We start from the raw sequence: 230686 nt of genomic DNA, 5'->3' as shown, positions 1-230686 counted from the left end.
AAGACAACATGAGTATACGCACAGCGCAGGTATGTAGGTATACCTTGGTAAAAGGTATACATGGTGTGTGTTAGGAATTTTACACAATCGCAATCATGTGTACAAGAGATGATTATAAAGCAATATCTGTAGAAATGCAACATAATTATTTAATGCTAAAAAATGTATTTAAAGGTGTATTGCTTTTTTCGTTATTTATCGTTAAAAGTAAAATGAGGGGCCCTAAGATAGGCAGGACACATACGAATCGGTAACGATGACCTTTAAAAAGAATATAGGTTAACCAAGTAAGGGCAAAGAAATCAATCGTCATCACGCTAACTAGTTGAGAACGCTTGAAAGCTTCTATATAGCCTGAAAATGAGCCTGTTGTAAAGCCATACAAATAAAGAACAAGAGTCATGGTCAACAAAAACAGTAAGAAAGTGCGTGAAGTTAACCATTTATTTAGAGAGCTAAACCCGCGATTCATAGTTGATTTTTCGCCCTTTAGTGCAAAGTAAGGTAAAAGTGCGAAAGCTCCTAATCCAAAGGAGAGCAGTGAAAAAGGCCAGCCTGGAAGTTTAAACGAATCGTTTGGCATAATTAGTGATGCAAATAAAAGAGGGAATAGTCCTAAACATGAAAAAATCATAACGACGAGTGGCTCCACCGTTGTGAACTGCCCAGAGATTAGCTTTATCATGATGAGGTCGTTTTTTCCTTTACTGCCGGGTGCTAATAGCCATGCATAAATAATAAGGAAAGTCCACATAGATAAATACTTCAAAATTCTCACTCCTTTTCGTTTTATCATAGCATGTAAAAAGAAAAGCACGAAAACGTAATGTTCTCATGCTTTAATGCAAGGTACCTTGAGTGGGACGAGTAAACCAGTTCCATAATTCTACTTCTCCTAAAGAAGAATAGGTGATCGACGGTTCGTTCTTTAGTTTTAGCAGTTCTTTTGTTGGTCCTGTTAAGACAATGCCGTATATTCTAACACCGTTCTTTTTTACAAATTTGTATCGATTCATTAACTGAAGATCATCTGGGTTCATCCATCTAATTTGTTGAACCGTCCGCTCGTTATCAGCAAGCACCTTTAGCATCTGCACGACGCGTTCTTCATCTGTAAAGGTTTCTTTTTCTTCATAATACGGTAACTCTAGCATTGATGGGAATCCAAAAGAAGAGGTTAAATCTACAAGTGGATTGCTTGTATCGCTTCCTTTTGTTTCATAACCAGTGTCTAAGGCATACCAGACGGGTGAGATGTCGCTAGAAAGTGTAGAGCTAAGTTTTTCTTCAATTTCTTCCATGGTATAGGCTTGATCAAAAGAAAGCGCAACTTCACTAACTGTGCCTTCTGGAAGTTGATCAAGTGCTCCCCATGTCTCATTTGACCAATCTTGATAGAAAGAAGGATCTTTTTCTTGTTTTACTCGCTCTGGATAAGCAAACGATAACTTCATATTATAATGATCGTTTAAAAAGTTTTTGTCGACGTTTGTAACTCGTTCAAATAGGTGGTGAAACGTATATTGTCCGACACTCTTTTGTTCATGGCCAACTTCTTTATACAGCGTGTATTCGTTTTGTAAGCGGAAAAAAGGCTTTGCTTCGGTTTTTGAGTTTTGGACGTATACGTTTGGTAAAGCAGATTCGATTGCTGCTTTATCAACGGTTCGTAAATATTCACTTTTATGAGTGAAAGAATAATAAATAACTGATAAAAAGCTGCCTCCTAACCAGAGTAAGGTAATAGCACTTAGCACAGTCAATACATTAGTAAAGCGTTGCCTCCATTTCGCTCTTATCATTGAGCGTTTTGCTTTTTCGTGATCAAACGTAGAGGAAGCAGTGACTGGCTGTATTTCTTCTTCATCAAGCAGATTTTGAAGATAATTCATACATTCATCACACTCTTCAGTATGACGTTCGAGCTCTTCTATTTCTGCATCTGTCAAAGTTCCGTCTTTGTATTTTTTCCATTGGTGCTGCATGTTTTGACAGCTCATACGTTCTCTTCCTTTCTTTTCTTTAATTGCTGACGTCCTCTATAAAGATCCATTTTCACTTTTGCTAGAGTAAAGCCAGTCATCTCAGCAATTTCTTCATATGTAAAACCGTGATAATCACGAAGTAGTACAATGTTTCTTTTGGGCTCTGGAAGAGTGGATACTTCTAAAAGCCACGTATTAATTTCGTCTTGTATAAACACTTTATCTTCAGCGCTTGGCTGTGGTGAAAAATGCCATTCCTCCAGTTCAACAGTTGGCCGCTTTTTTTCTTTTCGATACCAATCAATAAATGCGTGATAAGCAATTTTGAACAACCAAGGTTTTACTTCTTCACCGCTATATGTTTCTAAATGTAGTAATACGCGATAAAACGTTTCTTGCATAAGGTCTTCTGCAGCTTCTTTCCGCCGCGTAAGAGAGAGAAGATAGCGGAAAAGGTCGTGCATATGCTGTTCATAAATTTCTTCGAAATGATGCTTAGGTGCCATTTTCTCCCCCTTTCCTTTAACTAACGGAAATGTTCGTCAAAAGTTTCTAATTATAATATAGGAAAATATAACTGTTTTCTAAGCGTATAAAACATAAATGTTAGCATACCATATAGAAGAGAAAATGCGATGAAATTCGACAAAATTCCTTGGTAAATGTCATTTTTTTTAAAAACTAAGGTTTAATTGGTGTTCGGAATGGCAAGAAAATGGTATGATAAGACTCAGAAGGTATACATTGTCATATTGATGGCGTACATAGCATTTTAAAAATGACGCTCGTTGAAACTTCTCTCATAAAATTTTATTTAAACGTTTGAAATAAAGTAGTTTCGGGAAAAGTCACAAGATAGCTCAAACGAGTGGTGAAAATCAAGCTTTGTAGAGAAAAGATGTATATAGTTAATAAAATACAAAGGTGGGATCATCATGGATGTAGAAAATACACAAGGAACAGAAGAGCAAGCACCAAAGGTAAAAGCAGCAAAAGTCGGTGACACAATTCAGCCCAAAAAAGGTGATTTTAAAGGCTATAAAGGTATTGTCATGGTGGTTCGTGATAACTCCGTCATCGTAGATTTTGGAAAAGACGCTGAAACGGGCGAATCAATGAAAACAGTCGTTAATCACAAAAACTATAAAATTGTGAAAAAGTAGGTATCTACCTACTTTTTTTCATGACGTAAAACCTTTGAGAACCCAAATGAAATCTTGTAGAATGAAGAAAGCAAACCGAGAGAAAGGATATGAATTATGGCAATTGAATTAACAGATTTAGCATTACCAAGTGAGGTACTTACTCGCATTCAAGAAAGAAAACAAAAATTAACAACAGAAGATGAATTTTTAATTGGAAAAGGCGGCTATACTGCAGAAGAAGCTGATATTTTAGAAGATGCTCTTATTGCTCTAGCTCTTGGAAAGAACGTCCTTTTAAAAGGCCCGACAGGCTCTGGTAAAACAAAGCTTGCAGAAACATTATCTTATTTGTTTTCACAACCAATGCACAGCATTAACTGTTCAGTGGATTTAGATGCTGAAGCGTTATTAGGTTTTAAAACAATCGCTGAGAAAAATGGAAAGCAAGGGATTGAATTTGTTTCTGGACCAGTTATCAACGCGATGAAGAAAGGGCAGCTTCTTTATATAGACGAAATTAATATGGCAAAGCCTGAGACATTACCAATTTTAAATGGTGTTCTTGACTACCGTAAAATGATTACAAATCCATTTACAGGTGAAGTTGTAAAAGGAAAAGAAACCTTTGGTGTTATAGCGGCCATTAATGAAGGCTATGTTGGAACAGTTCCATTAAACGAAGCATTAAAGAATCGATTTGTTGTTATCGATGTACCATATATTCAAGGAGAAAGCTTACGACAAGTATTAAAAACACAATCACAGCTTCAAGATGAAAAGTTAATTAACCAATTTGTACAGCTTTCAGGAGATTTAATTACGCAGGTTAGCAACGGTCATATTTCAGAAGAAGCAGCATCGATTCGTGCACTATTAGATACGTGCGATTTAGCGTTATACATGCCTCCACTGCGTGCTATTAAGAGAGGAATTATTGAAAAGTTAGAAGATGAAAGGGAAAAGGCAGCCATTCAAAACATTGCAGAAACGTTATTTGAATAAGAGGTGGCGCTATGAGATTTATTAAGTTTAACGATAAAAACGTTGATTCATTTTTATATATGGAGCTTGCGGATTTAACCAAAACATTGACAAAAAACGATGATATTGAAGTGGAGTATCGAGTTTCGTCTTACTATGATCCGCTGCAGCAAATTATCTATTTAAGTCACTTCTGGGATAATCGACCTGATAGTGATAAAGTGTATGGCCTGAAGAGCGACGTGTTTTTAAGAGCGGTTGGAAGCTATTACCACTGTGATTTCCAAGAGGTAAACGCGTATCTGAAAAAAGTGAAGCGTTCATCTGTATCAAGCCTCGCAAAGCAGTTGTTTATGCTCTTTGAAGATTTGCGTTTGGAAGATTTATGTACGAAAGAAAGACCTGGTACGAAAAAAGCTTTCGCTACACGTAGAAATGTGTACCGCAAGTATTTTGCTACTCAGATCAATGCAAACTTAACTAAAAGCGTTCATACTGATGCGCTTTTTAACGGTATCTACCTTTTATTAACAGCGGAAAACCCGTTTGAAGAAATTCCGTTTATTACAAATGAAGTTGATATGGCAATGCCGTTTATTCGAAGCCAGCTAGTAAAGGTGTATGAAGCGAAAACCACTAAAGATATTTCACGTATTTGCTTAGAGCTTGTCGATTTGTTTGATGATATTTTGGAAAAAGACATGCTTAATACGTATTTCTTTTTGGCAGAACTTGATTATGAAGAGCTGGAGACAGGCCTAACATTTGATGATTTGAAGCGTGAATCGAAACTTGCAAACGATGATATTTTGGAGCATGAACAAGATGGCGATGAAGATATTCATGAAGAGAAAATGGAAATGTGGCATCGTGAAACAAGTAAAGCAACGCAAAGTTTTTTACAATTCGATATGGATCAAGGTTCTAAAACAGATATGCTAGGTGATGGCGTCCGTGAAGGAGATGATGGCGATCAAGCGCTTGGTATTGTTCAAGGTGCCTCACAAAAAACGTCAAGAAACGATTATTCACAAATGGAAGCGATGGACCAAACGCATCCAGAAAAAGACGGAGCAGCTGACTATGAGTATGGAAAAGATAATAAGTACGCATTTCCAGTGTTCTTAGATCCAACCATTCCCACAGACGAAGAAGCTGCTTTGTATGGTGAAAATAAGCAACTTATTTCATCTTTTCAAAAAAAGCTCAAGCAAATGATTGAGAAGACGTTAGAGCACAAAAAAACGTTACCGAGAAGTGAACTTCAATTTGGTCGTTTAAATAAGAGGTTGTTAAAGTTATGGACAGACGATAACCCACGCTTATTCTATAAAAAAGACCAAGAATCTCCGCAGATTGACGCGGTTTTCTCTTTACTTGTTGATTGCTCAGCATCAATGTATGACAAAATGGATGAAACAAAGCTTGGCATTATCTTATTCCATGAAGCGCTAAAATCAGTGAGAGTTCCACATCAAATTGTTGGCTTTTGGGAAGATACGAATGATGCAACTGAAACAAGTCAGCCTAACTATTTAAAGACAGTGATGGACTTCCAATCATCACTCAAACCTAAAAGCGGTCCTGAGATTATGCAGCTGGAGCCAGAGGAAGATAACCGTGACGGATTTGCTATTCGCCACATGACAAGACGCTTGTTAAAGAGAACGGAAAAACAAAAGTTTCTTCTGGTGTTTTCTGATGGAGAGCCTGCAGCAATGGGATATGAACAAAATGGTATTGTTGATACGCATGAAGCAGTACTTGAAGCAAGAAAACATGGAATGGAAGTAATTAATGTTTTCTTGTCAAACGGGGAAATTGATGAGGGACAGCGAAAAACAATTCAAAATATGTATGGAAAATATAGCATATTAGTCCCAGACATCAAAGAATTACCGGATGTGTTATTTCCACTTTTAAAAAAGTTACTTCATAAAAGTATTTAAGAATATTGACAGAAATACAGATTATCGACTAATATAAGCTTATAAATGAAAAATGTTCTCCTAGAGGGGAGTAGCTTTTACAATAAAGTCGTCATTTCAGAGCAGTTGCTCTCGGCTTTATTGGCAACGAACGATTGTTAGCGAGACCTTTACCCATACGGTAAAGGTCTGTATTTATGTTTAAAGCCTTTACCACATTGGTAGAGGCTTTTTTCATTTAATATAGACATTAGAATTAGAGGAGAAAATAACATGATTTTACGAAAATATATGTCCCTGTTAGGTGTGGGGGCGGCTCAGATTGATTTAATCTTATTAAAAAATCAGTATTGCAAAGACGAATGTGTAAAAGGAGAGTTTCATTTAAAAGGTGGAATTGTTGAGCAGGAAATTACGCGCATTGAATGTGACTTGATTGTAACAGATCATCACAGCAAGGAAGAAGTAGTGATTGGTTCAACCAGCCTTTTAACATCAAGAAAAATTAAAAGTGGACATCAAGAGAAGATTCCTTTTACATTTGACTTACCAGCAGAGCTCTTACCTTCTAACGATAAACGGTCATACAGGTTTAAAACAAGGTTAACTTTTAGCGAAGGAGTAGAAAGTAAAGACCAAGATCACATTACCATTACTGAATAAAAAACAACCTGGGATTTTCCCAGGTTGTTTTTTTTATTCTTCTTCCTTATCAAACCAAAGCAGTTCTTGGTCGTCAACGTCTCCGTTATAGTTAATTAACACTTCTTCCCCAGCTTTAATGTCTGTATAGGCATAAAACTCGAATACGTGTTTATCAAAATTAATTTCATAAGTAGCATTAGGGGTATAAGAGTGATTAAATAGCATCCCATAGCCTAATAAAATAGCAGAGTGATTAATCCCATATTCAAATGAATAATCTGCTAAAAGCGTTTTTTCAATGTGTTCATGCTCTTCGTTAGGATAAGCAATAACAGGTGCTTCGTGGATTAACTCACCTTTTTTAATATCTTGCGTTGCAAATACCCCGCGATTAAACTCACCATCACTTAATGTTGAGGCCTTAATTTCAATCATGTGTTCACCTATTTATTCTTTCTTCTAAATTTTAGTTCCTCTTTAAGCTTGCCAGTTAATCATGTAGAAAGCAACCATATTTTAAAAATAAATTGGGGGGCAATAGAAGAAGGGGTTAGAAAAAAAGTGTTTATACCCTTTAGATAAATAGACTTTTCTTCTAAAAAAAAGAGCGCACTCAGCGCTCTTTTTAAATGATTAAACGATTGGCTTAATCGTAAACTCATGAACATATGGACGATTAGCATACAGCGTATATTGTGGATGCGTTTTGGCTCCCCAGCTATCGTCACCACCTACACCCATTTGCTTATAGTTAATGCGAATCGACGTTTTATCACTACTAGGTAACTTGTAATGATGATCATAACTTTCAAGCTCAAACGGAGTATACGGTAATGCACTTAATTCAATCGTCGGTGTACCCTGAATAAAGAAACCAACTCCGTTTTCATTGAGAATGTTTGCTGAACGAACATCCGTTTTATTCCCGCATTCCTGTGGACGTAAATAAGGTGTTACCTGGGAGTTTACATCGCTTGTATAGGAGCCAACTTTTGCTCCTGTATTACGGTCCCAATGATTTTCATGAGGTCCTTTTCCATACCAAGAAAGCTGGTTGAATTCTTTTGGCATAGTAAAGCGTAAGCCAAATTCAGGAATTTCAGGAAGCGTACTGCCCGGAATCAGCGTTTGGCGAATAGCAACCTGTCCACTGTTATCTACAGTATATACAACTTCACAGCTTGTGTTTTCAAGCGAATGAAACCAAAAGCGTGTGGTAATAGTTATATGACTTTTCTCTTCTTGTACAGTAAACGATTCCAGTTCTCTGTTAAGGCTTGCTTCTCTCCAAACTTGGCAGCGTTCTTGAAGTTTATTACCCAAATCGTTATCCGTTACTGCTCGCCAAAAGTTAGGCTGCAATCCATCTAGCAATAATTCGGTATCCCTATATAAATAAGAAGTCATCAAGCCAGATTGTTTGTTGAATGTAAGAGTAGCAGAGTCAGCTTTAATCATAAGTTCTTGGCTTGTATTTTTTATAGAGCGTGGTGCTTTTGTCTCAGCTGCACGTTGTAAAACAACTTGTGCTGGTAGAATAAACTGTTCAAAAGCTACTTCATGCCCTTTGTCAGCCCACTTAGTTTGATTTCTTAATTTCATTGATAGAGTAGCAATAAATTCATCATTAATCTGAGATTTGTTATAATCATCCAATGGTAATTGAATCTCTTTTGTTGTTTGAGGCTTTACATCTACTATAAATGAATGGTTATAAATGTCTTCGCCATTTTTTGTTACTGTAAGCGTAAACTCATAATCTTTTAAATTTGTAAATAAGTAATCATTTTGGACAGTAAAGATTTTTCGTTTAAGATCAGTAGCTTTCCATGATACAGCTTCATAGCATTTTTTAACTTCATATAACTTTGGCGTCACGTCACCATTAGCAAATAAAAGTCCGTTCCCACTGAAATTACCATCATGTGGACTCTCGCCAAAGTCGCCACCGTATGCTAAATAAGTAATTCCGTCTGGTGTTGTTGTTTCAAGAGCTTGGTCTCGCCAATCCCAAATGAAGCCACCTTGTAAGATTGGATATTGATTAATAACATTCCAATAATCAGCTAAATTACCGCATGAGTTCCCCATTGCATGGCTATACTCACAGAGAATATAAGGCTTTTTGGGGTTCATCAGCGCATATTTTTCAATGTCAGCTGGCTTAATATACATCGTGCTTTCGATATCAGATGCATCGTAATCTCGGTGATGGAATATTCCTTCATAATGAACGAGACGCGTATCATCTTTTTGCTTGAAGAAATCATACATATGCTTGAAATTTTCCCCACCAAACGATTCGTTTCCAAGAGACCAAATCACGATAGAAGAGTGGTTTTTATCACGTTCGTACATAGAACGACAGCGATCTAAAACATTTTCTTTCCATTCAGGCTTACTTCCTGGAATTGCATCTTGTTCACCTTCTTGCAGGTAACTCCATGTCCCGTGTGTCTCCAGATTGGTCTCATCAATTACATAAAGGCCGTACTCATCGCAAAGTTCGTACCAGCCTGAAGCATTAGGGTAGTGAGAGGTACGAACTGCGTTGATATTAAACTGCTTCATTAATAAAATATCATGAAGCATCTCTTCTTTTGTAATGCCGGCTCTACCTTTCGTCGCAGAAAATTCATGGCGATTTACACCTCTAAAAACAATTGTTTCCCCGTTAATCTTCATTAATCCGTCTTTTAGTTCAAATGTGCGAAACCCAATCTTGCAGCTTTGCGCTTCAATTACGTTTCCATTTTCATCTTTCAAAGTAAGTACAAGCGTATAGAGATAAGGACTTTCTGCGCTCCATTTATTTGGTGAGGCAATGCTTGAGTCTAGCGAAACAGTCTCTTGTTCATGTACTGAAATTGATGTTTGCAGCGGCTGGTTTAGCACTTCTTTAAGCTCATCATTATAAAGCATGGCTTCAAGCGTTACATTTTCAGCACTCTGTTCGATATAGTTGGTGATATCAGCAGAAATTGCTAGTTTTCCATTCACATAATTTTCATCTAGCTGTGCGCGGACGGTAAAGTCAAAAATATGAACTGGAGGAGTAGAATAGAGATAAACGTCTCTGAAAATCCCACTCATTCTCCAAAAGTCTTGATCTTCAAGCCAACTAGCGTCACTCCAACGATACACTTCTACAGCTAATTTATTTTCACCTTCTTGAATATAAGGGGTTAAATCAAACTCAGCAGGCGTAAAGCTATCTTCACTATAACCGACTAGTTCACCGTTTACCCATACATAAAAAGCAGACTCTACTCCTTGGAAACTAAGATAGATAGGTTGGTTTTTCCAGCTTTCATCCACGGTAAAAGTACGCGTATATTGTCCTACAGGGTTATAGTTCGTTGGCGCAAAAGGCGCTTTGATATCATCATGATGTATCCAAGGATACGTTACGTTTGTATATTGTGGATAATCATACCCTTGAAGTTGCCAATGGGAAGGGACTGAAATGGAGTCCCACGTGCTATGATCAAAATCTTTGCGATAGAAATCCACAATGCGTTCATCTGGGCGCGGTACCCAATGAAACTGCCAATCTCCATTCAAAGACTGATAGTAAGAAGATGAGGTGTTAGAGTGTAAAGCTTGTTCTGACGTTTGGTAAATCGTCGTATTTGAATGAGCTGGTAAGCGGTTTAGCTGGAAAATATCAGGGTTATTATTCCACTCAGGAAATCCGTTGGCTGGTGGAGTGTAGTTGAATTTTTTAATTGTTTTTAACATGTTCATCCATCCCTTATTCATTTATAATGGTATATGAACATGATAACGCTTACCAAAAGGCGAATCAATGAGACAATTTTAAAAAAATATAACAAAATTCATATGAAGAATGATGAGTAGGAGAGGAAGTTAAGTGGATAAAGCAATTTTTCCCACGCTGACAGAGTTAGACCTTAGATTACCCTTTTATGTATCAAGTGTAGGATATTGGAAACACCAAGTGCATATTGTACGTGAACACGAGTTTCCAGACTTTCAGTGGATTCAGTGTATGAGCGGAAAAGGGAAGCTTTGTGTGAATAATCAAGCATATACAATTGAACAGAACGAAGGCTTTTTTCTAACTCCCTACGTTCCGCATGAATATTATCCTTTAAGTGAACAATGGGAAGTATGTTGGGTTTCATTTAACGGAGCACAAATCAATGAAACTCTTCGTACATTTGGCTTGCTAACCTCAACAAAAGTTAAGGTAACATATGCTGAAACTCTTTTACAAAAGCTAAAAGATATGATTTTAGCTTTTGAAGTCAAAGGGTCATCGAGTAGCTTAAAGGCTTCTGAGTTAATTTATAGCTTTTTGCTTCATTTACAGAATGATTGCCTGCTGTCTGAAAGAAAAACGAGACATGAGCATCATGCGCAGCTTCAGCCTGCCATTGACTATATTGAAGGTTCGTATGCTAGCGTTGTGACTCTAGATGCTATCGCTCACTCTTTAAACGTAACACCTCAGTATACGTGCCTTTTATTTCAACAAGCTTTTGGTTTAAGACCAATCGAATACGTTACGCGAGTGCGCATTCAAAAAGCGAAAGAGCTTTTAATTAAACATAGCCAAATGTCTGTCTCAGAGGTGGCAGCATTAGTTGGATATGAAAATGTCAGCTATTTTATTAAGCAGTTTAAGAAATATGAAAACCTGACCCCTACAGCGTTTCGCAAATTATATTTATCATCATAAATTAAAAAAGGAGTCGAGGGATGAGCTTTGTTATAATAGAAACTAAGCGGTTAATTTTAAGAAAGATGAGAGCGTCTGATGATCAAGCGCTGTTTCAAATATTTAGTGATCCAAAAGCGATGAAATTCTATCCGCATATAAAAAGCGTAGATGAAACCAAACTTTGGATTCAATCTGTTCGAAATCATGATATGTCTTACGGCTTTAGTTTGTGGACCGTTGAAAAGAAAGGTGAAAAACAAATTGTTGGACAGTGTGGCTTGTTGTTGCAAAAGGTTGATGGCGTTATAGAGGTAGAGTTAGGGTATTTATTTCTTCAAGATTTTTGGGGGAAAGGTTATGCAACTGAAGCGGCTCAAGGCTGTATTAACTATGGATTTCACAAGCTTGGATTAACGAGGATTACAGCTTTAATAGATCCTAAGCATCACGCATCGCAAAAAGTAGTGGTGAAAATAGGGATGAAAAAAGAAAAGCAGATTATAAAGTGGAATAAACCTATTGATGTTTATTCAATCCAAACAGGAGGGATGTCAGTTGACTAATATTGTAACATTAACAAATGTTTCGCTTATACGCGAAAACAAACTGTTGCTAAACGATATATCGTGGAAAATTAATCAAAGTGAGCATTGGTGTTTACTAGGGTTAAATGGATGTGGCAAAACAACGCTCTTAAATATTATAAATGGATACATATGGCCAACTAAAGGAGAAACTACCGTTTTAAATCATAAGTTTGGTGAAACCAATTTGCCAGAAATGCGCAAAGAAATTGGGTGGGTCAGTTCGTCTTTACAGCAGCGATTTCCTGAGGATGAAACAGCAATAACAATTGTTTTAAGTGGGAAGTTTGCTTCAATTGGACTATATGAGAGTGTAACTCAGGAAGATGTGGAACGTGCAAATCAATTTCTCCATCAGCTTAAGTGCAAACACCTTGCTAGTCAACCCTATCGCACTTTATCTCAAGGTGAACGTCAGAGAGTGTTAATTGCACGCGCATTGATGGCATCTCCAAAGCTTCTTATTCTAGATGAACCGTGTACAGGTTTAGATTTTTTGGCCAAAGAGCAATTATTATCGTTAATTCAACAAATTGCGATGGAACCAGATGGTCCAACTCTTATTTATGTGACGCATCATGTGGAAGAGATCTTATCTAGCTTCACTCACACCATGTTGATGAAAGAAGGAAGAGTGTTTTCAGCAGGCAAAACAGCCGATTTGTTAACGGAAAAGAAGCTTTCTGCGTTTTTTGAACAGGAAGTAGGAGTTCAAAAAATACAGGATCGTACGTGGCTATCACTAAAAGAGAAAGTTCCCTATTGAAAATATAGAATTTTCAAATAAAAAACTTCTCCAATCAATGGAGAAGTTTTTTTAAGTTTTTGCACGATAATGTGAAAGAGCTAATAAAGGAAAAAGGTCGTTATAGCTGTGGTAATTAATATAAAATTGTCCAGGAAGTCCAATGCCGGTCGGATAGTTTCGCTGCTGCATGGTTTGTTCTGAGCGATTGAGTAAAAAGGAAACACCATCTATTATTTCTTGATTAGTTTTTGGACAGACACCCAGTAGAGCATCTATAGCCCAAGCTGTTTGAGAAGGTGTACTAAACGATAGGGGCATATAGCGCTTATATTTAGCACTGGAGCATGATTCTCCCCATCCGCCGTCTGAACGTTGGATGCTCTTAAGCCAGTTAATTGCTTTTACAATCTGCTTATCGTGTTTTGATACACCTACTGCTAAAAGCCCCGTAACAGCTGCCCAAGTACCATATATATAACAAACTCCCCAGCGCCCATACCAACTGCCATTCTCTTCTTGATTGTCTAATAACCACTCAACGGCTGCTTGGATTTTGGGATGATTCTTGTTCATACCTCCAAATGAACCAAGACATTCTAGTACCCGGCCCGTTAAATCAGCAGTTGCAGGATCCGTAGCCGCATCTTCTGCATTTTCAAGGGGCAGGTACGTAAACAACGTGCTATCAGTGTTTTTTTCAAAGGCAGCAAAGCCACCGTCTCGATTTTGCATCGATAACAGCCAGTTGATTCCTTTTTGCCACGAGTGGAAATAAGATGGGTCGCCTGCGGCTCGACTAGTTAATGCACGAATTGCAGCAGAAGTGTCATCTAAATCAGGGTTGATGGTGTTATTGTGTGAAAATCCCCATCCGCCTGGTTCAATACCTGGGTTATGAACACGCCAATCTCCAAAGCGAGAATGTTGTTTTTTCTGTAAATAAGAAGTCGCTTTTTTTATCATAGGGTTTTTCCAAGATAAGCCGGATTCTTGAAGCGCATAAGTTAAAAGAGCTGTATCCCATACCGTTGATGTAGAATTTTCAATATGTGTATAAGCCGAGCATTCACTAGCTAATCCACAAATCCCTTCAACGGCCCGTTGAACAATAGGAGAAGTACGCTCATATCCAAGAGCTAATAGAGCGTACACCATAAAAAATGTAGCACTAGCATAGCTGTATAATGTCCCATCATCCTCTAAGCGGTCCAGCATGTAACGTTCGGCCGCTTGATAGCCAAGTCGATGAATATAAGATGGAAGGGATGTTAAGTGCTTAACTTGCTTAAGAAATGGTGATGATTGAATATTTCGTTGCATATCTAGTTCCTCTGACCGTGTCAGCAAATGATTGAGAGAAGGGGTGTGCTTAGACGTGACTGAAAATTTTTTATTGGCAACAATCATCATTGGGATAAAATGAATGCGTGCATAAGCGCTTAAATTATAAAAGCTAAGGGGAGCGTTAGGCGGAACGACTAGAAATGAAAGTGGTAAATAAAACAACGAAGGCCAATCGTATAATCCGTTTGCTGCAAGCATCCATTTTGTCATAAAATGAGCCTTTGATAGTGCATTGGTTTCAATGAGGTATGCCTCTGTTTTTCGAAGAATGCGATCTTCGCGCGTATAGAAGCCAGAGTATAAAAGGGCTGCATAGGCTTGAAGAGTCGCAGAAGGATTTGACTTTTCATCATCGTGCAGGGTCCAAACTCCATCCTTATTTTGTTTTGAAACAATTCGCTTCGTAAGCTTTTCAACAAGCTTTTCGTCCGGGTGTTCAATGCTTCGCAAGAGCATAATTAAGAAAGAGTCCGTCATAACACCCCCTTCAAAGCAATACTGAAAGGAACCATCAGCTGATTGTCTGCCTTGAATTTTTTGTATATAATAATGGATTTCTTTTGCTATTTTCTCTTGTAGCATTAGTCATCACCTCAAATTAATATTTATTAATTCAAAACGCTCACTCTTTAACTTTATTCCATTCGGATGTCTTGTATGAGGATTGAAAGTTGCAAATCGATGTTCATTTCCTGCAAAATAAGAGTAGATTAAATGAGGTGAAAAGGAAATGAAAGACATAAAGGTAGAGATTATTCAAGGAAGAGGTTCTTATTATAATCTTGGAGTACTACAAGGGTTACAACATAAAGGTACAAAGCTTGAAGAAAATCATTTAAAAAGAAGAAAGCGTTCAACTCGAAGTTATAAGGCGAATCAACGCCAGGCTAAAACGTATTATGATTTGTTTGCACCTGACTTGTGGAGTGAACTAGAAGGATTGCGTGAAGGATTAGATTGGTCGCTTGAAGATGTTGTTCACGAGTATAGCGGCTATCAACAAAATTGGGATAAAACAGGATGTTCGGCTCTTATGCAAAACGGGGTGTATGTGCGCAACTATGACTATCACCCTAAAACATATGAGGGAAGATTTTTACTCTTTCAACCTGATCGAGGTTTTGCTAGCGTAGGATTTGGAACTAGAATGATTGGCCGAATGGATGGCATGAATGAAAAAGGCCTTGTAATCGGTTACCATTTTGTTAACCGTCGTAGGCAAACAGATGGCTTCATTTGCTGTACGTTAGCTCGTTTTATTTTGGAATCATGCGAAACAACAGAAGAAGCGGTAGCTGTTTTAGAGAGAGCTCCTCATAGGCACGCATTTAACTATTCACTTTATGATCGGAATGGATATGCAGCTGTTGTTGAGGCATCAGGTAGAGGAGTGCGCGTATTGAGAGGAGGGGCGATGGCTTGTACAAATCATTTTCATGAATTGATTGAAGAAAATCGCCATCATCTCGTTGAATCAACAGAGCGTTTAGAGAATATCCGTAACCATATTGACCAAGCACTATCCATAAGGGATGCATTTCAAGTTTTCAATGACCCAGTCCATGGAGTCTTTAAAGAAGACTATAAAAATTCAGCTGGAACGCTGCATACGGTGGCATATGAACCTCATACGCTGCAAGTAGCAGTTGGAATTGGCCGATCAGCTGAGCCCTTCATCTTTTCCTTTAAAGAATGGATAGAAGGTAAAGCGTTGGATAAATCATACTTAGAAGGAATTATTCATACAACAGAGCCATTTCCATTTGAAGAAATAAAGCACTGATTACCTTTTATTAAATTTTGTTAACAACTTTGTCTGACAAGTTGTCAAAACCTTTGGTAAATGATAACGTTGTTGTTAGCTAAAACTATATATAGAAAGAAAGTGATGTTTTGTACTATTCATCAAGGCCAAGAGGCGTGCATTTATTTATTCCGGGCCTACTGTTTGTACTGACAATTGTTTTATTTACAATGGTGCAAGTAGGATTTTATTTAGAATCAGCAATTATCCGAAAAATTTGGGTCATTCTAATGGCATTACTCCCAATAGCTGGACTTGTTACAGCCATTAAAGGAAAGCGTGGAAGCGTGAAGCCCTGGTTAATTATTGGAAATGTAGTGCTTGTATTAACTGTAACCGTGATGAGCGTTCAAGCTGTGTTTTCATAAGTCTCTACATAGGAAAATCGTACATGAAAATGTACGATTTTTTAGTGTTTTATTAAATTAAAATTGTTTTTGTTTCTACATAGACAGCTTCACCAGCAATTGAAACGCATAATTCACTGGAGTTTTCAATTTTTACATACACCAACCCGTCTCTCTCTATTTCCAGTCCTTGTTCGACAAGTAGATTCATACTGCTGAAAGCAGAGTTGTTAACATAGGTTGCATAGTAAGCACCCATCACGCCGGAAGCAGTCCCTGTTACCGGGTCTTCTACTATCCCTGAATAAGGAGAAGAGAAGTGGCGCCCATGCATATGTGCTGCTTTATGAATGGTTTCAAAGCAAAAAGGGTGAATAGAAGCTCTCGGAAAATCTGTTAGTATTTGAGGGAATTTCTCGGACAAAGGATGCATTTTTTGACAAGCATTTAACGATTTTAATGGCACAATTAAAGTCCAACTTCCCGTGCTTCCGTAAACAATAGGTAAATCAGAAGCAAAGTCATGGACTGTAATTCCAAGAGCGCCCGCTAATTCATCTTTTGAACCTTTAAAAGGTTGAAAAATAGGCTTTGCTTGATTCATTGTAATGAGCACCTGGTCGTTATCTTCTATCTTGATTGGTAAAATGCCAGCTTTGGTTTCAATCGTCAGTTCTCTTTTTGAGAGCATGTTATTCGTATACAGTGCGTAAATAGACGCAATGGTGGCATGTCCACATAAATCAACTTCCTGTCCAGGAGTAAAGTAGCGAATATGTAAGTCTGCGGATGAAGATGGTAAAATAAAAGCTGTTTCACTAAACTTTGCTTTTGTTGCAACGAGCTGCATCTCATGATCAGTTAAGGAATCGGCATGAAAAACAACTCCTGCAGGGTTTCCTTTATGTGGTTTTCGACTAAACGCATCATATTGATTAACTTTAATTTGTTTCATATAGTCACCTTCCTTTCTCTAGCATATCACAATTTTAAAGATCTTGAAGGTAGCAGATAAAGAAGTAGTTCAAATTTTGCGCTATACAAAAACTGGATTTCAAATAGATCTTTTGTGGTACCATATGAATGATAAATAGAGTATGAAAAGGGGCATGAAAACATAAAAAATGTAGCAGCTGCTTTTAGCGTAAGTGCCATTTTTATGCTGACGAGCTGTGCAGCACCATCAAGTGAGTCAGTTGAAAAAGGTAATAAGCAACAAACGGTAGGTGTTGAAGTAAAGGAAGAGAAAGCAGGGCAACAGAGCCTAAAAGCGCATTGCAAGATCTTAGAGAGATTCCTAGAGAGAGGGGGGACATAAAGAAGTAGTTATGAAGAGGAAGCGGTAGAAAAAGAACTATTAAAAGCTGATCAGCAGTTAACAGGTATTGAAGTTTACGACTTGGTTGTTCCTTTATTAGCCGCTAATATAAAAGAAGATGCCATTAAGCTTGAAGAGTTAGATTCGGTTGTTCGAATTGAAGAGAGTGACATGCCAACTCAGCAGGTGAACATACCTGATGCCGAAGAGCTAAACGTTGCATGTTTAATTGATGCAAGCAAAAGTATGAATAGAAGCGTAATCGGCGGCCAAAAAATGGAGCTGGGCAAACAAGTGGTACGTGACTATGTAAATAGCTTGCTAACAGGAGCAAACATATCTCTTCGGGTATATGGGCACAAAGGATCAAAACAAGAGAGTGATAAATTTGCTTCTTGTCAAAGCAATGAAGTAGTCTATAGTTCAAGCACATACAATCAGGATAAGTTTGAAAAAGCACTAGCTTCTTTTGAAGCAACAGGCTGGACACCTTTTGCTTCAGCCATTTAAGTTTAAAAATAAAAAAGAAGCCGAAAATTATCGTGATCTTATTAAGGAGCGTTATCAGACGGTTAAAGATTTTTACCAAAACGAGTATGAGCGAAAAAATCAGATTCGTAAGCAAACAAAAGAAGCAATCGATAAGCGAATTAAAGAACAAAGTGGTAGAGAACCACCTTTATCACTTAATGACTAATAGAGAATAAAGGAATGTTATAAATGAGTACATATATCGTCATCGGAGCAGGGATATTAGGAGCATCAACTGCTTATCATTTAGCCAAATCAGGAGCAGATGTAACGATTGTAGACAAAAAGCATGATGGACAAGCAACAGATGCAGCTGCAGGAATTGTATGCCCATGGCTTTCGCAGCGCCGTAATAAAGCCTGGTACCGCTTAGCTAAGTCCGGAGCAAAATATTATCAAGACTTAATTGCAAGCTTAGAAGCAGATGGAGAAACAAGTACAGGTTACCAAAAGGTTGGAGCCATCGGTATTCATACAGATGAAAATAAAGTTGATAAAATGCAAGAGCGTGCTTACAAGCGGCGTGAAGATGCGCCTGAAATTGGTGATATCAAGCGCTTGTTAGAAGATAAAACTCAACGGGAGTTTCCCTTTTTAAAAAATGGCTTTCAATCTGTTCACATTAGCGGAGCTGCTCGCGTTAATGGCAGAGCATTGTGTGAAGCTCTGCTTGCAGGGGCCAAAAAACATGGAGCAAAACTCATTCATGATAAAGCCGAACTCTTATATAAAGGGAAAAAAATAAAAGGAGTTCTTACAAGTTCAGCTACTATTGAAGCAGATTATGTTATTGTTACGGCAGGAGCGTGGGCAAGAGAGCTATTTGAACCAATTGGGATTGATTTGCAGATTACGTATCAAAAAGCCCAAATTATGCATTTGCAGCTTGATGAAGAAGAAACAGATTCTTTACCTGTTGTCATGCCTCCCAATGATCAATATATACTTGCTTTTGAACAAGGTAAGATTGTAATTGGAGCAACACATGAAAATGACACAGGCTTTGATTACCGGGTAACAGCTGGTGGGATTTATGAAGTGCTGCATAAAGCTTTAGAGATAGCACCTGGATTAGCCGATGGGGCAATAGATGAAATCCGTGTAGGCTTTAGGCCGTTTACGCCAGGGTTCTTACCGATTATCGGACCTGTTCCGTCACATTCCAACGTCTTTTTAGCAAATGGGCTTGGAGCATCTGGCTTAACGGTAGGGCCTTATTTAGGCTCACAGCTTGCTAAACTTGCGCTTGGAGAAGAAATTGAACTGCCTCTTGATGAGTATTCCGTAGCAAGTGCAATTCAACTAAACCAATAAGAACTGAAAGCAAAAGCTAAGATAAACGGCTTTTGCTTTCAGTTTATTTAATCAATATATGTTCTAACTAATTATTAAGAGTGTGCACTAGTCGACTAAGTTTAATATAGTGACAAAAAATCTTAAGAAATCTTAAGATTTTCATCCATAAAATCTTCATTTTTATCTTTTATCCTAAAAAATAAGAAAAGATAATGGAGTGATGAAGAATGGGTGAATTATTTATTTCTCAATATGCGAAAAAACCAAGAACAGTAGGAGCAATTTTACCAAGTTCTCGTTATTTAGCTGCCAAAATGGTAGGTGAGATTAATTTTGAAACGGCTAATGTAATTGTTGAATACGGACCCGGTACAGGGGTTTTCACAAAGGAGCTGTTAAAAAGAAGAAAGCAGGGGACAGTTCTTTTGCTAATTGAAATTAATGAAGAATTTTATCAATATCTGCTTGAAGAATATAGTGAAGAGAAAAACGTTCATATTATTCATGGATCCGCTGAGCATATCAAGCAATATTTGGAGGGTTATGGTATAAAATGTGTTGACTACATTGTGTCCGGATTACCATTTTCTTCATTGCCAAAAAACCTTTCAATTTCTATTTTAAAGGAAGCTACGTCTATTTTAAGAAAAGAAGGTATGTTTATTACATTTCAGTATACAAAAATGAAAAAAATGTTTATTGAACAGTTCTTTTCCTCAATGAAAATTCAAAGAGAATTTTTAAATCTTCCACCAGCGTATATATTTCATTGCCAAAAATAGAAAGGAAAGAATAGACATGAGTAAAGCTATAATGGTTGTTGATGATGATGAAAAGATTAGAAATTTAATTGGAATTTACTTAGAGAACGAGGGTTTTAACGTCTGGAAATGCCAAAGCGGGTTAGAGGCTTTGGAACTTCTGAACAATCAATCATTTGATTTGTTAATCTTAGATGTGATGATGCCAGAAATGGATGGAATTGAAATGTGTATTGAAGTTCGAAAGAGAGCTCATATTCCAATCCTTATGCTTTCAGCAAAGTCTGAAGACCTGGATAAAATACAAGGTTTAACTGCAGGAGCAGACGATTATTTAACAAAGCCTTTTAACCCACTCGAGTTACTAGCAAGAGTGAAGTCTCAGCTTAGACGATATACAAAGTACAACGCACAACCTAAATCTCAAAGTGAAATTGAGATTGAAGACTTAACGATAAATACAGAAACAAGGAGTGTGAAAGTAAACGGTCGAGAAGTTCATTTAACACCAAAAGAGTTTGATATCCTTGAGTTATTAGTACGAAACAAAGGAATTGTATTGAGTGTAGATAAGATATATGAAGAGGTATGGAAAGATCCTTTCTTAAAATCAGATAACAATGTAATGGTTCATATTACAAAGCTTCGTGACAAAATTGAGCCAAATCCCAAAAGGCCGATTTATGTGAAAACGGTTTGGGGAGTTGGCTACAAAGTATGAAATGGAAAAAGGTGATTTTTAGAAAAATTAGCTTACAACTATTACTGGCGATTTTTGTTAGTTATGTTCTTGCTTTTTTCATATTGGGATTGTTTTCAAAATATGTAGTACAACCTTATCTTTTACATACGTATGAGATTAACCCAACCCTTTATAACATAATCCTATTTTTAATTCTCCTTACTACGGTAGGAGTTTTTATCGTTAGCTTTTTGCTCTTTGTTAGGAAAAAAGTTCTGTATTTAAAAAAGATTTCAAATGAAATTACAAATATTGCAAACGGTGATTTAGAGGTAGAAATAGAAGTTAGAGGTCATGATGAACTAGCAAACCTTACCCAAAATATTAACAAAATGTCTGCGGAGTTAAAGGCGAAGTTTGAGCATGAGCGGTTAATTGAACAAAGTAAAAATGAACTAATTTCAAGTGTTTCTCATGATTTACGTACTCCATTGACTTCTATTATTGGCTATCTAGATTTATTAAAGCAAAATCATCACCTTAATAAAGAAGAGTTTCTAGAATACTTAGATATCATTGATGCCAAAACACAAAATTTAAACTATTTGATCAATGATCTTTTCGAGTATACAAAATTAACAAGCCCTAATTTAGCTCTTACTTATTCAAACATAGACATCAGTTTGTTGTTACAGCAGTTAACGAGTGAGTATCATGCCATATTAAAAAGCGAAGGGATTTCAGTGAATTTAGAAATAATGAACAAGGATATGACGTTATGTGTAGATGTTGACAAAATTGTAAGAGTATTTACAAACTTATTGGATAACGTGAGAAAATATGCAGTAAAACCGTCTGATGTATTTATTGTTCTAAAGAGAAACGAAACGGATGTTTTATTTTCTATTCATAACCAGGTTCAGTCAAATCAAAGAGTTGATACAAATCAAATGTTTGATCAATTCTATCGTGCAAATAAATCGAGAACAAACGATGGAAGTGCGGGGTTAGGTCTCTCTATTTCAAAGCGTATTGTAGAATTACATAATGGAGAAGTATGGGCTGAGCATGATGGGGAATGGATTGCCGTTTACGTACAGCTCCCTCTTTAATAAAAAGATGTGTTCCACATAGCACGCAGAACACATCTTTTTATTTAATCAATAGACGATGGTACAAGCTTTTCTTTTTGAATGCTAGGTACACTTTTTGGTTCATAACGAAGGTCATTCGTTGAAAAGAGCATAATACTTACTGTGCTCCCTTTTGCATACGCTCGAATAAGTAACGGCTGGTCATAGTTGTTTCGAAAATTAAAATCCGGTCCGTACCAGCTTACCGTAGCATCTCTTCCAGGTGGAACATAGTGAACGGTTTTACTATGTGAAAATCGCTGAGTCACTTCTAATCCTGCTCGATCAACAGCATTAAATAAAGTTGAAGAAACCTGGCAAATTCCACCACCAATACCTTCCGAAAATTCACCTCTAATAATAATCTTAGCAGGAAGATATCCCTTTTCTTTTGTACGTTGTCCCACAGTACGATTAAACGAGAATGTCTCCCCAGGGAAAATAACTTGATTATTAATAGCTTCTGTAGCTAAAGAAATGTTGTGTGAGCGGTTTTTATTATGCGTATTAAAATAAGTATAATAATGACTAATTTGCTTGGAGCGAACGGAAGCTAACAGCTCGCTGTCAACTTTAGGATAAATAGCCATCTTTGGAATCTGAACAGATGTTTGTGAACGATTGTAAAACGTTCTGTAGAACTCTTCTTTAAACAGTACGCTATTGAGCTGTGATCCAGGCTGTTCAGGAATAATGTTGCCCGCACGATCAAGCTTTGCATTAATAGGTGGTTTATAGGCAATAGGCTGAATTTTTTTCAGTAGCATGTCGTATTTATCATCATCAATAAGTGGAATACCTGGAATATCACTTTCAATATCCGCAAGGTTAATAGTTGTAATTGGTTTATTGTCTTCGGTTAATAACAAATGGTCTGATAACGAAGTTGGATGAGCAACCAACATAAGACCTAACATCCAAGTTAGTTTCATACGCATTTCCCTCCCAATGTTAGTATGGATAAGCTCCCGAATTTCATGTAACCGAATAAAGCTTACTTTTTAGCTATTAAGTGCCAATTATAAAATACATGAACCGTCGTATATTAATAAAGCTAAAATGTATATGAAAGAGGTTTATGTATGAATAAATATTTCATTATTTTATTGTTTATAGGTCTTATCACGCCAAATCATGCGGATGCAAAAATCAAAAACCACCCTTTAACATATTATGGAACAGTACAAAAAGGTAAAATTATACCATGGAAAGAAGCTCAATATTTACTTCCTAAAGGCAAGAAATTTACGATAATTGATATGGATACTGGTTTATCTTTTAACGTGCAGCGACGAGCCGGAAACAAGCATGCAGATGTACAACCCTTAACAAGAACGGATACTGCTGTTATGAAATACATTTATGACAACCAGTGGAGTTGGGATAGAAAAGCAGTTTTGATCCCTATAAAGGGAGAGCTTATAGCTGCATCAATGAATGGTATGCCACATGGAGCCGGAGCGCTAGATAACGGATTTCCAGGCCATTTTTGCATTCATTTTTTAAACAGCACTACACATAAACGAAATCATACAGATCCAGATCATCAAATGATGGTATTAAAAGCCGGAGATAATCTTGAGAAATTTGTTTCTACAGCTACACCAGAACAGCTCATTCAGCTTTTCTTAGTCGGAGTAAAACAGCAGGATGAAACTTTGTTGAAAGCAGCAGTAGGTGAGAAGCAATTGCAGAAAATCTATTCAAAAGTCAAGAAAATTGAAGCTTTAAACTACAAAAAAGAAGAAATTGAAGAAAAAATAGAAAACAGTCCCCTTGTTGTAAAGGGAAAGGTGAAGATTTTAACCATTGCAGTTGAGAAAGGAAAGGGGCAAACTAGTTTATCAATGGAATTTGACTTAGAGAGGTCTGCGGTCAATGACCTTTGGGAAATTAAACAAGTAAATTTTAAGTAGGTCAGGAGAGGCTAGCACATAAATATTTCAATTAATAAAACAGTTAAATTGTACCTTAAAATGCTATACTTTTGATTGTATGTATTTTATACTGAAGTAAGTCAAATGGCTTATTTTAGGAGAGCTAGAAAGAGATTTTATAGTGTTGAAAGCTGAATCATCGGGTAGTATATCTTTGTGGATATTCTATTTGGGTTTATTGCTGGACTTTTTATCTATAAAAGATTGGAGATTTTGCTGCTAGGATTCTTTACTGACTTCTTAGTGGGTGGCTGTATTGTTTTATTTCGATGGTGGAAAGAAAGCGTCTGAGAATAAAAAGTAATTGTACACTCATTTAATTAATGAGGTTTTACAATTAACGTTTTGGTCATAAGTAAAATTAGAAAAAATATGTTATAATGCTTCTAATAGTAACAGTTAAGGGTGATGATAATTGGAAATTGGTCAGCGTATCAGAGAACTAAGAGGAAAAAAAGGAATGTCTTTAACGGAGCTTGCTACGCGGGCAGGAGTAGCTAAATCCTATATTTCATCGGTAGAACGAGGAATTCAGCTTAATCCATCAATTCAGTTTTTAACAAAAGTATCAACCGTATTACATGTTAGCGTCGAATCGCTTATTAATGATAGCAGTAATAAGCAAGAACCACAGTTAGACCCGGAGTGGATGGAACTAGCAAAAGAAGCGGCGCAGTCGGGTGTTAGCAAAGAACAGTTTAAGCAGTTTTTGGAGTTTCAAAAATGGCAACAAATAAAACAATGATATAATTTAGCAACTGCAGTAGCTGTTATAATATTTTCTTAACATTCAGATCCTCTATACTTCTGCAAATATTTTTCCTTGATAAATAATTCATTTCTAGATATATCATACGTATTCTTCAGTCTTAATTTTGTTCATATTGTTATTAAACGAAACAGGTATCAATTATTATAACAAAATGTAATAATTGATACCTGTTTTATAAAAGGTACATAAGGGCGCTTTTACTTTTTAGCTTTATCTATGTAAAGATTTAATTAGTTTATAATAAACAGAGCGATTGACAATTAAAAATAAAAGTGTTAGTTTTTAATTATGTTCTTTATAAAGAACATTTGTTATTTCTGTTGCTTTCTATATTTAGTATTCACTATAAAGATGTGAAGCACAAAATTATAGGAACTTCTAAATAATTTCCTGTGCATATTGTAATGAGCGCTATATCCTATAAAGAAACTAAAAAAATAACTTGTTTCGTTCTTTATAAAGAACGAAATGTTGGTATTTAAATGTTCTAGTTTGATTTCGCTGCTATCAGTGCAAAGGTATTTCATCATAGCGGTGTCAATCTGTCTATCCGCTTAAGCATTAAAAATAAAATTTACCTATTGATAGATCTTCTGCTATAAATGACTAGAAACCAGAGTTAAGGAATATAATTGAATAAATAATAAAAAGTATGAGGGATACAAATGATAGGAGAAAAAATTTATAGAATTCGTAAATCTCGAGGGCTTACGCTTTCTGAGCTTGCTGAAAGAGCAAATGTATCGAAATCATATCTAAGCAATATCGAAAGAAATGTAAATCAAAATCCATCTATACAAGTTGTAGAAAAGTTAGCCGCGGTACTCGGAGTTGAATTCACAATACTAGTAGAGGCAAACTCTGAAATAGGCGAGCTTGTAGAACCGGAATGGGTAGATTTTATTAATGATTTAAAAGAAATGGGAGTAAAAAAAGAGCAGCTGAGTGAGTACAGGGAGATATTGAAATTTATCAAATGGCAAAAAGAAGAACAAGGTAATGATAAATAAAATATGATTAGTGTAGAATCAAAGAGCTTAAAGCACCTTTCCGATTGTATATATGCATATAATTCTAATAAATTAAATGAAGGTACCAACTTGTTATAGCAATAAAGAAGAGCAACTTTTTGTATAAAGTTATTTAATAGTTATATTTTTCTAAAAATGTTCTTTAAAAAGAACAAAGAATGTTTTATAATGAAAAAGAACTAGTAATCATGCTAAAGAACTAGTTAAAAAAGAAATCTTTGCATGGTTTTGTTCTCAATAAAGAACAAAAAGGAGAGAAGAAGGTGCAAAATAACGTACATGAAGCGCCCAAAGTACTAAATCATCAAGCTATTCAGTTTGAAACGGCTCAAAGCTGGAATCCGGGCAAGGGAAACCAAGATCATCCTGGAACAGGAAACGATGGAATAAACTTTCCACCAGGCAACCCTAATCCACCAGGTGGTGCAGGCACGCCAGGAAAAGGTAATGGGAAGAAGTAAGAAGCTTCCTGTTAAAGTAAGGCTAGTAGTCAATGGCTTCCATTGACTGCTGTTTTAAAAGTTATGGATTGAGGAGATAAAAAAATGAAAATCATGCATACACGAATTGCTGATCATAACATTGATATATATACGGACTCCAAACGTGCTTGGGCATTTCTTAGTCAATATTTTTTCTGTTTCGAACGTAGAGAGAAAGATAGCGGCCATCTTCAAATAGAAATAGAGATGGGGTATGGCGTATCTTTTATTGATTACAATGTTGAGACAAAAGACGAGCTTGATGTCATTACTTTTAAAAGAGCAGATTATAAAATTGAAGTAGATCATGGGTATAAAAAAGCGAAAATAATGGCGTATGATGAATTAGCTTTAAAGCATGCCACAATGAATCTATACAGCGCTTTTATTGTTCATCACAACTGGGGAATTTTACTTCATTCATCCTGTGCTGTAGACAGTGAGCAAGCACATATTTTTACAGGCCACTCTGGGGCTGGAAAATCAACAGCAGCACAATTGTCACAGCCTAGATTGTTATTATCTGATGAAGCGACAATAGTAAAAGTTCAAACAGGTAGCGTTATGATATATAATTCACCGTTCCGCAGTGAACTTCACGCAAAAGAGGTTGAACAACCCATTCCGCTTGCGAGTATTCAACTACTATATCAAGCACCTAGAAATGTAAGAATTCAACAAAGAAAATCCGTTGCTCTAGTGGAGTTAATTGATAAGGTTTTTTACTGGTCATATAGAAAAGAGCAGGTTTCTCAACTTATGAAGTTGTTAAAGCAAGTAGCAGATGAAGTACCAGTGTATCATCTGCATTTTCAAAAAAACAATACGTTTTGGGAGTTGATTTCGTAATGAGTTGTTATATCAGAAAAGAAAATTATGAGATTGTGGAAATAGATCAAGAGTGGGTTATTTTAAACACAGATGCTTATACTGTAACAACTATTAATGAACTGGGTAAATATTGTTGGACGTTACTAAATACCCCACAAAGCAGCAGTAGCTTATACCAAGCTATTATAAATAAATATGAAACGAGTATAAATGCGTTAGAAAGTGACATAGAGTCTTTTTTACTAGAGTTAGCGAGTTGTAACTTAATTGAGCATGCAAACTAAAACAGGTCAAAGTTATTTGGTGAAAAAGATTATAAAGCAACAAGGGTGCATCAATATTCCCGCAATTGGAACGAGTATGTACCCCAATATTAAAGAAGGAGATTCTTGTCGATTTGTAACGTGCAATCTATCCTATTTATCAAAGGGTGATATTGTTTTATTTGAATCTCAAGAAGGAAAGCTTGTGGCACACCGGTTTATTTCTAGGAAACAAGACGACAAAGGAAGCTTTTACTTATTTAAAGGTGATACGAACTTACGTCTAGATGATGTTATTCGCCCAAGTTCAATTATTGGAAAGTTAGAAACAATTAAAAAAGGTAATCGGATAATCGAGTCTACAAGCTTCTTAAATAAACTATGGGGAAGACTAGTAGTTTCATTGCCATTTCTATCGAGATTGTTAAATATATATATTCATCGCGTTCTTGGGAAGTGAATATAGAGGTGTAAGAACATGAATGTTAAACGAGTCATTGAAGGGTTAAACATTGAGCAGTACTTATCAATTAAAGATATGAAGCGCATTTTTGTATGGGTAGCCCCGTATGTTAAGCGATATAAGATAGCTTATATTGGACTGTTTGTCTTACTATTTGTAGACATAGCTGTAACCTTGGGGTTTGCCTGGTTCTTTGGAAATATAACAGATGCAGCTGTCCACAGCGATTTTGAGAAATTAAAGTGGTTTGTTTTGGTAGGAATAGGATTGTCTTTTATTAGTATCGTAACTAATTTTATTGATACATACTTAGAAGCAATTGCTATAAATGCAGTAAAAAGAGACGTGAACTTGGATTTATATAAGCGGCTCTTACTTTTAAGTGAAAAAAATATATCTAATAAGCATTCGGGAGAGCTTGTTTCACACTTTACAAACGATATTCATAAAATTGAAGGAGTCATCGGCCGGGGATTAATTAACTTAATTCGCTTTCCAGTTATATCAATTGCCGCGTTAATTTATTTAACTAATATTAGTTGGAAACTTTCATTATTTAGTCTATCAGTAGCCCCGGTTGCAATGCTAGGAGGAGCAGTTTTTGGTATCCTTCTACGAAACAACAGTCGAATTGTTAATGAGTTGATTAGTCAGATTATCAGAAAGTTGAATGATACATTTCAAGGTCTTACAATTATTCGGTCTTTTACATTGGAAAACGTCTTCTTTCAAAGCTATGGAAATAAAATTAAGGATCTTTATAACCTAGAGCTTAAAGAAACGAAGATTAAAGGCTGGTTTTATGCGGGAGGACAAGCGGTTGGTTCAACCGCATTTTTAATTAGTCTAGTAGTTGGAGCTTATTTTGTAACAAGTGATGTCATTACAATAGGTGCATTATTAACTTTTGTCAATTTAATTAATCACCTGATTTCACCACTTACAGGGTTAGCTGGTCAGTGGGCAGGCTATCAGCGTGCAATATCTGCTTTAGAACGAATTGTAGATGTATTTGAACAGCCAATAACATCAAAAGCTTTACCTACTCAGCAATCGGCTAAATATCCAGTTCATCATAGTGAAATTGAATTTCGAAATGTTTCATTCAAATATAATGAGGGTGAAGACCTTTTTAGTAATCTAAACTTGAAAGTACCAGCTGGAAAAGTGACTGCAATTGTTGGGCCAAGTGGTGGTGGCAAGTCTACATTATTTAAATTATTACAGCGTTTTTATGAACCTGATTTAGGTTGTGTATTAATTGATAGTAATCCTCTTCAAAACTTAAGTATTGAAGAAGTGAGAAACTCAATTTCCTATGTGCCGCAAGAAACATTTTTATTCAGTGACACTGTAAGAGAAAATTTAAAAATGGCAAAACCTTGCTTGACGGATGATGAGATGTATCAAGCTTCACGTCATGCTAATATCCATCAAGATATTGAAGCTTTAGCTAATGGATATGACACTGAAGTGGGAGAGCGAGGGTCTAAATTGTCAGGTGGGCAAAGACAACGTGTTGCTATTGCAAGAGCGCTTTTAAAAGATGCACCTATTCTGCTGTTAGATGAAGCAACATCTGCTTTAGATAATGAAGCGGAGCATCTTATTAAGGAATCTTTAAGTCAACTTATGAAGAATCGAACAACATTAATTATTGCTCATCGATTGTCGACCATACAGCACGCTGATTTTATTGTAGTAATGGATCAAGGAAAGATTGTACAAGTAGGTGCTCATACCGAGCTAATAAAGGAACAGGGGTTATATCGAGAGCTTCATGATAAACAATTTTTTAAAGAAGAACCTTCTCAACAACCTATCACATGTTGAGAGGAGAGAAAGGAGAGTTCAATGATTCATACATTTATACAACAAATTTACATGGACCACCCTCTTGCATATCAAAAACATGACTATCAAAAGTTACTAAATGAAATTGAGAAAGACGCCGTGTCTTCTCAAGTTTATTGCTTGCTAAAAAAATATGGAAAACTAGAAGAAATACCTTTAGATATGCGTAACAGACTTGAACAAGTTTATAAAAAAATAGTGTTTCAAAACTTAATTATTAAGAAAGAAAAAGATGATGTCTTAAAGGCACTTACAGAGTTTGGTATAGCAGTCATTGTACTTAAAGGTACTTCTTTTGCAGAACGGTACTATGGGCATATAGGTGCAAGACCAACCTCTGATATTGACGTATTAATTAAGCCAGATAATCTAGCCAAAGCAAAAGAAATCGTGATTTCTATGGGATTTAATGTTGAGAATGAGCCAATTGAAGGGCATTTTCATGTTACTTTTAGCAAATATATGCCAGGCTCTATCGTACCATTGATGGTGGAACTTCACTGGAACATTTTAAGAAGTAACACGTCTGTATTAAACATTGAAGAATTTTGGGCGGCCTCCACCCCTGAAAAAAACAATCCATATATTAGAAACTTAGACCCTCAGCATGAGTTTTATATGATTTGCTTGCATGGATGGCGACATAACTTAGACGCAGCAAAGTATTTTTTAGATATCATTCAAATGTGTGAGATTTTAAAAGGTAAAATTGATATTCCAAAAATGCTAACAGACTCCAAGCAGCACCATACAAGAAAACGTTTAGAAAAAACGCTATCTATTGTTCATCAAACATATCCTGAGTTAGAACATTTAAGTTTTTACTCGGCTATTAATCACGAAAAATACAAGCTCGACTATTATGTCCATCGTCATACTAAAGTTCCATTGATAAGATATATTGATCGTATATCACATCGTTTTTTTAACTATGATTTAATTACGTATAGCTTTAAAGAAATAAAAAAGTGGTGCATTCAAAGGTATAATAACAGCAGATAAAGTAGAGGTAGCAAAAATAAATCACTTTTTACTGCTTTTGAAGGTTTCTGCTCTATTCTTAGGTCTATCCATTCACTTTTATCAAAAAAATTCCATAAATATCATTCTATCTCATCAAAGTGAATCTGTGGAATTTATGATACAGTAAATGTAGCTATTTTCTGAAAGTGTTGTTTCAGAAAGGGTAAGATGAGTGGATGGAGGTAGACAATGAAACCATTTAAAAAACTAATTGAAGAATTAGGAAATAAAGTCGATGTCTTGACAAGTAAGCAGTCGAGCATTTATTTTGAAAAATTAGTGGGACAATTTCCCTTTACAAAAACCAATACCATTGATTGGAAACGCGTGCTAATCAAAGAAAGATGTGAACAGGTTCAGCAGGTTATTCAATGGCTACAAACGATGAAAATTTATGATGAACACGTTATTCTATTTTCAAAAGATTATCAAATTCCAGCTGTCCGAGTAAATTTAAAAGAAGCATTACCGGTCGTGACAAAGCTTCAAGACTGTCATTTGTTTATTTATTGCCCAACAATTGAGTATGTGATTGAGTGGGTGAAAGAGAAGTGTTTTACTATCGGACTAGCTGCAAGGTAGCACATAAAAAGCATCGTCGTTCTATACGACGGTGCTTTTTTCTTTGCAAGCATAAATTTACTACTTTTTGTTGACATTATAAAAAAAGTACGTATAATTAACATTAATCAAATTGTTAATTATAAATTCAATCAGGAGACAGGGCAATGTTAAATCATGATCAAAAAAGTGTAAAAAAAGAATACCCAAAGCCATACGGATATACGGCAGATATTGCTGTGTTTACGATTGTAGCTACTGAAAAAGAAGCATATAAACCACCAAAGATGGTATTGAAATTAATGTTGATTCAACGAGCAATTTTAAATGCCGAAGGTGAACAAAATATTGAAGCAGGTAAATGGGCGCTTCCAGGTGGCTTTGTACACCCTAACGAATCGGCTTATGAAGCAGCTAAGCGTGAACTAGAAGAAGAAACGGGCGTATCGGGTATTCATATGAAGCAGTACGGAATATATGATAAACCTGGTAGAGACGCACGGGGATGGGTTATTTCAAATGCTCATTATGCTATTGTGCCAGAAGAAATGTTGGCAAAAAGGCAAGCGAATGACGATGCAGCAAACGTTGAGTTGTTTGACCTAGAAGAAGTTTTTTCACTGCCATTGGCGTTTGATCACGCTCAAATTATTCAAGATGGCATTACTGAAATAAAAAAAGATCTCCTTCAAACGACGGTCGCACAAAAGTTTTTACCTAAAATGTTTACTTACTCTGAACTTCAGGCTGTATTGCTTACAATTACGAATAATCCAGCAATTCGGAGTGATCAGGCGTTTGCGCGTAAGATTCGCATGCTGCCTTTTATTGAAGAAGTAGAAGGACAAACAACAACTAGAACATCTAAAAAGCCAACAAAGCTATATCAGTTTATTGATGCAGATTTTGCTACATCTATCTACACAGCTAGGTATTAACTACTCAACAATTTGTTTATTGTTAATTACCAATAAGGGGGCAAAGTAATGAGAGCACTTATAAACATTGATTATACGAATGATTTTGTAGACGATAAGGGAGCTTTAACTTGTGGAGAGCCTGGACAGCAAATTGAATCGGAAATAGTTAGCTTAACCAAGGAATTTATTGATAACGGTGACTATGTGGTATTTGCGATTGATTTGCACGAAGAAAGTGATCAATACCATCCTGAAACCAAATTATATCCGCCGCATAATATCAGAGAAACAAAAGGAAGAAGTTTATATGGTAGGTTACAAGAGGTATATGATACGTACAAAGAAAGCCAAAACACTTACTGGATGGATAAAACAAGGTACAGTGCTTTTGCAGGCACAAATTTGGAAATGAAGCTTCGGGAAAGAGGCATTACTGAAGTGCATTTAATAGGGGTATGCACCGATATTTGTGTTTTGCATACTGCTGTAGATGCCTATAATAAAGGCTTTAATATCACAGTGTATGAAAAGGCAGTTGCAAGTTTTAACCAAGCAGGGCATGAATGGGCATTAACTCATTTTACGAATTCACTAAACGCAACGGTTATTAAATAAGTTGTGCATTGATTATTTGGAGGAAAATAGAATGACTTTATATAAAGATGACAGCATTATGCTTCATACGGATTTGTATCAAATTAATATGGGTGAAACTTATTGGGAAGATGGCATTCATAATAAGAAATCAGTGTTTGAGGTATTTTTTCGCAAGCTTCCATTTGGAAACGGCTATGCAGTGTTTGCTGGGTTAGAGCGCATTATAAATTATATTGAAAGCTTTCGTTTTTCAGAATCAGACATTATGTATTTACGTGAAGAAGTAGGATTTAAAGAAGACTATTTAGATTTTTTAAAAGAGCTACGCTTTACAGGGAATATTCGCTCAATGGTAGAAGGAGAACTTGTGTTTCAAAATGAGCCTATTTTACGAATTGAAGCCCCCCTCATTGAAGCTCAGCTTGTTGAAACAGCTATTTTAAACATCGTCAATTATCAAACGCTAATTGCTACAAAAGCTTCTCGAATTAAACATGTAGTTGGAGAGCAAATAGCAATGGAATTCGGTACTCGCCGCGCTCAGGAAATGGATGCAGCAATCTGGGGAACAAGAGCGGCATACATCGGTGGATTTCAGGCCACGTCAAACGTGAGAGCAGGAAAGAAATTTGGTATTCCAGTGGCAGGAACGCATGCGCACTCAATGGTTCAAGCTTATAAAGACGAGTACGTAGCGTTTCATAAATACGCTCGCCGCCATAAAGACTGTGTATTCTTAGTTGATACGTATGATACCTTAAAATCAGGCGTGCCAAATGCTATTAAAGTTGCACAAGAATTAGGCGATAAAATAAACTTTCGAGCGATTCGATTAGATAGTGGAGATTTAACATACCTTTCTAAAAAAGCACGGCAGCTTTTAGATGAGGCTGGATTTGTTGATACAAAAATCGTTGCTTCAAATGACCTTGATGAAGATACTATTATGCATTTAAAATCTCAAGGTGCTCAAATTGATATGTGGGGTGTTGGTACAAAGCTTATTACGGCATATGATCAGCCGGCATTAGGTGCTGTATACAAGCTTGTATCTATTGAAGGAGACAGCGGTGAGATGGTGGATACAATTAAAATTAGTGCTAACCCAGAAAAAGTAAGTACACCAGGTTTAAAGCGCGTATATCGTATCATTAATAAGCTGAATGGACGATCAGAAGGAGATTACATTACTCTTGAGGGTGAAGATCCACAAAGTGAGGAAAGGTTGAAAATGTTCCATCCAGTTCATACGTTTATCAGTAAGTTTGTAACCAACTTTGAGGCGAAAGAACTTCATCAAGATATTTATAAAAATGGAGAGCTGGTGTATCAAACACCAAATTTACAGGCGATTCAGCAATATGCAGAAGATAATTTAGAGTTGCTTTGGGATGAATATAAGCGCACGAGAAATCCAGAAGAATACCCGGTTGATTTAAGTGAAAAGTGCTGGGAAAACAAAGCGCGTCAAATAAATGAAGTGCGTAAAAAAGTTTCGTCCAAATTAAATCAAGGTTAAAAGGGGATACTGAAGATGGAAGAAAACAAGTGGAACGAGCTAAAGCAGTTAAATAATACGAAGCAACTTAATCACCTTACTTCACCGGGAGTGAAGATTGGAATATATGGTTCATCTTTTGATCCAGTTACTAATGTACACTTATGGACCGCATCAACCGTAGCTCATCGTAAAAAGCTTGATTATATTATATTTCTTCCATCTTCTAATAAACGCACAGATAAACGCTTGCAGACAACAGATGAACATCGCGTTGCTATGATTCAAAAAGCTATTTCAACTAATCCTAAGTTTTTATTAGATACTTATGAACTAAACGTATTACCAGGTTATCACTACACATACTACACAATGGATTATTTTAAAAAACTTTTGCCAAAAGCAAGTTTTTATTTCATCATGGGGGCAGATTTACTGATTGATATTGCGGATGGTAAATGGAAAATGTCAGAAGAGCTTGTCAGTGAAAACCAATTTATTGTCATGGCTCGAAATGGCATTGACATGTTACAAGCGATTAGTCGTTCACCTCTTTTACGCAATTATGATGATGGTCGCTTTCAGCTCTTAGATAAAGGATTAGCCATGGAAATTAGCTCTACTTATATCAGAGAAGAATTCGCTAAAGGCGGAGAGCCTCGCTATTTATTGCCGGACGCATGTTACGACTATATTAAAAATCATCATTTATATAAAAGATAAAATGAGAAATTGAAAGGAGCTTATTATGACAATTCAACAGCAAATTATGAAAGAACTAAATGTTTCTCCAACAATCACTCCATCAGAAGAGGCTCGTAAACGTGTTGATTTTTTGAAATCGTATGTGAAAACAGCTCATGCAAAAGGATTTGTGTTAGGGATTAGTGGAGGTCAAGACTCAAGCCTAGCAGGAAGGCTCGCTCAGCTTGCCGTTGAAGAACTTCGTACAGAAGGCTATGAAGCAAAATTTATTGCGGTTCGTTTGCCGCATGGAGTTCAAAAAGATGAAGACGATGCGCAAGCGTCTTTGGATTTTATTAAGCCTGATGAAACAATTACATTTAATATTGAAAAAACAGTCACATCGTTTTCACAAACTTTTAATGAAGCAGCTGGTCATGAATTAGGAGACTTTCATAAAGGAAATGTAAAAGCACGAGTTCGTATGATTACACAGTATGCAATTGGTGGAGAGAATGGATTATTGGTAATAGGAACAGATCATGCTGCTGAAGCAGTCACGGGATTTTTCACGAAGTATGGAGACGGGGGAGCGGACGTCTTGCCGTTATCTGGGTTAACAAAGCGCCAAGGAAAAGCACTATTAAAAGAACTAGGTGCAGATAAGCGCTTATATGAGAAGATTCCAACTGCAGATTTACTGGATAACAAGCCAGGCCAAGCGGACGAAACGGAATTAGGCATTAAGTACGATGAGCTGGATGATTATTTAGAAGGAAAAGAAGTGACACCTGAAGTAGCTGAAAAGATTGAGAAGCGCTACCGCATGACCGAGCATAAGCGCCAGCTACCGGCAACGATATTTGATTCATGGTGGAAATAACAGAAATAGCAAAAGGAGCTCTAGTAGTAGAGCTCCTTTCTTAGGATTATTCTTGCACGGCTTCAAGCAATAAATCGACGAGGTGAACAGCCCTTACTTTTGACGATAATCCTTCTCTTTCAATTCCCAGCTTCATTTGAAGCAGGCAGCCAGGGTTAGCTGTCACAATTGTTGTAGCTTGCGTAGCCACAGCACTTTTCATTTTTGTATCAAGGATTTGCATAGACATTTCGGATTCAACAATGTTATAAATACCAGCAGATCCACAGCAGCTATCTGCGTTTTTCATTTCGCGGTATTCTACATTAGCAATCGCTTTTAATAACCTTCTAGGTTCACTTGATGTTTTCATAACGTTTCGTAAATGACAAGAATCTTGATACGTAATCACCTGTTGAGGTAATGAAAGTTTCTTGTTGAAAAATTCAAGGTCGACAAGAATGCTGCTTATATCTTTTAGTTTACTTGAGAACGTTTGAGCACGCTGAGCCCACTGAGGATCATCTTTTAACAGGTGATCGTAATCAATTAAAAAGGCACCACAGCCTCCTGCATTTGTGATAATGTAATCTACATTCAAATCTTCAAATGCTTGAATGTTACGTTTCGCGAGCTTTTTAGCTGCATCTTTTTCACCGCTATGGCCATGTAGAGCCCCGCAGCAAGCTTGATTTTGAGGAATAACAATTTCACAACCTGCAAGCTGAAGAAGCTTCATCGTAGCGTCATTTGTTTTCATGAACATCGTATCCATCAAGCAACCGGAAAAAAATGCAACGCGTTTTTTGGTTTCATTTTTTGCAGGTAGGTGTGTAGGGCGTTCTTTCATCTCTTTTAAAGTTGGAACAGTAGGTAACACTTTTTCCATTGATGCTAGGTTATCTGGAAGCAACTTTAATATCCCTGTCGAACGAACAACACGTTGTAAACCAGAGCGCTGATAAAAGCCAAGTAACCCCGTCATGTTTTGCATGCGGTTTTGATGAGGGAACAATCCCTCAAACACCACTTTTCGAACGGCTTTTACAGGAATGGAATGCTTTTTATTTTGATTAATAATATCCCTTGCTTCCTCTAATAAATGTCCATAATTGACTCCTGAAGGACATACAGGTTCACAAGCTCTGCAGCCAAGGCACATGTTTAAGGATTTTTCTACATCTTCATCAGGTTCAATAATCCCATCGACAACAGCTTTCATGAGCGCAATTCGTCCTCTTGGAGAATGTGATTCTTGAAAACCTGATTCAATATAAGTAGGGCAGGTTGGTAAGCAAAACCCACAGCGCATACAGTTTAATAGTTCATCTTCGTTCATTTGTTCTTTAAATTGTTTTTGGATAAGCTCTCGCTCTTTTATTGTTGTCATCTTGAAATCACCACCCGTTTTCGCGAGTCTTTAGCAAAGATTTTACCAGGGTTTAGAATGTTATTTGGGTCTAGAGAGGCTTTAATGGCTTTCATAGCAGCAATCCCTTCTTTACCTACCTTGAGTTCAAGGTAAGGGGCTTTCATGACTCCAACTCCGTGTTCACCAGTAATGGTGCCCCCAAGTTCAATAGCTTTTATAAAAATTTCTTCAAAAGCTTGTTCGACACGCTCAATTTCTTCATGGTTTCGAACATCGGTTAAGCATGTGGGATGAAGGTTGCCATCTCCGGCGTGACCGAATGTACAAACTGTTAACCCATATTTTTCAGCAATTTCATTAGTAGCCACAACCATTTTAGCAATTTCAGATCTTGGAACCGTTGCGTCTTCTAGAATCGTCGTGGGTTTTAAACGAGCCAAAGCTGAAAGGGCAGACCTTCTTGCTGTACGCAAATCATCCGCTTCTTTTTCCGAACTAGCTACCTTTACCGATAGGGCATGCTCTCTTTTACAAATAGCAGCCATGCTACTCATATCTCGCTTGACGATATCAATCGGTCCATCTTGTTCAATTAAAAGAACAGCTTTTACATCGGTAGGGAGGCCAATTTTTGCAAAATCCTCTACAACTTTCAACGTTGGCTGATCTAAAAATTCAAGAGTGGTCGGAATAATTTTATTGGCAATAATCGTCGATACGGATTTTGCTGCAGCTTCAAGGTCTTGATAAAGGGCAAGCATTGTCATTTTCGCTTCAGGCATTGGTATTAGTTTTAAGATTGCTTTTGTAATGATTCCAAGAGTTCCTTCTGAGCCGACAAATAAACGTGTTAAATCGTAGCCAGCCACATCTTTTGCCAGTTTTCCTCCGGTCTTAATAATATCTCCATTGGCAAGCACCACTTCAAGGCCTAACACATAATCGCGCGTAACTCCGTATTTAAGTCCGCGAAGCCCACCTGAGTTTTCATTGATGTTGCCACCAATTGTAGAAATTTTCATTGAGCTTGGGTCTGGAGGATAAAAGAGTCCTTTTTCTTCAACTTGGTGGATAAAGTCTAATGTAATGACTCCAGGCTGAACCGTAGCTGTTAAGTTTTCTTCATCGATTTCTAGCACTTTGTTCATATGTTTAAATAAAAGAACAATTCCACCTTCAGTTGGACAAGTACCAGCACATAAGTTTGTACCAGATCCTCTAGGTACAATCGGGATATTATGTTGATTGCATAGCTTTACAATAGCTACTACTTCTTCAGTATTTTTGGGTGCAATAACGGCATCGGGCAGCGATTGAAATTGAGGCGTAGCGTCGTAGGAATAAACGAGTCGTCCGGCTTTTGAGTCATCATAATTATGGGCACCGACAATGTCTTCAAAGGATTTCTTTAGTTCAATAGGTATCATGATTATAGCTCCTTTTAAGTAAACAAATTCTTATTTTTATGATAAGAAATAAAAGAAGGATTAACTATAGTTAATCCTCTAAAATGTAGCGGTTATTTATCTGATATAGTTGGTTATTCATCTAAAAATAAGAAAGCGAGATGGAAAATGAGCAAGTCCTCGGTATGACGAAGGTTTAGTCCAGTTAATTCTTCGACTCGCTTTATGCGGTAGTGTAACGTGTTGATATGAATATGCATTGTATCTGCTGTAGCTTTAAAGGATTGATTCTTTCTTAAAAACGTCTTAACGGTTTTTACTAATTCTTGGTCCTTCATAACCTGGGAAATGGTTCTGCGTACAAATTCAGCCTTTGTTTCTTTCTTTATATCCTTTAACAACATTTCAAGGCGAAGGTCATCATCAAATATAATGGAGGCTGATTTTTTGGCAGTATTCAAAGCTCGTTCCGCTTCGTGGAAGGATTGATGAACTGACTTTGGGGAAGCAGGTTGTCCAATTCCAATTGCGACGCTTAGCTGATATCTGTTTTGAAGGTAACTACTAATTTGTTTAGCAAAGTAAAGCGTACGTTCTTTTGTCTTCTTACCAGCTTGTAAAATAACAAAGCGCTCATTTCCCCAGCGAACAAACACATCTGTATTATTCTTATCGAAAGTTTCCATGAGCTCTTTTAAAATTTGATTCGTCATCATGTCTGAACAGTGGCCAATCAACACTTGTCTTTCAATTGAAAGGTCGATGCCAATTAGCTCGCCTTGATGAATAAATTCTTCGCTCCAATCAGATTTTTGCACCCAGTCGAAAACAAATGCTTCAAGTGCCCGTGCTTGCCATTCAAGCTGTTCGGAATAGTAACGCTCGTTCATCATTAATTCGGTCATTCTTTTTAAAATTTCTGCATAGGCAGATACGCGTTCTGGGTTACCTGTAATTCCAATTACACCAGCAATTTGGTTTTGAAAAAGGATTGGAAGGTTAATACCTGCTTTGACGCCTTTTAAAGTCGCTTGATCCTCTCGAGTAATAATGAACTTTTTCTTTTTTTGCGTGCAAATAAGAGCTCCCTCATGAAATGTATTTATTCGGTTTTTATCCGTGCTGGCAATAATCATGCCAGACGTATCAGCTACAATTAAATCTTCATGAATTAGATGATTGATTTCTGAAATGATGCTATCTGCTAAGGATGCTATCATCATGCATATTCCTCCGTTCGGTTTCTATCACTAGTGTAGCATAGTGGGAGTGAAGAGCTAGTAGTGTAATGAAAAGAGGATGAAGTAAAATTTCTCGCATTTGAGCAAGCGGGCTTCATCTTTATCTTAATCTTGCAAACAAGAAGAGACTCTAAAAGAGCCTCCCTCTAGTTTTATTGAGCCGTATATCCACCGTCAATAACGACAGCTTGACCGGTCACGCCTTTTGCTGCATCACTTGCTAGAAAGAGGGCGTAATCGGCAATTTCACGTACATCTAATAAACGCTTTTGAGGAACGAGCGGATAAATTACTTCTTCAAGTACTTTCTCAAGCGCAACGTTTCTTGTACGAGCTAAGTCTTGTAATTGATTGCGGACAAGAGGTGTATCCGCGTAGCCGGGACAGATAGCGTTAACGGTCACACCATGTTCAGCACCTTCTAGCGCAGCTACTTTTGTTAAGCCAATAACTCCGTGTTTTGCACTGTTATAAGCAGCTTTCCCTGCAAAGCCAATTAAGCCATTTATAGACGCCATATTGATAATTCGGCCAAATTTTTGCGCTTTCATAAGAGGAAAGACATGCTTAGTAGCAACAAATGGTGCAGTCAACATAATCTTTAGTAAGAGTTCAAATTTTTCAGTTGGAAATTCTTCGATTGGGGAGACGAACTGCATGCCTGCATTGTTAATTAAGACATCAATTCGGCCATATTTTGCAGATGCTGCTTCAATCATTGACTTAATATCATCTTCATTCGTTACGTCCGCTTTTACACCGTAGACGTCATACCCCTTTGAAGAAAGCTCTTGCTCTGCTCTTTTTACACCATCTTCATTTAAATCAGTCAAGATAACCTTCGCACCGTTTTCAGCAAAACGCTCACCGATTTGAAAGCCAATACCTTGAGCAGCCCCTGTGATTAAAACAACCTTATTCTTAACCATTATTCATTCCTCCCACACGTTTTATATAAAACGCTTACTTTTTTATTTTATCAAAAGAATAGACTGATAGAAATATAATTACATTTCAAAAAAGGAAATTTTCTTTGTTTGAAGAATATAATACAAGTTCATAGAAAGTTGACGTAGAGATAAGTAGGCAATAGAAAGAAGGTTTTTTATGCAAGCAGTAGTAAAGTTACAAACTAAACAAGAACAAACTATTTATCGTATTTTATTCGCTATCAGCTTAGGTCATTTTTTAAACGACTGCATGCAGTCAGTTGTTCCAGCGCTTTTTCCTATTTTAGAAAAATCCATGAATTTGAATTATACGCAAATTGGCTGGATTGCATTTGCTTTGAATATGACATCATCCATCATGCAGCCGGTATTTGGTATCTTTGCAGATAAGAGGCCACTCCCGTTTTTATTACCAATTGCAATGTGTTTAAGTCTAGTCGGTATTATTGGTTTAGCGCTAGCACCTAACTTTTATTTTGTCTTAGCGTCCGTACTATTTATTGGATTAGGATCAGCCATTTTTCATCCTGAAGGCTCGCGCGTTGCCTATATGGCTGCTGGACAGAAAAGGGGACTAGCTCAGTCCATTTACCAAGTAGGAGGTAATACGGGTCAGTCAATGGCTCCTTTGTTTACCGCTTTTATCTTTATTAGCTTAGGGCAGTTTGGCACGATGTGGTTTACAATCTTAGCAGCAGTTGGAGTTGCAACCCTTTACTACGTATCAACGTGGTATAAGCAAGAGCTGATTGTTCGAAAACAGTTGCAAAAAAAACAATCAGTAAACGAAATGAAGGTGACAAAAAAATTAATGTTTGCCATTGCTTTATTAATTTTTTTAGTGTTTGCTCGTTCATGGTATGGAGCAGGAATTTTGAATTATTTTCAGTTCTATTTAATTGAAGCATATGGAGTAACGATAAAACATGCACAAATCTACGTCTTTTTATTTATGATTGCAGGGGTGTTTGGGACTTTTTTTGGGGGACCTTTAGCAGATCGTTTCGGAAAGCGAAATGTTTTGTTGGTATCCATGCTTGGATCAGCACCATTTGCACTTATGCTACCGCACGTAACGCTTGGTGTAGCAGCACCGTTGTTATTGCTTATTGGTTTTATCCTTCAGTCTAGTTTCAGCGTTACCGTAGTTTACGCTCAAGAATTATTACCTGGAAAAATCGGTCTTGTTTCAGGACTTATCGTGGGATTAGCGTTTGGAATGGGAGCGCTAGGAGCCGTTATATTTGGAAAGTTAGCGGATATATATAGCTTGCAATTTATTATGCTGTTTTGCAGTATCCTTCCTCTGCTTGGAATTCTAACGTGGTTATTGCCAAGTGACAAGGAAGTAAAACAGATGAATAGCGAAGTATAAAAGCCGTCAGCATTACGCTGTCGGCTTCTTACCATTCACAAATTTAAGAAAAACAAATCCAGAAGGATAAATTTTTGAATCAATTAACGAAAGAGGCGTGTCGGCTACGTTTCCTTGGAAGAGAGGGATGCCACTTCCTAGCAATATAGGTTTTTGGAAAATCCAATACTCATCAATTAAGTTTTCATTTAAAAACAGTGCATTTAGTGATCCGCCACCTACTAAAAAGATATGTTTACCTGGCTGCTGTTTTAAATTGATAACGGTATCGTGTACTTCTGTAGGTGAGATGAACGTTACATCTTCAGAGTTGCCGCCTTTTTTTGTCGTTACTACAAATACTTCTTTTCCTTTATAAGGAAACTCGCCAAAGGTTAATACTTGTTCATATGTGTGCCGCCCCATGAATACAGTATCAATGCTTTCATCGAATTCATTATATCCATAATCTTCATTTGTTTCATTCTCCACTAGCCAATCAATTTTTCCGTCTTCACGTGCAATAAAGCCATCAATTGTAGTTGCAATATATAAGATTACTTTTCTTGTCATTTCATGTTCCTCCTTAGCAAACCGCTATTATATTTTACCCGCTTCGTGTATGATAATAACACTTAAATACGTCAAAATCTGTCATGGATAGGTGAATAATATGAAAACCAAAAGGTTATTTGAAGTGATGTTTTACATCAATGCGAAGCGCTATTTTACTGCCAGGGAAGTTGCAGAAGAGTTTAATATGTCTGTGCGAACTGTTCAGCGCTATTTGTTGGATTTACAGGAACTAGGGGTTCCTTTATATGCTGAAAAAGGAAAATATGGCGGCTATCGTGTTTTGAACAATCGCGTATTGCCTCCTTTATTCTTTTCTGAGGAAGAAGGGAAAATGATGTATTTTTTACTTGAAATGATTACTCATTATCCTACAATCCCATTTCAAGTAGATGCTCAAAGTGTAAAAACCAAGTTTTATACTCATTTACCTGCAGATGTCAGAAATCAACTAGAACAAATAAATGATTTTGTTGTATTTTTAACGCCAAATCGTTCAGAGGAAGCCCCCTTTTTAAAAGACTTATTGTTATCAGCAATGAAGCATAAAAAAGTAGCGATTCAGTATGAAAGTAAAACAGGGATAAAGGGGCATATCGTTAAACCAATTGGTATTTATGCACATGAAGGTCTATGGTATTTTCCAGCTTATAGCTATAAAAAAGAAAAAATCCTGCTTTTTCGTGCAGATAGAGTTAAAAAAATTGAGCACTTAGGTGAGGATTTTACGGAATCTCTAACGTTAAAGAAATGGTTAGCTCAAGACTATGTTCCCAAAAAGGCTCTATTGTTGCATATTGAAATGACAAAAGAAGGCGTGCGGTTAGCAAGTGCAAATCCTAGTTTAGGGCCTCATATAACCATAAATAACGATGGAACGGGAACAATAAAATCAGTAATTGGTCGAGATGACCTTGATTTTACGGCAAATATATTACTGAATTTAGGATGCTATGCAGAAGTAGTTGAACCAAAAGAATTAAGGGAGTCCTTAAAAAAGAAAGCAACTGAAATTGTAAATATGTATACATAAATGACTAAGCAAAATAACGGACGAGAAAGCCTCTTTCTTTTAAAATAAAAGCAAAGGAAGTGATATCAATCATGATTTTAAGCGTATTAGATCAGTCTCCAATATCAAGCGGCCAAACAGCAAAAGATGCGCTTGCTCAGACGGTACAGCTAGCAAAGTGGACAGAAAGACTAGGATATCATCGCTTTTGGGTAGCTGAACATCATAATACAAATGGGTTGGCAGGTTCTTCGCCACTTTTATTAATGACTCATTTGGCATCTCAAACAAGTTCGATTCGAATTGGCTCTGGAGGCGTACTTCTCCCTCAATACAGCCCATATAAAGTGGCTGAAGACGTACAGTTATTAGAGAATTTGTTTCCAGGGCGAATTGACTTGGGATTAGGTCGATCTCCAGGAGGCGATGCACTAACGAGATTAGCATTAACAGACGGAGTACGAAAAAGTCTGAATGAATTTCCACGTCAAATTCAAGCGCTACAGGGACATTTGCTGCAAAACCTTCCTGAAAATCACCCTTATTACGGGGTAACAGCTTATCCCAAAAGTGATACTAAGCCTGAGATGTGGCAGTTAGGAATTAATAAACGAGGTGCGCGAGCAGCTGGGGAACTTGGAGTTTCCTTTACATTTGGACACTTTATCTCCCCAATCGGAGGAAAAGAAGCGCTGAAACACTATCGGCAAACATATGTTCCATCAGACTATCAGCAAGTGCCTCATACGAACGTTTGTGTATTTGTCGTATGTGCTGATACAGAGGAGGAAGCGGAACAACATGCCAAAACGCTTGATGATTGGTTGTTGAAAGTAGAAAAAGGAAAAGATACAAAGGTTTCTTCTATCAATGAAGTTAATCAGCGTGTGTATTCTGAATATGAGCAACAAAAAATAAAGAAAAATAGAAGTCGAATGATTGTAGGGTCTCCAGAAACTGTTCATGCTAAGTTGTTGCGTTTACAAAATGAATATAATAACGATGAGTTTTTAATCATTACTAATATTCACGATTTCCAAGCGAAGCTACACTCTTATGAACTGATTAGCAAAGTGTTTCAATAACATAATTACAGCCTAGAACGTTCATACTATACTACTGACTAGTAGGTAGGAGTGATTATATGAATTTAGAAGATATTGATCTGTCTAAAAAGATTTCATCTAAAAAAGAATATAAAAAAAAGCTAAAATCTTTGCAGCTACGCTTATTGCGATTAGAACACATTATCTATATGGAAAAGGTACCTATTATATTTGCGTTTGAAGGGTGGGATGCGGCAGGGAAAGGGGGAGCTATTAAGCGTATTACACAAAAGTTGGACCCCCGAGGCTTTCATGTGTATCCAATTAGTGCACCAACTGATGATGAACGCAGTTATCACTACCTCCATCGGTTTTGGACGAGGCTGCCACACGCTGGACAAATAGCTTTATTCGATCGTTCTTGGTACGGTCGCGTACTTGTCGAGCGAGTTGAAAATTTAATTTCAACAAGTGAGTGGGGAAGGGCTTACGAAGAAATCAATCAGTTTGAGCGTACGTTAACAGATAACGGCTATATTGTAGCGAAGTTTTGGTTCCATATTAGCAAAGATGAACAGCTCAAGCGCTTTAAAGAAAGAGAAGCAGATCCTTTTAAACGCTGGAAGTTAACGGAAGAAGATTGGCGTAATCGAAACAAGTGGGACGAGTATGAAGAAGCTGTAGAGCATATGTTTAAATACACGAATACGAATCAAGCACCGTGGTTTGTTATAGCAGGTAATGATAAGCAATATGCGCGAGTTAAAACCTTAAGCATGATGATTTCTTACCTTGAACAAAAACTGATGGAACGGGGAATTCGAGTATAAAAAAAGGTGACGAACATTCGTCACCTTTTTAAATTAAGCATACATACCTTTTAGTTGTTTTTGTAGTTCAGTATTTGCTAGGTATTCGTCATATGTTGTTTGCTTATCAACCACTCCGTTTGGCGTGATTTCGATAATGCGATTCGCAATTGTTTCAACGAACTGATGGTCATGAGATGTGAAAATCATTGCACCTTTATAGCTCATCAATCCATTGTTTAATGCCGTAATTGACTCTAAGTCTAAGTGGTTGGTAGGGTCGTCTAAAAGAAGAACATTTGAACCACTTAGCATCATTTTAGAAAGCATGCAGCGAACCTTTTCGCCTCCGGATAATACGTTGGCTTTCTTTAATACCTCTTCACCAGAGAATAACATTCTTCCTAGGAATCCACGAAGGAAGCTTTCGCTTTCATCTTGTGGTGAGTATTGGCGTAACCACTCAACTAAGTTTAAATCGCTATTCTCAAAGTACTCAGAGTTATCTTTCGGGAAGAAAGATTGAGATGTTGTTACACCCCACTTAAATGTACCGCTATCTGCTTCCATTTCACCCATTAGAATCTTCATAAGCGTTGAGTTTGCAATTTCGTTACGACCAACTAAGGCAATTTTATCTTCTCGATTCATCGTAAAACTTACATTATCTAGTACCTTAACACCATCAATAGTTTTTGTTAAACCTTCAACTCGCAGTACGTCATTTCCAATTTCACGCTCTGGTGTAAAGTTTACGTACGGATAGCGACGAGAAGATGGACGGATATCGTCTAACGTAATTTTATCAAGTAGTTTTTTACGAGATGTTGCTTGTTTTGATTTTGACGCATTGGCGCTAAAACGAGCAACAAACGCTTGAAGTTCTTTAATTTTTTCTTCTTTTTTCTTATTAGCATCTGATGCCATTTTTTGGGCAAGTTGGCTAGACTCATACCAGAAGTCGTAGTTACCAACGTAAACTTGAATTTTACCAAAGTCTAAATCTGCAATATGTGTACAAACTTTGTTTAAGAAGTGACGATCATGGGATACAACGATTACTGTGTTTTCAAAGTTAATTAAAAACTCTTCCAACCACTGAATTGCTTGAATGTCTAAGTTATTCGTCGGCTCATCTAGTAGTAAAACATCCGGTTTACCAAATAGGGCTTGAGCAAGTAACACTTTTACTTTTTCACTACCTGTTAGCTCAGACATTTTTTTATCATGAAGATCTTCGGAAACGCCTAAACCTTTTAAAAGAATTGCAGCTTCTGATTCAGCTTCCCAACCGTTAAGTTCAGCGAATTCACCTTCAAGCTCAGCTGCTTTCATTCCATCTTCATCAGTGAAGTCAGCTTTCATATAAATAGCATCTTTTTCTTGCATCACTTCATATAAGCGAGCGTGACCCATAATAACGGTTTTTAATACTTCGTACTCTTCGTATTCGAAATGGTTTTGTTTTAAGACCGCTAGGCGTTCGCCTGGTCCCATATGTACATCACCAGTTTGTGACTCGAGTTCACCAGATAAAATTTTCAAAAATGTTGATTTTCCAGCACCGTTCGCTCCAATTAATCCGTAGCAGTTACCAGGAGTAAACTTAATGTTTACATCTTCAAATAACTTACGGTCTGCAAAACGTAGGCTTACATTACTAACTGTAATCATGTATGAGCAATCCTCCAAATTCAATATCTATCAAATTATATCATTCTTTCTTTACAAGAGCGATATCAATAGCAATAAATTGAACATAAAGTGTACATGAACAAAGAAATAACGTCAAGGAGGCTACGTCATAACGAAATGATTCCTTTTAAGAGGGAAATCATGACTTTTCTAAAGGCTTTCGTTTGGAAAAAAAATTTCGCTCTGTTGTGCGACTGGTTCTGAATTTTTCTTCTACTTTCTGGAGAAGTGGAATGTCTTACGCTTCATTCCACTATTTATTTAAGTTGTTTTTGATAAAAGTAAAAAATATCCGAGCAGTTGCAAATTAATTTGCAATCGCTCGGATATTTTATTGACTGAGGTAGGTATATCTCAACCTTATTCAAAGATATAAGCTAGTGCACGAATCGCTTGGTCTGGTGTTTCAACAACTACTTGTGCTTTGTTTGAAAGTTCTTTTAAAGGATGGTGCAACTTTTCTGGACGAACAAGAATAAGCGGCTTGTTTAATGCAACGGCTGTAGCAGCATCCATTGCGCTATTCCACTGCTTGTATTTTTCACCGAAAAGCGCAATGACTACGTCGGATTTCTTAAGCAGTACTTCTGTACGCAAATTATTAAAAGCTGAAGCTGCTTCATCTTTTAAAACAGCTGAGTCTTGTTTACCTAAGATTACTTCGCCGATATTATCCGAGCGATCATGGTCGGTCATCGGTCCTACAAACGTAATTGGGAGCTTTAAGTCTTCAGCTTGTTTTTTAATATCGTCTCTCCAATTATCATGAATTTGTCCTGCTAAATAAACGACTAATTCCATAACGGCATCCCCTTTATAAAGAAATATATGTATATATAGCTTACCAAAAAAAACAAAGATAAACGAATAGTTTGCTTTAATCTAGACAAATACCTTAAAACAAGGAAAAATAAAAGACGGATTACATAGAGGAAAGGATGAACATGATGTCAGAGAGAGAGGTACTACAGGTACATGGCGTCACGAAAAAGATTGGCAGCAAGATTATTTTAGATAACGTATCATTATCTGTGCAAGAAGGAGAAATCTTTGGGCTACTAGGCCCAAATGGTTCAGGTAAAACCACGCTTATTCGAACAGTTGTAGGTTTAGTAAGTTCAACAGGGGACGTTATCATTAACAATAAAGACCTGCGCAAACAGTTTAATGAAGCTGTAAAATCAATTGGGGCAATCATCGAAAATCCAGAGTTTTACGGATATTTAACTGGTTATCAAAATCTTAAGCATTTTGCACGGATGCATGGTGTATCTGCAAGTCGCATTGATGAAGTAGTAAAGTTAACAAGATTAGAAAAAAGCATTCATCAACCCGTAAAAACGTATTCACTAGGGATGCGCCAGCGTCTCGGTGTTGCACAAGCTATTTTGCACAAGCCCTCATTGCTGCTGTTAGATGAGCCTACTAACGGCTTGGACCCAGCAGGAATGATTGAGTTTAAAGCATATTTAAAGCAGTTGTGCAAAGAAGAAGGTATTTCCATTCTTATCGCTAGCCATTTGCTGAAAGAAGTGGAAGCTTTGTGTGATCGCGTAGGAATTATTCAAGAAGGTAAATTACTATCTGTTCAAGAATTGGCTAATCGTAATACGGCAGAGAGGGTAACAATTGTATTTGCAGTTAGCGCGTTAGAGCAAGCGGAAAAGCTGCTTTTAGCTAAAGGTTATACTTGTGTGATAAAAGAAAATCAGCTTTCTGTACAAGCTCAACCGAAAGAAGCTGCTACTATCAATAAACTGCTAGTGGAAGAAGGCATTGAAGTGTACCAAATTACCCCAATTTATGAATCGTTAGAACAATCGTTTATGTCTGTTACGGGAGGAGATTTCAATGCTTAATTTAATACAAAATGAACACATGAAATGGTTTATGAAGAAAAGCACGAAGGTCGTATTTTTAGCACTTGCTGTTTTAACGCTTGGTATGGCTCTTGTAATGAGGGCTATTACGACGAATGCAGGAATTACAGAAACGCTGCCAGGCTTTGTTGCTTTCACTTCAAACTTCTTAGTTATTGTCCAATTTTTTGCTGTAGCTGCTGCAGGATCAATTGTTGCGTCTGAATTCGAAAAAGGAACGATTAAACTTTTGTTAATTCGTCCCAAGAGTCGCTCAACTATTCTTTTATCGAAATACCTGACTAGTATTTTGATTAGTTTATACTATTTGGCTGCCTTCTTTTTCTTTTCAGTCATTTGGGGAGCTATCTTCTTTTCAGGAGAATCTTTTAGTGGTCAAGAAGCGCAAGGGATATGGATTGCATACGGCGTTTCATACCTTGAAACCTTTATGATGGTTGCTTTTGCATTTATGCTATCTTCGGTATTCCGAAATAGTGCATTAGCCGTTGGTCTTAGCATTGTTGTTGGAGTAGGAGCAAAAATGCTTGCTGGAATTCTATCTGAGTTTCAAGTGCAGTGGGGAATTATTTTACTGTTTGCTAACACGAATCTTAGTCAATATATGGAAGGGAGCCAAACTTATTTCCCGGGCATGACCCTACCGTTTTCTTTATTTATTATTATAGCTCACCTGATTTTCTTTGTAGGAACGGCTTGGCTGTTTTTCCTAAAGCGAGACGTAGCGAACTGAAGTTTGAATTTTCTTTCTTTTTGTTTTTCTACAATAGTGTTTGACAAGGAAAGTAAAAGATATTACAGTAGTTAAGAGTTAATTTTGAATAATAAATTTAAAAAATATTATACTTCTTATCAAGAGAGACGGAGGGACTGGCCCGATGATGTCTCGGCAACTGACTCACAGAGTGCGGTGCCAAATCCAGCAAACAATTTTGTTTGAAAGATGAGAAGAGCGTATTCTTATAAAGAATTATAAGAGGGCCTCTTCTTGATGAAGAGGTCTTTTATTTATGTAAAGAGGTGTAAACATGGAAAAACAAAAAGAAAACGGCTGGGCACTGCTTCCGTTAGGAGTGTTTTTGGCTTTGTTTGTAGGCTCAGGGATTATTACAGGTGATTTTTATAAGTTACCTGTACTTGTAGCAATCATCGTAGCGGCTATTGTGGCATTAGCGATGAATCGAAAAGAAACGCTAAACGCAAAGGTAGAGCGCTTTGCTAAAGGCGCAGGACATCCGGATTTGATGATTATGGTCTTTATCTTTATTCTAGCGGGTGCTTTTTCGGAAGTAGCAAGCGGCATGGGAGCGGTTGATTCAACCGTTAATCTTGCTTTGTCTGTTTTGCCACAAAGCTTGCTTGTAGTTGGGTTATTCGTTATTGGTGCTTTTATCTCACTTGCAATGGGAACGTCGACTGGTACCATTGCGGCGCTAGCACCAATTGCAGTTGGAGTAAGTGCTGAAACGGATATTTCTGCAGCGCTAGCCGTAGCAGCCGTTATTGGCGGTGCGATGTTTGGAGATAATTTATCTATTATTTCTGATACAACAATTGCTGCGGTTCGTACGCAAAAGACAAAAATGAACGATAAGTTTAAAGTTAATTTTCTAATCGTATTACCAGCAGCAATTATTACAATGGTTCTTTTACTAGTAATGACGCTTGGAAATAATTCTAATATAGATGTTGAAAGCTTTAGCTTTGTAAAAATGCTTCCTTATATAGGCGTTTTGGTTGCGGCATTACTTGGGTTTAATGTATTGGCAATCTTGACAGGTGGTATTGTTGTAGCTGGGATTATTGGGTTGGCAGATGGAAGTTATACGCTAGCATCGTTTGCAAAAGCTATTACAACAGGAATAGGCGGTATGGCTGAACTCATTATTCTTAGTATCTTAATTGGTGGAGTTGTTGAACTGATTAAGCATAATGGAGGAATCCATTTCTTGCTTGGGTTGCTAACACGTAATATTAAAACAAGAAAAGGCGCAGAGTTTAGTATTGCAGGGTTAGTAAGCGCAACAAACCTTTCTACAGCTAATAATACAATTTCAATTATTACGGTGGGCTCTTTAGCAAAAGAGATTGCAGATGAATATGAAATCGATAATCGCAAGTCAGCAAGTATCCTTGACTTATTTTCATGTAGCGTGCAGGGACTTGTTCCATATGGAGCACAAATGCTTATTGCATCAGAGTTTGCAAAAGTATCCTCAGTTGAACTAATGCCATTCGCATTTTATCCGATTTTAACAGCGATATTTGGAATTTTAGCGATTGTTTTTAATTATCCAAGGCTAACTCGTAAACAACCTGCTAAAAAACAAATAGCGTAACGTTATCATTTTCATTAGGTGACATTAACCAGAAAGAAGGGTTGATGTCATCTTTTTTTAGGGTTAAAATGTTAGAAAATTGAAAAAGAGGTGAAGGGATGATTTGTTTTAAGAATCGAGTATTTCGCTCTGTAGAGAATACGGCTAACGGTGAAGTTTCTTCTCATACGACGTTTCGCTATGAGCAGGAAGGTAAAATTATTCATGCAACATATGAAGGTGGAGACACTTTATATGGGACGTTAGTGGGGACCATAGATGAAAAGAGCTGTCTTACATTCCGCTATCAGCATGTTAACAAAGCTTATAAAATTCGCGGAGGGACGTGTTTTTCTACACCGGAAGTTTTGCCAGATGGAAGAATTCGCCTGCATGAAGAGTGGCAATGGTTAGATACGGATGAAACAAAAGGTCAGTCAATCATTGAAGAGCTTGTACATAAATAAGTAGAAAAAGCGATAGAAGTTCTATCGCTTTTTTAAATCATAAAAATCATAAAAATCTTCCAGTTCAATCTCCTTCCATAAATCTGGTTTTTGATTTAAAGCTATCGCAGCTAGTAGAAGTTCAACTCCACATAAAATAAATAAAATAACCAATCCAAGCATCATTTATGACCACCTTCCGTTATAATAAAAACAGCATAAATGATGAAACGCGTTTCAGAACAAGAGCAAAAGGAGAGAAAAATGGTAAATATTCGAGATATTGCAAAGAAAGCAGGAGTATCCGTTTCTACCGTATCGCGAGTTTTGAACAATCACCCTTATGTAAGCGAAGAAAAGAGAGAACGTGTACAAGCCGTAGTAGATGCACTTAACTATGAGCAGAATATCAATGCAGTTCATTTATCAAAAGGAAAAACTAATCGAATTGCGGTTGCCCTCCCTTTTATCAACCATCCTTACTTTAGTGTTATTCTTGAAGGCATTGCAAAAGAAGCTCTTGGTGCCCACTGCCAGCTTATTTTGTGTCAAACCGCTTATGATCTACAAAAAGAGATGGATGCTCTCCATATGCTAAAAACAAAGCAGGTAGATGGCGTAATTATTTGCTCTAGAGCAAATGACTGGGATGTTCTTAGTGAGTACCAATCTTATGGACCCATTGTTGTATGTGAAAACGGAACAGCTAAAAAGGTATCGTCCGTTTACGTTAATCATTACGCGGCTTTTGAAAAAGCCCTATCTTACCTGCATGAGAACGGACATCAGAAAATTGGTTACTGCGTAGGTAGGATGAGTGGCACAAACAGCGAACAGCGAGCTAACGCTTACGGTGATTTTATGAAGAGAATGCAAGAACCAATAAGAAAAGAGTGGATATTCACAGATTGTTTATACATTACGGACGGAGATATGATTGTAGATCGTTTGCTTGAAATGGAGGATCGGCCAACAGGGCTGCTTGTGACCAACGATCAGCTTGCAGTAGGAGTTATTACTCGCTGTAAAAAAGAAGGTTTATCAGTGCCCAAAGACATTGCGATTATTGGGTTTGATAATCATCCATTAACAGCTTATTTAGACATTACAACGATAGAGCTACCTCTTTTTGAAATGGGAGAGTATTTATTTAAACTCGTGCTTGATAAAAGTCTTCAATATATGGAACTTCCGTTTCAGCTTATTGAGCGCCAGACAGTGTAAAAAAGCACCATTATAAAATCATTATGTGCGGACACTATAGAGATAAAGCTAAATAGAGAAGGTGACATAATGAAAAAAGAATATCATGTTGGTGACCAAGTTTTTGTAATCTATCGAAATCCTCACACGGCAAACGTGGCTAATATTACGCAGGGAGAAGTAGTTCAGCATCCTGAAAATGACAGTGACGTTGCGCTGCTTTTACATGAGTCATATCACTTATTATCAGATGATGACGCAATATATACAAGCTATGAAGAAGCAGAACGAGCATATAACGAACTATTTGATTACGAACCATACGAAGGCTAAAAAAAGACGCTGTATTAAACAGCGTCTTTTTTTAGCCTACATTTAACAGGCATATGCTTTTCTTTTCTTCAAAGACTATATGCTATGAAGTGAATAGTAAAGGGAAGTGATGAATGTGATAAAACCGTTTGTGCCCCAATTAGTATATATTGAGCCAAGAGCTTTAGAATATCCATTAGGCGTAGAGCTAAAAGACAAATTTGAAAAAATGGGCATTGAAATTCGCGAAACAACGTCTCATAACCAGGTTCGAAATATTCCTGGAGAGAATCATCTTCAAAAATATCGCAATGCAAAATCGACGCTTGTTGTGGGTGTACGTAAAACGCTGAATTTTGATACTTCCAAGCCTTCAGCAGAATATGCAATTCCTTTTGCCACAGGATGTATGGGACATTGCCACTATTGTTATTTACAAACAACAATGGGAAGTAAGCCGTACATTCGAACGTATGTAAATGTAGAAGAAATTCTAGATAGAGCTGAGCAATACATGAAGGAAAGAGCACCAGAAATTACGCGATTTGAGGCTGCGTGTACGTCTGATATCGTAGGTATTGACCACTTAACTCATACGTTAAAGCATGCCATTGAATATTTTGGAGAAAGCGACTTAGGACAACTCCGCTTTGTAACAAAATTTCATCATGTCGATCATTTACTTGATGCAAAACATAACGGTAAAACACGCTTTCGTTTCAGCGTGAACGCTGATTATGTAATTAAATATTTCGAACCTGGGACATCACCATTAGATTACCGGATTGAAGCGGCAAACAAAGTTGCAAAAGCCGGTTATCCTCTAGGATTTATCGTAGCACCTATCTATATCCATGAGGGATGGAGAGATGGATATCGGGAGCTATTTGAAAAGCTGGATGCTTCCATTCCACAGGAATCACGAGATGATATTACATTTGAAATGATTCAGCATCGATTTACCAAACCAGCTAAGCGTGTCATTGAAAAGAATTATCCAAAATCTAAGCTGCAAATGAATGAAGAAGAGCGTCGTTATAAGTGGGGGCGCTATGGAATTGGAAAATATGTGTATACAAAAGACGAAGAGCATGAGCTGCGTGAAACGCTTGAATATTATATTGGGCAATTCTTTCCAAATGCAAAAATTGAATACTTTACATGAGCAGAAAGTGCAGGCAGTTTTTAGCCTGCACTTTTTATTGTTGGAATCCAAAAAAATATATCCTAAAAAACACTTAAATGATATAATTTGGTAATTATTGGAGCTGTAGGGAGAGATGTTATGGATTATAAAAGAATAGAGAACCTAGAAAAAAAGATTACGGTATTAGAGGAGGAAGTAAAGGAGTTAAAGAAACTACTTACTGAACAATATCCGAGCAAAACAGAATTCACAGGGCAGGCAAAGAAACCTTCAATTCATGAAGAAGCGGTTTCTCATCAGCCGATGAAGCCAACTGAAGTTCATGAACAACAATCGAAAGAATCAATGAATTGGGAAGAACAGCTTTTTCAAGTATGGTTGCCCCGCATCTTTATTTTTGTTTTTATAGTTGGTGTTCTTTGGGGATTTAAAGCTGCATCTGACTACGGGGTAATGAGTGAAGGTGTAAAGATTACGCTAGGATACATTGTTAGTGTCGTGTTCGTAGGTATTGGCCATTTGCAAATTGTAAAGAACCGATCTGTATTAGGGCAAGTGCTTCTTGGTGGCTCTGTTCCAATACTAATGCTAACAACATTTGCAGCGCATAGTCTATATGAAATGATTGGGTTTTCGTTTGCTTTTATTCTGAATGTGCTGTGGATTGTAGTAGGTCTTGTTATGACGGTTTATTACTGTTCGCAAGCGCTTGGAGTTATTAGTATAATTGGGGGTATTTTGGTTCCTTTTTTAATAGAAAGTAATTCACCGAATCCACTTGTATTTATTAGTTATGAAACACTCTTATACCTTGCTTTTGCGTTCATTGCATGGAAGTTAAACTATCATGTGTTATATGGTTTAGCAGCAATACTCTTGAATATAGTGTTGTTAGTATATGGGTGGTTTGTAGAATTTACCGCCCTTCTAGGAGCAGCTATTCTCATTCAACATGTTTGTTTGCTTTTACTGTTAGTTGTTCGTAAAGTGAATGAGTTTATTTATGCTTCAACCGCTCTGGCAAGTTTATTTATCGTTTATGGCTGGATAAGTAATACAATGGAAGAAACGAATGTTACCGTTATAGTTGCTGGGCTTATTGTAGTATATGGTCTATGTATTAAGCTATATAAAGAAGAAAAGGTGAAATTCGATTTCTTTATGAGCTATCTGGTCATTGGAATTGCTTTTTTGATTAATCAGCTCTTTAATAAAACGGAAGATGCACTGTTGCTTTACATTATTCAAGGGGCTGTTACATGTTATTTAGCACATAAATATAACAATCAGATTCAGAAAATTGTAGGGTACGGAATTTACACAATCAGCGCAGTTGCTATTATGGGTATGCCAATTGAGTCGGTATTTTCACAACCTACATTAAATTGGCTGGGGTTTTTAGGAACAATGCTGTTCCTAGTGTTTATTCAAACTAATTCAATGAAAAAATCGACCCTGTTTGTAGCAAGTACCAGTATTTTGTTTACTGTTTTAACTTTGAGCTTTGTCACACAGGAAGTTCTACTTTCCACAGAAGCGCTATCCACCAATAATCAAACACTAGCTCTAACATTTTCGTGGCTTTTACTATCTATCATTGGACTATCCATTGGTATAGCAAGGGCCTTTAAAACAGCTACTTATATTGGAATAAGCTTGTTATTTCTTACTTTAATAAAACTTGTGCTTTATGATCTACCATTCATTCCATTAGCAATTCGAGCCGTTTTATTTATTGCTTTAGGAGGAACAGGTCTTATCGTATCAAGAATTTTGCATAAAAAAATGACATGACGTAAAAAAGGCCTCCTAAATAGTGGAGGACTTTTTATTAACTATAAATTTATTATGTAAACTTATCTAATCATACACAAACAATCACAATACATGTATAATGGAACAAGTGAATTGGAGGTATACATAAAATGAAATCACTTGTATTAGCAGAAAAGCCAAGCGTTGCGCGAGATTTGGCGCGTGTGCTTGGCTGCACTCAAACGAAAAAAGGCTACATTGAAGGACCTAATTATGTAGTAACCTGGGCGTTAGGTCATTTAGTTGAGCTACAAACACCAGAAGATTATGATAATCAATATAAAACATGGCGCATGGAAGATTTACCGATTATGCCAGAGAAAATGAAATTAAAGGTGATTAAAAAGACAAGCCCGCAGTTCCGAACAGTTTCTCAACTGGCTAAACGCAGCGACATCAAAGAGTTAGTTATTGCAACAGATGCAGGGCGTGAAGGAGAACTTGTTGCAAGATGGATTATGGAAAAAGTGAGATGGAACAAACCGTTTAAACGCTTATGGATTTCTTCTCAAACAGATAAAGCAATTAAGCAAGGTTTTCAACAGCTTAAGCCAGGAAAAGAATTCGACCGCTTGTATGAATCAGCCGTGTGCCGTTCAGAAGCGGATTGGCTAATTGGCCTCAACGTTACGCGTGCGCTAACGACAAAATATGAAGAGCCGTTATCAGCTGGAAGAGTTCAAACGCCAACTCTAGCTATGATTATTGAAAAAGAACAACAAATCCAAGCATTCAAGCCGCAACCATATTGGACGCTAACGGCAGTTTTACCTGGGTTTGAAGCAAAGTGGCAAGGTGGACAAGAAAAGCGAATTTTTAATGAACAAAAAGCAAAAGAGCTGCGTGAAAAGCTTATGGGCCAAGCGGTAGTTAAGCATGTCAAAAAGAAAGTAATGAAAGAATCGCAGCCGCTTCCGTATGATTTAAATGAACTGCAGCGAGATGCCAACAAGCGCTTTGGATTTTCAGCGAAAAAGACGTTAAACGTGTTACAAAAATTATATGAGCAACACAAGCTCGTAACCTACCCACGAACAGATTCTCGCTACCTTACAACGGATATGGTTGGAACAATGAAAGAGCGATTAGAAGCCGTATCAGGTGCCTATAAAGAAGAAGTGAGGCCGCTGATTGCTAAAAATGCACAGCTCCCAAAACGCGTAGTGAACAATGAAAAAGTCAGCGATCACCATGCGATTATCGTAACAGATCAGCCTGTCTTCTTACAGGATTTATCTTCAGATGAGCGTAAACTGTACGATTTAATTGCCAAGCGCTTCATTGCACTATTTTATCCTGCATACGAATTTGAAGTAGTAAAAGTAGAGCTTGAAGTCAACGGAGAGCAGCTTGTAGCACAAGGGAAAAGAGTGATAAAACTTGGATTTAAACAAGTGATTAGTAGTGATTTAGAAGAGTCAACGCTTCCTAATTTACAAGAAGGTGCTACTTTATCGATTAAAGCCGTTGAAATGAAGCATGCTTTAACAGAACCACCTCTGCGTCACTCAGAAGCGGATTTACTTGGTCAAATGGAAAAGCATAATCTTGGAACGCCAGCAACTCGTGCTGATATTATTGAAAAGCTGTTACAAAATGAGTCCATTGATCGTCAAAATAATCGTCTGCATCCTACGCCAAAAGGAAAGCAGCTCATTTCACTTGTAGCAGATGAACTAAAATCACCGGATTTAACAGCAAAATGGGAACGAGAGCTAGAAGCAATTGCAAAAGGAAAAGGAAATGCCAAAGAATTTTTAGCTAACATTCGAAAACAAACAGCAAAGCTTGTACAACAAGTGAAAACAAGTGAAGAAACGTATAAGCCTCATAACTTAACAGGATCAAAGTGTCCAGAGTGCGGCTCGTTCTTAAAAGAGAAAAAGACAAAGCAGGGAAGAGTACTTGTTTGTTCTAGCCTTGAATGTAGCTATCGACGTGCTAAAGATCCGAAGCTATCCAATCGTCGCTGTCCACAGTGCCATAAAAAGATGGAAATTCACGAGGGGAAAGCAGGTAAGTATTTCCAATGCCGTCAATGTCAAGTTGTTGAAAAAGCAGAGGACAAAAAGAAAAAGATGACGAAGCGAGAAGAAAGAAAACTGCTTAATAAATACAGTGATGACGGTGACTTTGGCTCAAGTTTAGGGGATGCATTAAAGCAAGCGTTGAAGAAAAAAGAGTGAGAAAAAAGAAGGAGCTAGATTTTTCTAGCCCTTTTTTTGTTGTTTTTTGGTATAATTTAACTTAAAGCTAACAGTAAAGGAGATAGAATGAGAAAACAAAAGAAAAAAGAAGATATGATGTCCAAGATAATTGCGATTTTATTCGTTATGCTAATTATTGTCGTAGCGCTTGTTGCTATTGCTGGAGTGTACTTTTTTGGTCTCTTAGGCATATTTAAATTTATGGGAGTTACGTATACAACAACAAGTGCTTTTTTATGGTTTGTTTTACTCTTACTTATTGTTGGAAGCATAGTAGATTTGCTTTCTAGAGCACTCATTTCACTATTTAAACCCTTCGCTACATCAACTTTAAGTCGCTTCATTTTAATTGCCACTATCGACATTTGGTTCTCTTGGTTTGCTATTTACACAGCGGATACATTCGTTAAAGGAATTACGCTATCTTTTGGTGCTGAATTCGCCCTAGCGGTCATTTTATTTATTATTGATTACGGACTAGATATGAAAGTCGGGAGCGTAAAAGTAAAGGTTGAAAATAATACATAAACACTCATGATGAAAAGTCGCTAGTACTGGCGGCTTTTTTGCCTGGTGCAAAATTGCCTAGCCTACGAGTATAATAAATTTATGAAATGAAAAAGGAGAGGGCGACATGAGGAAATTTGCAATGAGTGATATTCACGGTAGCTATTACGAAATGATGCGCTTATTAGAAGCCGTAAAGTTTAATCCAAGCGTAGATCAGCTCGTAATAGTAGGAGATTTAATCAATCGTGGCCCTTATAGCGGCGAGGTTTTGAAAGAAATAAAAAGCTTAAATGAAGCGTATGACCATGTGCACGTTACGATTGGTAATCACGAAGAGATGATGCTTTGGTATATTGAAGGTAAAAATCCGATGTGGTCGCAGTTTGGTGGGCAACGTTCTTCGAGTACTATTATTGAAGCATTTGGCAAACAGGGAATTGATGAAGCGATTCATTGGGTGAAAAAATTACCTCTCATTTTTGAAGATAATGAATACGTTTATGCGCATGCGGGCTTTCAACTACCTTATAAAACTGCTTTTAATAATAGAAGTAATTTGTGGCTACCCCGAAAAGAGTTTTATCAAACTCCAATTAATCGCCTCTTACAAGAAACAAACGGTAAGCCTGTCGTCCACGGACATACGCCAGCACCGAACGTGGTGTTTGATGGGGCGAGAATTGGGATTGACCTCGGAGCTCAGGTTGTGAGTAAAGGGAGATTAGCATGTGTTGAATTAACCACTTCAAGGGTTTGGGAATATGACTTCACATTAAAAACGGTTAAGGATAACCAAATAAAAAGACGCGACTATTACTAGTCGCGTCTTTTTAATTATGCACTTTTACTAGCCACGACTAAGACGCGACCCTTGTCCAATTCTTCTTCATACTTTTCAGCCTCTACTCGAGATAACCCAAGCGATTCCATTTTTGAACGAAGCTCGTCTCCTCGGGAACGGAAAATATTTGCGACTGAATCTGTTAGCCCTTGTTCTGATAATCCAATGTTGTTTACATCCGTTGCGTCTGTTAAATGCTTGGAGCGTTCTTTGTGATGTGCGAGCAAATAAACTTCATCTTTCGTATATCCACTTCGTAAGAATTGATCAATCGTTTCTTTTGCTTGAACACCATTTTCGACTACTTTTACGTTTGTCATTTGTAAAACCTCCTAGTTTTAGTACGTGCAACGTGCTTTGTCTTGCTTCATCTGTGATTTAAGAAGAATATCAATCTCCTTGCTATGTATATAGACGTTTTAAAGAAGGTTAAACCAAAAATGGTAAAAAAATTTATACATATGAATTTAAGAACCAGGAGGAGTATAGCTTGGCGGCTTTTTTAACCAACCTTTTTCTCGCTGTGTTTCTTTTACTTTAAAACCAAATGCAACTTTTTCACTATGAAATTTTAGCCAGAGCATACCGACATCATTTCGGATGGATTGACTAATGTTTGTACTGCACATAATGATGTTTGAAGCAACTTTTGCCGATATTAAATTAGCAATTTCAGAATCTGTTGCGCGTACACCAGGAGGTATTTGGTAAGGGTCAGATTCTGGTTTTTGGGCTGGAATATCAGAAAGTGGGATTCCTTCGTGTAGCATGAATTCCTTTAACTTATTTCGTTGAGTCAAGGCTAACAGTTTTGATTCATGGGCAAGTTCTAATAGCGTTTCATCGGTTGTTGTATGTAAGGATGTTTCAATTGCCGGTATTTCTTCAGTAAGTGCCGTAAAATAAAGCCAGCATCCCATAGCTTCTCCTATATGTAATGGTTCGTGCTTGTTAGTATTAATTGTTTTTAAATATGTTGTTAATGCTTCAATAGCGTGAATCAATGCCATCAACCCTTTTGTATTTTTTATATTTAAATTGTTTCCTTTTTATGAAATAATACTCACTTTGCCTAGAAAAACAAAAGATTTTCTAGGAACTCTTAGTGCTTTTTGATAAAATAAATCCATTACCCACAAGATAATTTCTTCGTTTATTCCCCGATATGTATTTTGTAAGGAGGAGTTTCTTTGTTATTTGAAAAAGCGTTATCACAGTTAAAAACCTATTTTGGCTACGACAGCTTCCGCCAAGGACAAGAGCAGACGATACGTCATATTTTGGAAGGGCACAATACCGCTTGTATTATGCCTACAGGTGGAGGGAAGTCCATTTGCTATCAAATTCCATCCCTTTTATTAGAAGGAACAACAATCGTTATTTCGCCACTGATTTCCTTAATGAAGGACCAAGTGGATGCGCTGAATGAAGTTGGAATATCGGCAACGTATATTAACAGTTCACTTACAGCGTCAGAAGTGGAAGAGAGATTAGAAGAAGTTTCTCTTGGTGTGTATAAACTTTTATACATAGCACCAGAACGTATGGAGTCACCTTTTTTCTTTGAACAGCTTAAATCGTTACCTATTCCTTTAATCGCCGTTGATGAAGCACATTGTATTTCACAGTGGGGGCATGATTTTAGGCCTAGCTATCTACGCATTAGCAACTTGATTTGCGAGCTGCCGAGTAAGCCAATTGTGGTCGGGCTGACGGCTACTGCTACGCCTCAAGTACGAGAAGATATTTGTACAGCTCTACAAATCCAGGAACAAAATACGGTCATGACAGGGTTTGAGCGTTCAAATTTGTCATTTAATGTTGTTAAAGGGCAAGATCGCTTAGCTTATATCGATGAGTATGTAAAGAAAAATAAGCAAGAAGCAGGTATTATCTATGCAGCAACGCGCCAAGAAGTGGATAGTTTACATGAACATTTGCAAAGCTTAGGTGTACAAGTCGGAAAATATCATGCTGGAATGAGTCCATCAAGTCGAGAGCATGAGCAAAATCGCTTTTTACAGGATGATGTAACGCTTATGGTTGCTACTTCTGCTTTCGGAATGGGAATTGACAAGTCCAATATTCGTTTCGTCATTCACTATCAACTTCCCAAAAATATGGAAAGCTACTATCAAGAAGCGGGTCGCGCAGGACGAGACGGTTTGCAAAGTGAGTGTATAGTTTTATACTCTGCTCAAGATATTCGCGTTCAGCGCTTTTTAATCGAGCAGTCAACTAACCATTCAGGAAAGCTTGTTCAAGATCTGGAGAAGCTACAGCAAATGGTAAATTATTGTCACACAGAAGAATGTTTGCAAGCATACATCTTACACTACTTTGGTGAAGAGGAAGCTCATGCTTGCGGACGCTGTAGCAACTGTACGGATACTCGTAAAGCTGTTGATGTAACCGTTGATACACAAAAGGTTTTATCTTGTATGATCCGAATGGGAGAGCGTTTTGGTAAAACGATGATTGCTCAAGTATTAACGGGTTCTAAAAACAAAAAGATTCTAGACTTTCGCTTTGACCAACTCTCTACCTATGGAGTGATGAACAAGCAGTCGTTAAAAGAAGTAAGTGAGTTTATAGAATTTCTCATTTCAGAGCAGTATATTGTGGTTGGGCAAGGGGCTTTTCCAACTCTTTCTGTTGCAGCTAAGGGGAAAGGAGTACTTCTTGGTGAAGAAAAAGTAATGAGAAAAGAACAGATTCAAGTGAGTCAGCTTGTACAGGATGATGAGCTGTTTATGCATCTGCGCGCTTTACGAAAAGAAATCGCAGAGCTTGAAAATGTTCCTCCTTTTGTTATTTTTTCAGACGATACGCTTCAGGACATGTGTGCAAAGCTTCCTTTTACATTATCTGAATTTGAGAATGTAAAAGGAGTAGGTTCCCAAAAGCTCGATAAGTATGGCAGCCGTTTTATTCAAGCGATTGTGAACTTTTGTGCAGAACATCCTGATCGCGAGAGGCAGGTCGTTGAAGTACAGAGGGAAAGAAAAGCGAAAAGTGCATCTAAGCAAGGGTCGCATCTAGATTCGTATCAAATGTGGAGAACGGGTTCCTCTATTCAAGAGATTGCAGCAGAGCGAGAGTTAAGTACGCAAACAGTTGAAAATCATTTATTTAAATGTGCTGAAGAAGGGTACGAAATAGATTGGCAGCCGTTTTTAACAACTAAACAGCAAGAGCTTATCAACGAAGCGGTTGAATTGGTGGGAGACGATAAGCTAAAGCCAATTAAAGAAGCCGTACCTGAAGAGGTTACGTATTTTATGATCAAGGTCGCTTTATTTTTGCGTCGTATGAACAAAGAAGAGAAGCTGAGACATAAGTAGGTCAGCCCCTTCACTACCTGAACAATTGAGAGTTTACAACTTTTAATCGTTCAGGCTTTTTTTGTTGATTGAGAAAAGTCAGTTCCTCCCCAGGCAAAGCGAGTAGCCTTAGTGCAAGAAAACGAACATTTTTACATGAAATGTTTTGTGATAGACGTTGACCACCTTCCAGTCGTTATTTTTTTGATATAATTCTATGTCGAATGTGTGAACTTTTTGTTATAATGGATAGGCGTTGAATAGGAAAAGCTGTACCAGATAATAAAAAATAGTATGAAAATAAAACGTTTACTTGTTTTTTTAGAAATATGTAAGCTGTGTATGGTCGCTTTCTACAATTATCAACTAGAAAGAGAAAGGTGACATGTTCACTTTTAAAATGAAAGGAAGAGGAAGATGAGTCAAACGAGTTACGCTCAACCTAAAAGACCGCTAAAAACAGTACTGTGGCAGTTAACTCGTCCCCATACATTAACAGCTTCGTTTGTACCGGTGTTAATTGGAACAGTAATGGCAATGTATGTTGGACAAGTTGATGTATGGTTATTTTTAGCCATGCTTTTTGCATGTTTATTTATTCAAATTGCAACGAACTTATTTAATGAATACTATGATTTTATAAGAGGACTGGATACAGAAGATTCAGTAGGGATTGGCGGTGCCATTGTACGCGACGGAATGAAGCCAAAAACTGTGTTGCAGCTTGCCTTAGCTTGCTATGGAATTTCTTTGTTATTAGGTGTTTACATCTGTATGAGTAGCACATGGTGGCTAGCACTTGTCGGGCTATTCGGTATGGCGATTGGATATTTATATACTGGAGGGCCGTTGCCAATAGCCTATACACCTTTTGGAGAGCTGTTCGCCGGTGTATGTATGGGTGCTCTGTTTATTTTAATTTCTTTCTACATTCAAACAGGCGTCGTTACGACAGAAAGTATTCTTGTTTCAATTCCTATTGCTTTTTTAGTTGGAGCGATTAATTTATCAAATAATATTCGTGATATTGAAGAAGACACAAAAGGTGGACGTAAAACGCTAGCAATTTTATTAGGCGAAAAGAAAGCAGTTTATTTTCTTGGATTCTTATTTGTTATTTCATATATCTGGATTGTTGTTCTTGTCATAACAGGAGTTGTGGGTGCGTTTGCGCTGTTAGTTTTCTTAAGTATCCCAAAACCGATTAGAGCAATTAAAGGGTTTGTGTCGGGTACTCCACCGATGAATATGATCGTTGCAATGAAATCTACTGCGCAGACAAATACGTTCTTCGGACTATTGTTGTCAGTTGGGTTGTTTATTGGCTATTACTTATAAAAAAACCACGCTTAACGCGTGGTTTTTTTTATACTTTATCTAAGTATTCTTGGAGATAAGAGATAAAGTGGTTACAATCTTCCATCTTTAAGAACTGCGCCTGCGCTTGGTTTGCACCTCCGCCACCTTTTCCGTTAAATTGAGAAAGATGCTCTTTAAAAAGGCTTCCACTGTGAATTTTATCAGTATTGTGTGCTAATAACACTTTTGGTTCTAAAGACGAAGAGAAGATACCAATTATGTTTTCAGTTTGAAGCAGCTGCTTAATGATAGCTTGTCCATCTTTTAACGTCTTATCTTCAAATTCATGAGTTAGAACAAAGCCTTGTTTTTTATCAAGAAGAGATTGAGATAAGTAATGAGCATTTTCAGATTTTAGCACGTCGTTTTGTTTACTAAGGACCTTGAAGTCAGCTTCTAGTTTTTCCAATCTCTCTAAGACAAGCTCGCTTTTTGTACTAAAATGGTAGCTGACTTGAGAAAGGATACGGTGGGTTTGTTCGTAGTCTTTTAGCGCTCGCATTCCGCATTTAAAGAACAATCGAGTATGTCCTCGCTGTTTTTCAGTTTTCAATAGCTTAATAATGCCTAGCTCACCTGTACTTCTCACATGAGTTCCGCAACACGCTGAGGTATCTAGCGTATGGATCTCCACAATTCGAATTTGTTCATCTTCTAACTCAGGCATTTTACGAAGAGAAAGAGTGGATAGCTGATCTTGTGATACATAATATGTGTTCAACGGCTTGTTCGCATAAATAGCTTTATTTACTGCCTGCTCAATTTCTATCAACGCTTTATCATCAATTGAAGGAACGTTCACATCAATTGAAGCGATATCCTTACCTAAATGAAAACTTACGGTATGTATGTTGAACACATCACTTAAGATTGCTGAGAGCAAATGTTGCCCTGTATGTTGCTGCATGTGATCAAAGCGACGATTCCAATCAATCTCACACTCTACTTGTATATCTACCTCTAATGGCTTATCAATTTCGTGGAAGACAGAATGATCTTTTTCCGTGACATCTAACACTTTATGTCCTGCAATAGTACCTATGTCAGAAGGTTGACCACCACCTTCTGGATAAAAAGCAGTTTTGTTTAGTTCAACGTAATAACGATTGTTGCTTTCGAATGAAGATAAAATAGAAGCAGTCCACTTTGTTGTGTAAGGGGACGTATAATAAATTTTTTCAATCATTTTGTCATCTCCTGTAAAGAAAAATTCAGTATCTAACTCTTATCCTAACAGAAAGTAAAGAGCAATGATAAAAAAATCTCCATCAACTTGTGATGGAGAATGAGCTTGTTTACATATGTGACGGAGGAAGCGTGTGGGAAGAGGTACGTAAGTTTTTCGGAAGTGTATTATGAATGTAAGAAGGAGCAGGATTTAAGTTAGGCTTACCACCGTATGCTTCAGGTTGTTGCACATATTGAAACGTTCCAAGACCATCCATACTTGTGCCACTAGCCCAGCGTCCTGTCGCACTTTTTTCACCTTCGGAAAAGTTGAACAGCACATACGAAACTTCTTGCTTTTCTAATTCTTTCGGGAATGTACTAGGGACAACAACATTTTCTTTTGATTCTAGTTCTTTAATGGCAGCAATCCACTGGTTTTGATGCATGGTATCACGAGCAATTAACCATGAAAGCATGTCTTTTACACCACGGTCATTTGTTGCTTCGTAAAGCCTAACAACTTGTAAGCGTCCTTGAGACTCTGCATTTAAATTAGCTCTAAAATCTGCTAATAAATTTCCACTTGCTGCAATGTAACCTGCATTCCATTTGTTGCCCATGCTGTCCACCGGCATCGCACCAAGTCCTGATACAATCGTATGCTGAACGTTCATACCACCAAGGATAGCTCCAATAACAGGGTCTTGTGCGGCTTTTTCTAGATCCCCTACGGGTGCTCCTTCTAGTAGCCTAGCAATCATAGTGGAAAGCATTTCAATATGAGCCAGCTCCTCCGTTCCTGTATCCATTAATAAATCTTTGTATTTACCATTTCCTCTAACGTTCCAGCCTTGAAACAGGTACTGCATGGCAACTGAAATCTCTCCAAATTGGCCACCTAAAACTTCTTGAAGCTGTCTGGCAAAAACGGGGTCGGGTCTGTCTGGCTTTGAAAGGTATTGGAGTTCTTTTTTATGGAAAAACATTAACAACATCCTGTTTTTTTCAGTTCACTTTACAATCTATGTAAAAAAAGTGAAACATAACTATATTTGAGCCGTATAAAATAGTACCAGCTGTTTATGAGCCTATGATATAGGGTAAAAGCAGTAGGAAAAGTAAAGGAGTGAATCATATGGGTTTACTAGATGGTTTAATGGGCAATGCATCAGAAGTAAGCGTGTCTTCAGTAGAAAAAGATTTGCGAGATATTTTAGTACAGGGAGAACAGGTAGAGCATGCGTTTAAATTGATTCGCGATATCTTTGTTTTTTCTAATAAACGATTAATATTAATCGATAAGCAAGGTGTAACTGGTAAGAAAACAAGCTATCATTCCATTCCATATAAAAATATTACGCATTTTAGCGTCGAAACGGCTGGAACATTTGATTTGGATGCAGAACTGGTTATCTGGGTTTCAGGCTCAACAGCTCCAATCGTAAAAGAGTTTCGTAAAGATAAAAACATTTATGCAGTACAAAAAGCACTTGCTACGTATGTACTATGAGTAAGAACAAACCGCTTCTTTCAGGTCGAAAGGAGCGGTTTGTTTTGATAAAAATACTATTTATTTGCTAAGACAATCTACCAAATTGTGAGAAAACTATTGACGGTTCTAATTGAAACGTCTAGTATTAATGATAATGATTATCATATACGGTAAGGTTTATATGCAGTAGGAGGAAGTACATATGAAGAATATAAGAATGAAAAAAAGCTTGGGGATGGTTGCTGCTTTATCAGGGCTATTGTTTTTAGGAGCTTGCGGCGGAGCGGTTGAAGAGTCTAAATCAACTGGTGAAAAAAATGGTGACACTGTAACCGTGAAGCATGAGCTTGGCGAAACAGATGTTTCAAAAGAACCGAAAAAAGTAGTTGCGCTTGAATTGTCTTTTGTTGATGCGCTTGAAGGATTAGGTATGCAGCCTGTAGGGATTGCAGATGACAATAAAAAAGACATGATTGAAAAACTAGTTGATGGTAAAGTGGATTACACATCAGTTGGAACGCGTCAACAGCCGAATCTAGAAGTAATTAGCTCCCTTCAGCCGGATTTGATTATTGCGGATGTTCAGCGTCATAAAGCCATTTATAAAGATTTACAGCAAATTGCACCAACCATTGAACTGAAAAGCCGTGAATCTACATATGAAGAGAACATAGATTCATTTGAAACGATTTCAAAAGCAGTTGGGAAAGAAGACGTAGCAAACAAAAGGTTACAAGAGCACGAACAAACCATTCAAGAGTTAAAGGATACGTTAAAAGAAGAAGCCGGTCAAACAGTGCTGCCAGCTGTTGTACGAGACACTTCTTTCCAAGCTCATACATCTTCTTCATACGATGGGGAGTTTCTAGAGAAGCTAGGCTTAAAGAATGCTGTTGAATCAGAAGAAGCGTATGCGGAAATGAACTTAGAACAGTTGTCAGACATTAACCCAGGAATTTTAATTTTAGCAAATAATGAAGGTAAACTAATTACAGATGAATGGAAAAACAACCCTCTTTGGAAAGACTTAGATGCTGTGAAAAATGATAAAGTATTCGTAGTTGATCGTGATTTATGGACACGATTTCGAGGCGTAATTTCGGCTGAAGCAATCGGAAAAGATACAGTTAAGTTGTTAGACAAAAAGACAAAATAACAACGTAGCGGCGAAATACTAGAGGCGAGAATAGATTCTATTCTTGCTTCTATTTGTTTAAAGAGAAACTATGAGAAAGTGTGTGTATCATGACGAAAAAATCTCAAGACAAGAAAATAAATAAATACGCAGTTGCTGTAATTAGCGCTTGTTTGCTGCTCGTTGGTATAGTGATACATATTGGTGTAGGCTCTTCATCTATTGGGCTTAAAGAGATTCTCAGCACCTTTTTTAATGAACATGATGCTTCCAGAGAAGCAACTATTATTCAAACCTTAAGGCTTCCCAGAGCTCTGTTAGCAGCTTTGATTGGAGCTTCTTTAGCAGTCGCTGGGGCATTAATGCAGGCTATTACGCGAAATTCACTTGCTTCACCGCAGGTATTTGGCGTAAATGCAGGGGCTTCGTTTGCCATTGTTTTAGTATTGCTCTTCTTCCCGATGTTTACATCTCAAGTAACCGTATATGCTGCTTTTTTCGGAGCCGCACTTGGAGGCGTAACCGTATATGCATTTGCTGCAGGTGGTAAAACAACGCATGTTAAATTGGCTTTAGCTGGCATGGCAGTGCATTTGTTTTTATCATCTTTAACACAAGGTGCGATCGTTTTAAATGAACAAGCAACGGACGTTTTATATTGGCTAGTAGGTTCTGTTAGCGGTAAAGATTGGACGCATGTAAAAATTGCGCTGCCTTGGACTATTTTAGGTTTACTTGGTGCTTTTATTCTGTCAAAATCTGTCTCTATTTTTGCATTAGGTGAGAACATGGCAACTAGTCTAGGTGAAAAAGTAAAATGGATTCGCGGTGCAGCTGGAGTGTTGGTCATTATTTTAGCAGGTTCTTCTGTGGCTGTAGCTGGGCCTATTGGATTTGTTGGGTTAATTACTCCGCATATTGCTCGCAAGATAGTGGGAGGAGATTATCAGCGAATACTCCCGTTTTCAGCAATGTTTGGAGCGATTTTGCTTGTATATGCGGACATTTTATCAAGATTTATCGCTTACCCTTTTGAGTCACCTGTAGGTATTGTAACTGCGCTCATTGGTGCACCGTTCTTTTTATATCTTGCTCGTAAAGGGAGGGGAATTAAGCAATGAAACAAAAAAAGCAAACATACATGAAGGTTTTGATGCTGGTGCTGCTAGTCATTGTAGCCTCTGTTATTAGTTTAGGAGTCGGAGCAGTATACATTTCACCAGTGGAAGTTATCCAAACGCTTCTGGGTACATCGCAGGATGGTTTATTTATCTTAAACAACTATCGAATTCCCCGTATTTTAATTGCACTTATTGTAGGAGCGTCGCTTGCGGTAGCAGGAGCGATTTTGCAAGGAATCTTAAAGAATCCTTTGGCATCTCCTGACGTCATTGGTGTGACGAAAGGAGCTGGACTGTTGGCTGTATTTGTTATTATCATTTTTCCTGGTGCTTCAATGATAGCTGTACCGATAGCAGCTTTTCTAGGAGCAGCGGTAATCGCACTGGTTTTAATGATTTTTTCGCATACCTCTGGAGCTAAACCATATACCCTCGCACTCGTGGGCGTCGCTCTCGGTGCAATTTGTCAAGCTGGTATTCAGTACTTTATGATTAAGTTCCCAGACAACGTAAATACAACGTTGCTTTGGTTGACAGGAAGTCTTTGGGGAAGGGGATGGAGCGAACTATGGTTTTTACTACCAGCACTCATCCTCACTCCTATTATTATTATCTTTACACCAAAGCTTGATATCTTGAACCTTGGAGATGATGTAGCTTCTGGATTAGGTGAGCGAACAAGAGCCTTACGATACACGCTTCTTGGGATTGCGGTGATTTTAACAGGAGTAGCAGTTGCTGTTGTTGGTACAATTGGCTTTATTGGATTGATCGCACCTCATATTGCAAGAAGGCTAGTCGGGAGCCAGTCAAAGTTTTTGTTGCCAACATCTGCATTAACAGGAGCTTTGTTTCTATTAATTGCTGATAGTGTAGGACGTGGTCTTGTGCCCCCAATTGAAATTCCAGCAGGCATTGTTACGGCCATAATAGGCGGTCCGTATTTTTTATATTTATTACGTAAAGAACAAAGCAGCTAATCGTAGTGAGAAAGGAAGAGCGTTGTGAACAAGCTAACAGCAGAGCAACTTTCGTTATCGTATGATAAAAATACAATTATTGATAATATTGATTTACACATTCCCCAAGGGGAAATTAGCATTATTATTGGAGCAAACGGGTGTGGGAAGTCAACCATTCTTCGATCATTAGCTCGCCTTTTAAAGCCAACGCAAGGGAGCATTTATTTAAATGGGAAAGACATTCATCGCCATTCGTCTAAAGAAGTAGCGAAGCAGCTCGCGATTTTGCCTCAAGCGCCGGAAGCACCTGAGGATTTAACTGTTAAAGAGCTTTGTTACTATGGACGCCACCCTCATAAAGGGCTATTTGCAAGGTATACGCAAGAAGATCACCAAATTGTTGATGAAGCTTTGCGTGCAACGCGCATGGATGCTTTCAGTGAACGTACGCTTGATGCTCTTTCAGGTGGACAACGTCAGCGAGCGTGGATTGCGATGGCCCTTGCCCAAGGCACCGATCTTTTACTGCTGGATGAGCCAACGACGTACCTTGATCTAGCTCACCAAATTGAAGTGTTGGAACTGCTTCGTTCGTTAAATCGACAGCATCAGAGAACAATTGTGATGGTTCTCCATGATTTAAATCAAGCTGCACGCTATGGTGATTACTTAATTAGCATCTCTGAAGGGGCTATTTATAAGGAAGGTCCACCTGAAGAAGTATTTACAGAAAAAATGATTGAAGATGTTTTTCGTTTATCTTCAACAATTATTAAAAATCCGGTGGATCAATCTCCAATTTGTATTCCAACAGGCGTAATTAGGTAAGAAAGCACACTTCAATTGAAGTGTGCTTTCTTATTGGTTAGAAGTCAACAGGTGTAAAAAAAGTTCTACAATTTTGTTTTGCCCATTTGTTGTTGGATAAATATACGAAAATTTACGTTTGAATGGTTCTGTATCAAGGTTTAAGATGGCTAAATTGCCTTGTGCAACATCTTGTTTTATAGCTGATTTAGAAAGTACAGACAATCCTAAGTTCTGCATAACAGCTTCCTTAACTCCCTGATTGCTGCTGATTGTTAGCATATTCTTCATTTTTAATCCATTTGAGCTCATCATCAAATCAAGGTAGGCTCTTGTCCCAGACCCCGTTTCGCGCGCAACCCATCCTTCGTTTTGCAGTTCACTTATTGCAACATGCTCCTGTGCTGCCAATGGATGAGAGGTACCAGCTACAACCACGAGCTCATCTTCCATAAACGGTTCAATATGTAACTCATGATCATCTGTTTGTCCTTCAATTAATCCTACATCTAACTTAAAGTGTCGAACAAGCTGAGCAATTTCTTTTGTGTTTCCAATCGTTACGTTCACATTTATATCGGGATACTGTGCTTGAAGTTTAGCGAGAAAAGAAGGAAGGACGTATTCACCAATTGTGAAACTTGCTCCAATAGTTAAAGTACCTTTGACTAAGTGATGATGTTCATAAATATCTCGTTTTGTATGCTCATATATTTGAATCATTTGCTTTGCACGAGTGTAAAGAATTTCTCCACTTGGCGTAATTTTTAATAATTTAGGTGAGCGTAAAAACAATGATGTTTGAAATTCTTTTTCTAAGTTTTTTATATGTACGCTTACGCTTGGTTGTGAAATTAATAATTTTTCGGCAGCTTTTGTAAAGCTTTTCTCTTCTACAACGGTCACAAAGGTTCGTAATGCGTCGTAATACATGATGAATCGCTCCTTACATAAAACATCTTATGAATTCATTATATAGTAAGTTTTTGCTAATAGATAGTACAATACCTATTTTCCTTATCTGATTTATAAGCTATTGAAGCGGGTTATTTCAGATCATCTATTTGTTACTTATTTGTAATAAAAGTAATAAAAGTACTTGTTTTTTCCAAAAAACGATGTATAATACTAACTGTAGTAACACATGTAGTACAGTTAATACAGTTAATACACCTAAACATAGTGCATGATGAATGATAAGCGAGATAGAGAGGAGGAAAAGTATGTTTGATTTAGATATTCGCAGTCGTAAGCCTATTTATGAGCAATTGGTTGATAAGTTAAAGGAGCTAATTATTCATGAGGTATTTAAAGCAGACGAGAAGCTTCCGTCTGTACGTTTGTTAGCGAAAGAACTAACAATTAATCCTAATACAATTCAAAAAGCATATCGAGAGCTAGAACATCAAAATTACATTTATTCAATTCCTGGAAAAGGAAGTTTTGTGACGGCGCAATCGGAACTATTAAACAATGAAAAGGTGAAAAAAATGAAAGAAGACTTAGTAAAACTTATTGCTGAAGCGATGTATTTGGGAATGGGAAAAGACGAGATCTTATCACTTATTTCACAAGCTGAACAAACCGTCAAAGGGGGAGAAAGTGATGATTGAATTAACAGAAGTAAAGAAATCCTTTGAAGATATAAAAGTATTAAACAATGTTTCTCTAACTGTTAGAAAAGGGTCTATTTATGGTTTGCTAGGATCAAACGGTGCAGGTAAAACAACATTATTAAAAACAATTGCGGGGATTTACCGTCAAAATTCAGGGAGTATACATATCAATAATGAGGAAGTTTTTGAAAATGTAGCTCTTAAAAAAAGCATTATTTTTCTCCCAGACATTCCTTATTTTTTTGCACAATCAACTATTAAGCAGCTTGCGCAATTTTATAAGAATATGTATCCGACGTGGAACGAAGAGCGTTTTCAGCAGTTAAAGCAGGCATTTCCAATTGACTTGAAGAAAAAAGTACACCGTATGTCGAAAGGAATGCAACGTCAAGTAGCATTTTGGCTTGCTTTATCTACGATGCCAGACATTTTAATATTAGATGAGCCTCTAGATGGACTGGATGCTGTTATGCGTCAAAAAATCAAAAATTTGCTTGTACAAGACGTAGCGGAACGCGAAATGACTATTTTAATTTCGTCTCATAATCTTCGCGAAGTGGAAGATTTATGTGATCATGTCGGCATATTGCACCAAGGCCAGCTATTAATTGAAAAAGACCTTGACGATTTAAAATCCGATATTCATAAAATTCAAGTAGCATTTAAAGGCGATGTACCGCTTGCATTTCATGAAGACTTAGAAATCTTATACGAAGAGAAGCGAGGAAGCGTACTTCTTTGTATTGTACGCGGTAAAGAAAAGAAGCTGGCGTCTCGTATTCAATCATACAAACCGCTTGTATTCGATATTTTACCGCTTACGCTCGAAGAAATCTTTATTTATGAAATGGGGGATGTTGGTTATGCCATCGAAAATATCATCGTTTAATCGAGGGCTGTTTACACAGTCGTTTAGAAGCGTGGGATGGATTGGGTTAGTTTACTCATTTCTTCTTTTGTTTGCTCTTCCTCTCCAGCTTCTGATGAAGTATACAGGTAATCCAGAGTTTAAGCCAGAAAAGATTAAGACATTATTTGAGCTATTTGATGGCTTACAGCTTGTCTTTATGTTTACAGTACCGGTTCTACTCGCGGTGTTTATATTCCGCTATATTCAAACAAAAGCAGCAGCAGATTATTTTCATAGTTTACCAGTTCGAAGAGAAGCCTTATATCACCAAAATATCATTGTAGGTATCGTGATTCTCGTCGTACCTGTGGTAATTACAGCGGGTATAATTGGTCTGATAAAAGGGATGTTAAACGTTGAAGACCTCTATACAGTAAAAGATGTTATGGTATGGGCAGGTTACACAGTCGTTTTTAACCTTGTTGTGTTCTTTGGAACAGTAGCATTCGGAATGTTCACCGGAATCTCAATCTTACAAGCTATTTTCCTATACGTTCTGTTTCTTTTACCTGGTGGCTTTATCATGCTTCTTTTATCAAATTTGAAATTTTATTGGTATGGATTCCCAATTGATTATTATTTAAATAAAAGTGCTGAAAAGCTAATACCGTTTTTACATGCAACGGAGTTAATGACAAAAAAGAATTTAACAATTAGCCCATGGATTTATGTAATACTTATCATTATCTTTTATGCCATTGGATACATTGCGTATAAAAAGCGTCATATCGAAGCGGCAACTCAGTCCATCTCATTTAAATGGGTGAAGCCAATCTTTGTTTACGGTGCGACAACATGTGCACTACTTGTTGGTGGTGTTTACTTTGGAGCCATGCAAGGAACGTTTGGCTGGATGATTTTTGGCTATATATTAGGTGCTCTTATTGGTTATATTGTTGCTCAGGTAATACTACACAAAACGTGGAGGATTGCTAAGTATTGGAAAGGGTTCGTGATTGCATTAGCTATTTTCTTTGCAATTGGTGCATTTGTTCATATTGATGCATTTGGCTATGAATCAAAGGTTCCAGCATTAGATGAAGTGGAAAGTATTTATTTTGAAGAAGGAACCTATTTACTAACTGAAGATCCAACTAGTGAACAGTACACAGAATATGGAAATGAGTATGTGCCTCCTTATTACTACACAAGTAAAGAAGCAGTTGAGGCAATTCATCGACTGCATGAGCAATTAGCAAAGAATCCAGTCTCAATGACAAATAAGGATATTCAAGGAGATAATGGGCGCACAGCAGCAATAGCATATAAACTTAAAAATGGAAAGACGCTTGTGCGTGAATATGAGTTGAACTTTAAAGCGTACCATCCGCTATATAAGAAAATTTCTGAAACAAAAGAGTTTAAGGAAAACTTTAATCCATTTTTACGAAGTGGAGATATGAGCGACGTCACGAGTGTACAAATTAGTTCGGATGGACAAATCAGTAAGCAAGTTAGCATTCGAAATCCTGAAGATATTAAAGAGCTCGCTGAAGTAATAAAAACATCAATGAAAAACGAAACGTTTGAAGAAATGTACAGTGAGCGCGTACCATGGGCTTATATTGACTTCTATACGGGTCAAGGGAAAAATAAACAAAACGTAACCTGGGAAAAATCGTATGATGAAGTGAGCGAGTGGTTAAAGAAAAAAGGTTTATATAACAAAGCACGTGTATTGCCAGAAGATATTGAAAAAATAGTTGTGTTAAAAAACCCGCATCAGCATGAAATAGATTTTTATGCAGACCAAGAGTTTCCTTCATTAGTAGAATCTGAGAAAACGATTGAAGTGAAGAATAACGATCAAAAAGAAGAAATTTTGAAAAACGTGTCTTGGGCCAACAATGGAGCTTACTTAGTTGGTATCTATTATAAAGAAGATCCTAGTACACCTGAAGTTCAGGAATTTACTGAAGAAACAGTTCCCGACTTTGTTAAAGAAAAACTATTAAAATAAAGGGAGAAGAAGTATGAGTGCTAGCAATATTGAACCATATTTGCGACAGGTGCTAGCTTATTTGCAAAAGCGAGGTGTCAGCAAGCAAGATGCTGAAGATATCACACAAGATGTGGCGATGAAATACTTAGAAAATCAGCATAAGGTTGAACACGGGAAAGAAAGAGCCTGGTTGTTTCGAGTTGCTTTAAATAAGCGCTGTGATTTAATCAGAAAAAATTCCGTTCAAACTCGCTATGTGTTAACACAGGGAGCAACAGAGCTGCAAAATGCGCCGATGGATTTTGTATTATCAAAAGAGCAATTCGAGCAATATGCGAAAGCGTTAAATAAACTAAAGCCTCAATACAAAAACCTACTTATCTTAAAATATGAGTATGGTTTGAAATATGAAGAGCTTTCTGAGCAATTTAATATGAAAGTGACGACTATTAAGTCAGCACTTTATCGAGCACGCAAGCTATTTATGAAGCATTATGCATATCAGCTTATGTGAAAAAAAGCCAATCTTCTACTTAGAGGATTGGCTTTTTTCATTCCTTACTGCGCATTTTTCGTTTTTGGTACGCTAAACTTCCAATGCTGATGGCAATAAACAAAATAGTGAATTGAGAAATGGTTTCAAATGAAGCGGCATCATCAACTTTAAACCCCCATAAGAAAAACGCAAATGTCCAAATCAATCCAAACGAGAATGTTGTGGTTATATAATTAAGATGTGGCATTTTCGTTGTTCCTAAAAATAAGGGCATAACGTGGCGCATTCCCGGCAAGAAGAAGCTGAGCATAATACCAAAGGAACCGTATGAAGCAATAAGATTTTCAATTTCATATCGTTTTTTTTGAAAGCGTGATTGAGATAGAGATTTTATCGTTTGCTTGCGAAACCATCTAGCAAATAAGAATTTTATATATAAGCTAAGCATCATGGCACTGTAAGTCAGAAGAAAAGCAACAAAAGGGTGAAAAGTCGAAAGGGTGGCATGATTGCCTGCAAGCATAATGAAGAGAGGGTCTGGAATAGGTGTGAAATTAGCACCAATGATGATTAATAAAAAGAAATATCCGTATCCAAACTGTTGAATTACTGTAATAATTTGATCCACCACGGCGCTTCCTCCCTATTTTTGTCAAAGTTACTATAGTATACGAATGCTTTACAGGGATGTTCATTAAACAATCCGCCCGTTTTTAACTCTTTGTCCATCATATTACAAACTGCTGTAGAATTATTCACATTAATTGCTTTTTGGTTTAAAATAAGAACGTACATTCTGTTGGTTCGAATAGAAAGAAGGTGAGAGTGTTGAAAGAGATGTATCCAAAAAAGGGAAGAGTAATATTGCATATTGACGCGAATGCATTTTATGCTTCGGTGGAAGAAGCACGTAATCCAGCGCTAAAAGGAAAACCTATGGCCATTGCAGGTAACCCAAAAGAACGTAGAGGAATTGTGGTAACGTGTAACTATGCAGCGCGCAATGAAGGGGTATACGCACCGATGCCACTATGGGAAGCGAAGAAAATTTTCCCTCAGCTCATTGTATTAAAACCAGATTTTACTCTTTACCGTAAAGTATCAGCGCAAATGTTTTCTTACTTATCGACAATCTCTTCTATTCTTGAGCCTGCTTCAATTGACGAAGGATACTTAGATATTACGGATTGCTTTCATCAAGGTACGCCGCTTGAGATTGCACAGCGAATACAGAACGACCTGTTGAATGAATTACAAATACCTGTCTCAATTGGCATTGCACCAAATAAATTTTTAGCTAAAACGGCGAGCAATATGAAAAAACCTCTTGGAGTTACAATCTTAAGAAAGCGAGATGTTAGTCAGAAACTTTGGCCACATCCAGTAGTTTATATGCATGGTATAGGTGATAAAACTGCTGAGAAATTGAATGCTGTTCATATCCATACGATTGAAGAGCTAGCGCATGCAGATGATCATAAGCTAAAGACCGTAGTGGGAATAAGAGGAATAGAAATGAAGCAAAGAGCTAATGGAATTGACGATCGATCTGTAAACCCAAATCGCCGGTCAGAGTTTAAATCGATTGGAAATTCAAAAACGCTAGCGAAAAATCTAACAGATGATCGTGAAATGGTACCGGTTTTAAATGACCTCACGGAGTCTGTTAGCCAGCGAATGCGCGTAAAAAAAGTAGTCAGCAAAACGATTCAGTTAACCATTCGCTACGGTAATTTTAAAACCATTACAAGAACCCAAACCATTGATCAGTGGACGAATCAGCAAAAAGTGTTGTTACATTGGGTAAACAAGCTGCTTCAAAAGCATTGGGACGGTGAACCTGTTCGATTGTTAGGAGTAGCTGCTTTACAAGTAGAAAGAATCAATGCTCGAGATCAAGAACAGCTGAGCTTATTTACATATGAACGACATGCAAAAGATGAACCGCTTTATAAAGCAGTTCAGGAGCTTCAAAGTAAGTATGGTGACGAAATAATACGCAAAGGGTTAAAAAAAGAGGAAAAGTGAGTATAGAACGAGATGTTTCAATCCACTCTAAAAGGGTAATATATCCATAGAACGTGCAAGAGCGTTTTTGCATGAGCAAGGACTTTACAATTACGTATATGAGGTGATTTCAATGTCAGTTTTATTTACTTCAAAAGCAACAGCAGTAGGCGGAAGGGAAGGGCACGTCAAATCAGATGATGGCCTAATTAATTTAGATTTAGTCATGCCTTCGCCAAACAATAAAAAAGAAGGAACAAACCCTGAGCAACTTTTTGCAGCAGGATATGCTTCTTGCTTCGACGGAGCTTTAAATTTAATTGCTAAAAAGCAAAAGCATTCTATTGAATCATCTATTACCGCTGAAGTTAGTTTAATGAAAGACCCAGCAGATGATGGATTTAAGCTAGCAGTAACGCTAAATGCACATATAAAAGGGGTATCTCAAGAAGATGCTGAAAAGCTAGTGAAAGCAGCACACGATTTTTGCCCATATTCAAAAGCAACTAGAGGAAATATTGATGTAACGTTAAACACAACGGCTGAATAAAAAAGCGGTGCACTTTTGTGCACCGTTTTTTTATTTAATTGTTTTTTCCATTATAACTATGGATAGCAGTTAACAACTCATGAAGCATTCGTTTTAAATTTGCTAGCTCTTCAGGAGAGTAATCGGTCATATTAAATACTTCATCTGGAATTTGGCACGCTTTATCTCGAAGCGTAGCACCTTTTTCTGTTAAGCTTACTAACACAACTCGCTCATCTTCCTGAGAGCGTTCGCGGATTACAAGCTCTTGCTCTTGCATACGTTTCAGCATTGGAGTTAGCGTACCAGAATCTAAATATAAAAGCTCTCCCATTTTTTTTACACTAACTTGTCCATGCTCCCATAGGACAAGAAGAGCTAAGTACTGTGGATACGTGACGCCAATTTTATCTAAAAGGGGTTTATATACTTTTGTAATCTCACGTGACGTAGCATAAATCGAAAAGCAAAGCTGATTTTCTAACTTTAATCTTGAAAATAAATCGGTCATTTTAAGCTCCTTCAATATAATTGTTCACTATGTAATTATATACAATTTATCAAAGAGATTCAAAATAAACAAACATAAATTTTGACATAGTTTGTCAAAATACCTTAAATAAAAAAGCATTTTTTACATATACTAAGAAAAAAAGGGAGCTGTGCTCATGTATTTCGCGAAAAAAGGTATGGAAGAACAAGTTACTCAAATGATGGATACAAACGTTTATGCGTGTCAGTCTGACTCTTGTAACGGATGGATGAGAGAAGACTTTGTGACGGCAGATTATAATTGTCCAATGTGTGGAAATGAAATGTCTCAAGAAGTGAGAGAGCTACCTAAAATCAAGAAGGATTTTCAGTTTTATAATCGTTAAGCAAAGAGCGCCTAATAAAGAGGCTGGGGTATAAGTCATACAGCCAATAATAAACCTAAACGGTTGAGAGTTCCTTACTTTTAATCGTTCAGGTTTTTTTGGTTGATTTGGAAAATGAATTTGGAAACAAGGTGGAATGAAGCGCAGGGCACTCAACTCCTGCGGGATATAGAGTGAAACTGAGATCCCCGCAGCGAGGAGGGTCAGTTTCCTCCCCGCGGAGAGAGGCATTAGCGCAACGGAACGATTGTATTATGATGAAGAGCTCAGAAAAGGAAATATTCGTCTTTTGGAAATTTGTTTTGTTATGTACGCCCCTCTTTTATTTTTTATTATGCTTGCGGCGTCTTTTAAAATAAAAGTAAAAGCCTCCTAATAGTAAAGCAACTAATAATAATACGCTCGTTGGAAAATATAAGGTGCCAATATTCATAGTCATAACCTCCAGTATAGCAATCTAAATAGTTGAAACGTTTACGTTGTCTTAGAATTCCTATTCCCTTTATGCAGAGGGTTAAACACTAAAATAAAAAAAGAAGCCTCCCAGGCTTCTTTTAGTTTAATATTTTAACTGTAACCGTTTTGCGACCCCACTTCATTGCTTCGCTTTGAGACGGAATAAAAACGTCAATACGGTTCCCTTTAATAGCACCACCCGTATCGCCTGCAATCGCTTCTCCATATCCCTCCACATAAACGCGTGATCCAAGAGGAATAACGGACGGGTCAACAGCAATTACTTTTTGATTTGGGTTTGCACGGAGGTCAATACCTGTCTTTGTAATACCACTACAGCCAGTACAAAAAGCTGTGTAAGCCGTAGCTACAACCTGAAATTCTTTCTTTACTTCCTGGTTTTCAGAAGGGGCTGGTGTTTGTGGCTTAGAAGATACAGGATTTGATACCTCAGGGGCAGCTGGTGCTGGAGCAACAGATCCATTGACTTTAAGCACTTGATTAATGTAAATTGTGTTTGCTGACAAGCCGTTTAGCTCCTGTAATCTTGAAACTGAAATACCGTGCCTTTGGGCAATGCTCCACAACGTATCGCCTGGCTTTACTTTATATGTACTAACAGGAGCTTGTTGTTCTGGTTGTTCTATTTTTTCATCTGCCGGTGCTGTTACAGCGCTGGAGCCATTTACAGTTAACACTTGGTTCACGTAAATAACATTGGATGATAGGTTATTATACTGTTTTAATTGCTCAACCGATAAGCCGTGAGATTTTGCAATACGATAAAGCGTATCGCCTGATTGAACCTTATATGTATTTTGAGACGTAGAGGGTGATGGTGATGCTGTATTCGTGTCAGATGAACTACTAATATGTAAGGTTTGATTTGCATAAATGATAGTGGATGATAAGTTATTCCATGCTTGTAGGTCTTTTACTGATACATTGTATTTTTTTGAAATGCTATAAAGCGTGTCTCCTGACTGAACTTTATAAGTTTCCGCGTCTGCTGATGCCATGCCTGCAATTCCCATTGAAACAAGTGCCGTTGCACCAAGTGAAAAAATATGTTTTTTCATTCTTTTTTCTCCTTTGTGACTATGAATTTATTACCATTCTATCAATCTTATGTGACAGGAATGTTTCAATAGTATAGATAGTTTGTTACAAAAAAGAAAATAAAGGAGAAAAATTGTGTGTTTTTTGTCGTTATTTGTAGATATAAAGTCCTATCAATAGTTAATGATAGAAAAAATAGGAAATCCATGTCAGATTTTGTGACTGCATAAAGTGTTGGAACATGCTAGAATAGAAAAGTTGTAGAGAACGGAACGAATGAGTTGGAGGTGAAAGGCACTGTTAGAAAAACCTTGAGACAGTGCTTAACTCAATTGAAAAAAACAGTTTCACAGTATTTAAAAGAGTGGGTTCAGGCTTTATCAATGGAAATTAGCCACTTAAAGAAAGAAGGAGGGAGAAAAGAGCAGCTAGTTAACGGTGAATACGTAGGACGATATGGAGAAGCTTTTGTGTACCGTTTTCAGATGGTACGCTTTTTTCACATAATAGATGGAACGAGCATGCGTGTAAGGGTTCAAGATGCAGAGCTTGATGGCGAGATTTTAGCTCATGAAAAGCACGAGGTATATATAAAAGTAGGGGGCTATTTAGGGGCAGATGTTCCTGTTTTGTACTTGTTCAATGAACCATGGGAGCTTTTACAGGCACTGATTGACCGGTTAGAAGAACTGAAAGACTATAAGAAAAAGCGTGCAAGAGTTAAACGTTTAATGGCGGGTACAGCGAAGGTGAATCATGAAGAATACAAAATAAAAAATGATCTTCATGAGATTTTATTGAGAGCTCACCATAATCAAACAACGTATTTATGGGGGCCTCCTGGAACAGGAAAAACATATACGCTTTCACGTATTATTAATAGCATGTACCGAAAGAAGAAGCGTGTCTTGGTAGTGTCGCACAGCAATGCAGCGGTTGATGTATTAATGAACGAAGCATTAATGCGTATTGAAGCGAAGCATAAGTGGAAAAAAGGAGAGGTTGTACGTTATGGAGCTATGGCAAATGAAGAGCTTCAGACAAAACTTTCTACGACTCTATTAGTTGAACACGAGCATCCAGATCTTGCAAGAAAAGAAAAGGACCTGCAAGAACAATATGTACGTTTAACAAGATATCCTTCTAAAGAGCGTGAAATTCAACAGGTTAAAAAGAAGCTCACTAGCGTGAAGCAGGAGATGGCAGAGCTGGAAAAAGAGCTGGTACAAAAAGCAGTCATTATTGGAACAACATTAACTAAAATGGCAACGGACGCATCGGTTTATGAAAAAGAATATGATGTAGTAATTGTAGACGAAGTAAGTATGGCTTATACGCCACAAGTGGCTTTAGCAGCTTCTTTAGGTAAGCACATTGTTGTTTGTGGAGATTTCAAGCAACTTCCAGCCGTTTCTCAATCAAAGCATGCGTATGTGAAAGAAGCACTAGGACGTGATATATTTGAACAATCGGGGATTGCAGCACAAATTCATGAAGGAAACTGGCATCCACATTTAGTAATATTAAAGCAGCAACGTCGTATGCATCCAAATATTTCAGCGTTTACAAACGCTCATGTATATGGTGGTAAAGTAAGCAATCATCCATCTGTAGTACAGCGAGAAGCAGTTGCTCAACTAAAACCGTTTGTAGATAAAGCTCTTGTACTTCTGAATACAAGCGGTATTAAGACATTTGCTCAAAAAGAAAAAAATGGGGGGTCACGGTATAACTTAGTGTCTGCTTTTATTTCAAGTAGCTTGCTTATTCGCGCATTTAAAAGTGGAATTACATCATTAGGTTATGTTACCCCATATCGAGCACAAGCGCAGCTTGTAAGAGACCTAGTAAAAGGAACGATTCCTGAAGAGCATATTCTTGCTGCAACGGTTCATAAGTTTCAAGGTTCTGAAAAAGACCTTATGATTTTTGATGCGGTTGATAGTCATCCTTTTTCAAAGCCAGGCATGCTTCTTACAAATGAATTAGCAGACCGCCTTATAAACGTAGCAATTACAAGAGCAAAAGGAAAATTTATTATGATAGGTGACGTTCCTTACTTAGCTAAACGTTTGCCTAAAGAGCGCTTGCTTTTTAAGCTACTTCAATATATGAATGAACAAAATGTCATCTACCAACCGAATGAATATTTGAAAGAAATGATTCAAGATAGCCAGCTAATTTGGCATAAAGGAATGGATGTTGACAAGATAGTAATGGATATTAGACGTGCGAAAAATAAATTGTTTATCGTGTTGCCTACTATAAAAGAATGGCCAAATAGGCTTTGGGAAGCGATTAATAAATTTCAGGGAACGGTTACAATTTTGACAAAAGAACCTGGAAGGCTTAAGGTCAAAGAAGGAGTTGAAGTTATACCTTCTCATCTTCCTTTTTTTATCTTTGCGATGGATGAGAAGTGTTTGTGGTGTAGCAACGAGAGTAATCAAGGAAACTCTATTCCTTTAACCGTTCGCATTGAGTGCTTAGACTTTGTCCAAATGTTCTTAAGTTATGTGGATATGACGCCCGTTTTTAGTCATTCAAGGCAAGATTGGCTGCAGATAAATAAAATAGGATATTCATTAGCAGACTACTTAAGTATATGGGATCGATGTTCGGAATGTCATAGCGTTCGAGACGCTGAAGTGACAGTAAAAGGAAAAGTTCGGTTTGTTTGTCATCACTGTGGGAATACAGGTGGTATAACGAGGAAAATTTTCCAAGATTATTTAAGGTATGTAACTGCTGAATGTAAAGCCTGCAACAAAGAGGTTGAAGTTGCTTTTCGAGAAGGTGTTTACGCTTACTGTCCGTCATGTAAAAAAGAGGCGCTACCGAAAGATTTGCTTTCTATCTAAAAGAGAAAGGGTGTGTTCACTTTGGACAACCAAGCCCCCTTAGTATTAGCAAAATCACTTGTAGAAGGGAAGATACAAAAAAGTTGGTTGATCGTGGGTTCATATCTAGAAAATGGTTCGTCCTTATTGGATACGTATCTTTTAATAACCAATGCTATGTATCAGATTGGACAATGGTGGCAAGAGAATAAAATTTCAGTTGCTGATGAACATTTGGCTACCGCGACATGTGATTATGTACTTGCTCGACTACAGTTTACGTTGAACAAAGATAAGCTTCCAAGCAAGCGTGCTTTGCTTTTTTGTGTCGAAGGAGAAGAGCACTATATCGGTCTGAAGATGTTGGCGTCTTTGCTTGAAGAATATAGGTGGGAAGTGAAAAATTTAGGAGCTAATCTTCCTTTACCATACGCTATTAACAGCATTGAAAAGTGGAAGCCAGAAGTTGTTGGAATATCTATTTCACAGGTACATTTGTTGCCAAGCTTAAAGCAATACATTAACGAAATAGAAAGTTTAGCTTATCCACCGACTGTTTTAGTAGGTGGTAGGTTACTTCAACATTATGATCTAACTGGATATGGTTCAACACAAACCGTATTTATTAATAAGGTTGAACAATTTGAGCAGTGGCTGCTTGAAAACGCACTGAAGCAGTCTCTTGTATCGGGGGAAAAAATATGACGTCATTATCGCTTGAAGCTATTCCCGTTCCGTTATTTATTGTGGATAAAAATGGACGAATCATTGATTTTACACCGAGCGTTACTAAAACATTTTTACCAGCTCATGAAATAGCCGACATAATTGATAAAGATAGTCATCAAAAGCTAAAAACTCTCGTTCGAGAACGAGAAGAAAAGCGTGTGGAACTTAATATGGTTACGTTTGATAATCCGGTTGCTTTATTTGATGTTTACTATAAACCAGCAGCGTATAATAACCAGGATGTATTTATTTGTTATCCCGTTCATGAATATATGACAAATATTCAGTCAACGCTAAACCAATTTAGAAGTATGATTATTCAAGAGCCAGAACATGCAAAGCAAACATTGACTGTTATTGAAGAAGATCAAGACACCATTACCCAGCTTCATTCACTCTCATCTAAGCGTCAGCTACGGGAAATGAAAAGAAATGTAAAGACGGTATTAGATTTATTGACGATTATTCATCCGGATGTAATTGAAGCTGAAAAAGCTGAGTACTTCGATTTAATCGTTACTCAGCTTTCACATACACATGAAATTATAGACGAGCTTTTATGTCAATTAAATGAAAAGAATGCCGCCGTTAATTAAGAGAGGGGTAAGCGTATCTCAACGGTAGTACCTTTGTTTTCTTCACTATCATAGAAAATGGTTCCTTTGTGATTGCTAATGATTTTATGACTCACCATTAGTCCAAGCCCTGTTCCTTTTTCTTTGGTAGTAAAGAATGGTTCGCTAATTCTTTTTAAACGTTCTTTTGGCATTCCTTTACCTTCATCAATAACATGTACAACAATTCGTTGATCCGTAAGGTCATAGTTTGCATTAACGTAAATTGAACCTGGATTGTCCATTGCCTCAATTGCATTCTTCACCATATTAATAAATACTTGCTTCATATCTTTTTCAATACAATACATTGTAGGAAGGTCATCAGCAATATTACTAGTAATTGTAATGTTTTTCATAATGGCTTGTGTATGAAGAAGGGTACAGACATCCATTAAGATTGTGCTAATGTTTTTGTGCTCATACTTTACCACTTCAGGCTTCGCTAAAATCAATAGCTCGCTGATAATGAGTTCCAAACGGTTAAACTCTGACATCATTACGTCAATATATTCTTTTTTGTACTTTTCTTCTTGAAGCATCAACTGCAAAAAGCCTTTTAATGACGTTAAGGGATTGCGGATTTCATGCGCAATTCCAGCTGCTAGCTGTCCTAAAGCAGATAGCATTTCAGAATTTTTCAGCATGATTTCAGATTGTTTGTGCTGAGAGATATCCTCGCTTAATCCAATGTAATGAAGCACTTCATTTGCTTCATTTTTAATCGGCATTAATAATAAACGCTGCCAAACGGCTTCACTGTCATCGTTTGTATAAGAAATCTCACCATTCCATTTCTTTCCACGATATACTTCATTCCAGATAGAAGGGAAGTTTTTAACTCCTAGCTGCTTTGTATAAAAGTCGTATACGTGCATGCCAAACATTTCTTTAAAATCAACTTTGTATTCTGTGAACTTTTGATTCATATATTTAATTTGACCTTGATGATCCGTAATAAAGATACTTGTTGGGCTATGGGCAACAGCAAACGAAGTAATTGCTAGCTCTTCATTTGAACGCTTAATTTCCGTAATATCAATGAATGTAATAACCACGCCGTTAATTAAGTTTTCTGTTGTGCGATAAGGCATCATTTTCATACTGTACCACTGTCCGTTATCACTTTGAATTTCTTTGTGAATGGTTTCGTTTGACTGCAGTACATAGCGAGCATCATCAACTAAGTTGTTATAACGCAGGTTATGGGAAATATGAAAGAAAGGCCTTCCAACATCCTGATGTAGCACGTTAATAACCTTTTTCGTTTCCGGTGTAAACAGTTTGATATGAAGCTGATCATCTAAAAAGATTGTAGCAATAGTCGTACTAATTAATAGATTGTCAATATCATTATTCAAATCTGTTAATTCGTCAATTTTGCGTTCATATTGATTATTAACGCTAATCAGTTCTTCGTTGACAGATTGAAGTTCTTCGTTTGTAGACTGAAGTTCTTCGTTAGAAGCAATTAGCTCCTCATTTGTTGATTTTAATTCTTCATTTGTTGTTTCTAATTCTTCAATCGTTGTTTGTAAATGCTGTTGCGTATAGTGTAGCTCTTGCTCTAAATCAATTAATAATTCATTAATAGTACTTGTTTGATTTAAGTACAAAGTCTCTTCTATAGCAGAAGTACCAATTACTTCTTGCTCGTCAAATACGAGCAGGTGGAGTGAATCATTTGTTGGAAACGAAGAGACGGTCAAATTAAACCGTCTTGTAGATCCATCAATAATAAAGTCAATATCTTGACAACAAACGCTAATTCCTTGCTCTTTGACACGTTTTATAGCAGCTCCAATCGCTAATGAAACGTGTACGGGAACCATTTTAAAGATTGTGTAATGAATTTTTCCAGCTGGGACATTAATTAGCTTTGTAGCGTCTTTAGAGCAGAAAATTACTTCATTATATTCATTTAAAACAAGACAAGGACTCATAAAGTTATTGATTAATGCTTGATACATGCTATCCAACTGCAAAGAAGGAAGTGGTTTATAAAGCTGGTTAGGTATTGGCGCATGTGTCATTGTTGAGTCGTTAGAAATTGACTTTGATAATTTAAATGAGCTAGCTAGCTGTCTGTTCGGTTGACCTGTGCTTTTGAATACTTTCCACTTGTTACTGATAGGTTGAAATAAGTTAGATAGCTTTCCTGTTGTTTCGCTAGGTCCTAAGAATAAAGTCCCTTCATCTGTCAATGAAAAGTGGAAGAGCGATAAAATTCGCTGCTGTAACTCAGCTTGAAAGTAAATCAACATATTCCGACAGCTAATTAAGTCAACGTTAACAAACGGTGAATCCTTTGCAATATTATGTGGAGCAAATACAATCATTTTGCGAATGCTTTTTTTTACTTGATAAGAATTATGCTTTGTTGGTTCAAAGTACTGACTGATTTGTTCTTCTGAAAACACGCTTAAGTTATCTTCTGTATAAATTCCTTGACTCGCAACTTTAATTGCTTGCTTGTCAATATCTGTTGCAAAGATTCGAACATCGAAATAATGGTTAACAGTTAATAAATATTTATGAAATAGAATAGCTAGTGAGTAAGCCTCTTGGCCAGTGGAACAGCCTGCAACCCAAATGCGAATTTCATCTTCTTTACGCTCAATTTTTCGATTTACAATCTTGGGGATTACCTGTTCTTCAATTAATGAAAAAGCTTCTTTATCCCTCAAAAATTGCGTTACGCCAATTAATAAATCACGCTGAAGATCAACAATTTCAACAGGATGAGCATTTAAATAATCTCGATAAACTTCCAGCGTCTCACATGGAGTATCTAATAAAGACATTCGCTTTTCAATGCGCCTAAGCACGCTATTTTTTTTGTAAAGAGAAAAATCAATTCCAGTTTTCTTTTTTATTAATGTGAAAATATATTGAAGAGTTTCTTCGTTGTATTGAAAGTCATAGTTTAGTAGATTGTTTTGAATTAGTTCAGGCATAGCTGAGGGTGAAAGAATATAATCAGCTAAGTGAGCTTGGACTGCGCTATGAGGCATATCTGGGTATTTTGCAGTTGTTTCATCCTGAACTAAAACGGTTCCGCCTTCTGCGCGAATCAGCTTAGCGCCTTCTGTCCCATCGTTTCCTTTTCCAGATAGAATAACGGCCGTACAGTTTGTTTTATGACTCAAAGCTAAAGATGAAAAGAGTTTATCAATTGGAAATTTCACTTGTTCATTTTGATCGTAAGGTGTTAGCTCTAATACAGAGCCTTTTAAAGTAACAAAATAGTGAGGAGCAGCTAGGTAAACAGTATTTTCTTGTAACGTCATACCGTCTTCAATTTGAACAATATCCATATTGGTTTTTTTGGCTAAAAGCTCGGGCATAAAACTTTTATATTTTGATGATAAATGCTGAATAACAATAAAAGCCATGCCGTTTGAAGAAGGCATATTTGCAAAAAATTGCTCAATTGCATCTAGACCACCAGCCGAAGCCCCAATTCCTACGACATGGATGGCTTTTTGGTTATGTACTTCAGGTGATAAGATGGTAGAAAACGTTTTGTTTTTCATATTGTGACCTCCAAGTTCCGGTGAAATTCTGTTTTCTATATGTTAGGAGTGAATTTTACCGATAATAGTATAAATGTATTAATGGTCAGCGAAAGTTTTCTTCATCTGTCACTGAGTAGAAAGCTAATCATTATCTACAGACTGAAACCTCATTAGAAATTCTTAAATGAGGTAAATAAAGAAAAAAATTCTAAAATATCCATATATGTATTTTAGCAAAACTTAAGGTCTGTTCAAATCATGTTTTGTAAATTTCTTTATAATTATTGAAAAACATCCAAAATAAATAATTTACCCTCAATTATCAAGCATAAACATAAAAGTAGCAAAAAAAGTCGATTTCTGGAGGATTTTCTAATAGAGAAATTTGTTGAAAAATAATTTTGAATTCGTTTTCATCTCTTTTGTACTATGTGCTGATAGCATTATTTCTACCTTGTCGACAGGTTGACAGTCATTTTGAGCGTGTTACGATAGTTACCGTTGAAAGAACACGAACAAAAATACGAACATTTGACAGGGGAGATTTGATGATCAAAACAAAAAAGATTGCTTTTCTAGGTGCCGGGTCAATGGCAGAAGCAATGATTTCTGGTATGATTGATTCTAACATTGTTCCAGCAAAAAATATTGTGGTAACAAACCGCAGCAATGAAGAACGCCTCTTAGAATTGGAAAATAAATACGGTATTCAAACAAGAAAAAGAGCTAATTTAGACATGACGGATATTGATGTGTTCATTTTAGCAATGAAACCAAAAGATGCTGAGCAAGCATTATCCTCTTTAAAACCCAATATCACAAAAGATCAAGTTGTTTTATCAGTGCTAGCTGGTATTTCAACAGCCTTTATGGAAGATCTATTGCATGAAGAACAACAAGTTGTTCGAGTGATGCCAAATACCTCAAGTATGATTCAACAATCTGCTACAGCAATATCTCCAGGACAATATACAGCAATGGATTCAGTCATTTTAACAAAAGAGCTACTATCGTCAATTGGTCAAGTTTACGTTATTGATGAGAAACAAATGGACATTTTCACAGGCATTGCCGGTAGTGGACCAGCGTACTTTTATTTCTTAATGGAGCATATTGAAAAAGTAGCCAAAGAAGAGGGGTTAGATCCAGAAGTAGCCAGAGCAATCGGAGCACAAACCATATATGGTGCGGCAAGAATGATGATGGAGCGCGACGAAACGCCAACAGAGCTTCGGGAAAACGTAACGTCTCCAAACGGCACAACAGCAGCAGGCTTGAAAGCACTTGAAGAACATGGTGGCGGCACGGCAATTATGCGCGCGGTAAAAGGAGCATCAAACCGTTCAAAAGAAATGAGTGAACAGCTTGAAAAGGTATCCGGCAAAGCATAAACCATAACTTCATATTCTTCGTTATTACCCTCATATTTATAAATCAATAAAATAAACAAACGAAATGAATTAACTAGGAGTGATTTGATGAGTCCCGATGGTAAGAAGCGGGTTGTAATTAAGATTGGAAGCAGTTCTTTAACAAGTTCACACGGTGAGATTAGTCGAAAGAAATTGGAGCGCCTTGTTGACCAAGTAGTTGAATTGAAAGATCAAGGTCATGAGGTGCTGCTTGTTTCATCGGGTGCGGTAGCGGCAGGATACAGAAAGCTTGGTTGTTTAGAAAGACCTAGCTCATTACCTGAAAAACAAGCGGCTGCATCCATTGGCCAAGGACTTTTAATGGAAGCATATTCTGAGCTGTTCTTATCTCATGGCTACGTGGCGTCACAAATCTTAATTACAAGGGATGACTTTTCTGACGAAAGCAGATATAACAATGCACGTAATACCATTAACGTCTTGTTAGAGCGAGGAATTGTCCCAATTGTTAATGAGAACGATACGGTAACTATTAACCGTCTGAAGTTCGGGGATAATGATACGTTATCTGCTAAAGTTGCAGGATTAGTTGATTCGGATCTACTTATTATCCTATCTGATATTGACGGACTATACAGCGCAGATCCTCGTGAAAATCCAGATGCAGAGTTATTATCACATGTATCTGAAATTACGCCAGAAATTGAAGAAGGCGCTGGAGACTCTGGAAGTTCAGTTGGTACAGGTGGTATGCGATCAAAAATCGATGCATTTAAAATTTCAATGGCTTCTGGAATTCCGTCATTCCTTGGAAAAGCAGGAGTTCCAAATATTTTAACAGAAGCCGTGTTAGGTGAAGCAGTTGGAACGTATTTTGAAGCCGGAGAAGATGCTGTTAACTTAAGTCAAAAAGAACAGTGGATTGCGTTTAACTCAGGACCTGAAGGGGAAATAGTTATTAAAGACGAAGCAAGAACGGTTATTGTAGAGGAAAAGAAGCCGCTCCTACGAGAGCATATTAAGTTTATAAAAGGTCATTTTGAAGAAGACTCAGTTGTTAGAATCTTAGATGTTGATGAGCAAGAGCTTGCATTAGGTGTTTCGAACTATTCTTCCGAAGAATTGGCTCAAAACCAAGAAATCAATGAACCTGTGGTTGACAGTGAAGGATTGGTTTGTCACGTCGAAATTCCGATTCCTGTGGGTCTTTAATTAATCAATCGAAGAGCAACAAATCTATGGTATAATGATGTAAAAAAAATAATCATAATATTAAAAAAAATATTGTAAATCTTATCCAGGAGTGATTTTGTGGTACAGGTAAAGGCAGATATTTCGGTTAAGCAACAAGCGGTGTTAGCTAAAAAAGGTGCAAAACAGCTTAGTCTATTAACAACAGAGCAAAAAAACAAAGCGCTTTTAACAATTGCAGATGTACTTGAAGAGCACACGGATGACATTTTAAAAGCCAATGAAAAAGATTTAGAAAATGGAAAAGAAAAAGGTTTTGATGATGCATTAATGGATCGTTTAGCATTATCTGTTGAACGTGTAAAAGACTTTGCAGATGGATTAAGGCAGGTATCAAAGCTTGATGACCCAACTGGAGATATCTTAACTGAATGGACGCTCGAAAATGGTCTAAATGTTAAACAAGTTCGCGTTCCGCTTGGAGTAATTGGAATGATTTATGAAGCGAGACCGAACGTAACGGTGGATGCTACAGGTCTGGCGTTAAAATCAGGTAATGCAATTGTATTAAAAGGTGGCTCGTCTGCCATCCATTCCAACAAAGCCATTGTCGAAGTCATGCATAAAGCATTAGATAAAACAGAAATTCCTAAAGAAGCTGTCCAGTTTATTGCAAGCACAAATCGTGAAGCAACGCAGCAGCTCTTTACGATGAAAGAGCATATTGACGTATTAATTCCACGTGGCGGTGCATCATTAATCCAGGCTGTTGTAAACAATGCCACTGTTCCTGTATTAGAAACAGGAGTAGGGAACTGTCACCTTTACATCGATGAACATGCAGACGTTGAAAAAGCTATTTCAATTCTAATCAATGCTAAAACAGATCGCCCAGCGGTATGTAACGCAGCTGAGACGGTATTAGTTCATGAAAAGTGGCTTGAGCAAAACAGCAGCCGTTTAATTCAAGCGTTTAAAGACTTTAATATTGAAGTATTTGGTGATGAGCTAACAGTTTCTACAATTCCTGGTGCTAAAGAAGCAAAAGAAACGGATTGGGCAGAGGAGTATTTACGCCTTGCAATTGCTATGAAGGTTGTTTCAAACGTAGATGAAGCAATTGAACACATTGAAGTATATGGGACGAAGCATTCAGAAGCTGTAATTACAGAAGATGAAAGTGTTGTGAAGAAGTTTATGGCGTTAGTAGATGCAGCAGCTCTTTACCATAATGCTTCAACTCGCTTTACAGACGGTGGTGCGCTTGGTTTTGGAGCAGAAATCGGAATTTCAACTCAAAAACTTCACGCAAGAGGACCAATGGGCTTACCGGCGCTAACAACGATTAAGTATGTAATGAGCGGAAATGGTCAAGTACGCTAATTTCATAAAAGTAATTATGTAAAAGAAACTCAGCAGAGATGCTGAGTTTCTTTTATGTAGTTTATAAAATATAGTTGTCAATTCCCTGAAAATATAGTATTATTGAATTTTTTTCTAAACTCTGCTATAATAAAAATACGTAATTTTTTTACTATTGTATCCTCATATAAGCGTAGATGCTTTATGACAAACATGCGCTTATAATCTTATAATAATACTCCATCTTTGATTCGTTTCTCTCATGATAATATTAAATCTTCACGATAGGTCATTTACCGATATGCTCCATTTTAATAAACTCATGATGATACCCATATGAAGACGGATAGTAGATTACTTTAAAAGGAGATTATGTCTATGTATAACCGAAAAAATGTTGAACCAGCTGTAATTGAAGAAACAAAAGTATGGGAATGTACGTCAGATAGCTGTAATTGTTGGGTTCGTGACAACTTTAAGAGCGGTGATCAACCAACTTGTCCGCTTTGTAAAAGTGAAATGCAACAAGCAACGAAAGAGTTACAAGTGATTCACAATCCAAAAGTAATTGATTAATAAAATACGAGGTTTATAGAAACTGCTCATATCCTTTGTAACATGGATTTGAGCAGTTTTTTTGGTATGCGGGCAACAAATGATAAGATTGTGAACGTTTTTGGGCAATTGTTTCATTTTTATATAAAAAAATGAAACCTTTTGATACGATGAAACGTAGTACAAGTTACGTAGAAAATTTTGCGTATGTAACTATATAGTAGGGGGAAAAAATCTATGTTGAAAAAAGTACTAGCAGCTTGTGTAACGCTTACGATTATGTTTTCACCAGTAGGTGGGGCATTGGTTCAGGATAGCTCAACCATTGTAAGCGCAAAAGGTTATAAATCAGGAAAGCGTTCTTTTGATAGCGGAAACAGCAATCAACCAAGTATGTTTAAGAACAACAATAATAATACAAACAGTAACTCTTCTGTAAATCAAAAGAACAACACAACAAATAACTCAAAATCAACGAACACAGCAAGTTCTAATCGCGGTGGTTTAATGAAAGGATTACTATTCGGTGGGCTTGCAGGATTACTGTTTGGTAGTATGTTAGGAAATCTAGGTGCATTAGGTCCAGTAATTGGCTTCTTAATTAATGCATTAGCAATTGTAGCACTTATTTTAATCGTCATTCGACTGTTTCAAAGCATTAAACGTAACAAGCGTAAAGAACAGGAAGTGAACTCTTGGAGAAACTAAAAATTTCAGAACAAGACATTATCAATGCAATGTGTCTTTATATTGCTGATAAAAAGCAAGTGCAACCTCACGAAGTTGAGATTGAATTGATGTATGATGATGACTATGGCTTTTCAGCCGAGTCATACGTAAATGACCGAAAACAGGTTCATATTACGTTAAATATCATTGAGGCACTGCGTTTATGGTTAGATACACAGATGAACATTGATCCATTTTCAACAGGCTTGGAATTAGAGTTAGATGACGAGGAAGGCATTATTGCTTACGCAACGGTAAGACAAGGATGAGTCAGGCCTTAACAATATCAAAAGAAAAAAAGAAAGCATTGATTGAAGAAATTCAAACATATTTTTTAAACGAACGTGATGAAGAAATTGGAGAGTTAGCAGCGAGTTTACTGCTTGATTTCTTTGTTGATAAAATTGCTATTGAGTTCTATAACTTAGGCGTTGAAGATTCATATCGTTATATGAGTGATCGTTTAGAAGATTTGTTTGCTATCCAAAAATAACCCTGCAAATTGCAGGGTTATTTTTTATTTACTTAGCTGTGTGTTTGCTTTCGTAGTTTTTTTTCCAAAAAACCACCAGTTTGCATTGCCTAATAGTTTCATAAGAGAAGGGACAAGCAGCATTCGAACAACCGTAGCATCAATAAAGATAGCAAGGGCAATACCAACGCCCATTTGTTTGACAGGTGTAATACCAGTAAAGGCAAATGCACCTGTAATTACAATCATAATAAGGGCGGCGCTTGTAATAATTTTACTTGTTGAAGCTAATCCTTCAACAGTTGCTAGGTTATTATCTCCTGTTTGTTCATACACTTCATGAATGCGTGAGATTAAGAATACTTCATAGTCCATACTTAATCCAAATACTAGTCCGAACACAAATACCGGAAGGACTAAAGCAATATTAGACTCTGTTAAACCGAGATGTCCTCCTTGGAACAGCCAAACAAGCAAACCAAAAGTAGCTGTTAAGCTTAAAATGTTCATAATGATTGCTTTCAATGGAATTAAAACGGAACGAAAGGCAATCATAAGGATTAAATAAGTAGATGCTAGGACCAGCAATAAGCCGTAAGGAGCTTTTTCGTATATTTCATCAAAAATTTCTTGTTCAAACTTTGGATATCCGCCTACATACAGTTCCAGATCACCCGGAGTTTTAGAGGCCCACGTCTTTACAAAATCCTTTGCTTCCTTTGAGCTTTGTTTCGTGTCTAACGTTGCTTTGATAAACATATAATCAGTGTTTACAAATGTATCAACTGCGGGCTTGGTTTGAGCCTTTAGCTGTTGGTTGTTCAATAGCTGGCTAAGTTCTTCCCCGGAATCTACTTTTAATGCAGTAGGTAAAGAGTCAACTTTTGCGACTAAATCATCTTTTTCTATTTGATGAATAAACGATACAACATCATTTAGGGAATCTTCTGCTAACATATCTTCATTGCTTTTTAATACAAAGAAGACATCTGTAGTGGCTTCATCTGTAAAGCGCTCATTGTAAATTTCTAAAGCCTTCTTGGAATCATAGTTATCTGGTAGAGCTTCAGAAGATGGAATTTCCAGCTGCATATCCTTAATAGGAAGAAGAGCTGTTAATAAAATAACAAGGGACATAAGTGTCATAATAACTGGTCGTTTCATTACAAAATGAGCAAAAGAACGCCATTTTGATTGACCTGATTGATCATTTGTGCGTAGGATACGCAATCGATTTACCTTTTCACCAAGCATTGCTAGAATAGCTGGCAGTAATGTAATGGCTGATAAGACAGCTACAAATACAACAGCCATGCCTCCTAACGCTACGTTTTGAAAAATGTCTACTTGTATGAATAACATTCCAGCAAGCCCAATGAATACGCATAGTCCAGAGAAAATGACAGAGCGTCCAGCTGTTTGAACGGTCTTTTTCACAGCATTTTCTACGCTATTATGTGCGAGCTCTTCTTTAAAACGATTAATAAATAGAAGGGCAAAATCAATACTTAAAGCTAATCCAATCATTGGTACAACGTTTAAAATAAAGATGGACAATGGTGTTACATGATGAAAGAAATAGACGATTCCCATTGTCGTAATAACCGTCACGATGCCGATGATTAAAGGAATACCAGCTGCAACCACACCACCAAAAGCAAGTAATAAAACAATGAGTGCTACAGGGATTCCAATTGCTTCAGCCTTTGCTAAATCCTTTTGGCTAGCTGTATTCATATCTTGAACAATAACAGGTTCACCCGTTAGTTTCACGCTAATTTTATCGTTTTCAATTGGAATATCTCGAAGCTCATTCATTTCATTGTCTAAATCAACCGCTGCTTTGTTGAAATGAATAATGCCATACGCAAAGTTACCATCAACGGTATCACTATCTAGAGAAGGAGCATCAACTTTTAATACATAGTCCTTTTTATTAATGTTCTCTAAGTAATTGCTTGCGCTCTTAATCAGTTCTTCGTTTGAGACGTTACCGTTTGTTTCAAATAAAACAATCGCTTGAGATTCGCTGACGTCAAATTCATCAACAAGAAGCTGTTGTGTTTGCTTAAATTCACCGTCCATCTCAAAGCCATTACCTCCAAGGACAGATGGGAGCTTGAGGGCGAAGTAACCAAATGTAACAATCAAAACAATCCATATAGCTAAAAAAAGTTTACGATATCGATATAAAACTGTAGATAGCTTTTTCATAATAACCTCCATTTCTATATAACTACTAGCCTATTTTATAACAACCACTCATACAAATAGAAGTTATTTGGCACATTTAGTAGCAAATTAATTGTCAGTTGTAACAAAGAAAAACTTGTTTATTTTCTTCATAAAAAAGGAACACTACACTATACAATCATTTGGGTAGGTGTTTTAATGAATCTAGAAAAAAAATTCGTTTGTCAAACGGAATATGACGTTTTAAAAGAAGTAATTGTTTGTCCTCCTACATATATGGAAATTAAAGAAGTCATTAATGAAACACAAAAGCACTATGCTGGAGAAAATATTGATGAAAACAAAGCTAGTAAGCAGCATAAAACATTTGTACAGTATCTTCGTACACAAGGTATTAACGTTATTGAGCTAAAAGCAGACAAAAGGTTTCCAGAACAAGTGTTTACACGAGATATTGGATATGTTCTTGGCGACGTAATTCTTGTTTCTAAAATGGGCAGCGATATTCGTGAAGGTGAAGAAGCCTATTTGACAGAATGGTTAAACAATCATCACTTGCCTTATTATCAAGTAAGGGATGACTCAATTGAAGGCGGCGATGTAATTATTAACGGAGAGGATATTTATATTGGCGTAAGTAGTAGAACGACTATTGAGGCTACCAAGCAGGTTCAGGCAAAGCTTCCTCACATGAACGTTATACCAGTTCCTATTAAAGAGGGATATTTACACTTAGACTGTGTTTTTAATATTATTTCTAAAACAGAAGCGTTAATTTATCCCGATGCTCTTGATAAAAAGGAAATCGCTTTATTAAATGAACGATTTGATTTAATTGAAGTAACGGAAGAAGAGCAGTTTACATTGGGGACGAACGTATTTTCAATTGGAAATAAAACGGTCATTAGTTTACCTGTAAATAATCAAGTGAATGAAACGCTTCGCAAAAGAGGGTTTGAAGTGGTTGAAATTGATATTTCGGAGATTATTAAATCAGGAGGATCATTTCGATGCTGTACGTTACCTCTTCAAAGAGAAGCAAAGAAATAGGATTACAGAGAAGAGAAACCGGGAAAAAATAAGTTGAAAAGTTATGAAATGGGGGATTCAATGCAAGGCATCATTGGTTTTGTAAAAAAACTAATAACTGAGATTAAAAAGGATAATGCTACGGGACTTGCAGCAGAGCAAGCATATTACTACATGCTTTCGCTGTTTCCGATGCTCATTTTGCTTTTGTCAATAATACCATATTTATCTATTGATACAAACGATGCGATAAGCGTATTAGAAAGCGTTATGCCAGGTGAAACAGCAGATATATTTAAAGAAAATGTCGTTCAGTTTATCAATAACCCAAACGGTGGCTTGTTGACAATTGGTATTTTAGGGACAATTTGGTCAGCATCAAATGGAATGAACGCATTTATGCGAGCGATGAATGAAGCGTATAATGTAAAAGAAACTCGTTCATTTATAAAAGTGCGTGGTTTATCAATACTCCTAACAATTGGATTAATTGTAACACTTGTAATGGCACTTATTTTACCTGTTTTTGGGGGTGTTATTTTAAAAGGGTTAGTAAGCTGGGGGTTGCCAGCTAGCTTTGGGGCGTTTTTAAGCGTTTTAAGGTGGATTATAGGTATAACAATTACGATTGCTGTATTATCTATGTTATACCGGCTAGCACCTAATAAGAAGTTTCCTCTTGCACATGTATGGCCTGGTGCTGTGGCAGCAACGCTTCTGTGGCAGTTTACGTCTCTTGGTTTTTCATTTTATGTAAGTAATTTCGGTAACTACTCAGCTACTTATGGAAGTTTAGGAGGCGTAATCGTGTTAATGCTATGGTTATTCTTAACCGGTTTAATCCTAGTTGTTGGCGGTGAAATTAACGCGATATATCATCGAGATCGAACAATACCTCCTGTTACAAAAAATGACCAAATAGCGGTGGATTAGGAAAAGACGGCTTCTTATTGGAAGCCGTCTTTTTTTACTACTCTTTTACATGTATCAACTGTATATAAAAATGCTGCTTGTTTATAAGCAATATCATTTTTAATAGCAGCCTGGGTTTCCGATAACTGATTCGATTGGTATTGGATAGAAGAAATACCATGTTGAATAGTCTCGTTTGCTATTGTAATTTGGTCCATAGTTGGCGTTATCTCCTTTTTAAAAGTGATAATGCGATAAATGAAAAAACAAGTAGACACAATTATAAGTGCAAGGCTTAAGTAGATAATAACCAAATTCTTCAACTCCTTAAGTAAAAGTGATCTTATGAATAAATTACCCTCATCTCCTGTTTTTAAACGAGGAGTAGGTATGGAGCTTAATCTCAATACGCAAATATTACTTCCTCTTTATGTTTGGAATTATTTTCTTGTTTTTGTTGATTCAAAAAAGACTAAAATGGTACAATAGACTTATAAAATATGATAGAACGTTGTTTTAACAGGTTTTATTGAGAACAAATAAGGTGATTTTTTTGAACGACAGAAAGCATGTAGGAAAACTTATTCAAAATTTAAGAAATATAGCCAATTTATCTCAAGAAGAGCTTTCGAGCGGAATATGTTCTAAAGAAGAACTTGATTTGTATGAAGCAGGAGCAGAAGCAATTCCAGGTGACATTTTGTATAAAATATCAAAGCGGCTAGGCGTAACCATGAATTATTTTTTTGAAGTAGGAGAGCTAACTCCTAACGATTATTCTAAAGAAATTAAAGAGACCATTCGTTATTATATTCGTAAAAGAAATTATGAAATGGTGTTGCATGTAGTAAACAAGGAAAAGGAAAACCCAATGTTTCAAGATCCGTTTCATGCTCAGTTTTTTTTATGGCATGAAGCGATTTGTGACTATTATATTCATCATTCTTTTCCAACAGCTCTAGAAAAATTAGAGCGAGCTATTTCGTTTACTCGAACTAGTGAGCATTTTTATTCTGAAAAAGAAATAGCAATTTTAAATAGTATTGCTATTATTTACGAGGAAGAAGGACATTTAAAAAAAGCATTTAGTACGTATATGGAAGCTCTTCAACATATTACGCTTCTTCCAAAGTTAAAAGATCCGCTTGTAAAAATTCGCATTCTCTATGGGCTTTCAAAAGCGCTGTGTGAAATGAAACGTTATGAAAAATCAATTAAGTATGGGAAGCTTGGTTTAGAACTTTGTGTAAAGCATGAAACTCTATATTTATTAGGTGAGCTACATTACCAAGTAGGTGAGTCCTTATATAAAATTGGCAAAGATGAAGAAGGGTTATCCTATCTCCAAAAATCGATACACGTATTTGAAATTGAAGAAAACAAACGCTTTGTTTCGTTAGTTAAGCAAGAGATACAGTTATTACAAAACGAAATACAAGAATTGTAGGAAATGAAAAGAACCTAGAGATGTTTTAGGTTCTTTTTTTGATTGAAAATGAAAAATAAGTAAAAATAACTAGGTCATGGAAACGTTTCTTATCAAACTGATATTCGAATGCTATTTTATTAAAATAATGGTTTATCTTCTTGTTGATGGTGGAAATCCTGATTGATTGTTCATTTGATTAATTCATCGAATAAGCTAATACTTTCGTAGAATTTTAGATTTTTTTGTGTTTAGTCAGAATATATGACAAAAGCAAGGGTACAAGGATGGTTTTTTTACATAGAATCCGAAAAAATAAAAACGATACAAATGACTCTTGTTTTCCCTTTTTGTTTCCAAAAAGTAGGTATATTAACAATGCATAAAGAGATGTTTACAAATAAATCGAAAAATTTACAACTTATTAAAATCTTTTCTGCTATACTATTTTTTGAACAGTCTACTAATCTACTTGAAAGGTGAATGATACATGAAAAAGGGTAAACACAACAAAGCAAAGAAAATATTATCAACCTCTCTGGCGCTATCATTATTATCAATGCCTATTGTAACAACTACTGTATCCGCTTCTAGTAATCATGAGAACCACCAGAATTCATCCGCAAAAAAAGAGAAGCATTCAGGGAAAAAAGATTCAATTGTCAAAATGCGCTTAATGGAAACAACTGATATTCATACGAATCTATTAAATTATGATTATTACAAAGATGCTCCTTATGAAAAAGTAGGATTAGTGAAGACGGCTTCGCTTGTTAAGCAAGCGCGCAGCGAAGTGAAAAACAGTTTATTAGTTGATAATGGTGACTTAATTCAAGGCACACCGTTAGGTACATATAAAGCAACGGTAAAGCCGCTTAAAAAAGGTGAAGTTCATCCCGTTTTTAAAGCAATGAACGAAATGGATTACGATGTTGCAACTCTAGGAAACCATGAATTTAACTACGGCTTAGATTATTTGGAAGAAGCTTATAATGACGCTGAATTCCCTTATATCAATGCCAATGTATATATTGATGACCATGATAACAATCCTGACAATGATAAAAATAAATTTACACCTTATAAAATTGTAAATAAAAAAGTTGTAGATGAAAATGGAAAAAAACATGTTATCAAAGTAGGTTTTATTGGTTTTGTTCCTCCACAAATTAACGAGTGGGATAAAGCAAAGTTAGACGGTAAGGTAATTACGAAAGACATTGTAGAAACAGCGAATAAGTTTGTACCAGAAATGAAGAAAAAAGGAGCAGATGTTGTCATTGCTCTAGCTCATTCTGGGTTTAGCGGCAACAAAAATAACTCTGAAGATACGATTTATGCGCTAAGTGAAGTACAAGGTATTGATGCGATTACATTCTCTCATACGCATAAAGTATTTCCAGCAAAAACAGAAGCAGCGCTTGATGGCTTATTTTTAGATGCAAATAAAAAGCCGCTTCCAGGCGTAGATAATGCAAAAGGAACAATCAACGGTGTGCCAGCGGTACAAGCTGGTTATGGCGGAGGTTCTCTAGGGTTAATTGACCTGTCTTTAGAAAAGAAAAAGGGCAAGTGGTCCGTTGTAAACTCCCAGTCTTCAACAAGAGAGATCTATAAAGATGTAAAAGATCCACAAACAGGAAAAACTGTAACGCAAAGCACGGTAGAATCCGACAAAAAGATTTTAAAAGCAATTCAAAAAGATCATATGGATACAGTAAATTATGTAAATACGCCGATTGGTAAAACAACGGATGATATTCACAGCTACTTTGCGCTTGTTCAAGACGACCCGTCTATTCAAGTTGTCACAAACGCTCAAAAATGGTACGCAGAAAAATATATTGCTGATAACAACCCTGAATATAAAGACCTTCCAATTCTATCAGTGGGTGCACCGTTTAAAGCTGGTCGAAACGGAGTAGATGAATTTACAGAGATCAAAAAAGGCGACTTAACTATTCGCAGCGCAGGCGATTTATATTTGTATGATAATACGTTAAAAGCAGTTAAAGTAAAAGGTTCAGTTGTAAAAGAATGGATTGAAATGTCAGCTGGGAAATTTAATCAAATTACGCCTGGGAAATCGGAAGAGCAGCAGCTTTTAAACCCGTCATTCCCTGTATATAACTTCGACGTAATTGATGGTGTTCAGTATCAAATTGATGTAACGAAGCCAGCTAAATACGATGGAAATGGTAACGTAATTAATGCGAACTCAAGTCGCGTTACGAACTTAACGTATGACGGTAAGCCAATTGATTTAAACCAAGAGTTTATCGTTGTAACAAATAACTATCGTGCAAGTGGAGGCGGAAACTTCCCAGGTCTGAAAGGCAGTGAGCTAGTTGTAGATTCGGCAGATGAAAATCGCCAAATCTTAATGGATTATATTACAGAACAAAAAGAAATTACGCCAACTGCTGACAACAATTGGTCTATTGCGCCGATTAAAGGAGAAGCGAATGTTACCTTTACATCGTCTCCAAAAGGAGAAAGCTATGTAAAAGAAGGTAGCAACATTTCTTACACAAATAAAACAAATGACCAAGGATTTGGAATCTTCAAACTGAACCTAAGCGGTGGAACTTCAACAGATCCGGTTAAGGTTCAACTATTAGGAATGAACGACCTTCACGGTCAGTTAGATACGGATACAAAATTAACCCTAAACGGACAAAGTGTTCTTGCCGGTAGCATGGAGTACACAGCAGCAGCAATCAAACAGCGTGAAAAAGAAAATGAAAACACGCTTTTAGTTCATTCAGGGGATATGATTGGTGGAAGTCCACTTATTTCAGCTTTGTTCCAAGATGAGCCAACGGTTGAAGTAATGGAGGCAATGGGCTTTGATGTAGGTACGCTTGGAAACCATGAATTTGATGAGGGAATTGCTGAGTTACACCGCATGATAAAAGGTGGCGATCATCCAAAAGGCAATCCAGGATACGATGGCATGAACTTCCCAGTTGTAGCAGCAAACGCGTATGATACCTCAACAAATAAGCTAATTACCGAGCCTTACGCAGTTAAAGAAGTAGGGGGCCAAAAAATTGGTTTCATTGGAGTTGTAACGCAAGAAACTCCTTCGATGATTGTTCAAAAAGGAAATGAAACGTTAAAAATCACTGATGAAGCAACAGCAATTAACAAGTATACAAAAGAGTTAAAAGACCAAGGTGTAAAGGCAATTGTTGTACTAGCTCATAACCCATCTGTGCAAAACGGACGAGCAGATGCGTTTGATGCTGCCGATATTGCAGAAAAAGTCGATGATGAAGTAGATGTGATTTTTGCTGCTCATAACCATGCAAAAGTTAATCAAGTTGTTGATAATAAATTAATTGTTCAAGCGTATTCATACGGTTCTGCGTTTTCTGATGTAGATGTTGAAATAGACCCTACTACAGGAGATATTAGTAAAAAACAAGCAGAAATTGTAACTGTATACCAAAAGGATTATACGCCAGACCCTGCGGTTTCAAGTGTTTTAAAGAAGTATGAAGAAAAAACAGCACCAATCAAAGCAGAAGTTGTTGGTGAATCATTAACAACATTACCTAAAGGATACCCGACAAACGGTGAAGTGGGAGACGTTGCGTTAGGCAATTTACTAGCTGATGGAATGAAGTACGCAATGGATTCTGATTTCGCTTTAATGAATGGTGGCGGTGTGCGTGCTCAGCTTGATGCCGGTGAAGTAACGTTTGGTGACTTGTTCTCTATTCAACCGTTTGGAAATGTCCTAAACAAAGTCACCCTTTCAGGCGCTGATCTTGAAACGGTATTAAATAATCAAATTGCAGCTTCTGGACTCGATTTTCATGTTGCGGGCTTCCATTACACATGGGATCCAGCTACGCTAAAAGTAGTTGATTTAACATTACCTGATGGAACGCCACTGGATTCAACAAAAGAGTATACAGTTGTTGTAAATAACTATATGTACGGAAATGCAAAGTACGGAATTGGCGAGCTGTCTAAGAATATGGAAGTTGGACCGGAAGATTTAGAAGCTACAATCGCTTATGTAAAGACGCTTCAACAACCGTTTGATTACAAAGTAGAAGGTCGCATCAAGCAAGCAGTTGTAGGTGTTAACGGTCAGCAAGTAGAGTTAAAGAAAGCTCAATAATAAGATGTTTTATGTAAAAGGAACGTTCAATTGTGAACGTTCTTTTTATTATATAAGCGAGCTTATTTCGCTACGTTCAATGAATATTCCATAATGATAGGTGCTGATGCACAAGTGAGCAGAAGAATAATCCCTAATAGGGACGAGTGTAAAAAAATACGAACACAGATTTATTAATTAAGTTAAAAACTTAAAAAAATTAATTAAGTTAAGTTTTTTTCTGGTTTTCCTTATTTTTTTTCGCTATAATTAGCTCATATAAAAGTAAAAGGAGGGTATTTCGGTGTATCAAGAGCAACGCATGAGTGCGATTGTTGAATATCTTCATAAACACCGTACCATTACGTTAGAAGAAATTTGCGATATGTTCACCGTTTCAAAAGATACGGCGAGACGTGATTTAGTGAAGCTTGAAGAAAACGGTAAGGTTATGAGGGTAAAAGGTGGGGCGACGCTGTCGTCAAGTCATATTATAAATTATAGTGAACGAACACCTACAAAAGCGAAAGAACAAATTGCTAAAGAAGCGGCCTCATTTATTTCTGAGGGGTATGACGTGCTCTTAGATACATCTTCGACCATTGCATTGATGGCAAAATACATGGATGTAAAGCACGTTACTGTTATTACAAATTCAATTGATAATATTCATTTTTTGGATCAGTATACGGCGTGTGACACGTTTTTACTGCCCGGAAAGTTCAATGGTAAAAGTCGTAACGTTACGGGGCCAAGAACCATTTCTACTTTACAAGAATACAAAGTAGATCAGCTGTTTTTAGGTACGTGCGGTGTCGGTGCAGATGGTATTACATCTCCAAGTGAAGAAGAATCTTTTTTAAAAAGACAGATGATTCAAAGTGCAAGACAAGTAATTATGCTTGCGGAACATAAGAAATTTGAACGTGAATTTTTACACCGAGTATGTGATATTAGCGATATTGATGTCTTAATTACGAATAAAGAGCCGGAAGCAGATATAAAAGAAAAAATAGAACAAAATCAGGTGCAGCTTATCGTAACAGATTTTAATAAAGGAGACGAAACAAGATGAAAAAAATAAAAGTAGGACTAGTAGGATACGGATTCTCAGCAACAGTCTTTCATACTCCTCTTTTAAGCGTATTGGAAGAATTTCAGATTTCAAAAGTTATGAGTTCAAATCCTGAAAAAGTAAAAGGTGACTTAGAAGACGTTGAGGTGGTAGGGACTCTATCCGAACTTTTAGAGGATGACAGCATTGATTTAGTTATTATTACAACACCTAGTGGCGTGCATTATAAAATGGTTAAAGACGCACTGCTTGCGGGTAAGCATGTAATTGTTGAAAAGCCGATGGTTATATCGGAAAAAGAAGCAAATGAATTAATTCAATTAGCGAAAGAACAAAATGTTAAATTAAGCGTTTATCATAACCGCAGATGGGATAATGACTATCTAACTGTTAAACAACTGATTGAACAAGGAAAATTAGGCGATGTTAAGATGTATGAGGCTCACTTCGATCGCTATCGTCCGGCTGTTCGAGATCGCTGGAGAGAAAACGAAGGGCCTGGGTCAGGAGCTCTTTATGATTTAGGCTCTCATTTAATTGACCAAGCCTTAGATCTTTTTGGAATGCCTGACTTTGTTCAAGGAGATGTGTTTGGTCAGCGCGACGGCGCACGCACCGATGATTACTTCCATTTAGTGCTTGGATATGGGTCCCGTCGCGTTATTTTGCACTCAAGTGCCATTGTGCCAAGCAACGGTCCGCGCTTTCAAGTTCATGGAACAAAAGCAACCTACATTAAATACGGTATAGATGGCCAAGAAGAGTTGCTAAGGTCTGGTAAGAAGCCTGAGGACGATACGTGGGGAGCAGACAATCCTGAAAATTACGGAAAATTGACAACAGGTGAAGGCGAGGAAAAACAAATTAAAACCCTCCACGGATCTTATCTTACTTATTATAAAAAAATAGCTGACAGTTTACTTCGAGGAAATGAGCTTCCCGTTTCAGCAGAGGAAGCACGTGATGTGATTAAAGTGATTGAAGCGGCATTTGAAAGTAATAAAGAAAAACGAGCTGTCTATTTTAACGAAGGGGCGAAAAAACGTTGACTGACCATTCGGTAGAGAAACTGCTTGAAAAAGTAGTTCGGCAAGAAAAAGAATTAGTTCTTCAGCAATTTACAAATGACCAGGCTTTGCAGATAGGAACTGCAATCATTGATACAGCCAAAAGCAAGGGAAAAGCAGTCACGGTAAACATTAAACGAAATGGTCAAACTTTGTTTCATCATGCAATGGAAGGTGCCATTCCCGATCACGAAGAATGGATTAAGCGAAAGTCAAATGTTGTTCTTCGTCATCATCACAGCTCATATTATATGAAACTATACTGTGAGTTAAAAGACCGTTCCTATGCACAATTTTATGCAGCTGATCCTCAGGAGTTTGAAGCGGTAGGCGGGTCTTTTCCTATATCGATTAAAAATGTTGGTGTAGTTGGAAGTGTGACAGTATCAGGGATGTCACAAGAAGAAGATCATGCACTTGTGGCGGGCACAATTCGAAACTTTCTTTAGTAGTTCGGGGATCGAGATATTGGTATGTTAAACAGTTACCTATCCGAACGATTGAGAGATACCTCTTAATCGTTCGGATTTTTTGTTGATTTGAAAACTAATAAAAAATAAATGATGATAAATCACGCATTCTATTAACCTCTTTTAACTGACCTTTAAACTGCAAAGTATAAAATAAGAAAAAATAACAGGAATACTTTGAAAAGAAAAGTATATGCTTTAAATTATTTGAACTCATGTAACAAAATGTCTACACTAAACACTGAGGTAAATTAAGTGAGGAGAACGTGGACAATTTATGAAGTTAATTTCGTGGAACGTAAATGGTATTCGCGCTTGTGTGCGAAAAGGGTTTTTAGATTATTTTCAAGAAGTCAATGCTGATGTATTTTGTATTCAAGAGACGAAGCTGCAGGAAGGACAAATCGATTTGCAGCTAGAAGGTTACTATCAGTATTGGAACTATGCTATAAAAAAAGGGTACTCTGGAACGGCTGTCTTTACTAAGCAGAAGCCTTTATCTGTTTCATACGGTGTTGATCAAGACTCTGAAGAAGAAGGGCGTATCGTCACCCTTGAGTTTGAACACTGCTATGTGGTAAATGTGTACACACCAAATTCGAAAAGAGATTTAAAGCGACTTAACGAACGGCTTCAATGGGAAGATAATTTACGTGCGTACGTAAAAAGATTAAATGCTCATAAAGCCATAATTCTTTGTGGGGATTTGAACGTAGCGCATGCAGAGATTGATTTACGCAACCCTAAATCGAATCGTGGGAATTCCGGTTTTACAAAAGAAGAACGAGAAAAAATGACGCAATTATTAGCAGAAGGATTTGTTGATTCGTTTCGGTATCTTCATCCAAATAAAGAAGGGATGTATACATGGTGGTCGTATATGAGTACGGTGAGAGAACGAAACATTGGATGGCGCATTGACTATTTTCTAGTTTCAGAGCAGTTGAAAAGTCGATTAAAACGCGCAGATATTCACTCTCATATTTTTGGAAGTGATCATTGCCCTATATTGCTTGAGCTTAATTAAGGAGGAATATACATGACAACCTATCGAAATCGAAAAGATGTACCAGTTCAAGAAACGTGGAATTTAGCTGATATTTACCCAAATATAGAGGAATGGTATGCTCAGTATAATCTTATTGACCAAAAGGTTTCAGAGCTAGAAGACTTTAACGGGAGAATCTCAAACGCTGAAGAGCTGTACCAGTTTCTAAGTTTAAAGGAAGAAATAACCTATGAATATAGCAAGCTATATGTGTATGCGTTTTTACAACATGACTTAGATACACGAGTTTCAACTTCTCAAGCACTTCTAGATAAAGCTAGGCACTTAGGCCAAAAAATAAGCAGCGCCACTTCATTCTTTATGCCATTTTTATTATCACTAGATGAATCTACGCTTACATCCTACATAAACGAAGTAAAAGAATTAACTTATTTCGAGGATTCGTTACTTGAGTCGTACAGATACAAAAGGCATGTGTTAAGTAAGGAGCAAGAAGAGATTTTATCGAAAATGGGAGATGCGCTAGGCTCTCCTCGTCAAACATTTGGCATGATCAATAATGCTGACATTCGATTTGGTGACGTAACGAATGACTCTGGTGAAAAGGTCACATTAACAAGAGGGATGTATAGCAAATTAATTGAGGATAAAAACAGGGAGAAGAGAAAAGAAGCATTCCAAGCATATTATAAGCCATACATGCATTTACAACATACAATCGCTTCAACGTTAAGCTCAGCAATTAAAAATACGAAAACAACATCTGAAATTAGGCAGTATCCATCTACTTTAGAAAGAGCGCTGTTTTCGGATAACGTTCCAAAAGAGGTATATGAGAACTTAATTCAAACGACAAAAGCACATATTCAGCCGTTGCATGACTATATGGATATTCGAAAAAAAGAGCTTGGCTTACAAGAGCTTCATCAATATGACTTAAGTATCCCCTTAGTGAAAAACCAAAAGCTAACGATTTCATATGATAAAGCATATGAAACAATGTTGGAGAGCTTGTACCCACTCGGCGAAGAATATGTCAATACACTAAAGAGCTTTAAAGAAAAACGATATATTGATGTAAGAGAAACACCAGGGAAACGTTCCGGAGCCTATAACTTAGGTTTATACGGCGTTCATCCATTCGTTTTATTGAATCATCAAGATGATTTATCCAGCTTATTTACGCTCACTCATGAAATGGGTCATGCGATGCATAGCTATTATTCAAATCAATATCAGCCACAAATTAAAGCTGGGTATTCAATCTTCGTAGCAGAAGTAGCATCGACTGTTAATGAAGTTCTTTTAATTCGTTATCTCATTGACCGAGCTAAAACAGAAGAAGAGAAAAAGTACTTAGTGAATCATTTTATTGATCAATTTAAAGGTACCTTCTTCACACAAGTAATGTTTGCTGAGTTTGAACAAATTACGCATGAAAAAGCGCAGAAACAAGAGTCGTTAAATGCTGAAGTATTTAGTGATGTATACGGGGACTTAATGAAACAATATTATGGGCCAAGTCTCGTAGCAGATGAAGAAACTAAGTTTGGGTGGGCTAGAATTCCTCACTTTTACCGTCCATTTTATGTGTATAAGTATGCGACTGGGTTCGTATCAGCTATTGATATTGCAGACCGTCTCATTAAAAAAGAAGAAGGAGCAAAGGAAGCATATCTACAATTTTTGCAAAGCGGAAGCTCGGATTATCCGCTTGAACTATTAAAGTCTACCAACGTCGATCTTTTAAAACCAGATGCCATTACCAATGCGATGTCCGTCTTTGCAGAGTTAGTTAAGCAGTTAGCGAAATAATTGATAAAAAGAGGCTGAAACATAAGTAGTCCAGCTAATGATAAACCTGAACGGTTGAGAGCTCCTCGCTTGTAATCGTTCAGGTTTTTGGTTATGGAGAAAAAACAGTTTGAAAACAGGGTGGAATGGAGCATAGGACACTCCACTCCTGAGGGAACACCCAGCTCACGAGGAAGCTCAAGGCTCCTGGCCGTAGCGTAGCGGAACGCACTTGTCCAGATAACGTAAAGAGATGAGCAAAGGAGCGTTCGTCTTTTTGGTAATTTGTTTTGTTATGGCTACCTTCTTTATCTTTATTTGAAAAAATTTCGAATGTCGAAAAAAATAGGTGAAAAGGATAGTGCATGTAGTTCAAAAGTGTGTTAAGATACGATTTGGTTGAAAAAGGATATCGGTAAAGAGGGTGAGGATATGACCGCTGTTGAGGTCAAAAAGGGTTCTGGAGAAAAGCTAAATCTCTTCTTTTTAACATGGCCTATTTTTTTAGAAGTTTTTCTTTTTATGCTGATGGGAATTGCCGATACGTTTATGCTAAGTGCGCTTTCCGATGACGCAGTATCAGGAGTAGGGGCAGCAAATCAATACCTACATATTGCTATTTTGATTTTGGAGGTAATTGGTAATGGTGCGGCGATTGTAGTTGCTCAGTACATCGGTTCCAAGCGCTATATGGAAGCTGCAAGAATATCTGCTTTAGCTGTTACCATGAATTTAATTGTTGGGTTAGTCATTAGCGGTTTCTTTTTACTATCTGCACGCAGTATGATGGCGGCCATGAACTTGCAAGGTGAAGTGTTGAGCTATGCACAAAGCTACTTAGCGATTGTTGGTGGAGCAATTTTCTTACAGGCAATTATTAATTCGCTAGCAGCTATAATCCGTGTTCATGGTTTTACAAAGCAAGCTATGTTTGTGTCTCTTGGTATGAATTTATTCCATATCGTTGGAAACTATCTATTAATCTTTGGAAAGTTCGGATTTCCGGAAATGGGCGTTCAAGGGGCTGCTATCTCAACAGTTGTCAGTCGTTTACTTGCACTAATTGTTTTCTTTTGGTTGCTATATCAAGTAATGGAGTACAAAGTAAAGGTTCAATATTATTTATCTCTATCCAAAGAATATGTAGGGAAAATATTAAAGATTGGACTTCCATCAGCATTTGAACAAGTGATGTACCAAGGTTGTCAAATTGTCTTTTTATATTATGCAACGTACCTTGGTTCAGAATCGTTAGCAGCTAGGCAATACGCTACTAATATTTCAATGTTCATTTACTTGTTTGCTATTGCTATTGGGATTGGAACGTCCATTATCGTAGGTCGATTAGTAGGTGGAAACGAAAAAGATGAAGCCTATACGCGCGTCTGGCACAGCGTAAAGTGGGCTGTCGGCGTTACGCTTGGAATGGTAGTGCTTGTCATTTCGTTTCGAACAAAACTAATGAGTTTATTTACAGATAATGAACAAATCATCACACTAGGAGCTACTGTCTTAATGCTAAGCATTGTCTTGGAAACAGGGCGAACAATGAATATTGTTTTAATCAATTCTCTACGTGCAGCTGGTGATGCTAAATACCCGCTATTTATCGGCTTATTTTCAATGGTACTCATGAGCTTACCACTGGGTTACTTTTTTGTGTTCCATTTAGATATGGGTCTAGCTGGCATTTGGTTAGCGATTGCTGCAGACGAGTGGACGCGAGCGGTAATCATGTTCTTTCGATGGAAAAGCAGAGCGTGGGAAAATCATGCACTTGTTACTCATGAGCAGACAGAGCCTGTTCAAGCATAAAAACCTTAAAGAATCTTTCTTTAAGGTTTTTTCGTGTGGAGAAAAGTTATACATCAGTAAAAACGTTAATATGATAGTGTCATAGAGCTTGACCACAATAGGGAAGTAGGTGGAGGCATGGGAGCGTTTTTAACAGATCTTTTAGAGCTACTAACTAGCTTTGGGTACATCGGTATTGCATTAGGGTTAATGGTTGAAATAATCCCGAGTGAGGTTGTATTAGCTTACGGTGGTTACATGGTAACGAAAGGAACGATTACATTTTGGGGAGCAGTTATTGCTGGAATAATTGGTGGCACGATTGCTCAATGGTTTTTATATTGGATTGGAGCTTATGGTGGACGTCCGTTTTTACAAAAGTATGGAAAGTACTTATTTATTCGTGAAAAGCACCTAGACGTTTCAGAAAAGTGGTTTAGAGAGTATGGGACGGGAATTGTATTTAGCGCCCGGTTTGTACCCGTAGTTAGGCATGCTATTTCCATTCCAGCTGGCATTGCAAAAATGTCGTTTTGGAAATTTACGTTCTTAACTATTTTAGCAATGATTCCTTGGTCCATGCTGTTTATCTATTTAGGCATTCAGCTGAAAGAAAACTGGATCAATATTGAAGAAATTGCTACTAACTATACGATTCCTTTTATTGTCTTTGCGTTTGTAGGCATCGTTTTGTATTTCGTTTTTAAAAAGCCTGCTCCTTCTCAAAAGTAAAAAGAGAAGCCAATTAGTTGTTCTTATGTAGAAGGTAGTGCTATGATGCCTATACGTAAGGAGTGATATAATGATAAATGAAGTATGGCTAAACGACAAAGAGTTTGTAGTTCGACATTTTCAAGAAAAGGAAGAACAAGAAAAACGCTATATTACATTTGAATTTGACGTAACAAGTGAAGCGTATCATGATGTTACAACTTTATTATATAAAAATAAATTTTATGTTCGTATTCCGGCCAAAAAGGAGTCTTTTGTGGCTGTCATTCACACATACTTTACATCAGTTACAAACTTATACAAGGAAAATCAAATAGGAACGTTTACCTTAACTCTTGCTGAGGAGCAACCTAGATGAAGCTTAGCATACTCGATCAATCACCAATAAGAATAGGTCAAGAACCTCAACATGCGCTAGTTGAATCTGTGGAGCTTGCAAAAGCAGCAGATAGACTGGGATATACGCGTTATTGGATGTCTGAGCATCATGATTTAAAGGGATTAGCAAGCTCTGCGCCCGAAGTCATGCTTAGCTATATTGGTGCACAAACAAAGAGAATTCGTCTTGGCTCTGGAGCCGTTTTGTTACCATATTACAAACCGTATAAAGTAGCGGAAGTGTACAATACACTTTCAACGATGCTTCCGGGTCGCATTGACGTTGGCTTAGGTAGAGCGCCAGGAGGCGGAACGGACGTAATGACGACTCTTTCAGATAACTTTCTACAGCAAGCGTTTAATATGCCTGCTTTAGTAGAAGAGTTACTTCATTTTCTACAGTATAAAGAAAGAGTTGATACCACTACCTTAAAAGCAGCTCCTTTACCTTTGGTTCCGCCTGTACCGTGGATTCTTGGAACAAGCAAAAAGAGCGCATTATTAGCAGCTAAGTACGGCATGCCGTATGCATTTGGACAATTTATGAGCGCTAAAGACCCAGGAGAGGTTTTACACGAGTACCGCATGAACTTTCAGCCTCATCAAGCACAGCATCACCCAAAAGCTTTGTTGACTGTATCTGTTATTTGTGCAGAAACAGATGAAAAGGCCAAAGAACTTGCCCTTAGCGCGATAGCCTGGAATATTCAAAGTGAAAGAGGAGAGAATAAAGCGGGCCTTCTGCCGATTCGAGAAGCAAAGGACTATATCGATAAATTGAAAGATAGTCAGGTTAAAGCAGAGATTGAAAAGAAAATACTGATTGGTTCGCCAAGGACAATCAAGCATAAGCTTAAATCTATGCAGGATGCTTATCAAGTTGATGAGTTTATGATTGTTACATTCATTCCATCTCTTGAAGAGCGGCTTCAGTCTTATACATTGCTAGCTAATGAAATAATTAACAAAAAAACTTCCTGATAAAGGAAGTTTTTTTGTGAGGAAAATTAGTTATTTGCTAAAAATAATGGATTACTATTGAATTTTCATAGATATTATTGTATAAATATTTATATTGTTGTTTATTTATTCATAACTTAATGAAAGTAAATAGATAAGGATTAGCGGAAAGGAAGGGAGAGAATAATGGCTTACATAACAACAAATCGATTGCCTGCGTTTCATCAATTTGCATATCTTCATGAAGTGAGTGGCTTAAAGAAAAGTAAAAAAGCAAGCTATACGAAAGAGCAGCTTTACGAAGCAGTGTGCAATAGCTTTTATACTTTTTCCATTTATGATGATAATCAATTAATTGCGTTTGGTCGAATGATTTCAGATGGTATATATCAAGCTTTAATTTGTGACGTGATGGTAGACCCAAGTTATCAAAAAAAAGGGTTAGGAAAACAGATTATTAACGGACTTATAAGTAAATGTAATGAAAGAGGAATTGAATCCATTCAACTTTTTGCTGTAAAAGGGAAAGGGCAGTTTTATAAAAAACTTGGGTTCCAAGAGCGGGATGCAGAAGCACCTGGCATGTCGTTAGTACAATAATAAAAAGGTAGGCGAAAGCCTACCTTTTTATTATTGTACAGCATCGAATTTATTTACTTTCCATGTAGATCCTGATTTATAGAATGTGACGGTACGTTTTACAGTACCACCTTCCACGTCAGGAACAGTGAATTCGTAAGAGCGTACATCAGAACGTTGATATGTTAATTTTACTTTAGCCTTATTCCACTCTAGCATGTTGCCACCATCACCAACTGGACGAGCCAATTTACCGTTGTGTGTAATAAAACCGTATTTTGATAGTCCTGCATTAATTGCGCTATTTGTATAAACTCCACTTAAGTAAGAAGTAACTTTTTGTTTTGTATCAAATTCGTTGCAAACATAAGAATAATAAGTGCCTTTATAAGTAAATGCTTTTTGTGTACAAGCTTTTTGTTTGTATCCGTGTAAAGTATTCCAATAGCGAGCATTTGCATCCGCTGCAATTTTAATAGCTTGGTTATTTGATAGGGTTGCTGACGTTGTTGCGGCTGTAGCACCTGCAGTCATTGTAAAGAAAAGAGCCATTGTCATTAGAACTAGTTTAAATTTTTTCATTGTGATTCTCCCTCCTAAATGAATCATCTTTTATGTAACACTCATGTTGCTTTTGTTACAGTTATGTTACATTTATATTACAACATAATTCGAAAAAAGAAAAGAGTTTTCCCGAATTATGTTTATTTTTCCCTTTATATTTTAAAACAAACCTGAAGTTACGAAATGATTGCGACAAGTTTTGAATGTAGTTTGTTAAATGATATGGCTGTGGTAAGATAGGTATGTCTAGATTACACTGAAGGAGAGAGCGTAATGGGTTATTTGTTTGGAGCAACTATCTTTTTAATTATTGCTGTTGTTGTTGGGTTTCTAGTAACGGTTGTGAGTATTGCAAGACGAAATAAAAATGAAGGATCTAAATAAAAGCAAAAGTCATTTTAAAGTGACTTTTGTTTTTTTATGTATATATAAATACGACTCTCTTAGCTCACACCCCTTTGTAAAAAAAGAACTAGTTTTGTCATCTTTATGTCGTTTTATTGGAGATTCAAAGAGAGGTGTTTATTGATCTGTATGTAGTATAAAGGTTTAGCTATGAACATTTGTTATAAGTCAGGCAAGAAATCATTAATTATAAATTACGAAGAGGAAAAACAGTGTTTTTGTATAATTTGTTATAAAGTAAGAGTTTGCTAGGAGTTCTACCATAAAAGGAGATTTGCATCGATGCTTATGTCATAATAATGGATATTCATTTTCGACATCAAGTATTTTCCACATCATTCATTTTAAAAGAAACGAAGGAGTGGTTGCTTTGCAAAGACAAAAATTAGTAATAAACGGTAAACGGTTAAAACAAGAGCTTGAAGCATTTGCTGAGTATGGAAAAACAGCTCATAACGGCGTTACAAGGCTATCTCTATCTAAGGAAGATCGACTGGTACGTGATTATTTCTGTGAATGCTGTAAGAAGTTAGGCATGACGGTTAAAATTGATGATATGGGATCTATCTATGCAACTTTACAGGGAGTTGAAGATAAGCCACCTATTGTCATGGGTTCTCATCTCGATACGGTAAAAAAAGGTGGCCGCTTCGATGGCGTACTAGGAGTGGTTGCAGGGTTAGAGCTTGTAAGAACTCTTGTAGAGAACAACGTTAAGCCGAAAGTTCCTATTATGATTGTGAATTTTACAAACGAGGAGGGAGCTAGATTTGAACCTTCAATGATGGCTTCAGGGGTTTTGTCTGGAAAATTTGATAAACAGACCATGTTGAAGAAACAAGATGTGGAAGGAACAACCTTTGAGCAAGCTTTAGCAGCAAGTGGTTATGAAGGCGATATTACAAATCGCTTAACAGAAGCTTCTGCATTTTTGGAGCTACATATTGAACAAGGACCTGTATTGGAAAGCGAAAACCTCTCAATTGGAGTAGTGGAGTGCGTTCTTGGGATGGTTTGCTATGAAATTAAAATTACAGGTGAATCAGATCACGCAGGTACTACACCAATGAAAATGAGAAAAGATGCGCTTTTTGCCACTAATACAATTATCCAAAAAGCACGTGAAAAACTAAGCCAAATAGATGAAGAACTCGTCTTTACGATAGGACGTCTGAACGTTTTACCAAATATTCATACCGTCATTCCAAATCAAGTTGTTTTTACCATTGAAGCTAGGCATAAGGATATGAATATTCTTGGAGAAGTAGAAGAAATAATTAAAAACCTATCTTCTCTAGCAGCAGCGGAAGGCTGTATGATGCAAGCAACAAAACAATGGGGACGAGATACCGTATGGTTTGATGAGAAAGTATGTGGAGTTATTGAGAAAGCAACGCAAAACCTAACGTATTCGTACAAACGAATGGTAAGCGGAGCGGGTCACGATGCGCAATTTATTGCTAGCTATATACCGACGGGGATGATTTTTGTACCAAGCTTGAATGGGAAAAGTCATTGCGAGGAAGAGTTTACTGATTGGAAGCAGTGTGAACAAGGCGTAAATGTATTATTAGAATCGGTGATGCAGCTACTAGAATAGAAGGAAAAGAGAGCTAACTCAAAGTTAGTTCTCTTTTTTTAATGAAGACTGCTCAACGTTTAGCTCAATTAAATTCCCATCAGGATCTGCGCAAAAGATTTGGGCAAAGCCGCTTTTACTCTTTCGTTTGTCAAGGATCTCGATTCCTTTAGAGGTTAAATGACGAAACGTCTTATCATAATCAGCAACTCGAAGAGCAAAGTGACCTTCACGACTGCTTAGCTTTGTTGTTCCACGCAAGGTTTGAGCAGTAGGAAAAGCAATCAAGTGGATTTGTTGATTTCCAACTTTGTACCAAGCTCCTTCAAAATCAAAATTCGGACGCTCAATCTCCTGTAATCCTAAAACATCTCCATAAAAATGTTTAGCTTTTTCAACATCTGTTACGGCTATGCTTACATGATGTATGGCTTCATATGTAATCATGATAAATTCCTCATTTCTCAAGAGTTATTATGTAAAACGATATCATAAAAACAAATAGATGACTACAAGCGAATGCATACTGAGGATAAACTTGTACACAATGAAAAAGTACAAAAGAAGGGAGTGCATGAAATGGATATGGAAATGCAAGGTAGTCCATCTACTGAGCGATTTATTCCAGTAACATCTGTAGCTAATGGCAAAGGAGTGGAGGTAGCTCCTGATATTTATAGTTATACCACCCAGATTGTAAACGTTTGCTTTTTGGGCAACCCGGAACATGAGAATGAATTTGTGTTAGTGGATGCAGGAATGCCAGATTCGGCTCCGATGATTTTAAAGGCAATTGAAGACCGGTTCGGTGTGGGTGCTCAGCCCAAGGCAATCGTTTTGACACATGCTCATTTCGATCATATTGGCTCTATTATTGACCTAGTTGATAAGTGGAACGTTCCTGTCTATGCTCACGAGTTGGAAATGCCTTATTTGACAGGTCAAAAAAATTATCCACTACCGGATAGTACAGTAGAGGGGGGGGCTTGTAGCCAAATTATCTCCTCTATTTCCTACTGAAGCTATTAATCTAGGAATGCATGTTCAAGCTCTTCCAAAAGACGGCTCAATTCCCAGTCTATCTAATTGGAAGTGGATTCACACACCAGGTCACACGCCAGGGCATATTTCGTTGTTTCGACATCAAGACCAGGCTTTAATTGCTGGAGATGCGTTTGTTACAACAAAGCAAGAGTACCTTTTAGATGTTTTAAAGCAAGAGCTAGAAATTAGTGGACCACCTCGCTATTTAACTACGGACTGGTCAGCGGCAAGGCTGTCTGTTGAAAAGCTTCACTCATTACAACCAAAATTAGCAGTAACGGGTCATGGACAACCAGTTTCGGAAACATGGCTAGCTGAAAACCTGTTGATGTTAGTAAAAGATTTTGATCGAATTGCAATTCCTGACCATGGTCGTTATGTTGAAGAATAATGAAAACAAAAAAAGCGGATTTATGTTGGGGTCCGCTTTCTTTTTGTGTAGGAAAATTAACAACAAGTAATCAAGAAAACTCTACAGCGCTTTGTGCTTCTTTTAAGTGCTTTAAATGCTCTTCTGCTTTTTTTAACTCATTGCTATCTATCCCTTGGCTCTTTAACGTGATAATGTGTTGTTGAGCAATAGCTAGTTGGTTTTGTGCTTTTTGAAACTGTTCAGGAACAGCGTTCATTTGAAATTGATACACAGCATGTTCTGCCATTTGTAAGCTTTTTTCTATACTAGTAAAATCAGTCATTTATCGCTTCATCTCCATCTTTAAACTGTTAACTTTAAGATGTACGAATTTCATTTACTTTAAACGACCTGCGTTACTATTATTAAATTTTATGTTAATAGTGCATAAGCCTGAATGCCGAAATATATGCCAAAACCAACTAATGACACCCCAGAAACAATCGATATAAGCGTTAATAATTTTAAACTTAAGTATCTTCGGAAGGTACTGGATAAAGCAGCCATTGTGATATCCCATATCAGGATACCAACAAAGATTGCACAGCTAGAAATCATTAACTCTTGAACTGTAGATGTAGCCGCTGTTTTAGCCAATACAGACCCGTATATACCTAGCCAGAACAAAATTGTTAACGGATTAGTAAGAGAAAGCAAAAAGCCAGAAGCAAAGCATTTTAATACGGACTCTCCGCTTGTTTTTCTTGTCTCTGTGATGGTTTTTGCCGTTACTAAACCTTCAATACCCGTATAAATTAACACGAAGCAACCGAAAGAAAAAAGCAGCGTTTTCATAAATTCACTATTTAATAGGTGAACGGAGCCGAAATAAACCACCATCATATATAAAGCATCTACTAAGGTAGCCCCAATACCTAAGAACCAAGCGTGTAAAAAGCCGTGCTTAATGCCTTTATCTAGCTGGGCAGCATTAATTGGTCCAATTGGTGCTGCCAATGAAAGCCCCAAAATTATGTAGCTGAAAAAAGACCCCAACATCATTACCCCCTTATTTACCTTTGGATGTTCATGTGGACTACACTAAATTTATGCAGCTATAGTGGCTTGTACAACAAATTTCTTCATAAAACACATCTTTTTTACTCTAAAAGATGTATAAACTTCTAGTTCCTCACAAACGATAGGTTAGTGTAGAAGAAGATAGGAGGAATTGTCATTGAGCTGCGGAAGTCAAGTTCAAGGAGAGTTAAAATGGTGGCAATTATCTTTACTTGGCGTAGGTTGTACGATTGGAACGGGTTACTTTCTAGGATCAAGCATTGCGATTAAATACACAGGGCCTTCTGTATTAATTGCGTTTTTACTAGCTGCATGCGGTACGTTTATTGTATTTGAAGCTCTTGCTAAAATGAGTGCAAAAGACCCTCAAGAAGGTTCGTTTCGCTCGTATGCTAAAAAAGCACATGGTAGATGGGCTGGTTTCAGTAGCGGCTGGGTATACTGGAGTTCTGAAATGATGATTATGGGAAGTCAGTTAACGGCTTTATCTATTTTCACACGATTTTGGTTTCCTCATCTTCCTCTCTGGGTGTTTGCATCCATTTATGCAGTGTTAGGAATCGTAGCTGTAGCTATTGGTACAAAAGGGTTTGAACGCTTAGAAAACATCTTTGCCGTTATAAAGGTAGCTGCAATCTTTATGTTTATTATATTGGCCTGCTTAGCTGTATTTGGTTTTTTAGATGATGGTGCTAAGGAAGGGTTGCCAAACGGACTCAGTGGTTTTTTTCCAAAAGGAGCTATCGGTCTCTGGGGAGCGTTATTATACGCTTTTTATGCTTTTGGAGGAATTGAAGTAATGGGCATTATGACAATGCGATTAAAGGATAAAAAAGATGCAGCCAAAGCGGGAGCTGTTATGCTCTTACTACTTGTGAGTATCTATGTTATCTCTCTAGCTTTGGTAATTTATATGGTGCCTTTTCAAGTGCTTCATGAAAACGAGAGTCCCTTTGTTACAGCTTTAGAAACGTATAAGCTACCATTTTTTCCTCATGTTTTTAATGGAGCAATGATTATTGCTGGATTTTCTACGATGGCAGCATCTTTCTTTTCAGTGACAAAAATGATTATTACGCTGTCCAAAGAAGGAGATGCACCTGCTTTATTTTCAAAACAAAAATCAAAAAAAATGGAGTTTCCTTTACCAGCAATTTTATTGACAACATGTGGATTAATTATTTCAATTGTTCTTTCGCTGCTACTACCAGGGAAAATCTATGAATACATTACGACAGCAGCTGGTCTTATGCTACTATATAATTGGTTTTTTATTTTAATTTCCCGACAAAAACTACTCAAATTAAGTGTAGGAGATAAAATTAAGCAAATTGTAGGAATGATTCTCATTGTATTAGCAGTATCTGGTACGCTCTTACACTCATCAAGCAGACCAGGTTTCTATGTGAGTATAGGATTTCTTCTTATTATTGCGCTTGTCATTTTAAAACTAAGGCCTCAATGGAAGAAGGAAGAGAAAGAAGCTACTCATTAATAAAAAGCTCCTATGTAAAGGAGCTTTTTATTTTTGTTTTACGTTCCATAATGCAAGAACAGTTCCCCATATGAAAATGACAAAATAAAATAATCGCTGTAATAAACCAACGGGCATTGGAAAGAAAAAAACAAACAGTATAAGCACTAGAATAAGAACTAGTATAATTAAACAAGCAAGGGTCCAGTTGCGCCCTGTCGGTAAAAGCTTCGCGTACATCCCAAGTCCGGCTATAGTAGTAAGCATTCCTACCTGAGCAATAATGGAGTGCCAAAACAAGTCAATATCAGCTGGAATGAACCCAGAAACAATATTTCCTAATGCCAATAGTAAAAGGAAGATTGTTGCTAGATGTCTCACTTTTGTTTTTTCAAGATGTTGTGCTAAATATAAGATTCCGATGGAAAGGGTTAAACCGTTTATAATAAACAAAGCGTTCATCCAAAGGTGGTGAGGAGAACAGATAGCATAGGGTGCCAGAGCGTAGGTATATTCACCACATGAAGTAACACCAAGATCGCTCATAGCGTGGTATAAAAAACTATAGGGAACAAGAGAGGTATAAATAAAAAACGGTTCAATTAAAAAATAGCAGCAAGTAACAAGCCAGCTTAAAACGCCAATTTTTTTTGATATATACAGTGTAATCACCTCTTTTAAAGTGTTATACAGTTATTGTATATCCAAAAAAAACCAAATTAAATAAGGCTATAAGAGGAGTTTACGATAAGACTTAGGTCTGGTAAAGGTGGCGTTTCTTAGAGCAACGTGTTTTTTATTATTTTGTTTCTGTCCGAAAAGCTTGTAGCGTTGTTTTTAAAGAAGCATAGGAACCAATGGCGCCATATCCATAAAACCACCCCATAAAAAGGCCAGCAATTAAATTTTTTGGTGGCTGATAAAGACAGAAACTGCCAATCCTATCAATAAAGCAACTGTTGGTACCTATTTTTATTGATTTTAAAGAAATTTTTTAGAGGCTGAGTTGCAATCATCACGCAAAGCACTGCGATTGTTGCATCCCAAAAATTTGTGTGAATTGTTGGAAAGTCCATGTAATCCCCTGTTCACATAAACGGGATAAAAATGGCTGTGTATATAGTTAGAGTCTTCAGTTCCTTTCTTTATATGTAGAAAAGAGTAGAGTAGGTGCAATAGAAAGAAAAGCTACCAGGTTCTTTGGTAGCTTTTTGGTACTAACCTTTATAGGATTTAAAATGTTCAATCGTTTTCAGTAAATGCGTATACATGTCGCTAGAGGGTTTCCAGCCAAGCGTTTGAAGTGCTTTTTTGTTGTTTAATTGACTGTGTAAAATTTCCCCGTTTTGTCCAGGTAAGTAGTGAGGTATAGTGGATGGAGAAAGGGTTGCAGCTAATAGCTTGAATAGTTCATTAATGCTAATTTGTTCATTGCTGCTAATATTAATAATTTCATTTTCTCCTTTTGTAATAGCGAGAACGTTTGCTTTTGCTACATCTTCAACAAATACAAAGTCTCTAGTTTGATTTCCACTTCCGAAGATAGAAGGAGTTTTCCCATTTAGTAGTTGGTTAATAAAAATACTTATAACGCCACCTTCTCCGTCTGATTTTTGACGTGGTCCGTATACGTTAGCATAGCGGAAAATGGTAAAAGAGAGTCCGTGTAGCCGTTGAAATAACTGAATGTAAGACTCGGATACAAGTTTGGACGTTCCGTAAAAAGAGAGAGGAGATGTGGACGTTTCTTCATCGATAATTGTGTCAGCATCACCGTATACAGCGCTAGAAGAAGAGAAAATAAATTTTTTGACCGCATGCTTTTGACACATATCTAGCAGGTTAATAGTTCCTAAGATGTTGGTTGCTGCGTCTTCAACGGGAGCTTTTAAAGAAGTCGAAACATTGACCTGTGCCGCTAAGTGGATAACAACTTCTGGTTTTTCAATTTTAAATACATGCTCAATCTCTTTTGACAAAATTGACATGTTGTAAAAAGGGACGTCATCAACAAGATTGTTTTTGGTTCCGCTTGATAAATCGTCAAGGACAACCGGAGTGTAACCATTTTCTAATAAACACTCAACAACATGAGAGCCAATAAAGCCTGTTCCACCTGTCACTAATACTTTCATAATTTATCACAATTTGATTTATTCATCACATTCATTCTCCTTTTCTGTATTGGCCTTCCACCACTCTTCATAGACTGCTTGTATTTTAGTGATCATTGCATCCACCGTTAAATGAGTAGTTGCAAACTTAAAGGCTTGATTCGCTATTGTTTCACGATATTCGTCATTACAAATAAGTTCTTCAATAGCTTGCTTTAATTCAGTAACATTTCCAGGTTTACAAATGATTCCTGAATGTCTGTTCGTAATAATCTCAGGTATCCCTCCACATTCGCATGTTATAATGGCTTGTTTTGCATGCATTGCTTCAATGATGGATAAAGGGAGGTTATCATTTAAAGTTGGCAAAACATAGATATGAGATTGTTGAAGAATGTCAAAGATATCATGACGTTTACCAAAAAACGTAACAAACGATAAATCTAAATCGCTACGAACTTTTTCAAGATGCTTTCTCATAACACCATCACCAACAATCCAGACTTCAATAAAACCTTCGAACTGTTTTAGGTGAGAAAGAGCTTGAAGAAAGAACTCATGACCTTTTCTAGGTCCTAGTCGTGCGATGCAGGTAATGATTAGTTTATTGGTTGCTTTGTTATAAGAAGTACGCAGTAGAGGAGGTTTCACACCGGTATGAACAGTTCTTAATTGCTGATCTGATGCTCCAAGCTCTTTTAGCCGTGTGTAAAATGAATCGCTGATGGTGATAATTCGGAAAGCCCCTCGTATGCCAACTCTCTCAATCTCTGTAAAATAAGCTTCTTCAAGGGATCCTTTTTCCATCTTGTGAAAATCAATACGGCTTTTAGTAAAATGACCGTGCGGAGTAAAAAAAATGGGTTTGTGAAGTTTTTGGTTGAGGTGAGTGAGAAGGTATGCTGCAAAGAGATCTTGAGCATGGATAATATCATAATCTTTAAGATTCTGTCTTTCTAAAAAAGCGCTAAAAACAGTAAGGAAGCTTGTGTTTTTAATTACTTTCTCGCTGATCAACCCATAGCGCTTGTTCATAAATTCTTTTGCTTTAGAAGCTTGGGCTGGAATATGAACCTCAATCTCTTCTTTTGACATGTTAAGAGGGGAAAGGACATCAACATGGTGTTCAAGCTCTGAGAAACCATCTTTAACGTGATTGATATAGTGAGCTAACCCTCCTGTATTTGGATAACGTAAAAAGGTTACATATAAAATACGAAGCTTCGACTTTCGAGTGAGCGCTTTTGTTGGTTGAAACCCTGGGCTAGGGATGAAAGCTGGATTGGTTGATGAAACAGCATAAAATTTATCCATGGTCTGCAATAAATCAGGGAAAAACGGAGGGAGGTTTGTCAGAAAAAAATCGTTCATAACATAACACCTCGATTTGTTCGCTTGCTATTTATAAATTCCAAGGTCTTTACCCCAAGTTTCAAGTTTATGAAGGTGATAAGGTAATAGTTCACCACCTCGATTTTCATAAATTCTTCTCAGCTGTGTTTGTAGTCCCTTTTCAAGCGTTCGTTGCAAATATGCCATTTTATAAAGGTGGGTGGGATTTTCTTCAAAGGAAATACCGTGTTTTTTCATCTCTTGAAGATAGGTTTTAATACACTCTGTTCGAATAGAATTGCCGTCTTTTTGCCAGTCTTTTCGAAAAGCAATTAACAACTCAACTAATACAATCAAATCTAGCCAAGAAGGAGCATATTTTGCAGACTCCCAGTCGATAAATTGAATTGGCCAAGGGCCGTTTTTTGCCGTATCATGGCTACAGATATTCTGCATGTGTAAATCGCCATGTGTTAATGAAGAACCGCTTTGTAATAACTCAGGGAAAAAGTCTGGGCCCTTTTCGTATATTTTAAATAACGAATTTTTATGAGGTGCAAGAACGGATTTTAACTCTCGATTCTTTGAGGATTCTTGAAGAAAATTTACCGTGTTAGCAATTGCTTTTGAGCGTTCTTTTCGCATGGTAGCTGAATCATATATAGGTAACCACGAACTCCATTCATTTACTTGTTCATTAAAGTGACTATCAAACGTCTGGGCATGCAGTTTTGCTACTGATGGAATAATGGACTGAAAATGCTTTGGTGTGAATACCAATTGACCGCGAATTTGGTGAACAAACTCCATAAATATCCATGTTTCTTCTTTGTATTCTTCTACTAAGTAGATAGTTGGGAAAAAGGACTTTAACGTTGAATAACTTTTTGTGTACATATTGATTTCAATATCGTTTTTATAATTAGCCTTACTGTACGTTTTAAAGATAAGAGGAAACGAATCATACTTTGTGTGCACAATCAGTTTATAGATACTACTTCGAGTTGTGGATTTTAAGCATTTCAAGTCAGTAGAATCGATTTTAACTTTTTTTCCAATGGAAGCTGATAACTTTTCTTCTATTTTTAAGCGGTGAAACGTAGAATATAATTCTTTTGGTTGATACATTTCTTATTTCTCCTTTCGCTTGTTTTTCCATGCGTTGACTAAATGTGAATAAGCGCTTCGAACAAAGGGCATCGGATCTCGTAAGTTGAACAATGCCCATTCTTTTTCACCTTTAAAACCTGATAGAAAATCTCGTAACGTCATGCCTTCATGCTTTCGCTTTGTAAGATAGGTTAAGTAATAGCGTACGAGGTAAATCCATTTCACTCCGTCTTTTTGAACGAGGTGAGGAAGGGGCTTTTGTCCCGTCATAGATAAATAATAGAGGTAAACAAAGTCAATACCGGCTGCCCCTGTTAAGCTATGTGTTAGCCAAAAACGGGGGTTTATTTCGATAAATTTATAAATACCATCTCTTGGATCTTTTTTAAACTCAGCCATCGCAATCCCTTTTAAATGAATATCTTTAAAGAACGGGATACAAATATCAAATAGTTCTGGAATCGTTTTACTTACAATATGTGCCCCTGTTCCAAACTGAGCAGGAAACTGATGATTTTTTTGGAGAGAAAACTTCGCCAGCAAGTTCATGTTTTCATCAAAAAAAGTAGCTACCTTGTAAAAACAGCTGTTATCACCTGGAATAATCTCTTGGACAATTAGCTCTCCAGCTTGTTGATAGGTAGGGTATTCTGCTTGCAGCTGTTCAGGAGTTTGAATTAAGATTGCTTTTTTGTTAATAATCTTCCGAAATTCATGACCGAGTACAGGTTTTAAAATACATGGAAATTCCAGCGTATCTATGGCTGTCTTCATATCATCCGCATTTTTAATGATTAAAGTTTGAGGACAAGGGATGTTATGTTTTAAGGCAAGGTCATAGGCCAACTGTTTATCTAGCACTTGCTCAATTACATCATGGTCAGGGAATAGAAATAAAAAGTAGTTGGAAAGCTCCTCTCGGTGTTTGGAAATAAACATGACATAATCATCAGCACCCGTATACAAGACTGGTTTATATTCTTGTTCCTTAGCAAGCGTAATAAGAACATCGAGCAGGGCTTTCTCTTCGGTAAGAGGACTCGGACAAGGGTTACAAGCAGCTAACTTTGTTTTTCCAATCCGATAAGGTTTTTCTGTATCAAAAGCATATATTTGAATGTTGCGTTCCGCTAACCTTTTAATAATTCCTAATCCATTTGCGCTAAGATCGAGTACTACGGCAGCGTGTTTGTGGTTCATATCTTTTCACCTACCTTAAAAGCAGCAAGCCCTTGAACATAAAGGTTGTTTATAAAAGAGACCATTTTTTCGTTTGTTAATTTTGCTTTTGCGAAATGCTTTGCATTAGTAGCCATCCGCTCCCGTGCTTTTTTATTAGTAATGAAAAACGAGAGTGCTCGAGCTAACGTTTCAGTATCTCCTGGTTCGATAATAATTCCGGTTTTATTGTGTTTAACAATCTCTGGGATGCCTCCACATTCCGTTGAAATAATTGCCGTTTCAGCATGCATCGCTTCAATGATAGATAAGGGTAAGCTATCGTTCAACGTGGCGAGAACAAAAATATCGGTTTCATGTAAGATTTCTGGAACGTCGGTTCGAGTTCTAAGGAAATGAACCATATCTAAATTTAGTTGTTCTTTTTGTTCTTCTAACTCTTCGCGCATTTCCCCATCACCTACAATAAGAACTTCTACATTATCTAGCTGATGATTAATTGTAGACAGGGCCTTTAATAAATCTTTATGCCCTTTTCGGGGACCCAGTCTAGCAATTGATGCAATGGTAATTTTTTGATCTTTTTCTTTACGCTTTTTAGCGTACATCTTATTTTTAATTCCGGTGTACACGGTTGTCATATGCTCTTGTTTAGCACCAATACTTTCAAGGGGTGAGCGAAACCCATCATGTAAAATGATGATATGGCTTGCAAACGAAACAGCTTGCTGCTCCATGCGTAGATAATACGCTTCTTCAACCGAGCCTTTATCAAAAATATTGAACTTTAAGCGGTTAAAAGTATACATGCCATGAGGGGTATAAAAGAGAGGCTTTTGAAGAGATTTGTTGAAGTTCCCTAAAATATTGGCGGTGAATAAATCTTGAGCATGAAGGATGTCATATCTTTCTAAATCTACAGTCTTTAACATTTGTTCATAGATATAAAGTAAGCGGTGATTTTTTAAAATAAGATTGTTTACTTCACCATAACGAGTTGAAAAAAAGTCTTCGAGTTCTGGAACAATTTCATTGCGCATTTCTTCTTTTTTAAAAGATGGAAACTTGCGGGGAGAAATGACATCCACATAATGACCTTGACTACGTAAAGTAGCGCTTAGTTCTGAGATATAATTCGATAGCCCGCCTGTATGGGGATAATCCCAAAACGTTGTGATTAAAATTGACAGCCTGCGCTTTTGTGAGCCTTGTTTTGCTGTGAGTTTTAGTTTTTTGCTAGGTTGAATTGAACTGTATTTTTGAACATCACTCTTATTATTAACCCCATAAAATGTATCCAACGTATCAATTATATATGGATATGGGATGTTGCCACTGTGTTTCACAACCAAACCCTCCTTATAATTTCAAACGCTTCAGCATATGGAACACCAACGGTCATTCCACGAACTTTGGCTAATGCTTTGACACCTTCATATGATCTTGGGTGCGGAAAATCACGCATTTCCACGTCATATTCTTTTAGCGCTTCCACTTTTAAATCCATTGTATCAGTAACATTTACAAAATAATTTGGTTTAAATACTTGATCGTGTGTATACGTATTCCATTCGGTAGAAGATACGGTTTCAAATGTAATTAGCTCGATTGGTTTTTTGTTAGGAAGCGGACGAGTTGCGGTTAAAACTGCTTCAAATGTAATACGGTGATCGATGTTCATATCGCCATGATGATGAGTGAAAATTTTGCTCGGATTATATTTTGTTATTAATGCTTCGATTTCTTTTGTTAACTTGTGACGAGGCATCATTTCTAACTCTAAATTTTTATGACCTAGAAAAATAACTTCTTCTATGCCAAGCTTTTGGTTAGCTAGACGGCCAAATGCTTGAATGTGATGAGCTTCTTCTTTACGCCCTAACGCTGTAACAACAGATACGACTGTATACCCTTGATCAATCAAGCGTTTGATAGTTCCTGCAGAGCCTAAAAGTTCATCATCAGGGTGGGCTCCGATAACTAATATATAATCTTTCATTCCGATGTCACTCCTTATAGCCTTCTGTCTATATTACAATCAATATATGCGTAGCCTTTGCTGAAAAGAAACTGGCATTCGCGGAAAAAGAGCAAATAATTTCATAAGAAGTTCAGCATGAGCTTATTGATAGCGAACCCATTCTTTATATAGATCCGGACGTAGAGTTTGAACGCGTCGAAGGAATAAAGGTAGTGCTCCAAGTTTTCTTAAACCTTGGAATAGCTTCGTTGGAATAGATGTTGTAGAAGTTAACGATCGCTTTAAATCAATCACTTTTAGCTCTGTTGCATCTGTAATTAAAATATGACGAACCTCTGCATCCCATCTAGTAAATCCAATCGCTTTCATTTCATCAAAGAGTAGTAAAATCCTTTCAACTAAAGCAGAGGGAAGGCGATTATACTCTTTGATGTATTTTGAAAGAGATATAGCATGAATATATTCCATAACGGTGTAGTTGTGTCCGCTCTCGTATAGAACAGGAACGATAGATGATACCTGCCCTAGCTCTAAAGCCTTCAGTTCTTGCTGTTGAGTTGTTTCATCATAGTATACTTTAATACATTTATCTTGAGATAACCGATACACTTTTCCATCTTTTCCGCTTCCAACAACAGGATAATCTGCTAAGCTGCTAAAGGCAATGCGGCGGTTTGTTTTCTTATGTGGACTCATATTTTGTACTCCTCCTTTCATTTCATATGTTTTCAACTAATTATCTCTTAATAGTCTATGAGACATCTTATTGAGGTGGAACTGTTAAATTCTGTGCGATTTACTTAAAAATATGAGATGATAATAACAAGTACTATGTGGTAAGAAAGGGCGATGAGTGAAATATGTCTAAGCAGCCATATATTAGAGTAGGTTTGGCAAATCTAATGAAAGGACTAGAAGGTGTAGGAGGTAAACTGTATCTAACTTCAACTGAGCTTACACATAAGTCACATGCAGTTAATGTTCAACGAGGTACTGTAACATTGAACTTAGCAGATATTGAAACGGTAGAGAGAGTCCGTAACAAATTATTGGGAGTGCCTTTATTAAAAAATGGCCTAAAAATAACAACAAACGAAGGAGAAGAGCTTCAGTTTGTTGTGAACAAAGCCGACCAATGGATAGAAGATATTAAACAAGCGTTAAATAAAGAAAAGCCGAACGTTATGTGACAACGTTCGGCTTTTCTTTATTTACTATTCATGACTTCAGAAACAATTTCATATGAGCGTAGTCGAGCTTTGTGATCGTATATTTGTGCGTTGATCATCAATTCATCAGCATTTGTTTCAGCGATAAACCCTTCCAGCTTTCTCTTTACAGTCTCTGGTCCGCCGATAATCGATGAACCTAGCTGTTGCTGGAGAGTTGCCTTTTCAAATTCACTCCAAATCTCGTCCATGTTATCAACGGGTGCTTTCAGTTTTCCCGGTTTGTTGCGGATTAAGTTTAAGAACTGCTGTTGAAGAGACGTAGCTAATCGTTCCGCTTCTTTATCTGTATCTGCTGCAATTACATTAACACCTAACATTGCATAGGGTTTATCCAATACGTCAGATACTTGGAAGTAGCGGCGGTACATTTGAAGCGCTCCAAGCGTATTGTTTGGTGAAAAGTGGCTTGCAAACGAAAACGGTAAGCCAAGCTGAGCCGCTAACTGCGCACTAAATCCACTTGAGCCAAGTAGCCAAATTGGTACTTCAAGGCCTTCTCCAGGAACAGCCCTTACTGGTAGCGGATGCTCATCCGACGGAACAGCAAGATATGCTCTCAGTTCATCTAATAGATCAGGGAAATCTTGACCGTCACTCATGCGTCCTCTTCTTAAAGCTTGGGCAGTCAATTGGTCCGTACCTGGTGCGCGACCTAACCCCAAGTCAATTCGTCCTGGAAAAAGAGATTCTAATGTTCCAAAGTGTTCCGCAATAACAAGTGGTGAGTGATTGGGTAACATAATGCCGCCTGAGCCCACTCGAATAGTAGATGTACCAGCAGCCACATGTCCAATTACGACAGAAGTAGCAGAACTTGCGATTCCTGACATATTATGATGCTCTGCTAACCAGTAGCGGTTGTAGCCCCATTTTTCGACGTGCTGTGCTAGATCAAGCGTATTTCTAAGTGCGTCTGCTACCGTGCTACCTTCTACAACAGGTGACAAATCAAGCACTGAAATTGGAATGTTTTTTTTGTTGTTTGGATGTTGGTCCATTGACATATGCTCATCCTCTTTTCGTAATCATAATTTAATTATTCGATAATCATCGAACTATCTACAGGTTCCATTGTAACAAGAATGTGAAAGAGAGAAAAATAAAATGCCTGTGTCTAAACAGAGAAAAAATAATTCGACTATTCAATTATAGTGTGTTAGATTCTCTTACAAAAATAACAAAAAGAATAAAATATTTGGTGATTATAGCTAATGTGAAATTTTAAAATTATCATTTATGTTAATGATTCTTGAAATTTAATGTAATAAAATAAACTTATTACACAAAAAGTTACATCTTATTACATCTTATGTTAAAAATTCAGAAAATAAAAAATTTTCCGAAGAGGTGAAAGCGTCATGAACAAACGGTATAGCGGTTCCGCATTTGAAGAGAATTTCTTACCAAGATTATCAAGTGTAGATATTGAGCAACTCTCTAAAGAGGATGCACTAGTCATTTTACCAATCGGTGCAGTTGAACAACATGGTCCACATCTTCCTGTTTATACCGATACGTTAATTGCAGAAGGGCTTTTAGAAGAAGCGTTACTTCAGCTTCAGCACGAAAATATTTGGGTTCTTCCAGCCATTCCTTATGGTAAAAGCAATGAGCATCTAGGTCTATCGGGAACAATGAGCTTATCAGCTTCTACATTACAAGCAGTTGTAATGGATTTAGCTATCAGCGTCCGTAAAAGTGGCTTTAAAAAGCTTTTGCTTTTCAACACACACGGTGGAAATCATGACCTGCTTAATATGATGGCAAGAGAAATACGCATAGAGACTGGATTGATGGTATTTCGGTTGAATCCTGGATCTGAAGAAGTCAATCACTTAATTTCACAACAAGAGCAGCGCTTTGGAATACATGGAGGTGAAGTGGAAACATCATTAATAATGGAGTTGAAGGGGGATTGGGTGCAATTCGATAAAAGTCCAACAGAGTTTGTTAATTTGTCCAATAACCCTCATTTACATTTGAAAGGAAATAGTTACTTTGCTTGGGTAATGAACGATATTTCAAACACGGGTATAGCTGGAGATGCCAAACAGGCAACGAAGGAAAAAGGGAAAATGATAAAAGAACTCATCGTTGGTGAGCTTGTTAAAACGTTAAAAGAAATGAAGCATTTTTCATTAGGTGATTTAAAGAAAGACTATGTAAATAAATGAAGCGAGGTGGTCAAATATCGTGAGCATTCAGCAGGTGAATCAAGTAAATGAGATAAACCACGAGAGTAGTCCAACAATTGTACAAATGAATCGTGTGAATAAAATGTATGCAAACGGTAAAGTCGCTGTTAAAGATGTTAATTTGGTGATTCAACAAGGAGAATTCGTTTCATTTGTCGGCCCCTCAGGTTGCGGAAAATCAACTATTTTCAAAATGATTTCAGGACTGATTGATCAAACAAGTGGTCACGTTGACATTCTTGGAAAGACACCTCGAGACGCTCAAAAAGAAAGTACCGATGTGGCTTTTGTGTTTCAAGATGCTACGTTACTACCATGGAGGTCAGTTATTGATAACGTAATGCTTCCTTTAGAGTTTCGTAATATAGCTCATTCTGAAAAGAAGGAACGCGCTTATAAAGTACTAGAAATGGTAGGGCTGAAAGACTACATAAAAGCGTTACCTCGAGAATTATCAGGTGGAATGAAAATGCGTGTTTCTATTGCCAGAGCATTAATTGCAAAACCAAAGCTTTTGTTGATGGACGAGCCGTTTGGTGCCCTGGATGAAATTACAAGGCAAAATTTACAAAGTGAGCTATTGCGAATTTGGGAAAACGAAAAGATGACGGTACTTTTTATTACACACAATGTATTTGAAGCCGTGTATTTATCGACCAAAATTGCCGTAATGACGCCTAGCCCAGGTAAAATTGAGTCAATGGTAGAAGTGAATCTACCCTTCCCTCGTGAAGCAGAAATTCGGACAGATCGACAGTTTAGTAGTATCGTTGCTAACGTATCTCACGATTTGAAATTTAAAATGAGGTGAATTATGGTGTGGTTACAAGAATTCATAAATGAGTTTGGAACTGATGCTGTTATTGTAAATGAGAGCTTAAGAGAAAAGTTATCAAAAGACTACTATTGGTATTCTCCAGTACTGTATGAGCAGCTTAAAAATAAAATTGCTGATTGTGCAATTGCGCCTACATCAATTCATGAACTACAGCGTATCGTTTCGTTTGCCGTTAAAAATAAAGTACCTATTACACCAAGAGGAGCGGGAACAGGAAACTACGGTCAAGCAATTCCATTACAAGGTGGAATCGTTATTGACTTAACAAAACTTGACCGCATTGATATGAAAGGAGATCGCTTAGTTTCCGTGCAGGCTGGTGTGCGCTTAGGTGTATTGGAAAAAACGCTGCGTCAAAACAATCGGGAGCTTCGTATTTTTCCCAGCACTTATATGAAGGCAACAGTAGGTGGATTCTTATGCGGAGGTTCCGGTGGAATCGGATCGATTCGCTGGGGGAATTTATGGGACGATAATGTAAGTAGCGTTACTGTGATGACCGTTGAGGAAACGCCCCGGCTGTTAACTATTTCAGGTGATGATATGCAGCAGTACATCCACAATTATGGCACAACCGGTCTTGTCGTTGAAGCGAAGCTGCCGGTAGAACCAAAGGTGTCATGGTCACAGCATATCGTTTTCTTTCATGATTTTCGTGAAGCTATTAAGTTTAGCGATGAATTAGCTCATAGTGAAGAAATCCCTAAGCGTTTGGTTTCCGTTTGTGAATGGCCAATTCCATCTCACTTTCATCCCTTGAAGAAAGTATTACGGGAAGGTCAGTCAATTGTCATGCTTGAAATTGAAGAAAAATCAGTTCATCTATTAGATTGTTTGGCAGATAAATATGATGGAGACATAGGGTACACAATTCCTGCTGAAAACTATCAAAAAGGACTAAAGCTTTCTGATTTTACATGGAATCATGCGACACTATGGGCTCATAAGCATGGAGACAATTTAACCTATTTGCAAGCTCGCTTTCAAACTGATCGAATATTTGAACAGATGGCAGACCTTCGAAGTAAATTTGGTGATGAAATTCAGTTTCATTTTGAATACATTAAAATTCAAGGGGAAATTGTACCCGCTTCGCTACCGGTGGTGAAATATAAGTCAAAAGAGAGGTTGTATGAGATTATCCAGTTCTGTAGAGCGATCGAAGTAGAAATTAATGATCCGCACACATATATACTTGGGTTTGGTGGATACAACATGAGAATGAAAGAGTTATTAAAACGAAAAGAGCTAAACGACCCTTATAACTTATTGAATCCTGGTAAGTTGCCGACGGCTAAAGAAGTCCAAGAATTTCAGTTATAGGAGGGAAAACATGGAACATTCCCATCAGGAGTTAAATCGAGTCCAAGATGTACACGTTACCTACAAGAAAAATACATGGCCAATACTAAATACGTATCTTCCGCCTGTTATCGTATTTATGCTGTTTATGCTATTTTGGCAGTTTGGCACCCAACTGCTTCAAATTCCACCTTATTTATTACCAAAACCAATGGATATTGTAGAAGCTGCCGTAATGAACTGGAGTAATCTAAGTAGTGCTGTTATTCGAACGATTACAGAGTCGATGCTCGGGTTTATGTTTAGCGTAATAGGCGGAGTAATTGGAGCACTATTAATGTCTAGCTCTAAGCTTTTAGAACGCAGCTTATATCCATATGCCATTTTATTACAGACTATTCCTATTGTGGCTATTGCACCGATCATCGTGATTTGGTTTGGTTCAGGTATGAATGCTATTGTAATCATTGCGTTTACAATTGGCTTTTTCCCTATGCTATCCAACACGCTCATTGGCTTAAATGCAACGGATCGTGGCATGATTAATTTGTTAAAGCTTTACCAAGCGTCACCTTGGCAAATTATGTGGAAAGTGCGAATTCCAGCTGCTCTTCCTTATATCATGGCAGGATTAAAAATTTCCTGTACCTTAGCAGTGGTAGGAGCTATCGTAGGAGAATACATAGCCGGTATTGGTGGGGGTGACGGGGGTTTAGGCTATGCTATTACGGTAGCTTCGTCCCGGATGGAAACGGCTTACCTATTCGCTTGTGGTATTTCTGCCTCTATTTTAGGTGTTGGCTTTTTCTTATTGGTCAATCTATTTTCTAAGCTTTTATTAGGTTCATGGCATGAGTCAGAAATGAAGAGAGAGAATTAATTGTCTAAAAGGGGGAAATGGGTGTGAAACAAGGGGTTTTTAAAAAGATCGGCTTAATTGGTGCTGTATCACTGTCGTTATTGGTAGCAGGATGTGGAAGTGAAGAGACGTCTGGGAGTGATAATACGGAGAAAAAACTAGAAAACGCAACCCTTATTACAAACTGGTTTGCACAGCCCGAGCATGGCGGCAATTACGCGGCGTTAAAAAAAGGGTTTTATAAAGAAGAAGGTCTTGACATGAAAATTGAACCGGGAGGACCTCAAATTTCATCAACTCAAGTCGTTGCTTCTGGAAAGGCTGAATTTGGCTATACGCAAGCGGAAGATATTTTAATTGCAAGAGATAAAGGAATACCTCTTGTTGCGATTGGAGCAATTTTTCAAAAAAGCCCGCAGGTATTAATTACCCATAAAGGAACGGTAGGAGATTTTAAAGAGCTGAACGAAAAGACAGTGTATACAGCACCAGGGAGTGGTTATTGGGAATATATTAAAAAAGCCTATAACTTAGATAGGGTAAAAGATCGTGCGTATACGGGCTCATTAGCAACCTTTATTGAGGATGAAAATGCGGTCACACAAGGGTACGTGACGTCAGAGCCGTTTTCTCTTGAACAAGAAGGGGTAGAAAATGACTATTTATTCATTCATGATGCAGGATTTGAAACGTATGCAAACGTAATTTTCACAACTGAAAAGATGATTAAAGAAAAACCTGAAGTGGTTCAATCATTTATGAATGCTACGGTAAAAGGCTGGGAGTATTACCGAGAAAGTTCAGATGAAATCAATCCGTTCCTTCAAGAGAGAAATCCAGACTTGAAGATAGAAGCGATGGAATACGGTGCAAAAGCACAAGAAGAATTAATTTTTGGAGGAGATGCTGTTGAAAAAGGCTTCGGTTATATGTCATCGGAGCGCTGGGATAAACTTCAAATGCAGCTTCTGGATTTAGGGATTATTAAAAATAAAGAAGCTACCAAGGGAATTTTTACAACAGCATTTTTAAAGAAATAAACCGTAAGTGTAGAGAAAAAGAGAAGAGTAGATCTTCTCTTTTTTAGTAGAAAGGAAGATGCTGATGTATGATATGGTCATTAAAAATGCACGATTGTTACACGAAGCGGAAGTTGTAAATATAGGAGTGTCGAATGGGAATTTTGTGCATATTACAAAAGGTCTAGTAGATGGAAAGAAAGTGATAGATGTCAAAGGGGGGATAGCTATTCCTCCTTTCGTAGAGTTACATACTCATTTTGATACCGCTTTGACTGCGGGTTGGCCAAACTTTAATCAAACGGGTACACTACAAGAAGGAATTTCAATATGGAATAAACGAAAAAAAAGTCTTACCATGAAGGACGTGAACGAGAGGGCTGAACAAGCATTAAAGATGTACATCAAACATGGTGTGTTAAGTGTTCGAGCAGCAGTGGACATATCTGATGATGATTTAACGGCTTTAAAAGCTATTCTGCAATTAAAAAAAGGGTATGATCAAATTATCGATTTGCAAATTATTGCTTTTCCTCAAGATGGATTGAGGAAGTGTTTTGAAAATCAGGAGCGAATGCAAAAAGCGCTTGAAATTGGAGCTGACGCAGTAAGTGCTGTGCCGCATTTAGAACGTAGTCGAGAAGAAGGGGTGCGTTCTTTGGAATACTGCTTTCGCCTCGCCAAAGAGTATGGAAGCTATATTCATATTTTTTGTGACGAAGTAGACGAAGTAAGCTCAACATTTGTACAAGAAGTAGCGAATTTAACGATTGAAAATGGGTTTGAAGGTAGGGTTGCAGTCAGTCACGTAAATGCGCTGGCCTATTATGAAAGTAAATATGCTGAATCAGTAATGGAAGCTATAAAAAAAGCGCGTTTAACCGTTGTTAGCTGTCCTCTTATTAACAGTTCGATGCTAGGAAGAAATGATGCATATCCTAAAGCGACGGGAATTACAAGGGTGAAAGAATTGGATGCTAAAAATATTAATATTTGTATTGCTCATGACGACATTCAGACTCCTTTTTATCCCTTCGGAGACGGAAACATGCTAAAAGCCGCTTTTATGGGAGCGCACTTAGCTCATATGACAGGAGAAGAGCAAATGAAAAGAGTGTTATCCATGATTACAGAACGACCGGCGGCTGCTTTTGGGAAAGGCAAAGCGTATGGAATTCAACAAGAAAGCGAAGCTGATTTTTTACTTTTTGAGGAGCGAACGATTCGTGAGCTTATGCTCAATCAGTCGGTGCCTAGATATGTAATTAAGAGAGGGGAAGTTATAGCCGAAACGATTCCAGCTTATACAAAGTGGGGGTGTTCTTTGTAACTCACGTGAAAAAAGCCAACGCAAACATGCGTTGGCTTTTCTTTTATTAATAAGCTAGAGCAAATAAACCTTTAATGTGTGATAAGTAACGAACATTACTTGCTTCTTTCATTAGAGAAGCTGGTAAACCTTTTAATTGCGTTTTATTTCCGCCGATTGTACCAATCGCATCTTTACGGCCAAGACTTCCTAACGTACCAGAGAATACTGGAGAGAACCCGTGCATTGCGCCACCTTTAATAGCTACTGCTAAGTTTACACCAATAACTTCTCCCATTTGCCAAGCTAGCTGTGCAGTTGGTGGGTAAGGACGTCCTTCAGGTCCCATTACAACCGCGCTGTCACCAGCTACGAAAATGTCTTCGTGAGAAGTAGATTGTAAGAATTCGTTTACAAGAGCACGGCCACGGTTTACTTCGATACCAGAGTTAGCAACTACTGAATTACCTTGAACTCCGCCAGTCCATACCATTGTTTTTGTTTCAATTTTGCTACCGTCTTTAAGCTCAACTGTTGTAGCATCCATTTTTGTAACAGGAGTTCCTGTTACAAACGTTACGCCACGTTTCTCTAAGCTTGTTTGAGCGCGCTCTACTAGCTCAGTTGGGAAGCCAGGAAGAACAGTTGGAGCAGCTTCTACACAGTATAGAGAAACATCTTTTGGATCAATACCGTGTTTTAGACAAAGGCTTGGCATAAGGTCAGCATATTCACCTACAAGCTCGATACCTGTTAAACCGCCGCCGCCGACAACGATTGTTCCGTCAGCTTTGTTTTTTGTTTTGCTAAATTCAACAATGCGCTCTTCTACGTGTGCACGTAGGCGATTTGCATCGTTTACTGATTTCAATACAAAGCTGTTTTCTTCTAGTCCTGGGATACCGAAGTAAGCAGTTTCGCTACCTAATGCAGTTACTAAGTAATCGTAGCTTAATTTTGTTCCGTCTTCTAATGCTACTTCACGTTGGTCTGGTGAAATTTCTTTTACAGTAGCAATCTTTAATTCTACATCTTTACCTTTTAGTAACTTTTCTAATGGAAGAGCTACTGCTTGTTCAGATAGTCCACCTACTGCTAAACGGTGCAGTTCAGTAATGATTTGGTGAGTAGAAAAACGGTTTACTACTGTAATTTTTGCTTCAGATGCACTTAAGTGTTGACGAGCTGTTAGGGCTGTTAATAGACCACCATAGCCGCCACCTAGAATTAGAATATGTTTTGACATAGTAGATCGATCCTCCGTTCGTGCTTTATAAAATGATAAGTTTTTATTATTTTTGTTTTTCGCCTGTTACTTCTAAGTAAGCTTGCGCAAAGCGGAATAGCTTTTGAACTTGTGGATCTTTGAGCATGCGTAATAAACCAAATAAACCGATAGTTGTTGATTGGTTAGCTTCCGCACGATCATTTGCTTCGATTGCTGAAGCAGCAAGATCTTTTACTTTTCCTTCAACTGGTTCGATAAATTCTTTAGCACCAGCAAGTAAATCTTCTTTTAACACGTTATCTGTTAATAGAGATTGTGTTAAGTCGTACGTTTTTGTTAATACAGTTACCATTTCAGCTAACTTTGGTAAGTTGTCAACAAGTACTGTTAGTGATTCTTGAACTTCTGGCTTTAGCAATTGATCAAGTACATCTGATTGAGTTGCACCTTTAGCTTGAACCGCTTCTTCAGCCGGCTTTTGAATAGTTGATTGAGACATAAGAACGTCCTCCTTTGCTGTATATTGTTGCATATGTAGACACTTTAGCTGCTAGACTTCTAGTTTTGTTGTGAAGTCCTGCACATTTATCTATTGTAAATTTATTGCCTTATAAAAGCAACCAGTTTGTTGGAAAAAACTAAGAAAGAGTCGAACGATGCATTTATTGAAAATAAACTCTATTTATTCAGAAAATAAGAATAAATTTTGTTTTTTAGATTGACGGTTTCATCAATTCTCACATATAATCTAAAACATAACATTTAATGTGAGGAGATATGACATGAGGGTTGTGAGTGAACTATATCAAACAGTTATATTTGAAGTTAATCGTGAAAAATTAATAGATCAGTTAACGAAATTAAAAGAAAGTCATGAAGAGCAGATTGTCGTTATTAAAGACAAAATTGAGAAATATGAGCAGAAAAAAAGAGCCCAAGAAACGTGGTATCAATCGCTTTCTCCATTTCGTAAAATTTTTACTGGAAGACCTTTAAGTCACCATGAAGCTGTTGAGTATATGGTCCATGTAAAGGACAGGTTTCGTAAAATTGAGCAGTTTAAAGGGAAGATCCGTGAAGTCGAACGTGTAATTGAGCTGCTAACACAAGAAGTTGACATCGAAGAAGTCGTTTTAACATCAACGATTGTAGAAGGCTTATCACGAATGGAGGAAAGATAATGGGAATCGAAGAACTTAGCTTAGGTGTCAATACGACGTGGGTAGTACTAACCGCTGCTATGATTCTATTAATGGAAGGAGGATTTGCATTATTAGAAGCTGGATTTGTTCGGTATAAAAATAACGTTAATATTATTATGAAGGTATTTGCTGACATTACAATCGGAACGCTTTGCTTTTATATTATTGGGTTTGGACTTATGTATGGAGCTGATTTAGGTGGTATTGTTGGTACAAATGGTTTTGCGTTAACAGGTGATTTATCGCACTTAGATATTCCTATTGGTTTGGAAACGTTCTGGCTGTTTCAATGTGCATTTGTTATTGCCGTAATTTCTATTGTGTCTGGAGCCGTGGCGGAACGAATTAATTTCCGCGCGTATTTATTATATGCAATGTTAATGACAGCCGTTATTTATCCGATTGCAGGTCACTGGATCTGGGGTGGGGGCTGGATTGCATTACTTGGAGTGCAAGATTTTGCAGGGTCAGCTGTTATTCATGCGTTGGGTGGTTTTTCAGCTCTTGCTGCTGCCATGGCTATTGGGCCTCGTACAGGAAAGTTTACAGCTAACGGAGTGAGCTCAATTGCCTTACCCAGTAATTTGCCGTTAGCATCTGTTGGCGCGTTTTTGCTTTGGTTTGGTTGGTTTGGTTTTAACGCAGGGAGTACGTTAAGTGCAACTGATGTAAGAATTGGTCACATTGCGCTTGTTACCATGCTATCAGCTGCATCAGGTGGTGCTGCAACTTTATTCTACACGCTTTTTAGACATAATCGTTCAGATGCTCCATCCGTTATTAATGGATCGCTTGCTGGATTAGTGGGAATTACAGCCGGATGTGCATTTGTAAGTACACCTTCAGCTATATTTATTGGTGCAGTTTCGGGGCTGTTGATGATGGCTGCAACAAATTGGTTAGAGACAAGACGAATTGATGATCCTGTTGGCGCATTTCCAGTTCATGCTGCGGCTGGGGCATGGGGAACTGTTGCTGTAGGGTTGTTTGCTACAGATGGAGGTTTATTCTTCGGGGGGGGCTTCGAGCTATTAGGAATTCAGCTAATTGGCTTAGTAGCACTTTCAGCTTGGGGCTTTTTAGCAACATGGTTTGGTTTGAAAGCAATCGGGCTAGTTGTACCGCTTCGTTCCACTGAGGAAGAAGAAGAAGTGGGATTGGATATTAGTTATCACGGTATTATGGCGGCTAATCAGTCTCATGAGTTTATTCAGTATCATAATCAATATGAGCAAACCGAACAGAAATAAAGATGGGACATAAGCATCTCAGCAAACTAGGTATCCGAACGATTGCTAACCTGCAATCGTTCGGATATTTTTTGTTGATTTCCAAGTGCTGTTTAGCAATGAGCATACTGGAATAAATGTGTTTCTGCAGCTTTAAGCGGCTTTTTTCTAAGAAAACATCATCTTGTTATGCCTAAGCTTTAGTTGTATGGAGTACGAAAAAAATATAGATTCCCACAAAGATGATTGAAAAGTCAGAAAATTTATGTTATAGTATAAAAAAGACAAGGAGTTGATTTCTTATGAAGAAAAATTTGCTGAATTCGTCGCCGAAATCGAATGTGAAAGTGTTAGATTCCCTAATTGCCGAAATGTTCTTAGATAAAGTGATTGCAAACTTTCAAAAAGCTAAATTAAAAAAAGAAATCGACCAGTCATTAGAAAAGAAAAACAAAGAAGATTTCTTAAAGTTAACCAATCAGCTAAAGAGTATTTCCTAATAGATAGCAAAAGCTGCGTTCTTTAACTAAGAAGAACGCAGCTTTTGTGTTTTAGAATATTTAAAATATGATACACTAGAAGCAAATCAAAGGAAAGAAGTGGATAGTATGTCTGAAACCCTACAATTAATTAAACATTTGGTTTCAATTCCAAGTCCGTCTGGAAATACAGCTCGTGTAATCTCATACGTAGAAGATTTTTTAGATGCAATTCAAGTAGAATCAACGCGTACATATAAAGGTGGTCTCCTTGTAACGCTAAAGGGAAAAAATGATAATAAGCATCGTTTTTTGACCGCTCACGTCGATACCTTAGGAGCTATGGTAAAAGAAATTAAACCAAATGGAAGGTTAAAGCTAGATTTAATTGGAGGTTTTCGCTACAACAGTATTGAAGGTGAATATTGTGAAGTTGAAACATCCAGTGGAGCAGTTTACACTGGTACAATCTTAATGCATCAAACCTCTGTGCATGTGTACAAAGACGCTGGAACTGCGGAGAGAAATCAAGCGAACATGGAAGTCCGCTTGGATGAAAAAGTGTCTACTAAAGAAGAAGTGGAAAAGCTAGGGATTGGAGTAGGAGATTTTGTAAGTTTCGATCCTCGCGTAACCATTACTAAAAGCGGATTTATCAAATCTCGTCACTTAGATGACAAAGCAAGCGTTGCGATTTTGTTACAATTAATTAAACAAATCAATGAAGAGAATATAGTGCTTCCTTATACGACTCATTTTTTAATCTCAAACAACGAAGAAATTGGGTACGGTGGAAATTCCAATATCTCACCCAAAACTGTTGAATATTTAGCTGTTGATATGGGCGCGATGGGAGACGGGCAATCTACCGATGAATATACTGTATCCATTTGTGCGAAGGATTCAAGTGGTCCTTATCATTACGGGTTACGAAAACATTTAGTAGAGTTGGCTAAAGCGTATGCTGTTCCCTACCAAGTTGATATTTATCCATTTTATGGGTCCGATGCTTCAGCAGCAATGCGCGCAGGGCATGATTTAATTCATGGTCTAATTGGTCCTGGAATTGATTCTTCTCACGCATTCGAGCGAACGCACCAAGATTCTTTAGAAGCAACAAGTCGTTTACTGTGGCAATATGTTCAATCTGAAATGGTTTATTGATATCGTAACAACCTGAATGAACAAAATGAACTTTTTAAATAAAATGTTTCTTCTGACTAGTTTTGTAGAAAGGGTTCCCAAATCGTTTAATTCTGTCCATAATAGGTGGTGTTAAAGCAATTGTTGAACTAACTTTTGATGGGGGGACTTAGAAGTGTGGATTATTACCGTATATGCGAAAGATGAGACGAGAATGTTCGAGTATGACACAGAAAACCAAGCACGAGAAGCTTTTTCAAAGTTAAATGGTTGCAAAGTCTTATCGGAAGTTGTTTATTTTAATGATGCTAGACTAAAGTTGTCAGCAGTATAAAGATAACAAAAGTAAAAAAGCTGCAGGTGTTTAGGTATTCTAAGCGCCTGCAGCTTTTTCTATTCTATTAAAAGGAGTTGAAAAATTCAGTAATATAGGCTACTATGTGAAGGATTATCACGATAGGTATAGTGGGATATTGCACATTACATAAGTAAGGAGAAGGGAGATTGCATGTCTAATCGAAGAATAGTCATTGCAGGAATTGAAAGTGGAGTAGGCAAAACAACTCTTACAATTGGTTTGATGGGAGCACTTCGCCAAAAAGGTTATGTTGTACAAGGCTTTAAGTGCGGACCAGACTATATAGATCCAACGTACCATACAGCTGTTACGGGCAGGATTTCAAGAAACATTGATAGCTGGATGCTTGAGGAAAAGATGATAGCAGCAATTATAAACCATGCAAGTGATGGAGCTGATATATCAGTTGTAGAAGGAGTAATGGGTTTTTATGATGGAAAAGCACCGACAAGTAATCATGGAAGCACTGCTGAGCTTAGTATTCTAACAAACAGCCCCGTTATTTTAGTCGTTGACTGTTCTGGAATGGCAAGAAGTGCGGCTGCAATTGTGAAAGGCTTTCAGCTTCTTTCAGAAGAAGTAAATATCGTAGGTGTTATTGCTAACCGAGTAGGCAGTCAAGGACATTTTCAACTAATTCAAGCAGCCGTTGAGCAAGAGTGTGGAATTCCCGTTGTTGGCTACTTGCCAAAATACGAACAGTTTTCCATGCCAGAGAGACATTTGGGCCTTATCCCATCAATAGAGCGTGGTGACTTGCAGCCCTTTTTTCATGAGCTAAGTGAAGCAATTTTAAAAACAATTGATGTAGAAAAAATTTATAAGCTTGCCAAGGCGCCAACCCTTAAAGGAGATACTACTATCTTTTCACGTCAAACACCTTTTAAAGTAAAAATCGCTGTGGCAAGAGATGCGGCTTTCAATTTTTATTATGAAGAAAATTTACAGTTATTAAAAGCAAAGGGTGCGGAACTTATTTATTTTTCACCTTTGCAAGGTGAAGTAGTTCCTAGTAATATAGATGGTCTTTATATTGGAGGGGGGTTCCCGGAAGAGTTTGCAGAGGAGTTAGCGAGTAGAAACGAAGTGAAAGAGTCCATTAAGCAAGCAGTTCATCGCGGAACACCGACGTTAGCAGAGTGCGGAGGGTTTATGTATTTAACCGAAGCAATCGTCACGACAGATAAAGAGAAGTTTGAAATGGTTGGCGTTATTCCTGGAGAGGCATATATGCAAACGCAGCTTGCTGCGCTTGGCTACAGAGAAATTGAAGGCGCTAAAGGCAACTTTTTATTAGAAGGCGGAGTAAAAGCGAAAGGGCATGAATTTCATTACTCAACGTTTCATTCAGCCGAAAAGCTTCCGCACGCTTATCGAACAACAAGCATGATAGGTGTAAAGGATGAAGGATACTTAAAAGAAAATCTTATTGCAGGCTATACGCATTTCCACTTTGGATCATCAGCGAAGCTTGTTGAAAACTGGATAAACAAATGCGAAAAATTTAAAAAAGAAAGAAGCGATTCAATATGACAACTGGGAAAGTATTTCTTGTGGGAGCGGGGCCTGGAGACCCGAAATTAATTACAGTGTATGGCGTTGAATGCATTCAACAATCAGATGTTATTCTATATGATCGCTTGGCTAATGAAAAATTACTAGATTATGCAAAAGCTGATGCAGAGCTGATTTTTTGCGGGAAGTTACCGGGAAAACATGGGGTTATTCAAGATAAAATTCATAGTTTATTAGTAGAGCATGCGCTTGCTGGAAAAACAGTCACCCGTTTAAAAGGGGGAGATCCGTTTGTATTTGGACGCGGAGCAGAAGAAGCACAGTTTCTTGTTCAACATGGCATTCCTTTTGAAGTAGTACCTGGAATTACATCAGGAATTGCGGCACCTGCTTATGCTGGAATCCCTGTGACCCATCGCGATCATGCAACATCGTTTGCAATTGTAACAGGACACGGTCGAGAAGAAAAAGGACAGGACTTCCTAAATTGGCCCGCGCTTGCAACAGGTATTGATACGATTGCATTTTACATGGGAGTTGGTAATCTACCGTATATTTGTGAGCAGCTCATTAAGCATGGACGAAATCCGCATACGCAGGTAGCGCTTATTGAATGGGGAACAACAGAGAAGCAGCGAACGGTAACAGGGGAATTGGAAGATATTGTAACAATCGCACAAGAAGAGAAAGTGGCGCATCCTGCAATTGTCCTTGTAGGAGATGTAGTCGGAGTAAGGGAAGCTATTCGTTGGTTTGAATAACAAAATTAATCAAGTGGGCTACTATATCTAATGATATGTGATTTTTGAGAATTTTTCTAAAAAAAAGCGACTAAAGATAGTGTACCTGAAGTAGTAAAAACTTTATAATAAATGTAAAAGAATCCAAAGCTACGGGTGATTACAGTGAATAAAGTTGTCAATAAAGATGCGCTGACAGATATACTTCAAATAGCCATTAACCTCATTAAAAGTCGCACGGTTTTTATCGGCACGCTTGATGACGTGTTTTCAATTATGAAAATTGTAAATAGTGAAGGTGGAAGTTTACTCCATGAGGGATTAACGTTACCAATTGAGCTTTCAATTTGTAATTTGGTAACGTGTGAAGAGTCATTAGTTATTTCCGATACAAAGTGTGATGTTCGAACAAAGCATTTGCAGGCCATTTATGATGCAGATGTAGGTTCTTACTTAGGTGCACCAATTGTATTGGAGAATGGCAAACTCTTTGGAACTCTATGCGCAGTAGATCCGAATCCACAGACGTTTACAGAGCAAGAAGTTTCATCAATTAAGCGTTTAGCAAATGTACTAGGCACCATCATTTCTCAACAGCAGCAGGTCATTGTGCCAGAGTTTGAAGAGAAAATGCAGCACTTAGATAAGTTAGCGCTTGTAGGTCAACTTGCTGCTGGGTTAGCCCATGAAATTAGAAACCCTATGCAGTCAGTAAAAGGCTTTATTCAATTTCTATTTGAAGAACATAATGAAACGAGCAGTCATATTAAAGATCTTGTATTAACAGAATTAAATAGAATGAATGAGTTGATTAGCGATTTTTTACTAGTGACGCAGCCCACTGCGCCTAAAAAGTCACTAACGTCCATTACTGACGTTATGCAAGCAACGATTGGTGTATTGCAAAGTGAAGCAAACCTACATAATATTTCTATTTGTTTGGAAACGGACGACTATGTGCCGAAGCTGTGGCTTGATGCTTCACAGATGAAGCAGGTGTTTTTAAATATCATAAAAAATGCTATTGAAGCGATTGGTCATAATGGGAAAATAGGGGTTTATGTTCAAAATAAAGGGGATATCATCTGTTTGTTTATAAAAGATAGTGGTCCTGGTATTCCTTTGTCGATTATTAATAAAATTGGAGATCCTTTTTTTTCAACGAAAGATGAAGGGGTAGGGTTAGGTCTTTCTATTTGTCAAAGTATTATTAAAGAGCATCAAGGTTTTATGAGTATTGCAAACGATTATGAAGGGACGGTTGTTAGTATTCAACTACCCGCTACAATATAAGAAAAAGCTGCCAAAAGGCAGCTTTTTCTTATGATTCACTTCCGCTAACCTTTTCAGCATCCCAATAAAATTCACTGAGAGCATCTGCTAGCGCTTTTACGGTATTTGTTAACTCTTCCATATTGTTATCAACGCCTCCAATTTCAAGGAGAATAGCATTAGTGGATAAATCTTGGTTGTAAACTCCGTTTCCACTCGCTTTACTTTTACCCAGTACACCACGACTTAATCCAGGATATTTCTTTTCTAAGCTTTCATGAAGCGCTTTTGAAAGCTTTAAGTTTTGCTCAAAGTTTTGATTTTCCTTCCCTAATACAAACATGACGCGTGCATACGGTTTATCATTAATTTCAATAGTTGTATCTTTTTTACGAAGAGAATCTCGATGCAGGTCAATAAGATAAGTTAAATCTTTATTATTAGCCATCGCTTCTTGTACGATGGTACGAGACATTGCATAAGAGCGAGGTGTTTTCCACCCTTTTTCATTTAACTTTGCACCGATATTGGTTGTATCGACTTCAGCTCCAATACCTTGTGATTCTAGCTCTTTTCCGAGCATTTCACCGACCATGCTAATATTGGTTTTACTATCCGTCGCTTTATCAGCATTAGAGGCGCCTTCTAAACCTAATAAAGGCAAATAGGACTCCCAGCTGTGCGTGTGATAGATATAGACAACTTTTCTCCCATTTGTTGTGTTGGCTGGAGGCTTTTCTTCTTGGTCTTGTTCCTTTTCCGTCGAAGGCTGTTCAACTTCTTCTTTGGCTACTTCTCTTTCTTTTAACACTTCTTCAATTGGAGGGGCGGATTCTTTTGGGAAGTTTGTAAAATTAGTTCCTTCACCCGCAATAATTAAATTTGAGTCAAAAATGCTAAACCCTGGAATTTCAGAGCCGAATAAGCTTCGTGCATCTTGCGTCCGTATGCTAGTAGAAAGTTCTAGTAGAGTGGAAGATAAAGAAGGTGTAGAAAAATTTTCGTCAAATGCTTTCTTAAAGTGCTGGTTTTCTTGACTCATTAAATAAAATAAGCTTTCCGCTTTATGTTTTGATAACGTCTGATACACAATTGATGAATGAAACTGCTCTTTGAATGCGGAGTAGCTTACTACAAAAACTGCCGAAGAAATGAGTACAACAACGCATATAATGACCATAATCATTCTATATGTGAGAACAAAAAAGTTAGCACGATTATCGTTACTAGATTTCAATATCGCTTACTCCCTTCAAGAACGCTTTTGAATCTAGTAACTAGTTTATGAGGATTAAGAAGGAAATATGAGGACATTTTCTAAAATAATAGAGTAATTGCTAGAAAAAATGCTAGCTAAACTGAATCGGTTAGCTAGCAGAAGAATGTTTACCTTGTAGCAGTTGATAAATTTGCTGACCTCTAGGAGTCAGTGTAAAGCCTCGGCTGTTCTTTGTTATGAGTTCTAAATGTTGAAACTGGTTAAATACTGCTATAATATGCTTTCTCTTCACGTTTTTTAAGAGCCCGTGTGCGTGTAGGTCTGTTAACCCTTTTTGACGCATGCTGTTTGTAGATTGGCCTTCAACTATTTGAAAATAAACTTCTTGCGCTTGAGAATCCTTTAGTAGATCTATTAGCTCTAAAAGCTTATAAAAAGACAGAGAAGAAAGTGGTTTCTTTTGAACCATTATCGGTGCTTTTAAAGATCCCTTTTGAATCTGCTCTAATTCTTGTTTATACATAGTTGAAAACTCATCGAGCTGCTGATGGATGACATTTTCATTTAGTAAGGCAACATAGTCTTCCATTGTTTGAAATAATGCAGTCTGAGATTCAACGTTCCACTTAGAGAAGTGGGGTAGTGACAGCTCAATTTCTTCGTTGATAGGGATATCAAGTGTAAGTAAGTCATTCATGAAAGCAAGAAATGGAGGCTCGTCTACATGATTAGAATGCAATGAAAACTGCTCAATTTGTTGAATTGTTTGGTTAATGTTCGTGATTACTAAACGATAACTCTCCGCTGCTATTTTCCATTTTTGGAGCTTACTCATTTTACAAATCAAGTCGTTGTTTTCTTTCAACAGCTCTTTGAATAAACGCTGCGTAGTGGCGAGGCGTTTGTTTGCTAACACGATATGAAACTCCTCACTTAGCGTAACGCAATCATCGATAATATGATAGGTTAGGGATAACCCTAAAGAGGAACAGTGAATCAGCAACGCTTCTTGGTCAGGTACGATTTGAATGATGCTTTCGTTTACACATGTTTTTATCCCGTATTCAAAAGCCTCATAAGAAAGCGAACGGAACGGTCTTAAACCAACTTCTAAACGGTTGCGAAAGTGCGCAACTTTTTCGGGGTTGTTCATTAAAAATAACAAAGGTGAGTTCTCACACTTTTCCATGGCTTGAATTGCTTCTTTGTTACGATTATAAAGTGAAACAAGCGGATGATCAAAAAAGCGACTGTTGACATGAAGCAGCCATTCTTCACGAGATGAATCGTGAATTCTCGCGCAAAACATATATTCTTTTACCAATTTTGAGAGGTAGCTATGTAGTTCTTCCTTAGACATGTTGCTAAAGTTCTCAGGGTAAAATTCATGCTCATGAATCGGGACACCACGATTTTTGTTGTAATCTTTCCATAGAAATGACTGAGGTTTCCAAAGGTGTGGATAAATTGTTTCCATTCTATCAATCGGAATAGGAAAACCGTCAGCTGAATTATTGTATAAAAATGAATTAAGAAGTAATTGTTCATCTATTGAGTACGTTTGAAGAGCTAATGAAACAGCTTCATTTAAACGAGTGAGCAATGCTTTTGTTTTTTTAGTGCTCAGTGAACGAACCGTTTTATTTTTGCGACCAAGCGGTATAAAAGTTAGCTGCGGATAGTCTTCAAACTGAATCGATAAGTTTTCAGGTACTGCCATTATCGTAACTCCTTTCTTGTAGCTTGTATTGTAGCTATATTTTCGTAAAAGAAAAAGTTTTGATGTGTTAATTCGGAATATTTTTTCATGGTTTAAATAAAGAGAAAAGTATATAACGTTAACTGTATTTATAAATGAAAGAAGGAATTAAGAACCTATTTGTGTAATTAGTGTATGTATGTTTTTTTGTTCAATCCAAAAATAGGAGGATCTTATGGTCAAAAAAACAATAAAGGCGTTAAAGCAGAGGCTATGGGAAAATAACGATGTAATTGAAGTGTATAAAGGAAATGGAGAAGTTGATTTCGTCACGTGCACATTTTACGAGGGTTTAGTAGAAGAAGCAATTCATCAGTTTGAACAAAAGCATACGTATGTTATGCCAAAAGACTACAGAGAATTTTTAAAGGAAACGAACGGCTGTCGCTTATTTGAACCAACTATAGAAGAAAAAAGCATTGTCTTATACAGTTTGGAAGATTTGGAGGGGCAATGTAGTGAAGGCTGCATGATCATTGGAACTTTGAATGACAAAGAGGTTTTACTTCGGAGAGAAGAAGCAAGCGAGCACTCAGTCATAATAAAAAGCAAATATGAGCCGGTTGAGCAAGCAGTGAACTTACATATGACTTTTGAACAGTGGTTTGATCGACTAATAATGAGCCAAGGGAATTTATTTTGGACGTGGTCTGTTCAGCTAATTCCTGTACGAATTAAACGATTTCAATGACAAAACGTGCTGCTATGAGCGGCACGTTTTGTCATTTGTCAGATCATAGGTATATAAAACATCTTCTAGAAGTACCCCTTCAAATTCATGAGGGTGTGTTTTTACAAACTGTGCTCCTTGACGTTTGTAAAAGTTGATCGCGTGCGTATTCTTTCCCAACGCCCAAATATCAATTGACCGAACTCCTGAGAAATAAAGGTCTCTTTTGATAAAGTCCATTAACAAGGTGCCAATTCCTTGACCCTTTGCGTGATCTGAAATGTATAACGCAACCAATTCACCTTTATGTGATGAGTCGCTGTACGGTTCGTATGCACCAAAACCAACGATATCTTGCTTATCGTCGAAGGCTGCCACAACAGAAGTCCCGTCTTTCTGTAAAAAAGTGCTCCATTTTTCCTCGCTGTCTTGATAGGAAAGCTTTTCTAAATAAGAGTCTGGAATTAGACCATGATAGGTGGTTTTCCAACTATCAGTATATAACGTTGAAATGCTGTGTATATGGCTGAAATTAGCTTTCATTAGCTGCAATGTGTGACCCTCCGTATACAAAAATGAATGAATAACATGAATAAATTGTAAATGAATGTAATATTAGACCATATTAAGAGATTCTTACTTTTTTTTATGATATGGTTTAATTATCAAAATAGTTTAATAATAATTTCTTTTTCAGCAAGAAGAAAGGATGTGGACATGTCATTAAAGCTTCGCTTTTTATTAACCTATCTTAGCATGGTTTTGGTTTTTGTGCTTTTACTTTTGCTTTTTGGATTTTTAGTGTTCTTTTCAATTACAGGAGATGCTAATTTTTTGCAAAAAACATACTCAAATGCATATGTATATAAGCTCTTAACACCGGAAGAAGAAACCACATTTCTAAATGTAAAGCTGCTGAGTCAAGAAGACCCAAACCAACTTCTGAATCAACAACTAATCAAAAGCTATGAACAAGAAGGCATTGATATAATTGTCAGAAAGAATGAAGAAGTGACGTACTCATCGTTTGCTATAAATCGACGAACAGTGCACAAAGAGCTGCCGTATTTTAATGAAAAGAGTACAAAGTCAGCTACATATGAACAAGATATCATTCGAATTCAAAATAAGTTTTATTCATATATCAAATTGGATTTTTACTTCCCCAACCGCGATGAAGGAAGCGTTTTGGTTTTACGAAGCATTAGCCCTTACGTCGGAATTGTTCATAAAATCTTTCCGTTTTTATTTATTTTTCTTTTGCTTTTATTCGTTGTGATTATTGGTTTTGTTAACTATGTTGTGTCTAGAAGCGTTATTAAGCCAATTTATACATTAAAGCGAGCTGCTGAACGCATTCGTCAAGGAGACGTTCATTTTTCAATACCGTACAAGCATAATTCCAAAGATGAAATAAACGAGTTAACCAATTCTTTTGAAGAAATGAGAAGAAAGCTGCAATCATCTATTGACCTTCAAGTTCATTATGAAGAAAACCGTAAGCAACTGCTGTCAAGCATTTCACATGACCTAAAGACGCCTATTACATCAATTATTGGTTATGTTGAAGGGATACAAGACGGCGTAGCCAACACACCTGAAAAGCTTGAAAAATATCTATTGACCATTTCGACGAAAGCAAAGGATATAAACAGCTTAATTGACGAGCTCTTTTTATTTTCTAAGTTAGATTTACATGAAGTACCATTTCATTTTGAAACTGTGAGTATTAATGACTTTATGGAGAGGCTTAACCAGGAGCTGCAATTTGAATTGGAAGAAAAAGGAGTGTTGTTGCATTTTTATACTACGCTTTCCAGAAGAGCGTATGTAAAAGCAGACACAGATAAGCTGCGGCGAGTAATAATGAACTTAATTACAAATAGCATTAAATTCATGGATAAAGAGAACAAGCGTATTGAGCTGATGCTGAGTGAAAACGAAAGTGAAGTAATTGTAAGAATAGTAGACAACGGGTGTGGCATCGAACCAAGAGCGCTTCCATACATATTTAACAGGTTTTATCGAGCTGAAGAATCGAGAAGTACGCAAACGGGAGGAAGCGGTCTGGGATTAGCAATTGCCAAACAAATTATTGATTCACATGGTGGATTGATTTGGGCAACAAGTACATTACATAAAGAAACAAGCATCTATTTCTCTTTGCAAAAAATAACTAAATAGAGGTGATAGTAAGAGTGAAGCGGATATTACTAATTGAAGATGAGCCCAGTATTGCAGAGCTACAGCGTGATTATTTAGAAATTAACCAGTTTGAAGCCCATGTTCAGCATAGCGGAGAAGAAGGGTTAGAAAGAGCTTTGAACGAAGAGTTTGACCTCATCATTTTAGATATTATGCTCCCAAAGCTAAACGGGTTTGAAGTGTGCAAACGAGTTCGGGCGGTAAAAGATATACCTATTTTACTTGTATCAGCTAAAAAAGAAGAAATTGATAAGATTAGGGGTTTAGGGTTGGGTGCTGATGATTATATCACAAAGCCGTTTAGCCCTGGAGAGCTTGTAGCGAGGGTCAAGGCTCATTTATCTCGCTATGAGCGCTTGAGCGAGCGCAATCATACAAAAAAACGAATTAATGTTCATCACATTGAATTGGATAAGCTAGCTCGTCGCGTCTTCGTTTATAATCAGGAAGTAACATTTACCACAAAAGAGTTTGATTTATTATTATTTCTTGTTACTCATCCAAACCAAGTACTTAGCAAAGAACAGCTGTTTGAAAATCTATGGGGATTTGACTCGACTGGAGATATTTCAACGGTTACGGTGCACGTAAGAAAAGTGCGTGAAAAAATTGAACAAAATCCTGCTCAGCCTCAGTACTTAGAGACAATTTGGGGAGCGGGATATCGGTTTAATATTTAAGGGGGAAAGAAATTGCGAGTGAGAACAGCTACCACATTAGATTATCCAGAACTGCGATTTATTTATCTGAAATCTCGCAGTCGTCACTTTCATTGGTTGAAACCTGAAGTCCTTCAGCTTGAAGATTTTGATAGGGATACAACAGGTGAACATATATTAGTTGCTGAGATTGATCGTAAAATAGCAGGATTTGTGTCTTTGTATCTTCCTGATAATTTTATTCACTGCTTGTTTGTACATCCCGACTATTCAAGGAAAGGTGTTGGAACAGCGTTATTAGATGCATCCATTCAAAACATGAATACGCCACTGCGTTTGAAGTGCGTATCAAAAAATGACAAAGCACTACTGTTTTATAAGAAAAATGGGTGGGCGCAAGTGGTTGAGGAAGGACCGATAGAGGAACGTTACTGGGTAATGGAGTACCGATAAATAAAAAAACGAAAAATCCACGAATATGGATTTTTCGTTTTTTGTTTAAGAAGAAAATGCGGGTTGTTTTGATTTGTTAGCATATGGCTTACTCTTTGTATGAAGGAAAGATTGTGCGTAATCAAGAGCTTTACTTGCTTGAGAAAAAAAGTGCTGTTTACCAATTCGGTCATAAAGACCTGTTTTAAGAAACATTTCTTTTGGCTGAGCATCTAGTCCTGTAATTAATAACGCTCGGTTATCCTCATCAAGCCTTTGATGAACGTTTGAAAGTAAATCTTCGCCTGAGGTGTCAATAAACGAAACTTGCTCCATTTTTAAAATAACAACGTCTGCATTCGATTGAATGATACTATCAGTTGCTTCTTCTAATCGTTCAGCTGAGCCGAAAAAGAGCGACCCTTCTAGCGTGTACATTTGAAGCTGGGATTTTTCATCATCGTTGTTTGTTTGTGAAACATGAAGTGATTGACTCATACGCTTGACAAACATAATAATGGCAAAGAGTAATCCTACGCCAACACCTGTTGTTAAGTCGAAGAATACGGTTAGCAAGAACGTGATTGCTAAAACCGCAGAGTCTGCAGTTTTTGTTTTGAAAATATGAGCAAATTCTTTTCGTTCGCTCATATTAAAAGCAACGACCATTAATACAGGTGCCATACTTGCTAGTGGAATATGAGAGGCATATGGTGCTAATACCAACAGAACGATTAGTACAACGAGGCCATGTACAACTCCTGAAATAGGTGACGTTCCTCCGTTACGAATATTAGTTGCTGTTCGAGCGATTGCTCCTGTTGCGGGAATACCTCCAAACAAAGACGTGGCCATGTTAGCAATTCCTTGTCCTACAAGCTCTTTGTTGCTGTTGTGTTTTGTCTTTGTCATACTGTCAGCTACCATAGCTGATAGAAGTGATTCAATTCCGCCAAGCATAGCGATTACAAGTGCTGCTGGTAATAGCATAACAATGGTATCAACTGTTAATTCAGGCCACTTAAAAGCAGGGAGCTCATTCGGAATTGGACCATAGGTTGATCCAATAGTAGCAACCTTGCCTTGAAAAAAAAGAACGGCAATCAAGGTGGAAAACAGAATGCCTAACAATGCACCAGGAACCTTTGGAATAAATTTGGGCGCAATAAGGACAATTACTAAACAAATAATAGCTATTAGTATGCTATAAATATTGATAGCAGATAGGTTTGTGATAATTTCCCACATGCTAAGGTGAAAAGTCTCATGTTTTTCTATATTGTGTAACCCTAAAAAATTTGCAATTTGTCCTGAGAAGATAATAATTGCAATACCGGCAGTGAAACCAATTGTCACGGGCTTTGGAATGAATTTGATAAACTTTCCAAGCTTAAGAAGGCCCACAATAACTAAGATAATTCCTGCCATAAAGCCAGCTATAATTAAATTCTCATAACCATATTGCATGACAACTCCTAACAAAATAGGAACAAATGCACCTGTTGGACCTGCAATTTGGAACCGGGATCCCCCCAATAAGGAGACCAAAATCCCAGCAATAATCGTTGTATAAATACCATATTCAGGTCGGACGCCAGAAGCAATGGCAAATGCCATAGCTAAAGGGATTGCTACAATACCCACCACGAGTCCAGCAATCAAATCTTTTTGCAAACGTTCTGCGCTATAATCTTGAAATCTAGTCGCCTTTTTCATTTGAGTATCCTCCTTTTATGTAATTGGTAGACGAGTTGTTCTAAGTTGATACACTTAGTCTAAAGAGCAATCGTAAAGAAAGGTGAAAAGAATTATTAAAAAATTCTTAAAAGAGGGCAAAAGTTATCTAAAGTGAAGAATGAAAATATGCTTAAAATTATAATTAGGTAAAATCAATATATTGACATTAACGTTAACGTCAGGTATTCTTATATAAGTAAAGTTAACGTTAACGTTAACGTCCTGGAGGTTTATTGTACATGTACAAAATTGATGAAGTAACAAAAATGACAGGTTTAACAAAACGAGCAATTCGCTACTATGAAGAAATAGGGTTAATTTTGCCACCCTCACGTACTAAGGGAAATGTTCGACTCTACACAGAAAACGAAATAAATGAGTTAAAAAAAGTTGCTGAAGCGAAGGAAGTACTTGGCTTTTCCTTGCAAGAGCTTCAAGAATTTATGTCGTTAAAAAGAACGATTGAACAAGCAAAAAGAGATCAGAATGTCTCAGCTCAAGATGTATTGGAAATTGAAAATATGATCCATACCCAAATAGAAATGATTATGTATAAGGTCGATAAGATGATGACATTTAAACAAGAATTAGATGCCATGCATAAACGAGCTAGAGATATTCGAAAACGAAAGGAACAAGAGGAGTGACGCGTGTGGAACAACAGTATTCTAAAAGCCGTGTTGGTCAAATCATCACGGTTTTTGCTACGTTTTTAGCATTTATGGGAATAGGAGTTGTGGATCCAATTTTACCGGAGATTGCGGCTCAAATAGGAGCTTCTCACTGGCAAGTTGAAATGCTATTTACGTCATACTTATTAATGATGGCTATCATGATGATTCCAGCTGGTATCTTAGCTTCCAGATTTGGAGATAAACGCTTGATGGTTACAGGGCTTATTATTGTAACAATATTTGCTGCGCTCTGTGGGTTGTCGAGTAATATTCCACAGCTATCAATTTTTCGTGCCGGTTGGGGATTAGGTAATTCATTCTTCTTCGCAACTGCTATGACGCTGTTAATAGCCCTATCAGGCGAAGTGAAACAAGCAGTTGGAATGTACGAAGCAGCCATTGGATTAGGCATGGCTGGTGGACCACTGGTTGGTGGTGTACTTGGTAGCTCTTCATGGAGACTACCGTTTATTGGAACTAGTATTTTGATTTTTATTGCATTTATTCTTGTTTTAACAATCGTTAAACAACCTGCTTCTAGTAAGCCAAGAAAGGCAGCAGGCTTTAAAGATATTATTCAGCTCTATAAGTGTAAGCCGTTTACTCAAGGTGCACTTTCTGGAATGCTTTATTATTATGGCTTCTTTACCGTGTTAGCTTATACACCTCTTATCTTGCCGATTAGCGCTTTGCAAATTGGGTTTGTCTTCTTTGGTTGGGGGTTATGCTTAGCTTACGGATCTGCTATTTTAGCTCACAAATTAGAAACGAAATATCAGCCGAAACAAGTGCTCCATATTAGCTTGATTATCTTTGCTGTTATCTTAGCTTTACTATTTGTAACGGATAATACGGCGCTGCGGATTGTTCTTGTTATGCTATCAGGCTTAGTATCAGGACTAAACAATGCACTATTTACAAGCTACGTTATGGAAGTATCACCGTATGAAAGAGGAATTACTTCAGGTGGATATAATTTCCTTCGTTGGTTAGGAGCTGCGTTTGCCCCGTTATTATCAGGTGTAATCGGTCATGCAATAGCACCTCAAGTACCTTTTTTAGTTGCTGCTATTATTGCAGTTGTTGCGTTTATTATCATGAAAGTGAAAGTAAAAAAAGTTTAAAAACAATAGGTTAAAAGAACTAAGAGAAAGGCTGGCTAGCCTTTCTCTTTTTTGACTAACTTTGAGGGAATTAAAAAATAGTGTATAATAGAGACAAGAACGTAAATTTTGTTCTAGATTATAGGAGTGTGATGCGAGTGGCCACCTGTAAGAACTGTGACCATAAATGGAATTGGAAAACGTCTGTTAAAAAATTATTAACGCTTCGAAACGTAATGAAGTGTCCACATTGTGGAGAAGAGCAGTATATGTCCGCAAAATCTCAAAAAAGATTGTCAATCTACTTATTTACACCTCTGATTCTCTGGCTTATCTTATCCGTACTTAATTTCCCTCTACAAAGTGTAATGACGGTTACCGTTCTCGGATTTGTTGTTTCAATTATGATGATGCCTTTTTCATACGAGTTAAGTGATGAAGAAGAGCCGCTATGGTAAAGCTCATGTCTACATGAGCTTTTTTTATGCCTACTAATAAAAGTTACCATCGTAACAAAGTCTAATACTAAAGGCAGCCAGCTAACGGAAACGCGCCTTCAAAAAAGAACCATCTAGTCCTAAAATGTTTACAGCATATGAAAAAAGGGAAAATAATTTTATGTTTTTTATGGCTAATGACAGACCAGTTAGGCATTTATTTTAGGAATTTCAGCTCATTTTCAAGTCTGGGATGATCTTATATGCTTCTTTATTCGTTTAGTTAAGCGTAGCGGGTAAATATGTTACGAAGAAATAAGTAATGAAACATATTTTGATTTATTATACTAAAGCAAAGTGCATGTACAAAAAGAAGGTGTATACAAATGGTAGTTCAAACATCAAAAACGGTCTTGCAGCGCTTTTTTTCAGAGCGTTTTTTTGACCAAGCAGCCCAAACAGCATACTATTTTTTATTGTCCTTTATCCCATTCATCATTTTTTTATTTTCATTGCTAAGCTTCTTTCCCATTGACACCAATAATTTATTGGTGCTTATTCAGCCCTTTGTGCCGGAAAGTGCATACGATATTATTGAAAGATCCGTTACGTCTGTTTTAAACCAAAGCGGAAAGAAATTATTGTCTTTTAGTCTTATTGCTACGTTTTGGCTTGCTTCAATGGCAATTCAATCTCTTGTACGTTCTTTAAATGATGCGCATCAAATTCAGCGTAAGCAAACTTTTCTTCATGCATTAATCAATGACTTGATTTTGACTCTTGGCTTTATGATTATTGTATCATTATCGCTTTTTGTCCCAATCATAGAGGAGATTTCGCGACATTTTATCGTAACAAAAGTTAAGATTCCAGATTTTTGGTATACAAGTTGGACCATTATTCGTTGGGGAATTGGTACGAGTTTTCTGCTTTTATTCTTTGTCTTTTTCTATAAAATGGTGCCGAGTGCCAAAATTGCATGGAAAGAAGTATTACCAGGAGCTATCTTTGCAACCTTAGGCTGGCAGGTGGCTTCAACTGGATTTTCGTATTACGTGAAGTTTGGTAGCTATTCTGAAATATATGGTCAATTGGGGAGTATTATCATCTTAATGATTTGGTTTTATTTAACTGCTGCTATTTTATTAATTGGAGGGCTAATAAACGGTCATCGCTATCAACGATAAAACCCGCTGCTACAAGCAGCGGGTTTTTCTATTTACTATGAATAGAGCTGGTAGAAATACTTGGGCGCGTTACAGCGATTACGGTTGCGAGTAAACCTAGTAAAACTAAAATGGACCCGACCCAACCGTTAAATAATGAGGAATAGCCGTTAATAATTATTCCGCCCACATAAGATCCTGCAGCAATTCCCAGATGTGAAATAGCAACATTTGTACTGATTAAAACATCTGGGTTGCCCTTTGCACTTTGAATAATTAAATTGTTCTGAGCAGGTGAAACAGCCCAGCTTAGAGCGCTCCAAACCGTCATTACAATTAAGAACAAAATAAAAGGAAGCTTAACGGCAAAAGGAAGAGCGACCATGCTTAGAAAAAAAGCACCGATGATTCCAATGACGGCAGTAGGTGCTCCAAGCTTATCTGAAAGAACGCCACCCAAACCTCCACCTGCTACGGCTGCTAATCCGAAAATTCCGTATACAAGGGTCACCATTCCGCTTGATAACCCAAATGTTTCTTGTAAAAATGGCGTGAAGTAAGCATATAGCGTTAAGTGCCCGGCTAATACAAAAAAGGTTGCGATATGAATGGACAGCATTTTTGTATTTCGAAGTGCATTAAGCTGCTGCTTAATCGGTACTACTGGAGCAGGTTCTAAGCGCTCCATGCTAATTGCAACAATAACCATAATAACCGCTGTTAACAGCGCAATTAAAATAAAGACTTCACGCCACCCAAACGTGTTTCCAATGAAAATGCCAATTGGAATTCCAAGTACTAACGAAGCGCTAATACCCATAAATACAATTCCTAGTGCTCTGCCTTGGTATTCCGGTTTCACAAGGCGCGATGCCATTGTAGTAGATAATACTATAATGAACGAACCGCTCATAGCAGCTAATACGCGAGAAACCATCAGCATGGAGTAACTCGTACTAGCTAGCGCCACGATATTACTAAGTAAAAAGATAAATAAAGCCCATAGATACACTTTTTTACGTTCAAATTTTGCCGTAATGTTTAACAAAACTGGTGCTGAAATCGCATAAACAAGAGAGAAGATGGAGATTAGATACCCAGCCTTTGCAATTGATACTTGAAATGAACTTGCGATGAGGTCGAGAATGCCGCCTAAAATGAGCTCAACAGTTCCCACAACGAAGGAAGCAATCGCAAGTATGTACACTTTATGATTCATAAATAAAACTCCTTTTAATAAAAGTTACAACTGTAATAGTAACTTTTATTTCATCTTCTTTCAAGTGTAAAATAAAAAAAGATTGCTTTTATGCAATCTTTTTTACTTTACGTTTATTATGGAGTAAGCAAGTAACGTCGGAGAGCTAGGGTGACTACTAATAGCGAAGGCGAGTAAGAAGTCGCATAATCGTTTCATCTTCCAGCAGCTGCTCTTGGTATTTCTTTGTGATATAGGTAAGAGCGACATCGTGATAAAAAAAGTCGGTAAATACTTTAACAAGTGGCTGAGAATTTGTCTTAATAGCTTTCCAAGTCTCGTTTTCGATTCCTGCAAATAGCAAAGACTGTTCATCCACGATAACGAGCTGAGATGGTTCTAGCTTTTCATGGTGTTCCATGGGATGAAGGGTACTCGTATTTTCCAAGGTCGTTCGCAAGTCTCCAATTGTTAAGATTTCAACCGAAACTCCTTCTCTTTCTTTCTCTTCTAATAAGGGGCGGTAGTGCTCAAGCGTTGTATTCCAAGCCGATAGTAAAATCGAATGCGACGCATCTTGAATGAGTTCATCAATCGTGGCTATAATAGTTGCTTCATCTTTTAGTGTCCACACGTGATCATCTTGACTAACCTTTCTTATCTTATAAGACTGCAAATCGCGAATATCTTCTTCAAACTCTAAGCTTAATTTTTTAATAATGACATCAAGTGATACAGCGGAATAAAACTTTTTTTTACCTGAAAGAGTGTTTAATACGACACCTTTTTCAACGAGTTTATCTAATACTTCATAAATCTTTGCTTTTGGTACTTGAGATGCACGAACAATAGCCGTTGCGTCCAACGATTCTTCGCTCGATACAAGCGCTTCATATACCTGACTTTCATATTGAGAATAACCGAACTTTTGTAGCATAAAACCTCCAAGAGTCTCTAGTAATAAGTTGTATGTATTTTATTATAACAAATCTAGTTTACAAAACCATGTTGTTAGCGGGAATAGTGCGATTATTATCTGTTTTTTGCATAAATTGTTTGAGATGAAAATACTAAATGATGTATATTACATAGAATGTATATTGAGTAGTGTTCAATTAATCCTCTTAAAAATGGATGAGACACAAGGAATAAGAATGAACCCTTTCATGAATCTCTAGACGCACGCCTTGTTATAGCAGGATTTTATTCATGACTTTTAGCTGTTGAGTGTCTTACTTTCCCATATAAAAATTGAATGCCGGCATAAGTAAAGATAACAATACTACCTAGTAGTAAAACGACGCATGCGCCTGCTTGAAAAAAATACTTCAATCTAAATCTCTCCTTTAACTCTTTGTTTTCTATTTAAAATCTAAGTAGCGAATGTAGTCACATTAAATAGAAGACTATTTTTGTATCTCCATTATAAAAGAACGTACTAATCACACCCTACTACGGGAGCTTACAGTTTTCTTACAGAGCTGTAAGGAAACAAGGGTTCATAACATTTCTCTAATTAAAGCGCATACTATATAATAAGGATAAGAAAATACTGGAGAAAACAAGCATGGTCTTTTGGCGATGCTTTTATGTATAGAAAAGGAGGAATGAGTCGATGAGTTTACGAGAACGATTGCTATACGTTGCTGAAAATTTTTCTGCAAAGGAAAGCGATGCTTTGCTTTCTCACGAAGTCGACAATATGCTAACGAGACGAATTCCACTTTCGCTTTATAAGCTTTCTGAAATTAACCGCGAAGAATTCAAAATAACCGGGATGCAAACTGCGTCTTTTCCATACATCAGCATATTAGATAAAAAGAGCGTAACAGGCCTTGCGATATCGTATGTGCTGAGTGAAGATGGACAGAGGCTATACCTTGTTTTAAAAAGGGAAGAAGAGGATGCACCTACTATTGCTGACATTCGCTTTTATACTCCTGAGCATGAACGAATAAAGAAGGATCATTTATTGATGATTGGCACAAGTAGTTATGCAAAGAATTTTGAAGATAACGTAGCGTTATACGTGCCTTATCACATCGAAGACTTTGCAACTGATCGTCAGCTTTATGAAGATCTGACATTATTTATTGAAATCCACCGTCAGTTTTTAAAAGCACACGGAATGAGCAAAGAGCTTTTATCGGACAAAGATGTAATAACTCACATGAAAGAATATATCAAATCACAAGGCTTTACGTATGAAGATGAGGATTTAACAAACATTTATTTGTCACTAAAAACAAAGCCGTTTATCATTTTGTCAGGCATGAGCGGAACAGGGAAAACCAAACTAGCGCAGCTACTAGCAGAAAGCCTTGGCGCAACGTTTGAAAACGGAAGGTTAGCTCTAATTCCTGTTAGACCAGACTGGCATGATGGTTCAGACTTGCTTGGTTACATTGACCTTAGAGGTGATTTTCGAAAAGGAGCCTTCTTAGGAATTGTGCAACAAGCCATTCAACATCCCAGCTATACATACGTGGCAATATTGGACGAGATGAATCTAGCCCGTGTTGAACATTATTTAAGCGACGTGTTAAGCGTAATAGAAAGTCGAAAGTGGCAAGAGCGTAAAATTAAAACAGCACCGCTATTACCAGGCCACAGAATGTTTCGTGATGTATATATACCTCCTAATTTATTAATTGTAGGTACGATTAATATGGATGAAACGACTCATTCATTCAGTCAAAAAGTGTTAGATAGGACTAATACCGTCGAGCTTAATACAATTCACCTTGATTCTTTTGAAAGTCTTACACAGGATTCTATAGTTACGGCAGGAGTTGAAACAACACAGATTCAAAGTATATATATTCATTTAAAAGATGCGTACGTTGAGCATGCGGAGTTGATCCATGAAGTTACAAATGAATTAATGTCTTTAAATGAATTATTAAAGCCTATTGATTGTCAAGTTGGTTATCGGATGAGAGACGAGATTTGTTTTTATATGATTTATGCCATTAAAAGTGGCGTGTTTACGTTTGACCAGGCATTTGATTTTCAGCTGCTACAAAAAATAGCTCCACGCATTAGCGGAGGTGACGCATACACGTTTGAAGTGTTAAAGGAACTATACTATTACTGTACCAATACGTTTGTTGATCAAGATATTGAAACAGCTGTTATTGAAGCAGAACGAATGCGCTTCCCTCGCAGCGCGAAAAAAGTAATGGAGATGATTAGAAGGTATGAGGCATTCGGATATACATCATTCTGGACAAATACCGTTCGTTAAAATTACAACGAAAGACTGTGCGATCACTATTAGCGGAAAAGTTGAAACGCTTAATAAAGACGCAAGCGAGTCGATGTTCTTTTCTTGTACAGGGCAAGATATTGAAACGGTGGAGGTGTATCATCCTGAGGAGGGAGAACATGTACAAAGCTCACCTCTTCAGCCTTTATTTTTTGAAAATGAACAGTATGAAGTAATGGTTGTGTTAAAGGGGAAAAAAGAGCTGTTTTTAGTAAATGAAATGACAGGTATTAAGCAAAAAAGTCGTAATGTGTATGGAGAGGGACAGTCAATTTTGTTCAGTACAATTTTTCTGCAAAATGAAATTGGCTATACAACGTTCCACGTTATGAGCGGGATAGAAAAAATTATAGCGTTTACGCTAGAAATATTCCCTATCAAAATGGACTATAAAAGTGATTACCTTTCTATGGTTAAATCCATTAATCAATCAACGTATGGGATGGCTTACAAATTGATTGGCAATACGTATTTAGAAGGTTCTTTGGATTTGACAGTTAAAGAAGGAAATTGGCTGGAATTTTATCATGTTTTATCTCATCACTTTCAACCTTTTATGAAATATATTAACCAAATAGAAAAGCAGCCAACACGCACGATTTTGAAGGAGAAAGAGTTTATGAGAGGAGACCAGCTCAAAAAGCCAGATAGCTTATCAATAGGATACTTGCGTAAACACCCTAATTATTTCGTACCTGCTAAAAGAGGTATCCGTTTAAAACGGAATAAATATGTAATACCGAACAAAGCCATTGGCACAAGTAGAAGCGACACGGTAGATACGCTTGAAAATCAAACGATGAAATGGATGTTAATGACTGTTGAGAATAAGCTAGAACAGCTTTTTTTACACGTTATGAATCGAAAGGAAGAGTATCATGGTTCCATGGTGAAACGGAATATGATAGAAGAAATTAATCGCATGCAGCAAGCTGTAAAAACAGTTCACTCCAACTTTTTTTGGAAACAGATAAGTACTAAATCAGTCTATTCAATAGATCGTCGTATTCGCCAAATTCCTGTCTATAAAGAAGTATGTAAGTACTATATGATGTTAATGCGAGGAATTACATTGAATGGAGAATTTTATACGCTATCTCTGAAAAATACGGCGTGGTTATATGAATATTGGGTTTATTTACGAATACGTGATCTACTTCAGACACATGCGACCTTAATAACACATAACAGCATAAAAATGATAGAAAATGGGCTGTTTATGAATACTGGAGCATCACACCATGCATTTGTTTCAAACAGCGGGAAGCGTATTTATCTTTTTTATCAAAAAGAATTCAGATCAAAGTACACCACTACTCAAAGGCCGGATTTAGTATTGGCGTTTGAACAAAGCAATGGAAAATACGAGAACTATGTTTTTGATGCCAAGTATCGGGTACAGCGCAAAAATCACAAACTTATTCCTAAGGAAGAAGATCTAAATACGATGCATAGATATCGCGATGCTATTTTAAATAGTGAAAATGAGCGTATTATTCAAAAGGCGATTGTATTGTTCCCGAGCAATGATAAATCTTCTGCAGACCCTTTTCTTCAAAGTGTTGAAAAAGTAGGGATAGGAGCGCTCCCTTTCTTACCGACCAATGAAAGCATAGTAAAAGACTTTATCTTAGGTCTTTTGACCAAATTTAACTAGCATATACTTTAAAAGAAACGTAAGGCTGCACCGTTTTCTCAACCAATCTATATACTGAAAATAAGTTCAATTGAACTCCTTTAAAAAATAGAAAATGGAGGGGAACAATGATGGTAGAACAATCAATATTTCAGCAATTAGTAAATGCTTCTGCTCATGATCGCTACACGTATTTTATCGAGCAAGTAATTAAATGCAAACGAGTTTGGATTGTTCTTGATGAACATAATCAGGTAAAGATGACTGGAAATGATGATAACAAGCGGTTAGTACCCGTATGGCCTTGCAAAGAATATGCACAGTGCTGCTTACAGCATGCACCATCTGGTTGCAGAGTCATTGCTATTTCTCTTGATACATTTATGAATGAACTCTTACTAGGTATGAAGAAAAAGGGCATGTTATCCTCTGTATTTTGGAATGGGTTAGATACCATTATTATCGGTGTTGATCAGCTATTGTTCGACTTAGAGTGGGAAATTGGAAAGACAGAGATTATTCATTAACCCTTTTAGGTCTTAGCGATTTTTATAGTTAGATATAGGACCTTTAGATTGTTTTGGATTTAAATTCTTCAGCTTATTTTTGAGATAATCCTGTAGAATTTTTCGCTTTTTCTTTCGCTGTTTGTCGCGGTTTTTCATAAGTAATCACCACCTTCCTTTACTTTTATTATACGTAATAATTAGTATTGGTCACTAGTCAAAATAAAAAAATAACCGAAAAGCGTTTGCTTTTCGGTTATTTTTTTTGAGGATCATGAATATCTGAATCATGTTCTTCTGCAAATTCGGTACTATATGCAAATCCTTTTCGAAACTCTGTTCTTTTTACAGAACGCGTTCGATTTTGAAAGAAATGCGCTAGTGAGTAGCGGTGTACAAGCACTTCAACACCAGTAATAATCGTTGCTGATAAAATGCTTCCCCATGCTATTTGCATATAGTTATTCAATAAAATTGTCCCGAACACCCATACGCTCATGTAGGTTAAGATGAAATCAAAAGCAGTAGCTGCTTTATTACCTAAAGCAGGAAGAATAATGCGATCACCTAATATGTAAGATGCAGCGGTTACAAAAGCGCTAAACGATAAAATGTCAACAAACGTTGCATCGAAAAATAAGTCTAGTCCAATGGCGAATGCAATTATACATGAAATGAATTTTACGACGATAATGGAAATGTGCTTCATGTGTTTTATAAACCTACCTTTTCTTCTTAGTATGGACGAAGAATTATTTTTTATACAAAATCAAATTTTATGTAATATTTCTGTGACAAATTTAGATATTAGTTGTAATTTCTTGTTGGATTTTCTAAAATGTAAAAAGATAGAGTCGCATCATATGTATATACGACAACGATGAATCTGACAGGAGGAGCAGATTGTGAAGAAGATTTTATTGTTCACAGTAGCTGCATTATTAGCTACATTTTTTATTGACCGTGCCTATAGTGAACGCAATCAGGCACAGCTAGAGTCTCAATTAGTAGATGAAATAAATAAAACAAAAGAAGAAACGAAAAGTGATTACGCAGTAATTGATTTTAATGAACTCTTTGATTTTAACTGGGATGAAGTATATGTCTTTGGTCCAGAAGCGTCAGTAAAAGATGTTAATAAAGAACTTGGCTTTAAATGGTCGGATGCTACATTAAACAGCGTGTTAAATAGTGAGGAAAATGTCGTTGTATTTGTAGAAAACAAACAGATTACCCAGTATATCAAGGTTCCGGTCGATTATGGCACCATTATTCCTAAAGAATCTGTAGTAAAAAAAGCGAACAATTAACTGTTCGCTTTTTTTTATGCCTTTTTCTGAATCGTCTTTTTACGAGGTTTTTTGGGTTGTAAGTTAGATTGATCAATACTCAGTTTTAACATTTGCATCAGCTTGGTAACGTCTTGTTCAGACTGCTGCTGGTTAAAAGAAGCCATCGCTTCTTTGTTTTGAATAAGCTCATGTAGCATATCGCGATAGTCATCATGATGCACTTTTGGTTCAAATGGAGCAGATAATTTATTAATAATCTCTACAGCGGCTACACGATCTTTCGTTGATAGAGATGGTAACGAATCAATATGAGGAACGTCTTGTATATGCCGAAGCTCTTCATGAAAGTGTAGCGTTTGTAATAAAAGGCAGCCTTCATAAGAGCGGATGATTGCAAGCTGTTGCTTAGAATATAAAAAGACTTTTGCAATACCAACCTTTCCACTTTGTGCAAGCCCTTCCAATAGTACGCTATATTCGCGCCCACCAAATTCAGTGGCTGAAATATAATAACTTTTATCAAAGTAGATTGGGTCAATTTCTTCTAGCTGGACAAAATGTAAAATATCGATAGTTTTACTTTGAGAAAATTGCTTTTTTAGCTTATCTAGCTCATGTTCTGATAGCGTCACAAAGTGACCTTCGCTTGTTTCATATCCCTTAATCAGTTCATCTGAATGAACATCACGTTCACAATGTTCACAGCGTTTTACATGATGAATGGGTTTGTAACAAACTGAGTGAAGCGTTCGCAATTTGATATCTTTGTCTTCAACTGCTCCGTGAAGCTTAATTGGAAATTCAATCAATCCAAAAGATAGCTGGCCTTTCCATGCTGTATGAAGCAAAAAATCACCTCGTTTTTTCTATAGTGTGCAACGAGGGACAGAAGATATGTACATCATTAATTAAGACTATTAAAACATAAATAGTCTTAATTAATCTATGTTCTAAATAAACAATATAAAAGAGGATTTGAGTAAAGCTTATTCATTGAAGAATGGTTGGATAGGAACATGAGAAGCAGGAGAAGTAACGTTTGAGTTTTTATAGATGGTGATTTCTAGTATGGAGTTTTGAAGAGTTCCAATAATCTTTTTATTGGTCAACAAAAATGGGAAATCAATGGTTTTTTCAATCTTTTCTTCACGTGAAGCTTTTTGAGACGTATGCTGTTTATCATCGTATTCCTCATAGGTCACTTGTTTCGTCGCTACAAGGAAAAGTGATTGTGATTCAACTGATACATGAATATGTTGAGGGTGGTAACCAGCAAGCTCTATTTCCACAATATAAGTACCTTCCGTTTCGAATAAATCTGCGCGAACTGAATCATAATCTAAATAGCTCATAAAAGGATTTTGTAAAATTAACTCTAGCAGTTCTCGAAAACTTTTTGAGCAATCGTTCTTAGAATGTTTGTTGTTCATACTTGTTTCCTCCGTTAAGATACACGTTCTTCCATAACCATCATATGCAAGCTTTCAAAGAGTGTGAAATGATGTATAGAAAGGAAAAGGTACCATGACTCGAGATAAACGAAGAACTGATGAAGTTACAACAGAAATTTTATCAGGAGTTATGCCATTATCTCTTTCAACAGAAAAAGGTAATGAGCTTCCAGAGGAAATTCAAGCGATGCAAGCCAATAAAGAAAAAAAGAGCCGCTAACGGCTCTTTTTTTGTTACATATCGTGACCGCTATTATGCTTTTGACGAGTATGCTGACGATTTTTTACTTTATGAGATCCACTAAGTGGTTCAGGTTGCCCAGTTTGATGTCCTTTAGGTGCGTTTTTATGCATGTCTTTACTATCGTTTTTGTTCATATGAAAGCTCCTCCTTTTCGTTGCTTCTCTTTTAATGTCGTTCATTATAGAAGCATTTATGCTCGGCATTTTTAACCTGTAAAACAAGGGTATGAATAACAGAAGGATATGAAACAATACAACAGAACAATGTAAAAAGGAGAGATATTATGCCATATCATAAAAATAGCCAGCAGGCTTTTCAAGCGGCTCAACAAGGTCATAAACAAACGTTAGACGCGTATGCACAATCAAATATTATAAAACACGATGCAGCGTATGGACACGAACTAAAACTTCTTAAAGAAGAAATCAATGAAACATATCAACAAATTAATAATGCGCTGGAAACAGCTACTGAAACACAGCGTCAGCAGCTTACACAGTTTCAGCAGGACTTGCAGGGGATTATGAACGAAGTAAATGAGTAAACAACCAAAAAGCCATGTGGAAACATGGCTTTTTATGCTAGAAATCATGAGGTTTAAGGTATGTGCTTATCTAACACTAATAATCATTATGACCTATAAAAGCTCATGTTAAACGAGATTATTGATTTTTTTTACGTTTTTTATTATTTTGCTTTTGTTGTTCAGTAAGCGGCTCATTTGAAAATTCTTCGTTAAAACCCGCTCCTTTTCCTTGAGCGCTAGCAGCGTTTGCCCCAGGAATGACATGCTTTGATTTATGATTAGCCATTTGACTTCACCTCCATTTTTAATATGCGCAAAAGTCTATGAAATATGAATTATTAGAAAATGTTTGTGATTAATGATTATGTTATAAGAAAAACTTATGTAAATTAATAACATTCTTTTTATTTACTTATGTATAACATTATATTAAGATAGATGGTGAAGGGAATAGAGGATGGGGTAAGTAAAATCCTTTATACATAGCATTTAAGGGGGTAATGAAATGACTAAAAAAGACGTTTTTAACGCTCGTTCGTCATTCACAGTTAACGGTAGCACATATAATTATTACCGCTTACAAGCATTAGAAGAAGCGGGTTTAGGAGCGGTTTCAAAATTACCGTATTCAATTAAAGTATTATTAGAATCTGTTCTTCGTCAAGTAGACGGACGTGTGATTACAAAAGAGCACGTAGAAAATTTAGCAAAATGGGGAACTGATGAAATTCAAGAAGTAGATGTGCCGTTTAAGCCATCACGAGTTATTCTTCAAGACTTCACAGGTGTACCAGCAGTTGTTGATTTAGCATCTTTACGTAAAGCAATGGCTGATTTAGGTGGGGACCCAGATAAAATCAATCCAGAAATTCCAGTAGACCTTGTAGTTGACCACTCGGTACAAGTAGACAAAGCTGGAACATTAGATTCTTTACGAGTGAACATGGACCTTGAGTTCCAACGTAACACAGAACGTTATAAATTCTTGAACTGGGCTCAAAAATCATTTGATAACTATCGTGCTGTACCTCCTGCAACAGGAATCGTACACCAAGTAAATTTAGAATATTTAGCAAACGTAGTTCATGCAGTAGAAGAAAATGGCGAATATTTAGCGTTTCCAGATACATTGGTTGGAACTGACTCTCATACAACAATGATTAATGGTATTGGCGTTTTAGGTTGGGGCGTTGGTGGTATTGAAGCAGAAGCAGGAATGCTTGGTCAACCTTCATACTTCCCAGTACCAGAAGTTATTGGCGTAAAACTAACTGGTGAATTACCAAATGGTACAACAGCAACAGACCTTGCTTTAAAAGTAACACAAGTACTTCGTCAAAAGGGCGTTGTTGGAAAATTCGTTGAGTTCTTCGGACCAGGTGTAGCCCAGCTTCCATTAGCAGATCGTGCAACAATTGCTAATATGGCACCAGAGTACGGAGCAACCTGTGGATTCTTCCCAGTTGATAGCGAAGCGTTAGACTATATGCGTCTTACAGGTCGTGATGAAGCTGATATTCAGGTTGTCGAACAATATACAAAAGAAAACGGTTTATTCTACACTCCAGATGCAGCAGAACCAACGTTTACAGACGTAGTAGAAATTAACTTAGCCGAAATTGAAGCAAACCTTTCAGGTCCAAAGCGCCCTCAAGATTTAATTCCGCTTTCAGATATGCAAAGTGAATTTAAAAAAGCGCTAACGGCTCCTGTAAGTAACCAAAGCTTTGGCTTAAGTACTTCTGATGTAGAAAAAGAAGTAACTTTCAAGCTTGCTGATGGTACAGAAACAACAATGAAAACAGGTGCAATTGCGATTGCTGCAATTACAAGCTGTACAAATACATCAAATCCATATGTATTAGTAGCAGCTGGTTTAGTAGCTAAAAAAGCAGTTGAAAAAGGATTAGATGTTCCGGCTTACGTAAAAACATCATTAGCACCAGGTTCAAAAGTTGTAACGGGTTATTTACAAAGCTCAGGCTTACTTCCATACCTTGAAAAGATTGGTTACAATGTAGTTGGGTATGGCTGTACAACATGTATCGGAAACTCTGGTCCATTAGAAGACGAAATCGAGCAAGCAATTGCAGATAACGATTTATTAGTTACGTCAGTGTTGTCAGGTAATCGTAACTTTGAAGGTCGTATTCATCAGCTTGTAAAAGGAAATTACCTAGCATCTCCACCGCTTGTTGTAGCGTATTCTCTTGCTGGTACAGTTGATATTGATCTGCAAAAAGACCCAATTGGTGTAGGATCAGATGGTAAAGAAGTATTCTTTAGTGATATTTGGCCATCTCAAGACGAGATTAAAGAAGTAGTAAAAGCAACTGTAACGCCAGAATTGTTCCGTAAAGAGTACAATCGCGTGTTTGATGATAACGAGCGTTGGAATGAAATTGAAACAAGTGAAGAAGCTCTTTACACGTGGGATAATGATTCAACATATATTCAAAACCCACCATTCTTTGAAGGATTATCTGAAGAGCCAGGTGAAGTAGAAGCATTAAATGACCTGCGTGTTGTAGCGAAGTTTGGGGATTCTGTAACGACAGACCATATTTCACCAGCGGGTTCAATTGCAAAAGCATCGCCAGCTGGTCTGTATCTACAAGATAAAGGCGTTGAGCCAAGAGACTTTAACTCATACGGATCTCGTCGTGGTAACCATGAGGTAATGATGCGCGGTACGTTTGCAAATATCCGTATTAAAAACCAAATTGCGCCAGGCACTGAAGGTGGATGGACAACGTACTGGCCTGAAAATAAAGTGATGAGCATTTATGATGCTTGTATGAAATACAAAGAAGAAAACACAGGTCTTGTTGTGTTAGCAGGTAAAGATTACGGAATGGGAAGCTCTCGTGACTGGGCTGCTAAAGGAACAAACTTACTTGGTATTAAAACAGTTATTGCTGAAAGCTTTGAGCGTATTCACCGTTCAAACCTTGTATTAATGGGTGTTCTTCCACTTCAGTTTAAAGAAGGCGAAAGTGCTGAAACATTAGGCTTAACTGGAACAGAAACAATTGCTGTTCAAATTGATGAAACAGTAAAACCACGTGACTTTGTAAAAGTTACGGCAACGGATGAAGCTGGAAACAAAAAAGAGTTTGACGTATTAGTTCGTTTTGATAGCGAAGTAGAGATTGATTACTACCGTCATGGCGGTATTTTACAGATGGTATTACGCGATAAGCTTCAATCAAAAACGCACGCATAAGATAGCAAAAACGCACCTTTTGAAGGTGCGTTTTTCTTTTCATTTTTATAAAACGCTTTCAAGTATGATATGATAATAAAAGATTCACATTTTAGGATGATTTTGCATGTTCTTGTACATATATAAATAAAAAGGGTCTTTGATTTCATAGAAGTTGGCTGAAGGGAGTAAGCGTAATGCTAAAAAAAGTTATAGCAACATTTTTGTTGGTGGGATTTGCTGGTTTTGCTGTGTGGCAAGCTTTAGCACCAAAAGATGATGAAGGAGAAAAGCTGTCATCGTATGCAGATTTAAACATAAAAGAAGGACAGGCTGAAGTAACAAATGGAGAGCCTTATGGCCTAGAGCCTGGAGACCAAGCTCCGCCCTTTACGTTAAAGGATACAGAAGGTAAATCAGTTCAGTTATCAGACTTTAAAGGGAAGAAAATTATTTTAAATTTTTGGGCTACGTGGTGCCCTCCTTGTAAAGAAGAAATGCCAGCTATGCAGCAGTTTCATGAAACATCAGGAAAAGAAGTTCATATCCTAGCTGTGAATTTAACGTCGTCTGAAGGTAGTAAACAAAGTGTTTCAACCTTTTTAAAAGAAAACAAACTATCGTTTCAAGTGCTTCTAGATGAAAAAGATGAGGTAGCTACAAAATCATATCGTGTGATGACCATTCCAACTTCATACTTTATTAATGAAAAAGGTAAAATCGTTAAGCGTATTAATGGACCAATGACGCTAGAACAAATGGAGGCCTTTGCGTCTGAAAGCAGCTCATAACAGCTGCTTTTTTTTGCGAATAAAATGAAACCTTTCATTAGGCATGTTCGTATAGAAAGTATGGTCGAAAATTGATCTTTACTTTAGAAAAAGCTGCGTGTTTTAGCAAAAAATGATCAAATTTGGAGCGTTTTGAATTTTTTAGGTTTAATGTAAAGGATTATGGCAAAAATAATAGTAATTTATTGCAAGGTTATTTTTCAGACTTTTCCAAAATTTAAAAAGAATAGGTGATAAAGATGAGAAGAGTAAATAAACGCACGTTTGAAGAGTTAGTAAAAGAGAATAAAACTAAGTTGTTAGAAGACCGACAAGAAATTGACAGAATTGAGCGTGCCATCGAAGAGCGTCTAGAAAAACGTATGCTTGAAAAGGCTGAATAGTCCCTCTTGAAACTGGTTACAGTAACAGCAAGGAGGGGTTAACATGGGAAATCCGAAGAAATTCGCCAAACGCTTTGTACCTGACCACATTGGCACTCAGCCGCGAGAAGCCGGTGGTAACAATGGCAAGAAAATGCAAGATAAATCAGGAAAACACCCTCAAGTTATTCAGACAAAGGGAGAATAAAAAGTCGCTGTTTAGCGGCTTTTTTTGTTTTAAAAGGGTGTTATTTTCCACTTATACAAAGAGGAAACCGCTGCATACTAGAGGTGTACGAAAAAAGTATTTTAAAGGAGGTTTTTACTATGACATGGAGTAAACCAAATCCAGATGACCGTAGCAACAACGTAGAACGTTTGCAATCAATGGTTCAAAATACAATTGATAATATTGAAAAAGCTGAGGCTACAATGGCGCATGCGACTGGAGAAGAGCGTGCAAAAATTGAGCAAAAAAATCATAATCGAGAAGTAAGCATAGAAGCGATGCGCAACGAAATTCAAGACGAATCTAAAGCGCGTGAAGAAGGATATCCTAATTCGACTAACTAAGAAACATAAAGGCCAATTTTGGCCTTTATGTTTCTTTTATGTTTCTAATGAACAAAGAAAGGGAATAAACAGCTGATACTATTCATGAGGAGGAAAACCAGTGGGGCGCCTATTAACAAGTAAAGCAACATATCTCATGCTTGCACTTATATTATTACTAGCAATCGTTGCATTCTATCATACATACAAGCCGTTGCCTCAAGGCGTTTCATATGAAGGAAACGTACATTATGTACAGGACGTATCGCTGTTATATGACTTAACGTATCAAAGCGGTGATGAAGGTAAGAGTGAGCAACAAATTTTCCGGCGGATTTTTGAAGCAATTGATAATGCTGAAAACTTTATCGTTATGGATATGTTCTTATTTAATGGCTATTATGATCAAGGTGAAACCTATCCAGCTATTAGCGATACGCTAGCAGGAAAATTAATTGAAAAGAAAAAGAAGGAACCCAACGTAGATATTTATTTTATTACCGATGAAGTAAACACAACGTATGGTTCACATCAATCAGAGTGGCTAGAGTCATTAAAACAAGCGGGGATTAAGGTTGTGGAAACGGACGTTACAAAGCTTAGAGATTCCAACCCTCTATACTCAAGCGTTTGGAGAAGTTTTTTGCAGTGGTTTGGACAATCTGGAGAAGGGTGGATTGCTAATCCATTTGGTGAGAATGCACCGAAGATTACGGCAAGGTCTTATTTGAAACTGTTTAACGTAAAAGCTAATCATCGGAAAGTAGTGGCTACAGATAAAACAGCTATTGTTTCATCAGCTAACCCTCACGATGCCAGTGGCTATCATTCTAATATGGCTTTTGAGGTGCAGGGAGATATCATTGATGATGTGGTTAAGACAGAAAAAGCCGTCGCCGATTTTTCGAGTAATGTGCAGGTACCGAAGCTCAGCTATGAAAAAGCTCCAAGTGGTGATATCGGTGTGCAGCTATTGACAGAGGGGAAAATATACAAAGAAATCATAAGCACGTTGGATCACGTACAATCAGACGATGAAGTATGGGTGGGGATGTTTTATCTTGCGGATCGCCAAGTTGTCAAAAAGTTAATACAAGCTTCTAATAAAGGTGCTAAAGTTCGGCTTATTCTGGATCCAAACGTCAATGCTTTTGGACAAGAAAAAATTGGTCTGCCTAATCGCCCTGTAGCTGCTGAGTTGTTAGATGATTCAAGCAACAAAATACAAGTAAGATGGTATAACACGGCCAAAGAGCAGTATCATCCCAAAACTCTATTTGTTCGTGGAAAGGGCGAGAGTACAATCATTGGAGGATCAGCCAACTTTACAAAACGTAATTTAGATGACTTGAATTTAGAGACCAATGTTAAAATTACCGCAGATTCTGATGAAGCTATTATGAAAGAAATGACTCAGTATTTTACACGTTTATGGGGAAATGAAGATGCAACTTATACCCTTCCATATGAAAAATACGAAAATAAAATGACCATTTTCCAAACATTACTTTATCGCATTCAAAAGATGCTTAGCTTCACAACGTATTGAATGCTGAGCCGATAAGTAGTGAAACTACACCAATTTGTGGTAATATAATACCGGTATGATTGCAATGTAGGAGGAAATGAAAAGTATGATTTCAATAAAAGAAATTGATGTGCGTTATAGTGAAACCGATCAAATGGGCGTAGTGTATCATGCAAACTATTTAGTATGGATGGAATTAGGGCGTACGCAGTTTATTCGAGATTTAGGCTTTAATTATGCTGAGATGGAGCAAGAGGGCATTTTATCACCAGTCATTGACATTAACGTTTCCTATAAAAAGCCACTTCATTATGGAGAAACAGCTAAAATTCAAACATGGCTTGATTATTATGATGGCTTGCGCGTGGTGTATGGATATGAAATTACAACGCCGGATGGAAGTATTGCTCTAACTGGCACTTCTTCGCATGTTTGTGTAAAAAAAGAAAACTTCAAGCCAATCTCCATTCGAAAGCAGTTGCCTGAATGGCATGCAGCTTATGAAAAAGCTAATAAAGGTAAAGAGTAAAAAAAGCATCGATGTATAGTCGATGCTTTTTTTATCATGCTTCGTAAATAAATTCAGGTTCACTTGCCTCTTCATTAAAAATGACTTTTAAGTCATGACCATCGAAATACCAGAGATCTTCTTCTTCTACAAAGAATGTTAAACCATTAACTTCAGTTTTTACACCGATATTGGACGGTTGGTCTTTATTAATACCAAGCGAAAATCCTTTTTGAACATTACTACAACCACCGTAGCGAACGAAAAAGCGTAAATGTTCATTGCCTTCTAACATCATTTCATCTTTGTACCATTGGGCAGCTTGTTCTGTTACGTTTAATTTCATTATGTGTTGCTCCTTCCATCACTAGGGTTCCTTTCTTATTATAGTAGAAAAAAGCTAAAATTACCATTAATACAATTGGATGAACGTGGAAGCGTAAAAAAGATAGTCAAAGGAGTTATAAAGCAAACACTGTTCTAAATAACCACTTTGACTACCTTCTTCATTTAAATTCATAGGGTTTCTCAATTGTTTCCCAACAATGAATACAGTAACGACTGCTTTGCGTTTGTTTATGAATCTTTTTTTCACGTTTGCACATTGGACAGCGGCTTTGCTTCATCTCAATCACCTCCTACTGTCAGTATAGCTAAAAAAACATAAATGTATTCGCTTATATTATTGAAAAATAAAAGAAGTGAAGGCTTTTAACCTTCACTTCTTTTTTGAGAAAAACGTAACTTTTGGTTCTGTTCCTTGACGAATTCGACCAAGGTTCGCGCGATGACGATAGATAACAAAAGAAGCCAAGAATCCAACAATGATGATTAAAATTAGTTCGCCTGTAAATAGTGTATAAATAAATGCGATGATACCTGCAATCATTGAGGATAGCGATACATACTTGGTGATGTATAAGCAAATGAAGAAGCACGCAAGCAATGTTAAAAATAAAAGAGGCTCATAAAATAATAAAACACCAGCGGATGTGGCAACGGCTTTGCCACCTTTAAACTTCGCAAATAGCGGATATGTATGTCCAATAACAGCGAATAAACCGACTAAAAGAGGATGAAGCCCTGAATGAAATAAAACAGCTAATGAAGCAGCAAACGTTCCTTTCAAAATGTCTCCCAACGTTACAAGGATACCAGCTTTTACTCCTAGTGTTCGAAAGGTATTGGTTCCTCCTAGGTTTCCGCTCCCGTGTTCACGTATATCAATGCCGTATCCCCATTTTCCAACAACTAGTCCAAAGGGAATAGAGCCGATGATATAGGCCAGAATAGGTAATAGATAATCCATTTGACAAAAGCTCCTTTATCTATATATCGTATCTATTTTACCATGAGATAGCAAAAACACCATACATAGTTTTTAAGTAGGGTATTTTTTTCTATATGTTTAAAGGAAATGTTTACAAAACACTAAAAAACGGGTAACATATGCAGGAAAAATTATTTTATACATCGAACGTTTAAGCATAAAAGGAGATGAAAAGTGTGACAGTTCAAATTCCACCACGTGAAGAATTAGGAAAGATTCTAAAAAACAGCAAACGAATTGCGGTAGTAGGGTTATCAGATAATCCAGAACGAACGTCTTATATGGTTTCAGAAGCTATGCAAAAAGCTGGATATGAAATTATCCCCGTTAATCCATTAGTCGATGAAGTATTAGGCGTAAAATCGGTAAAATCATTAAAAGACGTTAAAGGACATGTTGATATTGTAAACGTGTTCAGAAGATCTGAGCATTTATTAGATGTCGCAAAAGAGTTCTTAGAAATTGATGCGGATGTTTATTGGGCTCAGCTAGGATTAATAAATGAAGAAGCATACGAGCTTCTAGCAAGTAAAGGCTATACGGTTGTCATGGATCGTTGTATTAAAGTAGAACATGCGCTAACGAAATAAACCCTTGATAGGATATGAAAAACCCATGCATGAATGGAAGCATGGGTTTTTCATATCTTCAATCAAATGACTGTTAGACAACGGTTCCAAGGTCATCTATAATCAAGGGATAAGGACTATATAGCTTTTATAATGCGGAAATATGTGCTAAAATCGTTTAAGTATGCTAAAATAGAAACGTATGTTCTTACTGAGCGGATAAAACACGAACAAGTAAAGATAAACATATAAAAGGCAGCACGCTGCTGCCTTCTACATAATGAGGAAAGTGTGTTTGTATGGAAGGGGTATGTATGAATGGCTCAAAAGCAAAAATTTAATTATAACGAAGACGCGATTCAAGTATTAGAGGGATTAGATGCTGTTCGTAAACGACCAGGAATGTATATAGGTAGCACAGATACAAGAGGGCTTCATCACTTGGTTTATGAAATTGTTGATAACTCCGTTGATGAAGCATTAGCAGGGTATGGTGAAGAAATCATTGTAACCATTCATCAAGATAACTCTATTTCAGTGCAGGACAAAGGGCGCGGAATGCCGACGGGTATGCATAAATTAGGAAAACCTACGCCGGAAGTTATTTTAACAGTACTTCATGCTGGAGGTAAGTTCGGACAAGGTGGCTATAAAACAAGCGGTGGTTTACATGGTGTAGGTGCATCGGTTGTAAATGCGTTATCTGAATGGTTAACGGTTACAATTTACCGAGAAGGAACTATTTATGAACAGCGCTTTGAAAACGGCGGGAAACCTGTTACAACGCTAGAAAAAAAAGGAACAACGAGAAAAACAGGAACGACAATTCACTTTAAGCCAGATCCATCAATTTTTTCAGCGACTGTTTACAACTTTGATACGTTAAGCGAACGCTTACGTGAATCAGCGTTCTTGTTAAAAGGTTTTAAAATTGAACTAATTGATAAGAGACATAACCAGCACGAAGTGTTTCACTATGAAACGGGAATTGAAGCTTTTGTTACATATTTAAATGAAGAAAAAGACACGCTGCATCCAGTTGTTTCTTTTGAAGGCTTTCAGAATAGTATTGAAGTCGAATTTGCTTTTCAATTTAATGATGGCTACTCAGAGACGATTTTATCCTTTGTTAATAACGTTCGTACAAAAGATGGTGGGACGCACGAATCGGGAGCAAAAACGGCAATGACACGTGCGTTTAATGAATATGCAAGGAAAGTAAACCTTTTGAAAGAAAAAGATAAGAATCTTGAAGGAACGGATATACGTGAAGGGTTAGGTGCCATTGTTTCGGTTCGTATTCCTGAAGAACTTCTTCAATTTGAAGGTCAAACAAAAGGGAAGCTTGGAACAAGTGAAGCGCGTTCGTCTGTAGATGCCGTGATCTCTGAACAATTAGCCTACTTTCTAGAGGAAAACCCAGACGTCAGCTCGCTGCTTGTAAAAAAAGCTATTAAAGCTGCTCAGGCAAGAGAAGCTGCGAGAAAAGCAAGAGAAGACGCACGTAATGGAAAGAAAAGAAAGCGTCAAGAAACAGTGTTAAGTGGCAAGTTAACACCTGCACAGTCACGCAATCCTCAAAAAAATGAGCTATATTTAGTTGAGGGAGATTCAGCGGGTGGTTCTGCTAAACAAGGACGTGACCGTCGTTTCCAAGCCGTATTGCCTTTGAGAGGGAAAGTTATTAATACGGAAAAAGCAAAACTTCAAGATATCTTTAAGAATGAAGAAATTAGCACAATCATTCATGCAATTGGTGGAGGTGTTGGAGCTGAGTTTGAAGTGGATGATATCAACTATGACAAAATCGTCATTATGACTGATGCAGATACGGATGGTGCTCATATCCAAGTATTACTTTTAACATTTTTCTACCGTTATATGAAACCATTAGTTGAAGCAGGAAAAGTATTTATTGCTCTTCCACCTCTTTATAAAGTAAGCAAAGGAACTGGGAAGAAAGAAGTTCTAGAATATGCTTGGAGCGATGAAGAATTACAAGGAGCAATAAAAAAAGTAGGAAAAGGCTATATCATTCAGCGCTATAAAGGTTTAGGAGAAATGAACGCAGATCAGCTATGGGAAACAACCATGAATCCTGATACAAGAACGCTCATTCGAGTGCGTATCGATGACGCAGCACGAGCAGACCGCCGCGTTACTACCTTGATGGGTGATAAAGTAGAACCGAGAAGGAAATGGATTGAAAGCAACGTTGCATTTGGACTCGAAGAAGATCCAAATATTTTAGATAATGAAAATGTAGTAACGGTCGCAGAGGAGGACGCACAATGACACAAGCAGAACGATTTTTAGATTTACCTCTTGAGGACGTAATTGGCGACCGCTTTGGACGATATAGTAAATATATTATTCAAGAGCGTGCGCTACCCGATGCAAGAGATGGATTAAAGCCGGTACAGCGCCGCATCTTGTATGCAATGCATGTGGAAGGAAATACGGCTGAAAAAGGGTTTCGTAAATCAGCAAAGACAGTTGGTAACGTAATTGGTAACTATCACCCTCATGGAGATTCTTCAGTTTACGATGCGATGGTGCGTATGAGTCAAGACTGGAAAGTACGAAACGTACTCGTTGAAATGCACGGGAACAACGGTAGTATTGACGGTGATCCACCAGCAGCAATGCGTTATACGGAAGCGCGTTTATCAGCAATGGCCTCTGAGCTGCTACGTGATATTGACAAACAAACAGTAGAGTTTGTTCCTAACTTTGATGATACTAGCGAAGAACCAACCGTGTTACCAGCAATGTTCCCGAGTTTACTTGTAAATGGCTCAACTGGAATTTCAGCTGGGTATGCTACTGAAATTCCACCTCATCATCTCGAAGAAGTCATTGACGCAACGATTATGCGAATTGATAATCCATCAAGCTCAGTAGAGGAGCTAATGACGGTTATTCATGGTCCTGATTTTCCAACAGGTGGTATTATACAGGGCGTTGATGGAATCAAAAAAGCATATGAAACAGGCAAAGGAAAAATCATCATTCGAGGAAAAGCCGAAATTGAGGATGTGCGCGGAGGCAAGCAACAAATTGTCATTACAGAAATTCCGTTTGAGGTAAATAAAGCAAATCTAGTAAAAAAGATGGATGAGTTGCGCATCGATCGCAAGGTAGAAGGTATTGCAGAAGTTCGTGATGAAACTGACCGCACGGGTCTACGCATTGTTATTGAACTAAAGAAAGATGCTAATGCACAAGGTGTACTAAACTATTTATATAAAAATACGGATTTACAAGTTCCTTATAGTTTTAATATGGTAGCTATTTCAAAGAAAAGACCAACATTAATGACCCTACCAAGCATTTTAGATGCGTATATTGATCATCAGCGTGAAGTGGTCACAAATCGCTCAAAATATGAGCTGAAAAAGGCAAAAGAGCGAGAACATATTGTAGCTGGCTTAATTAAAGCACTGTCTATTTTAGATGAAGTAATTTCTACAATCCGAGCGTCAAAAGATAAGCGAAATGCAAAAGATAACTTAATGACGCAGTTTGAGTTTACAGAAAAACAGGCAGAAGCAATTGTTTCCCTGCAGCTCTATCGTTTAACAAACACGGATATCACCGCACTAGAACAAGAGTCGGAAGAACTTAAAGGTAAAATTACAGAGCTTGAAGCCATCTTAGCTAGTGAGAAAAAGCTTTTTAGCGTCATTAAAAAAGAGCTTCGTCGCGTGAAAAAGCAGTACGGCGACGAGCGTCGTTCAAAGATTGAAGCAGAAATTGAAGAAATCAAAATTAATCTTGAAGTGATGGTACCTTCAGAAGATGTTATTGTCACAGTAACAAAAGATGGTTATGTTAAACGTACAAGCTTACGTTCATATTCAGCTTCGAATGGACAAGATTTCGGTATGAAAGACACGGATCGCATCCTTTCAAAGCTGGAAATCAACACAACTGAAACACTTTTAATTTTTACAAGAAAAGGAAACTATTTATACTTGCCTGTACATGAACTTCCTGATATCAGATGGAAAGATATGGGGCAGCATATCATGAACATTGTTCCAATTGATAAAGACGATTATATTGTGAATGCTATTCCAATTAAAGAGTTTAAAGACGATCACTATTTGTTATTCTTTACGAAAAACGGCATGATTAAAAAATCTGAATTGCTGCAGTATAAAGCGCAACGTTATTCTAAAGCTCTTGTCGCTGTGAATGTTAAAGGTAATGACGAAGTGGTAGATGTGTACGTAACAAACGGCAAACAGCAGGTCTTTATTGCCACTCGTCAAGGATACGGCCTATGGTTTGCTGAAGAAGAAGTCAATGTTGTGGGCACGCGTGCTGCAGGTGTGAAAGGGATTAATTTGAAAGAAAACGATTATGTCGTGAGTGGCGTTGTTTTTAGCGAAGAAAAAGTGAAGGAAACTGATTTATTTATTACAACGCACCGAGGTGCTATTAAGAAAACAAAAATGACAGAATTTGAGCAGTCGTCTCGAGCGAAGCGCGGATTAGTAATGGTTCGTGAATTAAAAGCAAATCCTCATCAAATTACAAAAGTGAAGGTTGTCACGAAGGAAGATGAGGTTGTGATACAGTCAGAGAAAAATCAAATAGAGCGCATTGATCCAGCGTCAATGCGACCAAGCGACCGCTATAGCAACGGTTCGTTTGCAATCGATCAAGCGGAATCTGGAGACGTTATTGATGTATGGATTGAGAAAAAATTAAAATAAAGCAATAAAAAGAACGCTATTTTGTAGCGTTCTTTTTATTGCAGTTTAATTCTATATAAACTATGTTCTAAATAAACAACATAAAAGAAATAAGCAGCTAAAAAATATCAACATGAATATAAAAAATCAACATAAAAATAAAGTAGGCATAATGAAAGGAAGTGTGCGTTTATGGGCTATTACCTTACCGTTGATCGAAAAGGTACAAAAATATATGTTGAAGATATTGGAAGTGGAATGCCTGTATTGTTTCTTCACGGTTGGCCAGTTAATCATAAAATGTATGAATATCAGTTTAATGTTCTTCCGAAATATGGGATTCGCTGTATTGCAATAGACTTACGTGGGTTTGGGAAATCAAGTCGTCCGTTTAAAGGTTATACATATAACTCATTAGCCGACGACGTTCGAGCAGTTATTCATGCGTTACAACTTCCAGCTGTAACGCTAGTGGGTTTTTCAATGGGAGGGGCAATTGCTTTACGTTATATAAGCAGACATTTAGGGTTCGGAGTGAACAAACTTATCCTAGCTGGTGCAGCCGCGCCTAGCTTTATTAAAAGAAGCGGTTTTCCCTATGGGTTTTCTAAAGAAGAAGTAGATGCTATCATTCAAGCGACGTACCAAGACCGGCCGGCCATGCTTGCTGATTTTGGGCAAAAATTTTTCAATTCAAAACTTAGCCCTTCTTTTAGAGATTGGTTTCAATTGTTGGGTCTAGAAGCTTCGGGTCACGGAACAATTAAAACAGCAAAGTCACTGCGTGATGAAGATCTACGTGAAGACCTCAGTCAAATTTTTGTAAAAACGTATATTTTACATGGAAAAAAAGATCAAGTTTGTCCATTCCCCTTAGCCGAAGCTATGCATAATGGAATTGAGGATTCAACGTTAATTCCTTTTGAACAGAGTGGTCACGGCCTTTTTTATGATGAACAAAAAAAGTTTACTGAAACCTTAAAAGATATTGTTTATTCTGCTGAAAAACGAGAATGACGGAGCTGAAAAATGAAAAAAAGTAGTAAGAGGCTGTTTCCTATGGACAAAAGCCTTTCTTTCTGCCAGCTTGCTTATAGGTTATTCTTGTTACTTGTAAAGTTGAAGAATATAACAAGAAGTAAACATAAAGCACACTACTTCTTAATAAAAATGTATGGTGGAAACCTGTAAGGAGGGTTTTAATGAGAAATAAAAAGCTATTTAACAGCAAGGAAATTATGGATTCGTCGATTGTGCCTGAATGGGGAAAAGAAGTTTTTACTAATTTTAGTCAAGATATGCTTTCTGAAGAGAATCCTTTCCCATGCATTTTAGGAGTAGAAGGATTAAAGAAAGATTTGCTGCGCTTTGCGTTTGTTTCTTCACCATACAACTATAAAGATATTAAACTCTGTGCAGAAGCACTTAAAGAATATATTTCATGTTTTCGCACATTAGGCCGTTATACATCATTTGTTGTGTTCTTTGAGCCTGAACATAAAAATCGTACGATGACTCAGTATGAAACAATGTTTTGGGATACACTCACATTTTTGCATCAAATTGACAGAAAACCTTGGCCAGAAGATATCCCCAAAGACCCTAATGATCCTCTATGGGAGTTTTGTTTTGAAGGTGAGCCAATATTTGTTGTATGTAATACACCTATACATGAATTACGAAAAAGTCGGAAGAGCAGCAGTTTTATGATTACATTTCAGCCGAGATGGGTGTTTGAAGGAATGACACCTCATACAAAAGTCGGTCAGCAAGTTCAAAAAACAGTTCGGAATCGACTTGAAGAATACGACAAAGTTGAAGCGCATCCTCATCTAGGGTGGTACGGGAATCAAGAAAATCATGAATGGAAGCAATATTTCTTACGAGATGTTAACAACTCATTCCCAACAGAGTGTCCATTCAAACTAAAAAGGAGTGAAAGAGATGGAACTAAAAAAAGCCTTTATTAAAAAAGGGATTGGCGGTGGACTTGAAGAAGTTATACATGAACTACTTCCAAAACATACCGGTTATGTAGAAGTTCAGCATGATGTTGCAGGGCAAGAACACCCAAGTCATACTCACCCAACCGACGAGATTCTTCATATTATTGAAGGGTCTATCTACTTTACTGTTGAGGGAGAAACAACTCGGTGCGAAGCGGGAGATCGCATTTATTTACCAAAACAGACGCAGCATGCTTCAAAAGCTGATGTGAATGGTTGTACGTATGTAATCTCCATTTTAAAATTTTGATGAAAGAAGTTGATGGCTGGAATGATTCAATCAAACCCTGTTTTAATCATCATAGATGTACAAAAAGGTTTTGAACAAGATGCTTGGGGAACTCGTAATAATGTTCATGCAGAAGATAATATGCTCACTCTTTTACAAGCATGGAGGAGACAGCAGTTTCCAGTTATTCATGTTCAGCATGCTTCAAAAAGTGAAACATCTCCTCTTTTTCCAGGAACGGAAGGCTTTCGTTTCAAAGAAGGATTTGGTCCTGTTGGTGATGAATACTTAATTCGCAAACATAAAAATAGCTGCTTTATAGGGACAGAACTAGATAACTATCTAAAGGAAAACGGATATGATACGCTTATACTAGTGGGGTTAACAACCAACCATTGCGTCTCTACAACGGCACGTATGGCAGGAAACTTAGGTTATCGCACCTACGTAATACACGATGCAACTGCGTGTTTCAACTTGTTATCATACGACGGGGAAACAACTTTTGCGGCAGAAGATGTTCATCGCTTAAGCTTATCATCGCTTCATAATGAATTTGCGACGGTTACTTCAACGTCTGAAGCGCTACGTGTACTGCAATCCTATCAATATATTAAATAAAACCTGATGCAACAGCATCAGGTTTTTTTGTGTAGATTATTCTGAAAAAAACAAGTACAATAGAAACATCATTTTGAAAAAGGAGCAAGATACATCATGACAGTAATTAGAAAAGCTTTAGCAGAAGACTTACCTGCAATGGTGGATATTTATAATCAGTCAGTGCGCCAAAGCGCAGCAACATTTGACTTAACGCCTGTAACGATTGAACAGCGTAAAAGTTGGTTTGAATCTCATGACCAAAGTCAACTATTTCCTCTGCTTGTTGCTGAACGAAATGGTGAAGTAGCTGGATACGCATCTTTGTCTTCCTATCGTGATAAAGAAGCATATATTCGAACAGTTGAGCTCTCTGTATATGTCGATGAAGCTCATCAGGGGTTTAGAATTGGTAAAAGCCTAATGGAAGCTATTTTAGCACAAGCAAAAGAGTTAAATCATCACGTTGTTATTTCCGGTATTACAAAAGGAAACGATAAAAGCATTAAAATGCATGAACAGTTTGGATTTACGTTTTGTGGAGAGTTCAAAGAAGTAGGTTGGAAGTTTGATCAATGGCAAGATGTTCTGTTTTATCAGTTTATTCTTTAAATAAAATTTGCTTCTTACTTATGTGAGAAATATGATATAATAGGAAGCGTTCTAATAATACATATCAACGTACCACAGGGGGAGCCTGAATGGCTGAGAGTGAACCAATTGTTCTGACCCTTTGAACCTGTTAGTTAATGCTAGCGTAGGGAGTGTGGATCGTGCAGCTTGTGCTGTCTCCTGTGTTTGTCGTTGAATACTAATGATTTTACAACAGGAGTGAAAAGACGATGAATAAAGGGATGTCTTTACAAGCGAAAATTGAAGTGGCAATCTTTGCAGCTTTAGCAATGATTATTGATATATTGCCATCCATCACAATTGCACCCGCCGTGTCCATATCTTTTTCCATGGTACCAATCTTCATTATTTGCTTTCGGTGGGGATTTAAATCCGGTGTTGCAGCTGGATTTTTATGGGGATTACTACAAGTTGTCACGGGTACTGCTTATGTGTTAACACCTCTACAAGCATTTATTGAGTATTTTATTGCATTTGCATTCATTGGCCTAGCAGGGTTATTGTCAGGTGTTATCAAGCAGAACTTAGCTACTAACAATCGAACAAAAGCATTTATGTTTATTATTTTAGCTATCATTATCGGAAGCGTTGCTCGTTATTTCTGGCACTTTGTTGCAGGGATTGTCTTTTGGGGCTCTTATGCACCAAAAGGAGTATCGGCATTATGGTATTCATTTACAATGAACGGATTGGCAATGGTGGGCTCCATGATTGCTTGTCTAATTATTTTAGCCGTATTAATTCCGTCTGCTGCAAGAGTGGTATTAAACCGCGCTTCATAACTGAAATGAATGAAACCTATAGGAGTAACATCCTATAGGTTTTTTTGCTTTTTCAAACGAATCTACATGTTTTCAGTGTTTTTGTTCTTTTTATGAAAGGGTTGAGGGTTTTTTTGTAGAATGGTATACTAGGTCTGTTTGTTGGAAGAATATACATACCATTTTTTTGTAGGAAGGAATCATGTTAATGAACAAACGTAATCTCCTTTACATGACGATTGCAACTTCCCTTTTACTAGCAGGATGTCAGCAAAAAGCTCAAAAAGCTACTGAAGTCGATACAGACTTGATGATTGCAGGAGAGATAGAAAGTCATGATCAAGAAGCAAAGAAAGATATTGTTGAAAACCAGTACAAATATGATATTTCAGATGCAATAGATGAAAAAACGATTTCACAATTTATGAATAGCTACTTCAAGGCTTTGCATGATGGAATATTTAATAAATCGGCTAAGGCGATTCAAACTTATACAATAGAAGATAGTGAGTTTTATAAACAGCAAGTGATAGAGATTGACAATTTTTCGAAGCAAGAAATTCGTCAAGAACTAAAGACGTTTCAAGTTGTGAATTGGTATGAAGCTGAGAGAAACCAAATAAAATTACAAACATTTGAAGAAATCATTATACATCAGCCTAATAAAAAGGATTATACAAAGAGCGTTCACCAATTGTATACGCTCACAAGCAATCAAGGTACATTACGGATTAAAAGCGTAGAGCCTTATGCATTGAATGAAGCGGAAGACACAAGTTCAAATGCACCTGCTATTACAAGAGCAGCTAGCTTAAATGAGTATAACGGTAAATGGTCCACTGCTAATTCAGACTTAAAAGGCGCTCCTATCGTAGAGTTTTATGCCTCGTCTAACTCAGAGGCTACGGTGAAGATTCATGCGTATAAGCCTCCAAATTCAGTAGAAGTGGCTACAGTAGAAGCAAAAAACGTAACGTTTAAACATAATCAGGCTGTCATTCATTATGATGCGGACAGTAATGGAAACAAAGGAACCATTGTCTTAACGCTAAAAGCAAATTCTCTTTTTGTTATTCATAAATTAGAAAAAGCTACTGAGTCTAAATGGACCATTCCAGCAGGCGCATTTGAGCTGTCTACGTTTGAAAGCTAAACAAGATAAAAGAAAAAAAGGGGGATTCAAATGCGAAATCTATGTGTAGTGGCCATGATTTGTTCCCTGTGGCTTTTGTTGTCAGCATGTAGTGAGCCAAAGTCTGCTCCAGCCCCGACACCCAAAGAAACTAAATCAGAAGCTACTGTTCCAGCTGAAGCTGTTGATGAGTCAGCTAATGAGCCTAAGAAAAATTCCTCTCTTCCCGTTGTAACAAACGAAGAAGCTAAGCAGCTTGCTACAGATTCACTGTCAAATGTTGTCCAAATCTTTGACGTCTTAGGGAAAGAAGAGGAATGGGACAATGAGGAGAAACCAGCAGATTTTCAACTGCTAAGTCCTAAGCTTAAAGAGTTTGCTACGAGTTCATTAGTTGCTACAAAGCTAAAAACAATCGCCACTTCTTATTACTGTCAATGTGATGAACAGCCTATTCCAGATCTAAAAACAACCGTGCGTTTTAAAGTAATTAACAATCGCCCTGGTCAATTTTCAATTTCAGCTATTCAACCTCTGGATGAAAAAGGGAACGGAGGTACAACTATTTATTTAAATATGAAATATGGAAAAGATGGTTGGAAGTTAAATGAATGGGACGAAATGACGTATCGTCAAAAATCATTAGATATTTCTTCAGATGAGTATATAGAATATCGAAAAATAATAACGCCTAACGAAACAGTGTCGTTTAATAAAGAAACGGCCATTGAAGATAAAGATGGTAATCAAGAGAAGGTTTTACTTTTTAAAGATGGTTCTGGAGAATTTGGTGTTTTAGCAAAGAGCTCGGAGCGGATTAACCAACTTAAAGAAGATATGCCAGTCATTTTGCCTGTGGAAGATATTGAGGTAGATTTGAACAAAGTTACAGAAGTAGATGCTTCGGTTGTTCGTGCATTTACAGAAACCTATTTACGTGATTTAACAGAAGCTATTAATCTTAATGAGTTTGATCGTATTCAACATTATTTTGAAAAAGATAGCACATTGTTTAATGAACAACAGCAGCTCGTTAAAACACTGTATGATCGAACAATACGAGAAGATCTTGCAACGGTTGATATTTTAGAATGGACGCCTAAGGAAGAAAATAGCTACGAAGTAAAAACGAAAGAAGTTATGAACATTACCATAAATGAACATACGGAAGAAAAAGAGTATTACCGAGTATACACAATGGTACTTGAAAATGAAAAGCTCGTCATTACTCAATTAGAATCTTACTGAAACCTCAGCACCTAGCTGAGGTTTTTTTTGAGGTAAATACTTTATCATACTAACGCAAGATAACTCTTCCTTATCAAGCGTTAGTATGATAAAGTAAAGAGAAAGCAGAAAAAACGCCAATAAATTACATATTTTTACATAATTATTGATGTGTTTTAAAAAACGACCTCTTTAAATAGGGTTATATACCGTTTTAAAATAACTTTAGTACCAATACATTTAATTTATAAAAAACGTCTTAAAATCGATTTTGAAGCTTTTAAGAGATAGCGATAAAAAGAAGGTGGAAATAATGAAAAATGAAAACAAATTAATGCAAAGTCAATCTTCTCTGTCTTTTCGGCAATTAAAAGAACAGTGGGGAAATCTGTTAGATGAAAATCAAAATTTATCGTTGAGTCATACAGACAATGAAACATTTGTTGAGCTTTTTATGAACATTAAAATGATAAAGCCTGAGCTATCTCCACATACCATTCGAGCGTACCATCAAGATTTAAAAACAGTTTTGACTTTTTTTAAGGAGATAGAGGTTTCTTTAAAAGAAGTTGGGTTTATGGAAGTGAAGGCATTTAATCATTGGGTGAATCAAACGTATGCAAAAAGAAGCGCTGCAAGAAAGTTAGAGTTTTTTAGAAGGATGCTCACCTTCGGTCATGAAACGCAGTTTTATCCTTCTTTGTATACAACTTGGATTGAAAAGCCTACGATTTCAAAGGGACATTATAGTGAGAAAAAACAGGTCAATCGAACGGAATACAGAGAGTTAAGTGTAAGAGAAGCTGAAGTTATTGTAAAAACGCTTGAAGATGTTGTAAAAGATTCAATGCTACAGAAAGAATATCAAGCACGAAATCGGCTGATGGGTATGCTTTTATATTTAAGCGGAATGCGGTCTAGTGAAGTATTAAGCTTAAACTGGGGAAGTTTCCGTGAAGATCGTCGTGGCAATATACTAGTGGATGTGTTCGGAAAAGGAAAAAAAGAACGAACAATCCCAGTGTTTAAAGACGTTCAAAACGCCCTGTTTCACTACCGGGAGAGTTTAGGAGAATCGATGATGCTGAATCCTTCAGATGAAACGCCCCTTTTTTTTCAGCTTAAGCCGTTTATCAAAACGGGAGTTAAAAAAAGATTATCGTATACAACGCTTTATCGACTCATCAAAACAGCGGTTTATGCAATTCAAGGTAATTCATCTATTTCACCACACTGGTTTCGTCACACCTTCATTACGAACAGCTTAGCAAATGACGTACCCTTATCAGTGGTAAAACAAGTAGTAGGACACGCCTCTATTGCAACGACTAATATATACCTAGAAAAATTACAAGAAGACACCGTTTACGATGCGTTTCGAAATTCTGGTTATCGCTAGATTTCTATAACTATATTATGTAAACTTTAAGGGTGAAACTCTCCCATTTCTCTTCTTTTTCGAATAAACCCTTCATTTATCAAATATAATGGTCTAAAAAGGGAGGCGAAGTGCAATGGGCGTTAAGCATCCGCTTCAACATCATTTCGGAGAAGTGACCGAAATATTTCATTATATTCATGATTTATGTGAAAGTGCAGGACTGTACATTGATTGGCACGGCACTACACAGACCGTACAGCTATATCGAAATAAAGAATCAAGAGAAGCGGGAGATCGATACATAGGAGCCATTCAATATGAAGGTAGTAATGAGTTGCAAAAACGAACGCCTTCAACGGTGAGCTTACGTTTTCGAAGGAGTAACTTAACATCACCATTTAAATATTTACTTGAAAACATTACAACGTTTCGAAAAGACACTAACAAAGAACCTTTTGTTAATCCAGAGGCTGAGTCGATTGCGTTTAAGTTTACGGCGCTGGATGAAGAAGCGATGGAAACGCTGAGACAAATTGAAGATGTGCTAAAAATGGCAAGGTGTATTTAAAGCAGGCCCTCTAGTTGAAGTGCCTGCTTTACGTATGTTCAATCTCTTCTTGCAGAGATTCCGCTCTTTTTTCCAATTGCTGAAGTACGTTAAAATAAGCAGCTAAATCAGCTTCATTCATTTCCTCAGTTAACATATTAAAAAGGTTTTCAATAGGGCCCGTTATCTCCTCTTGCAAAGCCATTCCTTTTTCTGTTTGCTGAATATAGTAAGAGCGGCGATCTTCAGGGTTTTTTATTCGCTGTAAGTGACCGCTTTTTTCTAATAAATCTAAAATTTTTGTAAGCGTAGCTTGGTCTTTATCCGCTTTTATAGCTAGTTGCTTTTGTGTAATACGATCAGCTTCCGATACCTTCTTTAATACCGTCCATTGTTCAGGCGTTATGCCATAAGGGCGTAAGAAACTGGCTACCAGCCTACTCAAGCGCTTTCCAACCTTTGCTGTCGTAAAACCGTACATTTCTTCCATTGATTTCATTTGTATACCTCCAAGTGCATCCTCATTCTTTTCATCATATCACATTCTACTCTTTCAGTTACATTCCAAAAAAGGTTTTTTGAAATGGTAACGCTATCATTTTAGAAGAATCCGAATTTAGCTAGACTTCTTTAATTGAACAATGTAATCTAGTGTTAGAATAGTTCAACTTTTTCAATAAATAAAAGAGGTGTCTGAATGAGTACTGATAAAATGAATATCAAAGCAATCTTTTTCGACTTAGATGATACGTTACTATGGGATAAAAAGAGCGTCGCGGAAGCATTCCGTGCAACGTGCGAGTACGCAGCTCAAAGGTATGATGTTGATCCTACGGAGTTGGAAGCAGCTGTACGCGAAGCGGCCTCTACACTGTATGCTACATATGAAACGTACGAGTTTACAAAAATGATTGGTATTAATCCGTTTGAAGGGCTATGGGGAGATTTCCATGATGAACATGAGAACTTCCAAAAAATGAAACAAATTGTGCCAACTTATCGTAAAGATGCATGGACACAAGGATTAAAGTCGCTTGGACTTGATGACGAAGCATTTGGTGCAGAGCTTGCAGAACGATTCCCTAAAGAACGTCGTCGTAATCCGTTCGTATACGAAGATACGTTTGAGGTATTAAATGAACTACGCGCAAACTATAAGCTGCTGCTATTAACAAACGGATCGCCTCAGCTTCAGAATACAAAACTAGAAATCACGCCAGAAATTGCTCCGTATTTTGATGAGATTGTCATTTCTGGAGCATTTGGAAGAGGCAAGCCTGATCCGTCAATTTTTGATCATGCGTTATCTTTGTTAAACTTATCAAAAGATGAAGTGATTATGGTTGGTGATAATTTAATGACGGACATTCTTGGCGCTTCTCGAGCTGGAATACGCTCTGTCTGGGTGAACCGTGACGATAAAAAAGCGGATAAAGTTGTACCGTTTCATGAAATTAAAAGACTGAGTGAGTTGCATGAGTTCTTAAATCAAGAATAATTTTAATCATTTTTTTTGCAAAGCTCTTGATAGACACAATGTCTACAGCGAGTGCTTTGTTTCAATGGAAACGCACTTAGTGGCTTCGGTTGATTGTACTCTGAGTGTTCGATATATAGATGCATGTTTATCAGGCTCTCTTTAAGAGTGTGATGGAATGCATCTATTTCTTTTTCTGTTACAGAATACGTGTGGTTACCTCCTGAATAAAGGTATTCGTTACGAATCTGAATAGAACTTAGTGGAGCATTGTAGGTTCTTTGTATATAAAGAGCGCAAAGAGCGAGTTGTGTCAGATGGTCATGCGCCTGCTTTCCCGTTTTCCAATTCACGATGATGTATTGGTTTGTATCTGGCTTATAGTAGAGAAGATCTAATGAAACAAATACTTTAACTGAGTCAAGTTCTACTGATTGAAACGCTTCTTGGGGAAGAATTTGAATTGAATCACTTGACTGAAGGTCTCTAAATGTTTTACTTCGAAAAAAAGAGATGACACACCTCTCGATGGACGTTTTGGTTTGCTGAATTTCATAATCTGCTAAATATCCTTTTTGGTAGTATTCTAATATCATGGTGTACACATTTGGCTCATGATACCATTCGTCGCCGTAGTCTCTTGTTTGCAAATAAACACGACGTAATTCGTGATCAACGAAATTACGCATGGCAGTCCTTTGCTCTTCAAGTGATGCTGTGTTATCCCTAAAAGAATAATTTTGAATAGCTTGCCTAACTGCTTGTCCCACTAAGAGGGGCAAAGTAACCATTTTCTTTAAGCGATAGGCTTGTTTTGCAAGTTTAGTAGAAGAAGAGAGCCAACCTTCATGGGAAAAATAGTACTGATAAGCATATTTTCTTGGGCATTCTATCATCTGATTATGGCGAGCGTGTGACCATGAAAAACGAGGGGGATTGGCTAGGAGCATAATCATCACGTCCTTATCCTTTTTGTAGCATACATATGAAGAAATCTAAAATTTAGAACGAAAAATGACGAAAGAACTAAAAAAAGCTTGCCGTTTCACTCCGGCCATGCTATAGTAAAGAAGCGATGAGCTAATTTGTGTAAGTCGAAGGATATGCTTTTGCTAAACGTATGAATGTGGTCATACGGTCCTCGCCTCAAAACGCATCAAAGACGCCCAATCGGGCGTCTTTTTGTATATTCAGTACATGAGTCATTTGAAGCAAGACTATAGCGTTACTTTTCATATTCCTTTAAAATAAATGCTAGATAGAAAGAGAAAAAAGGGGAGTCTATTGTGATACGTGAAATAGAGATGACTGATGCGCCTCAATTTGTTGAGATGATTAAGCAAGTAGAAACTGAAAGTCAATATATGCTCTTTGAAGAAAACGAACGAAAGTTAAGTTCAGAGCAACAGGAAAAGCAAATTGAAATGATGAAACAACAGCGAAACTCTACGCTTTTAGTAGCAGAAGTAGAGGGGGAACTGATTGGCTACTTACAGGCTGTGGGTGGAGTGGTGAATCGAAGTGCCCACGTCGCGTATGTATCAATGGGTATTTTAAAAGACTACCGAGGAACGGGAATCGGTTTGCAGCTGTTCCAACAGCTTGAAGAATGGGCAAAAGAGCAGGAAATTCATCGCCTTGAGCTAACAGTTGTAGTTGAAAATGTAATTGCGATCCATTTATATAAAAAAGTCGGCTTTCAAATTGAAGGCACAAAAAAGCATTCACTGCGAATTAATGGACAATATGTCGATGAATATATCATGAGTAAGTTATTAGAATAGATCAAAATAAAAAGGAGCAGCTTAAGCTGCTTCTTTTTATTTTAACTACCTCGATAAATTTGATATCCCCATGGAGAAACAAGAAGGGGGACGTGATAGTGTTCAAATGTTTCTGAAAGCCCAATCCTCACTGCTACTTTTGTTAAAAAAGCAGGGGTGCTCGTTTGTACTGATGGGCTTATCGAAAAGTACGTTTCAATATCGAATAAAAGTTCATACTCACCTGAAGTAAATGGTTCCTTACTGAAAAAAGGTTGGTCGATGCGTCCATCTTCGTTTGTGATTGTGTCTCCGATCCACAAACGTTCAGTATTACCTTGAAGTCTGTAGAGTGAAACAACAATTCCCTTAGCTGGTTTTCCGCTTGTTAAATCTAAAACATGAGTCGAAAGCGTCGTCATGTTAATTCGACTCCTCGAGTGCAGATGTAACTGCTATTTTGACATCCTCCTGCGTTACCGTAAAGACTTGAAAACCAAATGGTGGCTTTGGCTCGGTATACACTTTTCCGTTAGAGTTTGGGATGTCTTCAACGACTGAATCCCACGTGTGGTTTTGTGACTCGAAGGTAACATCTTTTAGCTGTGGAAATCGTTCGAGTACGCGAATGCCAATTAGATAAATTAAATTTTGAATAGACGGTGTTTCAGTTTCGTTAAACACGGAGCACGCGATGTCTCTTACCTGTTCCGCTGCTACATAAGAAAGAGGCGCATCACCTATTGCATCTTCTGACTGTGTATATGTCCAGCCGATATTTAAATAAACAAAGAGAGGGCGATTAGAGTCTTCAGGTAACGTTGTATATTCATCCCTAACAAATCCAACAAATGAATTGCCTTCTACTTTAATTAGCTGCAAATCTTTTAGTTTGCTATATTGCTCGGTAATTTGTTGACCTTGAGCTGTTCGTTCTAGTTTGATACCTGCTTGCGCATACTCATTTCGAGATCTTTTATAAACGAGCTTGCTTTCAGTAAGCGTATTGCCAACCATACCGTTTGTGGCTTCAAATGGGACTTCGTCTCCGATTAATTCAACTGTTTCCATCTGAGGGTATTTATCCAAAAACGCTTCAGCGACATACTTTAAGAAACCTTCAATCGTTGAACCTTCATAGCTACCTAAATGACGCTGAATAAAGTTTTTCATAGAATCTGTTGCAACGACAAGGCTATTATCCCCTTCTGTAAATGAAGACAAAAACTGACTTCCTCCTATCGCAACTTTTACTTTAACACCAAATACGATGTTGTTTCGTCCGCTAAATTCAGACTCTGGAATGACCTTCACATCTTTAAGCGGTTTTAAATACGTACGATAAGCAAATACATCTCCTTTTCCATAATACATTTGACGGTTTAAGTGATTTGTCATTGTAACACGCTCCTCGGTTTTTATTTTGTCTGTTAATCGAAAATAAGCAATTTTATATACTTCAGCTAACGCTGTTGTAAACTCTGTGTTTTTATCGTTCTTTAGACGATCAAGTAAGCTTTGATAGATTGTGCTTTTCGTTTTTCCTCTTACCGCAATGATAAAAGGGAAACCAAAGCGATTCATATAGGCCTTGTTTGCATGTATGAAATCTTCATATTCTCCTGCTGTAAGAGAGGTTAAACCAGCACCTTTTTGCTCATTAATGGAGTGAGTAGTCATAGCGATTTTGGCTCCTAGATTTGGATGCGCTTGTAGTAAGTCTAATTTTCTTTGATCAGAAGCTTCATTAATAATTTTGATTGTTCGGTGGTGAAATTCTTGAAGAGAAATAAACGGCCGGAGCGGAACAATTTTCTCTACGATCCAAGAAGAGTGTTCGTAGATATCTTGAAACGATTCAATAAACGTTTGCTCAGGTAATTTATTTACCTCGTGAATTGTTCGCTTTATCATGTTAGCACCTCATTATTTAGATTCTGAATAATCAGTTTTTTCAAAAGTGACGATAGGTCTATTTTTGGTTTCACTAGAATGAAAGATTAAGTTTAGTAAAATAGCAGCGATGCTTCCTGTAATAATACCATCACTTACAAAAATTTTGAGTGCAGCTGGGAGCTGAGCGAATAGATCAGGTACGACCGTAACTCCTAAGCCAAGTGATAATGAACAGGCGATGATTAATAAATTATTTTGATTAGAAAAATCAACGTTGCTCAGCATTTTAATACCTGATGAAATAACCATTCCAAATAATACAATCATTGCACCGCCCAGTACAGGAGTAGGGACAATCGTTGTTAATTCAGCAATTTTAGGAACTAGACCTAACATAATTAAGATAATTCCTGCTACTACTACGACATTTTTAGTCTTTACTCTCGATAGTTGAACAAGCCCGACGTTTTGAGCAAATGTATTATAAGGAAAAGCGTTAAAAATACCACCTAGCATAATTGCTAATCCTTCAGCCCGATAACCTTTAACGAAATCTTGATCGTTTAAATCTCGCTCACAGACTTTGCTTAGTGCAAGAAAAACCCCTGTAGATTCAATTATAATTACGACCCCAACCAGTATCATAGTTAGAATAGGACCAACCTCAAATGTGGGTACACCAAAATAAAAGGGAGTAGGAATATGTAACCAGGAAGCTTCTTTTACACCTGACAAATTAACCATACCCATACATGCTGCTACAATTGTTCCTGCTACAATGCCAAGGAGTACGGACAATGCTCGCAAAAAGCCTGTAAAAAAACGATTTAAAAACAAAATGAAAGCGAGTACTCCAAAAGCCAATGCTAAATTTTCTATAGACCCAAATTCTTCACTGCCAACACCGCCACCCATATTTCGAACGGCTGATGGCACAAGTGACAGCCCAATCATTGTCACGACTGTCCCAGTTACAACCGGTGGAAAAAGTTTAACGATTTTTCCAAAGAAGTTAGCAAATAAAACGATAAACAACCCTGCGGCAATAATAGCGCCGTACACTGCGCTGATTCCATACTGTGAACCAATGGCTATCATTGGTGTAACCGCAACAAATGAGCTTCCAAGTACAACTGGTAAACCGATTCCAAACCAGCGATTGTTCCAAGCTTGCAATAAGGTAGCAATGCCGCATGTTAGTAAATCGATTGCTACTAAATAGGCGAGTTCCTGCGTACTTAAATTTAAAGCGCGTCCCACGGTTAACGGCACAAGGATAGCTCCAGCATACATCGCCAATACATGTTGCAGACCCAATGAAGTAAGTGCTAATGGATTTTGTGTTTTTTTCATACAAAATCTCCTTTCATTATATCACATGTAATGTTATAAAATGTAACATTAATCAGTGTTGTTACTATCTTAATTCGTTTCGAATATTCTGTCATTAGTGAATGTAACTAAAAAATAGAAGTTTTTTTTTGCTCTTTTTCCAAAAAAAGAAATAAATTTAAGGCCATGATATGTTTCTTTACAAAGAAAAGAGTATGAGAATTTTATGAAAATGAATAAGCTCTGTACTCATACACTATTACAAGACTTTATTAATCAATGGAGGTGCATCATGAAAGAATGGATACATCGAAAATTTCAACAGGTAGCAAATGACGAGAGAACGCTTAAGGCAAAAGAAAAGCTAGCGGACGGAGGAATTACGGTACCTATTTCAGCTCCTATGCTTACGCGGTTGTTTCAAAGACAGCTAAGGAAACAAGATCAAATCAAGAACCTAAGTATAATTTTTCAAGAAAATATTATTGAAGTAAAAGGTAATGTTCATAAATATTTGTTGAAAATTCCTTTTCAAATAAATCTGGAACCTTCTTCAGCTAACGGACGTGTGCTTTCGTTTCAAATTCATGAAATGAGACCTACAAACCGCGATTTTCTTAAAAAGAAACTATTTGATAAACCTCCAGTAACAGCTTATAAAGATGGGCAAATCCACATTGACCTAAACGAAATTGATAAAGTGAAACTCATTCCAATTGGAACGATTAAGCAATTTTCTATTCAAGACAATAAGCTACGCGTAAAAATCGGCATGTAAGTGTTAAAAAATCTTTTTATAAAAAATTTAGAATTTTTCATCTTTACCTATTGTGACAATCTTCCATCTAGATGTACAATGGAATTTATATAAAGGTAAATAACCCTTAAATTCAAGAAAGCAAGGAGAAGCAACCATGACAAAGTACAATATTGATGTAACATTAACTCAAACAAAAAAAGAAAAACCAAACGCAAATGAATTAGCATTTGGTAAAGTATTCACGGACCATATGTTCATTATGGACTACACAGAAGGTCAAGGTTGGCATGATCCGAGAATTATTCCTTATCAGCCTCTTACGTTAGATCCAGCATCGATGATTTTCCATTATGGCCAATCAGTATTTGAAGGCTTAAAAGCATACGTAACAAAAAAAGAGGAGGTATTGTTATTTAGACCTGACGAAAACTTTAAACGATTAAACAAATCAAATGATCGTCTATGTATTCCTCACTTAGATGAAGAAATAGCGTTAGAAGCGCTAAAAAAACTAATTCAAGTAGATCGCGATTGGATTCCAAATGCTGAAGGTACGTCTTTATATATTCGTCCATTCATTATTTCAACAGAACCATATTTAGGCGTTTCGCCATCTGACCGTTATCAGTTTATTATTATTTTATCGCCTGTAGGTTCTTACTATAAAGAGGGCATTGCACCCGTACGAATTGCGGTTGAAAATGAATTCGTTCGATCTGTAGCAGGAGGAACAGGTAGTGCGAAAACGGGTGGAAACTATGCGGCAAGTCTAAAAGCACAGCAACTATCTGGTACAAAAGGTTACTCTCAAGTACTTTGGCTAGATGGCGTAGAGCGCAAATATATTGAAGAAGTAGGAAGCATGAATATCTTCTTTAAAGTAGATGGTGAAGTAATTACCCCGTCTATTAACGGAAGTATTCTAGAAGGTATTACCCGCAAATCGGTTATTGAGCTATTGAAGCACTGGGGGATCCCTGTTTCAGAACGCAAAATTTCAATTGCTGAAATAAAGGAAGCTTATGCAGCTGGTAAACTAGAAGAAGCATTTGGAACAGGAACAGCAGCGGTTATTTCTCCAGTGGGTGAATTATTCTGGAAAAATGAAGGTATGAGCATTAATGGTGGAAAAACAGGAGAAGTTACAAAAAAATTGTATGATACGCTAACAGGCATACAAAGTGGCACGGTTGAAGATCACTTTAACTGGTGTGTAGAAGTAAAGTAAATATAATCTAACTGAGAATTCAGTATGACTCACAGCTGCACCACTAGAGAGCGTTTAATAGAAGTGATTTAATCCTCAAAAAGAAAGCTAGCATGAGTGCTAGCTTTCTTTTTTTTGAGGTAATTATTCATATAATTTTCTCTTTGACGCACATTAACAGTAAACGGTAAATAAAGGAGGCTATATGCGTGGCACAAATCGTAATGTGGGGATTGTTTATTGGACCATGGCTGTTATTCTTTTTCTTTGATAGCAATCGCATAAAGCGTTATGTTCCCGCTGGGCTTTTTGGGATTGTTATGTTGATGATTGTCTTTGAAATGGCTAAACGCTATGATTGGTGGGAAGTTAAACAAACACTGTTTTTCTTAGAGGATATGACCCCATTTGTATTAGGCGTATTTTTTGTGGGTACAATCCTTATTTTTTATTTTACTTATCCCGGTTTTTGGACTTTTTTCATCTTAAACGCTGTCTTTGATTTATTTCAAGCTTATATAATGAGCCCATTTTTTCAACGGTTAGGGATTTATGAAATGCGCTCTATAAATGCATTCCAGCTCTTTTTAATTATGACCGCTGTGGCCATTCTTTTGTATCTTTATCAAAGGTGGCAAGACAGTTCATTTAAAATTGAAATTAAATAATAAAGCGTTAATATAAAATAATTCCATCCATTCATACCGAATAAAAAGGATTTATTTTAGCTAAACGAAAGAATTTTTCAATAAATAGTAAAACGAACGGGAAAGTTTGTGTTAAAATGTCAATGTTGCGTCCTTAAGCGGAGAATTTGCGTCAAAGGAACAAGACTTTTATTTACATAGTTAGAAGGAGAGAGAGTTCTATGGAAAAAGTATTTATTTTCGGACATAAAAATCCAGACACAGATACAATCTGCTCGGCAATTGCTTATGCAGATTTAAAGACAAAGCTAGGTGTGAATGCAGAACCTGTACGTTTAGGGGACATTAATGGTGAAACACAGTTTGCTTTAGAGAAGTTCAACGCAGAAGTACCACGCTTTGTAGCTGAAGTATCAAAAGAAGTGAATGAAGTTATTCTAGTTGACCACAACGAGCGTCAACAAAGTGCAACTGACATTGACCAAGTGCGCGTGCTTGAAGTAATTGATCACCACCGTATTGCAAACTTTGAAACGGCAGATCCATTATACTACCGTGCAGAGCCTGTAGGTTGTACAGCAACAATTTTAAATAAAATGTACAAAGAAAATGGTGTTGAAATCGAGCCGAATATCGCTGGATTAATGCTATCAGCTATTATTTCTGACTCTTTATTGTTTAAATCACCAACTTGTACAGATCAAGACGTTGCAGCAGCAAAAGAGCTTGCAGCTATTGCTGGTGTAGACCCAGCAGAATATGGGTTAGCAATGCTAAAAGCAGGTGCAGATCTTGGAGACAAAACAGCAGCTCAATTAATCTCACTTGATGCAAAAGAATTCACAATGGGCGCTAGCAAAGTAGAAATTGCGCAAGTAAACGCAGTGGATGTTAACGACGTTATTGAACGTAAAACAGAAATTGAAGAAGTAATTGCAGCAACAATTCAAGCCAAAGAATTAGATTTATTCTTATTGGTTGTAACGGACATTCTAAACAGCGATTCAACTGCTATTGCACTTGGATCAGAAGCTGCAAAAGTAGAGCAAGCATATGGAGTACCGCTAGTGAACAATATGGCGCTATTAAAAGGCGTTGTATCACGTAAAAAACAAGTTGTTCCAGTTCTAACTTCAGTATTTGCATAATCTGTAAAAAAACCTCGAGGTTCTTTGAGATCCTCGAGGTTTTTTTATTATTTCAACATAAAAAATCGCTTATTTTGTTATAAGTCTTTACAAAGCATATGTTCATTTGTTAAATTAGTATCTATATTAAAAATTGTTTAATAATTTAAAAGATTTATATTTCTTTAGATCGTTACGAATACGGAGGGAATTATTGTGACAGAATTAAGAAGTAACATGATCAAAAAAGGCTTTGATAGAGCACCTCATAGAAGCTTACTACGTGCTGCGGGTGTAAAAGAAGAAGATTTCGACAAACCGTTTATTGCGGTGGTAAATTCATATATTGATATTGTACCTGGGCATGTACATTTACAAGAGTTCGGGAAAATTGTAAAAGATGCTATCCGCGAAGCGGGCGGTGTTCCATTTGAAATGAACACAATTGGCGTAGATGATGGAATTGCAATGGGACATATAGGTATGCGCTACTCACTTCCAAGTCGTGAAATTATCGCAGATTCAGTAGAAACAGTTGTTTCAGCACACTGGTTTGACGGAATGGTTTGTATTCCAAACTGTGATAAGATTACGCCAGGAATGTTAATGGCTTCCTTACGCTTAAATATCCCATCTATTTTTGTAAGCGGCGGACCGATGAAAGCCGGACAAACAAGCGACGGTCGACGCATCTCATTATCTTCAGTATTCGAAGGCGTAGGTGCTTACCAAGCAGGAAAAATTGATGGTAAAGGACTTCAAGAACTAGAGCAGTTTGGCTGTCCGACATGTGGTTCATGTTCTGGGATGTTCACGGCTAACTCAATGAACTGTTTAGCTGAAGCATTAGGCTTAGCACTACCTGGAAATGGGACAATCTTAGCTGTTGCACCTGAACGTAAAGAGTTTGTAAAAAAATCAGCAAAGCAGTTAATGGAACTAATTAAGTTAGATTTAAAACCGCGTGATATCGTAACAGAAAAAGCAATTGACAATGCGTTTGCGCTTGATATGGCTCTAGGTGGTTCAACAAACACTGTTTTACATACGCTAGCGCTTGCGAATGAAGCAGAAATTAACTATCCACTTGAACGTATTAACGAAGTAGCAGCACGCGTACCGCATTTATCTAAGCTTGCACCAGCATCTGATGTCTTTATTGAAGATTTGCACGAAGCAGGCGGTGTATCTGCTGCACTAAATGAGCTTTCAAAAAAGCCAGATGCACTTCATTTAGATACAATGACAGTTACAGGTAAAACGCTAGGTGAAAATATTGCGGGTTGTGAAGTACAAGACTACAACGTTATTCATCCAATCGATAAGCCATTTACTGAAAAAGGTGGACTAGCTGTATTATTCGGCAACTTAGCTCCAGATGGTGCGATCATTAAAACTGGTGGAGTTCAAGACGGTATTACACGCCACGAAGGACCAGCTGTAGTATTTGATTCTCAAGACGAAGCGCTTCATGGCATTGCAAACGGCAAAGTGAAAGCTGGAGACGTAGTTATCATTCGTTATGAAGGTCCTAAAGGAGGACCAGGAATGCCTGAAATGTTAGCTCCTACTTCTCAAATTATGGGAATGGGATTAGGCGCGAAAGTAGCTCTACTAACAGATGGAAGGTTCTCTGGAGCATCACGCGGCTTATCAATTGGCCATGCTTCACCAGAAGCAGCTGAAGGTGGACCACTTGCATTTGTTGAAAATGGAGATCATATCGTAATTGATATTGAAGAGCGTCGCATGGATGTAGAAGTGGCACCAGAAGTATGGGAAGCTCGTAAAGCTAATTGGAAAGGCTTTGAACCAAAAGTGAAAAAAGGATATCTTGCTCGTTACTCTAAACTTGTTACATCAGCAAGTACAGGCGGAATTATGAAAATCTAAAACAAACAAAAGCCCTCTAGCTCATTTACTAGATAAAATGAATGAGCTAGAGGGCTTTTTCATATAGCATTCCTACGATTAATCATTTAATAATTGCAGCTCTTTTTGATAACTTAAATAAGTTTGGACTTTGTGAATAGCAGAAGAGTAATCTTTAATCAGATAATGAATCGAGGTAATAACGCTGTCCGGATAAGCGTCAAGGTTTTGAAGTAATAATAGACGTTGATATCTCATTAATTGTTTTTCAAAATAATGCAGCACTTGTTCAGGGGTTTTGACAACTAGTACTTTCATGTATTCGTGAACCTGCTTTTCGAGAAAGAAATAGCGATCTACAAAAAACATAACCTTCATCTTATCAGCCTCCTTTAAATTATAAGTCAGTAAGTCATACGCTGAAGATTTTACATGATAGACGATTTTCAATCATAACCTTTTATCTTCCGCCTGAGGAAAAAGGAACAAGTGTTAAATAGCAAAAAGAAATCCTCGGTTGAAGGATTTCTCTTCGCAAACAACCTATTACTACGCACTCATATTCGAAATAGAGGACTGCTGATATTTCGCAATCTTACATTTTATATATGTAGGTGTTTCACCAAATAAATTTGCCACAAATAAAACTGCACCGTAACGTGTTTTTGCATTAGAAATTTCACGATTCACAAGGTATTCGTATACGGCCGCTTCCAGATTGTCTATAAATAAAAGAACATGACGCTTTTCGAAGAGCAGTTGATACATTTCAATAATAAGCTCTGATCGCTTTGAGAATTTTTCTTCTAATTGCGTTAAGCGATATGTTGTCAGAGGTACTTCGCATTGGATAATGTATTTTAATTCTTCTAAAAACAATTTATTCACGACGGTCACATCCCTATCCTTTTAATAAATTCATTTTAGCACTAACAATCTATTTTTGGAAGCGTTTTCAATAATATTTTTTTATGAAATTCATCCTCAATTTCTGACATTTTTTTGCGAGTTCTTGTATTAATTGTAGTATAGTTCCAATGAAAATCGAACGCTAGGGAATTGTTAAAGAATCTAACAAACTATTTTTATATTTTTCAAAAATCAAGCGGTAGTTGGAATGAACTACCATTGCTATATGGTACAATAGCTATATATCTAAATTAGGTGATGAAGATGACAAACGAACAGTTGAATGAACTAAAAATATTAAAAGACATTGCAGAAATTCTAAATGAAAGTACAGACGTAAAGAAAATGCTTCAAGGTACTCTGGTCCAACTGCTTAAAGCAACTCAACTGCATACGGGGTGGATTTTTTTAATTGACGAGTGTGGAAATTATGAACTCATGGCTGCTCATAATTTACCTGACGGGTTAACGAATCATCAAATTGAACCTATGCGTAATGGCAGCTGTTGGTGTGTTAGCCGCTATTGTAACGGCAAACTAACAAAAGCAACAAATACAATGGAGTGCAAAAGGCTGGATGAAGCTACCGTTCACGATTGGGGCGAAACGAATAACATCACTCATCATGCAACCGTTCCTCTTTATTCAGGGAAAGAACAGTTTGGCATATTGAACGTTGCGGCACCGGGAAAACAGTATTTTAATCAACAAGAGCTAGATATATTAGGTGCTGTCGCGCTTCAAATTGGGACGGCTCTGAAACGATTAGACTTAATAAAGAAAGAACAAGAGATGCGACTTAGAGATGAAAGAAATCGCTTAGCACAAGATCTTCATGATTCTGTTAATCAGCTTTTATTCTCAATTCAGCTCACTGCTAAAGCAGGAACAAAAATTGGCCACGGGGCATCGGGGGATATGTTTGAACTAATTCAACAAACGGCTAGCCAAGCGCAAGCGGAGATGAAAGCGCTGATTTTACAGCTTCGTCCTGATGGGTTGCAGCAAGGACTTGTTTGTGCGTTAACAAGCTATGGTGAAATGATTGGTTTAAGCGTAAACGCAATTCGAGAAGGAACGGCTTTTTTACCAGCTTCCGTGGAGGAAATGCTGTTTAGAGCTGGGCAAGAGGCCATGAACAACTGCAGAAAGCATGCAGGTGTACATGATGTAAAACTCCTTTTATCGATTCAAAAAGAAAAGGTTACTATGACCGTTAGTGATAAAGGGATGGGTTTTTGCTACGAAGAGTATGAATCAGCAATGCTTCCTACAATTGGCTTAAAAGCAATGAAGCAGCGAGTTGAGAAGCAATCTGGTACATTTCATGTAACTAGTAAACTAGGAGAAGGAACAACGATTCAAATTGCTGTTCCTTTTTAAGGAGAGAGAACGATGAGGATACGTATTTTAATTGCAGATGACCATCATGTCGTTCGCAAAGGGTTAGCGTTATTTTTACAGACCCAGCCTGATATAGAAATTGTGGGAGAAGCGTCAAGTGGGCAGGAAGCCGTCCGAAAAGTGAAAGAACTACAGCCTGACCTTGTGGTGATGGATTTATCAATGCCGGGGCTTGATGGCATTCAGGCTACTAAACAAATTAAGCAAGAGCAGCCAAACGTGAAAGTAATGATTCTAACGAGCTTTTCAGATCAAGATCACGTCATACCAGCTTTAGAAGCAGGGGCGGAAAGTTACCAGCTAAAAGAAAGTGACCCGGATGAGCTGATAGTGGGAATTCGAAATGTACTAAACGGTCAACATCAGCTAAGTCCCAAAATAACAGCGCACTTATTAAATAAATTAACGCAACCGGTAAAAAAAGAGCCTTTGTTGTTAGATTTATTAACCAAGCGAGAGCGTGAAGTATTAAAAGAAATTTCTTCAGGAAAAAGCAATAAAGAAATCGCAGCTGCTCTACATATAACAGAAAAGACGGTTAAAACGCATGTCTCAAACATCCTATCAAAACTTCAGGTTCAAGATCGTACCCAAGCTGCTCTATATGCTGTAGAGCATCATGTTTAGAAATAGGTTAGGTAGTACCGAATGGATGTACATGGTATAATGGAGAGATTAAATAAATCATGCTCAAGTATTTTTGAGCATGATTTATTTTATGAGGAAAAAATTAGCGATAGGAAGAGTTAAAAGATGCGAATGTTAAATGAAGCGTATTTAAAAGATGCGTATTCAAGTCGAACCTACTATAGAGGTCATACATATTATCAACAACAGCGAGTTACAGACTTAGAATACAATGAACAAACGAAAACATGGATAGGATTTGTTGAAGGAACGGAATCATATACGGTTATGATTCAAATGAAAGAACAAGGATACGCTTCTTCTTGTGAATGCCTAGCTTATCATGAATTTGGTGAATGTAAGCATGAGGTAGCGGTTCTTTTAGCCATTTGTGAACAGCAAGCAACAAAGACTGACGTTGCATCAACATCTCGGCGGAAAAGCTATGAACACCAGCGCGTCAATTCTTTTATTCAATCCTTCGCAGATTTTCATCAATCCGTTATCGAGAGTGACAGCAAGGATGAGAAGGAACAGTTATCGGTTGAATATATTTGTAAGTCTCATTCAGAACGCTTTTCTCGAGACGAGGAGCTTTACTTAACAATTGAGGTGAAGGTAGGAGTTGATCGTACCTACGTTGTAAAAGATTTGCAATCTTTTTTAGAAGATGTAGCCGAAGATGAACCTCATGAGTTTACCAAACGATTTTCATATGATCCAATCGTACATTATTTTACGAGAGAAGATGAAATTGTTCTTAATCTTTTACAGCAAATTGTTGAAAGCGAACGTTTTTATAAACAAACCTACGCTTCTCCGAGACGAACGGTTACTAATAAAGAGCTTGTTATCCCGACGTCTGTAGCAAAGCCGCTTTTACACGCGTTGAAAGGAAGAGATTGGACTTTTGTTCATGAAGATGAGACATATAGAGATGTATTATTGAAAAAAGAAGGTCTTCCATTTTCTTTTTTTATTGATGAAAACCAAGCCAAAGAGTTTCAAATTAATTTTCGAGAGCTAGACGAAGCTTCTTTTTTCAATCGTTATCGTTGGATTTTTGCGAGTGGTCATTTTTACGAACTCACGAAGAAGCAGCGAAAGCTTGTAGAAGGATTGCTGGAAAATATGCCAATTCAGCCGATTCTATCGGTTGATGACGAACAGATGGGAACGTTTTTGTCACAAGTAGTACCTGGCTTACGCAAAGTAGGAGAAGTGAAAATTTCACAAGCGGTAGAAAATCAAGTTATGTCTCCACCTTTACAGGCAAAGCTGTGGGTAGAGAAAGAAAGCGAACAGATTCTTGTAACGCTTGAATATCATTACGGTGATTTTGCGATTAACCCCTTCCAGAATACCGATGAAAAACCAAAGTTTATTCTGGTACGAGACATGGAAAAAGAAGCAATTATTATGGATATTATTGAACACGCACCCATTAATATTTATAAAAATCAGCTCTATCTTCAGCAAGATGAAGAAGCGATGTTTGAATTCCTGTTTCGTATTCTTCCTCAACTTGAAGGACTTGTAGACATTCGTATAAGTGAAGAAGCAAAACAAGAAACGCTCTATGATGCTTCAAACTTGGTAACAAGTATTGATTTAGAACAGCAAAGCAACCTATTAGAAATTAACTTTGACTTAGCTGGAATTGATGATAAAACGGTACAAGAAGTCCTGAGATCTGTACTTGAAAAGAAAAAATATTACCGCTTAAATAACGGGGCATTTCTTTCGCTTGAGCAAGGTGGATTTCAGCAAATTCGAGACTTGTTTACAGAGCTTAATGTAAAAAAAGAAGAGCTAGAAGAAAATCGCCTTCACGTCCCGCTTTATAAAGGAATGCAGGTTGAAGAAATTCTTGGTCAATCACAGCAGGCTAAAGGTCGATTAAGCGAAGCTTTTCAAACGCTTGTTAAACGTATTGGAGCACCTGATGAAAGTAATTGGCGTCTACCTTCTAGTTTGTATGCAGAGCTTCGAGACTATCAGTATACAGGATTTCGGTGGTTTAAATCCCTATCCGAGTATTCATTAGGAGGGATACTTGCTGATGATATGGGACTTGGAAAGACGCTTCAAACGATTGCTTATCTACTTTCAGAAAAAGAACAAAACGATGTATTACAGCCATCGCTAATTGTTGTACCCGCTTCCTTAGTTTACAATTGGAAGAATGAATTTGAGAAGTTTGCGCCTTCTTTAAAGGTGCAAACGATTGTTGGAACTCCAAAAGAGAGAAGCGATTTGCTTCAAGAAAGCGCAGATATTTTTATTACGTCTTACCCAACGCTTAGACAAGATATGCCTTTATATAAAGAAAAAGAGTTTCATGCTCTAATTTTAGATGAAGCTCAAACAATTAAAAACTATGCTACGAAAGCAGCTGCAGCGGTACGAACAATAGCTGCTCCAAAGCGCTTTGCATTAAGCGGTACACCTATTGAAAACTCACTTGAAGAACTGTGGTCTATCTTTCAAACGATATTACCAGGCTTGTTACCAAGCCAGCAAGGTTTTAAAAAGATGTCTTCAGAGCGTATTAGTAAATTAGTGCGTCCGTTTATTCTCCGACGCGTGAAGAAGGATGTTCTAAAAGAACTTCCCGATAAAATTGAAACCACGCAGCGCTCAGAGTTGTCAAAAGAGCAAAAAGAGCTGTACGTTGGCTATTTAGAGCAGTTGAAAAGCTCGTTAACAACGGAGGATTTTCAGCGAAATCGCATGAAAATCTTAGCTGGATTAACGCGTTTACGTCAAATTTGCTGTCATCCTGCGCTCTTTATTGAAAATTACGAAGCGGAGTCCAGCAAGCTCGAGCAGCTGCTAGAAACCGTGCATCAAGCATTAGCTAATGGGAAAAGGATGCTGATTTTTTCACAGTTTACCAGCATGCTTCATATCATTAGAGAAAAGCTCGTAGAAGAGCGCATTTCCTTTTTCTATTTGGATGGTCAAACAGACGGGAAAGAGAGAGTAGAAATGGCCAATCGTTTTAATGAAGGCGAGCACGATATTTTTCTAATCTCGTTAAAAGCTGGTGGGACAGGGCTAAATTTAACGGGAGCAGATACCGTCATTCTATACGATTTGTGGTGGAATCCAGCTGTTGAAGAACAGGCTGCAGGACGGGCTCATCGTCTTGGTCAAAAGAATGTTGTACAAGTGATTCGCTTAATTGCCCAAGGCACAATTGAAGAAAAAATCTATGAGATGCAGCAAAAGAAAAGAGAATTGATTAGCCAGGTCATTCAACCGGGTGAAACGATGCTAACAAGTCTATCTGAAGAGGAACTACGAGAACTTTTAGAGATGTAGCTCATATGAAAGGAAGATAAAATGAAACGTTTTGCTTTTGTATCGGATTTTGATGGTACCATTTCTCAAAAGGATTTTTATTGGATTGTGATTGAAAAATATTTTCCTGAAGGTAGAAAGCTCTATACAGAATGGAAAGCGGGTAAGCTGAAGGACATTGACTTTTTGTCTACTGTCTTCAGCTCAATTAACCAAAACGAAGACGTTATTTTACAAGACATCGATGAAATTGAAATTGATCCTGGAGTTCCTGCTTTTATTGAAGAAGTGCAAAAAAGAGGCGGAGATTTTTATATTTTAAGTGCAGGTTCAGATTACTACATTCGACCTCTTCTGAAAAAGCATGGTGTAGAGAATGTCGAGGTGCTTTCAAACACCGGTGTGTTCCAGCAAAAAAATGTTCATTTGCAAATTGATCCTAAGCACTGGAGCTATTCTGATCGTTACGGAATTGACAAATCGTTAGTTATTCAGGATTTCAAGAAAAGATACGAGCAGGTCTATTTTGCTGGTGATAGTGAACCGGATTCACACCCAGCAGCTTACGCAGACATCACGTTTGCAAAATCTGCTCTCCAAGATTTGTTGGACAAAAAGAACGTTCCGCACGTGAAAGTAGCGTCTTTTCAAGAAATTACATCGTATTTTAATCAAAAAGGTTTGTGGAACTAAACATATCTACAAGAGGAGAGTTAACAGCATGATTACATTTGAAACGGTCGTAGCAGATACACACTATATCGTTGAAGAAATGTTAAAATCAACGAAGACGAAAAACATAAAGTCAGTTGGGGAGCAGTTTCTAATTAAGTTAGAGGACACGTACATTGGCTATGTGCACACTGAAACCATTAAGAGCACTTGTCACATTCATACTTTCGTTATTCACAACGACTATCAAGGGTATAGTTTCGGAACGCAAGCTTATCTCTTACTTGAAGAGAAGTGTCATGCAACTCAAGTAGAGCTAAACGTCTCTGAGGACAAAAGATACAACCAGTTTTGGGAACGATTAGGGTTTAAAACGGCTGAAAGCGACCCCACTACTTTTGTCAAAACGATATTGTCATGAAAAAGACCATCTTCAGGCTTGAAGATGGTCTTTTTTATTAGCGCATTCTTTTAGCACCGGCGTATTTATCTTGCCAATATTTGTCCGTTAAATAATCAACGGTAACCCCTTCTTTATGTTTGGCATGGATCATGCGGTTTTTACCAATGTAAACACCCGCATGCGAAATTCCGCTGCGATATGTATCTTCAAAAAAGACAACGTCTCCAACTTGTAGATCCTCTTTTTTGACATATGTACCAAACTTCCATTGTTGATCCGTAGAGCGTGGGAGTGCTGCGTTATACGCTTCTTTAAATACATATTGAATAAAGCCCGAACAGTCAAAACCATCTTCTGGACTTTCTGCTCCAAATTGGTACGAAACACCTAGTTGTTCCCGGCTCTCAGAGACAATTTTATAGTCTGAAAATGAAAAGGTAGAGGCACTGAGTCTTTTTGCTTTCACAAAATGTTCATTCCAAAATGCACTATCTTTGAAGCTTTCCTTAACAACTTCACCTTTTGAAGTAGAAGGAAATATCATCTGTCCATCTCCAATATAAATTGCAGCGCTTGTAAGGGAAGGAGAGTTTGTAGAGAAAAACAAAAGGTCTCCCGCTTTTAAATCACTTTTATTTACTTCTGTTCCTAGTGCACTTTGTCCTTCTAGCGTGCGTGGCATATCTACATTTAAAGCTGTTTCTACTACATAGTAAATGAACCCTGAGCTATCGAATCCTTCTGTTTTGGTTTCACCACCGCTAACATAGTTAATTCCTGTTAATTCATGAGCAGCCTCCACCACTTTAGTAGTATCCATTTCCGCTGCGTTAAACTTAGTAGGTGAAGTCCAAAGTAAGCTGATACCTATAATTGCAGCCGCAATTAGTTGACGCTTTTTCATTTTTTTCCTCCTCTTCGCTTTTATAAAAAGACTACCTTTTGAATTATGACTTAGAAAACTCTGGATTTCGAGATTCTTTTTTCCTGTAGTGAAATACCTATCCAAGAACTTTTTAATTAATAGAATTGACCTAATATGTTAAATGTTCTGACAACTATCTTGTGCAGCAGACTTTTAAATGATAAAATCAATTTAACCGAAAAACGGAATTTAAGTTCCGTTTTTCGGTACAACAAGATAGATAAGGGGATGAAGAAATGAAACGCATTGACGTGAACTGTGATTTAGGTGAAAGTTATGGAGTCTATAAGATTGGAAACGATAAAGAGATTTTAAAGTTTGTTTCTTCGGCTAATATCGCATGTGGCTTCCATGCTGGAGATCCAACCGTTATGCGAGAAACCGTAAAACTTGCGTTGCATCATGATGTGGCCATTGGTGCTCATCCTGGTTTGCAAGATTTACGCGGGTTTGGACGTCGAAATATTCAAATTACGCCTAATGAAGCCTATGATTTAGTCGTATATCAAATTGGTGCACTCTACGGATTTGTAAAAGCTGAGGGGGGCACTATGCAACATGTAAAGCCACATGGTGCTCTTTATAATATGGCGGCGAAAGATGCCGCATTATCAAAAGCAATTGCTGAAGCTGTATATGCAGTGAATCCTGAACTTGTTTTATTTGGCTTATCTGGAAGTGAACTGATAAAAGCAGGAAAAGAATTAGGCCTTCAAACAGCTAATGAAGTATTTGCTGATCGTACATATCAAGAAGATGGCTCTTTAACTCCTCGAACAATGAACGGTGCTTTAATCGAAGAAGACGAAGTAGCGATTAATCAAGTTATTCGAATGATTGAGCATAAAGAAGTGCAGTCTCAGCAAGGAACAGTAGTACCTATTCAAGCTGATACGGTTTGCATTCATGGAGATGGTACCCATGCATTGCAGTTTGCATACGCACTCAATTCAGCGTTTAAACAAGCAGATATTACGCGTACCGCTGTGTCATACCGATAATTGAGAGGGGAACTACTATGGAGCCAATAAAACAAGCAAAAAAACAGCAACTTTCGCCTGTCCCTAAACTAAACTGGACGCTTATGATGGGAGCGGCCTTCTTAATGGCCACGTCTGCTATCGGTCCTGGTTTTTTAACTCAAACTACTGTTTTTACTCAAACATTAGCAGCTAGCTTTGGGTTTGTTATTTTAGTTTCAATTATTTTAGATATTTTTGCACAAACCAACGTATGGCGAATTATCGCTGTATCTGAAAAAAGAGGACAAGACATTGCTAACATGGTGCTACCAGGACTTGGCTATGTAATTGCTGGGCTCATTGTGATGGGAGGTCTTGCTTTTAACGTGGGAAACATTGCAGGGGCTGGATTAGGATTAAATGCCTTGTTTGGCATAGCACCTGAATACGGAGCGATTGTAAGTGCAATCATTGCAGTAGCAATCTTTTTAATTAAAGAAGCTGGAAAGGCTATGGATCGTTTCACACAGTACGCAGGTTTTGTCATGATTGGCTTAATGTTTTTTGTAGCGTTTAAAACAGCCCCTCCTGTTGGTGAAGCTGTAGTAAAAACGGTAATGCCCGATACGATTGATATTGTAGCGATTGTTACGTTAGTAGGTGGAACTGTAGGTGGGTATATTACGTTTGCTGGAGGTCACCGATTATTAGACGCAGGAATAAAAGGTGTTGATGCGCTACCACAGGTAACCAAAAGCTCAGTAGTTGGCATTTTAATCACATCTGTTATGCGTATTGCGCTTTTTTTAGCAGTTCTTGGCGTTGTATCACAAGGGCTTCAAATTGATCCAAGCAACCCACCCGCTTCAGTCTTTCAGTTAGCGGCAGGAAACATTGGCTATAAAATTTTTGGAGTTGTTATGTGGTCAGCGGCTATTACCTCTGTTATTGGAGCAGCCTACACATCTGTATCGTTTATTCGTACATTTAGCAAACGATTAGAGCAGCATCATAAATGGGTGATTATTGGTTTTATTATTTTATCGACACTTTGCTTTGTAGTTATTGGAAAGCCCGTTAAAGTATTGCTATTAGTTGGCGCAATAAATGGACTCATTTTGCCAATTGCTCTTGGAACGCTCTTGGTTGCTGCTTACCGAAAAGATATTGTAGGAGATTACAAACATCCTCTTTGGTTAACGATTTCAGGTAGTCTTGTGGTAATTGTGATGGCACTAATGGGAGGATACACATTAATTAATCAACTGCCTTTATTATTTAAATAACGGAGCTGGAGGTGAATGGTCTTATTCACCTCCGTATTGTTGAAAGGAGACCAAATATGAGTTATGCAGCTGAAACACCAGAAAAAATCCGTAAGCTCATTCGTGAAATGAAAATCACTGGACCAACAGCAGGGATGGCAAATGGATATGCTCAGGCAAATCTAGCAATCTTAAAACAGGAACATGCGTATGACTTTTTACTATTTTGTCAGCGTAACCCAAAGTCGTGTCCACTGTTAGACGTAACAGAAATCGGTTCGCCGTATCTAACCGTTGCCAAAGGAGCAGATATTCGTACAGATTTACCTAAATACCGCGTGTATCGCGAAGGTGTGTTAACAGAAGAGGTAACAGATATTACATCGCTTTGGGAAGAAGATATGGTAGGTTTCTTGATTGGTTGCAGCTTTACGTTTGAAGACGCTTTGTTAAACAACGGTATACCAGTCCGGCATATTGAAGAGAACTGTAATGTTCCTATGTATAAAACCAATATTGAATGCAAATCAGCTGGTTTATTTAAAGGAGTAACGGTTGTAAGTATGCGCCCTATGCCTTATCGGGACGTACCTCGCGCGGTGCAGGTGACTTCTCGTTTTCCTTCTGTTCATGGAGGCCCTCTTCATATTGGGAGTCCAAAAGAAATTGGCATTCAACAGATTGACCAGCCAGACTTTGGTGATGCAGTAACTATTTTTGAAGGAGAAGTACCTGTTTTCTGGGCCTGTGGAGTTACACCACAAGCCGTTGCGATGGAGGTTAAGCCATCCATTATGATTACGCACGCTCCAGGACATATGCTTATTACGGATATACGTGATGATGAGCTAGGAATTTGATAAACGAGGTGAAGAACATGATTAAAGTAGTAAATAAAAAGAAGACAATCGCAGAGCTTACACCGCTTGGGGATTCCGCAATTGTTGTAACATTCGGTTCAGAAATGAGCGTCGGTACTCATAAACAAATTATGACGCTTATGATGGCACTTGAAGATACGCCGTTTGAAGGCTTTATCGAAAGTGTCCCTGCATTTACAAACTTAACGATTTTTTACGACCCGCTTATTGTCTATCAAACGTATCAAATGCAAGGTTCATCTTTAACATCTCCTTTTAAAATTGTCTCGGGTTTAGTAGAAAAAAAGCTTGCTAGTTTACCAGACGATAAAGATCAAACTTCTTCAACTGTAGAAATACCAGTTTGTTATGGTGGTAAATACGGACCAGATTTACAGGACGTAGCGAAGATTAATAATTTGACTCCTGATGAAGTTGTATCCATTCATTCGAGTGGCGAATACCTCGTATATATGGTCGGATTTGCGCCAGGATTCCCATTCTTAGGCGGCATGTCAGAGAAAATTAAGGCGCCGAGAAGGTCTTCTCCTCGCTCCAGTATTCCAAAAGGATCTGTTGGGATTGCAGGAATGCAAACAGGCGTTTATCCAATCTCTACGCCTGGAGGATGGCAGCTAATTGGTCAAACACCAAAGCCTTTGTTCTTACCAGAGCAAAATCCGCCTAGTTTACTTGAAGCAGGCAATATCGTCAAGTTCATCCCTATCACAGAGCGTGAATTCTTAAATTTTACAAAGGAGAGATAAGCATGAGCATAAAGGTCTTAAAACCAGGTTTACTAACGACTATACAAGACTTAGGACGAACTGGTTTCCAAAAACACGGTGTCTTAGTGAGCGGAGCTATGGATACGTATTCTTTACGCGTAGCAAATCTGTTAGTTGCAAACGATGAAAAAGAAGCTTGTTTAGAAATGACTTTAATGGGTCCAACACTTGAATTTGAAAAAGATTGTGTAATCGCTATCACTGGTGGCGATTTGGCACCCAACATTAACAATGAGCCTGTACACATGTGGAAGCCGATCTACGTATCAAAAGGAAACACCCTTCAATTTGGACCCTGTAAAAAAGGATGTCGAGCTTATTTAGCAGTAAAAGGTGGATTTTCAGTATCTCCTGTTATGAATAGTAAAAGTACATATTTACGTGGCGAGTTAGGTGGTTACAAAGGGCGCGCATTACAAGCAAACGATGTAGTTAAATTCACTACTTCTCAACAACAGCATGTAAAGGTGGCAAGTCATGTACATATGCCAAACTGGTATGTGAATTTTCACGAGCGCTTATCGTTTGAAAAAAAGCCCATTATCCGTGTAATAAAAGGCAGTCAATTTGATTTGTTTACTAAAGAAAGTCAACAAGCATTTAGTGAGCAAGCCTTTAAAGTTAGTACTCAATCAGATCGTATGGGCTATCGAATTGCAGGTCCTGAGCTTGCACTTAGTGAAAAAGTAGAGTTGCTATCAGAAGCCGTAACGAATGGATCCATTCAAGTACCGCCAGATGGAAATCCAATCATTCTATTAGCAGATCGACAAACAACGGGTGGCTATCCAAAAATTGCTCAGGTCATCACGGCTGACTTGCCAATTCTAGCTCAGGTAAAGCCTGGGGAAAGCATTTATTTTCAATATATTACGCTAGAAGAAGCTGAACAAATTTATTTAGAGAACGAAAAAACTATGAAGCAGTTAGCGTGTTCAATTGCACTTTATCAAAAACAAGCTTAAAAAAGCAAAAGGAGAGAAAAGAATGATTAACACTGCGGAGTTAAAAGAGGTTATATCTTTAATGAATGAAGGCGGCATTCAAAAACTACATGTGGAACATGATGGAACAAAGATTGTTCTCGATAAATCACTAACGAAAGAGGAAACAAAAGTAATACCCCCTAGCAAATCCAATGAGATAGAACCCACGTCTCCATTAAAAAATGAAGAGGTATCAAAATCAGTTCATGAAGTTCGTTCTCCTATGGTTGGAACATTTTATTCTTCTCATGAACAAGGAGCTTCACCTTTTGTTTCTGAAGGGAATAAAGTCAATGCTAACGATATCGTCTGTATCGTAGAGGCAATGAAGCTTTTTAATGAAGTAGAAGCGGGAATCGAAGGAGAAATTGTAGAGGTTCTTGTGAAAGACGGGGACATTGTCGAATACGACCAGCCTCTATTTTTAATCAAGCAATGAGGGCTAATAAGGAGTGAGATCATGTTTAAAAAAGTGTTGATTGCTAACAGAGGAGAGATTGCTGTTCGTGTGATTCGCGCATGTAAGGAACTTGGCATCAAAACTGTAGCCGTGTATTCTACTGGAGACCGTGATGCTCTTCATGTGCAGATGGCTGATGAAGCATACTGTATCGGTGGAAAAAGCCCTAAAGACAGCTATTTAAACAGTAAAAGCATCATCAGCGCAGCGGACGTTTCGCATGCAGATGCAATTCATCCTGGATATGGCTTTTTATCTGAAAGTGCACAGTTTGCAGATGCTTGCCTGGAGTATGGGCTAACGTTTATTGGTCCCTCATCTCAGGCAATCTTAGATATGGGTGCTAAATCAAAGGCGCGTGATACTATGAAGCGAGCCAACGTACCAATTGTACCAGGGAGCGACGGTTTAATTAAAGGCAGTAAAGAGGCCGCTGAGATTGCAAAAGAAATTGGTTACCCTGTCATCGTGAAAGCGTCTGCTGGTGGAGGCGGTAAAGGAATGCGAACGGCTTTTAATGAAGAAGAACTTCACAAAGCAGTCCGTCAAGCTCAGCAAGAAGCAGAAAAAGCGTTTGGAGATAAAGGAGTGTACTTAGAAAAGTTTATTGAAGACCCTCGTCATGTTGAAATTCAAATTTTAGCCGACAAGCATGGGCATGTTATTCACTTAGGAGAACGAGATTGCTCTATCCAAAGACGCCACCAAAAGCTCATTGAAGAGTCACCATCACCAGCGCTTAACGAAAAGCTACGAAACGAGATGGGAGACGCTGCTGTGAAAGCTGCCAAAGCAGTGAACTACTATGGTGTGGGTACGGTTGAGTTTTTACTTGATAAACACGGTGCATTTTATTTTATGGAAATGAATACGCGCATTCAGGTTGAGCATCCAGTAACCGAGTTAGTAACAGGCGTAGATTTGATTAAAGAGCAAATTACAGTTGCGGCAGGTTATCCACTACCCTTCACACAGGAAAACATTACTTTTTCTGGATGTGCAATCGAGTGTCGTATAAATGCGGAAAATCCTTGGCGTGACTTTATGCCGTCACCCGGAACTGTAACAGGCTACATTCCACCTGGAGGATTTGGGGTGCGCGTAGATAGCGCAGTATATGCAGGGTATACCATTCCGCCTTTTTATGATTCGATGATTGCTAAAGTTATTGTTTACGGAAAAAACCGTACGGAAGCAATTCAGCGCATGAAGCGTGCACTCAGTGAGTTTTATATTACAGGAGTGCAAACAACAATACCGTTTCACTTATCTCTTCTAGAACACGAAAAATTTGTGGAAGGAGATTTTACAACGAAGTTTTTGGACATGTATGAGATTCATCCACAGCAGGTAGCAACTTCATAAATAGTAAAAGAAGGCACCTTTCTATAGGGTGCTTTCTTTCTTATTTATATCTAATTAAACGTGAAAAAACATCCTAAAATAAGGTGCTTTCCATTAGTTTGTTGTATAATAAAACAAAGATTGTGAAAATATGTTCAAATTAAAGGAGAGCGTGAGTATGCAAGATAAAAATAAAACGGTTATGAAATCGATGAGCATTCTAACGCTGTTCATTGATTACCCTCGCCTTACATTTAACGAATTAATGGATAAGACAAATATTCCTAAAACATCACTTCACCGAATGCTTGGGTCTTTAGAAGAAATGGGCTTTTTAACGAAAGATCCATATGGTCACTATGAACTTGGCCTTCTTTTTTTACAGTTTGGTCAGCTTGTAGCCGATCGGCTCGATGTTAGAGGGCTTGCGCTACCTATTATGCAAGCGCTTCGCGATGAAGTGGAAGAAGCTGTTAACCTGATTGTTCGCGATGGAGATCAAGCGATGTATATTGAAAAGATTGAAGCTGTGCATCCCGTGCGTCTGTATACCTCGATTGGACGAAAATCACCTCTTTACGCTGGTGCATGTTCTCGCATCATTCTATCTTTTCTATCGTCTGAAGAACAGCAGCGTTATTTAGAAATAACTGATTTACAACCAATAGGGATAGGCACAATTACCGACAAAGAAAAATTAAATGAAGAGCTTCATAAAGCACGTGTAAACGGCTATACAATTAGTCATTCTGAACTAGAAGACTATACAACAGCAGTTTCAGCTCCAATCTTTAACCATAAAGGCGAAATTGCAGCTGGAATTAGCGTTGCGGGAATTGATGCACATTTTAATGAAGAAAGAATGCCGTTTTTAATAAAAAAAGTAACAGCGGCTGCAGCGGAGATTTCTGCAAAACTAGGATATATTCCTCAGCACACATCTCCATTTGCGCAGTAATTTACATAAACGGAGGAGTTTACGAATGAGACGATTAGAAGGAAAAAGAGTTGCTCTTGCTGGTCAGCGAAAAGTAGAGGACATCAAAAAAATCGTAGAAAACTTAGGTGGAATTGCTCTTATTAGACCGGCACAAGGAACCATTTTTTTAGATGACACTCATCTTGAAGAAGATGTAAAAGAACTTGTTCAAGGTGCGTACGATTGGTTTATTTTCACTACGGGTATTGGTACGGAAATCTTGTACAATACGGCTGATAAAATGGGGCTAGCTTCCCAATTTCTAGCTGCATTAAAAAACGCTAAAATTGGAGCCCGCGGCTATAAAACTATTAATATGTTAAAGAAATTAGGCCTTACACCAACTGTTCGTGATGATGATGGCAGTACAGCTGGTCTCGTTCGAGAATTGCAGAGCCACTCGTTTGATGGGTGTAAAGTTGCGCTTCAGCTTCATGGAGACCCGGCTCCAGCTTTAATGAACTTTTTAAATGAACAAAATGCAAATGCCAAGGATATTCTTCCTTATAAGCACATTCCTCCTAAACCTGACGTGATGGAGCAACTGTTAGATGAAATACTAACTAGGAAGGTAGACGCAGTCAATTTTACGAGTGCCCCGCAGCCTCGTAACCTTTTTTCGTTTGCGCGTGAAAAAGGAAAGGAACAAGAGGTTTTAGAAGCATTTGAGACAGACGTTGTGGCTTTATCCGTTGGAAAAGTAACGGCTGCAGCGTTAAACGAACAAGGTGTGAAGCGCGTGGTCGTTCCGCTACAAGAACGAATGGGGAGTGCGATTGTAGCCCTAGAGCAATACTATGAGCAAACTATAGAGAAATAATCAGGAAAATAGTACGCGTTTGCGTGCTATTTTTTTCTTGTATTTCACTAAGTCTTCCAATTATGAAATGAAATTGTAATATTTCATATAAATACATCGTGGTATAATTTTCGTAGTAAAAGACTATTTTTAGCTATTTTTCGACAATAATAGTTCGATATATACATAGATGATTAGACAGATGAAGTAATGGAGGAGTTTAAAGTGAATAAAAAAGCTATTTTTGCCAATGCCGCAGTTGTTTTAGGATTATCAAGCGTGTTTTCAACTGAAGCATTCGCCTCAACGATAAATGAAATGGAAAGCCAAAAAACAACAATTCAACAAGAGAAAGAAGAACTGCAAGGGAAAATTTCCAGTGCAAACGAAGAAAAAAAACGCTTGGAAAAAGAACAAAGCAGCTTATCAGCTCAGTTGGAGCGTTTAAAACTAGCAGCTAAGGAAAATGAAAAGAAAGTAGCAGACACAGAAGACAGCATTAAGCAGACAACTAAGAAAATAGACAGCCTTCAAAAAGACATTGATATGTTAAATGAGAAGCTTGAAGAACGAAACCAAATTTTAGCGGAGCGTGCAAAAGCACTTCAAGAAGCTGGGGGAAGTGTTGATTACGTTCAAGTCCTTCTTGGTTCCAAAAGCTTTTCTGACTTTGTTGATCGCTCGGTAGCCGTGTCAACAATTATTAACGCAGACCGTGATATTTTAAAAGAAACAAAAGAAATGCAGGATGAAGTAGCAGAGAAACAATCTTCTATAAAAGGTAAGTTAAAAGACCTTGAAGCGATGAAAGAAGAGTTAAACGGTATTAACGAATACTTAGTTGAACAAAAAGCTGAGCAAGAGACACTTTCTGCTCAATTGAATGATAAGAAATCAGAAAATGAGCAACAGGTAGCATCTTTAACTGAACAAGAGACGGATTTATCAACTCAAGAACAATCATTAACAGACAGCATTGCTGCTGAAAAGCAAAGAGAGCAAGAACAAAAAGAAGCAGCTGAAAAAGCTGAACAGCAGGTATCTACAGCTTCAAGCCAAACGATTGCTGAAAAAGCCGCTCCCGCTCAAGATAATGATAATGAAAATCCAAATCCTACATCAAAAGCTACTGTAGAAGCACCAGCGGCTAAGTCAGCTCCTGCTGCATCTCATTCCAATGTTGCAACCGTAGGAAACAAATGGATTGGCAATTCTGCATACGTATTTGGTGGAGGTCGTACGCAAGCGGATATTAATCGTGGATTCTTTGACTGTTCATCGTTTGTACACTGGGCATACTCACAAGTAGGTGTTGAGCTAGGACCTCGTGGCTATGTAAGCACTGAAACATTAAAGCGTGCGGGTACACAAATTTCTGCTGCACAAATGCAGCCTGGCGACCTTGTCTTTTTCAATACCTATAAAACAGATGGACATGTTGGCATTTATGTAGGAAATGGTAAGTTCATCGGTGCTCAAAGTAAAGGCGTTGGTATTGCAGATATGACTCAAGGTTATTGGAAACAAAAATTTAACGGACGTGTTGTTCGCATTTAACGTATAATTTTCTAAAAAATCATTCATACTAGATGGATGATTTTTTTAGGAGGTACGGCATGGATTTAGTACAAGATTGCATTAAGAAAGACTTACGAATTCTATTTGTGGGTTTTAATCCTAGCATTCGATCAAGTGAGACAGGCTATCACTTTGCACATCCTCGTAATCGATTTTGGAACATTTTATACAAGTCTGGATTAACGCCACGACTTTATAAGCCTGAAGAAGATGTAGATTTACTAAATCTTGGCTATGGCCTTACAAATATTGTGGATCGTCCTACAAAAGCTGCTGCAGAAATCACCAAAGAAGAATACGAAGAAGGACGAAAGCAGCTTGCTCATAAAATTCGTACGTATCAGCCAAAAGTCGTTTGTTTTGTTGGCAAAGGCGTCTATGAGCAGTACAGTAAACGTAGAAACGTTCCTTGGGGAATTCAAGAGGTTTCAGTTATCGAAGGAACAGTTGACTTCGTGGCCCCTTCCTCAAGCGGCTTAGTGCGAATGAAAGTAGACGATATCGTGGCTATTTATCGAGAGTTAGCAGATTTTTTTTACTAAAAAAAAGACGAATAAGTTTGGGAAGGAGGAACCTATGAAACTTCGAGTATCAGCGGTTCAATATCATCTTCATACAATTCAATCCTTTGAGGAATTTGCTCATCAAGTTGAGCACTATGTAAAAACAGCAGAAGAATTTGGAGCAGAGTTTGTTATGTTTCCAGAGTTCTTTACAACACAGTTAATGTCGATTGGTAATCATCAAGGGCAAGCATTAACAATCCAGGATTTACCTGACTTTACCGAGCAGTATCGTTCTTTATTTATGAGCTTAGCTATTAAAATGAACATTCATATTATTGCAGGTACACACGTAATAAGAAGAGAAGGGCGTCTTTATAATGTAGCTCATCTCTTTTACCCGGATGGCCGTATAGGTGAGCAAGCCAAGCTTCATATGACGCCAACAGAGCTACAAGAGTGGGACATGACGCCTGGGGAAAGCCTGCAGATTTTTGAAACTACAAAAGGAAAAGTTGCGCTGCTTACTTGCTATGATATTGAGTTTCCTGAGATTGTTCGTATGGCAAAAGCGAAAGGTGCGGATGTAATATTCTGCCCATCATGTACGGATGATCGTCACGGGTTCCACCGCGTACGCTATACAAGCCATGCACGAGCAATCGAAAACCAAGTTTACGTAGTAAACTCTGGGACAGTAGGTTCACTTCCTACCGTCGACTTTATGCGTGCCAACTTTGGTCAAGCTGCAATCATTACCCCAAACGATGTGCCGTTTCCACCTAAAGGGCTAATGGCTGAAGGTGAAATTAATCAAGATATGATTGTCACAGCTGACTTAGATTTGGAATTACTCTATAAAGTTCGAGAAAGCGGATCGGTAACAACATGGCGTGATCGCCGCACGGACTTGTATACCGATTGGGAAAAAGAAGAGGTCTTGATGCGATAAGGAGTGATGAATGTGTACCGAAGAGAGTTTTTTGTATTTGATGAAAAAAAACCTGTTCCTGCCATCATACGAAATTATCACCAAGCTGATTTCCAAGATTTAATTGCTATACAACAAGAATGTTTTCCACCTCCGTTTCCGCCTAATTTATGGTGGAATATCGAGCAGCTTACCAATCACATTACCTTATTTCCAGAGGGAGCATTGTGTATAGAAGTAAACGGTAAAGTGGCAGGAAGCATGACTGGGTTATTAGTTCAGTTTGACCCTAAGTCACCAAACCATACGTGGGAGGACGTTACGGATAGTGGTTATATTCGTAATCATGATCCAAATGGGAATTCATTATATGTTGTAGACATTAGTGTAACCCCTGCTTACCGTAAGCTAGGGTTAGGGAAATGGATGATGAATGCCATGTATGACAATGTTATTCACTTAAAACTAGAGAGATTAATAGGCGGTGGCAGGATGCCTGATTACCATCAATACCAAAGAAAGCTAACGCCCGAGCAATATATCGAAGAAATCTTAAAAGGTACCATTCAAGATCCAGTTATTACATTTTTGCTGCGCTGTGGTCGAACTCCGCTTAAAGTGATAGAAAACTATTTAGAAGACGAAGAGTCTTGTAACTACGGAACGCTAATGGAATGGAAAAATCCATTTTGGGTACAAAAAAGCATCTCAGCTAAATGAGATGCTTTTTATCGTTTTACAGCCGATTTTGGTTTGCTCATGACTTTCTTTAAAACTTCGGTTAAGTATATATTACCTTCTGGGTTGATCTTTTGTAGCAAGAAAGCAGTTGCTTCTATATCATCCATCGCACGGTGTGCATTTTCTCTAGAAATTCCATGTGCATCTAGAAGCGTTGTTAGCTTTTTATTGATAAACCCGTATTCTTTCCACTTTACGGATCTCATTGAGCAGTGCCATTTCCAGTCTTGTAAAAAGGAATAGCGCTTTAGTAAAAAGCTACGATCAAAAGAAGCATTATGCGCAATGATGCCATCAGCTTGTTTAAATAGCTCAATTACTTTTTGGTCATCAAACCTTTGACCTTTCACCATTTCATTTGTAATCCCAGTTAGCCTAGTAATATGAGGATAAATTGGGTATGTCGGCATTTCGAATCCATTATAGCGGTCTATCTCCGTGAGGATTTGAAGCTGTTCATCGTATTTGTAAAGTAAAATTCCAAGTTCAATCATTTCACAACTAGCGGGACTTAAGCCGGTTGTTTCAATATCAACAAACGCGAGTATTTTATACTGTCCAGACAAGACGTTCTCTCCCTTATCATCATGATTCTCTTATTCTACCATTGATTATTCAAATGGAAAAACGATTCCTACGTGAAAATTGACGCGTTTCTTATAAATAGGGTAGAATGATGGTAGAAGTTTATACGGAATTCCCAAAGGGGAGTAGCTGCTACAGCAAGGTCGTCACTCCGAGAGAATCTCTCCGGCTTTGTTGGCAATATGTGATATTGTTAGCGAGACCTTTGCCAAATGTTTTTGGTAAAGGTCATTTTAACCATCTTTACAAAAAACATTGTGAAGATGGTTTTTTTATTGGTTTCTACCTTTAAAGGTTGAAAATAAATTTCTAGGAGGAAAACAAATGAAAAAATGGTTAATAGGAATCCTAGCCAGCACATCGCTTTTATTAGGCGGCTGTTCAATGTTAGAAGGAGCAAATGATGCACTTACGTACGTAAACGAAGCGACAGACTATGTGCAGGAGGCCAAAGCTTTTGCTGAAGAAGCACCTGAATTAGCTCAACAAGCCATTACAGATTCAAATGCTGCAGCGGAATTTGAAACAAAGCTAGAAGATATGAAAGGGGAAATTGAGAGCTTCAATGAACTTAATGCTCCTGAATTAGCAGCAGATTTACACGCTCAGGTACTTGAGCAAAATGAGAAAGCTCTAGACGGAATCAATACGTATTTAGAAAATATAGAAGGCGGAAAGTTAGATCCTGCAGTACTTGAAAATACGGAGCTATTTCAGTCCATCCAAGACATTTCAAGCATCGTTAAGCAAATTGAAGATTTAGGATTATAAAGTAGAACAGGGAAAAGGTATCGGATTTGAGCCCGATACCTTTTCTGCGTTAGCAGTATTTGCTTCGTTTTATTTAAAGTGATGGAAAACAAAAAAAAGCTCGTCTACAAGAGACGAGTGAAAAGGGGCATATCTATAAAAAAGTACTGTCTTCACTATATAAGAGAAAAGTGAAAAAACGATGAAAAATTACCTTTTTAAAAAAATTTCTCTCGAGAAATAACTAGCGCAATGTCTGCTGTCTTTTTTTCTAGAATTCTAGTATTGTAAATGTAAAGAACTTTTAATAAGGAGGCGTTTAAATGCGAATTGTATCTCTATGCCCAAGCAATACCGAACTTATTGGTTATTTGCAATGCGAACATCTACTTGTAGGAGTTGATGATTATTCAGATTGGCCTAACAATGTTCAAAAATTACCGAGGTTGGGTCCTGATTTGTCTATTAACATGGATCTGGTTGAAGAATTAAAGCCCGATTTAATCTTAGCTTCTCTAAGTGTTCCTGGAATGGAGCGCAACATTAATGAATTAAAGAAGCGAAACCTTTCTTTTATTACCCTCAATCCTCAATCTTTAAATGATATTCGAAAAGATCTTCTAACTGTAGGGAATTTAATTGGGGTAGGTAATTATGCAGAAAAAGTAGTGAAACGATTTGATGAAGAAATAACGTACTATAAAGAAATATCCGATCGTATCGCATACAAGCCCAACATTTATTGGGAATGGTGGCCAAAACCTTTGTTTACGCCAGGTGGTTCAAACTGGCTAACTGAAATTAGTGCACTTGCTGGAGCGAAAAATCTGTTTGAAGATTACAATGAAGCCAGCGTTCAAACAACATGGGAAGTCGTCAAAAAGAGAAAACCTCAAGCGATATGCCTTGCCTGGGTTGGAGTAGCCGAAAAGAACGTCAATAAAAAAGTAATTCAAAAACGTTCTGGTTGGAAAGAATTAAGATTGTCGGAAACGGATATACATATTTTAGAGGAGGCGTTATTTTGCCGGCCGTCTCCACGCTTATTAGTTGGTCTTAAAAAGTTAGCTAAGCTGCTTCATCCTGCTACTTTTAAAGAGGATGCAGATGAAGATGTGCTACTATCAGTTGTAAAGAGTGTAAATGTTGACAAGCCTTAATCAACAAACTATGCTGTTACTACTAAAAAGAGAGAAGAGGAAGTGGTACATTGAAGCTAAATGAAATTCTTGAAACATTAACTAACCGAAAACCAAATATTTTGGGCACGGATGAATTTTTACAGTTTGCCGTTTTGGTTCCGCTTATTCAAAAACAAGATGAGCTTCATGTGTTATTTGAAGTAAGAGCGCACCATTTACGTAGACAGCCTGGTGAGATTTGTTTTCCAGGAGGTAAGATTGAGCAAAGCGATTTAACACCTAAAGATGCAGCAGTAAGAGAAACGACAGAAGAACTAGGTATTGAAAATAAAGCGGTTGAAAATGTTCAGCCGTTAGATTATATCGTGTCACAGTTTGGAACTATTATTTATCCGTATATAGGGGTTTTAAAAAATGATTTGCCACTACGTCCAAATCCTTCTGAGGTAGCGGAAGTGTTTACCGTACCTCTTTCGTTCTTTAAAGAAAATCCACCTAAAGTCCATCATATTCATTTTAAAGTAGAGCCTGACTCAACCTTCCCATTTGATGATATCATTGGAGGAGAAGATTATAATTGGCAAACACGTAAGGTGGAAGAGCATTTTTATTATTATAAAGATCGTGTCATTTGGGGGCTAACTGCTAAGATTTTGCATCACTTCATTCAGCTATTGAACAAATAAAAACAGGCGGTCACAACCGCCTGTTTTTATAATGTTTTTAGAGCTTGCTCAATACTTTTATCGCCTGCTAATAAGTCAAACGCTTTTTTGTAGGTTCCTTCTTCTGTAAGGCTAGAAATCACAACTTTGGCTACGTCTTCACGAGGAATTGTGCCGCGCGTTAAGTTTGTGGCAACTTCTACTTTATTCGTACCAGCGTCGTTCGTTAATCCGCCTGGTCGAATGATTGTATAGTCTAAACTACTTGCTTCTAGAATTTTGTCAGCATAGTGTTTTGCTACGTAATAAGGCTTTAAATCTTCATTCCAGTTTTCACGATGATGAGCTTGTAGGGCACTTACCATAATAAAACGATTAACTCCTACATTTTCAGCCGCCTCAATCGATTTGGCTGCTCCATCTAAATCAATTAGCAACGTTTTGTCAGATCCCGTGCTACCTCCTGAACCAGCAGTGAAGATGACCGCATCGCAGCCTTTCATGGCTGCTTCTAATTCTTTTACCGTTCCTTCAAGGCTAGCATAGACAGCCTCAATCTTCTCACTTTTTAGTTTCTCGAGCTGTTCTTCCTTACGAACCATGGCACGTACGGTGTGTTGTTCATTAGCATGTAATAGATTTACAACCTTTTGACCGATTTGTCCATTTGCTCCAATAACTAGAACTTTCATGTACATTCTCCTTTCTATTCTTTCTTTATTGTTTCATAGAATTCTTATGCACTCAAAAGTTATGCTTTAAACACATTTAAAAGAAAAATAAAATAAAATTCATAAATAAGAAAATAAAACCATTTTCAACCCAATAAAATTCCTAACAATTGGAAAAAAATCAAATCTTTATAACTGTTTTTAGTATTTATTGGAATTTTATTAAAAGCACTTACATTCTTGATATACCAAGTTTCAGGGTCTAAAATGTGCCTTTTTTGTCTTTAAACTATAAGAATAGAGTATATAGGACTATTGAAATTTTACTAATTAATGTTTTTTTGATATTATTCTTTGGGTCACTAATATTTTAGTCATTAAACTATTTTAATTCATTTTTTCAATGGTTATGTTGAAAACGTAAAGGAGAGATAAAGATGAAATCAAATACGATTCAACATCTAGTTGCAGAGAGAGCGATGTTATCACCACATAAAGAAGCATTAGTAGAAGGTGAACAACGCTATACGTATGAAATGTTTTCTAATCAAATTAATCGAATTGCAAACTTTTTAGTAAGTCAAGGTGTAACAAAAGGAGATCGCGTCGGGATTTTAGCTCGTACAACCGCTGCTTATCCAACTGTTATGATGGCAATTGTGAAAATTGGAGCTGTTGTCAGCCCGCTTAGTGAAAATATGACATCTTATGAATTAGACCACATTATTGAAAGTGGAAAGTTAAAAGCACTTCTACATCATCAAGAGTTTTCAACAGTTGTGGAAGGAGCTAAAGCAATTGATCAACTGGACTTTACGGTAACGCTAGAGCGCGAACCTAAGTTTAATGAACAATTCAATAAATTTTCAGCAAAAGAACCTTTTATTAACTATGAAGTAACTGAAGAAGATACGGCTTTAATGATGTTTACGTCAGGTACAACAGGAAACGCAAAAGGCTGCATGATTTCACATGGTGGCGTTCGAAAATACTTAGAAAGCGGAAGAACAGAGGATTTAATTCATGTTGAAATGCACTATTTGTTTGTGCATCCATTTTTCCATATGAGTTCAATGAACTCCATGTTTCACTGCATTAAAAGCGGCGTGACAATGGTTTGTTCAGAAGAAACCGAGCCGGCACGTATTTTAGACGTTATTGAAAAAGAGGATATTACGCTCTTATTAGCTTTGCCACCGGCTCTTACGTATTTATTAGAAGAGCTCGAGCAAAATCCTCGTGAAAACTTACCGTGGAAGCTAGCTTTATCAGGTGGAACAAAAGTACCTGAATCACTTATTCGTAATTTAGAAAAGCATGGTGTTACGGTAGCACAAGGTTACGGTAGTACAGAAGCTTGGGTGATCAGCGCATGGGCGCCTCAAATGGGATGGGATAAAGTAAACTCTGTTGGAAAACCAATTTCAGGTGTTGAAGTAAAAGTAGTTAACCCTGAAACAAGAGAGGCAGTTGCAACAGGAGAAATTGGTGAAGTTCTTGTGAAAAGCCCGTATATCTTTAAGGGATACTGGGGAAATGAAGCGGCAACACAAGCCGTTTTACATGACGGATGGTTATCTATGGGGGATGCAGGAAAACTAGATGAAGATGGATTCTTATACATTGACGGTCGCTACAAAGACGTAATTGTATATGGCGGAGACAATATTTATCCAGACCAAGTAGAAGATGTGATTTTAGGCATTGATGACGTATTGGAAACGGCTTTAGTTGGTATGCCCGATACCTTATATGGAGAAGTTCCTTACGCCTATACAGTCGTAAGAGAAGAATGTGGTATAACAGAAACTGAGGTTAAAGAGTACTGCAAAGAACGATTAACAGCCTATAAAGTTCCTGAGATCGTATTTGTACCTTCTCTTCCTAAAAACAGCGTAGGAAAAATCATGAAGAAAAAAGTAAAAGAGCTAGCTTTAGCTCATGCTTAAAAAATAAACAAAAAAAGCGGTGATTATACCGCTTTTTTTGTTTATTCGCTTAATGTTTTTGAAAGTTTCTGCATAATATGAATGTATTGTGAACGCTCTTCATCTGTCAGATTAGATAAAATGTTAACCCAAAAATCAGTACGCGTTTTCTGTAACGTTTCTACAACGTTTTTTCCTTTTTCAGTTAGCTCGATCCAAACGCTGCGGCGATTCTTCTTTTTATAAATACGTGTTACCAGCTGTTCATCTTCCAGTTGATTTAACACAATAGTAATAGCACCGGGAGATAAACCAAGTACTTTTGTGATATCGCTAACAATACAACTTTCTTTATCATAAACAGTTTTTAAGATTGTCTCTTTTGTAGGTGTAAGGTGGTAGGGAAGTAAATCATACTTTTCACCGATTACGGTGTTTCGATACTTCACTAGCGCCTCTTTAATTTGATCAATGCTTTCTAACTGTTCTTTCACATTTTCTTTGTTATACTGCGTCAATCTGTGGAGCCTCCTCTAGATTCATACGTTTGTACTAATTATTATAACATGCGTAAAGCTTTTGTATAAATGAAAGACCGTCTCTATTTGTGACAGTTTCATGAAGTTGAAACAGAAAAAAAGTTGAAGTTAATTTCCAAAATTCGTTAAATTATTATTTGTTTCGTGCTATTATGATAGTATCAATAGCGCTTTCAGACAGATGTTTCGTTTCAAAAAAGGGGTGTGTAAATGATTCTGGTTTTTCTCAGTCTTTCCTTTTCTTCTTAAAAATATTTATTTTTGATAGACGAATATTTCTATATTTTTATATAATATAGTGAAACATACATATTTTTAAAAGAAAGACATATTGAGGTAAAACCGAAATATGGGGGGATCACAATTACATGAAAAAGGTTATAGCAGCACTTTTAGCAAGTGCCACGTTGGTCAGCGGTTATATTGCATTTGATATGTATATGGACCATTCTGCACAACAAGCGGCAGCTACGGCAGCAGAAAAAGAAAAAGAACAAAAAGCCGTAGAGAAAAAAGAAAAGAAAGAGCCGGTTATTAAAGTAGAAGACTTAACGTACCAATTAAAGGATTCTCGTACTGGTGCATTAATGCGAGAATTTAAACCCGTTAACTTTGCGGATAAGGAAGTATACAATAAAGAGATAAAAGCACTTGCTTCCGAGTTAGCAAAAGGAATCGATACACCAATGCAAAGCATGAAGTTAGATGGAAATGGAGCATTAATCGGAGGCTCAAATCGAATTGTTTTAAAAGAAGAGGAACTTGTAGCGAGTCTACAAAATTTAAACACAAACCAATTGGAAATCACGGTTCCTATTTACGAGACACCACCAAATGTTTCCGTGCAGGCAGCAGCAGGAGTGAGTGAAGTGCCAATTGCTTCTTTCACAACGAAGTTTCGTCCTAGCGATACGGGGAGAAACCGAAATATTCAGCTCTCTGCTGAAGCAATTAATAATACTATTTTAGGACCTGGTGATTACTTTTCGTATAACAGTGTAGTAGGGCCTCGTACCGTAGAACGTGGCTATCAGCAAGCTCCTGAGATTATCAACAAAGAATTAGTGATGGGAATTGGTGGAGGTATCTGTCAAACATCTTCCACGCTGTTTAATGCTGTAGATAAAGCTGGCGTACAAATCGTTGCGCGTTCTCATCATTCAAAAGACGTAGGATACGTTCCTAAAGGAAGAGATGCTACTGTTTCGTGGAATGGACCAGATTTTAAGTTTATGAACAATAAATCGTATCCAATCATCATTAAGACGTATACAAACGTTGCTGGAGGAACTTTGACAGTTGAAGTTCGTACTGCACAGCGCTACCTGTAAGTAAACTAAACACAAAAAAAACCGAAGCCACTATGGGACTGACCCCTGTTTTTGAGACAGGAATCAAAACACCTTTTAAACAACCAGTTTTCTGTATTGTACAGGAGACTGGTTGTTTAATTTTGTTTGAATACGGGCATGGTTATAATACGTAATATAGC

General features: G+C 37.3%; 233 protein-coding genes, 1 other RNA gene, 2 pseudogenes and 2 riboswitches (1 of these 238 cut by a window edge). Of the genes and pseudogenes, 165 read left to right on the top strand and 71 right to left on the bottom strand.

Features of this window, described 5'->3' with window-relative positions; genetic code table 11:
- The 4 genes from ssrS to EPL02_RS01325 all read right to left on the bottom strand — a co-directional run.
- Nucleotides 1-35: non-coding RNA, 6S RNA (gene ssrS / locus EPL02_RS01340), on the bottom strand (it extends 143 nt beyond the left edge of the window).
- A gap of 110 nt (nucleotides 36-145) precedes the next feature.
- Complete coding sequence (locus EPL02_RS01335) at nucleotides 146-769, bottom strand: hypothetical protein (RefSeq protein ID WP_256993240.1); 624 nt, start codon at nucleotides 767-769, stop codon at nucleotides 146-148.
- A gap of 70 nt (nucleotides 770-839) precedes the next feature.
- Nucleotides 840-2000 carry an anti sigma factor C-terminal domain-containing protein gene (locus EPL02_RS01330; protein WP_131886838.1) on the bottom strand — a complete coding sequence of 387 codons (1161 nt, stop codon included), beginning with the start codon at nucleotides 1998-2000 and terminating at the stop codon, nucleotides 840-842.
- Nucleotides 1997-2491: an RNA polymerase sigma factor gene (locus tag EPL02_RS01325; protein WP_094909869.1), complete on the bottom strand. Its 495-nt coding sequence runs from the start codon at nucleotides 2489-2491 to the stop codon at nucleotides 1997-1999. Before EPL02_RS01325 ends, EPL02_RS01330 begins: the two co-directional genes overlap by 4 nt.
- A 426-nt stretch (nucleotides 2492-2917) precedes the next feature.
- Between EPL02_RS01325 and EPL02_RS01320 the strand changes: the two genes are divergently transcribed.
- The 4 genes from EPL02_RS01320 to EPL02_RS01305 all read left to right on the top strand — a co-directional run bounded on the left by EPL02_RS01320 (nucleotide 2918) and on the right by EPL02_RS01305 (nucleotide 6702).
- Nucleotides 2918-3148, top strand: coding sequence for a DUF2187 family protein (locus EPL02_RS01320; protein WP_025910525.1), 231 nt, complete (start codon nucleotides 2918-2920; stop codon nucleotides 3146-3148).
- Nucleotides 3149-3244: 96 nt separating this feature from the next.
- Entirely contained in the window at nucleotides 3245-4132 is an 888-nt protein-coding gene (locus EPL02_RS01315; RefSeq protein ID WP_131886837.1) for an ATP-binding protein, read from the top strand.
- A gap of 11 nt (nucleotides 4133-4143) precedes the next feature.
- Nucleotides 4144-6060, top strand: coding sequence for a vWA domain-containing protein (locus EPL02_RS01310; protein WP_094909870.1), 1917 nt, complete (start codon nucleotides 4144-4146; stop codon nucleotides 6058-6060).
- 252 nt (nucleotides 6061-6312) lie between these two features.
- Nucleotides 6313-6702, top strand: coding sequence for a sporulation protein (locus EPL02_RS01305; RefSeq protein WP_247600299.1), 390 nt, complete (start codon nucleotides 6313-6315; stop codon nucleotides 6700-6702).
- 33 nt (nucleotides 6703-6735) lie between these two features.
- Here EPL02_RS01305 and EPL02_RS01300 read toward each other — a convergent pair whose 3' ends face one another.
- The gene (locus EPL02_RS01300; RefSeq protein ID WP_094909871.1) at nucleotides 6736-7119 is read right to left on the bottom strand and encodes an SET domain-containing protein; all 384 of its coding nucleotides are present in this window, start codon (nucleotides 7117-7119) and stop codon (nucleotides 6736-6738) included.
- 198 nt (nucleotides 7120-7317) lie between these two features.
- Nucleotides 7318-10425, bottom strand: coding sequence for a beta-galactosidase, LacZ type (gene lacZ / locus EPL02_RS01295; protein ID WP_131886836.1), 3108 nt, complete (start codon nucleotides 10423-10425; stop codon nucleotides 7318-7320).
- Between the two features lie 133 nt (nucleotides 10426-10558).
- On the opposite strand from lacZ, the gene EPL02_RS01290 reads away from it, so the two are divergent.
- The 3 genes from EPL02_RS01290 to EPL02_RS01280 are packed head-to-tail and all read left to right on the top strand — an operon-like array spanning nucleotide 10559 to nucleotide 12721.
- Entirely contained in the window at nucleotides 10559-11389 is an 831-nt protein-coding gene (locus EPL02_RS01290) for an AraC family transcriptional regulator (protein ID WP_094909873.1), read from the top strand.
- Nucleotides 11390-11409: 20 nt separating this feature from the next.
- Nucleotides 11410-11934 carry a GNAT family N-acetyltransferase gene (locus EPL02_RS01285; protein WP_094909874.1) on the top strand — a complete coding sequence of 175 codons (525 nt, stop codon included), beginning with the start codon at nucleotides 11410-11412 and terminating at the stop codon, nucleotides 11932-11934.
- Between the two features lies 1 nt (nucleotide 11935).
- On the top strand, nucleotides 11936-12721 hold the full coding sequence (locus EPL02_RS01280) for an ABC transporter ATP-binding protein (RefSeq protein WP_094910165.1): 786 nt from the start codon (nucleotides 11936-11938) through the stop codon (nucleotides 12719-12721).
- Between the two features lie 51 nt (nucleotides 12722-12772).
- Here EPL02_RS01280 and EPL02_RS01275 read toward each other — a convergent pair whose 3' ends face one another.
- The gene (locus EPL02_RS01275) at nucleotides 12773-14629 is read right to left on the bottom strand and encodes a terpene cyclase/mutase family protein (RefSeq protein ID WP_131886835.1); all 1857 of its coding nucleotides are present in this window, start codon (nucleotides 14627-14629) and stop codon (nucleotides 12773-12775) included.
- Between the two features lie 148 nt (nucleotides 14630-14777).
- Here EPL02_RS01275 and EPL02_RS01270 point away from each other — a divergent pair, with 148 nt between their 5' ends.
- Complete coding sequence (locus EPL02_RS01270; protein WP_094909876.1) at nucleotides 14778-15830, top strand: C45 family autoproteolytic acyltransferase/hydrolase; 1053 nt, start codon at nucleotides 14778-14780, stop codon at nucleotides 15828-15830.
- Between the two features lie 110 nt (nucleotides 15831-15940).
- Complete coding sequence (locus EPL02_RS01265) at nucleotides 15941-16219, top strand: hypothetical protein (RefSeq protein ID WP_286175155.1); 279 nt, start codon at nucleotides 15941-15943, stop codon at nucleotides 16217-16219.
- Nucleotides 16220-16271: 52 nt separating this feature from the next.
- On the opposite strand, the gene EPL02_RS01260 is transcribed toward EPL02_RS01265, so the two are convergent.
- Nucleotides 16272-17153 carry a PhzF family phenazine biosynthesis protein gene (locus EPL02_RS01260; protein ID WP_131886834.1) on the bottom strand — a complete coding sequence of 294 codons (882 nt, stop codon included), beginning with the start codon at nucleotides 17151-17153 and terminating at the stop codon, nucleotides 16272-16274.
- A 444-nt stretch (nucleotides 17154-17597) separates the two neighbouring features.
- Here EPL02_RS01260 and EPL02_RS01255 point away from each other — a divergent pair, with 444 nt between their 5' ends.
- From EPL02_RS01255 to EPL02_RS01230, 6 genes are all read left to right on the top strand, one after another.
- The gene (locus EPL02_RS01255) at nucleotides 17598-18026 is read left to right on the top strand and encodes a vWA domain-containing protein (protein WP_131886833.1); all 429 of its coding nucleotides are present in this window, start codon (nucleotides 17598-17600) and stop codon (nucleotides 18024-18026) included.
- Nucleotides 18010-18213 (top strand): hypothetical protein, encoded by a 204-nt coding sequence (locus EPL02_RS01250; protein WP_131886832.1) that lies wholly within the window; start codon nucleotides 18010-18012, stop codon nucleotides 18211-18213. Before EPL02_RS01255 ends, EPL02_RS01250 begins: the two co-directional genes overlap by 17 nt.
- Nucleotides 18214-18236: 23 nt before the next feature.
- Nucleotides 18237-19361: an NAD(P)/FAD-dependent oxidoreductase gene (locus EPL02_RS01245; protein ID WP_131886831.1), complete on the top strand. Its 1125-nt coding sequence runs from the start codon at nucleotides 18237-18239 to the stop codon at nucleotides 19359-19361.
- 209 nt (nucleotides 19362-19570) lie between these two features.
- The gene (locus EPL02_RS01240; RefSeq protein WP_131886830.1) at nucleotides 19571-20125 is read left to right on the top strand and encodes a class I SAM-dependent methyltransferase; all 555 of its coding nucleotides are present in this window, start codon (nucleotides 19571-19573) and stop codon (nucleotides 20123-20125) included.
- A 16-nt stretch (nucleotides 20126-20141) separates the two neighbouring features.
- On the top strand, nucleotides 20142-20825 hold the full coding sequence (locus tag EPL02_RS01235) for a response regulator transcription factor (protein WP_094909882.1): 684 nt from the start codon (nucleotides 20142-20144) through the stop codon (nucleotides 20823-20825).
- On the top strand, nucleotides 20822-21898 hold the full coding sequence (locus tag EPL02_RS01230) for a sensor histidine kinase (protein WP_131886829.1): 1077 nt from the start codon (nucleotides 20822-20824) through the stop codon (nucleotides 21896-21898). Before EPL02_RS01235 ends, EPL02_RS01230 begins: the two co-directional genes overlap by 4 nt.
- A 44-nt stretch (nucleotides 21899-21942) precedes the next feature.
- Here the strand turns inward: EPL02_RS01230 and EPL02_RS01225 are convergent, their stop codons facing one another.
- The gene (locus EPL02_RS01225) at nucleotides 21943-22851 is read right to left on the bottom strand and encodes a VanW family protein (RefSeq protein ID WP_131886828.1); all 909 of its coding nucleotides are present in this window, start codon (nucleotides 22849-22851) and stop codon (nucleotides 21943-21945) included.
- 150 nt (nucleotides 22852-23001) lie between these two features.
- Between EPL02_RS01225 and EPL02_RS01220 the strand changes: the two genes are divergently transcribed.
- The 15 genes from EPL02_RS01220 (at nucleotide 23002) to nadE (ending at nucleotide 35718) form a co-directional block, all read left to right on the top strand.
- A complete protein-coding gene (locus EPL02_RS01220; RefSeq protein WP_094909885.1) occupies nucleotides 23002-23835 on the top strand; it encodes a hypothetical protein in 834 nt (277 codons plus the stop codon).
- Between the two features lie 436 nt (nucleotides 23836-24271).
- A complete protein-coding gene (locus EPL02_RS01215; RefSeq protein ID WP_025910505.1) occupies nucleotides 24272-24601 on the top strand; it encodes a helix-turn-helix domain-containing protein in 330 nt (109 codons plus the stop codon).
- A gap of 692 nt (nucleotides 24602-25293) precedes the next feature.
- The gene (locus EPL02_RS01210) at nucleotides 25294-25638 is read left to right on the top strand and encodes a helix-turn-helix domain-containing protein (protein ID WP_131886827.1); all 345 of its coding nucleotides are present in this window, start codon (nucleotides 25294-25296) and stop codon (nucleotides 25636-25638) included.
- A 284-nt stretch (nucleotides 25639-25922) separates the two neighbouring features.
- Nucleotides 25923-26120: a hypothetical protein gene (locus EPL02_RS01205; protein ID WP_094909887.1), complete on the top strand. Its 198-nt coding sequence runs from the start codon at nucleotides 25923-25925 to the stop codon at nucleotides 26118-26120.
- A gap of 84 nt (nucleotides 26121-26204) precedes the next feature.
- Nucleotides 26205-26990, top strand: coding sequence for a hypothetical protein (locus tag EPL02_RS01200; RefSeq protein WP_094909888.1), 786 nt, complete (start codon nucleotides 26205-26207; stop codon nucleotides 26988-26990).
- Entirely contained in the window at nucleotides 26990-27256 is a 267-nt protein-coding gene (locus EPL02_RS01195) for a PqqD family protein (protein WP_094909889.1), read from the top strand. The genes EPL02_RS01200 and EPL02_RS01195 overlap by 1 nt, the downstream gene beginning before the upstream one ends.
- A gap of 19 nt (nucleotides 27257-27275) precedes the next feature.
- The gene (locus EPL02_RS01190) at nucleotides 27276-27695 is read left to right on the top strand and encodes a S24/S26 family peptidase (protein WP_165932489.1); all 420 of its coding nucleotides are present in this window, start codon (nucleotides 27276-27278) and stop codon (nucleotides 27693-27695) included.
- An 18-nt stretch (nucleotides 27696-27713) separates the two neighbouring features.
- Nucleotides 27714-29531, top strand: a complete 1818-nt coding sequence (locus EPL02_RS01185) for an ABC transporter ATP-binding protein (protein ID WP_131886825.1) — start codon at nucleotides 27714-27716, stop codon at nucleotides 29529-29531.
- 21 nt (nucleotides 29532-29552) lie between these two features.
- Nucleotides 29553-30554 carry a nucleotidyltransferase domain-containing protein gene (locus tag EPL02_RS01180; RefSeq protein WP_061785241.1) on the top strand — a complete coding sequence of 334 codons (1002 nt, stop codon included), beginning with the start codon at nucleotides 29553-29555 and terminating at the stop codon, nucleotides 30552-30554.
- A gap of 210 nt (nucleotides 30555-30764) precedes the next feature.
- Nucleotides 30765-31157, top strand: coding sequence for a CDI toxin immunity protein (locus EPL02_RS01175; RefSeq protein WP_094909893.1), 393 nt, complete (start codon nucleotides 30765-30767; stop codon nucleotides 31155-31157).
- A 146-nt stretch (nucleotides 31158-31303) separates the two neighbouring features.
- Entirely contained in the window at nucleotides 31304-32074 is a 771-nt protein-coding gene (locus EPL02_RS01170) for an NUDIX domain-containing protein (RefSeq protein WP_131886824.1), read from the top strand.
- A gap of 48 nt (nucleotides 32075-32122) precedes the next feature.
- Nucleotides 32123-32671 (top strand): cysteine hydrolase family protein, encoded by a 549-nt coding sequence (locus tag EPL02_RS01165; RefSeq protein WP_131886823.1) that lies wholly within the window; start codon nucleotides 32123-32125, stop codon nucleotides 32669-32671.
- Between the two features lie 31 nt (nucleotides 32672-32702).
- Nucleotides 32703-34172: a nicotinate phosphoribosyltransferase gene (locus tag EPL02_RS01160; protein WP_094909896.1), complete on the top strand. Its 1470-nt coding sequence runs from the start codon at nucleotides 32703-32705 to the stop codon at nucleotides 34170-34172.
- 15 nt (nucleotides 34173-34187) lie between these two features.
- The gene (gene nadD / locus EPL02_RS01155; RefSeq protein ID WP_094909897.1) at nucleotides 34188-34874 is read left to right on the top strand and encodes a nicotinate (nicotinamide) nucleotide adenylyltransferase; all 687 of its coding nucleotides are present in this window, start codon (nucleotides 34188-34190) and stop codon (nucleotides 34872-34874) included.
- 25 nt (nucleotides 34875-34899) lie between these two features.
- Entirely contained in the window at nucleotides 34900-35718 is an 819-nt protein-coding gene (nadE, locus tag EPL02_RS01150) for an ammonia-dependent NAD(+) synthetase (protein ID WP_131886822.1), read from the top strand.
- A 46-nt stretch (nucleotides 35719-35764) separates the two neighbouring features.
- Here nadE and EPL02_RS01145 read toward each other — a convergent pair whose 3' ends face one another.
- From EPL02_RS01145 to EPL02_RS01130, 4 genes are all read right to left on the bottom strand, one after another.
- Entirely contained in the window at nucleotides 35765-37087 is a 1323-nt protein-coding gene (locus EPL02_RS01145) for a (Fe-S)-binding protein (protein ID WP_094909899.1), read from the bottom strand.
- Nucleotides 37084-38496 carry a glycolate oxidase subunit GlcD gene (gene glcD / locus EPL02_RS01140; RefSeq protein ID WP_094909900.1) on the bottom strand — a complete coding sequence of 471 codons (1413 nt, stop codon included), beginning with the start codon at nucleotides 38494-38496 and terminating at the stop codon, nucleotides 37084-37086. The genes EPL02_RS01145 and glcD overlap by 4 nt, the downstream gene beginning before the upstream one ends.
- 113 nt (nucleotides 38497-38609) lie before the next feature.
- On the bottom strand, nucleotides 38610-39698 hold the full coding sequence (locus tag EPL02_RS01135; protein WP_094909901.1) for a CdaR family transcriptional regulator: 1089 nt from the start codon (nucleotides 39696-39698) through the stop codon (nucleotides 38610-38612).
- A 170-nt stretch (nucleotides 39699-39868) separates the two neighbouring features.
- Nucleotides 39869-40645: a 3-hydroxybutyrate dehydrogenase gene (locus tag EPL02_RS01130; RefSeq protein WP_094909902.1), complete on the bottom strand. Its 777-nt coding sequence runs from the start codon at nucleotides 40643-40645 to the stop codon at nucleotides 39869-39871.
- Nucleotides 40646-40823: 178 nt separating this feature from the next.
- Here EPL02_RS01130 and EPL02_RS01125 point away from each other — a divergent pair, with 178 nt between their 5' ends.
- Nucleotides 40824-42041 (top strand): MFS transporter, encoded by a 1218-nt coding sequence (locus EPL02_RS01125; protein WP_094909903.1) that lies wholly within the window; start codon nucleotides 40824-40826, stop codon nucleotides 42039-42041.
- 12 nt (nucleotides 42042-42053) lie between these two features.
- Here EPL02_RS01125 and EPL02_RS01120 read toward each other — a convergent pair whose 3' ends face one another.
- Nucleotides 42054-42593, bottom strand: a complete 540-nt coding sequence (locus EPL02_RS01120; RefSeq protein ID WP_094909904.1) for a dihydrofolate reductase family protein — start codon at nucleotides 42591-42593, stop codon at nucleotides 42054-42056.
- A 100-nt stretch (nucleotides 42594-42693) separates the two neighbouring features.
- Here EPL02_RS01120 and EPL02_RS01115 point away from each other — a divergent pair, with 100 nt between their 5' ends.
- From EPL02_RS01115 to EPL02_RS01105, 3 genes are all read left to right on the top strand, one after another.
- Nucleotides 42694-43626: a helix-turn-helix transcriptional regulator gene (locus tag EPL02_RS01115; protein ID WP_094909905.1), complete on the top strand. Its 933-nt coding sequence runs from the start codon at nucleotides 42694-42696 to the stop codon at nucleotides 43624-43626.
- A gap of 68 nt (nucleotides 43627-43694) precedes the next feature.
- On the top strand, nucleotides 43695-44690 hold the full coding sequence (locus tag EPL02_RS01110) for an LLM class flavin-dependent oxidoreductase (protein ID WP_094910167.1): 996 nt from the start codon (nucleotides 43695-43697) through the stop codon (nucleotides 44688-44690).
- Between the two features lie 59 nt (nucleotides 44691-44749).
- Complete coding sequence (locus EPL02_RS01105; protein ID WP_131886821.1) at nucleotides 44750-45481, top strand: polyphosphate kinase 2 family protein; 732 nt, start codon at nucleotides 44750-44752, stop codon at nucleotides 45479-45481.
- A 33-nt stretch (nucleotides 45482-45514) separates the two neighbouring features.
- On the opposite strand, the gene EPL02_RS01100 is transcribed toward EPL02_RS01105, so the two are convergent.
- Nucleotides 45515-47134, bottom strand: coding sequence for an ABC-F family ATP-binding cassette domain-containing protein (locus tag EPL02_RS01100; protein ID WP_094909906.1), 1620 nt, complete (start codon nucleotides 47132-47134; stop codon nucleotides 45515-45517).
- A gap of 381 nt (nucleotides 47135-47515) precedes the next feature.
- Nucleotides 47516-47956: a YtoQ family protein gene (locus tag EPL02_RS01095; protein ID WP_094909907.1), complete on the bottom strand. Its 441-nt coding sequence runs from the start codon at nucleotides 47954-47956 to the stop codon at nucleotides 47516-47518.
- A 146-nt stretch (nucleotides 47957-48102) separates the two neighbouring features.
- On the opposite strand from EPL02_RS01095, the gene EPL02_RS01090 reads away from it, so the two are divergent.
- From EPL02_RS01090 to EPL02_RS01075, 4 genes are all read left to right on the top strand, one after another.
- Entirely contained in the window at nucleotides 48103-49014 is a 912-nt protein-coding gene (locus EPL02_RS01090) for an ABC transporter ATP-binding protein (protein WP_094909908.1), read from the top strand.
- A complete protein-coding gene (locus EPL02_RS01085) occupies nucleotides 49007-49768 on the top strand; it encodes an ABC transporter permease (protein WP_094909909.1) in 762 nt (253 codons plus the stop codon). The genes EPL02_RS01090 and EPL02_RS01085 overlap by 8 nt, the downstream gene beginning before the upstream one ends.
- Before the next feature lie 113 nt (nucleotides 49769-49881).
- A riboswitch (SAM riboswitch) is annotated at nucleotides 49882-49985 on the top strand.
- 78 nt (nucleotides 49986-50063) lie between these two features.
- Nucleotides 50064-51374 carry a Na+/H+ antiporter NhaC family protein gene (locus EPL02_RS01080; protein WP_094909910.1) on the top strand — a complete coding sequence of 437 codons (1311 nt, stop codon included), beginning with the start codon at nucleotides 50064-50066 and terminating at the stop codon, nucleotides 51372-51374.
- Between the two features lie 98 nt (nucleotides 51375-51472).
- On the top strand, nucleotides 51473-51820 hold the full coding sequence (locus EPL02_RS01075; RefSeq protein ID WP_179289187.1) for an avidin-fold protein: 348 nt from the start codon (nucleotides 51473-51475) through the stop codon (nucleotides 51818-51820).
- A gap of 21 nt (nucleotides 51821-51841) precedes the next feature.
- Here EPL02_RS01075 and EPL02_RS20720 read toward each other — a convergent pair whose 3' ends face one another.
- Nucleotides 51842-51985 (bottom strand): hypothetical protein, encoded by a 144-nt coding sequence (locus EPL02_RS20720; RefSeq protein ID WP_165932488.1) that lies wholly within the window; start codon nucleotides 51983-51985, stop codon nucleotides 51842-51844.
- A gap of 78 nt (nucleotides 51986-52063) precedes the next feature.
- Here EPL02_RS20720 and EPL02_RS01070 point away from each other — a divergent pair, with 78 nt between their 5' ends.
- From EPL02_RS01070 to EPL02_RS01040, 7 genes are all read left to right on the top strand, one after another.
- Complete coding sequence (locus EPL02_RS01070; RefSeq protein WP_094909911.1) at nucleotides 52064-53023, top strand: LacI family DNA-binding transcriptional regulator; 960 nt, start codon at nucleotides 52064-52066, stop codon at nucleotides 53021-53023.
- A gap of 69 nt (nucleotides 53024-53092) precedes the next feature.
- Complete coding sequence (locus tag EPL02_RS01065; RefSeq protein WP_094909912.1) at nucleotides 53093-53335, top strand: transcriptional regulator SplA domain-containing protein; 243 nt, start codon at nucleotides 53093-53095, stop codon at nucleotides 53333-53335.
- A 115-nt stretch (nucleotides 53336-53450) separates the two neighbouring features.
- Entirely contained in the window at nucleotides 53451-54479 is a 1029-nt protein-coding gene (gene splB / locus EPL02_RS01060; RefSeq protein WP_094909913.1) for a spore photoproduct lyase, read from the top strand.
- 120 nt (nucleotides 54480-54599) lie between these two features.
- Entirely contained in the window at nucleotides 54600-56255 is a 1656-nt protein-coding gene (locus EPL02_RS01055) for a DUF2339 domain-containing protein (RefSeq protein WP_131886820.1), read from the top strand.
- A 131-nt stretch (nucleotides 56256-56386) separates the two neighbouring features.
- Complete coding sequence (locus tag EPL02_RS01050; RefSeq protein WP_131886819.1) at nucleotides 56387-58462, top strand: DNA topoisomerase III; 2076 nt, start codon at nucleotides 56387-56389, stop codon at nucleotides 58460-58462.
- An 87-nt stretch (nucleotides 58463-58549) separates the two neighbouring features.
- Entirely contained in the window at nucleotides 58550-59011 is a 462-nt protein-coding gene (locus EPL02_RS01045; RefSeq protein ID WP_094909915.1) for a YrvL family regulatory protein, read from the top strand.
- Between the two features lie 106 nt (nucleotides 59012-59117).
- Nucleotides 59118-59813 (top strand): metallophosphoesterase, encoded by a 696-nt coding sequence (locus EPL02_RS01040; protein ID WP_131886818.1) that lies wholly within the window; start codon nucleotides 59118-59120, stop codon nucleotides 59811-59813.
- Between the two features lie 14 nt (nucleotides 59814-59827).
- Here the strand turns inward: EPL02_RS01040 and EPL02_RS01035 are convergent, their stop codons facing one another.
- Both EPL02_RS01035 and EPL02_RS01030 read right to left on the bottom strand, forming a co-directional pair.
- Nucleotides 59828-60154 carry a YflT domain-containing protein gene (locus tag EPL02_RS01035; RefSeq protein WP_094909917.1) on the bottom strand — a complete coding sequence of 109 codons (327 nt, stop codon included), beginning with the start codon at nucleotides 60152-60154 and terminating at the stop codon, nucleotides 59828-59830.
- A 147-nt stretch (nucleotides 60155-60301) separates the two neighbouring features.
- Nucleotides 60302-60844 carry a DUF3231 family protein gene (locus EPL02_RS01030; RefSeq protein ID WP_094909918.1) on the bottom strand — a complete coding sequence of 181 codons (543 nt, stop codon included), beginning with the start codon at nucleotides 60842-60844 and terminating at the stop codon, nucleotides 60302-60304.
- A gap of 180 nt (nucleotides 60845-61024) precedes the next feature.
- Between EPL02_RS01030 and recQ the strand changes: the two genes are divergently transcribed.
- Nucleotides 61025-63178, top strand: a complete 2154-nt coding sequence (recQ, locus tag EPL02_RS01025; RefSeq protein ID WP_131886817.1) for a DNA helicase RecQ — start codon at nucleotides 61025-61027, stop codon at nucleotides 63176-63178.
- A 396-nt stretch (nucleotides 63179-63574) separates the two neighbouring features.
- The gene (locus EPL02_RS01020; protein WP_094909919.1) at nucleotides 63575-64495 is read left to right on the top strand and encodes a 1,4-dihydroxy-2-naphthoate polyprenyltransferase; all 921 of its coding nucleotides are present in this window, start codon (nucleotides 63575-63577) and stop codon (nucleotides 64493-64495) included.
- Between the two features lie 28 nt (nucleotides 64496-64523).
- On the opposite strand, the gene EPL02_RS01015 is transcribed toward EPL02_RS01020, so the two are convergent.
- Entirely contained in the window at nucleotides 64524-65702 is a 1179-nt protein-coding gene (locus tag EPL02_RS01015) for an alanyl-tRNA editing protein (protein WP_131886816.1), read from the bottom strand.
- 109 nt (nucleotides 65703-65811) lie between these two features.
- The gene (locus EPL02_RS01010) at nucleotides 65812-66672 is read right to left on the bottom strand and encodes a manganese catalase (protein WP_094909921.1); all 861 of its coding nucleotides are present in this window, start codon (nucleotides 66670-66672) and stop codon (nucleotides 65812-65814) included.
- Nucleotides 66673-66821: 149 nt separating this feature from the next.
- Here EPL02_RS01010 and EPL02_RS01005 point away from each other — a divergent pair, with 149 nt between their 5' ends.
- The 5 genes from EPL02_RS01005 (at nucleotide 66822) to EPL02_RS00985 (ending at nucleotide 71224) form a co-directional block, all read left to right on the top strand.
- Nucleotides 66822-67196 (top strand): PH domain-containing protein, encoded by a 375-nt coding sequence (locus EPL02_RS01005; RefSeq protein WP_094909922.1) that lies wholly within the window; start codon nucleotides 66822-66824, stop codon nucleotides 67194-67196.
- Nucleotides 67197-67380: 184 nt separating this feature from the next.
- Nucleotides 67381-68334, top strand: coding sequence for an ABC transporter substrate-binding protein (locus EPL02_RS01000; RefSeq protein ID WP_286175152.1), 954 nt, complete (start codon nucleotides 67381-67383; stop codon nucleotides 68332-68334).
- Nucleotides 68335-68423: 89 nt separating this feature from the next.
- On the top strand, nucleotides 68424-69434 hold the full coding sequence (locus tag EPL02_RS00995; protein ID WP_131886815.1) for a FecCD family ABC transporter permease: 1011 nt from the start codon (nucleotides 68424-68426) through the stop codon (nucleotides 69432-69434).
- Nucleotides 69431-70414: a FecCD family ABC transporter permease gene (locus EPL02_RS00990; protein ID WP_131886814.1), complete on the top strand. Its 984-nt coding sequence runs from the start codon at nucleotides 69431-69433 to the stop codon at nucleotides 70412-70414. Before EPL02_RS00995 ends, EPL02_RS00990 begins: the two co-directional genes overlap by 4 nt.
- Nucleotides 70415-70438: 24 nt before the next feature.
- A complete protein-coding gene (locus EPL02_RS00985) occupies nucleotides 70439-71224 on the top strand; it encodes an ABC transporter ATP-binding protein (protein ID WP_131886813.1) in 786 nt (261 codons plus the stop codon).
- Between the two features lie 30 nt (nucleotides 71225-71254).
- Here the strand turns inward: EPL02_RS00985 and EPL02_RS00980 are convergent, their stop codons facing one another.
- The gene (locus tag EPL02_RS00980) at nucleotides 71255-72136 is read right to left on the bottom strand and encodes a LysR family transcriptional regulator (RefSeq protein WP_094909926.1); all 882 of its coding nucleotides are present in this window, start codon (nucleotides 72134-72136) and stop codon (nucleotides 71255-71257) included.
- Nucleotides 72137-72426: 290 nt separating this feature from the next.
- Here EPL02_RS00980 and EPL02_RS00975 point away from each other — a divergent pair, with 290 nt between their 5' ends.
- From EPL02_RS00975 to EPL02_RS00960, 4 genes are read left to right on the top strand one after another with little or no spacing between them, the layout of a single operon-like run.
- Nucleotides 72427-72816: a GntR family transcriptional regulator gene (locus tag EPL02_RS00975; RefSeq protein ID WP_094909927.1), complete on the top strand. Its 390-nt coding sequence runs from the start codon at nucleotides 72427-72429 to the stop codon at nucleotides 72814-72816.
- Entirely contained in the window at nucleotides 72809-73708 is a 900-nt protein-coding gene (locus EPL02_RS00970) for an ABC transporter ATP-binding protein (protein WP_094909928.1), read from the top strand. The genes EPL02_RS00975 and EPL02_RS00970 overlap by 8 nt, the downstream gene beginning before the upstream one ends.
- A complete protein-coding gene (locus tag EPL02_RS00965; RefSeq protein WP_131886812.1) occupies nucleotides 73683-75689 on the top strand; it encodes a DUF6449 domain-containing protein in 2007 nt (668 codons plus the stop codon). The genes EPL02_RS00970 and EPL02_RS00965 overlap by 26 nt, the downstream gene beginning before the upstream one ends.
- Before the next feature lie 13 nt (nucleotides 75690-75702).
- The gene (locus tag EPL02_RS00960) at nucleotides 75703-76185 is read left to right on the top strand and encodes an RNA polymerase sigma factor (RefSeq protein WP_094909930.1); all 483 of its coding nucleotides are present in this window, start codon (nucleotides 75703-75705) and stop codon (nucleotides 76183-76185) included.
- Nucleotides 76186-76222: 37 nt separating this feature from the next.
- On the opposite strand, the gene EPL02_RS00955 is transcribed toward EPL02_RS00960, so the two are convergent.
- Nucleotides 76223-76798 (bottom strand): DedA family protein, encoded by a 576-nt coding sequence (locus EPL02_RS00955; protein WP_131886811.1) that lies wholly within the window; start codon nucleotides 76796-76798, stop codon nucleotides 76223-76225.
- Between the two features lie 197 nt (nucleotides 76799-76995).
- Here EPL02_RS00955 and EPL02_RS00950 point away from each other — a divergent pair, with 197 nt between their 5' ends.
- Nucleotides 76996-78195 (top strand): DNA polymerase IV, encoded by a 1200-nt coding sequence (locus EPL02_RS00950; protein ID WP_131886810.1) that lies wholly within the window; start codon nucleotides 76996-76998, stop codon nucleotides 78193-78195.
- Nucleotides 78196-78307: 112 nt separating this feature from the next.
- Nucleotides 78308-78724, top strand: a complete 417-nt coding sequence (locus EPL02_RS00945) for an organic hydroperoxide resistance protein (RefSeq protein ID WP_094909933.1) — start codon at nucleotides 78308-78310, stop codon at nucleotides 78722-78724.
- A 34-nt stretch (nucleotides 78725-78758) separates the two neighbouring features.
- On the opposite strand, the gene EPL02_RS00940 is transcribed toward EPL02_RS00945, so the two are convergent.
- A complete protein-coding gene (locus EPL02_RS00940; RefSeq protein WP_131886809.1) occupies nucleotides 78759-79214 on the bottom strand; it encodes a MarR family winged helix-turn-helix transcriptional regulator in 456 nt (151 codons plus the stop codon).
- Between the two features lie 157 nt (nucleotides 79215-79371).
- Between EPL02_RS00940 and EPL02_RS00935 the strand changes: the two genes are divergently transcribed.
- Nucleotides 79372-79581 (top strand): cold-inducible protein YdjO-related protein, encoded by a 210-nt coding sequence (locus EPL02_RS00935; RefSeq protein ID WP_094909935.1) that lies wholly within the window; start codon nucleotides 79372-79374, stop codon nucleotides 79579-79581.
- 322 nt (nucleotides 79582-79903) lie between these two features.
- Here the strand turns inward: EPL02_RS00935 and EPL02_RS00930 are convergent, their stop codons facing one another.
- Entirely contained in the window at nucleotides 79904-80014 is a 111-nt protein-coding gene (locus EPL02_RS00930) for an LPXTG cell wall anchor domain-containing protein (protein ID WP_256993243.1), read from the bottom strand.
- A 121-nt stretch (nucleotides 80015-80135) separates the two neighbouring features.
- Entirely contained in the window at nucleotides 80136-81116 is a 981-nt protein-coding gene (locus EPL02_RS00925) for a LysM peptidoglycan-binding and 3D domain-containing protein (RefSeq protein WP_094909937.1), read from the bottom strand.
- A 312-nt stretch (nucleotides 81117-81428) separates the two neighbouring features.
- On the opposite strand from EPL02_RS00925, the gene EPL02_RS00920 reads away from it, so the two are divergent.
- From EPL02_RS00920 to EPL02_RS00910, 3 genes are read left to right on the top strand one after another with little or no spacing between them, the layout of a single operon-like run.
- Nucleotides 81429-83957, top strand: a complete 2529-nt coding sequence (locus EPL02_RS00920; protein WP_131886807.1) for a DEAD/DEAH box helicase — start codon at nucleotides 81429-81431, stop codon at nucleotides 83955-83957.
- Between the two features lie 21 nt (nucleotides 83958-83978).
- Nucleotides 83979-84641: a cobalamin B12-binding domain-containing protein gene (locus EPL02_RS00915; RefSeq protein ID WP_094909939.1), complete on the top strand. Its 663-nt coding sequence runs from the start codon at nucleotides 83979-83981 to the stop codon at nucleotides 84639-84641.
- The gene (locus EPL02_RS00910; RefSeq protein ID WP_131886806.1) at nucleotides 84638-85261 is read left to right on the top strand and encodes a PAS domain-containing protein; all 624 of its coding nucleotides are present in this window, start codon (nucleotides 84638-84640) and stop codon (nucleotides 85259-85261) included. The genes EPL02_RS00915 and EPL02_RS00910 overlap by 4 nt, the downstream gene beginning before the upstream one ends.
- On the opposite strand, the gene EPL02_RS00905 is transcribed toward EPL02_RS00910, so the two are convergent.
- Entirely contained in the window at nucleotides 85258-88815 is a 3558-nt protein-coding gene (locus tag EPL02_RS00905; RefSeq protein WP_131886805.1) for a CheR family methyltransferase, read from the bottom strand. The genes EPL02_RS00910 and EPL02_RS00905 overlap by 4 nt on opposite strands.
- A gap of 530 nt (nucleotides 88816-89345) precedes the next feature.
- Between EPL02_RS00905 and proC the strand changes: the two genes are divergently transcribed.
- The 7 genes from proC to EPL02_RS00870 all read left to right on the top strand — a co-directional run bounded on the left by proC (nucleotide 89346) and on the right by EPL02_RS00870 (nucleotide 94500).
- Complete coding sequence (proC, locus tag EPL02_RS00900) at nucleotides 89346-90188, top strand: pyrroline-5-carboxylate reductase (RefSeq protein WP_131886804.1); 843 nt, start codon at nucleotides 89346-89348, stop codon at nucleotides 90186-90188.
- Nucleotides 90189-90275: 87 nt separating this feature from the next.
- Nucleotides 90276-91382, top strand: coding sequence for a glutamate 5-kinase (proB, locus tag EPL02_RS00895; protein WP_094909943.1), 1107 nt, complete (start codon nucleotides 90276-90278; stop codon nucleotides 91380-91382).
- Nucleotides 91383-91481: 99 nt separating this feature from the next.
- On the top strand, nucleotides 91482-92744 hold the full coding sequence (locus EPL02_RS00890; protein ID WP_094909944.1) for a glutamate-5-semialdehyde dehydrogenase: 1263 nt from the start codon (nucleotides 91482-91484) through the stop codon (nucleotides 92742-92744).
- 357 nt (nucleotides 92745-93101) lie between these two features.
- Nucleotides 93102-93299 (top strand): cold-shock protein, encoded by a 198-nt coding sequence (locus EPL02_RS00885; protein WP_094909945.1) that lies wholly within the window; start codon nucleotides 93102-93104, stop codon nucleotides 93297-93299.
- A 216-nt stretch (nucleotides 93300-93515) separates the two neighbouring features.
- Nucleotides 93516-93986, top strand: coding sequence for a hypothetical protein (locus EPL02_RS00880; RefSeq protein ID WP_094909946.1), 471 nt, complete (start codon nucleotides 93516-93518; stop codon nucleotides 93984-93986).
- A complete protein-coding gene (locus EPL02_RS00875) occupies nucleotides 93974-94276 on the top strand; it encodes a YxcD family protein (RefSeq protein WP_094909947.1) in 303 nt (100 codons plus the stop codon). Before EPL02_RS00880 ends, EPL02_RS00875 begins: the two co-directional genes overlap by 13 nt.
- Nucleotides 94273-94500 carry a DUF2164 domain-containing protein gene (locus EPL02_RS00870; RefSeq protein ID WP_094909948.1) on the top strand — a complete coding sequence of 76 codons (228 nt, stop codon included), beginning with the start codon at nucleotides 94273-94275 and terminating at the stop codon, nucleotides 94498-94500. Before EPL02_RS00875 ends, EPL02_RS00870 begins: the two co-directional genes overlap by 4 nt.
- A gap of 24 nt (nucleotides 94501-94524) precedes the next feature.
- On the opposite strand, the gene EPL02_RS00865 is transcribed toward EPL02_RS00870, so the two are convergent.
- Nucleotides 94525-96693, bottom strand: a complete 2169-nt coding sequence (locus tag EPL02_RS00865) for an MMPL family transporter (RefSeq protein WP_131886803.1) — start codon at nucleotides 96691-96693, stop codon at nucleotides 94525-94527.
- 177 nt (nucleotides 96694-96870) lie between these two features.
- On the opposite strand from EPL02_RS00865, the gene EPL02_RS00860 reads away from it, so the two are divergent.
- Nucleotides 96871-97722 (top strand): dimethylarginine dimethylaminohydrolase family protein, encoded by an 852-nt coding sequence (locus tag EPL02_RS00860; RefSeq protein ID WP_094909950.1) that lies wholly within the window; start codon nucleotides 96871-96873, stop codon nucleotides 97720-97722.
- A 60-nt stretch (nucleotides 97723-97782) separates the two neighbouring features.
- Entirely contained in the window at nucleotides 97783-98634 is an 852-nt protein-coding gene (locus tag EPL02_RS00855; RefSeq protein WP_131887130.1) for a YihY/virulence factor BrkB family protein, read from the top strand.
- A 14-nt stretch (nucleotides 98635-98648) separates the two neighbouring features.
- On the opposite strand, the gene EPL02_RS00850 is transcribed toward EPL02_RS00855, so the two are convergent.
- A complete protein-coding gene (locus EPL02_RS00850) occupies nucleotides 98649-98831 on the bottom strand; it encodes a hypothetical protein (RefSeq protein ID WP_131886802.1) in 183 nt (60 codons plus the stop codon).
- 335 nt (nucleotides 98832-99166) lie between these two features.
- Between EPL02_RS00850 and EPL02_RS00845 the strand changes: the two genes are divergently transcribed.
- The 12 genes from EPL02_RS00845 to EPL02_RS00790 all read left to right on the top strand — a co-directional run bounded on the left by EPL02_RS00845 (nucleotide 99167) and on the right by EPL02_RS00790 (nucleotide 114032).
- A complete protein-coding gene (locus EPL02_RS00845) occupies nucleotides 99167-100060 on the top strand; it encodes a helix-turn-helix domain-containing protein (protein WP_131886801.1) in 894 nt (297 codons plus the stop codon).
- A gap of 469 nt (nucleotides 100061-100529) precedes the next feature.
- The gene (locus EPL02_RS00840; protein ID WP_094909954.1) at nucleotides 100530-104174 is read left to right on the top strand and encodes a bifunctional 2',3'-cyclic-nucleotide 2'-phosphodiesterase/3'-nucleotidase; all 3645 of its coding nucleotides are present in this window, start codon (nucleotides 100530-100532) and stop codon (nucleotides 104172-104174) included.
- A 283-nt stretch (nucleotides 104175-104457) separates the two neighbouring features.
- Nucleotides 104458-105228, top strand: a complete 771-nt coding sequence (locus EPL02_RS00835) for a DeoR/GlpR family DNA-binding transcription regulator (protein ID WP_094909955.1) — start codon at nucleotides 104458-104460, stop codon at nucleotides 105226-105228.
- Nucleotides 105225-106277 (top strand): oxidoreductase, encoded by a 1053-nt coding sequence (locus EPL02_RS00830; RefSeq protein WP_094909956.1) that lies wholly within the window; start codon nucleotides 105225-105227, stop codon nucleotides 106275-106277. Before EPL02_RS00835 ends, EPL02_RS00830 begins: the two co-directional genes overlap by 4 nt.
- Nucleotides 106274-106744, top strand: coding sequence for a heme-degrading domain-containing protein (locus tag EPL02_RS00825; RefSeq protein ID WP_094909957.1), 471 nt, complete (start codon nucleotides 106274-106276; stop codon nucleotides 106742-106744). The genes EPL02_RS00830 and EPL02_RS00825 overlap by 4 nt, the downstream gene beginning before the upstream one ends.
- A 298-nt stretch (nucleotides 106745-107042) precedes the next feature.
- Nucleotides 107043-107792 (top strand): exodeoxyribonuclease III, encoded by a 750-nt coding sequence (locus EPL02_RS00820; protein WP_131886800.1) that lies wholly within the window; start codon nucleotides 107043-107045, stop codon nucleotides 107790-107792.
- A 12-nt stretch (nucleotides 107793-107804) separates the two neighbouring features.
- Nucleotides 107805-109589 (top strand): oligoendopeptidase F, encoded by a 1785-nt coding sequence (gene pepF / locus EPL02_RS00815; RefSeq protein ID WP_094909967.1) that lies wholly within the window; start codon nucleotides 107805-107807, stop codon nucleotides 109587-109589.
- A gap of 411 nt (nucleotides 109590-110000) precedes the next feature.
- Nucleotides 110001-111383, top strand: a complete 1383-nt coding sequence (locus EPL02_RS00810) for an MATE family efflux transporter (RefSeq protein WP_131886799.1) — start codon at nucleotides 110001-110003, stop codon at nucleotides 111381-111383.
- Between the two features lie 117 nt (nucleotides 111384-111500).
- A complete protein-coding gene (gene uptA / locus EPL02_RS00805) occupies nucleotides 111501-112094 on the top strand; it encodes an undecaprenyl phosphate transporter UptA (protein ID WP_131886798.1) in 594 nt (197 codons plus the stop codon).
- Nucleotides 112095-112164: 70 nt separating this feature from the next.
- On the top strand, nucleotides 112165-112452 hold the full coding sequence (locus EPL02_RS00800; RefSeq protein ID WP_094909969.1) for a DUF3219 family protein: 288 nt from the start codon (nucleotides 112165-112167) through the stop codon (nucleotides 112450-112452).
- Nucleotides 112449-113453, top strand: coding sequence for an LLM class flavin-dependent oxidoreductase (locus EPL02_RS00795; protein WP_131886797.1), 1005 nt, complete (start codon nucleotides 112449-112451; stop codon nucleotides 113451-113453). Before EPL02_RS00800 ends, EPL02_RS00795 begins: the two co-directional genes overlap by 4 nt.
- 165 nt (nucleotides 113454-113618) lie before the next feature.
- Complete coding sequence (locus tag EPL02_RS00790; protein ID WP_094909971.1) at nucleotides 113619-114032, top strand: GNAT family N-acetyltransferase; 414 nt, start codon at nucleotides 113619-113621, stop codon at nucleotides 114030-114032.
- 30 nt (nucleotides 114033-114062) lie between these two features.
- On the opposite strand, the gene EPL02_RS00785 is transcribed toward EPL02_RS00790, so the two are convergent.
- A complete protein-coding gene (locus EPL02_RS00785; protein ID WP_094909972.1) occupies nucleotides 114063-114593 on the bottom strand; it encodes an IseA DL-endopeptidase inhibitor family protein in 531 nt (176 codons plus the stop codon).
- Nucleotides 114594-115350: 757 nt separating this feature from the next.
- On the opposite strand from EPL02_RS00785, the gene EPL02_RS00780 reads away from it, so the two are divergent.
- Nucleotides 115351-116580, top strand: coding sequence for a Zn-dependent hydrolase (locus EPL02_RS00780; protein WP_131886796.1), 1230 nt, complete (start codon nucleotides 115351-115353; stop codon nucleotides 116578-116580).
- A 24-nt stretch (nucleotides 116581-116604) separates the two neighbouring features.
- On the opposite strand, the gene EPL02_RS00775 is transcribed toward EPL02_RS00780, so the two are convergent.
- Nucleotides 116605-117006 (bottom strand): VOC family protein, encoded by a 402-nt coding sequence (locus EPL02_RS00775; RefSeq protein ID WP_131886795.1) that lies wholly within the window; start codon nucleotides 117004-117006, stop codon nucleotides 116605-116607.
- A 132-nt stretch (nucleotides 117007-117138) separates the two neighbouring features.
- On the opposite strand from EPL02_RS00775, the pseudogene EPL02_RS00770 reads away from it, so the two are divergent.
- Nucleotides 117139-117994: pseudogene (locus EPL02_RS00770) on the top strand (MBL fold metallo-hydrolase).
- A gap of 70 nt (nucleotides 117995-118064) precedes the next feature.
- On the opposite strand, the gene EPL02_RS00765 reads toward EPL02_RS00770, so the two are convergent.
- Both EPL02_RS00765 and EPL02_RS00760 read right to left on the bottom strand, forming a co-directional pair.
- Nucleotides 118065-118298, bottom strand: coding sequence for a hypothetical protein (locus tag EPL02_RS00765; protein ID WP_094909976.1), 234 nt, complete (start codon nucleotides 118296-118298; stop codon nucleotides 118065-118067).
- Nucleotides 118299-118387: 89 nt separating this feature from the next.
- Nucleotides 118388-119011, bottom strand: a complete 624-nt coding sequence (locus EPL02_RS00760; protein WP_094909977.1) for a LysE family transporter — start codon at nucleotides 119009-119011, stop codon at nucleotides 118388-118390.
- A 181-nt stretch (nucleotides 119012-119192) separates the two neighbouring features.
- Between EPL02_RS00760 and EPL02_RS00755 the strand changes: the two genes are divergently transcribed.
- On the top strand, nucleotides 119193-120530 hold the full coding sequence (locus EPL02_RS00755) for an amino acid permease (RefSeq protein ID WP_256993247.1): 1338 nt from the start codon (nucleotides 119193-119195) through the stop codon (nucleotides 120528-120530).
- Nucleotides 120531-120557: 27 nt separating this feature from the next.
- Here EPL02_RS00755 and EPL02_RS00750 read toward each other — a convergent pair whose 3' ends face one another.
- From EPL02_RS00750 to EPL02_RS00710, 9 genes and pseudogenes are all read right to left on the bottom strand, one after another.
- Nucleotides 120558-121172, bottom strand: coding sequence for a DUF998 domain-containing protein (locus EPL02_RS00750; protein ID WP_205687696.1), 615 nt, complete (start codon nucleotides 121170-121172; stop codon nucleotides 120558-120560).
- Between the two features lie 136 nt (nucleotides 121173-121308).
- Nucleotides 121309-121585, bottom strand: a pseudogene (locus tag EPL02_RS21060) (hypothetical protein).
- 141 nt (nucleotides 121586-121726) lie between these two features.
- Nucleotides 121727-122644, bottom strand: a complete 918-nt coding sequence (locus EPL02_RS00740) for an NAD-dependent epimerase/dehydratase family protein (RefSeq protein ID WP_094909979.1) — start codon at nucleotides 122642-122644, stop codon at nucleotides 121727-121729.
- An 18-nt stretch (nucleotides 122645-122662) separates the two neighbouring features.
- A complete protein-coding gene (locus tag EPL02_RS00735; protein WP_286175148.1) occupies nucleotides 122663-123994 on the bottom strand; it encodes a glycosyltransferase family 4 protein in 1332 nt (443 codons plus the stop codon).
- 27 nt (nucleotides 123995-124021) lie between these two features.
- Entirely contained in the window at nucleotides 124022-125083 is a 1062-nt protein-coding gene (locus tag EPL02_RS00730; protein ID WP_131886794.1) for a phosphotransferase, read from the bottom strand.
- A gap of 3 nt (nucleotides 125084-125086) precedes the next feature.
- Nucleotides 125087-126265, bottom strand: coding sequence for a carboxylate--amine ligase (locus EPL02_RS00725; protein ID WP_131886793.1), 1179 nt, complete (start codon nucleotides 126263-126265; stop codon nucleotides 125087-125089).
- Nucleotides 126262-127590: a glycosyltransferase family 4 protein gene (locus EPL02_RS00720; protein ID WP_131886792.1), complete on the bottom strand. Its 1329-nt coding sequence runs from the start codon at nucleotides 127588-127590 to the stop codon at nucleotides 126262-126264. Before EPL02_RS00720 ends, EPL02_RS00725 begins: the two co-directional genes overlap by 4 nt.
- Entirely contained in the window at nucleotides 127587-128243 is a 657-nt protein-coding gene (locus EPL02_RS00715) for a PIG-L deacetylase family protein (protein WP_094909984.1), read from the bottom strand. Before EPL02_RS00715 ends, EPL02_RS00720 begins: the two co-directional genes overlap by 4 nt.
- Nucleotides 128244-128366: 123 nt before the next feature.
- Nucleotides 128367-128921: a serine/threonine-protein kinase gene (locus EPL02_RS00710; protein ID WP_131886791.1), complete on the bottom strand. Its 555-nt coding sequence runs from the start codon at nucleotides 128919-128921 to the stop codon at nucleotides 128367-128369.
- 164 nt (nucleotides 128922-129085) lie between these two features.
- On the opposite strand from EPL02_RS00710, the gene EPL02_RS00705 reads away from it, so the two are divergent.
- Nucleotides 129086-129415, top strand: a complete 330-nt coding sequence (locus EPL02_RS00705; RefSeq protein ID WP_131886790.1) for a GRAM domain-containing protein — start codon at nucleotides 129086-129088, stop codon at nucleotides 129413-129415.
- A gap of 17 nt (nucleotides 129416-129432) precedes the next feature.
- On the opposite strand, the gene EPL02_RS00700 is transcribed toward EPL02_RS00705, so the two are convergent.
- Nucleotides 129433-130461 (bottom strand): LLM class flavin-dependent oxidoreductase, encoded by a 1029-nt coding sequence (locus EPL02_RS00700; protein ID WP_165932487.1) that lies wholly within the window; start codon nucleotides 130459-130461, stop codon nucleotides 129433-129435.
- Nucleotides 130462-130815: 354 nt separating this feature from the next.
- Between EPL02_RS00700 and EPL02_RS00695 the strand changes: the two genes are divergently transcribed.
- The 6 genes from EPL02_RS00695 (at nucleotide 130816) to EPL02_RS00670 (ending at nucleotide 137000) form a co-directional block, all read left to right on the top strand.
- A complete protein-coding gene (locus EPL02_RS00695; RefSeq protein ID WP_131886789.1) occupies nucleotides 130816-131631 on the top strand; it encodes a creatininase family protein in 816 nt (271 codons plus the stop codon).
- A 25-nt stretch (nucleotides 131632-131656) separates the two neighbouring features.
- Nucleotides 131657-132463: an ABC transporter ATP-binding protein gene (locus tag EPL02_RS00690; RefSeq protein ID WP_397428363.1), complete on the top strand. Its 807-nt coding sequence runs from the start codon at nucleotides 131657-131659 to the stop codon at nucleotides 132461-132463.
- Between the two features lie 3 nt (nucleotides 132464-132466).
- A complete protein-coding gene (locus EPL02_RS00685) occupies nucleotides 132467-133813 on the top strand; it encodes an FAD-binding oxidoreductase (RefSeq protein WP_131886788.1) in 1347 nt (448 codons plus the stop codon).
- Nucleotides 133814-133823: 10 nt separating this feature from the next.
- Nucleotides 133824-134672, top strand: a complete 849-nt coding sequence (locus EPL02_RS00680; RefSeq protein WP_094909990.1) for an ABC transporter permease — start codon at nucleotides 133824-133826, stop codon at nucleotides 134670-134672.
- 17 nt (nucleotides 134673-134689) lie between these two features.
- Nucleotides 134690-135691 (top strand): ABC transporter substrate-binding protein, encoded by a 1002-nt coding sequence (locus EPL02_RS00675; RefSeq protein WP_094909991.1) that lies wholly within the window; start codon nucleotides 134690-134692, stop codon nucleotides 135689-135691.
- 64 nt (nucleotides 135692-135755) lie between these two features.
- Complete coding sequence (locus EPL02_RS00670; RefSeq protein ID WP_094909992.1) at nucleotides 135756-137000, top strand: amidohydrolase family protein; 1245 nt, start codon at nucleotides 135756-135758, stop codon at nucleotides 136998-137000.
- 46 nt (nucleotides 137001-137046) lie between these two features.
- Here EPL02_RS00670 and EPL02_RS00665 read toward each other — a convergent pair whose 3' ends face one another.
- Entirely contained in the window at nucleotides 137047-138225 is a 1179-nt protein-coding gene (locus EPL02_RS00665) for an NAD(P)/FAD-dependent oxidoreductase (protein WP_094909993.1), read from the bottom strand.
- 46 nt (nucleotides 138226-138271) lie between these two features.
- A complete protein-coding gene (locus EPL02_RS00660; protein WP_094909994.1) occupies nucleotides 138272-138706 on the bottom strand; it encodes a helical membrane plugin domain-containing protein in 435 nt (144 codons plus the stop codon).
- A gap of 283 nt (nucleotides 138707-138989) precedes the next feature.
- On the opposite strand from EPL02_RS00660, the gene EPL02_RS00655 reads away from it, so the two are divergent.
- The 8 genes from EPL02_RS00655 to EPL02_RS00625 all read left to right on the top strand — a co-directional run bounded on the left by EPL02_RS00655 (nucleotide 138990) and on the right by EPL02_RS00625 (nucleotide 146166).
- Nucleotides 138990-139388 (top strand): hypothetical protein, encoded by a 399-nt coding sequence (locus tag EPL02_RS00655; RefSeq protein WP_131886787.1) that lies wholly within the window; start codon nucleotides 138990-138992, stop codon nucleotides 139386-139388.
- Nucleotides 139388-140659, top strand: a complete 1272-nt coding sequence (locus tag EPL02_RS00650) for an ammonium transporter (protein ID WP_094909995.1) — start codon at nucleotides 139388-139390, stop codon at nucleotides 140657-140659. The genes EPL02_RS00655 and EPL02_RS00650 overlap by 1 nt, the downstream gene beginning before the upstream one ends.
- Before the next feature lie 281 nt (nucleotides 140660-140940).
- The gene (locus EPL02_RS00645; RefSeq protein ID WP_094909996.1) at nucleotides 140941-141138 is read left to right on the top strand and encodes an IDEAL domain-containing protein; all 198 of its coding nucleotides are present in this window, start codon (nucleotides 140941-140943) and stop codon (nucleotides 141136-141138) included.
- Between the two features lie 108 nt (nucleotides 141139-141246).
- Nucleotides 141247-142281, top strand: a complete 1035-nt coding sequence (locus EPL02_RS00640) for a M42 family metallopeptidase (protein ID WP_131886786.1) — start codon at nucleotides 141247-141249, stop codon at nucleotides 142279-142281.
- Between the two features lie 154 nt (nucleotides 142282-142435).
- Nucleotides 142436-142594, top strand: coding sequence for a hypothetical protein (locus EPL02_RS20715; RefSeq protein WP_165932486.1), 159 nt, complete (start codon nucleotides 142436-142438; stop codon nucleotides 142592-142594).
- Between the two features lie 174 nt (nucleotides 142595-142768).
- Nucleotides 142769-144151 carry a cobyrinic acid a,c-diamide synthase CobB gene (locus EPL02_RS00635; RefSeq protein ID WP_131886785.1) on the top strand — a complete coding sequence of 461 codons (1383 nt, stop codon included), beginning with the start codon at nucleotides 142769-142771 and terminating at the stop codon, nucleotides 144149-144151.
- Nucleotides 144148-144894, top strand: coding sequence for a uroporphyrinogen-III C-methyltransferase (gene cobA / locus EPL02_RS00630; protein WP_094909999.1), 747 nt, complete (start codon nucleotides 144148-144150; stop codon nucleotides 144892-144894). The genes EPL02_RS00635 and cobA overlap by 4 nt, the downstream gene beginning before the upstream one ends.
- 144 nt (nucleotides 144895-145038) lie before the next feature.
- Nucleotides 145039-146166 (top strand): GAF domain-containing sensor histidine kinase, encoded by a 1128-nt coding sequence (locus EPL02_RS00625; RefSeq protein ID WP_094910000.1) that lies wholly within the window; start codon nucleotides 145039-145041, stop codon nucleotides 146164-146166.
- A 28-nt stretch (nucleotides 146167-146194) separates the two neighbouring features.
- On the opposite strand, the gene spoIIP is transcribed toward EPL02_RS00625, so the two are convergent.
- Together spoIIP and EPL02_RS00615 are read right to left on the bottom strand one after the other, a co-directional pair.
- Nucleotides 146195-147382 (bottom strand): stage II sporulation protein P, encoded by a 1188-nt coding sequence (spoIIP, locus tag EPL02_RS00620; RefSeq protein ID WP_131886784.1) that lies wholly within the window; start codon nucleotides 147380-147382, stop codon nucleotides 146195-146197.
- A 130-nt stretch (nucleotides 147383-147512) separates the two neighbouring features.
- Nucleotides 147513-149084 (bottom strand): RQC-minor-2 family DNA-binding protein, encoded by a 1572-nt coding sequence (locus EPL02_RS00615; RefSeq protein WP_131886783.1) that lies wholly within the window; start codon nucleotides 149082-149084, stop codon nucleotides 147513-147515.
- A gap of 214 nt (nucleotides 149085-149298) precedes the next feature.
- Here EPL02_RS00615 and EPL02_RS00610 point away from each other — a divergent pair, with 214 nt between their 5' ends.
- A complete protein-coding gene (locus EPL02_RS00610; protein WP_131886782.1) occupies nucleotides 149299-149814 on the top strand; it encodes an SMI1/KNR4 family protein in 516 nt (171 codons plus the stop codon).
- Nucleotides 149815-149826: 12 nt separating this feature from the next.
- Here the strand turns inward: EPL02_RS00610 and EPL02_RS00605 are convergent, their stop codons facing one another.
- Nucleotides 149827-150336 carry a GNAT family N-acetyltransferase gene (locus tag EPL02_RS00605; RefSeq protein ID WP_286175208.1) on the bottom strand — a complete coding sequence of 170 codons (510 nt, stop codon included), beginning with the start codon at nucleotides 150334-150336 and terminating at the stop codon, nucleotides 149827-149829.
- Between the two features lie 174 nt (nucleotides 150337-150510).
- On the opposite strand from EPL02_RS00605, the gene EPL02_RS00600 reads away from it, so the two are divergent.
- Genes EPL02_RS00600 through EPL02_RS00590 form a run of 3 tightly spaced genes read left to right on the top strand, consistent with a single transcriptional unit; the run spans nucleotide 150511 to nucleotide 153110 of the window.
- Nucleotides 150511-151977 carry a sensor histidine kinase gene (locus EPL02_RS00600; RefSeq protein ID WP_131886780.1) on the top strand — a complete coding sequence of 489 codons (1467 nt, stop codon included), beginning with the start codon at nucleotides 150511-150513 and terminating at the stop codon, nucleotides 151975-151977.
- Nucleotides 151978-151991: 14 nt separating this feature from the next.
- Nucleotides 151992-152678: a response regulator transcription factor gene (locus EPL02_RS00595; RefSeq protein ID WP_131886779.1), complete on the top strand. Its 687-nt coding sequence runs from the start codon at nucleotides 151992-151994 to the stop codon at nucleotides 152676-152678.
- Nucleotides 152679-152696: 18 nt separating this feature from the next.
- Complete coding sequence (locus EPL02_RS00590) at nucleotides 152697-153110, top strand: GNAT family N-acetyltransferase (protein WP_434223164.1); 414 nt, start codon at nucleotides 152697-152699, stop codon at nucleotides 153108-153110.
- A gap of 45 nt (nucleotides 153111-153155) precedes the next feature.
- Here the strand turns inward: EPL02_RS00590 and EPL02_RS00585 are convergent, their stop codons facing one another.
- The gene (locus EPL02_RS00585) at nucleotides 153156-154805 is read right to left on the bottom strand and encodes a SulP family inorganic anion transporter (protein ID WP_131886777.1); all 1650 of its coding nucleotides are present in this window, start codon (nucleotides 154803-154805) and stop codon (nucleotides 153156-153158) included.
- A gap of 260 nt (nucleotides 154806-155065) precedes the next feature.
- On the opposite strand from EPL02_RS00585, the gene EPL02_RS00580 reads away from it, so the two are divergent.
- From EPL02_RS00580 to EPL02_RS00565, 4 genes are all read left to right on the top strand, one after another.
- Entirely contained in the window at nucleotides 155066-155473 is a 408-nt protein-coding gene (locus tag EPL02_RS00580; RefSeq protein ID WP_094910007.1) for a MerR family transcriptional regulator, read from the top strand.
- A 5-nt stretch (nucleotides 155474-155478) separates the two neighbouring features.
- Nucleotides 155479-156624 (top strand): MFS transporter, encoded by a 1146-nt coding sequence (locus EPL02_RS00575; protein ID WP_131886776.1) that lies wholly within the window; start codon nucleotides 155479-155481, stop codon nucleotides 156622-156624.
- Nucleotides 156625-156761: 137 nt separating this feature from the next.
- Nucleotides 156762-157061, top strand: coding sequence for a TIGR04104 family putative zinc finger protein (locus tag EPL02_RS00570; RefSeq protein ID WP_094910009.1), 300 nt, complete (start codon nucleotides 156762-156764; stop codon nucleotides 157059-157061).
- 365 nt (nucleotides 157062-157426) lie between these two features.
- The gene (locus EPL02_RS00565) at nucleotides 157427-158227 is read left to right on the top strand and encodes a YihY/virulence factor BrkB family protein (RefSeq protein ID WP_094910010.1); all 801 of its coding nucleotides are present in this window, start codon (nucleotides 157427-157429) and stop codon (nucleotides 158225-158227) included.
- Nucleotides 158228-158255: 28 nt separating this feature from the next.
- On the opposite strand, the gene EPL02_RS00560 is transcribed toward EPL02_RS00565, so the two are convergent.
- From EPL02_RS00560 to EPL02_RS21055, 3 genes are all read right to left on the bottom strand, one after another.
- Nucleotides 158256-159425, bottom strand: coding sequence for an MFS transporter (locus EPL02_RS00560; RefSeq protein WP_131886775.1), 1170 nt, complete (start codon nucleotides 159423-159425; stop codon nucleotides 158256-158258).
- Between the two features lie 157 nt (nucleotides 159426-159582).
- The gene (locus tag EPL02_RS00555; protein WP_094910012.1) at nucleotides 159583-160341 is read right to left on the bottom strand and encodes a TrmB family transcriptional regulator; all 759 of its coding nucleotides are present in this window, start codon (nucleotides 160339-160341) and stop codon (nucleotides 159583-159585) included.
- A 266-nt stretch (nucleotides 160342-160607) separates the two neighbouring features.
- Nucleotides 160608-160736 carry a hypothetical protein gene (locus tag EPL02_RS21055; RefSeq protein ID WP_256993251.1) on the bottom strand — a complete coding sequence of 43 codons (129 nt, stop codon included), beginning with the start codon at nucleotides 160734-160736 and terminating at the stop codon, nucleotides 160608-160610.
- Nucleotides 160737-161019: 283 nt separating this feature from the next.
- On the opposite strand from EPL02_RS21055, the gene EPL02_RS00550 reads away from it, so the two are divergent.
- The 3 genes from EPL02_RS00550 to EPL02_RS00540 all read left to right on the top strand — a co-directional run bounded on the left by EPL02_RS00550 (nucleotide 161020) and on the right by EPL02_RS00540 (nucleotide 164835).
- Nucleotides 161020-162651: an McrB family protein gene (locus EPL02_RS00550; protein WP_094910013.1), complete on the top strand. Its 1632-nt coding sequence runs from the start codon at nucleotides 161020-161022 to the stop codon at nucleotides 162649-162651.
- Nucleotides 162605-164329: a DUF2357 domain-containing protein gene (locus EPL02_RS00545; protein WP_131886774.1), complete on the top strand. Its 1725-nt coding sequence runs from the start codon at nucleotides 162605-162607 to the stop codon at nucleotides 164327-164329. Before EPL02_RS00550 ends, EPL02_RS00545 begins: the two co-directional genes overlap by 47 nt.
- Before the next feature lie 107 nt (nucleotides 164330-164436).
- Nucleotides 164437-164835, top strand: a complete 399-nt coding sequence (locus tag EPL02_RS00540) for a DUF2750 domain-containing protein (protein WP_094910015.1) — start codon at nucleotides 164437-164439, stop codon at nucleotides 164833-164835.
- Between the two features lie 235 nt (nucleotides 164836-165070).
- On the opposite strand, the gene EPL02_RS00535 is transcribed toward EPL02_RS00540, so the two are convergent.
- A complete protein-coding gene (locus EPL02_RS00535) occupies nucleotides 165071-165523 on the bottom strand; it encodes a YndM family protein (protein ID WP_131886773.1) in 453 nt (150 codons plus the stop codon).
- A gap of 196 nt (nucleotides 165524-165719) precedes the next feature.
- On the opposite strand from EPL02_RS00535, the gene EPL02_RS00530 reads away from it, so the two are divergent.
- Complete coding sequence (locus EPL02_RS00530; RefSeq protein WP_094910017.1) at nucleotides 165720-166124, top strand: hypothetical protein; 405 nt, start codon at nucleotides 165720-165722, stop codon at nucleotides 166122-166124.
- A gap of 14 nt (nucleotides 166125-166138) precedes the next feature.
- Here the strand turns inward: EPL02_RS00530 and ku are convergent, their stop codons facing one another.
- Both ku and EPL02_RS00520 read right to left on the bottom strand, forming a co-directional pair.
- Nucleotides 166139-166954 carry a non-homologous end joining protein Ku gene (gene ku / locus EPL02_RS00525; protein WP_131886772.1) on the bottom strand — a complete coding sequence of 272 codons (816 nt, stop codon included), beginning with the start codon at nucleotides 166952-166954 and terminating at the stop codon, nucleotides 166139-166141.
- A gap of 138 nt (nucleotides 166955-167092) precedes the next feature.
- Nucleotides 167093-167536, bottom strand: a complete 444-nt coding sequence (locus EPL02_RS00520; protein WP_131886771.1) for an Hsp20/alpha crystallin family protein — start codon at nucleotides 167534-167536, stop codon at nucleotides 167093-167095.
- 94 nt (nucleotides 167537-167630) lie between these two features.
- On the opposite strand from EPL02_RS00520, the gene EPL02_RS20710 reads away from it, so the two are divergent.
- A complete protein-coding gene (locus tag EPL02_RS20710) occupies nucleotides 167631-167777 on the top strand; it encodes a hypothetical protein (RefSeq protein ID WP_165932485.1) in 147 nt (48 codons plus the stop codon).
- A gap of 14 nt (nucleotides 167778-167791) precedes the next feature.
- Here the strand turns inward: EPL02_RS20710 and EPL02_RS00515 are convergent, their stop codons facing one another.
- Complete coding sequence (locus EPL02_RS00515; protein ID WP_061784644.1) at nucleotides 167792-167935, bottom strand: small acid-soluble spore protein P; 144 nt, start codon at nucleotides 167933-167935, stop codon at nucleotides 167792-167794.
- Nucleotides 167936-168084: 149 nt separating this feature from the next.
- On the opposite strand from EPL02_RS00515, the gene EPL02_RS00510 reads away from it, so the two are divergent.
- Nucleotides 168085-168345: a hypothetical protein gene (locus EPL02_RS00510; protein WP_131886770.1), complete on the top strand. Its 261-nt coding sequence runs from the start codon at nucleotides 168085-168087 to the stop codon at nucleotides 168343-168345.
- A 118-nt stretch (nucleotides 168346-168463) separates the two neighbouring features.
- Here the strand turns inward: EPL02_RS00510 and sspO are convergent, their stop codons facing one another.
- Nucleotides 168464-168613, bottom strand: a complete 150-nt coding sequence (gene sspO / locus EPL02_RS00505) for a small acid-soluble spore protein O (RefSeq protein WP_094910021.1) — start codon at nucleotides 168611-168613, stop codon at nucleotides 168464-168466.
- A gap of 219 nt (nucleotides 168614-168832) precedes the next feature.
- Here sspO and acnA point away from each other — a divergent pair, with 219 nt between their 5' ends.
- From acnA to EPL02_RS00470, 7 genes are all read left to right on the top strand, one after another.
- Nucleotides 168833-171553, top strand: coding sequence for an aconitate hydratase AcnA (gene acnA / locus EPL02_RS00500; protein ID WP_094910022.1), 2721 nt, complete (start codon nucleotides 168833-168835; stop codon nucleotides 171551-171553).
- Nucleotides 171554-171729: 176 nt separating this feature from the next.
- Nucleotides 171730-172323, top strand: coding sequence for a TlpA family protein disulfide reductase (locus tag EPL02_RS00495; RefSeq protein ID WP_094910023.1), 594 nt, complete (start codon nucleotides 171730-171732; stop codon nucleotides 172321-172323).
- Between the two features lie 239 nt (nucleotides 172324-172562).
- Nucleotides 172563-172706, top strand: a complete 144-nt coding sequence (locus EPL02_RS00490; protein ID WP_094910024.1) for an FbpB family small basic protein — start codon at nucleotides 172563-172565, stop codon at nucleotides 172704-172706.
- 43 nt (nucleotides 172707-172749) lie between these two features.
- On the top strand, nucleotides 172750-172893 hold the full coding sequence (locus tag EPL02_RS00485; protein ID WP_025911133.1) for an acid-soluble spore protein N: 144 nt from the start codon (nucleotides 172750-172752) through the stop codon (nucleotides 172891-172893).
- Between the two features lie 119 nt (nucleotides 172894-173012).
- The gene (gene tlp / locus EPL02_RS00480; RefSeq protein ID WP_094910025.1) at nucleotides 173013-173258 is read left to right on the top strand and encodes a small acid-soluble spore protein Tlp; all 246 of its coding nucleotides are present in this window, start codon (nucleotides 173013-173015) and stop codon (nucleotides 173256-173258) included.
- Between the two features lie 100 nt (nucleotides 173259-173358).
- Complete coding sequence (locus EPL02_RS00475; protein ID WP_311858253.1) at nucleotides 173359-174786, top strand: phospholipase D family protein; 1428 nt, start codon at nucleotides 173359-173361, stop codon at nucleotides 174784-174786.
- 85 nt (nucleotides 174787-174871) lie between these two features.
- Complete coding sequence (locus tag EPL02_RS00470; protein WP_094910026.1) at nucleotides 174872-175294, top strand: acyl-CoA thioesterase; 423 nt, start codon at nucleotides 174872-174874, stop codon at nucleotides 175292-175294.
- A gap of 34 nt (nucleotides 175295-175328) precedes the next feature.
- Here EPL02_RS00470 and EPL02_RS00465 read toward each other — a convergent pair whose 3' ends face one another.
- Nucleotides 175329-175619 carry a HesB/YadR/YfhF family protein gene (locus EPL02_RS00465; protein WP_094910027.1) on the bottom strand — a complete coding sequence of 97 codons (291 nt, stop codon included), beginning with the start codon at nucleotides 175617-175619 and terminating at the stop codon, nucleotides 175329-175331.
- Nucleotides 175620-175991: 372 nt separating this feature from the next.
- Nucleotides 175992-176582 carry a glycerol-3-phosphate 1-O-acyltransferase PlsY gene (plsY, locus tag EPL02_RS00460; protein ID WP_094910028.1) on the bottom strand — a complete coding sequence of 197 codons (591 nt, stop codon included), beginning with the start codon at nucleotides 176580-176582 and terminating at the stop codon, nucleotides 175992-175994.
- Between the two features lie 197 nt (nucleotides 176583-176779).
- Here plsY and EPL02_RS00455 point away from each other — a divergent pair, with 197 nt between their 5' ends.
- From EPL02_RS00455 to EPL02_RS00395, 13 genes are all read left to right on the top strand, one after another.
- Nucleotides 176780-177193, top strand: coding sequence for a CoA-binding protein (locus EPL02_RS00455; protein ID WP_131886769.1), 414 nt, complete (start codon nucleotides 176780-176782; stop codon nucleotides 177191-177193).
- A 297-nt stretch (nucleotides 177194-177490) separates the two neighbouring features.
- Nucleotides 177491-179467 (top strand): DNA topoisomerase IV subunit B, encoded by a 1977-nt coding sequence (parE, locus tag EPL02_RS00450; protein WP_094910030.1) that lies wholly within the window; start codon nucleotides 177491-177493, stop codon nucleotides 179465-179467.
- Nucleotides 179464-181896, top strand: coding sequence for a DNA topoisomerase IV subunit A (gene parC / locus EPL02_RS00445; RefSeq protein ID WP_131886768.1), 2433 nt, complete (start codon nucleotides 179464-179466; stop codon nucleotides 181894-181896). Before parE ends, parC begins: the two co-directional genes overlap by 4 nt.
- Before the next feature lie 171 nt (nucleotides 181897-182067).
- A complete protein-coding gene (locus EPL02_RS00440) occupies nucleotides 182068-182892 on the top strand; it encodes an alpha/beta fold hydrolase (RefSeq protein ID WP_131886767.1) in 825 nt (274 codons plus the stop codon).
- Nucleotides 182893-183077: 185 nt separating this feature from the next.
- Nucleotides 183078-183845, top strand: a complete 768-nt coding sequence (locus EPL02_RS00435) for a YqcI/YcgG family protein (protein ID WP_131886766.1) — start codon at nucleotides 183078-183080, stop codon at nucleotides 183843-183845.
- Entirely contained in the window at nucleotides 183820-184131 is a 312-nt protein-coding gene (locus EPL02_RS00430; protein WP_094910033.1) for a cupin domain-containing protein, read from the top strand. Before EPL02_RS00435 ends, EPL02_RS00430 begins: the two co-directional genes overlap by 26 nt.
- Nucleotides 184132-184152: 21 nt before the next feature.
- The gene (locus tag EPL02_RS00425; protein ID WP_094910175.1) at nucleotides 184153-184731 is read left to right on the top strand and encodes a cysteine hydrolase family protein; all 579 of its coding nucleotides are present in this window, start codon (nucleotides 184153-184155) and stop codon (nucleotides 184729-184731) included.
- 96 nt (nucleotides 184732-184827) lie between these two features.
- A complete protein-coding gene (locus EPL02_RS00420) occupies nucleotides 184828-185322 on the top strand; it encodes a GNAT family N-acetyltransferase (RefSeq protein ID WP_131886765.1) in 495 nt (164 codons plus the stop codon).
- A gap of 67 nt (nucleotides 185323-185389) precedes the next feature.
- Nucleotides 185390-185492, top strand: a riboswitch (TPP riboswitch).
- 60 nt (nucleotides 185493-185552) lie between these two features.
- Nucleotides 185553-186125, top strand: a complete 573-nt coding sequence (thiT, locus tag EPL02_RS00415) for an energy-coupled thiamine transporter ThiT (protein ID WP_131886764.1) — start codon at nucleotides 185553-185555, stop codon at nucleotides 186123-186125.
- 187 nt (nucleotides 186126-186312) lie between these two features.
- The gene (locus EPL02_RS00410) at nucleotides 186313-187257 is read left to right on the top strand and encodes a TcaA NTF2-like domain-containing protein (RefSeq protein WP_131886763.1); all 945 of its coding nucleotides are present in this window, start codon (nucleotides 186313-186315) and stop codon (nucleotides 187255-187257) included.
- Between the two features lie 30 nt (nucleotides 187258-187287).
- Nucleotides 187288-188484: a TcaA NTF2-like domain-containing protein gene (locus EPL02_RS00405; RefSeq protein WP_131886762.1), complete on the top strand. Its 1197-nt coding sequence runs from the start codon at nucleotides 187288-187290 to the stop codon at nucleotides 188482-188484.
- Between the two features lie 292 nt (nucleotides 188485-188776).
- Nucleotides 188777-189862 carry a tyrosine-type recombinase/integrase gene (locus EPL02_RS00400; RefSeq protein ID WP_286175139.1) on the top strand — a complete coding sequence of 362 codons (1086 nt, stop codon included), beginning with the start codon at nucleotides 188777-188779 and terminating at the stop codon, nucleotides 189860-189862.
- A 115-nt stretch (nucleotides 189863-189977) separates the two neighbouring features.
- A complete protein-coding gene (locus EPL02_RS00395; RefSeq protein ID WP_094910038.1) occupies nucleotides 189978-190412 on the top strand; it encodes a hypothetical protein in 435 nt (144 codons plus the stop codon).
- A 28-nt stretch (nucleotides 190413-190440) separates the two neighbouring features.
- Here the strand turns inward: EPL02_RS00395 and EPL02_RS00390 are convergent, their stop codons facing one another.
- Entirely contained in the window at nucleotides 190441-190890 is a 450-nt protein-coding gene (locus EPL02_RS00390) for a MarR family winged helix-turn-helix transcriptional regulator (protein WP_094910039.1), read from the bottom strand.
- A gap of 198 nt (nucleotides 190891-191088) precedes the next feature.
- Here EPL02_RS00390 and EPL02_RS00385 point away from each other — a divergent pair, with 198 nt between their 5' ends.
- Nucleotides 191089-191889, top strand: a complete 801-nt coding sequence (locus tag EPL02_RS00385; RefSeq protein ID WP_256993254.1) for an HAD family hydrolase — start codon at nucleotides 191089-191091, stop codon at nucleotides 191887-191889.
- A 2-nt stretch (nucleotides 191890-191891) separates the two neighbouring features.
- Here the strand turns inward: EPL02_RS00385 and EPL02_RS00380 are convergent, their stop codons facing one another.
- A complete protein-coding gene (locus tag EPL02_RS00380) occupies nucleotides 191892-192818 on the bottom strand; it encodes a PD-(D/E)XK nuclease family protein (protein ID WP_165932483.1) in 927 nt (308 codons plus the stop codon).
- A 333-nt stretch (nucleotides 192819-193151) separates the two neighbouring features.
- On the opposite strand from EPL02_RS00380, the gene EPL02_RS00375 reads away from it, so the two are divergent.
- Nucleotides 193152-193652: a GNAT family N-acetyltransferase gene (locus tag EPL02_RS00375; RefSeq protein WP_131886760.1), complete on the top strand. Its 501-nt coding sequence runs from the start codon at nucleotides 193152-193154 to the stop codon at nucleotides 193650-193652.
- A 41-nt stretch (nucleotides 193653-193693) separates the two neighbouring features.
- On the opposite strand, the gene uraH is transcribed toward EPL02_RS00375, so the two are convergent.
- Genes uraH through EPL02_RS00360 form a run of 3 tightly spaced genes read right to left on the bottom strand, consistent with a single transcriptional unit; the run spans nucleotide 193694 to nucleotide 196880 of the window.
- Nucleotides 193694-194053, bottom strand: coding sequence for a hydroxyisourate hydrolase (gene uraH, locus EPL02_RS00370; protein WP_131886759.1), 360 nt, complete (start codon nucleotides 194051-194053; stop codon nucleotides 193694-193696).
- Nucleotide 194054: 1 nt separating this feature from the next.
- Entirely contained in the window at nucleotides 194055-195545 is a 1491-nt protein-coding gene (pucL, locus tag EPL02_RS00365) for a factor-independent urate hydroxylase (protein WP_131886758.1), read from the bottom strand.
- Between the two features lie 12 nt (nucleotides 195546-195557).
- Nucleotides 195558-196880 (bottom strand): nucleobase:cation symporter-2 family protein, encoded by a 1323-nt coding sequence (locus EPL02_RS00360; RefSeq protein ID WP_131886757.1) that lies wholly within the window; start codon nucleotides 196878-196880, stop codon nucleotides 195558-195560.
- Between the two features lie 271 nt (nucleotides 196881-197151).
- Here EPL02_RS00360 and EPL02_RS00355 point away from each other — a divergent pair, with 271 nt between their 5' ends.
- From EPL02_RS00355 to ilvD, 5 genes are all read left to right on the top strand, one after another.
- Nucleotides 197152-197637, top strand: a complete 486-nt coding sequence (locus EPL02_RS00355; protein ID WP_094910045.1) for a hypothetical protein — start codon at nucleotides 197152-197154, stop codon at nucleotides 197635-197637.
- A gap of 136 nt (nucleotides 197638-197773) precedes the next feature.
- The gene (locus EPL02_RS00350) at nucleotides 197774-198847 is read left to right on the top strand and encodes a branched-chain amino acid aminotransferase (RefSeq protein ID WP_131886756.1); all 1074 of its coding nucleotides are present in this window, start codon (nucleotides 197774-197776) and stop codon (nucleotides 198845-198847) included.
- A gap of 188 nt (nucleotides 198848-199035) precedes the next feature.
- A complete protein-coding gene (locus EPL02_RS00345) occupies nucleotides 199036-199494 on the top strand; it encodes a hypothetical protein (RefSeq protein WP_131886755.1) in 459 nt (152 codons plus the stop codon).
- Nucleotides 199495-199694: 200 nt separating this feature from the next.
- Nucleotides 199695-200621 carry a manganese-dependent inorganic pyrophosphatase gene (locus EPL02_RS00340; protein WP_094910048.1) on the top strand — a complete coding sequence of 309 codons (927 nt, stop codon included), beginning with the start codon at nucleotides 199695-199697 and terminating at the stop codon, nucleotides 200619-200621.
- A gap of 195 nt (nucleotides 200622-200816) precedes the next feature.
- Complete coding sequence (gene ilvD, locus EPL02_RS00335) at nucleotides 200817-202493, top strand: dihydroxy-acid dehydratase (protein ID WP_131886754.1); 1677 nt, start codon at nucleotides 200817-200819, stop codon at nucleotides 202491-202493.
- Between the two features lie 78 nt (nucleotides 202494-202571).
- On the opposite strand, the gene EPL02_RS00330 is transcribed toward ilvD, so the two are convergent.
- A complete protein-coding gene (locus EPL02_RS00330; RefSeq protein WP_094910049.1) occupies nucleotides 202572-202850 on the bottom strand; it encodes a hypothetical protein in 279 nt (92 codons plus the stop codon).
- Nucleotides 202851-203021: 171 nt separating this feature from the next.
- Nucleotides 203022-203360, bottom strand: coding sequence for a hypothetical protein (locus EPL02_RS00325; protein ID WP_025911084.1), 339 nt, complete (start codon nucleotides 203358-203360; stop codon nucleotides 203022-203024).
- A 285-nt stretch (nucleotides 203361-203645) separates the two neighbouring features.
- On the opposite strand from EPL02_RS00325, the gene EPL02_RS00320 reads away from it, so the two are divergent.
- The 5 genes from EPL02_RS00320 (at nucleotide 203646) to EPL02_RS00300 (ending at nucleotide 209811) form a co-directional block, all read left to right on the top strand.
- A complete protein-coding gene (locus EPL02_RS00320; protein WP_094910051.1) occupies nucleotides 203646-204764 on the top strand; it encodes a GAF domain-containing sensor histidine kinase in 1119 nt (372 codons plus the stop codon).
- Between the two features lie 12 nt (nucleotides 204765-204776).
- On the top strand, nucleotides 204777-205412 hold the full coding sequence (locus EPL02_RS00315) for a response regulator (protein ID WP_131886753.1): 636 nt from the start codon (nucleotides 204777-204779) through the stop codon (nucleotides 205410-205412).
- 126 nt (nucleotides 205413-205538) lie between these two features.
- Nucleotides 205539-208739 carry a DEAD/DEAH box helicase gene (locus EPL02_RS00310; RefSeq protein WP_131886752.1) on the top strand — a complete coding sequence of 1067 codons (3201 nt, stop codon included), beginning with the start codon at nucleotides 205539-205541 and terminating at the stop codon, nucleotides 208737-208739.
- Between the two features lie 21 nt (nucleotides 208740-208760).
- Nucleotides 208761-209411, top strand: a complete 651-nt coding sequence (locus EPL02_RS00305; protein ID WP_094910054.1) for an MtnX-like HAD-IB family phosphatase — start codon at nucleotides 208761-208763, stop codon at nucleotides 209409-209411.
- Between the two features lie 28 nt (nucleotides 209412-209439).
- Nucleotides 209440-209811, top strand: a complete 372-nt coding sequence (locus EPL02_RS00300) for a GNAT family N-acetyltransferase (protein WP_094910055.1) — start codon at nucleotides 209440-209442, stop codon at nucleotides 209809-209811.
- 37 nt (nucleotides 209812-209848) lie between these two features.
- Here the strand turns inward: EPL02_RS00300 and EPL02_RS00295 are convergent, their stop codons facing one another.
- On the bottom strand, nucleotides 209849-210697 hold the full coding sequence (locus tag EPL02_RS00295) for a C40 family peptidase (RefSeq protein WP_131886751.1): 849 nt from the start codon (nucleotides 210695-210697) through the stop codon (nucleotides 209849-209851).
- 257 nt (nucleotides 210698-210954) lie between these two features.
- On the opposite strand from EPL02_RS00295, the gene EPL02_RS00290 reads away from it, so the two are divergent.
- The 13 genes from EPL02_RS00290 to EPL02_RS00230 all read left to right on the top strand — a co-directional run bounded on the left by EPL02_RS00290 (nucleotide 210955) and on the right by EPL02_RS00230 (nucleotide 222893).
- Nucleotides 210955-211719 (top strand): LamB/YcsF family protein, encoded by a 765-nt coding sequence (locus EPL02_RS00290; protein WP_131886750.1) that lies wholly within the window; start codon nucleotides 210955-210957, stop codon nucleotides 211717-211719.
- 17 nt (nucleotides 211720-211736) lie between these two features.
- Nucleotides 211737-212966, top strand: coding sequence for an NRAMP family divalent metal transporter (locus EPL02_RS00285; RefSeq protein ID WP_094910058.1), 1230 nt, complete (start codon nucleotides 211737-211739; stop codon nucleotides 212964-212966).
- A 56-nt stretch (nucleotides 212967-213022) separates the two neighbouring features.
- On the top strand, nucleotides 213023-213805 hold the full coding sequence (locus EPL02_RS00280) for a putative hydro-lyase (protein ID WP_131886749.1): 783 nt from the start codon (nucleotides 213023-213025) through the stop codon (nucleotides 213803-213805).
- Nucleotides 213806-213822: 17 nt separating this feature from the next.
- Complete coding sequence (gene pxpB / locus EPL02_RS00275; protein ID WP_094910060.1) at nucleotides 213823-214572, top strand: 5-oxoprolinase subunit PxpB; 750 nt, start codon at nucleotides 213823-213825, stop codon at nucleotides 214570-214572.
- A gap of 2 nt (nucleotides 214573-214574) precedes the next feature.
- On the top strand, nucleotides 214575-215558 hold the full coding sequence (locus EPL02_RS00270; protein ID WP_131886748.1) for a 5-oxoprolinase subunit C family protein: 984 nt from the start codon (nucleotides 214575-214577) through the stop codon (nucleotides 215556-215558).
- Nucleotides 215559-215580: 22 nt separating this feature from the next.
- Nucleotides 215581-216018 (top strand): acetyl-CoA carboxylase biotin carboxyl carrier protein, encoded by a 438-nt coding sequence (gene accB, locus EPL02_RS00265; protein WP_131886747.1) that lies wholly within the window; start codon nucleotides 215581-215583, stop codon nucleotides 216016-216018.
- 21 nt (nucleotides 216019-216039) lie between these two features.
- Nucleotides 216040-217404, top strand: coding sequence for an acetyl-CoA carboxylase biotin carboxylase subunit (accC, locus tag EPL02_RS00260; RefSeq protein WP_131886746.1), 1365 nt, complete (start codon nucleotides 216040-216042; stop codon nucleotides 217402-217404).
- Between the two features lie 157 nt (nucleotides 217405-217561).
- Complete coding sequence (locus EPL02_RS00255) at nucleotides 217562-218341, top strand: IclR family transcriptional regulator (RefSeq protein WP_094910064.1); 780 nt, start codon at nucleotides 217562-217564, stop codon at nucleotides 218339-218341.
- Nucleotides 218342-218366: 25 nt separating this feature from the next.
- Complete coding sequence (locus tag EPL02_RS00250; RefSeq protein ID WP_094910065.1) at nucleotides 218367-219182, top strand: uroporphyrinogen-III synthase; 816 nt, start codon at nucleotides 218367-218369, stop codon at nucleotides 219180-219182.
- A gap of 204 nt (nucleotides 219183-219386) precedes the next feature.
- Complete coding sequence (locus EPL02_RS00245; RefSeq protein ID WP_286175132.1) at nucleotides 219387-220718, top strand: C40 family peptidase; 1332 nt, start codon at nucleotides 219387-219389, stop codon at nucleotides 220716-220718.
- 59 nt (nucleotides 220719-220777) lie between these two features.
- Nucleotides 220778-221281 carry a G/U mismatch-specific DNA glycosylase gene (gene mug, locus EPL02_RS00240; RefSeq protein ID WP_094910066.1) on the top strand — a complete coding sequence of 168 codons (504 nt, stop codon included), beginning with the start codon at nucleotides 220778-220780 and terminating at the stop codon, nucleotides 221279-221281.
- Nucleotides 221282-221315: 34 nt separating this feature from the next.
- Nucleotides 221316-222194: a carbon-nitrogen hydrolase family protein gene (locus tag EPL02_RS00235; protein ID WP_131886744.1), complete on the top strand. Its 879-nt coding sequence runs from the start codon at nucleotides 221316-221318 to the stop codon at nucleotides 222192-222194.
- 6 nt (nucleotides 222195-222200) lie between these two features.
- The gene (locus EPL02_RS00230; RefSeq protein ID WP_131886743.1) at nucleotides 222201-222893 is read left to right on the top strand and encodes a GNAT family N-acetyltransferase; all 693 of its coding nucleotides are present in this window, start codon (nucleotides 222201-222203) and stop codon (nucleotides 222891-222893) included.
- A gap of 8 nt (nucleotides 222894-222901) precedes the next feature.
- Here EPL02_RS00230 and EPL02_RS00225 read toward each other — a convergent pair whose 3' ends face one another.
- A complete protein-coding gene (locus EPL02_RS00225) occupies nucleotides 222902-223480 on the bottom strand; it encodes an exonuclease domain-containing protein (protein WP_247600289.1) in 579 nt (192 codons plus the stop codon).
- A gap of 343 nt (nucleotides 223481-223823) precedes the next feature.
- Between EPL02_RS00225 and EPL02_RS00220 the strand changes: the two genes are divergently transcribed.
- The 3 genes from EPL02_RS00220 to EPL02_RS00210 all read left to right on the top strand — a co-directional run bounded on the left by EPL02_RS00220 (nucleotide 223824) and on the right by EPL02_RS00210 (nucleotide 226077).
- Nucleotides 223824-224270 carry a DUF6376 family protein gene (locus tag EPL02_RS00220; RefSeq protein ID WP_131886742.1) on the top strand — a complete coding sequence of 149 codons (447 nt, stop codon included), beginning with the start codon at nucleotides 223824-223826 and terminating at the stop codon, nucleotides 224268-224270.
- Between the two features lie 302 nt (nucleotides 224271-224572).
- Nucleotides 224573-225409 (top strand): cobalamin-binding protein, encoded by an 837-nt coding sequence (locus tag EPL02_RS00215; protein ID WP_131886741.1) that lies wholly within the window; start codon nucleotides 224573-224575, stop codon nucleotides 225407-225409.
- Between the two features lie 50 nt (nucleotides 225410-225459).
- Nucleotides 225460-226077, top strand: coding sequence for an NUDIX hydrolase (locus EPL02_RS00210; protein WP_131886740.1), 618 nt, complete (start codon nucleotides 225460-225462; stop codon nucleotides 226075-226077).
- A 26-nt stretch (nucleotides 226078-226103) separates the two neighbouring features.
- On the opposite strand, the gene EPL02_RS00205 is transcribed toward EPL02_RS00210, so the two are convergent.
- Nucleotides 226104-226748, bottom strand: a complete 645-nt coding sequence (locus tag EPL02_RS00205; RefSeq protein WP_131886739.1) for an SDR family oxidoreductase — start codon at nucleotides 226746-226748, stop codon at nucleotides 226104-226106.
- A 416-nt stretch (nucleotides 226749-227164) separates the two neighbouring features.
- On the opposite strand from EPL02_RS00205, the gene EPL02_RS00200 reads away from it, so the two are divergent.
- A complete protein-coding gene (locus EPL02_RS00200; RefSeq protein WP_131886738.1) occupies nucleotides 227165-228676 on the top strand; it encodes a class I adenylate-forming enzyme family protein in 1512 nt (503 codons plus the stop codon).
- Nucleotides 228677-228717: 41 nt separating this feature from the next.
- On the opposite strand, the gene EPL02_RS00195 is transcribed toward EPL02_RS00200, so the two are convergent.
- Nucleotides 228718-229173 (bottom strand): MarR family winged helix-turn-helix transcriptional regulator, encoded by a 456-nt coding sequence (locus EPL02_RS00195; protein WP_094910074.1) that lies wholly within the window; start codon nucleotides 229171-229173, stop codon nucleotides 228718-228720.
- Nucleotides 229174-229562: 389 nt separating this feature from the next.
- On the opposite strand from EPL02_RS00195, the gene EPL02_RS00190 reads away from it, so the two are divergent.
- Nucleotides 229563-230525: a VanW family protein gene (locus tag EPL02_RS00190; RefSeq protein ID WP_131886737.1), complete on the top strand. Its 963-nt coding sequence runs from the start codon at nucleotides 229563-229565 to the stop codon at nucleotides 230523-230525.
- Between the two features lie 75 nt (nucleotides 230526-230600).
- Here EPL02_RS00190 and EPL02_RS00185 read toward each other — a convergent pair.
- Nucleotides 230601-230686 (bottom strand): IS3 family transposase (locus EPL02_RS00185; RefSeq protein WP_131887123.1); only part of this gene is annotated, 86 nt, incomplete at its 5' end.

Source organism: Bacillus sp. CBEL-1, assembly GCF_004348885.1.
Classification (GTDB): Bacteria; Bacillota; Bacilli; order Bacillales; family Bacillaceae_H; genus Priestia; species Priestia aryabhattai_A.
The sequence above is the reverse complement of the archived record's forward strand: the minus strand, read 5'-3'. Positions and strand labels throughout refer to the sequence as shown.

Excerpts from the sequence above, each read along its gene's own strand:
- EPL02_RS01330 (WP_131886838.1), bottom strand. The coding sequence starts at position 2,000 with ATGAGCTGTCAAAACATGCAGCACCAATGGAAAAAATACAAAGACGGA.
- EPL02_RS01325 (WP_094909869.1), bottom strand. The coding sequence starts at position 2,491 with ATGGCACCTAAGCATCATTTCGAAGAAATTTATGAACAGCATATGCAC.
- EPL02_RS01315 (WP_131886837.1), top strand. The coding sequence starts at position 3,245 with ATGGCAATTGAATTAACAGATTTAGCATTACCAAGTGAGGTACTTACT.
- EPL02_RS01310 (WP_094909870.1), top strand. The coding sequence starts at position 4,144 with ATGAGATTTATTAAGTTTAACGATAAAAACGTTGATTCATTTTTATAT.
- EPL02_RS01305 (WP_247600299.1), top strand. The coding sequence starts at position 6,313 with ATGATTTTACGAAAATATATGTCCCTGTTAGGTGTGGGGGCGGCTCAG.
- EPL02_RS01300 (WP_094909871.1), bottom strand. The coding sequence starts at position 7,119 with ATGATTGAAATTAAGGCCTCAACATTAAGTGATGGTGAGTTTAATCGC.
- lacZ (WP_131886836.1), bottom strand. The coding sequence starts at position 10,425 with ATGTTAAAAACAATTAAAAAATTCAACTACACTCCACCAGCCAACGGA.
- EPL02_RS01285 (WP_094909874.1), top strand. The coding sequence starts at position 11,410 with ATGAGCTTTGTTATAATAGAAACTAAGCGGTTAATTTTAAGAAAGATG.
- EPL02_RS01275 (WP_131886835.1), bottom strand. The coding sequence starts at position 14,629 with ATGCTACAAGAGAAAATAGCAAAAGAAATCCATTATTATATACAAAAA.
- EPL02_RS01270 (WP_094909876.1), top strand. The coding sequence starts at position 14,778 with ATGAAAGACATAAAGGTAGAGATTATTCAAGGAAGAGGTTCTTATTAT.
- EPL02_RS01260 (WP_131886834.1), bottom strand. The coding sequence starts at position 17,153 with ATGAAACAAATTAAAGTTAATCAATATGATGCGTTTAGTCGAAAACCA.
- EPL02_RS01245 (WP_131886831.1), top strand. The coding sequence starts at position 18,237 with ATGAGTACATATATCGTCATCGGAGCAGGGATATTAGGAGCATCAACT.
- EPL02_RS01240 (WP_131886830.1), top strand. The coding sequence starts at position 19,571 with ATGGGTGAATTATTTATTTCTCAATATGCGAAAAAACCAAGAACAGTA.
- EPL02_RS01235 (WP_094909882.1), top strand. The coding sequence starts at position 20,142 with ATGAGTAAAGCTATAATGGTTGTTGATGATGATGAAAAGATTAGAAAT.
- EPL02_RS01230 (WP_131886829.1), top strand. The coding sequence starts at position 20,822 with ATGAAATGGAAAAAGGTGATTTTTAGAAAAATTAGCTTACAACTATTA.
- EPL02_RS01225 (WP_131886828.1), bottom strand. The coding sequence starts at position 22,851 with ATGAAACTAACTTGGATGTTAGGTCTTATGTTGGTTGCTCATCCAACT.
- EPL02_RS01220 (WP_094909885.1), top strand. The coding sequence starts at position 23,002 with ATGAATAAATATTTCATTATTTTATTGTTTATAGGTCTTATCACGCCA.
- EPL02_RS01210 (WP_131886827.1), top strand. The coding sequence starts at position 25,294 with ATGATAGGAGAAAAAATTTATAGAATTCGTAAATCTCGAGGGCTTACG.
- EPL02_RS01200 (WP_094909888.1), top strand. The coding sequence starts at position 26,205 with ATGAAAATCATGCATACACGAATTGCTGATCATAACATTGATATATAT.
- EPL02_RS01195 (WP_094909889.1), top strand. The coding sequence starts at position 26,990 with ATGAGTTGTTATATCAGAAAAGAAAATTATGAGATTGTGGAAATAGAT.
- EPL02_RS01185 (WP_131886825.1), top strand. The coding sequence starts at position 27,714 with ATGAATGTTAAACGAGTCATTGAAGGGTTAAACATTGAGCAGTACTTA.
- EPL02_RS01180 (WP_061785241.1), top strand. The coding sequence starts at position 29,553 with ATGATTCATACATTTATACAACAAATTTACATGGACCACCCTCTTGCA.
- EPL02_RS01175 (WP_094909893.1), top strand. The coding sequence starts at position 30,765 with ATGAAACCATTTAAAAAACTAATTGAAGAATTAGGAAATAAAGTCGAT.
- EPL02_RS01170 (WP_131886824.1), top strand. The coding sequence starts at position 31,304 with ATGTTAAATCATGATCAAAAAAGTGTAAAAAAAGAATACCCAAAGCCA.
- EPL02_RS01165 (WP_131886823.1), top strand. The coding sequence starts at position 32,123 with ATGAGAGCACTTATAAACATTGATTATACGAATGATTTTGTAGACGAT.
- EPL02_RS01160 (WP_094909896.1), top strand. The coding sequence starts at position 32,703 with ATGACTTTATATAAAGATGACAGCATTATGCTTCATACGGATTTGTAT.
- nadD (WP_094909897.1), top strand. The coding sequence starts at position 34,188 with ATGGAAGAAAACAAGTGGAACGAGCTAAAGCAGTTAAATAATACGAAG.
- nadE (WP_131886822.1), top strand. The coding sequence starts at position 34,900 with ATGACAATTCAACAGCAAATTATGAAAGAACTAAATGTTTCTCCAACA.
- EPL02_RS01145 (WP_094909899.1), bottom strand. The coding sequence starts at position 37,087 with ATGACAACAATAAAAGAGCGAGAGCTTATCCAAAAACAATTTAAAGAA.
- glcD (WP_094909900.1), bottom strand. The coding sequence starts at position 38,496 with ATGATACCTATTGAACTAAAGAAATCCTTTGAAGACATTGTCGGTGCC.
- EPL02_RS01135 (WP_094909901.1), bottom strand. The coding sequence starts at position 39,698 with ATGATGATAGCATCCTTAGCAGATAGCATCATTTCAGAAATCAATCAT.
- EPL02_RS01130 (WP_094909902.1), bottom strand. The coding sequence starts at position 40,645 with ATGGTTAAGAATAAGGTTGTTTTAATCACAGGGGCTGCTCAAGGTATT.
- EPL02_RS01125 (WP_094909903.1), top strand. The coding sequence starts at position 40,824 with ATGCAAGCAGTAGTAAAGTTACAAACTAAACAAGAACAAACTATTTAT.
- EPL02_RS01120 (WP_094909904.1), bottom strand. The coding sequence starts at position 42,593 with ATGACAAGAAAAGTAATCTTATATATTGCAACTACAATTGATGGCTTT.
- EPL02_RS01115 (WP_094909905.1), top strand. The coding sequence starts at position 42,694 with ATGAAAACCAAAAGGTTATTTGAAGTGATGTTTTACATCAATGCGAAG.
- EPL02_RS01105 (WP_131886821.1), top strand. The coding sequence starts at position 44,750 with ATGAATTTAGAAGATATTGATCTGTCTAAAAAGATTTCATCTAAAAAA.
- EPL02_RS01100 (WP_094909906.1), bottom strand. The coding sequence starts at position 47,134 with ATGATTACAGTTAGTAATGTAAGCCTACGTTTTGCAGACCGTAAGTTA.
- EPL02_RS01095 (WP_094909907.1), bottom strand. The coding sequence starts at position 47,956 with ATGGAATTAGTCGTTTATTTAGCAGGACAAATTCATGATAATTGGAGA.
- EPL02_RS01090 (WP_094909908.1), top strand. The coding sequence starts at position 48,103 with ATGTCAGAGAGAGAGGTACTACAGGTACATGGCGTCACGAAAAAGATT.
- EPL02_RS01085 (WP_094909909.1), top strand. The coding sequence starts at position 49,007 with ATGCTTAATTTAATACAAAATGAACACATGAAATGGTTTATGAAGAAA.
- EPL02_RS01080 (WP_094909910.1), top strand. The coding sequence starts at position 50,064 with ATGGAAAAACAAAAAGAAAACGGCTGGGCACTGCTTCCGTTAGGAGTG.
- EPL02_RS01075 (WP_179289187.1), top strand. The coding sequence starts at position 51,473 with ATGATTTGTTTTAAGAATCGAGTATTTCGCTCTGTAGAGAATACGGCT.
- EPL02_RS20720 (WP_165932488.1), bottom strand. The coding sequence starts at position 51,985 with ATGATGCTTGGATTGGTTATTTTATTTATTTTATGTGGAGTTGAACTT.
- EPL02_RS01070 (WP_094909911.1), top strand. The coding sequence starts at position 52,064 with ATGGTAAATATTCGAGATATTGCAAAGAAAGCAGGAGTATCCGTTTCT.
- EPL02_RS01065 (WP_094909912.1), top strand. The coding sequence starts at position 53,093 with ATGAAAAAAGAATATCATGTTGGTGACCAAGTTTTTGTAATCTATCGA.
- EPL02_RS01055 (WP_131886820.1), top strand. The coding sequence starts at position 54,600 with ATGGATTATAAAAGAATAGAGAACCTAGAAAAAAAGATTACGGTATTA.
- EPL02_RS01050 (WP_131886819.1), top strand. The coding sequence starts at position 56,387 with ATGAAATCACTTGTATTAGCAGAAAAGCCAAGCGTTGCGCGAGATTTG.
- EPL02_RS01045 (WP_094909915.1), top strand. The coding sequence starts at position 58,550 with ATGAGAAAACAAAAGAAAAAAGAAGATATGATGTCCAAGATAATTGCG.
- EPL02_RS01040 (WP_131886818.1), top strand. The coding sequence starts at position 59,118 with ATGAGGAAATTTGCAATGAGTGATATTCACGGTAGCTATTACGAAATG.
- EPL02_RS01035 (WP_094909917.1), bottom strand. The coding sequence starts at position 60,154 with ATGACAAACGTAAAAGTAGTCGAAAATGGTGTTCAAGCAAAAGAAACG.
- EPL02_RS01030 (WP_094909918.1), bottom strand. The coding sequence starts at position 60,844 with ATGGCATTGATTCACGCTATTGAAGCATTAACAACATATTTAAAAACA.
- EPL02_RS01020 (WP_094909919.1), top strand. The coding sequence starts at position 63,575 with ATGAGTCAAACGAGTTACGCTCAACCTAAAAGACCGCTAAAAACAGTA.
- EPL02_RS01015 (WP_131886816.1), bottom strand. The coding sequence starts at position 65,702 with ATGATTGAAAAAATTTATTATACGTCCCCTTACACAACAAAGTGGACT.
- EPL02_RS01010 (WP_094909921.1), bottom strand. The coding sequence starts at position 66,672 with ATGTTTTTCCATAAAAAAGAACTCCAATACCTTTCAAAGCCAGACAGA.
- EPL02_RS01005 (WP_094909922.1), top strand. The coding sequence starts at position 66,822 with ATGGGTTTACTAGATGGTTTAATGGGCAATGCATCAGAAGTAAGCGTG.
- EPL02_RS01000 (WP_286175152.1), top strand. The coding sequence starts at position 67,381 with ATGAAGAATATAAGAATGAAAAAAAGCTTGGGGATGGTTGCTGCTTTA.
- EPL02_RS00995 (WP_131886815.1), top strand. The coding sequence starts at position 68,424 with ATGACGAAAAAATCTCAAGACAAGAAAATAAATAAATACGCAGTTGCT.
- EPL02_RS00990 (WP_131886814.1), top strand. The coding sequence starts at position 69,431 with ATGAAACAAAAAAAGCAAACATACATGAAGGTTTTGATGCTGGTGCTG.
- EPL02_RS00980 (WP_094909926.1), bottom strand. The coding sequence starts at position 72,136 with ATGTATTACGACGCATTACGAACCTTTGTGACCGTTGTAGAAGAGAAA.
- EPL02_RS00975 (WP_094909927.1), top strand. The coding sequence starts at position 72,427 with ATGTTTGATTTAGATATTCGCAGTCGTAAGCCTATTTATGAGCAATTG.
- EPL02_RS00970 (WP_094909928.1), top strand. The coding sequence starts at position 72,809 with ATGATTGAATTAACAGAAGTAAAGAAATCCTTTGAAGATATAAAAGTA.
- EPL02_RS00965 (WP_131886812.1), top strand. The coding sequence starts at position 73,683 with ATGCCATCGAAAATATCATCGTTTAATCGAGGGCTGTTTACACAGTCG.
- EPL02_RS00960 (WP_094909930.1), top strand. The coding sequence starts at position 75,703 with ATGAGTGCTAGCAATATTGAACCATATTTGCGACAGGTGCTAGCTTAT.
- EPL02_RS00945 (WP_094909933.1), top strand. The coding sequence starts at position 78,308 with ATGTCAGTTTTATTTACTTCAAAAGCAACAGCAGTAGGCGGAAGGGAA.
- EPL02_RS00940 (WP_131886809.1), bottom strand. The coding sequence starts at position 79,214 with ATGACCGATTTATTTTCAAGATTAAAGTTAGAAAATCAGCTTTGCTTT.
- EPL02_RS00935 (WP_094909935.1), top strand. The coding sequence starts at position 79,372 with ATGTATTTCGCGAAAAAAGGTATGGAAGAACAAGTTACTCAAATGATG.
- EPL02_RS00930 (WP_256993243.1), bottom strand. The coding sequence starts at position 80,014 with ATGAATATTGGCACCTTATATTTTCCAACGAGCGTATTATTATTAGTT.
- EPL02_RS00925 (WP_094909937.1), bottom strand. The coding sequence starts at position 81,116 with ATGAAAAAACATATTTTTTCACTTGGTGCAACGGCACTTGTTTCAATG.
- EPL02_RS00910 (WP_131886806.1), top strand. The coding sequence starts at position 84,638 with ATGACGTCATTATCGCTTGAAGCTATTCCCGTTCCGTTATTTATTGTG.
- EPL02_RS00905 (WP_131886805.1), bottom strand. The coding sequence starts at position 88,815 with ATGAAAAACAAAACGTTTTCTACCATCTTATCACCTGAAGTACATAAC.
- proC (WP_131886804.1), top strand. The coding sequence starts at position 89,346 with ATGATCAAAACAAAAAAGATTGCTTTTCTAGGTGCCGGGTCAATGGCA.
- proB (WP_094909943.1), top strand. The coding sequence starts at position 90,276 with ATGAGTCCCGATGGTAAGAAGCGGGTTGTAATTAAGATTGGAAGCAGT.
- EPL02_RS00885 (WP_094909945.1), top strand. The coding sequence starts at position 93,102 with ATGTATAACCGAAAAAATGTTGAACCAGCTGTAATTGAAGAAACAAAA.
- EPL02_RS00880 (WP_094909946.1), top strand. The coding sequence starts at position 93,516 with ATGTTGAAAAAAGTACTAGCAGCTTGTGTAACGCTTACGATTATGTTT.
- EPL02_RS00870 (WP_094909948.1), top strand. The coding sequence starts at position 94,273 with ATGAGTCAGGCCTTAACAATATCAAAAGAAAAAAAGAAAGCATTGATT.
- EPL02_RS00865 (WP_131886803.1), bottom strand. The coding sequence starts at position 96,693 with ATGAAAAAGCTATCTACAGTTTTATATCGATATCGTAAACTTTTTTTA.
- EPL02_RS00860 (WP_094909950.1), top strand. The coding sequence starts at position 96,871 with ATGAATCTAGAAAAAAAATTCGTTTGTCAAACGGAATATGACGTTTTA.
- EPL02_RS00855 (WP_131887130.1), top strand. The coding sequence starts at position 97,783 with ATGCAAGGCATCATTGGTTTTGTAAAAAAACTAATAACTGAGATTAAA.
- EPL02_RS00850 (WP_131886802.1), bottom strand. The coding sequence starts at position 98,831 with ATGGACCAAATTACAATAGCAAACGAGACTATTCAACATGGTATTTCT.
- EPL02_RS00840 (WP_094909954.1), top strand. The coding sequence starts at position 100,530 with ATGAAAAAGGGTAAACACAACAAAGCAAAGAAAATATTATCAACCTCT.
- EPL02_RS00830 (WP_094909956.1), top strand. The coding sequence starts at position 105,225 with ATGAAAAAAATAAAAGTAGGACTAGTAGGATACGGATTCTCAGCAACA.
- EPL02_RS00820 (WP_131886800.1), top strand. The coding sequence starts at position 107,043 with ATGAAGTTAATTTCGTGGAACGTAAATGGTATTCGCGCTTGTGTGCGA.
- pepF (WP_094909967.1), top strand. The coding sequence starts at position 107,805 with ATGACAACCTATCGAAATCGAAAAGATGTACCAGTTCAAGAAACGTGG.
- EPL02_RS00810 (WP_131886799.1), top strand. The coding sequence starts at position 110,001 with ATGACCGCTGTTGAGGTCAAAAAGGGTTCTGGAGAAAAGCTAAATCTC.
- uptA (WP_131886798.1), top strand. The coding sequence starts at position 111,501 with ATGGGAGCGTTTTTAACAGATCTTTTAGAGCTACTAACTAGCTTTGGG.
- EPL02_RS00800 (WP_094909969.1), top strand. The coding sequence starts at position 112,165 with ATGATAAATGAAGTATGGCTAAACGACAAAGAGTTTGTAGTTCGACAT.
- EPL02_RS00795 (WP_131886797.1), top strand. The coding sequence starts at position 112,449 with ATGAAGCTTAGCATACTCGATCAATCACCAATAAGAATAGGTCAAGAA.
- EPL02_RS00790 (WP_094909971.1), top strand. The coding sequence starts at position 113,619 with ATGGCTTACATAACAACAAATCGATTGCCTGCGTTTCATCAATTTGCA.
- EPL02_RS00785 (WP_094909972.1), bottom strand. The coding sequence starts at position 114,593 with ATGAAAAAATTTAAACTAGTTCTAATGACAATGGCTCTTTTCTTTACA.
- EPL02_RS00775 (WP_131886795.1), bottom strand. The coding sequence starts at position 117,006 with ATGATTACATATGAAGCCATACATCATGTAAGCATAGCCGTAACAGAT.
- EPL02_RS00765 (WP_094909976.1), bottom strand. The coding sequence starts at position 118,298 with ATGACTGATTTTACTAGTATAGAAAAAAGCTTACAAATGGCAGAACAT.
- EPL02_RS00740 (WP_094909979.1), bottom strand. The coding sequence starts at position 122,644 with ATGAAAGTATTAGTGACAGGTGGAACAGGCTTTATTGGCTCTCATGTT.
- EPL02_RS00735 (WP_286175148.1), bottom strand. The coding sequence starts at position 123,994 with ATGAACGATTTTTTTCTGACAAACCTCCCTCCGTTTTTCCCTGATTTA.
- EPL02_RS00730 (WP_131886794.1), bottom strand. The coding sequence starts at position 125,083 with ATGTATCAACCAAAAGAATTATATTCTACGTTTCACCGCTTAAAAATA.
- EPL02_RS00725 (WP_131886793.1), bottom strand. The coding sequence starts at position 126,265 with ATGAACCACAAACACGCTGCCGTAGTACTCGATCTTAGCGCAAATGGA.
- EPL02_RS00715 (WP_094909984.1), bottom strand. The coding sequence starts at position 128,243 with ATGAAAGATTATATATTAGTTATCGGAGCCCACCCTGATGATGAACTT.
- EPL02_RS00710 (WP_131886791.1), bottom strand. The coding sequence starts at position 128,921 with ATGAGTCCACATAAGAAAACAAACCGCCGCATTGCCTTTAGCAGCTTA.
- EPL02_RS00705 (WP_131886790.1), top strand. The coding sequence starts at position 129,086 with ATGTCTAAGCAGCCATATATTAGAGTAGGTTTGGCAAATCTAATGAAA.
- EPL02_RS00700 (WP_165932487.1), bottom strand. The coding sequence starts at position 130,461 with ATGTCAATGGACCAACATCCAAACAACAAAAAAAACATTCCAATTTCA.
- EPL02_RS00695 (WP_131886789.1), top strand. The coding sequence starts at position 130,816 with ATGAACAAACGGTATAGCGGTTCCGCATTTGAAGAGAATTTCTTACCA.
- EPL02_RS00685 (WP_131886788.1), top strand. The coding sequence starts at position 132,467 with ATGGTGTGGTTACAAGAATTCATAAATGAGTTTGGAACTGATGCTGTT.
- EPL02_RS00680 (WP_094909990.1), top strand. The coding sequence starts at position 133,824 with ATGGAACATTCCCATCAGGAGTTAAATCGAGTCCAAGATGTACACGTT.
- EPL02_RS00675 (WP_094909991.1), top strand. The coding sequence starts at position 134,690 with ATGGGTGTGAAACAAGGGGTTTTTAAAAAGATCGGCTTAATTGGTGCT.
- EPL02_RS00670 (WP_094909992.1), top strand. The coding sequence starts at position 135,756 with ATGTATGATATGGTCATTAAAAATGCACGATTGTTACACGAAGCGGAA.
- EPL02_RS00665 (WP_094909993.1), bottom strand. The coding sequence starts at position 138,225 with ATGTCAAAACATATTCTAATTCTAGGTGGCGGCTATGGTGGTCTATTA.
- EPL02_RS00660 (WP_094909994.1), bottom strand. The coding sequence starts at position 138,706 with ATGTCTCAATCAACTATTCAAAAGCCGGCTGAAGAAGCGGTTCAAGCT.
- EPL02_RS00655 (WP_131886787.1), top strand. The coding sequence starts at position 138,990 with ATGAGGGTTGTGAGTGAACTATATCAAACAGTTATATTTGAAGTTAAT.
- EPL02_RS00650 (WP_094909995.1), top strand. The coding sequence starts at position 139,388 with ATGGGAATCGAAGAACTTAGCTTAGGTGTCAATACGACGTGGGTAGTA.
- EPL02_RS00645 (WP_094909996.1), top strand. The coding sequence starts at position 140,941 with ATGAAGAAAAATTTGCTGAATTCGTCGCCGAAATCGAATGTGAAAGTG.
- EPL02_RS00640 (WP_131886786.1), top strand. The coding sequence starts at position 141,247 with ATGTCTGAAACCCTACAATTAATTAAACATTTGGTTTCAATTCCAAGT.
- EPL02_RS00635 (WP_131886785.1), top strand. The coding sequence starts at position 142,769 with ATGTCTAATCGAAGAATAGTCATTGCAGGAATTGAAAGTGGAGTAGGC.
- cobA (WP_094909999.1), top strand. The coding sequence starts at position 144,148 with ATGACAACTGGGAAAGTATTTCTTGTGGGAGCGGGGCCTGGAGACCCG.
- EPL02_RS00615 (WP_131886783.1), bottom strand. The coding sequence starts at position 149,084 with ATGGCAGTACCTGAAAACTTATCGATTCAGTTTGAAGACTATCCGCAG.
- EPL02_RS00610 (WP_131886782.1), top strand. The coding sequence starts at position 149,299 with ATGGTCAAAAAAACAATAAAGGCGTTAAAGCAGAGGCTATGGGAAAAT.
- EPL02_RS00605 (WP_286175208.1), bottom strand. The coding sequence starts at position 150,336 with ATGAAAGCTAATTTCAGCCATATACACAGCATTTCAACGTTATATACT.
- EPL02_RS00600 (WP_131886780.1), top strand. The coding sequence starts at position 150,511 with ATGTCATTAAAGCTTCGCTTTTTATTAACCTATCTTAGCATGGTTTTG.
- EPL02_RS00585 (WP_131886777.1), bottom strand. The coding sequence starts at position 154,805 with ATGAAAAAGGCGACTAGATTTCAAGATTATAGCGCAGAACGTTTGCAA.
- EPL02_RS00580 (WP_094910007.1), top strand. The coding sequence starts at position 155,066 with ATGTACAAAATTGATGAAGTAACAAAAATGACAGGTTTAACAAAACGA.
- EPL02_RS00565 (WP_094910010.1), top strand. The coding sequence starts at position 157,427 with ATGGTAGTTCAAACATCAAAAACGGTCTTGCAGCGCTTTTTTTCAGAG.
- EPL02_RS00560 (WP_131886775.1), bottom strand. The coding sequence starts at position 159,425 with ATGAATCATAAAGTGTACATACTTGCGATTGCTTCCTTCGTTGTGGGA.
- EPL02_RS00555 (WP_094910012.1), bottom strand. The coding sequence starts at position 160,341 with ATGCTACAAAAGTTCGGTTATTCTCAATATGAAAGTCAGGTATATGAA.
- EPL02_RS00550 (WP_094910013.1), top strand. The coding sequence starts at position 161,020 with ATGAGTTTACGAGAACGATTGCTATACGTTGCTGAAAATTTTTCTGCA.
- EPL02_RS00545 (WP_131886774.1), top strand. The coding sequence starts at position 162,605 with ATGAGGCATTCGGATATACATCATTCTGGACAAATACCGTTCGTTAAA.
- EPL02_RS00540 (WP_094910015.1), top strand. The coding sequence starts at position 164,437 with ATGATGGTAGAACAATCAATATTTCAGCAATTAGTAAATGCTTCTGCT.
- EPL02_RS00535 (WP_131886773.1), bottom strand. The coding sequence starts at position 165,523 with ATGAAGCACATTTCCATTATCGTCGTAAAATTCATTTCATGTATAATT.
- EPL02_RS00520 (WP_131886771.1), bottom strand. The coding sequence starts at position 167,536 with ATGAACAACAAACATTCTAAGAACGATTGCTCAAAAAGTTTTCGAGAA.
- EPL02_RS20710 (WP_165932485.1), top strand. The coding sequence starts at position 167,631 with ATGACTCGAGATAAACGAAGAACTGATGAAGTTACAACAGAAATTTTA.
- EPL02_RS00515 (WP_061784644.1), bottom strand. The coding sequence starts at position 167,935 with ATGAACAAAAACGATAGTAAAGACATGCATAAAAACGCACCTAAAGGA.
- EPL02_RS00510 (WP_131886770.1), top strand. The coding sequence starts at position 168,085 with ATGCCATATCATAAAAATAGCCAGCAGGCTTTTCAAGCGGCTCAACAA.
- sspO (WP_094910021.1), bottom strand. The coding sequence starts at position 168,613 with ATGGCTAATCATAAATCAAAGCATGTCATTCCTGGGGCAAACGCTGCT.
- acnA (WP_094910022.1), top strand. The coding sequence starts at position 168,833 with ATGACTAAAAAAGACGTTTTTAACGCTCGTTCGTCATTCACAGTTAAC.
- EPL02_RS00495 (WP_094910023.1), top strand. The coding sequence starts at position 171,730 with ATGCTAAAAAAAGTTATAGCAACATTTTTGTTGGTGGGATTTGCTGGT.
- EPL02_RS00490 (WP_094910024.1), top strand. The coding sequence starts at position 172,563 with ATGAGAAGAGTAAATAAACGCACGTTTGAAGAGTTAGTAAAAGAGAAT.
- EPL02_RS00485 (WP_025911133.1), top strand. The coding sequence starts at position 172,750 with ATGGGAAATCCGAAGAAATTCGCCAAACGCTTTGTACCTGACCACATT.
- tlp (WP_094910025.1), top strand. The coding sequence starts at position 173,013 with ATGACATGGAGTAAACCAAATCCAGATGACCGTAGCAACAACGTAGAA.
- EPL02_RS00470 (WP_094910026.1), top strand. The coding sequence starts at position 174,872 with ATGATTTCAATAAAAGAAATTGATGTGCGTTATAGTGAAACCGATCAA.
- EPL02_RS00465 (WP_094910027.1), bottom strand. The coding sequence starts at position 175,619 with ATGAAATTAAACGTAACAGAACAAGCTGCCCAATGGTACAAAGATGAA.
- plsY (WP_094910028.1), bottom strand. The coding sequence starts at position 176,582 with ATGGATTATCTATTACCTATTCTGGCCTATATCATCGGCTCTATTCCC.
- parE (WP_094910030.1), top strand. The coding sequence starts at position 177,491 with ATGGCTCAAAAGCAAAAATTTAATTATAACGAAGACGCGATTCAAGTA.
- parC (WP_131886768.1), top strand. The coding sequence starts at position 179,464 with ATGACACAAGCAGAACGATTTTTAGATTTACCTCTTGAGGACGTAATT.
- EPL02_RS00440 (WP_131886767.1), top strand. The coding sequence starts at position 182,068 with ATGGGCTATTACCTTACCGTTGATCGAAAAGGTACAAAAATATATGTT.
- EPL02_RS00435 (WP_131886766.1), top strand. The coding sequence starts at position 183,078 with ATGAGAAATAAAAAGCTATTTAACAGCAAGGAAATTATGGATTCGTCG.
- EPL02_RS00430 (WP_094910033.1), top strand. The coding sequence starts at position 183,820 with ATGGAACTAAAAAAAGCCTTTATTAAAAAAGGGATTGGCGGTGGACTT.
- EPL02_RS00425 (WP_094910175.1), top strand. The coding sequence starts at position 184,153 with ATGATTCAATCAAACCCTGTTTTAATCATCATAGATGTACAAAAAGGT.
- EPL02_RS00420 (WP_131886765.1), top strand. The coding sequence starts at position 184,828 with ATGACAGTAATTAGAAAAGCTTTAGCAGAAGACTTACCTGCAATGGTG.
- thiT (WP_131886764.1), top strand. The coding sequence starts at position 185,553 with ATGAATAAAGGGATGTCTTTACAAGCGAAAATTGAAGTGGCAATCTTT.
- EPL02_RS00410 (WP_131886763.1), top strand. The coding sequence starts at position 186,313 with ATGAACAAACGTAATCTCCTTTACATGACGATTGCAACTTCCCTTTTA.
- EPL02_RS00405 (WP_131886762.1), top strand. The coding sequence starts at position 187,288 with ATGCGAAATCTATGTGTAGTGGCCATGATTTGTTCCCTGTGGCTTTTG.
- EPL02_RS00400 (WP_286175139.1), top strand. The coding sequence starts at position 188,777 with ATGAAAAATGAAAACAAATTAATGCAAAGTCAATCTTCTCTGTCTTTT.
- EPL02_RS00395 (WP_094910038.1), top strand. The coding sequence starts at position 189,978 with ATGGGCGTTAAGCATCCGCTTCAACATCATTTCGGAGAAGTGACCGAA.
- EPL02_RS00390 (WP_094910039.1), bottom strand. The coding sequence starts at position 190,890 with ATGAAATCAATGGAAGAAATGTACGGTTTTACGACAGCAAAGGTTGGA.
- EPL02_RS00385 (WP_256993254.1), top strand. The coding sequence starts at position 191,089 with ATGAGTACTGATAAAATGAATATCAAAGCAATCTTTTTCGACTTAGAT.
- EPL02_RS00380 (WP_165932483.1), bottom strand. The coding sequence starts at position 192,818 with ATGCTCCTAGCCAATCCCCCTCGTTTTTCATGGTCACACGCTCGCCAT.
- uraH (WP_131886759.1), bottom strand. The coding sequence starts at position 194,053 with ATGACGACGCTTTCGACTCATGTTTTAGATTTAACAAGCGGAAAACCA.
- pucL (WP_131886758.1), bottom strand. The coding sequence starts at position 195,545 with ATGATAAAGCGAACAATTCACGAGGTAAATAAATTACCTGAGCAAACG.
- EPL02_RS00360 (WP_131886757.1), bottom strand. The coding sequence starts at position 196,880 with ATGAAAAAAACACAAAATCCATTAGCACTTACTTCATTGGGTCTGCAA.
- EPL02_RS00355 (WP_094910045.1), top strand. The coding sequence starts at position 197,152 with ATGAAAGAATGGATACATCGAAAATTTCAACAGGTAGCAAATGACGAG.
- EPL02_RS00350 (WP_131886756.1), top strand. The coding sequence starts at position 197,774 with ATGACAAAGTACAATATTGATGTAACATTAACTCAAACAAAAAAAGAA.
- EPL02_RS00340 (WP_094910048.1), top strand. The coding sequence starts at position 199,695 with ATGGAAAAAGTATTTATTTTCGGACATAAAAATCCAGACACAGATACA.
- EPL02_RS00330 (WP_094910049.1), bottom strand. The coding sequence starts at position 202,850 with ATGAAGGTTATGTTTTTTGTAGATCGCTATTTCTTTCTCGAAAAGCAG.
- EPL02_RS00320 (WP_094910051.1), top strand. The coding sequence starts at position 203,646 with ATGACAAACGAACAGTTGAATGAACTAAAAATATTAAAAGACATTGCA.
- EPL02_RS00315 (WP_131886753.1), top strand. The coding sequence starts at position 204,777 with ATGAGGATACGTATTTTAATTGCAGATGACCATCATGTCGTTCGCAAA.
- EPL02_RS00310 (WP_131886752.1), top strand. The coding sequence starts at position 205,539 with ATGCGAATGTTAAATGAAGCGTATTTAAAAGATGCGTATTCAAGTCGA.
- EPL02_RS00305 (WP_094910054.1), top strand. The coding sequence starts at position 208,761 with ATGAAACGTTTTGCTTTTGTATCGGATTTTGATGGTACCATTTCTCAA.
- EPL02_RS00300 (WP_094910055.1), top strand. The coding sequence starts at position 209,440 with ATGATTACATTTGAAACGGTCGTAGCAGATACACACTATATCGTTGAA.
- EPL02_RS00295 (WP_131886751.1), bottom strand. The coding sequence starts at position 210,697 with ATGAAAAAGCGTCAACTAATTGCGGCTGCAATTATAGGTATCAGCTTA.
- EPL02_RS00290 (WP_131886750.1), top strand. The coding sequence starts at position 210,955 with ATGAAACGCATTGACGTGAACTGTGATTTAGGTGAAAGTTATGGAGTC.
- EPL02_RS00285 (WP_094910058.1), top strand. The coding sequence starts at position 211,737 with ATGGAGCCAATAAAACAAGCAAAAAAACAGCAACTTTCGCCTGTCCCT.
- EPL02_RS00280 (WP_131886749.1), top strand. The coding sequence starts at position 213,023 with ATGAGTTATGCAGCTGAAACACCAGAAAAAATCCGTAAGCTCATTCGT.
- pxpB (WP_094910060.1), top strand. The coding sequence starts at position 213,823 with ATGATTAAAGTAGTAAATAAAAAGAAGACAATCGCAGAGCTTACACCG.
- EPL02_RS00270 (WP_131886748.1), top strand. The coding sequence starts at position 214,575 with ATGAGCATAAAGGTCTTAAAACCAGGTTTACTAACGACTATACAAGAC.
- accB (WP_131886747.1), top strand. The coding sequence starts at position 215,581 with ATGATTAACACTGCGGAGTTAAAAGAGGTTATATCTTTAATGAATGAA.
- accC (WP_131886746.1), top strand. The coding sequence starts at position 216,040 with ATGTTTAAAAAAGTGTTGATTGCTAACAGAGGAGAGATTGCTGTTCGT.
- EPL02_RS00255 (WP_094910064.1), top strand. The coding sequence starts at position 217,562 with ATGCAAGATAAAAATAAAACGGTTATGAAATCGATGAGCATTCTAACG.
- EPL02_RS00250 (WP_094910065.1), top strand. The coding sequence starts at position 218,367 with ATGAGACGATTAGAAGGAAAAAGAGTTGCTCTTGCTGGTCAGCGAAAA.
- mug (WP_094910066.1), top strand. The coding sequence starts at position 220,778 with ATGGATTTAGTACAAGATTGCATTAAGAAAGACTTACGAATTCTATTT.
- EPL02_RS00235 (WP_131886744.1), top strand. The coding sequence starts at position 221,316 with ATGAAACTTCGAGTATCAGCGGTTCAATATCATCTTCATACAATTCAA.
- EPL02_RS00230 (WP_131886743.1), top strand. The coding sequence starts at position 222,201 with ATGAATGTGTACCGAAGAGAGTTTTTTGTATTTGATGAAAAAAAACCT.
- EPL02_RS00220 (WP_131886742.1), top strand. The coding sequence starts at position 223,824 with ATGAAAAAATGGTTAATAGGAATCCTAGCCAGCACATCGCTTTTATTA.
- EPL02_RS00215 (WP_131886741.1), top strand. The coding sequence starts at position 224,573 with ATGCGAATTGTATCTCTATGCCCAAGCAATACCGAACTTATTGGTTAT.
- EPL02_RS00205 (WP_131886739.1), bottom strand. The coding sequence starts at position 226,748 with ATGAAAGTTCTAGTTATTGGAGCAAATGGACAAATCGGTCAAAAGGTT.
- EPL02_RS00200 (WP_131886738.1), top strand. The coding sequence starts at position 227,165 with ATGAAATCAAATACGATTCAACATCTAGTTGCAGAGAGAGCGATGTTA.
- EPL02_RS00190 (WP_131886737.1), top strand. The coding sequence starts at position 229,563 with ATGAAAAAGGTTATAGCAGCACTTTTAGCAAGTGCCACGTTGGTCAGC.